At 64.1% G+C, this 227,727-nt stretch carries 208 protein-coding genes, 3 tRNA genes, 2 rRNA genes and 6 pseudogenes (2 of these 219 running past the window's edge); 115 read left to right on the top strand and 104 right to left on the bottom strand.

The window, feature by feature from the left end:
* From rplV to AC1ME3_RS10310, 14 genes are all read right to left on the bottom strand, one after another.
* On the bottom strand, positions 1–371 hold the 5' portion of the coding sequence (rplV, locus tag AC1ME3_RS10375) for a 50S ribosomal protein L22 (RefSeq protein ID WP_056047621.1). It extends 7 nt beyond the left edge of the window; the window shows 371 of its 378 coding nt (coding positions 1–371); it begins with the start codon at positions 369–371; its stop codon lies beyond the left edge, outside the window.
* Positions 371–646, bottom strand: a complete 276-nt coding sequence (gene rpsS, locus AC1ME3_RS10370) for a 30S ribosomal protein S19 (RefSeq protein WP_031393761.1) — start codon at positions 644–646, stop codon at positions 371–373. The genes rplV and rpsS overlap by 1 nt, the downstream gene beginning before the upstream one ends.
* A gap of 1 nt (position 647) precedes the next feature.
* Complete coding sequence (gene rplB / locus AC1ME3_RS10365) at positions 648–1,487, bottom strand: 50S ribosomal protein L2 (RefSeq protein ID WP_055872649.1); 840 nt, start codon at positions 1,485–1,487, stop codon at positions 648–650.
* A gap of 4 nt (positions 1,488–1,491) precedes the next feature.
* Entirely contained in the window at positions 1,492–1,806 is a 315-nt protein-coding gene (locus tag AC1ME3_RS10360) for a 50S ribosomal protein L23 (RefSeq protein WP_056047618.1), read from the bottom strand.
* Complete coding sequence (rplD, locus tag AC1ME3_RS10355; RefSeq protein ID WP_480953088.1) at positions 1,799–2,425, bottom strand: 50S ribosomal protein L4; 627 nt, start codon at positions 2,423–2,425, stop codon at positions 1,799–1,801. The genes AC1ME3_RS10360 and rplD overlap by 8 nt, the downstream gene beginning before the upstream one ends.
* A gap of 2 nt (positions 2,426–2,427) precedes the next feature.
* On the bottom strand, positions 2,428–3,174 hold the full coding sequence (gene rplC, locus AC1ME3_RS10350) for a 50S ribosomal protein L3 (protein ID WP_056060507.1): 747 nt from the start codon (positions 3,172–3,174) through the stop codon (positions 2,428–2,430).
* A gap of 288 nt (positions 3,175–3,462) precedes the next feature.
* Entirely contained in the window at positions 3,463–3,771 is a 309-nt protein-coding gene (gene rpsJ / locus AC1ME3_RS10345) for a 30S ribosomal protein S10 (RefSeq protein ID WP_007406109.1), read from the bottom strand.
* A 203-nt stretch (positions 3,772–3,974) separates the two neighbouring features.
* Positions 3,975–4,328, bottom strand: a complete 354-nt coding sequence (locus AC1ME3_RS10340; protein WP_480953087.1) for a hypothetical protein — start codon at positions 4,326–4,328, stop codon at positions 3,975–3,977.
* Positions 4,325–4,816 carry a Panacea domain-containing protein gene (locus AC1ME3_RS10335; RefSeq protein ID WP_480953086.1) on the bottom strand — a complete coding sequence of 164 codons (492 nt, stop codon included), beginning with the start codon at positions 4,814–4,816 and terminating at the stop codon, positions 4,325–4,327. The genes AC1ME3_RS10340 and AC1ME3_RS10335 overlap by 4 nt, the downstream gene beginning before the upstream one ends.
* A 219-nt stretch (positions 4,817–5,035) precedes the next feature.
* Positions 5,036–6,229: an elongation factor Tu gene (tuf, locus tag AC1ME3_RS10330; RefSeq protein ID WP_031393767.1), complete on the bottom strand. Its 1,194-nt coding sequence runs from the start codon at positions 6,227–6,229 to the stop codon at positions 5,036–5,038.
* Positions 6,230–6,442: 213 nt separating this feature from the next.
* A complete protein-coding gene (gene fusA, locus AC1ME3_RS10325; protein ID WP_133018721.1) occupies positions 6,443–8,539 on the bottom strand; it encodes an elongation factor G in 2,097 nt (698 codons plus the stop codon).
* 148 nt (positions 8,540–8,687) lie between these two features.
* Positions 8,688–9,158, bottom strand: a complete 471-nt coding sequence (gene rpsG, locus AC1ME3_RS10320; RefSeq protein WP_031393769.1) for a 30S ribosomal protein S7 — start codon at positions 9,156–9,158, stop codon at positions 8,688–8,690.
* Positions 9,159–9,211: 53 nt separating this feature from the next.
* Positions 9,212–9,583: a 30S ribosomal protein S12 gene (rpsL, locus tag AC1ME3_RS10315; RefSeq protein WP_010164594.1), complete on the bottom strand. Its 372-nt coding sequence runs from the start codon at positions 9,581–9,583 to the stop codon at positions 9,212–9,214.
* Positions 9,584–9,998: 415 nt separating this feature from the next.
* The gene (locus AC1ME3_RS10310; protein ID WP_480953085.1) at positions 9,999–11,012 is read right to left on the bottom strand and encodes an alpha/beta fold hydrolase; all 1,014 of its coding nucleotides are present in this window, start codon (positions 11,010–11,012) and stop codon (positions 9,999–10,001) included.
* A gap of 167 nt (positions 11,013–11,179) precedes the next feature.
* Between AC1ME3_RS10310 and AC1ME3_RS10305 the strand changes: the two genes are divergently transcribed.
* The 3 genes from AC1ME3_RS10305 to nusG all read left to right on the top strand — a co-directional run bounded on the left by AC1ME3_RS10305 (position 11,180) and on the right by nusG (position 12,544).
* A tRNA-Trp gene (locus AC1ME3_RS10305) sits at positions 11,180–11,256 on the top strand.
* 540 nt (positions 11,257–11,796) lie between these two features.
* The gene (gene secE / locus AC1ME3_RS10300; RefSeq protein WP_056486886.1) at positions 11,797–11,994 is read left to right on the top strand and encodes a preprotein translocase subunit SecE; all 198 of its coding nucleotides are present in this window, start codon (positions 11,797–11,799) and stop codon (positions 11,992–11,994) included.
* 13 nt (positions 11,995–12,007) lie between these two features.
* Positions 12,008–12,544 (top strand): transcription termination/antitermination protein NusG, encoded by a 537-nt coding sequence (gene nusG, locus AC1ME3_RS10295; protein ID WP_055872668.1) that lies wholly within the window; start codon positions 12,008–12,010, stop codon positions 12,542–12,544.
* A 308-nt stretch (positions 12,545–12,852) separates the two neighbouring features.
* On the opposite strand, the gene AC1ME3_RS10290 is transcribed toward nusG, so the two are convergent.
* The 4 genes from AC1ME3_RS10290 to AC1ME3_RS10275 form a co-directional block, all read right to left on the bottom strand.
* On the bottom strand, positions 12,853–13,446 hold the full coding sequence (locus tag AC1ME3_RS10290) for a hypothetical protein (RefSeq protein ID WP_480953084.1): 594 nt from the start codon (positions 13,444–13,446) through the stop codon (positions 12,853–12,855).
* Positions 13,447–13,457: 11 nt separating this feature from the next.
* The gene (locus AC1ME3_RS10285; protein ID WP_480953083.1) at positions 13,458–14,615 is read right to left on the bottom strand and encodes a M48 family metallopeptidase; all 1,158 of its coding nucleotides are present in this window, start codon (positions 14,613–14,615) and stop codon (positions 13,458–13,460) included.
* A gap of 1 nt (position 14,616) precedes the next feature.
* On the bottom strand, positions 14,617–15,390 hold the full coding sequence (locus AC1ME3_RS10280) for a hypothetical protein (protein WP_480955809.1): 774 nt from the start codon (positions 15,388–15,390) through the stop codon (positions 14,617–14,619).
* Positions 15,391–16,049: 659 nt separating this feature from the next.
* Positions 16,050–16,241 carry a hypothetical protein gene (locus tag AC1ME3_RS10275; RefSeq protein WP_480953082.1) on the bottom strand — a complete coding sequence of 64 codons (192 nt, stop codon included), beginning with the start codon at positions 16,239–16,241 and terminating at the stop codon, positions 16,050–16,052.
* Between the two features lie 12 nt (positions 16,242–16,253).
* Between AC1ME3_RS10275 and AC1ME3_RS10270 the strand changes: the two genes are divergently transcribed.
* The 7 genes from AC1ME3_RS10270 (at position 16,254) to rplL (ending at position 20,695) form a co-directional block, all read left to right on the top strand.
* A complete protein-coding gene (locus AC1ME3_RS10270) occupies positions 16,254–17,201 on the top strand; it encodes an EAL domain-containing protein (protein ID WP_480953081.1) in 948 nt (315 codons plus the stop codon).
* Entirely contained in the window at positions 17,191–17,475 is a 285-nt protein-coding gene (locus tag AC1ME3_RS10265; RefSeq protein WP_056060523.1) for a hypothetical protein, read from the top strand. The genes AC1ME3_RS10270 and AC1ME3_RS10265 overlap by 11 nt, the downstream gene beginning before the upstream one ends.
* A gap of 172 nt (positions 17,476–17,647) precedes the next feature.
* Complete coding sequence (rplK, locus tag AC1ME3_RS10260; RefSeq protein ID WP_056047586.1) at positions 17,648–18,079, top strand: 50S ribosomal protein L11; 432 nt, start codon at positions 17,648–17,650, stop codon at positions 18,077–18,079.
* Between the two features lie 4 nt (positions 18,080–18,083).
* On the top strand, positions 18,084–18,776 hold the full coding sequence (rplA, locus tag AC1ME3_RS10255; protein ID WP_056047582.1) for a 50S ribosomal protein L1: 693 nt from the start codon (positions 18,084–18,086) through the stop codon (positions 18,774–18,776).
* A 329-nt stretch (positions 18,777–19,105) separates the two neighbouring features.
* Positions 19,106–19,462: a GFA family protein gene (locus AC1ME3_RS10250; protein ID WP_480953080.1), complete on the top strand. Its 357-nt coding sequence runs from the start codon at positions 19,106–19,108 to the stop codon at positions 19,460–19,462.
* A gap of 278 nt (positions 19,463–19,740) precedes the next feature.
* The gene (rplJ, locus tag AC1ME3_RS10245; RefSeq protein ID WP_055879768.1) at positions 19,741–20,256 is read left to right on the top strand and encodes a 50S ribosomal protein L10; all 516 of its coding nucleotides are present in this window, start codon (positions 19,741–19,743) and stop codon (positions 20,254–20,256) included.
* A 64-nt stretch (positions 20,257–20,320) separates the two neighbouring features.
* On the top strand, positions 20,321–20,695 hold the full coding sequence (gene rplL / locus AC1ME3_RS10240; RefSeq protein ID WP_056047577.1) for a 50S ribosomal protein L7/L12: 375 nt from the start codon (positions 20,321–20,323) through the stop codon (positions 20,693–20,695).
* 339 nt (positions 20,696–21,034) lie between these two features.
* Here the strand turns inward: rplL and AC1ME3_RS10235 are convergent, their stop codons facing one another.
* The 5 genes from AC1ME3_RS10235 to AC1ME3_RS10215 form a co-directional block, all read right to left on the bottom strand.
* Positions 21,035–21,760 carry a hypothetical protein gene (locus tag AC1ME3_RS10235; protein ID WP_480953079.1) on the bottom strand — a complete coding sequence of 242 codons (726 nt, stop codon included), beginning with the start codon at positions 21,758–21,760 and terminating at the stop codon, positions 21,035–21,037.
* Positions 21,761–21,831: 71 nt separating this feature from the next.
* Complete coding sequence (locus AC1ME3_RS10230) at positions 21,832–22,050, bottom strand: helix-turn-helix domain-containing protein (RefSeq protein ID WP_480953078.1); 219 nt, start codon at positions 22,048–22,050, stop codon at positions 21,832–21,834.
* On the bottom strand, positions 22,050–22,565 hold the full coding sequence (locus AC1ME3_RS10225) for a DUF2975 domain-containing protein (RefSeq protein WP_480953077.1): 516 nt from the start codon (positions 22,563–22,565) through the stop codon (positions 22,050–22,052). The genes AC1ME3_RS10230 and AC1ME3_RS10225 overlap by 1 nt, the downstream gene beginning before the upstream one ends.
* Before the next feature lie 95 nt (positions 22,566–22,660).
* The gene (locus AC1ME3_RS10220) at positions 22,661–24,076 is read right to left on the bottom strand and encodes a hypothetical protein (protein WP_480953076.1); all 1,416 of its coding nucleotides are present in this window, start codon (positions 24,074–24,076) and stop codon (positions 22,661–22,663) included.
* A 273-nt stretch (positions 24,077–24,349) separates the two neighbouring features.
* Positions 24,350–25,621, bottom strand: a complete 1,272-nt coding sequence (locus tag AC1ME3_RS10215; RefSeq protein ID WP_480953075.1) for a Xaa-Pro dipeptidase — start codon at positions 25,619–25,621, stop codon at positions 24,350–24,352.
* A gap of 132 nt (positions 25,622–25,753) precedes the next feature.
* Here AC1ME3_RS10215 and AC1ME3_RS10210 point away from each other — a divergent pair, with 132 nt between their 5' ends.
* The 3 genes from AC1ME3_RS10210 to AC1ME3_RS10200 all read left to right on the top strand — a co-directional run bounded on the left by AC1ME3_RS10210 (position 25,754) and on the right by AC1ME3_RS10200 (position 28,794).
* Positions 25,754–28,135, top strand: coding sequence for a hypothetical protein (locus AC1ME3_RS10210; protein WP_480953074.1), 2,382 nt, complete (start codon positions 25,754–25,756; stop codon positions 28,133–28,135).
* Between the two features lie 88 nt (positions 28,136–28,223).
* Positions 28,224–28,454, top strand: coding sequence for a hypothetical protein (locus tag AC1ME3_RS10205; RefSeq protein ID WP_056047557.1), 231 nt, complete (start codon positions 28,224–28,226; stop codon positions 28,452–28,454).
* A gap of 52 nt (positions 28,455–28,506) precedes the next feature.
* Positions 28,507–28,794, top strand: coding sequence for a hypothetical protein (locus AC1ME3_RS10200; RefSeq protein WP_056047554.1), 288 nt, complete (start codon positions 28,507–28,509; stop codon positions 28,792–28,794).
* A gap of 52 nt (positions 28,795–28,846) precedes the next feature.
* On the opposite strand, the gene zwf is transcribed toward AC1ME3_RS10200, so the two are convergent.
* The 4 genes from zwf to AC1ME3_RS10180 all read right to left on the bottom strand — a co-directional run bounded on the left by zwf (position 28,847) and on the right by AC1ME3_RS10180 (position 34,542).
* A complete protein-coding gene (zwf, locus tag AC1ME3_RS10195) occupies positions 28,847–30,346 on the bottom strand; it encodes a glucose-6-phosphate dehydrogenase (RefSeq protein ID WP_480953073.1) in 1,500 nt (499 codons plus the stop codon).
* 83 nt (positions 30,347–30,429) lie between these two features.
* Positions 30,430–31,983, bottom strand: coding sequence for a cation:proton antiporter (locus tag AC1ME3_RS10190; RefSeq protein WP_480953072.1), 1,554 nt, complete (start codon positions 31,981–31,983; stop codon positions 30,430–30,432).
* A 238-nt stretch (positions 31,984–32,221) separates the two neighbouring features.
* Complete coding sequence (locus tag AC1ME3_RS10185) at positions 32,222–33,007, bottom strand: SapC family protein (RefSeq protein WP_056047545.1); 786 nt, start codon at positions 33,005–33,007, stop codon at positions 32,222–32,224.
* A gap of 62 nt (positions 33,008–33,069) precedes the next feature.
* Positions 33,070–34,542, bottom strand: a complete 1,473-nt coding sequence (locus tag AC1ME3_RS10180; RefSeq protein WP_480953071.1) for an FAD-binding oxidoreductase — start codon at positions 34,540–34,542, stop codon at positions 33,070–33,072.
* Positions 34,543–34,729: 187 nt separating this feature from the next.
* On the opposite strand from AC1ME3_RS10180, the gene AC1ME3_RS10175 reads away from it, so the two are divergent.
* From AC1ME3_RS10175 to AC1ME3_RS10165, 3 genes are all read left to right on the top strand, one after another.
* Entirely contained in the window at positions 34,730–35,101 is a 372-nt protein-coding gene (locus AC1ME3_RS10175) for a hypothetical protein (protein ID WP_480953070.1), read from the top strand.
* 345 nt (positions 35,102–35,446) lie between these two features.
* Complete coding sequence (locus AC1ME3_RS10170; protein WP_480953069.1) at positions 35,447–37,156, top strand: DEAD/DEAH box helicase; 1,710 nt, start codon at positions 35,447–35,449, stop codon at positions 37,154–37,156.
* A complete protein-coding gene (locus AC1ME3_RS10165; protein WP_480953068.1) occupies positions 37,153–37,680 on the top strand; it encodes a thioredoxin family protein in 528 nt (175 codons plus the stop codon). Before AC1ME3_RS10170 ends, AC1ME3_RS10165 begins: the two co-directional genes overlap by 4 nt.
* Positions 37,681–38,290: 610 nt before the next feature.
* On the opposite strand, the gene AC1ME3_RS10160 is transcribed toward AC1ME3_RS10165, so the two are convergent.
* The 7 genes from AC1ME3_RS10160 to AC1ME3_RS10130 form a co-directional block, all read right to left on the bottom strand.
* The gene (locus AC1ME3_RS10160; protein ID WP_480953067.1) at positions 38,291–38,905 is read right to left on the bottom strand and encodes a glutathione S-transferase family protein; all 615 of its coding nucleotides are present in this window, start codon (positions 38,903–38,905) and stop codon (positions 38,291–38,293) included.
* Positions 38,906–39,068: 163 nt separating this feature from the next.
* Entirely contained in the window at positions 39,069–39,938 is an 870-nt protein-coding gene (locus AC1ME3_RS10155; protein ID WP_480953066.1) for a dienelactone hydrolase family protein, read from the bottom strand.
* 34 nt (positions 39,939–39,972) lie between these two features.
* A complete protein-coding gene (locus tag AC1ME3_RS10150; protein ID WP_480953065.1) occupies positions 39,973–41,037 on the bottom strand; it encodes an MBL fold metallo-hydrolase in 1,065 nt (354 codons plus the stop codon).
* A 452-nt stretch (positions 41,038–41,489) separates the two neighbouring features.
* Positions 41,490–42,167, bottom strand: coding sequence for a cell cycle transcriptional regulator TrcR (locus AC1ME3_RS10145; protein WP_480953064.1), 678 nt, complete (start codon positions 42,165–42,167; stop codon positions 41,490–41,492).
* A gap of 109 nt (positions 42,168–42,276) precedes the next feature.
* Positions 42,277–43,311 (bottom strand): glycosyltransferase family 4 protein, encoded by a 1,035-nt coding sequence (locus AC1ME3_RS10140; protein WP_480953063.1) that lies wholly within the window; start codon positions 43,309–43,311, stop codon positions 42,277–42,279.
* A 159-nt stretch (positions 43,312–43,470) separates the two neighbouring features.
* Positions 43,471–44,355 (bottom strand): UDP-2,3-diacylglucosamine diphosphatase, encoded by an 885-nt coding sequence (locus tag AC1ME3_RS10135; protein WP_107961626.1) that lies wholly within the window; start codon positions 44,353–44,355, stop codon positions 43,471–43,473.
* A 321-nt stretch (positions 44,356–44,676) separates the two neighbouring features.
* Positions 44,677–45,657 (bottom strand): NAD(P)H-quinone oxidoreductase, encoded by a 981-nt coding sequence (locus tag AC1ME3_RS10130; RefSeq protein WP_480953062.1) that lies wholly within the window; start codon positions 45,655–45,657, stop codon positions 44,677–44,679.
* 123 nt (positions 45,658–45,780) lie between these two features.
* Between AC1ME3_RS10130 and AC1ME3_RS10125 the strand changes: the two genes are divergently transcribed.
* From AC1ME3_RS10125 to AC1ME3_RS10060, 14 genes are all read left to right on the top strand, one after another.
* Complete coding sequence (locus AC1ME3_RS10125) at positions 45,781–45,975, top strand: DUF1192 domain-containing protein (protein WP_056060574.1); 195 nt, start codon at positions 45,781–45,783, stop codon at positions 45,973–45,975.
* Positions 45,976–46,118: 143 nt separating this feature from the next.
* Positions 46,119–48,437 carry an ATP-dependent Clp protease ATP-binding subunit ClpA gene (clpA, locus tag AC1ME3_RS10120; RefSeq protein ID WP_056060577.1) on the top strand — a complete coding sequence of 773 codons (2,319 nt, stop codon included), beginning with the start codon at positions 46,119–46,121 and terminating at the stop codon, positions 48,435–48,437.
* Between the two features lie 285 nt (positions 48,438–48,722).
* A complete protein-coding gene (locus AC1ME3_RS10115) occupies positions 48,723–50,408 on the top strand; it encodes a GGDEF domain-containing protein (RefSeq protein ID WP_480953061.1) in 1,686 nt (561 codons plus the stop codon).
* A gap of 61 nt (positions 50,409–50,469) precedes the next feature.
* A complete protein-coding gene (locus AC1ME3_RS10110) occupies positions 50,470–50,667 on the top strand; it encodes a hypothetical protein (protein WP_480953060.1) in 198 nt (65 codons plus the stop codon).
* A 73-nt stretch (positions 50,668–50,740) separates the two neighbouring features.
* The gene (locus tag AC1ME3_RS10105; RefSeq protein WP_056060585.1) at positions 50,741–50,980 is read left to right on the top strand and encodes an exodeoxyribonuclease VII small subunit; all 240 of its coding nucleotides are present in this window, start codon (positions 50,741–50,743) and stop codon (positions 50,978–50,980) included.
* Between the two features lie 13 nt (positions 50,981–50,993).
* The gene (locus AC1ME3_RS10100) at positions 50,994–51,884 is read left to right on the top strand and encodes a polyprenyl synthetase family protein (RefSeq protein ID WP_480955808.1); all 891 of its coding nucleotides are present in this window, start codon (positions 50,994–50,996) and stop codon (positions 51,882–51,884) included.
* Between the two features lie 9 nt (positions 51,885–51,893).
* Positions 51,894–52,400 carry a pantetheine-phosphate adenylyltransferase gene (gene coaD, locus AC1ME3_RS10095; protein ID WP_056060588.1) on the top strand — a complete coding sequence of 169 codons (507 nt, stop codon included), beginning with the start codon at positions 51,894–51,896 and terminating at the stop codon, positions 52,398–52,400.
* Positions 52,401–52,606: 206 nt separating this feature from the next.
* The gene (locus AC1ME3_RS10090; RefSeq protein WP_136189377.1) at positions 52,607–53,335 is read left to right on the top strand and encodes a peptidylprolyl isomerase; all 729 of its coding nucleotides are present in this window, start codon (positions 52,607–52,609) and stop codon (positions 53,333–53,335) included.
* Between the two features lie 7 nt (positions 53,336–53,342).
* Complete coding sequence (queA, locus tag AC1ME3_RS10085; protein WP_480953059.1) at positions 53,343–54,368, top strand: tRNA preQ1(34) S-adenosylmethionine ribosyltransferase-isomerase QueA; 1,026 nt, start codon at positions 53,343–53,345, stop codon at positions 54,366–54,368.
* A gap of 8 nt (positions 54,369–54,376) precedes the next feature.
* Positions 54,377–54,832 (top strand): EF-hand domain-containing protein, encoded by a 456-nt coding sequence (locus AC1ME3_RS10080; RefSeq protein WP_480953058.1) that lies wholly within the window; start codon positions 54,377–54,379, stop codon positions 54,830–54,832.
* Between the two features lies 1 nt (position 54,833).
* On the top strand, positions 54,834–55,985 hold the full coding sequence (gene tgt / locus AC1ME3_RS10075) for a tRNA guanosine(34) transglycosylase Tgt (protein ID WP_480953057.1): 1,152 nt from the start codon (positions 54,834–54,836) through the stop codon (positions 55,983–55,985).
* A complete protein-coding gene (locus tag AC1ME3_RS10070) occupies positions 55,982–56,179 on the top strand; it encodes a hypothetical protein (protein ID WP_197978314.1) in 198 nt (65 codons plus the stop codon). The genes tgt and AC1ME3_RS10070 overlap by 4 nt, the downstream gene beginning before the upstream one ends.
* An 8-nt stretch (positions 56,180–56,187) precedes the next feature.
* Positions 56,188–59,019, top strand: a complete 2,832-nt coding sequence (locus tag AC1ME3_RS10065) for a M16 family metallopeptidase (RefSeq protein ID WP_480953056.1) — start codon at positions 56,188–56,190, stop codon at positions 59,017–59,019.
* 15 nt (positions 59,020–59,034) lie between these two features.
* On the top strand, positions 59,035–60,138 hold the full coding sequence (locus tag AC1ME3_RS10060) for a cell wall hydrolase (protein WP_480953055.1): 1,104 nt from the start codon (positions 59,035–59,037) through the stop codon (positions 60,136–60,138).
* A gap of 296 nt (positions 60,139–60,434) precedes the next feature.
* Here AC1ME3_RS10060 and AC1ME3_RS10055 read toward each other — a convergent pair whose 3' ends face one another.
* The 11 genes from AC1ME3_RS10055 to uvrA all read right to left on the bottom strand — a co-directional run bounded on the left by AC1ME3_RS10055 (position 60,435) and on the right by uvrA (position 69,553).
* Entirely contained in the window at positions 60,435–60,665 is a 231-nt protein-coding gene (locus AC1ME3_RS10055; protein ID WP_056060610.1) for a hypothetical protein, read from the bottom strand.
* A 105-nt stretch (positions 60,666–60,770) separates the two neighbouring features.
* Complete coding sequence (locus AC1ME3_RS10050) at positions 60,771–60,983, bottom strand: cold-shock protein (protein WP_031394996.1); 213 nt, start codon at positions 60,981–60,983, stop codon at positions 60,771–60,773.
* Between the two features lie 278 nt (positions 60,984–61,261).
* Entirely contained in the window at positions 61,262–61,675 is a 414-nt protein-coding gene (locus AC1ME3_RS10045; RefSeq protein WP_156362209.1) for a glycine zipper 2TM domain-containing protein, read from the bottom strand.
* A gap of 77 nt (positions 61,676–61,752) precedes the next feature.
* Positions 61,753–62,199, bottom strand: a complete 447-nt coding sequence (locus tag AC1ME3_RS10040; protein WP_480953054.1) for a DUF3597 domain-containing protein — start codon at positions 62,197–62,199, stop codon at positions 61,753–61,755.
* Positions 62,196–63,536 carry a hypothetical protein gene (locus AC1ME3_RS10035; RefSeq protein WP_480953053.1) on the bottom strand — a complete coding sequence of 447 codons (1,341 nt, stop codon included), beginning with the start codon at positions 63,534–63,536 and terminating at the stop codon, positions 62,196–62,198. The genes AC1ME3_RS10040 and AC1ME3_RS10035 overlap by 4 nt, the downstream gene beginning before the upstream one ends.
* On the bottom strand, positions 63,533–63,775 hold the full coding sequence (locus tag AC1ME3_RS10030; protein ID WP_480953052.1) for a hypothetical protein: 243 nt from the start codon (positions 63,773–63,775) through the stop codon (positions 63,533–63,535). The genes AC1ME3_RS10035 and AC1ME3_RS10030 overlap by 4 nt, the downstream gene beginning before the upstream one ends.
* Positions 63,776–64,301: 526 nt before the next feature.
* Positions 64,302–64,631, bottom strand: a complete 330-nt coding sequence (locus tag AC1ME3_RS10025; RefSeq protein ID WP_480953051.1) for a hypothetical protein — start codon at positions 64,629–64,631, stop codon at positions 64,302–64,304.
* 106 nt (positions 64,632–64,737) lie between these two features.
* A complete protein-coding gene (locus AC1ME3_RS10020) occupies positions 64,738–65,013 on the bottom strand; it encodes a type II toxin-antitoxin system RelE/ParE family toxin (RefSeq protein WP_480953050.1) in 276 nt (91 codons plus the stop codon).
* Complete coding sequence (gene relB, locus AC1ME3_RS10015) at positions 65,010–65,186, bottom strand: type II toxin-antitoxin system RelB family antitoxin (RefSeq protein ID WP_480953049.1); 177 nt, start codon at positions 65,184–65,186, stop codon at positions 65,010–65,012. Before relB ends, AC1ME3_RS10020 begins: the two co-directional genes overlap by 4 nt.
* A gap of 523 nt (positions 65,187–65,709) precedes the next feature.
* Positions 65,710–66,627: a hypothetical protein gene (locus AC1ME3_RS10010; RefSeq protein ID WP_480953048.1), complete on the bottom strand. Its 918-nt coding sequence runs from the start codon at positions 66,625–66,627 to the stop codon at positions 65,710–65,712.
* A 19-nt stretch (positions 66,628–66,646) separates the two neighbouring features.
* On the bottom strand, positions 66,647–69,553 hold the full coding sequence (gene uvrA / locus AC1ME3_RS10005; RefSeq protein WP_480953047.1) for an excinuclease ABC subunit UvrA: 2,907 nt from the start codon (positions 69,551–69,553) through the stop codon (positions 66,647–66,649).
* 203 nt (positions 69,554–69,756) lie between these two features.
* Here uvrA and AC1ME3_RS10000 point away from each other — a divergent pair, with 203 nt between their 5' ends.
* Both AC1ME3_RS10000 and AC1ME3_RS09995 read left to right on the top strand, forming a co-directional pair.
* On the top strand, positions 69,757–70,578 hold the full coding sequence (locus AC1ME3_RS10000; protein WP_480953046.1) for an energy transducer TonB: 822 nt from the start codon (positions 69,757–69,759) through the stop codon (positions 70,576–70,578).
* Positions 70,579–70,681: 103 nt separating this feature from the next.
* Entirely contained in the window at positions 70,682–71,278 is a 597-nt protein-coding gene (locus AC1ME3_RS09995) for a hypothetical protein (RefSeq protein ID WP_480953045.1), read from the top strand.
* A gap of 45 nt (positions 71,279–71,323) precedes the next feature.
* On the opposite strand, the gene AC1ME3_RS09990 is transcribed toward AC1ME3_RS09995, so the two are convergent.
* From AC1ME3_RS09990 to AC1ME3_RS09930, 13 genes are all read right to left on the bottom strand, one after another.
* Complete coding sequence (locus AC1ME3_RS09990; RefSeq protein ID WP_480953044.1) at positions 71,324–72,475, bottom strand: GGDEF domain-containing protein; 1,152 nt, start codon at positions 72,473–72,475, stop codon at positions 71,324–71,326.
* A gap of 772 nt (positions 72,476–73,247) precedes the next feature.
* Complete coding sequence (gene lpdA / locus AC1ME3_RS09985) at positions 73,248–74,654, bottom strand: dihydrolipoyl dehydrogenase (RefSeq protein ID WP_480953043.1); 1,407 nt, start codon at positions 74,652–74,654, stop codon at positions 73,248–73,250.
* Between the two features lies 1 nt (position 74,655).
* Positions 74,656–75,015: a DUF5615 family PIN-like protein gene (locus AC1ME3_RS09980; protein WP_480953042.1), complete on the bottom strand. Its 360-nt coding sequence runs from the start codon at positions 75,013–75,015 to the stop codon at positions 74,656–74,658.
* 3 nt (positions 75,016–75,018) lie between these two features.
* A complete protein-coding gene (locus AC1ME3_RS09975; RefSeq protein ID WP_056060652.1) occupies positions 75,019–75,255 on the bottom strand; it encodes a DUF433 domain-containing protein in 237 nt (78 codons plus the stop codon).
* A gap of 7 nt (positions 75,256–75,262) precedes the next feature.
* Positions 75,263–76,525, bottom strand: a complete 1,263-nt coding sequence (odhB, locus tag AC1ME3_RS09970; protein WP_056060656.1) for a 2-oxoglutarate dehydrogenase complex dihydrolipoyllysine-residue succinyltransferase — start codon at positions 76,523–76,525, stop codon at positions 75,263–75,265.
* Positions 76,526–76,651: 126 nt separating this feature from the next.
* On the bottom strand, positions 76,652–79,588 hold the full coding sequence (locus AC1ME3_RS09965) for a 2-oxoglutarate dehydrogenase E1 component (protein ID WP_480953041.1): 2,937 nt from the start codon (positions 79,586–79,588) through the stop codon (positions 76,652–76,654).
* 195 nt (positions 79,589–79,783) lie between these two features.
* On the bottom strand, positions 79,784–80,668 hold the full coding sequence (gene sucD / locus AC1ME3_RS09960) for a succinate--CoA ligase subunit alpha (protein ID WP_056047458.1): 885 nt from the start codon (positions 80,666–80,668) through the stop codon (positions 79,784–79,786).
* 124 nt (positions 80,669–80,792) lie between these two features.
* Complete coding sequence (locus AC1ME3_RS09955; protein ID WP_480953040.1) at positions 80,793–81,020, bottom strand: GIY-YIG nuclease family protein; 228 nt, start codon at positions 81,018–81,020, stop codon at positions 80,793–80,795.
* 74 nt (positions 81,021–81,094) lie between these two features.
* Positions 81,095–82,057 (bottom strand): malate dehydrogenase, encoded by a 963-nt coding sequence (mdh, locus tag AC1ME3_RS09950; protein ID WP_480953039.1) that lies wholly within the window; start codon positions 82,055–82,057, stop codon positions 81,095–81,097.
* Positions 82,058–82,318: 261 nt separating this feature from the next.
* Positions 82,319–83,410, bottom strand: a complete 1,092-nt coding sequence (gene zapE, locus AC1ME3_RS09945) for a cell division protein ZapE (protein WP_480953038.1) — start codon at positions 83,408–83,410, stop codon at positions 82,319–82,321.
* A gap of 97 nt (positions 83,411–83,507) precedes the next feature.
* Positions 83,508–83,960 (bottom strand): PaaI family thioesterase, encoded by a 453-nt coding sequence (locus AC1ME3_RS09940; RefSeq protein WP_480953037.1) that lies wholly within the window; start codon positions 83,958–83,960, stop codon positions 83,508–83,510.
* A gap of 122 nt (positions 83,961–84,082) precedes the next feature.
* Positions 84,083–84,865 (bottom strand): succinate dehydrogenase iron-sulfur subunit, encoded by a 783-nt coding sequence (locus AC1ME3_RS09935; RefSeq protein WP_056060672.1) that lies wholly within the window; start codon positions 84,863–84,865, stop codon positions 84,083–84,085.
* A 133-nt stretch (positions 84,866–84,998) separates the two neighbouring features.
* On the bottom strand, positions 84,999–85,580 hold the full coding sequence (locus AC1ME3_RS09930) for a ClpP family protease (protein WP_060524030.1): 582 nt from the start codon (positions 85,578–85,580) through the stop codon (positions 84,999–85,001).
* 99 nt (positions 85,581–85,679) lie between these two features.
* Here AC1ME3_RS09930 and AC1ME3_RS09925 point away from each other — a divergent pair, with 99 nt between their 5' ends.
* Together AC1ME3_RS09925 and AC1ME3_RS09920 are read left to right on the top strand one after the other, a co-directional pair.
* Positions 85,680–85,928, top strand: coding sequence for a type II toxin-antitoxin system Phd/YefM family antitoxin (locus AC1ME3_RS09925; protein WP_107964063.1), 249 nt, complete (start codon positions 85,680–85,682; stop codon positions 85,926–85,928).
* A complete protein-coding gene (locus AC1ME3_RS09920) occupies positions 85,915–86,208 on the top strand; it encodes a type II toxin-antitoxin system RelE family toxin (protein WP_333929349.1) in 294 nt (97 codons plus the stop codon). Before AC1ME3_RS09925 ends, AC1ME3_RS09920 begins: the two co-directional genes overlap by 14 nt.
* A gap of 116 nt (positions 86,209–86,324) precedes the next feature.
* Here the strand turns inward: AC1ME3_RS09920 and AC1ME3_RS09915 are convergent, their stop codons facing one another.
* The 4 genes from AC1ME3_RS09915 to sdhC are packed head-to-tail and all read right to left on the bottom strand — an operon-like array spanning position 86,325 to position 89,198.
* A complete protein-coding gene (locus AC1ME3_RS09915; protein WP_480953036.1) occupies positions 86,325–86,600 on the bottom strand; it encodes a hypothetical protein in 276 nt (91 codons plus the stop codon).
* Positions 86,600–88,402 (bottom strand): succinate dehydrogenase flavoprotein subunit, encoded by a 1,803-nt coding sequence (sdhA, locus tag AC1ME3_RS09910; protein WP_480953035.1) that lies wholly within the window; start codon positions 88,400–88,402, stop codon positions 86,600–86,602. The genes AC1ME3_RS09915 and sdhA overlap by 1 nt, the downstream gene beginning before the upstream one ends.
* Positions 88,402–88,788, bottom strand: a complete 387-nt coding sequence (gene sdhD, locus AC1ME3_RS09905) for a succinate dehydrogenase, hydrophobic membrane anchor protein (protein ID WP_480953034.1) — start codon at positions 88,786–88,788, stop codon at positions 88,402–88,404. The genes sdhA and sdhD overlap by 1 nt, the downstream gene beginning before the upstream one ends.
* Positions 88,788–89,198, bottom strand: coding sequence for a succinate dehydrogenase, cytochrome b556 subunit (gene sdhC, locus AC1ME3_RS09900; RefSeq protein WP_480953033.1), 411 nt, complete (start codon positions 89,196–89,198; stop codon positions 88,788–88,790). The genes sdhD and sdhC overlap by 1 nt, the downstream gene beginning before the upstream one ends.
* A 305-nt stretch (positions 89,199–89,503) precedes the next feature.
* On the opposite strand from sdhC, the gene AC1ME3_RS09895 reads away from it, so the two are divergent.
* The 3 genes from AC1ME3_RS09895 to AC1ME3_RS09885 all read left to right on the top strand — a co-directional run bounded on the left by AC1ME3_RS09895 (position 89,504) and on the right by AC1ME3_RS09885 (position 92,492).
* Positions 89,504–90,808 (top strand): methyl-accepting chemotaxis protein, encoded by a 1,305-nt coding sequence (locus AC1ME3_RS09895; protein ID WP_235524632.1) that lies wholly within the window; start codon positions 89,504–89,506, stop codon positions 90,806–90,808.
* 69 nt (positions 90,809–90,877) lie between these two features.
* The gene (locus AC1ME3_RS09890) at positions 90,878–91,567 is read left to right on the top strand and encodes an SDR family NAD(P)-dependent oxidoreductase (protein ID WP_480953032.1); all 690 of its coding nucleotides are present in this window, start codon (positions 90,878–90,880) and stop codon (positions 91,565–91,567) included.
* The gene (locus tag AC1ME3_RS09885) at positions 91,557–92,492 is read left to right on the top strand and encodes a 50S ribosomal protein L11 methyltransferase (RefSeq protein ID WP_480953031.1); all 936 of its coding nucleotides are present in this window, start codon (positions 91,557–91,559) and stop codon (positions 92,490–92,492) included. Before AC1ME3_RS09890 ends, AC1ME3_RS09885 begins: the two co-directional genes overlap by 11 nt.
* 235 nt (positions 92,493–92,727) lie before the next feature.
* Here AC1ME3_RS09885 and phhA read toward each other — a convergent pair whose 3' ends face one another.
* Positions 92,728–93,606, bottom strand: coding sequence for a phenylalanine 4-monooxygenase (phhA, locus tag AC1ME3_RS09880; RefSeq protein ID WP_480953030.1), 879 nt, complete (start codon positions 93,604–93,606; stop codon positions 92,728–92,730).
* Between the two features lie 22 nt (positions 93,607–93,628).
* On the opposite strand from phhA, the gene AC1ME3_RS09875 reads away from it, so the two are divergent.
* The gene (locus AC1ME3_RS09875) at positions 93,629–94,294 is read left to right on the top strand and encodes a TIGR02117 family protein (protein ID WP_480953029.1); all 666 of its coding nucleotides are present in this window, start codon (positions 93,629–93,631) and stop codon (positions 94,292–94,294) included.
* Positions 94,295–94,558: 264 nt separating this feature from the next.
* Here the strand turns inward: AC1ME3_RS09875 and AC1ME3_RS09870 are convergent, their stop codons facing one another.
* Together AC1ME3_RS09870 and AC1ME3_RS09865 are read right to left on the bottom strand one after the other, a co-directional pair.
* Entirely contained in the window at positions 94,559–94,837 is a 279-nt protein-coding gene (locus AC1ME3_RS09870) for a hypothetical protein (protein ID WP_480953028.1), read from the bottom strand.
* Entirely contained in the window at positions 94,838–95,842 is a 1,005-nt protein-coding gene (locus AC1ME3_RS09865) for a glycerophosphodiester phosphodiesterase (RefSeq protein WP_480955807.1), read from the bottom strand.
* 141 nt (positions 95,843–95,983) lie between these two features.
* Here AC1ME3_RS09865 and AC1ME3_RS09860 point away from each other — a divergent pair, with 141 nt between their 5' ends.
* The 6 genes from AC1ME3_RS09860 to AC1ME3_RS09835 all read left to right on the top strand — a co-directional run bounded on the left by AC1ME3_RS09860 (position 95,984) and on the right by AC1ME3_RS09835 (position 103,803).
* Positions 95,984–96,547 carry a 2Fe-2S iron-sulfur cluster-binding protein gene (locus AC1ME3_RS09860; RefSeq protein WP_082441359.1) on the top strand — a complete coding sequence of 188 codons (564 nt, stop codon included), beginning with the start codon at positions 95,984–95,986 and terminating at the stop codon, positions 96,545–96,547.
* Entirely contained in the window at positions 96,544–97,524 is a 981-nt protein-coding gene (locus AC1ME3_RS09855) for an FAD binding domain-containing protein (RefSeq protein WP_480953027.1), read from the top strand. Before AC1ME3_RS09860 ends, AC1ME3_RS09855 begins: the two co-directional genes overlap by 4 nt.
* A gap of 2 nt (positions 97,525–97,526) precedes the next feature.
* Positions 97,527–99,758 (top strand): xanthine dehydrogenase family protein molybdopterin-binding subunit, encoded by a 2,232-nt coding sequence (locus AC1ME3_RS09850; protein WP_480953026.1) that lies wholly within the window; start codon positions 97,527–97,529, stop codon positions 99,756–99,758.
* Between the two features lie 216 nt (positions 99,759–99,974).
* Entirely contained in the window at positions 99,975–102,179 is a 2,205-nt protein-coding gene (locus AC1ME3_RS09845; protein WP_480953025.1) for a molybdopterin cofactor-binding domain-containing protein, read from the top strand.
* 96 nt (positions 102,180–102,275) lie between these two features.
* Positions 102,276–103,199 (top strand): XdhC family protein, encoded by a 924-nt coding sequence (locus tag AC1ME3_RS09840; RefSeq protein ID WP_480953024.1) that lies wholly within the window; start codon positions 102,276–102,278, stop codon positions 103,197–103,199.
* Positions 103,186–103,803: a nucleotidyltransferase family protein gene (locus AC1ME3_RS09835; RefSeq protein ID WP_093396750.1), complete on the top strand. Its 618-nt coding sequence runs from the start codon at positions 103,186–103,188 to the stop codon at positions 103,801–103,803. The genes AC1ME3_RS09840 and AC1ME3_RS09835 overlap by 14 nt, the downstream gene beginning before the upstream one ends.
* Here the strand turns inward: AC1ME3_RS09835 and AC1ME3_RS09830 are convergent.
* The 4 genes from AC1ME3_RS09830 to AC1ME3_RS09815 form a co-directional block, all read right to left on the bottom strand.
* Positions 103,778–104,986: an ABC transporter permease gene (locus tag AC1ME3_RS09830; protein WP_056060727.1), complete on the bottom strand. Its 1,209-nt coding sequence runs from the start codon at positions 104,984–104,986 to the stop codon at positions 103,778–103,780. The genes AC1ME3_RS09835 and AC1ME3_RS09830 overlap by 26 nt on opposite strands.
* Before the next feature lie 190 nt (positions 104,987–105,176).
* Entirely contained in the window at positions 105,177–105,833 is a 657-nt protein-coding gene (locus AC1ME3_RS09825) for an ABC transporter ATP-binding protein (RefSeq protein WP_480955806.1), read from the bottom strand.
* Positions 105,834–105,903: 70 nt separating this feature from the next.
* The gene (locus AC1ME3_RS09820) at positions 105,904–107,286 is read right to left on the bottom strand and encodes an efflux RND transporter periplasmic adaptor subunit (protein WP_480953023.1); all 1,383 of its coding nucleotides are present in this window, start codon (positions 107,284–107,286) and stop codon (positions 105,904–105,906) included.
* A complete protein-coding gene (locus tag AC1ME3_RS09815; RefSeq protein ID WP_480953022.1) occupies positions 107,286–108,758 on the bottom strand; it encodes an efflux transporter outer membrane subunit in 1,473 nt (490 codons plus the stop codon). The genes AC1ME3_RS09820 and AC1ME3_RS09815 overlap by 1 nt, the downstream gene beginning before the upstream one ends.
* A gap of 568 nt (positions 108,759–109,326) precedes the next feature.
* Between AC1ME3_RS09815 and otsB the strand changes: the two genes are divergently transcribed.
* Genes otsB through AC1ME3_RS09800 form a run of 3 tightly spaced genes read left to right on the top strand, consistent with a single transcriptional unit; the run spans position 109,327 to position 113,218 of the window.
* Positions 109,327–110,040: a trehalose-phosphatase gene (gene otsB / locus AC1ME3_RS09810; protein WP_480953021.1), complete on the top strand. Its 714-nt coding sequence runs from the start codon at positions 109,327–109,329 to the stop codon at positions 110,038–110,040.
* Positions 110,037–111,833: a glycoside hydrolase family 15 protein gene (locus AC1ME3_RS09805; RefSeq protein ID WP_056060739.1), complete on the top strand. Its 1,797-nt coding sequence runs from the start codon at positions 110,037–110,039 to the stop codon at positions 111,831–111,833. Before otsB ends, AC1ME3_RS09805 begins: the two co-directional genes overlap by 4 nt.
* Positions 111,830–113,218 carry an alpha,alpha-trehalose-phosphate synthase (UDP-forming) gene (locus AC1ME3_RS09800; RefSeq protein ID WP_480953020.1) on the top strand — a complete coding sequence of 463 codons (1,389 nt, stop codon included), beginning with the start codon at positions 111,830–111,832 and terminating at the stop codon, positions 113,216–113,218. The genes AC1ME3_RS09805 and AC1ME3_RS09800 overlap by 4 nt, the downstream gene beginning before the upstream one ends.
* A gap of 132 nt (positions 113,219–113,350) precedes the next feature.
* On the opposite strand, the gene AC1ME3_RS09795 is transcribed toward AC1ME3_RS09800, so the two are convergent.
* The gene (locus tag AC1ME3_RS09795) at positions 113,351–114,424 is read right to left on the bottom strand and encodes a mechanosensitive ion channel family protein (protein WP_480953019.1); all 1,074 of its coding nucleotides are present in this window, start codon (positions 114,422–114,424) and stop codon (positions 113,351–113,353) included.
* A 113-nt stretch (positions 114,425–114,537) separates the two neighbouring features.
* On the opposite strand from AC1ME3_RS09795, the gene AC1ME3_RS09790 reads away from it, so the two are divergent.
* The 10 genes from AC1ME3_RS09790 to AC1ME3_RS09745 all read left to right on the top strand — a co-directional run bounded on the left by AC1ME3_RS09790 (position 114,538) and on the right by AC1ME3_RS09745 (position 122,729).
* Positions 114,538–115,278: a phosphocholine cytidylyltransferase family protein gene (locus AC1ME3_RS09790; RefSeq protein ID WP_480953018.1), complete on the top strand. Its 741-nt coding sequence runs from the start codon at positions 114,538–114,540 to the stop codon at positions 115,276–115,278.
* Entirely contained in the window at positions 115,275–116,390 is a 1,116-nt protein-coding gene (locus AC1ME3_RS09785; protein WP_480953017.1) for a hypothetical protein, read from the top strand. The genes AC1ME3_RS09790 and AC1ME3_RS09785 overlap by 4 nt, the downstream gene beginning before the upstream one ends.
* Before the next feature lie 51 nt (positions 116,391–116,441).
* A complete protein-coding gene (locus tag AC1ME3_RS09780) occupies positions 116,442–117,596 on the top strand; it encodes a CDP-alcohol phosphatidyltransferase family protein (RefSeq protein ID WP_480953016.1) in 1,155 nt (384 codons plus the stop codon).
* A gap of 130 nt (positions 117,597–117,726) precedes the next feature.
* Positions 117,727–118,188 carry a DUF2141 domain-containing protein gene (locus AC1ME3_RS09775; protein WP_480953015.1) on the top strand — a complete coding sequence of 154 codons (462 nt, stop codon included), beginning with the start codon at positions 117,727–117,729 and terminating at the stop codon, positions 118,186–118,188.
* Between the two features lie 85 nt (positions 118,189–118,273).
* Positions 118,274–119,365 carry a diacylglycerol/lipid kinase family protein gene (locus tag AC1ME3_RS09770; RefSeq protein WP_480953014.1) on the top strand — a complete coding sequence of 364 codons (1,092 nt, stop codon included), beginning with the start codon at positions 118,274–118,276 and terminating at the stop codon, positions 119,363–119,365.
* Entirely contained in the window at positions 119,362–120,270 is a 909-nt protein-coding gene (locus AC1ME3_RS09765) for a hypothetical protein (RefSeq protein ID WP_480953013.1), read from the top strand. The genes AC1ME3_RS09770 and AC1ME3_RS09765 overlap by 4 nt, the downstream gene beginning before the upstream one ends.
* Positions 120,267–121,031 carry a nucleotidyltransferase family protein gene (locus AC1ME3_RS09760; RefSeq protein WP_480953012.1) on the top strand — a complete coding sequence of 255 codons (765 nt, stop codon included), beginning with the start codon at positions 120,267–120,269 and terminating at the stop codon, positions 121,029–121,031. Before AC1ME3_RS09765 ends, AC1ME3_RS09760 begins: the two co-directional genes overlap by 4 nt.
* Before the next feature lie 93 nt (positions 121,032–121,124).
* Positions 121,125–121,895: a 4-hydroxy-tetrahydrodipicolinate reductase gene (gene dapB, locus AC1ME3_RS09755; protein ID WP_480953011.1), complete on the top strand. Its 771-nt coding sequence runs from the start codon at positions 121,125–121,127 to the stop codon at positions 121,893–121,895.
* Positions 121,896–121,899: 4 nt separating this feature from the next.
* The gene (gene nth / locus AC1ME3_RS09750; RefSeq protein WP_480953010.1) at positions 121,900–122,601 is read left to right on the top strand and encodes an endonuclease III; all 702 of its coding nucleotides are present in this window, start codon (positions 121,900–121,902) and stop codon (positions 122,599–122,601) included.
* Between the two features lie 51 nt (positions 122,602–122,652).
* Positions 122,653–122,729 (top strand) — tRNA-Arg (locus AC1ME3_RS09745).
* Positions 122,730–122,790: 61 nt separating this feature from the next.
* Here AC1ME3_RS09745 and AC1ME3_RS09740 read toward each other — a convergent pair.
* Positions 122,791–123,237, bottom strand: a complete 447-nt coding sequence (locus AC1ME3_RS09740) for a hypothetical protein (protein ID WP_480953009.1) — start codon at positions 123,235–123,237, stop codon at positions 122,791–122,793.
* 148 nt (positions 123,238–123,385) lie between these two features.
* Here AC1ME3_RS09740 and AC1ME3_RS09735 point away from each other — a divergent pair, with 148 nt between their 5' ends.
* Positions 123,386–124,075, top strand: a complete 690-nt coding sequence (locus AC1ME3_RS09735) for a dihydrofolate reductase family protein (protein ID WP_480953008.1) — start codon at positions 123,386–123,388, stop codon at positions 124,073–124,075.
* Positions 124,076–124,226: 151 nt separating this feature from the next.
* Positions 124,227–125,210 (top strand): bifunctional helix-turn-helix transcriptional regulator/GNAT family N-acetyltransferase, encoded by a 984-nt coding sequence (locus AC1ME3_RS09730; protein ID WP_480953007.1) that lies wholly within the window; start codon positions 124,227–124,229, stop codon positions 125,208–125,210.
* 188 nt (positions 125,211–125,398) lie between these two features.
* Here the strand turns inward: AC1ME3_RS09730 and AC1ME3_RS09725 are convergent, their stop codons facing one another.
* Positions 125,399–125,782 (bottom strand): hypothetical protein, encoded by a 384-nt coding sequence (locus AC1ME3_RS09725; protein ID WP_480953006.1) that lies wholly within the window; start codon positions 125,780–125,782, stop codon positions 125,399–125,401.
* Between the two features lie 32 nt (positions 125,783–125,814).
* Positions 125,815–126,693, bottom strand: coding sequence for an SDR family oxidoreductase (locus AC1ME3_RS09720; protein ID WP_480953005.1), 879 nt, complete (start codon positions 126,691–126,693; stop codon positions 125,815–125,817).
* Positions 126,694–126,810: 117 nt separating this feature from the next.
* On the opposite strand from AC1ME3_RS09720, the gene AC1ME3_RS09715 reads away from it, so the two are divergent.
* The 5 genes and pseudogenes from AC1ME3_RS09715 to AC1ME3_RS09695 all read left to right on the top strand — a co-directional run.
* Positions 126,811–127,680 carry a LysR family transcriptional regulator gene (locus AC1ME3_RS09715; RefSeq protein WP_480953004.1) on the top strand — a complete coding sequence of 290 codons (870 nt, stop codon included), beginning with the start codon at positions 126,811–126,813 and terminating at the stop codon, positions 127,678–127,680.
* 156 nt (positions 127,681–127,836) lie between these two features.
* Positions 127,837–129,117 carry a DEAD/DEAH box helicase gene (locus AC1ME3_RS09710; protein WP_480953003.1) on the top strand — a complete coding sequence of 427 codons (1,281 nt, stop codon included), beginning with the start codon at positions 127,837–127,839 and terminating at the stop codon, positions 129,115–129,117.
* 541 nt (positions 129,118–129,658) lie between these two features.
* On the top strand, positions 129,659–131,092 hold the full coding sequence (locus tag AC1ME3_RS09705; protein WP_480953002.1) for a M10 family metallopeptidase C-terminal domain-containing protein: 1,434 nt from the start codon (positions 129,659–129,661) through the stop codon (positions 131,090–131,092).
* A 31-nt stretch (positions 131,093–131,123) separates the two neighbouring features.
* Positions 131,124–132,296 carry an alpha-hydroxy acid oxidase gene (locus tag AC1ME3_RS09700; protein ID WP_480953001.1) on the top strand — a complete coding sequence of 391 codons (1,173 nt, stop codon included), beginning with the start codon at positions 131,124–131,126 and terminating at the stop codon, positions 132,294–132,296.
* 149 nt (positions 132,297–132,445) lie between these two features.
* Positions 132,446–132,661, top strand: a pseudogene (locus AC1ME3_RS09695) (hypothetical protein); the annotation flags it as partial.
* A 530-nt stretch (positions 132,662–133,191) separates the two neighbouring features.
* Here AC1ME3_RS09695 and AC1ME3_RS09690 read toward each other — a convergent pair.
* Positions 133,192–134,061 carry a MipA/OmpV family protein gene (locus tag AC1ME3_RS09690; RefSeq protein WP_480953000.1) on the bottom strand — a complete coding sequence of 290 codons (870 nt, stop codon included), beginning with the start codon at positions 134,059–134,061 and terminating at the stop codon, positions 133,192–133,194.
* 149 nt (positions 134,062–134,210) lie between these two features.
* Between AC1ME3_RS09690 and AC1ME3_RS09685 the strand changes: the two genes are divergently transcribed.
* The 5 genes from AC1ME3_RS09685 to AC1ME3_RS09665 all read left to right on the top strand — a co-directional run bounded on the left by AC1ME3_RS09685 (position 134,211) and on the right by AC1ME3_RS09665 (position 141,932).
* Positions 134,211–135,077 carry a LytTR family DNA-binding domain-containing protein gene (locus tag AC1ME3_RS09685; protein ID WP_480952999.1) on the top strand — a complete coding sequence of 289 codons (867 nt, stop codon included), beginning with the start codon at positions 134,211–134,213 and terminating at the stop codon, positions 135,075–135,077.
* Entirely contained in the window at positions 135,077–135,724 is a 648-nt protein-coding gene (locus AC1ME3_RS09680; protein ID WP_480952998.1) for a TetR/AcrR family transcriptional regulator, read from the top strand. The genes AC1ME3_RS09685 and AC1ME3_RS09680 overlap by 1 nt, the downstream gene beginning before the upstream one ends.
* Before the next feature lie 708 nt (positions 135,725–136,432).
* Positions 136,433–137,491: an efflux RND transporter periplasmic adaptor subunit gene (locus AC1ME3_RS09675; RefSeq protein ID WP_480952997.1), complete on the top strand. Its 1,059-nt coding sequence runs from the start codon at positions 136,433–136,435 to the stop codon at positions 137,489–137,491.
* Complete coding sequence (locus AC1ME3_RS09670) at positions 137,488–140,538, top strand: efflux RND transporter permease subunit (RefSeq protein WP_480952996.1); 3,051 nt, start codon at positions 137,488–137,490, stop codon at positions 140,536–140,538. Before AC1ME3_RS09675 ends, AC1ME3_RS09670 begins: the two co-directional genes overlap by 4 nt.
* Positions 140,535–141,932 carry an efflux transporter outer membrane subunit gene (locus tag AC1ME3_RS09665; protein ID WP_480952995.1) on the top strand — a complete coding sequence of 466 codons (1,398 nt, stop codon included), beginning with the start codon at positions 140,535–140,537 and terminating at the stop codon, positions 141,930–141,932. Before AC1ME3_RS09670 ends, AC1ME3_RS09665 begins: the two co-directional genes overlap by 4 nt.
* A 69-nt stretch (positions 141,933–142,001) precedes the next feature.
* Here AC1ME3_RS09665 and AC1ME3_RS09660 read toward each other — a convergent pair.
* A pseudogene (locus AC1ME3_RS09660) lies at positions 142,002–142,100 on the bottom strand (IS5 family transposase); the annotation flags it as partial.
* A 299-nt stretch (positions 142,101–142,399) separates the two neighbouring features.
* On the opposite strand from AC1ME3_RS09660, the pseudogene AC1ME3_RS09655 reads away from it, so the two are divergent.
* The 3 genes and pseudogenes from AC1ME3_RS09655 to AC1ME3_RS09645 all read left to right on the top strand — a co-directional run.
* Positions 142,400–142,935: pseudogene (locus AC1ME3_RS09655) on the top strand (IS3 family transposase); the annotation flags it as partial.
* 94 nt (positions 142,936–143,029) lie between these two features.
* Complete coding sequence (locus AC1ME3_RS09650) at positions 143,030–143,320, top strand: hypothetical protein (protein WP_480952994.1); 291 nt, start codon at positions 143,030–143,032, stop codon at positions 143,318–143,320.
* 599 nt (positions 143,321–143,919) lie between these two features.
* The gene (locus AC1ME3_RS09645) at positions 143,920–144,927 is read left to right on the top strand and encodes a LysR substrate-binding domain-containing protein (protein ID WP_480952993.1); all 1,008 of its coding nucleotides are present in this window, start codon (positions 143,920–143,922) and stop codon (positions 144,925–144,927) included.
* Here AC1ME3_RS09645 and AC1ME3_RS09640 read toward each other — a convergent pair.
* Positions 144,887–146,179 carry a cation:dicarboxylate symporter family transporter gene (locus AC1ME3_RS09640; protein WP_480952992.1) on the bottom strand — a complete coding sequence of 431 codons (1,293 nt, stop codon included), beginning with the start codon at positions 146,177–146,179 and terminating at the stop codon, positions 144,887–144,889. The two genes, AC1ME3_RS09645 and AC1ME3_RS09640, sit on opposite strands and share 41 nt — an antisense overlap.
* Positions 146,180–146,292: 113 nt before the next feature.
* Here AC1ME3_RS09640 and AC1ME3_RS09635 point away from each other — a divergent pair, with 113 nt between their 5' ends.
* Genes AC1ME3_RS09635 through AC1ME3_RS09620 form a run of 4 tightly spaced genes read left to right on the top strand, consistent with a single transcriptional unit; the run spans position 146,293 to position 151,788 of the window.
* On the top strand, positions 146,293–147,150 hold the full coding sequence (locus AC1ME3_RS09635) for a substrate-binding domain-containing protein (RefSeq protein ID WP_480952991.1): 858 nt from the start codon (positions 146,293–146,295) through the stop codon (positions 147,148–147,150).
* The gene (gene tcuC / locus AC1ME3_RS09630) at positions 147,147–148,469 is read left to right on the top strand and encodes a tricarballylate/proton symporter TcuC (protein WP_480952990.1); all 1,323 of its coding nucleotides are present in this window, start codon (positions 147,147–147,149) and stop codon (positions 148,467–148,469) included. Before AC1ME3_RS09635 ends, tcuC begins: the two co-directional genes overlap by 4 nt.
* 56 nt (positions 148,470–148,525) lie before the next feature.
* The gene (locus tag AC1ME3_RS09625; protein ID WP_480952989.1) at positions 148,526–151,495 is read left to right on the top strand and encodes a TonB-dependent receptor domain-containing protein; all 2,970 of its coding nucleotides are present in this window, start codon (positions 148,526–148,528) and stop codon (positions 151,493–151,495) included.
* A gap of 56 nt (positions 151,496–151,551) precedes the next feature.
* The gene (locus AC1ME3_RS09620) at positions 151,552–151,788 is read left to right on the top strand and encodes a hypothetical protein (protein ID WP_480952988.1); all 237 of its coding nucleotides are present in this window, start codon (positions 151,552–151,554) and stop codon (positions 151,786–151,788) included.
* Between the two features lie 445 nt (positions 151,789–152,233).
* On the opposite strand, the gene AC1ME3_RS09615 is transcribed toward AC1ME3_RS09620, so the two are convergent.
* Complete coding sequence (locus tag AC1ME3_RS09615; RefSeq protein WP_480952987.1) at positions 152,234–153,319, bottom strand: aspartyl protease family protein; 1,086 nt, start codon at positions 153,317–153,319, stop codon at positions 152,234–152,236.
* A gap of 398 nt (positions 153,320–153,717) precedes the next feature.
* On the bottom strand, positions 153,718–153,843 hold the full coding sequence (locus AC1ME3_RS09610) for a hypothetical protein (protein WP_480952986.1): 126 nt from the start codon (positions 153,841–153,843) through the stop codon (positions 153,718–153,720).
* 175 nt (positions 153,844–154,018) lie between these two features.
* Here AC1ME3_RS09610 and AC1ME3_RS09605 point away from each other — a divergent pair, with 175 nt between their 5' ends.
* Positions 154,019–155,299 carry a gluzincin family metallopeptidase gene (locus AC1ME3_RS09605; protein WP_480952985.1) on the top strand — a complete coding sequence of 427 codons (1,281 nt, stop codon included), beginning with the start codon at positions 154,019–154,021 and terminating at the stop codon, positions 155,297–155,299.
* Positions 155,300–155,855: 556 nt separating this feature from the next.
* Here the strand turns inward: AC1ME3_RS09605 and AC1ME3_RS09600 are convergent.
* The 3 genes and pseudogenes from AC1ME3_RS09600 to AC1ME3_RS09590 form a co-directional block, all read right to left on the bottom strand.
* Positions 155,856–156,044, bottom strand: coding sequence for an SDR family oxidoreductase (locus AC1ME3_RS09600; protein ID WP_480955805.1), 189 nt, complete (start codon positions 156,042–156,044; stop codon positions 155,856–155,858).
* Between the two features lie 111 nt (positions 156,045–156,155).
* Positions 156,156–157,038, bottom strand: a pseudogene (locus AC1ME3_RS09595) (IS3 family transposase); the annotation flags it as partial.
* Positions 156,932–157,255: a hypothetical protein gene (locus tag AC1ME3_RS09590; protein WP_480955892.1), complete on the bottom strand. Its 324-nt coding sequence runs from the start codon at positions 157,253–157,255 to the stop codon at positions 156,932–156,934. The gene AC1ME3_RS09590 and the pseudogene AC1ME3_RS09595, both read right to left, overlap by 107 nt.
* A gap of 728 nt (positions 157,256–157,983) precedes the next feature.
* On the opposite strand from AC1ME3_RS09590, the pseudogene AC1ME3_RS09585 reads away from it, so the two are divergent.
* Positions 157,984–158,160: pseudogene (locus tag AC1ME3_RS09585) on the top strand (IS481 family transposase); the annotation flags it as partial.
* Between the two features lie 27 nt (positions 158,161–158,187).
* Here AC1ME3_RS09585 and AC1ME3_RS09580 read toward each other — a convergent pair.
* The 4 genes from AC1ME3_RS09580 to AC1ME3_RS09565 form a co-directional block, all read right to left on the bottom strand.
* Positions 158,188–159,039, bottom strand: a complete 852-nt coding sequence (locus AC1ME3_RS09580) for an alpha/beta fold hydrolase (RefSeq protein WP_480952984.1) — start codon at positions 159,037–159,039, stop codon at positions 158,188–158,190.
* Positions 159,036–159,989, bottom strand: coding sequence for an alpha/beta fold hydrolase (locus tag AC1ME3_RS09575; protein WP_480952983.1), 954 nt, complete (start codon positions 159,987–159,989; stop codon positions 159,036–159,038). Before AC1ME3_RS09575 ends, AC1ME3_RS09580 begins: the two co-directional genes overlap by 4 nt.
* A 109-nt stretch (positions 159,990–160,098) precedes the next feature.
* Positions 160,099–160,638 (bottom strand): TetR/AcrR family transcriptional regulator, encoded by a 540-nt coding sequence (locus tag AC1ME3_RS09570; protein WP_480952982.1) that lies wholly within the window; start codon positions 160,636–160,638, stop codon positions 160,099–160,101.
* A gap of 1,064 nt (positions 160,639–161,702) precedes the next feature.
* Positions 161,703–162,719 (bottom strand): zinc-binding alcohol dehydrogenase family protein, encoded by a 1,017-nt coding sequence (locus AC1ME3_RS09565; protein ID WP_480952981.1) that lies wholly within the window; start codon positions 162,717–162,719, stop codon positions 161,703–161,705.
* A 124-nt stretch (positions 162,720–162,843) separates the two neighbouring features.
* Between AC1ME3_RS09565 and AC1ME3_RS09560 the strand changes: the two genes are divergently transcribed.
* From AC1ME3_RS09560 to AC1ME3_RS09530, 7 genes are all read left to right on the top strand, one after another.
* Positions 162,844–163,752, top strand: coding sequence for a LysR family transcriptional regulator (locus AC1ME3_RS09560; protein ID WP_480952980.1), 909 nt, complete (start codon positions 162,844–162,846; stop codon positions 163,750–163,752).
* 461 nt (positions 163,753–164,213) lie between these two features.
* Entirely contained in the window at positions 164,214–164,426 is a 213-nt protein-coding gene (locus tag AC1ME3_RS09555) for a hypothetical protein (protein ID WP_480952979.1), read from the top strand.
* Positions 164,427–164,520: 94 nt separating this feature from the next.
* Positions 164,521–165,810 carry an efflux RND transporter periplasmic adaptor subunit gene (locus AC1ME3_RS09550; RefSeq protein WP_480952978.1) on the top strand — a complete coding sequence of 430 codons (1,290 nt, stop codon included), beginning with the start codon at positions 164,521–164,523 and terminating at the stop codon, positions 165,808–165,810.
* 11 nt (positions 165,811–165,821) lie between these two features.
* Positions 165,822–166,502: an ABC transporter ATP-binding protein gene (locus tag AC1ME3_RS09545; protein WP_480952977.1), complete on the top strand. Its 681-nt coding sequence runs from the start codon at positions 165,822–165,824 to the stop codon at positions 166,500–166,502.
* A 12-nt stretch (positions 166,503–166,514) separates the two neighbouring features.
* On the top strand, positions 166,515–168,962 hold the full coding sequence (locus AC1ME3_RS09540; RefSeq protein ID WP_480952976.1) for an ABC transporter permease: 2,448 nt from the start codon (positions 166,515–166,517) through the stop codon (positions 168,960–168,962).
* Positions 168,955–170,217 (top strand): TolC family protein, encoded by a 1,263-nt coding sequence (locus AC1ME3_RS09535; protein ID WP_480952975.1) that lies wholly within the window; start codon positions 168,955–168,957, stop codon positions 170,215–170,217. The genes AC1ME3_RS09540 and AC1ME3_RS09535 overlap by 8 nt, the downstream gene beginning before the upstream one ends.
* 393 nt (positions 170,218–170,610) lie before the next feature.
* Positions 170,611–171,102: an MBL fold metallo-hydrolase gene (locus AC1ME3_RS09530; RefSeq protein ID WP_480952974.1), complete on the top strand. Its 492-nt coding sequence runs from the start codon at positions 170,611–170,613 to the stop codon at positions 171,100–171,102.
* On the opposite strand, the gene AC1ME3_RS09525 is transcribed toward AC1ME3_RS09530, so the two are convergent.
* On the bottom strand, positions 171,090–172,115 hold the full coding sequence (locus AC1ME3_RS09525; protein ID WP_480952973.1) for an NADP-dependent oxidoreductase: 1,026 nt from the start codon (positions 172,113–172,115) through the stop codon (positions 171,090–171,092). The two genes, AC1ME3_RS09530 and AC1ME3_RS09525, sit on opposite strands and share 13 nt — an antisense overlap.
* Before the next feature lie 102 nt (positions 172,116–172,217).
* Between AC1ME3_RS09525 and AC1ME3_RS09520 the strand changes: the two genes are divergently transcribed.
* From AC1ME3_RS09520 to AC1ME3_RS09510, 3 genes are all read left to right on the top strand, one after another.
* The gene (locus tag AC1ME3_RS09520) at positions 172,218–172,805 is read left to right on the top strand and encodes a TetR/AcrR family transcriptional regulator (RefSeq protein ID WP_480952972.1); all 588 of its coding nucleotides are present in this window, start codon (positions 172,218–172,220) and stop codon (positions 172,803–172,805) included.
* A 343-nt stretch (positions 172,806–173,148) separates the two neighbouring features.
* On the top strand, positions 173,149–173,940 hold the full coding sequence (locus AC1ME3_RS09515; RefSeq protein WP_480952971.1) for an SDR family NAD(P)-dependent oxidoreductase: 792 nt from the start codon (positions 173,149–173,151) through the stop codon (positions 173,938–173,940).
* Entirely contained in the window at positions 173,937–174,560 is a 624-nt protein-coding gene (locus tag AC1ME3_RS09510; RefSeq protein ID WP_480952970.1) for a TetR/AcrR family transcriptional regulator, read from the top strand. Before AC1ME3_RS09515 ends, AC1ME3_RS09510 begins: the two co-directional genes overlap by 4 nt.
* 89 nt (positions 174,561–174,649) lie before the next feature.
* Here AC1ME3_RS09510 and AC1ME3_RS09505 read toward each other — a convergent pair whose 3' ends face one another.
* Positions 174,650–174,934: a hypothetical protein gene (locus AC1ME3_RS09505; protein ID WP_480952969.1), complete on the bottom strand. Its 285-nt coding sequence runs from the start codon at positions 174,932–174,934 to the stop codon at positions 174,650–174,652.
* 231 nt (positions 174,935–175,165) lie between these two features.
* Between AC1ME3_RS09505 and AC1ME3_RS09500 the strand changes: the two genes are divergently transcribed.
* From AC1ME3_RS09500 to AC1ME3_RS09485, 4 genes are all read left to right on the top strand, one after another.
* Positions 175,166–175,690 (top strand): TetR-like C-terminal domain-containing protein, encoded by a 525-nt coding sequence (locus tag AC1ME3_RS09500; protein WP_480952968.1) that lies wholly within the window; start codon positions 175,166–175,168, stop codon positions 175,688–175,690.
* Between the two features lie 24 nt (positions 175,691–175,714).
* Positions 175,715–176,905, top strand: a complete 1,191-nt coding sequence (locus AC1ME3_RS09495) for an SGNH/GDSL hydrolase family protein (protein WP_480952967.1) — start codon at positions 175,715–175,717, stop codon at positions 176,903–176,905.
* A gap of 180 nt (positions 176,906–177,085) precedes the next feature.
* On the top strand, positions 177,086–178,081 hold the full coding sequence (locus tag AC1ME3_RS09490; RefSeq protein ID WP_480952966.1) for a hypothetical protein: 996 nt from the start codon (positions 177,086–177,088) through the stop codon (positions 178,079–178,081).
* A gap of 327 nt (positions 178,082–178,408) precedes the next feature.
* Positions 178,409–178,765, top strand: a complete 357-nt coding sequence (locus tag AC1ME3_RS09485; protein ID WP_480952965.1) for an I78 family peptidase inhibitor — start codon at positions 178,409–178,411, stop codon at positions 178,763–178,765.
* 903 nt (positions 178,766–179,668) lie between these two features.
* Here the strand turns inward: AC1ME3_RS09485 and AC1ME3_RS09480 are convergent.
* The gene (locus AC1ME3_RS09480) at positions 179,669–180,640 is read right to left on the bottom strand and encodes an AraC family transcriptional regulator (protein WP_480952964.1); all 972 of its coding nucleotides are present in this window, start codon (positions 180,638–180,640) and stop codon (positions 179,669–179,671) included.
* Positions 180,641–180,757: 117 nt separating this feature from the next.
* On the opposite strand from AC1ME3_RS09480, the gene AC1ME3_RS09475 reads away from it, so the two are divergent.
* Entirely contained in the window at positions 180,758–181,096 is a 339-nt protein-coding gene (locus tag AC1ME3_RS09475) for an EthD domain-containing protein (RefSeq protein WP_480952963.1), read from the top strand.
* 319 nt (positions 181,097–181,415) lie between these two features.
* Here AC1ME3_RS09475 and AC1ME3_RS09470 read toward each other — a convergent pair whose 3' ends face one another.
* The 4 genes from AC1ME3_RS09470 to AC1ME3_RS09455 are packed head-to-tail and all read right to left on the bottom strand — an operon-like array spanning position 181,416 to position 184,910.
* Positions 181,416–182,342: a polysaccharide deacetylase family protein gene (locus tag AC1ME3_RS09470; RefSeq protein ID WP_480952962.1), complete on the bottom strand. Its 927-nt coding sequence runs from the start codon at positions 182,340–182,342 to the stop codon at positions 181,416–181,418.
* The gene (locus AC1ME3_RS09465) at positions 182,339–183,265 is read right to left on the bottom strand and encodes a polysaccharide deacetylase family protein (RefSeq protein WP_480952961.1); all 927 of its coding nucleotides are present in this window, start codon (positions 183,263–183,265) and stop codon (positions 182,339–182,341) included. Before AC1ME3_RS09465 ends, AC1ME3_RS09470 begins: the two co-directional genes overlap by 4 nt.
* The gene (locus AC1ME3_RS09460; RefSeq protein ID WP_480952960.1) at positions 183,265–183,951 is read right to left on the bottom strand and encodes an isochorismatase family protein; all 687 of its coding nucleotides are present in this window, start codon (positions 183,949–183,951) and stop codon (positions 183,265–183,267) included. The genes AC1ME3_RS09465 and AC1ME3_RS09460 overlap by 1 nt, the downstream gene beginning before the upstream one ends.
* Complete coding sequence (locus tag AC1ME3_RS09455; RefSeq protein WP_480952959.1) at positions 183,948–184,910, bottom strand: hydroxymethylglutaryl-CoA lyase; 963 nt, start codon at positions 184,908–184,910, stop codon at positions 183,948–183,950. The genes AC1ME3_RS09460 and AC1ME3_RS09455 overlap by 4 nt, the downstream gene beginning before the upstream one ends.
* 95 nt (positions 184,911–185,005) lie before the next feature.
* On the opposite strand from AC1ME3_RS09455, the gene AC1ME3_RS09450 reads away from it, so the two are divergent.
* Positions 185,006–186,175, top strand: a complete 1,170-nt coding sequence (locus AC1ME3_RS09450; protein WP_480952958.1) for a CaiB/BaiF CoA transferase family protein — start codon at positions 185,006–185,008, stop codon at positions 186,173–186,175.
* A gap of 2 nt (positions 186,176–186,177) precedes the next feature.
* On the opposite strand, the gene AC1ME3_RS09445 is transcribed toward AC1ME3_RS09450, so the two are convergent.
* Positions 186,178–186,963 carry a GntR family transcriptional regulator gene (locus AC1ME3_RS09445; protein ID WP_480952957.1) on the bottom strand — a complete coding sequence of 262 codons (786 nt, stop codon included), beginning with the start codon at positions 186,961–186,963 and terminating at the stop codon, positions 186,178–186,180.
* A gap of 107 nt (positions 186,964–187,070) precedes the next feature.
* On the opposite strand from AC1ME3_RS09445, the gene AC1ME3_RS09440 reads away from it, so the two are divergent.
* Complete coding sequence (locus tag AC1ME3_RS09440) at positions 187,071–188,480, top strand: 3-isopropylmalate dehydratase large subunit (RefSeq protein WP_480952956.1); 1,410 nt, start codon at positions 187,071–187,073, stop codon at positions 188,478–188,480.
* Positions 188,477–189,094 (top strand): 3-isopropylmalate dehydratase small subunit, encoded by a 618-nt coding sequence (gene leuD / locus AC1ME3_RS09435; protein WP_480952955.1) that lies wholly within the window; start codon positions 188,477–188,479, stop codon positions 189,092–189,094. The genes AC1ME3_RS09440 and leuD overlap by 4 nt, the downstream gene beginning before the upstream one ends.
* A 4-nt stretch (positions 189,095–189,098) precedes the next feature.
* On the opposite strand, the gene AC1ME3_RS09430 is transcribed toward leuD, so the two are convergent.
* From AC1ME3_RS09430 to AC1ME3_RS09410, 5 genes and pseudogenes are all read right to left on the bottom strand, one after another.
* A complete protein-coding gene (locus AC1ME3_RS09430; RefSeq protein WP_480952954.1) occupies positions 189,099–190,499 on the bottom strand; it encodes an FAD-dependent oxidoreductase in 1,401 nt (466 codons plus the stop codon).
* Between the two features lie 2 nt (positions 190,500–190,501).
* Positions 190,502–191,923, bottom strand: coding sequence for an MmgE/PrpD family protein (locus AC1ME3_RS09425; RefSeq protein WP_480952953.1), 1,422 nt, complete (start codon positions 191,921–191,923; stop codon positions 190,502–190,504).
* 18 nt (positions 191,924–191,941) lie between these two features.
* Positions 191,942–193,288, bottom strand: coding sequence for an MFS transporter (locus AC1ME3_RS09420; protein WP_480952952.1), 1,347 nt, complete (start codon positions 193,286–193,288; stop codon positions 191,942–191,944).
* A 283-nt stretch (positions 193,289–193,571) separates the two neighbouring features.
* Complete coding sequence (locus tag AC1ME3_RS09415) at positions 193,572–195,011, bottom strand: carbohydrate porin (protein ID WP_480952951.1); 1,440 nt, start codon at positions 195,009–195,011, stop codon at positions 193,572–193,574.
* Between the two features lie 628 nt (positions 195,012–195,639).
* Positions 195,640–196,354 (bottom strand): annotated as a pseudogene (locus AC1ME3_RS09410) (site-specific integrase); the annotation flags it as partial.
* Between the two features lie 163 nt (positions 196,355–196,517).
* Here AC1ME3_RS09410 and AC1ME3_RS09405 point away from each other — a divergent pair.
* The 16 genes from AC1ME3_RS09405 to AC1ME3_RS09330 all read left to right on the top strand — a co-directional run bounded on the left by AC1ME3_RS09405 (position 196,518) and on the right by AC1ME3_RS09330 (position 216,673).
* Positions 196,518–197,617, top strand: a protein-coding gene (locus tag AC1ME3_RS09405) for an IS3 family transposase (protein ID WP_480955804.1) whose coding sequence is annotated in 2 segments (ribosomal slippage) — positions 196,518–196,770 and positions 196,770–197,617 — 1,101 coding nt in all. Because the reading frame shifts where the segments join, the coding sequence is not laid out codon by codon here.
* Between the two features lie 556 nt (positions 197,618–198,173).
* The gene (locus AC1ME3_RS09400) at positions 198,174–199,178 is read left to right on the top strand and encodes a sterol desaturase family protein (protein WP_480952950.1); all 1,005 of its coding nucleotides are present in this window, start codon (positions 198,174–198,176) and stop codon (positions 199,176–199,178) included.
* Positions 199,175–199,855, top strand: a complete 681-nt coding sequence (locus AC1ME3_RS09395) for a hypothetical protein (RefSeq protein WP_480952949.1) — start codon at positions 199,175–199,177, stop codon at positions 199,853–199,855. The genes AC1ME3_RS09400 and AC1ME3_RS09395 overlap by 4 nt, the downstream gene beginning before the upstream one ends.
* 92 nt (positions 199,856–199,947) lie before the next feature.
* On the top strand, positions 199,948–200,886 hold the full coding sequence (locus AC1ME3_RS09390) for a LysR family transcriptional regulator (protein WP_480952948.1): 939 nt from the start codon (positions 199,948–199,950) through the stop codon (positions 200,884–200,886).
* 160 nt (positions 200,887–201,046) lie between these two features.
* A complete protein-coding gene (locus tag AC1ME3_RS09385) occupies positions 201,047–202,141 on the top strand; it encodes a putative urea ABC transporter substrate-binding protein (protein ID WP_480952947.1) in 1,095 nt (364 codons plus the stop codon).
* Between the two features lie 164 nt (positions 202,142–202,305).
* Positions 202,306–203,124, top strand: coding sequence for an ABC transporter permease (locus AC1ME3_RS09380; protein WP_480952946.1), 819 nt, complete (start codon positions 202,306–202,308; stop codon positions 203,122–203,124).
* Positions 203,121–203,927, top strand: coding sequence for an ABC transporter ATP-binding protein (locus AC1ME3_RS09375; RefSeq protein WP_480952945.1), 807 nt, complete (start codon positions 203,121–203,123; stop codon positions 203,925–203,927). Before AC1ME3_RS09380 ends, AC1ME3_RS09375 begins: the two co-directional genes overlap by 4 nt.
* Positions 203,924–204,733: an urea amidolyase associated protein UAAP1 gene (locus AC1ME3_RS09370; RefSeq protein ID WP_480952944.1), complete on the top strand. Its 810-nt coding sequence runs from the start codon at positions 203,924–203,926 to the stop codon at positions 204,731–204,733. The genes AC1ME3_RS09375 and AC1ME3_RS09370 overlap by 4 nt, the downstream gene beginning before the upstream one ends.
* Positions 204,734–204,742: 9 nt before the next feature.
* The gene (locus AC1ME3_RS09365) at positions 204,743–205,366 is read left to right on the top strand and encodes an urea amidolyase associated protein UAAP2 (RefSeq protein ID WP_480952943.1); all 624 of its coding nucleotides are present in this window, start codon (positions 204,743–204,745) and stop codon (positions 205,364–205,366) included.
* Positions 205,366–208,977 carry an urea carboxylase gene (gene uca, locus AC1ME3_RS09360; protein ID WP_480952942.1) on the top strand — a complete coding sequence of 1,204 codons (3,612 nt, stop codon included), beginning with the start codon at positions 205,366–205,368 and terminating at the stop codon, positions 208,975–208,977. Before AC1ME3_RS09365 ends, uca begins: the two co-directional genes overlap by 1 nt.
* On the top strand, positions 208,977–210,764 hold the full coding sequence (gene atzF, locus AC1ME3_RS09355) for an allophanate hydrolase (RefSeq protein WP_480955803.1): 1,788 nt from the start codon (positions 208,977–208,979) through the stop codon (positions 210,762–210,764). Before uca ends, atzF begins: the two co-directional genes overlap by 1 nt.
* Positions 210,761–212,185, top strand: coding sequence for a hybrid sensor histidine kinase/response regulator (locus AC1ME3_RS09350; protein ID WP_480952941.1), 1,425 nt, complete (start codon positions 210,761–210,763; stop codon positions 212,183–212,185). Before atzF ends, AC1ME3_RS09350 begins: the two co-directional genes overlap by 4 nt.
* The gene (locus tag AC1ME3_RS09345; protein WP_480952940.1) at positions 212,175–213,101 is read left to right on the top strand and encodes a response regulator; all 927 of its coding nucleotides are present in this window, start codon (positions 212,175–212,177) and stop codon (positions 213,099–213,101) included. Before AC1ME3_RS09350 ends, AC1ME3_RS09345 begins: the two co-directional genes overlap by 11 nt.
* Before the next feature lie 11 nt (positions 213,102–213,112).
* On the top strand, positions 213,113–214,696 hold the full coding sequence (locus tag AC1ME3_RS09340; RefSeq protein WP_480952939.1) for a sulfotransferase family protein: 1,584 nt from the start codon (positions 213,113–213,115) through the stop codon (positions 214,694–214,696).
* A 119-nt stretch (positions 214,697–214,815) separates the two neighbouring features.
* On the top strand, positions 214,816–215,676 hold the full coding sequence (locus tag AC1ME3_RS09335) for a sterol desaturase family protein (protein WP_480955735.1): 861 nt from the start codon (positions 214,816–214,818) through the stop codon (positions 215,674–215,676).
* A gap of 94 nt (positions 215,677–215,770) precedes the next feature.
* On the top strand, positions 215,771–216,673 hold the full coding sequence (locus AC1ME3_RS09330; protein WP_480955802.1) for a Vgb family protein: 903 nt from the start codon (positions 215,771–215,773) through the stop codon (positions 216,671–216,673).
* A gap of 39 nt (positions 216,674–216,712) precedes the next feature.
* Here AC1ME3_RS09330 and AC1ME3_RS09325 read toward each other — a convergent pair whose 3' ends face one another.
* From AC1ME3_RS09325 to AC1ME3_RS09315, 3 genes are all read right to left on the bottom strand, one after another.
* Complete coding sequence (locus AC1ME3_RS09325; protein ID WP_480955734.1) at positions 216,713–217,639, bottom strand: MBL fold metallo-hydrolase; 927 nt, start codon at positions 217,637–217,639, stop codon at positions 216,713–216,715.
* A 95-nt stretch (positions 217,640–217,734) separates the two neighbouring features.
* Positions 217,735–218,070 (bottom strand): UrcA family protein, encoded by a 336-nt coding sequence (locus AC1ME3_RS09320; RefSeq protein WP_480955733.1) that lies wholly within the window; start codon positions 218,068–218,070, stop codon positions 217,735–217,737.
* Between the two features lie 104 nt (positions 218,071–218,174).
* On the bottom strand, positions 218,175–218,537 hold the full coding sequence (locus AC1ME3_RS09315) for a hypothetical protein (protein WP_480955732.1): 363 nt from the start codon (positions 218,535–218,537) through the stop codon (positions 218,175–218,177).
* Positions 218,538–218,794: 257 nt separating this feature from the next.
* On the opposite strand from AC1ME3_RS09315, the gene AC1ME3_RS09310 reads away from it, so the two are divergent.
* From AC1ME3_RS09310 to AC1ME3_RS09300, 3 genes are all read left to right on the top strand, one after another.
* The gene (locus AC1ME3_RS09310) at positions 218,795–221,242 is read left to right on the top strand and encodes a TonB-dependent receptor (protein ID WP_480955731.1); all 2,448 of its coding nucleotides are present in this window, start codon (positions 218,795–218,797) and stop codon (positions 221,240–221,242) included.
* A gap of 197 nt (positions 221,243–221,439) precedes the next feature.
* Positions 221,440–221,751, top strand: a complete 312-nt coding sequence (locus tag AC1ME3_RS09305) for a 2Fe-2S iron-sulfur cluster-binding protein (protein ID WP_480955730.1) — start codon at positions 221,440–221,442, stop codon at positions 221,749–221,751.
* A 734-nt stretch (positions 221,752–222,485) separates the two neighbouring features.
* Positions 222,486–224,486 carry a recombinase family protein gene (locus tag AC1ME3_RS09300; protein WP_480955801.1) on the top strand — a complete coding sequence of 667 codons (2,001 nt, stop codon included), beginning with the start codon at positions 222,486–222,488 and terminating at the stop codon, positions 224,484–224,486.
* On the opposite strand, the gene AC1ME3_RS09295 is transcribed toward AC1ME3_RS09300, so the two are convergent.
* The 3 genes from AC1ME3_RS09295 to AC1ME3_RS09285 form a co-directional block, all read right to left on the bottom strand.
* A tRNA-Met gene (locus tag AC1ME3_RS09295) sits at positions 224,443–224,519 on the bottom strand. The genes AC1ME3_RS09300 and AC1ME3_RS09295 overlap by 44 nt on opposite strands.
* A gap of 87 nt (positions 224,520–224,606) precedes the next feature.
* Positions 224,607–224,721, bottom strand: a 5S ribosomal RNA gene (rrf, locus tag AC1ME3_RS09290).
* Between the two features lie 223 nt (positions 224,722–224,944).
* Positions 224,945–227,727 (bottom strand): 23S ribosomal RNA (locus AC1ME3_RS09285); it runs 13 nt beyond the window's last position.

The raw sequence follows: 227,727 nt of genomic DNA, 5'->3' as shown, positions 1-227,727 counted from the left end.
TCTTCCTGCTCGCGCACGACGATGCGCAGACGGCTGAATGGCTTGAGAATGCGGGTCGACTTGCCGCGGCCGCGGGTAGCGAAGCGCTTCATCGTGATCGACTTGCCGACCGAAGCCTCGGCGACGACGAGTGCGTCGACGTCGAGGTTATGGTTGTTCTCGGCGTTGGCGATGGCCGAGGCCAGCACCTTCCGCGCTTCGATCGCCATGCCCTTGGTCGAGAAGGCGAGGATGTTCATCGCATCGCCGACCTTCTTGCCACGGATCAGCGCAGCCACGAGGCCGAGCTTCTGCGCGGAACCACGGATCTGCGTACCGACCGAAAGCGCCTCGTTGTCCGCGACCTTGCGCGGGCTGACTTGCTTAGACATCAGCGCTTGCCCTTCTTGTCGGCGGAGTGGCCGGGGAAGTAGCGCGTGGGCGCGAACTCACCGAGCTTCATGCCGACCATGTCTTCGTTGACCGAGACGGGCACGAACTTGCGGCCGTTATAGACGTTGAACGTGAGACCCACGAACGACGGCAGGATCGTCGAGCGACGCGACCAGGTCTTGATCGGCGAACGCGCGTTGGTGTCCTGGGCGGTTTCTGCCTTCTTGAGCAGATGAAGGTCCACGAAGGGGCCCTTCCAGACTGAACGAGCCATGTTAGCCCTTCCTCTTCGTCGAATGACGCGACCGGATGATCATCTTGTCGGTCGACTTGTTATGACGCGTGCGCGCACCCTTCGTCGGCTTGCCCCAAGGCGTAACCGGATGACGGCCACCCGAGGTACGGCCTTCACCACCGCCGTGCGGATGGTCGACCGGGTTCTTGGCGACGCCGCGCGTCAGAGGACGGATGCCCATCCAGCGCGAACGGCCTGCCTTGCCCAGGTTCTGGTTCTGGTTGTCGGGGTTCGAGACCGCGCCAACCGTCGCCATGCAATCGCTGCGGATGTAGCGCTGCTCGCCCGAGTTCAGGCGGACCATCACCATGCCCTTGTCGCGACCGACGACCTGCACGTACGTGCCGGCCGAACGGGCGATCTGGCCACCCTTCATCGGCTTCATCTCCACGTTGTGGACGATGGTGCCGACCGGCATCTGACCGAGTTCCATGGCATTGCCTGGCTTCACGTCGGTCTTCTTGGCCGCGAGGACCTTGTCGCCGACGGCCAGACGCTGTGGCGCCAGGATGTAGGCGAGTTCCTCGTCCGGGTACTTGACCAGGGCGATGAACGCGGTGCGGTTGGGATCATACTCGATCCGCTCGACGGTGCCCTCGACGTCCCACTTGCGACGCTTGAAGTCGATGTAGCGGTACTTCTGCTTGTGACCGCCGGCGATGCCGCGCGAGGTCACATGGCCCTTGTTGTTACGACCGCCGGTCTTGTGCTTACCTTCGGTCAGCGCCTTGACGGGGCGACCCTTCCAGAGCGACGACTTGTCGACCAGGATGAGACCGCGGCGTGCCGGCGATGTCGGATTATAATGCTTGAGTGCCATGGCCTCAGATCCCCGTCGTCACGTCGATGGACTGACCGTCCTTCAACGTCACGATTGCCTTTTTCATGTCGGAGCGCGAGTAGTTCGTGCCCTTCCACTTCTTGGTCTTGCCCTTCTGGACGAGCGTGTTCACGCCGACGACGTTCACGTCGAACAGCGCCTCGACGGCCGCCTTGATCTCGGGCTTCGTGGCATCGTTCGATACCTTGAACACGACCGCGTTGAACTCCGACAGGGTCGTCGTCTTCTCGGTGATGTGCGGGGCCAGGATAACGTCGTAATGACGATTATCGATGCCCGCCTTCTGCTTCTTAGCCATGGAAGCGCGCCTCCAGCTTTTCGACAGCGGCGCGCGTCAGCACCAGCGTGTCATGCTTCAGGATGTCGTAAACGTTCGCGCCGGCAGCCGGCATCACGTTCACTTCGTACAGGTTGCCCGCAGCGAATGCGAAGCTGGTGTCGACCATGTCGCCGTCGATGACGAGCGCACGCCTGCCGAAGCCGAGCTTTGCGAGATCGCCCTGCAGCGTCTTGGTCTTGCCACCCTCGACAGCCAGGCTGTCCATGATGACCAGCGAACCCGCCTTGGCGTGGCTGCTGAGAGCCATCCGCAGGCCGAGCGAGCGAACCTTCTTGTTTAGCGAGGGGTTGAAGTCACGGACGCGTGCGCCGTGAGCCTTACCACCACCGATGAACACAGGGGCGCGACGATCGCCGTGACGAGCCGTACCGCCGCCCTTCTGGCGACCGAACTTCTTGCCGGTGCGAGCGACGTCTGCGCGCTCACGGGTGCCACGAGCCGTCTCGCGACGCTTCTCGAGCTGCCAGGTGACGACACGGTGCAGGATGTCGGCGCGCGGATCGAGACCGAAGACCTCGTCGTTGAGCTCGATGTCCGCTGCGTCAGTGCCGGCGAAAGATGAAACCTTGATCTTCACGCTCAGCCCTCCTGGCCGTCGGCTGCAGGTGCGTCGGTCGTTTCGGCCGGCGTGTCTGCTGCGGTGTTGCTGTTTGCGGTCTTGAGACCGGCGGGGAACGGCGCGTCGGCGTGGCGCGCGACCTTCACCGAGTCCTTGACGAAGAGCCAGCCGCCCTTGGAACCAGGAACCGAACCCTTGACGAACAGGAGACCACGCTCGACGTCCGTCGATACGATCTCGAGGTTCTGCTGGGTGCGATACTTGTCGCCCATGTGGCCGGCCATCTTCTTGTTCTTGAAGACCTTGCCCGGATCCTGGCGCTGACCGGTCGAACCGAGCGAACGGTGCGAGACCGACACGCCGTGGGTTGCCCGCAGACCGCCGAAGCCCCAACGCTTCATGCCGCCCTGGAAGCCCTTACCCTGGGTCTTGCCCTGGATATCGACGATCTGGCCTGCGACGTAGTGGTCGGCCGAGATCTCGGCGCCGACGTCGAGCAGGCCGTCTGCGTTCACGCGGAACTCATGGACGACAGCCTTGGGCTCCACTTCGGCCTTGCCGAAATGGCCGCGCTGCGGCTTTGCGACATTCTTCGACTTGGCGACACCTGCACCAAGCTGGACGGCAGTGTAGCCGTCACGATCCATTTCGCGAACGGAAACGACCTGATTGCCTTCGAGTGCCAGAACGGTGACCGGCACGTGCCGACCATCTTCCTGGAACAGGCGGGTCATCCCCATCTTCTTCGCGATCACGCCAGTACGCATGATCTTGTCCCTTCCTAGACAGAGGCCCCGTCGGACTATTCCTCGGGGGCTTGCGGACCATGTCCGGAGCGAGCTCCATGATGCGTCCACCTGACCCCATCCCCGGCAAATGCCCTGAATGGAGTCGGTTCAACCCGGTAAATACGAAACGTGCCCCCGTCCCGGGCTGGTGCTCCTGCAAGTGCGGAAGCGTGACGGGGGACGCTGCCCCGTCGGTTTTCACCGACGGCGGTATCCCAATGTAGAGCGGCGCGGGACCATTACCGGTCGACCGCGCCGCGCCAGCCCTTAGGCGAGCTTGATCTCGACGTCAACGCCAGCGGCGAGGTCCAGCTTCATCAGCGCATCGACCGTCTGCGGCGTCGGCTGGACGATATCCAGCATACGCTTGTACGTGCGCACCTCGAACTGCTCGCGCGACTTCTTGTCGATGTGCGGGCCGCGGTTCACGGTGAACTTTTCGATGCGCGTCGGAAGGGGAATCGGACCGCGGATGAGCGCGCCGGTGCGGCGTGCGGTGTCGGCGATGTCGCCAGTGGCCTGATCGAGCACACGGTGATCGAACGCCTTCAGACGAATGCGGATATTGCTGTCCATAGTCCCTACCGATGCGAAAGAGCGGGCCCGTTTCCGGGCTCTTGCTGGTTGATGTTTAAACCGAAGGCGGGCCATTACGGGAGAGTCGGCGAAAACGCAACTGTGAGCGCGGGTTTTTCTACCGACGCAGATCGAGAAGCGAGGACCGACACGATCGCAATTCTCGACATCCCCGATGCATCAGCGCAAAACCGAGCATGTCATCACTTACGCGCTTTAGCCGACGCTGAGGATCCGATGATAGCACCAACGATGGTCAATATGGCCTGACCAATTATCTCTGCGATCTTTCCAACAGATGGCGAACTCCCGGGAATGCAGGCTATTCCCGCAATAATAATAGCGGCAAATATTAAAATCACCATCATCATCAGAGCAAGCACAGCAATGGGGTTATCGCTCTGCCAAGAAATAAAGCTCTCTTTGCCGAACTTCAGCATCACCGAATTCGGAGCCTTGGGAGCCGCAGGATCGCCGTAACGCTGAGGCTCATCGGCAACGGGCGTAGCCGCTACTGGCCCCTTTGGAATGGGTGCGAAGTCCTCCTGCGCGCTCACGGACGAGCAGTCACCAGGGGCGCAAACTCTTCACGGATCAGCTCATTACTAATTGGTGAACTGCGAGATGATGATGCTCGCCAAGTTTTATCCCAGGCACCGTTTTCCCTATGAGTCATATCCGACAGGCCAATGGACGGCATTTGACCATATTGCCGCCAAACGAAATCACGGATTGAAATATACCGGGGGTCATTTTCTGGGGCCGCAGCCGGAACATATGCCCTCTGAATATCACTGTAAGTCTTAGCGTAATCGGTGATTGGCGCTGCGCCATAGTGCTTGAAAGCTTCGTATATGGTGGGATTTACCGGACCAAAGGGCCACGCTTGGAACGACCCTTCTATTAAGGGCACCCCACTTGAGGCTAGGTAATAGCCATGCGCAAAAAAGCTAAGCTTTTGGGCTTTCATGGGATCGACTGGGACTCCATCGCGAAAACCGAGCTCTAAAAACCCATTAGATATGCTGAGGGGATTGTATGGCATTGCAAGTCCTCCTCCAAAATATCGAATACAACGTCAAAATAGAACGAGCGATAGTTTTTAACAGAACCCCGCTCGCCAATCTAGTTGGCCAGAGAAAACTCAAATACAATCCCTGTCTGATATAGGGCCAGATTGTACCGGTTTATCACAAACACGAAAAAGCCCGGCCTCTCTCGCGAGAAGCCGGGCTCTTCGATCACCTCCCGAAGGAGAAGATGCTTACTTGTCGATCTGGCTCACGACGCCTGCACCGACGGTACGGCCGCCTTCGCGGATCGTGAAGCGCTGGCCCACGTCCATGGCGATCGGTGCGATCAGCTTGATGCCGAGCGACACGTTGTCGCCTGGCATGACCATCTCGGTGCCCTCAGGCAGCTCGACGGTGCCGGTCACGTCCGTCGTACGGAAGTAGAACTGCGGGCGGTAGTTGGCGAAGAACGGCGTGTGACGGCCACCCTCTTCCTTCGACAGCACGTACACTTCCGAGTTGAAGTCGGTGTGCGGCTTGATCGTGCCTGGCTTGCAGAGCACCTGGCCACGCTCGACTTCGTCGCGAGCGACACCGCGGATCAGCGCGCCGACGTTATCGCCAGCCTGGCCCTGGTCGAGCAGCTTGCGGAACATCTCGACGCCCGTGACCGTGGTCTTGCGGACGGTCGGGTGGATGCCGACGATCTCGACTTCCTCGCCAACCTTGACGATGCCGGTCTCGACGCGGCCGGTGACGACCGTACCACGACCCGAGATCGAGAACACGTCCTCGATCGGCATCATGAACGGCTTGTCGAGCGGACGCTCGGGCTGCGGGATGTAGTCGTCGACAGCCTGCATCAGCTCGGTGACGGCGTCGGCGCCGAGCTTCTGGTTCGAACCCGACAGTGCGCAGGTAGCCGAACCCTTGATGACGGGGATGTCGTCGCCCGGGAAGTCGTACGAGCTAAGCAGCTCGCGGATTTCCATCTCGACCAGCTCGAGGATTTCCTCGTCGTCGACCAGATCGACCTTGTTCATGAACACGACCATCGCAGGCACGCCGACCTGGCGTGCGAGCAGGATGTGCTCACGGGTCTGTGGCATCGGGCCATCGGTCGCCGAAACGACGAGGATCGCGCCGTCCATCTGGGCTGCGCCGGTGATCATGTTCTTCACATAATCGGCGTGGCCCGGGCAATCGACGTGCGCGTAGTGACGGTTGGCCGTCTCGTACTCGACGTGTGCGGTCGAGATCGTGATGCCGCGCTCGCGCTCCTCGGGAGCCTTGTCGATGTTGGCGAAGTCGACAGCGGTACCGCCGGTCGTCTCTGCCAGAACCTTCGTGATCGCAGCGGTGAGCGACGTCTTGCCATGATCGACGTGACCGATGGTGCCGATGTTGAGATGCGGCTTGTTCCGCTCAAATTTTGCCTTGGCCATTGTTTCCTACCTTCTGATTCGTATTCCGGTGCCACCCCGGGAACCGCGCGAACGCGGCCCAATAGCGGCTGTTAAAGCGTTGCGCCAGCCCCTGCTTGGGGAGAGGCCGACGCGGAGTTAAATTCCGCGTCGTCGAACTTCGGTCATGGACCGAAGCCGGCCGGCCTTTCGGCGTCTTCGAGCCAGGAAAACCTGGCTCGGTGCGCCTCGGGCTTACGCCAGCTTAGCCTTCACCTCGTCAGCGACGTTCTGCGGCACTTCGTCATAGTGCGAGAACTGCATCGAGTACTGCGCGCGACCCTGCGTGAACGAACGGAGCGAGTTCACGTAGCCGAACATGTTCGCCAGCGGGACCATCGCCTCGACCGTCTGCGCGTTGCCGCGGCTGTCGGTGCCCTGGATCTGGCCACGACGGCTGTTCATGTCGCCGATGACGTCGCCCAGGTAATCCTCCGGGGTGACGACCTCGACCTTCATGACCGGCTCGAGCAGCGTGATGCCCGACTTCTGTGCGACTTCGCGCATTGCGCCACGGGCACAGATTTCGAACGCCAGTGCCGACGAGTCGACGTCGTGATACGCGCCGTCATACAGAACGATCTCGAAATCGATGATCGGGAAGCCGACCAGCGAACCCGACGCAGCGGTTTCGCGGAAGCCCTTCTCGATCGCAGGCAGATATTCCTTCGGAATGTTGCCGCCCTTGATCTCGTCCTTGAACGTGATGCCGGAACCGCGCTCGCCCGGCGTGACCTTGACCTTCACGCGACCGAACTGGCCGGTGCCGCCCGACTGCTTCTTGTGCGTGTAGTCGACGTCGACCGGCTTCTTCAGATACTCGCGATATGCGACCTGAGGAGCGCCGACGTTAGCCTCGACCTTGAACTCACGCTTCATGCGATCGACCAGGATCTCGAGATGGAGCTCGCCCATGCCCTTGATGATGGTCTGGCCCGACTCGGGGTCCGACGACACGCGGAACGAAGGATCCTCGCGTGCGAGACGATTGAGCGCGACGCCCATCTTCTCCTGGTCGGCCTTGGTCTTCGGCTCCACCGACAGCTCGATCACGGGCTCGGGGAATTCCATCCGCTCGAGAATGATCGGTGCGTTCATCGCGCAGAGCGTGTCACCGGTCGTGGTATCCTTGAGACCCGCGAGAGCGACGATGTCGCCAGCGAAAGCCTCCTGGATGTCCTCACGACTGTTCGCATGCATAAGCAGCATGCGGCCGACCTTTTCCTTCTTGTCCTTGACCGAGTTGGTGACCTGCGATGCGGTCTCCAGCTTGCCCGAATAGATGCGAGCAAAGGTCAGCGTGCCGACGAACGGATCGTTCATGATCTTGAACGCCAGTGCCGAGAACGGAACCTCGTCCGACGAAGGACGCTCGTCCGGCGTCACGCCGTCGAGCTTCAGACCCTGGATAGCGGGAACGTCGAGCGGCGAAGGCAGATAATCGACGACGGCGTCGAGCAGGGGCTGAACGCCCTTGTTCTTGAACGCCGAACCGCAAACGACGGGGACGAACGCCATGCTCAGCGTACCCTTGCGGATCAGCTTCTTGAGGTCGGCGACGCTCGGCTCGTTACCTTCGAGATAGGCCTCCATGAGGGCATCGTCCTGCTCGACGGCCATCTCGATCAGCTCGCTGCGATACTTCGCGGCCTTCTCGACCAGATCCTCAGGGATCTCGGCATATTCGAACTTGGCGCCGAGGCTCTCTTCGAGCCAGATGATCGCGCGGTTCTCGACGAGATCGACGAGGCCCTTGAAGCCGCCTTCCATGCCGATCGGAAGATACAGCACGGCTGGACGCGCACCGAGACGATCGATGATCGAGTTCACGCAGAAGTAGAAATCGGCGCCGGTGCGGTCGAGCTTGTTGACGAAGCACATGCGCGGCACGCCGTACTTGTCGGCCTGACGCCACACGGTCTCGGACTGCGGCTCGACGCCGGCAACGCCGTCGAAGCATGCAACCGCGCCATCGAGCACGCGGAGCGAACGCTCGACTTCGATCGTGAAGTCGACGTGGCCAGGCGTATCGATGATGTTGATAAGGTGCTCTTCGCCCTTACCTTCTTCGGCGCGCCACTTGCAGGTGGTCGCAGCCGACGTGATCGTGATCCCGCGCTCCTGCTCCTGCTCCATCCAATCCATCGTCGCGGTGCCTTCATGCACTTCGCCGATCTTGTAGGACTTGCCGGTGTAATAGAGGATGCGCTCGGTCGTCGTCGTCTTACCGGCGTCGATGTGCGCCATGATGCCGATGTTGCGGTAACGGTCGAGCGGATGGCTGCGGGCCATGATCGTGCTTCCTTAAGGATATGGGGAGCCGAACGTGCCGGCTCCCCAATATATAGGTGTTTGCATGACAGGCGAAAGACCGCCCGTCACACGGATAGCAATGCTAGGCTTCAAAGCCCGCTGTTACCAGCGGCAGGGAAGCCCGCTGTTACCAGCGGTAGTGCGAGAATGCACGGTTGGCTTCCGCCATCCGGTGCGTATCTTCACGCTTCTTGACCGCGTTGCCACGGTTGTTGGCGGCATCCATCAGCTCACCCGACAGCCGTGCGGCCATCGTGTTCTCGCTGCGCGAACGCGCCGCACCGATCAGCCAGCGAATCGCCAGCGCCTGTGCACGCTCGGGACGAACCTCGACCGGCACCTGGTACGTTGCACCACCGACGCGGCGCGAACGGACTTCGATGCCCGGCTTCACGTTGTTCAGCGCATCGTGGAAAACGCCGATCGGATCGCGCTTGGCGCGGCTCTCGACGGTTTCGAATGCACCGTACACGATCAGCTCTGCGACGGACTTCTTGCCGTCCAGCATGACGCTGTTCATGAACTTCGACAGAACCTCATCCCCGAACTTGGGATCAGGCAGGATGACCCGCTTTTCGGGACGACGACGACGTGCCATTTTGTATTCCTTCTAAACTTCAGCCTTGATGATCGCAAATATGAGCGATCGGCTTACTTCGGACGCTTGGCGCCGTACTTGGAACGCGACTGACGCCGGTCCTTCACACCCTGTGTATCGAGCACGCCGCGCAGGACGTGATAGCGAACACCGGGAAGATCGCGGACACGACCGCCACGGATCAGGACAACCGAATGCTCCTGAAGATTGTGGCCCTCGCCCGGGATGTAGCTGATGACTTCGCGCTGGTTGGTCAGGCGAACCTTGGCCACCTTGCGCAGAGCCGAGTTCGGCTTCTTCGGGGTCGTCGTGTAGACGCGCGTGCAAACGCCACGCTTCTGCGGATTTGCTTCCATCGCAGGGACCTTCGACTTGGCCTTCTGCGGATCGCGGCCCTTGCGGACCAGCTGGTTGATCGTCGGCATTGAAGCCTTCACCTTTCAAGTGGTTACTTTGCTGGAGCCATGAGGCGCCTGAGAATACAAAAAGGACCATAGGAACGCGGGAGCGCCCCTCAGGTCCTGGAATGCATCCAGCAATGTTCAAGCATGCCCGGCGGGAAACACTCCCGAAGAACAGGCCGCGCCTATAGGTCAGGACGGGGCTCGGGTCAACGGGGCGGAATCGGTTTGGGTGTGGGTAGGTTATTGGTTTCTTGGGCGGAGACAATGGCTCACGCGAGTCCGCCAACGACACCTCTCTGATCCTCCCCCGCCAGGGGGAGGTGGCACCGCAGGTGACGGAGGGGGAGGAACACGCAACCTGCGGTGTCGCCCCCTCCCCCTCCGTCTGGCAAGAGCCAGCCACCTCCCCCTGGCGGGGGAGGATCAGCGAGCTCCTCTACCGCGATCGTGTCCCGAGCACCGCCAGCAGCGTCTTTTCGAATCGCGCGGGATCCTCGACCTGCGGCGAGTGACCCAGCCCCTCGAGCATCACCAGGTTCGCATTCGGCATCTGCTTCACCGCGCGCGGCGCCACCATCGGCACCGGTTCGAGGAACTTGCGTAAGTTCGCCGGCGCCTGCGCCCGGCCGAACGCGGTCTTGTCCAGCGTCCCGATGATCAAAGTCGTCGACGGCGTGATCCGGTACAGCTCATGCGCGACCGATTGCGTCTTGATCATCTCGCTCGTCTTGGCCTGCGCGAGCGCCACGGTGTCGCGCCCTGCCCCCTGGTACATGCCCGCCTGCATCCAGACCCAGCGATCATAGGATGGCTTCCATACACCGTGGTAATAGTTCTCGAGCTGATACGCCTTGATCGACGCGTAGCTCGTCTTCTTCTCGTTCGCCCACAGCGTGTCGACGTCGGTATACGGCACGCCCTCCTCGCCGCGATCCTTCAGGCCGAGCGGATTGACGAGCACCAGCTTCTCGACCGACGCCGGGTAGAGAATGGCGTACCGCATCGCGAGCATGCCGCCCATCGAGTGCCCGACGATCGTCGCCCGCGTGATGCCGCGCGATTCGAGCAGCCGGTTGGTGAACGTCGCGAGCATCTCGAAGCTATATTGTGCCGCGCGGGGCTTGGACGATTTGCAGAAGCCGATCTGGTCGGGGACGATCACCCGGTAGCCGACCTCGCTCAGCGCCCGCGCGGTACTGCCCCAGGTCGCGCCGCAGAAGTTCTTGCCGTGGAGCAGCACGACCGTGCGGCCATTGGGCCGTTGCGGCGCGATATCCATGAACGCCATCTGCGCAGGACTGCCGACGATATCGACTTCCATCGTCTGGACAGGCCACGGATAGGTGAAGCGTTCGAGCTGCGGCCCCAGGTCCGGCACCTGCGGAACCGGCCCCGCCCCCATGAGTAACGCCGCGACCGGCAGCGCCAGCATCATCAATCCCGCCTTCATAGTTATACGCTTCCCACATCCAACGAGACGGCTTTAAGGTTAACGAGCAAATCACACATCGCGCAACGCATCATCCTTACGATGATCGCCAGGGGATGCTGGCGGGACAAATTGCACGCGAGACGCTTGCCCTTCGCGAAAACGCTGGGTAAGGGGCGCGTCCGTGTAGGAGTGTAGCTCAGTTGGTTAGAGCGTCGGTCTCCAAAACCGAAGGCCCTCGGTTCGAATCCGAGCACTCCTGCCACCCCCTTTAAATTCCCTGCAAAAATCGCGGCGATTGCACTCGCCGTCTTAGCGCGTCCATCACGATTGCAGAAATTGCATTCCATAATGCAATTTTCGCAATTGATCTACGATGTGCTGCGATGCACAACGATCAGGCCTTTCAGGCATCCTCTCCTAAAAACTTTCACGGCCGGTCTTGTACCGGCCTTTTTTTTGGTCTCGATCGCGCGTACACCGTCCGTGCCGTCGTCAAGCCGAACGATAAATAGAAACCGTGGGAGCGGAGCCGCCGGTCAAACCGGCACCGGCAAGACGATCGTGCGGGGGATCGAGTGACCCAAGCGCTCTCCCCCGCCACTTCTCCCGATCACCGCCGTGTCGCTTTCGATACGACGCCCACCCCTCTCCTGCCGCGCACTTGCTTTCACGACGGGTGGAAGCTATCTGCCGCGCTTCCGACAGCGAGGACGGACCTGCCGCCGCTGCCCTTCACAGGGAGCGGCTAGTGGGTCTATGCCTCGCATCCCAAGTTTCTCAATCAGCGGGTGCGAAGAACATCGTGGCGAAAACGTCCCCACTCGAATTCATCCAGCAGGTCCGCAACGAGACCGCGAAGGTCACGTGGCCGACGCGTCGCGAGACGGTCATGACCGGCGTGATGGTGGTGATCATGACGACGATCCTCGCGGTCTTCTTCTTTGGCGTCGACTCGATCCTGCAAGCGATCGTTTCCCTGCTCCTCAAACTCGCTCAGTAAGCAAGGTTCCGTCATGGCGCGCTGGTACATCATTCACGCCTATTCGGGCTTCGAGGGCAAGGTCCGCGACTCGATCATGGCCGAGGCGACCCGGATGGGTCTCGAACAGCTCGTCGAGCAGATCGAAGTCCCGACTGAAACTACGACGGAAGCTCGTCGCGGCAAGAAGATCGCGGTCGAGCGCAAGTTCATGCCGGGCTACGTGCTCGCCAAGCTGAACATGAACGACGACGTGTATCACCTGGTGAAGAACACGCCGAAGGTCACGGGCTTCCTCGGCAGCATGGGCAAGCCGCAGGCGATCAGCGAGGCGGAAGCCACGCGGATGCTCAACAGCAAGGAAGAAGCCGCCGCTGCGCCCAAGCAGAAGGTCAAGGTCGATTACGAGATCGGCGACCAGGTCAAGGTCCTCGACGGCCCGTTCGCGACCTTCAACGGCTTGGTCGAAGAACTCGATTTCGACCGCAGCCGCGTCAAGGTTTCGGTGTCGATCTTTGGGCGTGCGACGCCTGTGGAGCTCGAGTTCGAACAGGTCGAAAGAAGCAAGTAAGACGCAGAGCGTCGTACTTGCGGCCGCACGTGATTAGCCGAGGGCTAATCGCGAGACGGCCTCGACCGGCCGGCGGGCCAAAGGCCCGGCCGACGACGCGGGATTTACTCCCGCGTCGCGTTTTTGAGAACGCAAACCGCTCCTCACACCCCGCTCCGTCATCCTGACGAAAGTGAGGATCCAGAGTTAAGGAATGCAGCGCTGCTTGGCTCTGGATCCTGACTTTCGTCAGGATGACGGAAAGAGGCGGACGTCCCCCGCGGAATGCCGTCAGGCATGGAAACGCCCAGCCTACAGACCCAAGCGTCTCAAAACCGCACGCTATCCGCAACCGCCTGAGCAGCCGGCGCGCTACGGTCGTAGTAATACAAGCTCGGCGCCTCGTACGTCACCAGATACAGCTTCCCCCCGATCACCGCACCGCGTGCTTCGCCACGCCGCTGCAGAGTCTCGTTCTGTTTCGAGAAGGTGTAGGTGAAGCGCACGCCCTTGCTGCCGGCGAACTCGATCGGCGCGATCGTGTCGATCGCCATCGACGACGCGTCGCGCGCGATGCGGTAGCTGTTTTCCAGCAGCACCGGGATGTCGGTGATCAGCATCGTCGCCGAGACCTTCGGCAACGGCCTGTTCTTCTTGTCGACCTCGCGGAACAGCGGCCTGCCGGACTCGATGCCGCCATAGAAGCTCAGGTCGTTCAGTTCGTCGCCGTCCTGCGTCCAGGTTTCGGCATTGCGACCGGGGCGTTCGGACAGCTTGTTCCACTCCGCCCCCGGCTGCACGGTCATCGCCGACTTGGCGACGGCGATGCGCTGGCCGGCGGGGATGAGCTTGTTGCCGGCCGCGACGGGGGCTGCAAGCGAGAGCGTTGCGACTGTGGCGAGCAGGGCGAGTTTCTTGGACATGGTCGTCCTCCTTACGAGATCAGCGTGGCGATGAGCGCGGCGTCGGTCGCGGCCGGCTTGAGGCGGGGATACGTCGCGAGCGCGGCCTGGCCTTCGGCAACCTGCTGGCTGCGCAGCAACGCCAGCCCGAGGCCGCGATACGCCTCGGGCGGCGCATCGCCCTTGCCGATCGCCTCCTGGTAGAATTGCGCGGCACTGACGAGGTCGCGGGGATTGCCGCGCTCGCGGTACAGGTCGCCGCGGGCACACAGCAACGGCGTCGTCCAGCCGGTACCGTCCGCCAGATTGGCGAGCAGATACTCGCTGCCGCCGAAGTCGTTGAGCTTGATCTGGTCGTTGAGGAAGACCGGCAGCCACTTCGCCATCGCCGCCTTATGCGTGTCGACGACCGCAGGCTTGACGTCATGCGCCTCGATCGACGCGGCGCGCAGATACGTGGCGCGCGCGAGATCGGTCGGGTGCGTGGCGAAGACGCCGGCGACGTATTTGTGCTGCGCCCTGCCCCTGCGACCGATCGCGGTCGCATCGGCCTCGCCCATGACGTGCTCCCAGACGTCCGCGGCGGCCGACGACGGGTATTGCGAGCGTGCCAGATACTGGAAGCCGGTCATGTCGGCCTCGCGTTCCTGGTCGCGGCTGAAGGCGTACATCTGGCCCACCACGGAGTATTGGATGTTGGCACTGTTGCGGATGAGGATCGACGCCCACGCCATGACGTCGGTGCCGGTGCGGTGGCTCTTGAAGTCCTTGAGCGAATGCCGAAGCTCGAAATGGCCGAACTCGTGGCCGAGGATCGCCCCCAGCTCGGCTTCGCTCCGGACACGAAGTAACAGTCCGGTCCAGACGACCATCGCGCCATTGGGTGTCATGTATGCGTTGAACGCCGGCACCTCGTCGATATAGAGCCGGACAGATCGGCACCGGTCCTCGCCGACGGTCCGGCACAGCACGCCGCGGACATAGGCATTGAGCGCCGGGTCCTTGACCAGCGACCGGGAGTCGCGCTGCACACGCTCTCGCTCGTCCGCCTCCATCCAGATACCGCGCTCGTCGACCGTCGTCGGGGTATAGGCCTGCGTATAAGTCGGTAGAGGCAGGCGCTTGTCCGCGGCGAACGCGGACGTACCGATCGCGGTGGCGAGCAGAAGCCCCACCATAGGGATCCGCATCTCAGTGCGCCGAAGCTACGGCGGGCGCGGCTGCAACAGCAGTGACGGCGACTGGAGCTTCGGCCGGCTTACCCGGGAAACCCTCAAACAACTGCCGCATGCGCTTGTCCGCGCCCTCCGCGTCACGGACGTCCCCGCCCATCTGCATATCCGCGTTCAGCCAGACGAGTTCGCCGGTACGCAAGTCGACCAGCCCAGCGAATCCCTTGTGCACGCCCGCGGTGACGCCGACGCGCGCCATCGCCGCAAAGACCTGCAGCACCTTCCGCCCAGTCGAGCCGAAATAATCCTCGGTGGTGATGAACAGCGCATAGTCCGCTTTATCGAGCCCGGGCAGCGTGCGGACGTCGGGGCCAAGCCCCCATTCGAACTGGTCCTTGCGCTTCTTGGTCGGCAGGCGGTTGCCCTTGAAGAACTGATACTCGATCACCGACGACGCGACCGCGCCGAACAGTTCCTGATACTCCGCGACCTTCGCCGAGCCCGCACCGATTGGATCGACATACCCGACGACGCTGTTGCCGAGACCGGTCTGCGCCTTGGCGAGCGCGGTGGCGATGTTCTCCTTCGCCTGATCCGTCCAGTCGGCGTTCGGCTCGTACATCCCGCCGGTCGACTGCGCGCCGACCCGGATCGATGGCCGCATCAACACGATCCGCGCGGTACCGGGCGCCAGGATGAAACCAGGCTTCAGCCCAGTCTTCTCCTGCGCATACGCCGGCGCGATCGCCGTAACCGCAAGCATCAGCGCGACCAGCGTCGCACGGCACAACATGATCATACCCACCCCTATTCTCGGATGCCCCCATCCGATTCAGGTCATATTAGAGCCGGAGCAGCCCATCGTCCGAGAATTATTCGGTTCAAAACGAGTGGTTTCGGACCATCACGCACCGGACCCTCGCCTCACGCACCCCAGGCCAATAGATTTGTTAGATCAGCGGCGAATAGATCGCTCGTCCATTACCCGAATTTGGGCGACAAAGACGCATACCGGTTCGATACCTATAATTCCAACGCGATATCATCCCCAACATCGAAATATATTTTCGCCACGCGATGGAACATCTTCTACCCCAATTGGCATAGATTTGTTCATTATCATCGAGTTGGCTACCGTTCTTTCGCTGCGCCGTAATCATGGGGAGCTTATTTAGGTTTGGTTAACCATAACCAGTTATATTGCGCTAACATTTGTAGGACAGTCCGCGTACAAGACATGGCGTAGTTACCGCTACGCCGTTCCCCTATGATGGCCGGCGTATTTGGCCAACGCCATGTACCCTATGACCAGCTTGACACACGTGCGACCGTATTCAGCGATCCGCCTACAGGAAATGACTGATGCCCCTGACGACCACGGCCCTAAAGAAATCGCTTGAGCATGGCGATCACTTGCGTTCAGGCATCGCGACGGCTCGTGCGTCCCACGATTCAACCGAAGCCGGTCATCGTATCTTGTTTCTCGACCTTGAGAATGCAGCCGCCAGCGGCGTTCGTCGTGAACTCGAAGAGATGGGCCACAAAACAGCATGGATTGGCTTGGCGAGCGAAGAACGCGCCGGGCTCGCGTTTCAACCAGACCTGATCGTGATCAACCCCGATGCCTCGATCGGCAATCGTCACGCGTTTATCGCCTTGTTGGACAAAGAACAGTTTTCCGGGACACTAACGCTGTTGCGGCCCAGCGTGCATTTCCGGGATGCGATCGCGCTGGCGGAGCAGTCCGGGATCGATCACGTCGACTGGCTCGACGCGCCCTATAGCGCGCAGGACATTGTCGACCGCCTGGCCCATATCGCCCGGCAACCGCATGATGGCGACACCGGCGACCGGCATTTCCTGTCGTGGCTGATCCAGCAAGGCCGGCTGCTGCCCAATCTCACGCATGAATTCCATGAGAAACGCAGCCTGCACGACGACGGCATCGCCGGCTACGAAACACTCACGCGGTTGCGCAATCGACCGTCGCTCAACCCCGAGCACATCTTCGCACCGTCGACGATCCTCTCGCTGGAGGTCGCCGCGACGTCGCTTGCGGTGGAAGCGGCTGCCCGCCTGCTCGCGGCGCTGGCAGCGGACGGCAGGCTGGTACCGATCGCGGTGAACTGCAGCGCCGCCGTGCTCGCGCATCCGGATTTTCTCGCCGCGATGCCGATCCTGCTGCGACGCCATCATGTCGCCCCCGGCATGCTCGGGATCGAACTCACCGAGATCAGCTATTCGGGACTCGATGGTCGCCTGCTAGAAAACATGCGTGAGCTTGGGACGATGGGCATACCCATCTCGCTCGACGATTTCGGCAAGGGCGCGACCAACTTCGATCGCATTTCCGACTTGCCCGTGTCCGAGGTCAAGATCGATCGGAAGATCTTCCAGAAATGCCGCAAGGGCGAGTTCCCGCCGTCGCTGCTGAGGGAAATCATCGATTATTGCCGGAGCCGGTCGATCGGAACGGTCATTGAGGGCATCGAGACCGCCGACGATCTCGTTCTGGCGAAATCGCTCGGTGCCGACTGCGGCCAAGGCTTTTACTGGGGGAAACCCGTGCCGATTGAATCGATCGTACCCCATCATGGTGCCTGACAACAGGTTCGGCCGCTTTATAGGCCGGACGCTCGACGAGGCTGAGCCCGTCGCCACGAACCCGGTCGAAGGCGAGCGGCCCTCGATGCGGCTGGAACTCCGCGAGGTCGAGGGGCTCGACCTTTCGCCACCCCTCGTGCTCGCGGGTGCCTGGGCCTGGTTGTTGTTCCACGAGGCTGGCGGGCTGATCAGCTATTCCGACGGCTACGCCACGCGGTCGGCCTGTTACGCCGCAGCCAAGCAGATCGCCTGGCCGGTAGACGTCTTTGAATAAACCGCGGTGGATCACGCAGGCCTCCCAGGCTTCTAATCCACGACGCGAACGCCGGTTGCCGCCCCCTACGTTTTCGGCTATGCGCGCCGGCTTCCACCTTCATTGATGGAATTTGCGGGAGGCTGTCGCGAGACGGCCGCCATCACCGCTAGGCTCACATAAAGAGAGTGACATGGCTAAAAAGATTACCGGATACATCAAGCTGCAGGTGCCTGCAGGCGAGGCAAAGCCCGCGCCGCCGATCGGGCCTGCGCTGGGTCAGCGCGGCGTGAACATCATGGAGTTCTGCAAGGCGTTCAACGCCGGCACGAGCGAACTGAAGAAGGGCATGCCGATCCCGACCGTCATCACGGTCTATGCGGATCGCTCGTTCTCGTTCGAGACCAAGACCCCGCCTGCCTCGTACCTGATCAAGGAGGCGGCTGGTCTCAAGTCGGGTTCGAAGGAGCCGGGCAAGGTCGTCGCCGGCACGATCAAGCGCTCGCAGTTGAGCGAGATCGCCACGACGAAGATGAAGGACCTCAACGCCAACGATATCGACGCTGCGACGAAGATCATCGAAGGCAGCGCCCGCGCAATGGGCCTCGAAGTGGTGGAGGGCTGATATCATGGCTAAGCTGAGCAAGAAGCAGAAGGCCGTCACGGTCGACCTCGTCAAGCTGCACGGCATCGACGAGGCCATCGGTCTCGCACGGTCGGGCGCCACGTCGAAGTTCGATGAGACGATCGAAGTCGCGCTGAACCTGGGCGTCGATCCGCGTCACGCAGACCAGATGGTCCGCGGCGTGGTGACGCTGCCCAAGGGCACCGGCAAGACCGTCCGCGTCGGCGTGTTCGCCCGCGGCGCGAAGGCTGAGGAAGCCCTCGCAGCAGGCGCAGACGTCGTCGGCGCCGAAGACCTGATGGAAATCATCCAGGGTGGCACGATCGATTTCGATCGCTGCATCGCGACCCCGGACATGATGGGCATCGTCGGTCGCCTCGGTAAGGTGCTGGGTCCCAAGGGCCTGATGCCGAACCCGAAGCTCGGCACGGTGACGATGAACGTCGCCGCCGCCGTTCAGGCAGCCAAGGGCGGCCAGATCGAGTATCGCGTCGAAAAGGCCGGCATCATCCATTCGGGCATCGGCAAGGCGTCGTTCCCGGCGGAAGACCTGCGCGCGAACTTCGATGCACTGGTAGACGCAGTGGTCAAGGCCAAGCCGACCGGCGCCAAGGGCAAGTACGTCCAGAAGGTCGCGATCTCGTCGACCATGGGTGCAGGCATCAAGGTCGACACGACCGAGGTTGCTGGCGCGTAAGCCCGAGCCGCACGTGGCTAGCGCGAGCTAGCCACGAGACGGCGACAGGCCGGCCGGCGCGGGCAACCGCGACCGACGAGGACGGGATTTACTCCCGTCCCGCGGTTGATAGTTGAGAAGGGCCGGGAGCGATCCCGGCCCTTTTTGCGTGTTGGCGATATCGGTCGTTCGGCGAAGATCGGCCCTACCCCACTCCGTCATCCTGACGAAAGTCATGATCCAGGGTTACGGACGTCGCCCCTCTGGCTCTGGATCCTGACTTTCGTCAGGATGACGGGGGTTGTGGAAAACGCGTGAACGCCACGCCATTATGGCTCACGTCGTAACGCATGATTGAAGCCTCCTGCCACTGCGGCGCGTTAACGATTTCTGTCAGCCACCCGCCTGAATGGGTAGCCGACTGCAACTGCTCGATCTGTCGCAGCTACGGAGCCCTGTGGGCCTACTACCGGGCAAGTGACGTGCGCGTCGCAGCATCCGTTCCGATCGACATCTATAGTTGGGGTGCCAAGACATTGCGCTTCCGTCGCTGCAGCGAATGCGGATGCGTGACGCACTGGACGAAGGTCGACCCCGCGATCGACCGGATCGGCATCAACGCCCGCCAGATGCCGCCCGACATCCTGGCGGCGGCCCGCATACGCCGGCTCGATGGCGCGGATAGCGGACTATACCTCGACGCCTGACCTTCTCCGCGATTGACTCCCCCGCATATTCCGCTAAGCGGCACCTTCGTTCGGCGGGCTTGCTCGTCGAACTCCGTCCGAGACAGTGGGTGCAGCGGGTTTGCCGGTGCTTAATCTCCCACCTAGACGGGGAATGAGATTTTGTCGGCCCATCTGCGCGCCGCCCCTCTCCCATGCCCCATCGACGAGACACCCCGGAAGCGCGGGTTTGTCTGCGCCTCCGGTTAGTAACCGGGTCCACTGCGCAAGCGGTGAACTCGTAAAACGTGGAGAATGGCATGGATCGTGATCAAAAGACCGCGGCCGTAGCCGAGCTGAACCGCACCTTTTCCGAGGTCGGCGTCGTCGTTGTCACGCGCAACCTCGGCCTGACCGTCGCACAGTCCACTGTGCTGCGGAACAAGATGCGCGACGCCGGCGCGACCTACAAGGTCTCGAAGAACAAGCTTGCCAAGATCGCAATGGACGGCACCGACTACAGCTCGCTGGGCGACATGCTCACGGGTCCGGTCGGTCTGGCCAGCTCCATCGATCCCGTCGCGGCCGCCAAGGTGGTCGTGGAATTCGCGAAGACGAACGACAAGTTCGAAATCGTGGGTGGGGCGATGGGCGCGACGACCCTCGACGTCGACGGTGTGAAGGCGCTCGCAACGCTGCCCTCGCTGGACGAACTGCGTGCCAAGATCGTTGGCCTCATCGTGGCACCTGCCACGAAGCTGGCAACGATCACGCAGGCTCCGGCAGCGCAGCTCGCGCGCGTGCTTTCCGCCTACGCGGAGAAGGAAGCCGCCTGATCTTGCAGGCCTTTCGTTACCTTTTTGAACTGATGGGGCATGAGCCCCGAGATGGAGATTTATCATGGCAGACCTGAACGCGCTCGTTGAGAGCCTGAGCGAACTGACCGTTCTCGAAGCAGCTGAGCTTTCGAAGCTGCTCGAAGAGAAGTGGGGCGTTTCGGCCGCAGCAGCGGTCGCAGCACCGGCAGCAGGCGGCGGCGCAGCTGCTCCTGCAGCAGAAGAGCAGACCGAATTCGACGTCATCCTGACCGGCGACGGTGGCAAGAAGATCAACGTCATCAAGGAAGTCCGTGCGATCACCGCGCTCGGCCTGACCGAAGCCAAGACGCTGGTCGAGTCGGCTCCTAAGGCCGTCAAGGAAGGCGTGTCGAAGGACGAGGCAGCCAAGATCAAGGCTCAGCTCGAAGCAGCCGGCGCGACCGTCGAGGTCAAGTAAGCCGCAGCTGGAGAGACGATTTAGCGCAGGCTAAATCGCACTCCAGCAAGGCCGGCCGGCGGCATTCATGCCGACCGACGAAGCAGGGGCTTTGCCCCTGCTGGCCGCAGCTAAGAAAAAGGGCGGCCCCAGCGATGGGGTCGCCCTTTTTCGTTGTGCACCGCGAAGGTTCTACGTCCCCATGAAGGCCGGAGTTACGCTGGGAACGGCACGAACGAAGCACAACGCCCCTCACGACGGACGTTTCACTTGGGCCCCGGCCTCCGCCGGGGTGGGGAAAATCGGCGGTCAGGCAGGTTAGATTTTAAAGCGTCGTGCGTCGTTCGCCCGCTCCGCCCGCTATACCACCGCATCCAGATCGCGCGGATGCACGGTCCACCCCTTCCACGTCAGCCCGGTCTTCACCCCGACGAATACCGCCGACCCGACCAGCGCTGCGAACAGCCCGACCCACAGCGCATCGAACGCCATCAAAGCCCAGACGATCGCCAACGGCTGCCCCATAGCGATCTTGTGGTTGGCCATGTGCAACGCCTGAGCCGGACCGAACGCTGTCGCCGCCAATACGCTAAGGACAATCCCAGCGGGTAATAGCGACGTCATCGCCCGCCTCGGCGTCACCCAAGGATCCTCGATCAACGCGCCGACGACGTAAATCCAGAACCCGCCCTGGATGATCGTGGAGACGATCTGCAGCGGCACGTTGATCGCCGGCGATAGCCCTTGTTTGCCGAGCCACATAAACGGCCATGCAGCCGCCAATCCCACGATCATGCCCGCCACGACGCGAACAATGGTCGTCGGCGGAACCAGCAGCGTCCGGCGGACGGACCCGACCGACCAGAACCGCGCGACCGCGAGAATCGCGATGACGAACCCCGCCACCTTCACATAGCCGAAGCCCCAGCGCAGCGGATCGTTGGCGAGTGCGCGAAACTGCTCCACCGAGACGAACATGCCGAGGTGGATTTCCGAGATATGCTGCAGAAACTCCGGTACCACCGCAATCGCCAGGATCAACGGCGCGACTTTCACCGCACGTCCGCCGAGCCGATAGGTCTCCAAGATGGCACGCCCTATGCCGAGAATGGCCCTGCCGATGCGCCTTCCGATCCCGTGTCTTTCCGTACGATCAATCATGCCTCTTCCCCCTCTTGCGCAAACCTCAGGATGTCACCCGGCTGGCAGTCGAGCGCCGTGCAGATCGCCTCCAGCGTCGAGAAGCGGATAGCCTTGGCCTTGCCGGTCTTCAGGATCGACAGGTTGGCCATCGTAATGTCGACTGCCTGCGACAATTCGGTCAGCGTCATGCCGCGTGCTGCGAGCATGCCGTCGAGCGTGACGATGACGGGCATCAGACGGTCATCGCCAGATCGTCGCGCATGCGGGCGCCGACGCGGAACACCCGGGCGAGCACGAACAGCATCACGACCCCGATCCAGCCGGTAAAGCCGGGCACCCATGTTGCGTGATCGACACCGAGCCTGTCGAGCGCGAGCACGATCCCGCCGAAAGCGAGATCGAGCAGTTGTATCGCGAACAGCGCCCAGCCGATCCGCTGGAGACGATCGGCGTTGGCGACGACGAACGGGTCGCCCGCCCGCACCGTGGCCAGGATCGCGAGCAAGCGGCTGAACAGGTGATACACCGCGATGCAGGCGACGAGGCTTAGGGCGCCGGTGAGACGCAGCAACGCGATCGTCTCGCTGACGTAGTGGCCGTGATACTTGGTGGCGATCTGGGCGGTTAGCGCGTCACCGAAGACGAACGAAGCGATGATCGCGATCACGAACCCAAACGCGACAATCCAGTTCAGCCAGTTCGCGAACCGTACCAGTCCGCTCGCGACGACGAGAACACGATCCTGCATGCCGACCTCCGTTTATCGATAAACAATATGTATCGTTTATCGATAAACGTCAATCGTGTCGCGTCAGCCCTCGCTCGGGTCGTAACGGCAGCCCGTCAGCGTTCGAAGATCGCCGCGTGCGGCCGGGCCGCAACCGTGCTGTACATGCGGGCGGGGGCGTCGAGCCAGAACGGCGCGAGCTTGGGGGAGTCGACGCGTTCTACGCCTACCACCCACGCGCGGGCGAACTGCGCCTCGTCGCCATCCGTCACGTACAAGATGTTGGTCGCGACGACCGGCACGAACATCGGCCGGTTGGCCGCGATCATCGTCCGGATCGCCTCTCGCGCGATCGCCGTCACGGTACGGATCGTCCGCGTTTCGCCTGGCGCCAGCGCGAACGGCGGGGCGACGGGCCGCACGACGGGCGCCGCGTTGAACTGCGCAAGGTCCTGATCCTGATCGGCGTGCGCGGTGAGCAACGCGACGCCGGTGCGGATCGCTTCGGCCGATGCGGTGCCCGTGTTGGTCACGACGAGTTCGCACTCGACGGTGGCGCTGAGCAGGTTGAGACCGGCGCGCAACGGACGCAGTTCGCAGGTCAGCCGGGCACGCGCGGCGACTGGCGGCGTAGGTGGCGCCTTGCCCTTAGGCTCGAGAAATTTGGGCGCGGCTATTGGCACGGCAGCAACGGGTGCGACCGCAGATGCCGTGGCAGGGGTGACGGCCGCCGGCCTTTCAGCCGGTTCGGAGACGACCGGCTTAGGGGCGACCGGCTGGGGAGCAACGGGCTGGGCGACCGGCTTTGCGGCAACGGGCGGCGGCGTCGGCTCGACATAGGCTTCGGGTTCGGCACTCTCGTACCGGTGGCTGCGCGGCTTGCGGCGGAGCGCCCACAGCGCGCCGAGAACCACGACAATCGCCGTCAGCGAAAGCCACAGGGGCATCGCGCTGCCCTTTTCCGGCGTCGAGAGGGTGGATTCCGGAGTTGGGGCTGGCGTCGTTGCTGACACCGACGCGGTGGGCTGCGGCGCGGAGGGTTGCGGCGCCATTCCGGTGGTCGAGGTCTGCGGTGGCGACGATTGGAGAGTGGGGTCGGACGTGGGCGTGGCGACGGGCGCCGGTTCGGCCGATGTCGGCGGACGCGTCGACTCGTCGTCCGAAGCGCGCGGTCTGGTCGTTTGTTCCGGCGTCGTCCGGGTGGTTGCTCGTTCGCGCATGGGCGCTTCGGTCGTCGGGCGCTCGACGCCTGCACGTTGCGTCGTCGCACGATCCGTGGCGGGCTTTGCCGCAGCGGTCGAGCGGGGAGTACGACGGGGGGCTGGCGTGGCATTCGGCAGGACGATCGTCGGCGCGGCGGGCACCGGAATCGCGGTGGCGTCGGGGTTCGCCTGCGTGCCGGGGGTCTGCAGGCGCTCCAGGCCGCGCACTGGTGCGGCCGGCTCGGTTTGCGCGGCCGCCGGGGTCGCTGTGGCGGCCAGGACGGTCATGGTGGCGAGCAGGGCGGCCAGCGCCCCGCGGTCGGTCGTCATCGTCGAAATCCCCTGCGCGCGGTCGTCGCGGCGTTGTGGGCGGGGGAGGCTGAACGTGACCCGACGGCAACCCGTGATGCGACGAGTTGCTTCTGGGTAGCGGTGAAACGTTGGTGGCGTGTGAGCGGCTGGGTGTCGGTGGACTGTACCCCTACCTTGCCAGTGGTGGGTATCGGAAAGAGCGGACACGGAGCAGGGCGCTTCCCTTGCCTCCCCCTCCGTCTGGCAAGGGCCAGCCACCTCCCCCTTGCGGGGGAGGATCGGTAGGCTGGCTTACTTCGGGGCGACGACCACTGAGCCGCCCTTCATCACGAAGGCGGGGTGTTCCAGTTGGCGGACGTCGGCGAGCGGATCGCCGTCGACTGCGACGAGATCGCCGAACCGGCCGGGCTGGATCGCGCCGACGTCTGCGGTTCTGGCCAACGCGATCGCCGCGCTGGAGGTGGCGGCCTGGATCGCCTCCATCGGCGTCATGCCCCATTCGACCATCTTGGCGAATTGGAGCGCGTTGTTGCCGTTGGGGTAGACCCCGCCGTCGGTGCCGAACAGCATCTTGACCCCAGCGGCATGCGCGGCGCGGAAAGTCTGGCGCTGCTTGAGGCCGACCTGGCGTTCCTTCTCGAGGCTCTCGGGGAAGACACCGTTCTTGGCACCCTCGGCAAGAATATAGTCATCATCATAGATATCCATGTCGAACCACGCCCCGCTCGCCTTGGCCAACTTGAACGATTCGGCATCGGCGAGGCTGGCGTGTTCGATCGTGTCGACGCCCGCGCGCAGTGCGTCGTTGATCCCCTCGGCGCCGTGCGCGTGGACCGCGACCTTCATGCCGAGCATGTGCGCTTCCTCGACGATCGCCTTGATCTCGGCGAGGCTGATCTGCTGCGCGCCGACGGCGTCGGTTTTCGAGAGGACGCCGCCGGTCATGCAGACCTTCACCACCTCGGCGCCGTATTTGCGGATGGTCCGCACGGCGCCGCGAAACTCGTCGGGCGTGTTGGCGATCTGCGGGTGCGGGACCTGGATAGAGGGCGGGAATTCGGTCGCGTCGCAGTGGCCGCCGGTGGCGCCGAGCGCGTAGGTGGCGGGGACGATGCGTGGGCCGGGAACATAGCCGCGCTCGATCCCCTGCTTCAGCGCGACGTCGTCGTAATTGGCCGAGCCGACGTTGCGCACGGTGGTGAAGCCCGCGTCGAGCGTCTTGCGTGCATTGGCGACGCCAACGACGGTCCAAAAATTGTCGGTGAACTCGAGCTGACGGTAGCCGCTGAGCGTCGGGTCGCTGGTCAGATGGACGTGCATGTCGATCAGGCCCGGGAGCAGCGTCCGCTCGCCCAGATCGACGCGTTCGGCGCCGACGGGCACCGCGTCGCCCTTGCGGCCCACTGCGGTGATGCGGCCATCGACGATCGTCACTTGCGGGTTGTCGACTCGCTTGCCCGCAAGGACGTCGATCATGTGCGCTGCGGTGACGACGACCGTCCTCGCATCGGCATTGCCGGCGGTCGTCGCGAGTAGCGTCGCGATGAGAATGCGCGCGATCATGTAGGTCCCCTTCCCCGTGTTACGCGCTGTGTGCGGTACCGCGGGCGATCGGGCAAGTGCCGCATCTTGCCCTATTATCGACACCGGTACAGGCCATCTGTGATGCTTCCGACGACGAGATCGCCCGTGATGATGCTTCGATTTCTTCCGTTCTGCGCGCTGGCTGCTGCGCTGGTGCCCTTGGCTGCGCGCGCCGATCCGGCACCGTTCGACCTGACCGGGCCCAGCCTGCGCGTCGGGGTGACGCATGGGACGACGACGTTGCCGATCGCGCAGGTGCCGAGACTCGCGACCGGTGACCGCGTGTCGATCGCGGCGGACCTGGCCGTCGGCAAGAAGGACGACGGCGCGCGCTATCTGCTGGTCGCGGCGTTCCTGCGCGGTGCGACCGAGCCGCCACCGAAGTCGTGGTTCTTCAAGGCCGAGACGTGGAAGGCGAAGAAGAACACGCTGGTGTTGACGGTACCGGAGGGCGCGCGGCAACTGGTGGTGTTCCTGGTGCCGGAGAGCGGCGGTTTCGATGCTGTCGTGTCGGCGGTACGCAAGCAGCCGGGGGCGTTCGTGCGCGCGGTGCAGGATCTCGACCAGGCGTCGCTGGATCGCGCGCGGCTCGATGCGTTTCTCGACGGGATCCATGCGCTGGAGCGGACGCGGCCGGAGCGGATCGAGGCGGTATCGCCGCTGTTGTCGCGCAGTCTGGCGATCAAGTTGAAGGCGGAGTGCCTCGATCTCGCGGCGGACCTGCAAGCGTCCTGCCTGACGCAGAGCCGCGATTCGCTGGTGCTGGCGGATGGGCAGAGTTCGACGCTGGCGGATACCTTGGTGGGGGCGCCGACCGATCTGGCGCTGCAACTGAGCGCGACGCCGGAGGGCGGGCTTGGCTATTATAGCCCGTATATCGGCGTGGTGCGCGATCTGGCGAAGATCTTCGGCGCGTTCCAGACGACGCAGTTCCGCTATATTCCGGCACTCGCGCGGGCGCATGACGATCGGCTGGCACTGTTGCTGAACGCGGCGCCGTCGTTCGCCAGCCCCAAGTCGGTGATGGTCGTGGCGATGCCGGTGATCGAGACGGGTCCGCCGCAGACGCCGACGATGCGACGCGCGGAGGCGGACCGGCTGGTGTGTGCCGCCAAGCCCGATCTGGTGCTGCCCGTCGAGGGTGCGCCACTGATCTATGCGACCAAGTTCGCGCACGACATGAGCTTGCGGGTGACGACGCCGCAGGGGGGCGTGGTCGAGCTCCCGGTGCAGGCGGATGCGGAGCGTGGCGGCTATGTGCTCGACCAGGTCGGCATGCGGACCGCGGGGTTGAGCAGCGTGACCGATGCGACGTTGCACGGCCGCTGGGGCTTCACGCCGTTCGACGGGCCGCGGTTTCGGTTGCAGGTGCCGCGGGCCGGCGGGTGGCAGATGGTCGATACCGATCCCGAGAGTCTCGTGGTCGGGCGCGACAACGCGGTCTCGCTGGCGGGGCCGACGCCGAGTTGCGTGGAGTCGGTGACATTGGTCGGTGCGGCGGGCGACGTGCCGCTCGCGTGGACGTCGACCGGCGAGCGCATCGGGCTGACCTTGCCGTTGGCCAAGGCCGCGCCGGGGAAATTGTCGCTGCTCGTGAAGCAATACGGGGTCGAGGCGCCGGACAAGCTCGCGTTGACCGCACTCGCAGAGGCGGGGCGGATCGACGGTCTGACGCTGTATGCCGGCGATGCGGCGGGGACGCTGAGTGGGACGCGGCTCGATCTGGTGGCGTCGATGATGATCGACGGGGTCGCGTTCAAGCCGGGTGACGTCGTGCGGGCGGACAAGGCGGATCGGCTGGCGCTGGTGGCGGGTACGGTGCCGACGTTCGCGGCGGGCCAGGCGAAGACGGCGCTCGTGACGCTGACCGATGGACGGAAGCGGTCGATGAAGTTCGTCGTCGCGGCGGCGCGGCCTAGAGCGACGCTGATCGCGAAGAGCGTGGTCGTGCCACCCTCCCTTGGCCTGCCGGTCGTGCTGGCCGGTGATACGGCGATCGCGCAGGATGCCCGCCTGACGTTCTCGCTGCGTGCCGAGGGAACGCGGTTTTCTGCGGGCGACAGTGTCGAGATCGCGACGGCGGACGGCGCGATGACGACCAGTGTCACGTCGGGGCGCGGGCTGACGGTGCAGGACGACCGGATCGCTGTGGTGTCGGTGGAGCCGGGCAAGGCGCTCGGGGTTTCCGCGCATGGGCCGCTCAAATGGCGACTGGTGCAAGGCGGCGTTGCGGGGGATTGGGTGCCGCTCACGACGCTGGTGCGGACGCCGGCATTGGCTGGCGTGGCGTGCAACGAGACCTGTACACTGACCGGGACCGACCTGTTCCTGATCGAGTCGATTGCGGCGAATGCTGGGTTTGCCGACGCGGTCCGCGTGCCGGACGGGTTCACCGGGGCTTCGCTCGCGGTGCCGAAGCCGGTCGGCGGGACGCTGTTCCTGCGGCTGCGGGACGATCCCGGCGTAACGGCGTCGATCGCAGTCGGTTCGTAGCGTTCGCCGTTTGTTGCTAGATTAGTCGTGACAATCGCTGGCCCGTTTGCGGTGGCGGCGGGCGGGCGATTGTCGCTATGGGGCGCGGATGACCGCATCGGATCTCCAGAGCCTGTTCGTCACCAACCTCGTCCGCTACAATAGCGGTGATCGGCGGCGGTGGCGGCTGATCGTCGGCGACGTAAAGGTCTACAGCCTCGCGACGCACGCGCATTGCAACTGGGCGGTGACCCCGTCGGGCAGCGCGAGCGAGGTCGACGCGGTCGAGCGGCTGGCGGACCGGCTGCGCGAGGATCATCCGATTATCACCGCCGGCTGACGGCATCTCATAGACCCCGGCTGACGGCTTTTTATCTACGCAGGAGCATCACATGGCGAAGCAATATTGGGCGCAGATCATCGAACTCGATGAGGAAATGACCGCCGCGACGATTCCGGGCGCGACCGATCACGAGGATGCGGCGGATTCGCTGGTGGCGGATTTCGTCGGCGCGATGGGCGGCGAGATCACCTCGGGCGCGGTGCGCGTCTGGGTGCAGGGCGGGGTCGAGAAGGTCTATGACTGGAAGGCGGACTTCACGATGCCCGACATGGACGAGATGGGCGACGAGGATGAGATGGAGGTCGAGGGCGAGATCGAGCTGACCGAGCGGGTTTGAGCACGAATCGCATGTGACTAAACATACCACCCCGGCCTTCGCCGGGGTGGATTCATGGGACGGTCTGCCCTGCCGGCGCGAGTTCGTGCCAAGTGTGGTCGTCGTGCGCGAGGAGGGCATCCGCCGCGGCCGGACCGAGCGTGCCCGCCTCGTAGGGCTCCGGCATGCCGGCGTCATGCGCCCAGAGGTCGAGGAAGGGCTGTACCGCGGCCCAGCCGGCGTCGATCGCATCCGCCCGTTGGAACAGCGTCTGGTCGCCGACGAACAGGTCGTAGATCAGCGACTCGTACCCGGTCAGGTGACCGATATCGAATTCGTCGGCGTACCGAAAATCGAGCGCGATCGGTGCGGTCGCCACTTCGAGGCCAGGACGCTTGATGTTGATGTCCATGCTCAGCCCCTCGTCGGGCTGGATCTGGATGATCAGGCGGTTGGGCGGCAGCATGTCGGCGGCGGCACCGGGGAACGACGCGAACGGGACCGGCTTGAAGGTGATCGCGATCTCGGTGTCGCGACACGTCATCGCCTTGCCGGTGCGCAGGTAGAACGGCACGCCCGCCCAACGCCAGGTGTCGACCATCAGCTTCAGCGCGACATAGGTCTCGGTCCGGCTGTCCGGCGCCACGTCGGGCGAGGCGGTGTAGGCGGAGACATCCACCCCTTTCACCTTGCCAGCGGTATACTGGCCGCGGACGCCATTGCGCTTTGCCTTGCCGGGCGAATAGACGCGGACGGCTTTGAGCACCTTGCCCTTTTCGTTGCGGATCGCCTCGGCATCGAAGCTCGCGGGCGGCTCCATCGCGACCATCGCGAGCAGCTGGAACAGGTGGTTGGGGACCATGTCGCGCAACGCGCCGGTGCCGTCGTAGAACTTGCCGCGCGTGCCGACGTCGACCGTCTCGGCGGCGGTGATCTGGACGTGCGCGATGCAGTCCGAGTTCCAGACGCGCTCGATCATCATGTTCGCGAACCGCGCGGTCATGATGTTCTGGACGGTTTCCTTGCCGAGGAAATGGTCGATCCGGTAGATTTGCGCCTCGGACACGCGGGCGAGGATGCGTGCGTTGAGATCGCGGGCGGAGGCGAGGTCGTGGCCGAACGGCTTTTCGATCGCGATCCGGCGGAAGCCATGCGGCGTCTCCGCCATCAGGCCGTGGTCGGCGAGCTTGTCGACGATCGTGCCGAAGAACTTCGCGGGCACCGCGAAGTAGAACGCGACGTTGCCGTTCACCCGGGCCTTGAGTTGCTTGAAGACGTCGTCCTTGGTGAAATCGCCCTGGAGATAGCTAACGCGGTCCTTGAGCCGCGCCCACGCGTCGCCCTTCTCGCCATCGCCCTCGCCGCCCTTCGCGTCGAAACTGCCGAGCGCCTCGCGCAGCGACTGATCGTTCCCCTCGTCGATGCCGACGCCGAGAACGTGGAAATCATCGCCGACCAGCCCGAGCCGGGTCATGTTGATCAGTGCCGGCATCAGCAAGCGGCGGGTCAGGTCACCAAAGGCGCCGAAGATCACTAGTGTCGTCGGCGGTGCGGGCTTCACGGACTTGCTCACGAATTCGCCTCGGACATGCATCGACCCTTTCTGCGGTGGTTCCTTCAAACCGCATAGCGTGTGCCGATGTTCCCCGCACGCCCTCAGGTCGCCGTGAGGATGTTGTCCCCAAACGCACGCGCGTCGACCTCCGCCCAGTCGAGTTCCTCCTGCAAGCGGCGATAGACGTCCTCGGCCACCTCGCCCTTGTCGCGCATTTCGTGGAGCACTACGCGCTGGCAGGCAATCATCTCGAGGTGGAGTTCGTCGAATTCGGAGGTTGCCTGTGGATCGTCCGCCTCCGCGGTGACCTTGCCCGCCGCGCCGTAGCGGAAGCGCAACGCATCCGCTGCTGCGCCTTCGCGTGCTGGCAGCACCGCGAGGCCTGCGTCGATCAGCCGCTTGCGCGCGGGTGCAATTTCGTCGGCAAGCCCCGTGTCCGCGCCGAGATCGAGACGGCGGATCAACGGGCCGAGCGTGAGCCCTTGCAGCACCAGCGTGCCGATCACGACGCCGAACGCGGCGAGCACGATCAGGTCGCGACCCGGCACCGACCGCGGCAGCGCGAACGCGGTCGCGAGCGTCAGCAGGCCCCGCATGCCCGACCAGGACAGAATGATCGACGCATTCCAGGGGGGAGGCTTGGGCAGCCAGGACGGCGCGTAACGGCTGGCGATCACGCCCTCGACGAACCGCACGAAGAACACCCACGCGATGCGAGTGACGAGCACGGTCGCCAGCACCGCGGCGGCGAACCCGATTGCGGGCCAGCGCTCGGCGGCGGGCAGGCCGACCAGCACGTCGCGCGATTGCAGCCCCATCAGCGCGAACGCGATAATGTTGAGGACGAGCACCGCCGCCGACCATACCGCCGCGCCCTGCAACCGATCGCGCGCGGGCTGGCCGATCGGGCGGCGCTGCGACACGATCATCCCGAACGTGACGACCGCGAGCACCGGCGAGATATGCAGCCGCTCGGCGAGCAGCCAGATGCCGAACGTCACCGCGAAATCGGCGAGGCTCGCGCCGAGCGTCCGCGCGAACAGCGGCGTCACGCGGAGGTACAGCCACGAGGCGATGACGCCGAGGACGATCCCGCCCGGCACCGCCGCGGCGAGCGCGAGTGGCGTCACTGGCGTGTCGGAATGCGTCGCGAACGCCACCGCGAGCCCGAACAGCAACAGCGCCGTGGCGTCGTTAAGGAGGCTCTCGCCCTGGAGCAGCAATAGGCCGCGACGCGGGATGCCGACTTCGCCGAGCACCGCTTCCGATGCGGCGGCATCGGGCGGTGCGACGATCGCACCCAAGGCGAACGCGGCGGCAAGCGGCAGCCCGCCGAGCGTCACGCCGACCAGCGCGACCGCTGCGGAGGTGACGAGTACCGCGAACACCGCGAGGCTCAGCAGCGGGAACCAGTGTCGCCGCAAGGCGCGCGGGCTGGTGTGATACGCGGCGTGGAGCAACGCAGGTGCGATGAACAAGGCCAGCGCCAGGTGCGGCTCGACCGTGATCTTCGGCGCGAATGGCAGCGCCGCAAAGGCGATCCCGGCCACCGCCAGCAAGGTCGGGTACGGCACGTTCAACTTGCGCGCGAGGACCAACAGGACCAGCGCGGCGAGCAGGATGACGTCGAGACTTTCGAATAATTCCACGGGCACGCAACGGGTGGGAGGAAAGGACGGGCCCGCCGCATTGCGCAGGCCAAAAAAAACCACCCCGTGCATGTCGCACGGAGTGGCCTAGGTTCAGGGAGGAGGGACGCTAGAAGCGTCCCGTACGGCGCCGCGAAAGGGGGGGACACGATGCCGTACAGGATCTAAATGGGTGAGCGCCGTTTTGGTTCAACCCCTGCTGCACCGCACCCCAAATAATTTTCGCGGCCTCCCGGTTTCGCTATCAGACGTTGAACTGCGCAGGGGCCGGCATCTGCTGCTGCGGGGTCATGCCGAGCTGCGCCTGGCGCGCGAAAATATCGCGCATCAGCGACAGCGAGAACAGGTGCGCATACAGCAGCGGGAGCATGCCCGACTTGCTCATCTTGCGCAGTGCATCGCCGCGTAGGTCGATCAGCTTTTCCTCGTTGATCATCTGGAAGCCGCGATAGACGAACGGCTGGTCGGCGCCATCGGGCTGGATCGTGACTTCGCCGTCCATCAGCAGCTCGAGCTCGCGAAGCTCGTTCATGAAGTTCTGCGTGCGTGCGCCGGCCTGTTCGAACGACTCGTTGAAGCCGAGGATGTTCTTGGTCAGCTCGGTCGGCTGGCCGTTCTCGAACAGCGCGTCGCCGTCTTCGAAATCACCGATCGCCTGCGAGGTGGGGTCGAAACAGAGCGACAGCTCCTGCGCATCCGGGTGGAGGCGCGCGAGCATGTATGGGTAACGGCGGACATAGGCGGGTACGTAGAAGGTGTTCTCGGTCAGCTTGCCGTCTTCGCCGACGAACACGTTGACGCCCTCGTTCAGGCCCATCAGCGCGAGCGGGATCGCGTCGTCGCCGACCGAGAAGACGATCGGCATGTGGCGCTGGACCAGCGGAAACTCGTCGACGGTGATCGGGATCGCATGCTGGCCGACCAGGAACGGCGCGCTGTCCTGCGGGCGGACCTTGTAGTTCGCGTGCGTGTCGCTCGAAAGCGGCTCGAGGCCATTATAGAAAAGCGGAAGCTGGGCGGTGCTGGCCATGTTACTCTCCGGATCGGTCGGTCGAAATGCCGGTGGCTCATGCCACCGATTGGGGCGAGGCTCTATGGTGCGCCGGGCGGGCGTGCAAGTGTGACGAGCTTGCCGGGGTTGAGGATGCCGAGCGGATCGAGCGCGGACTTGATCGCCCTGAGCGCGGTCATCCGCGCGGGCGAGGAGAGGCGTTCGAGTTCGTCGCGCTTCATCTGGCCGATGCCGTGCTCCGCGGAGATCGAGCCTCCGGCCGCGACGACGAGGTCGCCGACGAAGCGAGTGACGACCGGCGCGTCCTCGGCATACCAGTGCGAAGGGTCGGTGCCGGGCGCAGCGCGGACGTGGAAATGGACGTTGCCGTCGCCGAGATGACCGAAGCCGCTCGCGTGCGTGCCGGGGAAGCGCGCGTCGCACGCCGCCGCCGCCTCGATCATGAAGCGTGGCATCGTATCGACGGGAATCGAGATGTCGTGCTGCGTCGCGGGGCCGAGCGCGCGTTCAGCGGCTGAGAGCGAGTCGCGGAGCAGCCAGAATGCGGTGGACTGGGCTTCGCTGGTGGCGATCGTCGCGTCTTCGATCGCGCCGTCTTCGAGGGCTTTGCCGAGCAGGCGTTCGAGCAGCGCGGTTGGGGACTCGCCTTCGGTGGTGGCCGAGGTCGCCTCGATCAGGAGGTGCCAGGGGTGGCGGCCGGCGAGCGGCGCGCGGGCGTTCGGGAGGTGCGCGATGGCGGCGGCGAGCGACTCGGCGGGGAGGATCTCGAAACTCTCGATCGCGTCGGTCTTCGCCTGCATCGTGCGCAGGAGCTTCAACGCGGCTTGGGGGGACGCGATGCCGACCCAGGCGGTGCCACGCGCTGCGATCGCAGGGGCGAGACGCAACGTGGCGGCGGTGACGATCGCCAGCGTGCCTTCCGCGCCGATGAAGAGCTGGTCGAGGTCGTAGCCGCGATTGTCCTTCTTGAGCGCGGACAGGCCGTCGTAGATGCTGCCATCGGCGAGCACCGCCTCGACGCCGGCGACGAGGCCGCGCATCGTGCCGAACTTGAGGACCTGCGTGCCACCGGCGTTGGTCGAGACGAGGCCGCCGATCGTCGCCGTGCCGCGTGCGCCGAGCGTCAGCGGGAAGCGCCACCCCTGCCCTTGCGCGGCGCCGTCGAGGTCGGCGAGGATCACGCCGGCCTCGGCGATGGCGAGTCCGGCGTCGGTGTCGAGGCTGCGGATGCGGTTCAGGCGACGCAGCGACAGGATCAGCGCGCTGCCGTCGGCGGGGGCGGTCGCGCCGCCGACCATCGAGGTATTGCCGCCTTGCGCGACCAGCGGCACGCGGTGTTCGGCGGCGGCCGCGACGATCAGCGCGACTTCGGCGGTCGAGGCCGGTGCGAGCAACGCGGGCGCGACGCCGTGGAAGCGGCCGCGCCAATCGTGCAGCCAGGGATCGATATCGGCGGGGTTGGTCACGATCGCCTTCGCGTCGAAATGCGAGGAGAGCGATTCGAGCATTGCCGCCTGCGAAGGCGTCAGGATTGCTGACTGAATTTCGGCCATCTACGAGGCGCTAGACAAAATTCATCGCGCGTTCAACGATAGGCGCTAACGATTACGTCAGCATGATCCAGACACCATGATTCACCCCGCGATACCCGCCACCCTGCTCGCGCTCGCGGGTCCCTTTGCTGTGGCATTGCGCGATGTACCGTCACCCGGGCAGTCTTCTGGATTCGAGCTTGATGGCATGCAGATCGCGCAGGTCTCGATCCACGAACGCATCATCATCCGCGTGCCGCGGATGAGCCGGGCCCCAATCCGCAACTATGCGCCGCCGACCGATTGGAAGGAGCATAAGGGCCCCAAATGCATCGCGGTCGACGAGATCGCCGGTGCGATGCTCAACAAGGATGGCGCAGTCGACCTGGTGATGGACGACACGACGCGGCTGCGCGCGCGGCTCGACGGCGACTGCAAGCCGCTCGATTATTATTCGGGGTTCTATCTGCGGCCGGGCCCGGACGGGATGATCTGCAAGGACCGCGATGCGATCCGGATGCGTTCGGGTGCACGCTGCGAGATCGAGGGGTTCAAGAGCTTGCGGGCGAAGAAGAAGTAGGTCGGGTAGGCCAAGTCGAGACTCCGCGAGCGCCATCTGCACCGCCCGATACACTACCGATTGGCCGCCGAAACCGATCAAAGCATGTTTCCCCGCGAAGGCGGGGACCCAGACTGGGCTCCCGCCTTCGCGAGAGAACAATAGGGTGGTAGCCGTTTTGCAGCTCAAATCTTTCATGTCCGGGAAACCGTGAGCGGCGGAACGAGCTCGGCATGACTAAGAATCTGCCCCAAGCCCCCTCCCCGCCCTCCATTCGCCGCGTTTCCTTGACATTTGTCGCTAAATCGGCGAGCGCCGGAACGCTTGAGGGCAGTGCATTTCACCCTCCATTTACCGGACATTTGCATGAGTTTTGCCGATCTCGGCCTCTCCGACGAACTGCTCAAGGCAGTCACCGACTCCGGCTACACCGAGCCGACCCCGATCCAGGCCGGTGCGATCCCGTCGGTGCTCATGATGCGCGACATCATCGGCATCGCCCAGACGGGCACCGGCAAGACCGCGTCGTTCGTGCTGCCGATGATCGACATTCTCGCGCATGGCCGCAGCCGCGCGCGAATGCCGCGCTCGCTGATCCTCGAGCCGACGCGCGAACTCGCGGCGCAGGTGGCGGAGAATTTCGAGAAATACGGCGTCAATTCGAACCTCTCGATGGCGCTGCTGATCGGCGGCGTGTCGATGGGCGACCAGCTCGCCGCGCTCGAGAAGGGCGTCGACGTCCTGATCGCGACGCCTGGCCGGCTCATGGATCTGTTCGGGCGCGGCAAGATCATGCTCAACGGCTGTTCGCTGCTGGTGATCGACGAGGCGGACCGGATGCTCGACATGGGCTTCATCCCCGACATCGAGGAAATCTGCACCAAGCTGCCGAAACAGCGCCAGACGCTGCTGTTCTCGGCGACGATGCCGCCGCCGATCAAGAAACTGGCGGACAAGTTCCTGACCAATCCCAAGACGATTGAGGTGTCGCGCCCGGCGTCGACCAACCTCAACATCAAGCAGTATCTGGTGCCGGTGCCGAGCCAGACCGCCAAGCGCGATACGCTGCGCCGCATCCTCGCGCAGGAGGAGGTGACCAACGCGATCATCTTCTGCAACCGCAAGACGACGGTGCGCGACCTCAACAAGGTACTGAAGCAGGCGGGCTACAAGTCGGGCGAGATCCACGGCGACATGGAACAGCCGCAGCGGCTGGCCGAGCTCGAGCTGTTCAAGACCGGCGCGGTGACGATCCTGGTCGCCTCGGACGTCGCGGCGCGAGGGCTCGACATCAAGGGCGTCTCGACGGTGTTCAACTATGACGCACCTTGGCATCCGGACGATTATGTCCACCGCATCGGGCGGACGGGCCGCGCGGGGGCGACGGGAACGGCGTATACGTTCGTCGCGCCGGACGATGCCGAGAATATCATCAATATCGAGAAGCTTACCGGCCAGACGATCGAACGGCTGAAGGTTGCCGAACCGAGGACCGCACCGGTTGCCGCCGCGGCGGAGGACGACGAGGTTTCACCGCGTCGTGTTCGGTCGCGGAACCGTCGTAGCGGGCGTTCGGAGGATGTCGCCCCGGATGCTGCTGCGGTGGACACTGGCCGCGAGCGGTCGCGGACGCGTCGCGTTCCGCGCGAGGACACGGTTGCGCCAGCGGTCATCGCCGAGGTGTTGGCTGCGGTCGAGCCAGTGGTGGCGAAGCGGCCGCGCTGGGAGCGGACGCCGATCGACGAGCCCGTGCCTGCGGTCAAGCCGCGCGTTGCGGAGCCCACCCGGGTCGAGCCCGTGTATGTCGAACCCGCGTATGTCGAACCCGCGTATGTCGAACCGGTTCGCACAGCGCCTGTTCGGTCTGAGCCGGTGCAGGCGGAGCCGGTGCGGTCGGAACCGGTTCGCTCGCAAGCTGTTCGTTCGGAAGTGGCAAAGGTCGAACCCCCACGGACGGAGCGTATTCCTGCGGATCCCACCGGGGGTCGCCGCCAACCGGTCGCCGATACGCCGGCGGATGGCTGGAACGGACCATTCCCGAGCTTCCTGAATGCCGTGATCGGAGGATATGAATGATGTCGTTGCGCCGTACCGCTGCCCTCGCCCTGCTCGCCACTGCGGTAGCCGCGCCGGCAGCGCCCCGCGCGAAGGTGGCCGCGCCGCACGTCAACACGGCGAGCTTCGACAAGCTGCCCCAGCCCTTGCCGCTGCCGTATAATGAGTCGGCGAACGCCAATGCGCAGGTCGCCGCGGCGCGCGCGCGGGCGCTGAAGACGCACAAGCGGCTGCTGATCGACCTCGGTGGCAACTGGTGTCTCGATTGCCGTCTGCTCGCGGGGACGATCGACCTGCCGGAGATGAAGCGTTTCGTCGACAGCAAGTTCGTTGTCGTGACGGTCGACATCGGTCGCTTCGACAAGAACGGGCAGATCGCGGCGGGTTACGGGATCAAGGGCCGCCTGAAGGGCGTGCCGGCGGTGCTGGTGGTCGATCCGCGGACCAACAAGCTGTTGAATGCAGGGCATGAGACCGAGCTCGCGGATGCGCGGTCGATGGGTCCGCAGGCGCTGGCCGACTGGCTGGCGAAGTGGGCGGCCTGATCGGAATTTGAGAGTCGGCGTGCGCTGATTGACGCCTGGCGACTGACGCCGAGATCTTTGGCTGATCTGGGGCGTGGTGGGCGTTGCCTCGCCGAGGCTGGCTCGATTGGGTTTCGATCGACGATCGACGATCGGTGCCACGTCGTGGGGGAGTGGTTCCTGCCTGCCAGAACCGGGGTCGATAGACGGTATTAGCTGGCCGGTAGCCTTCTGGCCACTGCGGCGGTCACGCGGTCCGCGTTGCAAGCGTGTTTCCCCGCGAAGGCGGGAACCCAGTCTGGGCTCCCGCCTTCGCGGGAGAACAAGGGGGCGGTAGCGATGCTTTCGGTCCGCAGGTACGGGGCCTGTCGGATCATGGCCGGCCAATCCCAGGTGGTGGAACGAGTTTGCAACCTTCGAACTCGCAATACGCAATACGCAATACGCAATACGCAATACGCAATCGGTTCTGCCAGAAATCCAATTGCAACACGCCCCGTGCGGGCCAATAGCAGCGTCATCCTGGCGAAAGTCAGGACCCAGGATACCAAAAGTTAGCGCCTGCGATTCTGGGTCCTGACTTTCGTCAGGATGACGGGTTGAGTGGCTGGTTGCGCACCGTCGGCCGACCCTAGGCTGCAGCAGCGATCAGGGCGTCGTCCAGATCTCCAGCCCGCTTGTACGCCGGACGCTCGATCAAACGGGCGGCATAGTCGGTGAAGGTCGGGCGCTTGGGCAGCCACCCGAACTGCATGCCCCAGATCACTTGCGATCCGACATAGACGTCGGCGGCGGTAACGCGGTCGCCAGCGATGTACGGGTGCGCGGCAACCGCCTGTTCGAGGACGTCGATGACGCGGTCGAGGCTGCCATAGCCGATCATCCGCTGTTGCGCGGCATCCGGCACTACACCGAGTGCGCGGTTACCGACGGCCGCTTCGACGGGGCCGGCTGCGTAGAACAGCCAGCGGTAATAGTCGGCGCGTTCATCTGCGTTTGGCGCCAGGCCCGCGTCGGGGAACGCCTCGGCAAGATAGGCGCAGATCGCAGCGCATTCAGTGATGGTCTTGCCGTTGTGGACCAGCGCGGGGACCTTGGCCATCGGGTTGATCGCGCGATACGCCTCGGCCTTCATCGATTTGTCGTAGTCGAGGACGACGGTCTCGTACTCGGCGCCGACCTCTTCGAGCATCCAGCGCGCGATGCGACCGCGCGACATCGGGTTGGTGTACAGGGTCAGGGCCACGCGACTCTCCTTGAGAACGGATCGTGAACGATGGTCTCATGGAGCAGGGGTGCGGTCAAGGCCGTGCAGAATGTTTCCCCGCGAAGGCGGGGATCCAGACTGGGCTCCCGCCTTCGCGGGAGAACAAGGAGAAGGCGGGGCGTACAATTAAGCCCCCGCGCCCTTATACCAGCGCCTTGTCGAACAACGCCAACATGCGGGCCCAGGCCTTGTCCGCCTGGACCGGATCGTAGACCTTCGAGTCGGGCGGGCACCAGCCGTGCATGGTGCCAGCGTACACCTCGATCTCGGCTGGGAGTTTCGCCGCGGCAAACGCGGTGCGGAGCGTGTCCTTCTCGGTCGGCGACCGCGCGTCATCGTTGGCGGCGATCGCGATGAGGTATTGCGCCTTCATCTGCGGGATCAGGAGGTGCGGGCTGTCGGGCTTGTCGGTGACGAAGCCGCCGCCGTGGAACGTCGCGCCTGCCCGGATGCGGTTCGCCACGGCTGCAGCGGTGCGCATGACCATCGGGCCGCCCATGCAATAGCCGGTGGTGGCCATGCCGCGCTTGCGATCGACCTGAGGTTGCGCGTCGAGGAAGGCGGTGAAGGCTTTCGCGTCGCGAACCGTCCCTTCGGACGTGAGCGCTTCCCGGAAGGGGGCGATGCGACTTTTGACTTCGGGTTGGTCGTAGGATTCGCCGGGCTTCAGGAACGGCGCCTTGGTCGAGCGGTAGAACTGGTTTACGACGAGTACCGCGTAGCCCGATTGCGCAAGGCGGTCGGCCATCTGGCGGAAGGCGGGGCGCAGGCCCATGATGTCGGGCCAGACCAGCACGCCGGGGTGCTTGCCGGTGGCGGGCGCGACGAAATAGGCGTCGGCCTTGCCGTCGGGCGTGACGATCGAAACGTCGCGGCCCTTGATGACGGCGGCGTTCGCGGGGGCGGGGAGTAACATCGTCAGGCCCATGGCGCCGGTCATCACGCCGAACTGGCGGCGCGAGACGCCGGCCAGATAGGCTTCGTTATCGTCTGCGGTATGCTCGTCGCACATGGGCCTATCCTCTTGAATTCGGCCGCATGCTAACTCAGGCGGCGCGCCACCACCATACGCCATCTTGGATGTCGCGGGTCGCTCGGCCTTCGACTTCGAGGCGGCGGAGATGCGCGAGCGCTTCGCCGGTCGCCATGCCGAGCACGTCGGGACCGATCGCGCGGCGGAACAGGCGGCCGAAACAGTCGACCGCGCGGCGGGGTTCGGCGAGGAAGACGGCGAGCTCGTCGAGCCGTTCGCGGTGTTCGCGGTCCATCGCGTCGAGACGGGTGTGGAGGCCGGTGAACGGGTCGCCGTGGCCGGGGAGGACGAGCAGGTCGGCGGGCAGCGTCTTGAGCTTGGCGATCGATGCGAACCATTCGCCTAGCGGGTCGGCGTTCGGTTCGGTGACGCCTAGCGAGACGTTAGGGCTGATGCGGGGAAGGACCTGGTCGCCGGCAATGAGGATGCCGCCGGCTTCGTCGTAGAGGCACGCGTGTTCGGGGGAGTGGCCCGAACCAGTGACAATGCGCCACTCGCGCGTGCCGATGGTGAGCGTGTCGCCGTCTTCGACGCGGGTGTAGCTGAGCGGGAGCGGCGTGATAATTTTCCGGAAGCCGGCCCAGCCCTTGGCGGTGGCGTGGTCGATCTGTGCGGCGTCCCAGCCTGCGCCGCGCCAGAAGGCGAGCATTTCGTGCGGGACGGAGTCGCGGGCATCGGCGGCGAGCATGCGGGCGGTCAGCCACTCGGCGCGGGTCATGACGAGGGGGGCGGCGTGGTGGTCGCACATCCAGCCTGCCAGGCCGATATGGTCCGGGTGAAAATGGGTGCCGATCATTTGCGTGATGCGAACGTCCGCCTTGGGGCCTTCTAAGATGGCTTTCCAGGCGTCGCGCGCGGCCGCGGTGTTCATGCCGGTGTCGACCAACGCTTCGCCGTCGGTGTCGGCGAGGAGCCAGCAGTTTACGTGTTTCAGCGGGCCAGGGATCTTCAGGCGGACCCACTCTATGCCGGGGGCGACTTCGAACACGTCACCTGCTTCGGGCTCGGCGCCACCGAAGGGGTAGGTCAGGCCCTTGTGGCTGGTCGGCACGAAATCGGTAGCGGGTGCGGTTGCCATCCGTTGCGGTTAGCAACTGGATGTGGCGGGCGATAGTGCTGCTTGGCGGTCGCCGCTCTCTCGATCCTCCCCCGCAAGGGGGAGGTGGCACCGCAGGTGACGGAGGGGGAGGACACGGAACAGAGGTTGTCGCTACCTCCCCCTCCGTCTGGCGAGTGCCAGCCACCTCCCCCTGGCGGGGGAGGATTGTGTTGGTTGGGTGTGCATTATTTTGCGCGCGTTTCGTCACGCTGGATCTGTTCGACATGTCTCCGCTTGAAACGGAGGACGCTTGTCTCCCCGCGAAGGCGGGGACCCAGACTGGGCTCCCGCCTTCGCGGGAGAACACAGAAGCGGGGGGATGGACCGGATACGGTCGCGGGCTAGCGTGACGGCGACCCTCCCTAGCCGCATCTTCAGAGGTCAGCGCGAGCCCGCCCCCTGCCCCTCCCGCTTGCGGGAGGGGAAGTGCGTCAGCGCTTGAAGGGGTCGTCGAAGAGCGGCTTGACGGGGAGGACGCCGCCGTCTGCCACGAACTGTGCGTCCGCTGCCGCCTGGGTGCGCTCGGCGCGGAGTTGCTGGAGCAGGACTTCGCGGTCGCCTTCGAGGCGGGTGTCGGTCGGGGCTTCCATGCCGGCTGCCTTGGCGGCCTTCGCCACCGCTGCGTCGAGCTCGCGCTGCGAGGTCAGGCCGAGCGTGACCGGGTCCTTCGGCGTGATGTTGGCGATGTTCCAGTGGCTGCGGTCGCGGATCGCGGCGATCGTCGTGCGGGTGGTGCCGATCAGCAGCGAGATCGCGCCGTCGGTGATCTCCGGGTGGTTGCGGATGATCCACGAGATGCCGTCGGGCTTGTCCTGGCGCTTCGAGACCGGCGTGTAGCGCGGCCCCTTGGTGCGGCGGACCTGCTCGGGGCCCTTGATTATCTTGAGCTGGTAATCAGGATCGGCGGCACCCTTGTCGATCTCTTCCTGCGTCACTTCATGGGCGCGCACGGGATCACGACCGGTCAGCTTGGTCGAGGTGGTGTCGTCGGCGATCGCCTGGATCTCGAGGATGTGCAGGCCGCAGAAGTCCGCGATCTGCTCGAAGCTGAGCGCGGTATTGTCGACCATCCAGGCAGCGGTCGCGTGGGGCATGAGCGGCTGGGCCACGGCGGAAACTCCGTAAAAATAGAAAGGGCCGCCCCTTTCGGAGCGGCCTGACATGAAGGAGACTTAGTGCGCGCGGCGCTAACAGGCAAGCGAACAAGCGTAACGCGTATCATGCCGCGAGGAGCGGACGATCCAGGGGGCGGTCGAGCGGGACGAGCGCGTGGAGGAACTGGCGCGCGCTGGCGGGCCAGCTGTAGCGCGCGGCATAGGCGGCGCAGGTGACGCTGTCGCGGGTCAGCGCGGTGGCGATCGCGGTGTCGAGGTCCTCGTGCATCGCGCCGACGCGGTCGTCGAGGACATCGATCGGGCCGGTTACCGGGTAGGCGGCGACCGGCGTGCCGCAGGCGAGCGCTTCGATCATGACGAGGCCGAAGGTGTCGGTGCGGCTCGGGAAGACGAGTGCATCGGCAGTGCGGTACGCGGCGGCGAGATCGAGACCGGAACGATGTCCGAGGAAAACGGCCTGGGGAAAGCGACGAGCGAGCGTGGCGCGCGCGGGACCATCGCCGACGACCACCTTGGTGCCGAGGTGGCTGGAGGACAAAAACGCTTCGATGTTCTTCTCGACGGCAACCCTGCCGACATAGAGCAGGATGGGGCCGGGCAATGCCGCCAGCTCGGGGTCTCGTGCGCCATCGAGACCAAACTGGGCGAAGTCGACACCCCTGCCCCATTCGCGGACCTGATGCAGGCCGTGATCCGCAAGAGTCTTCGCGACCGATGGCGTCGAGACGAGGATCGACTGCGCGGGCCGGTGAAACCAGCGGATGTAGCGCCAGATCCAGTCCGGGTTCGCGCCGGTACGCGCAGCGATATAGTCGGGAAACTGTGTGTGATACGCGCTGGTGAACGGGAGCGCGCGGGCCAGGCACCAGTTGCGGGCCGCGAGGCAGACCGGCCCTTCGGTGGCGAGGTGGATCGCGTCGGCGCCGAATGCTGCGAGCATGCGGCCGACGGCGCCCGAGCGGGCGAAGGCGAGGCGGATCTCGGGATAGGTCGGGCATGGCATCGAGGCGAAGCGTTCGGGGGAGACGACCAGGACCTGGTGGCCGATCGATTCGAGTTCCTGGCGGACAGCCTGGAGGGTGCGGACGACGCCGTTGACTTGCGGGCTCCAGGCATCCGTGACGATCGCGATACGCATCGGCTTATCCTTTCTTACCCTCTCCCGTCGGGAGAGCGAGGGGCCCAGCCGGCGCAGCCGGGTGGGAGGGTGAGGGCATTTTTTCACCGACGTCATGGACTTGCCCTCACCCGCGCCGCTGACGCGGCTTGCCCTCTCCCCGTCGGGGAGAGGGTTAAGTCATGCGGCCATGGATATGACCTTGTCCTTCTCTCGGGCGGCGATTTCGTCGCCCCAGTGGAGAAGCTCCATGCGGCCGTCGAAATGCTCGACCAAGGCCGTGCAGCCTTCGACCCAGTCGCCGTCGTTGTAATAGGCGATGCCGGCGATCTCGCGCATTTCGGCGGTGTGGATGTGGCCGCAGACGACACCTTCGACGCCGCGGACGCCGGCGGCGTGCGCGACGACTTCCTCGAAGTGCGAGATGAAGGCGACGGCGTTCTTGACCTTGGCCTTGGCGTGCTTCGACAGCGACCAATAGGGCATGCCCATGCGGCGGCGCGCGCCGTTGACCCAGCGGTTGAGGCCCATCAGCATCGTGTAGGCGGCGTCGCCGATATGCGCGATCCAACGATGCGCGAGCGTGATCGCGTCGAACTCGTCGCCGTGGAGGACCAGCAGGCGGCGACCGTCCGCCGTCTCGTGGATCGCGTTGCGGCGGATCGAGATGCCGCCCAGGTCGAGGCCGGAATATTGCCGGAACACCTCGTCGTGGTTGCCGGGGATGTAGACGACGCGGGTGCCGCGCTTGGCGCGCTTGAGCAGGCGCCAGATCACGTCGTTGTGCGCGGCGGGCCAGTAGAATTTCTTCTTGAGCCGCCAGCCGTCGATCATGTCGCCGACGAGGTACATCGTCTCGCTGTCGACGTGATCGAGGAAGTCGTTGAGCATGCCCGCATTGCAGCCGCGGGTGCCGAGATGGACGTCGGAGATCCAGATCGTGCGATACTGGCGGCGCTCGACGACCGGCTCGGGTACGGCGGGCCGAGAATGGATGAAGTCGGCGATATCGGTGATGTCGGCGCCAACGAAGCTAGATGGCGAAAACGTCGTGATGGCGTTCATGAGCCTGCCCCCGCAAAACTATCCTTGTCGCGAGTATTAGCCGAGTATTGTTACACGGTGGTCGCAGTCTGGTGACTGTTCGAAGTCACGGGCGAGAATAGATTGTTTTCCCGCGAAGGCGGGAATCCAGACTGGGCTCCCGCCTTCGCGGGAAACAGCTTTTGGTCGGGTAGCGCTTTGAGGGCCCCACCCCGGCGAAGGCCGGGGCCCAATTGGGGATGCTGAGTAAGGACGCGGTGTCCGTTATTACCGCGACCTTGCCAATTGGGCCCCGGCCTTCGCCGGGGTGATGCATTTTGAGGTGATAGGCGCTTGCCCCCCTCACCCCATCGTCAGCACGATCTTCCCGACGTGGTCGCCTGCTTCCATCCGCGTGTGCGCCGCCGGTGCGTCTGCGAAGGCGAACACGCGGTCGATCACGGGCTTCAGCTTGCCCGCTTCGACGTGCGGCCACACCGTCCGGGCGAGCTCGTCCGCGACCAGCGACTTGAACGCGGTATCGCGCGGGCGGAGCGTGGAGCCGGTCAGCGTCAGGCGGCGGCGCATGATCTCGAACAGGGGGACGGTCGCCGTCGCGCCGCCCATGACCGCGATCGAGACGTGACGGCCGTCTTCCGCCAGGCATTGCAGGTTGCGCGGGACGTAGTCGCCGCCGACCATGTCGAGCACCGCCGCGACGCCCTTGCCGCCGGTGATCTGCTTCACGCGCTCGACGAAATCCTCCGACTTGTAGTCGATCGCGTGCGTCGCGCCGAGGCTGAGCGCCGCTTCGCACTTGGCCTTCGAGCCGGCGGTGACGATGATGTCGATGCCGAAGACGTTGCAGAGGCCGATCGCCATCGTGCCGATCCCGCTGGTGCCGCCGTGGACGAGGACGGTGTCGCCCTCCATCGCGTAGGCGCGCTCGAACAGGTTGGTCCAGACGGTGAAGAGCGTCTCGGGCATCGCCGCCGCCTCGACCATCGTCAGCGCCTCGGGGACGGGCAGGCACTGGCCGAACGGCGCGACCGCATATTCCGCATACGCGCCGCCCGAGATCAGCGCGCAGACGAGCTGGCCGATCTGTTCGTCGCCGACGCCGTCGCCGACCGCGACGATCGTGCCGGAGATCTCCATGCCGAGGATCGAGGGCGCACCCGGCGGGGGCGGATACTTGCCCTGGCGCTGCATGACCTCCGGGCGGTTGACCCCGGCGGCCGCCACCTTGACCAGCACCTCGCCCTGCCCCGGCCGCGGCACGGGACGGTCGACGAGGACCAGCACTTCGGGACCGCCGGGCTGTTCCGGATCGATCGCCTTCATGACGTCGGGTACACGTAAGTTACTGGATTGATTTTCGGGTATCGCGGTCATTGCTCGTCACGTCCCTTTAGATTTCCGCGCCTTATTGACATCACTCGGGTGCGGGTCAACGTTACAGAAACTATGGAACCGGACGACACCCCTTCCCGTCCCGACGATCTGCTCGACGCGCTCGTGCGACAGGACCTCGATCCGTTGTCGGTCGCCGAGCTCGATGCGCGGATCACCGTGCTGCAGGGCGAGATCGCGCGCTGCCAGCTGAAGAAGGACCGCGCTGTCAGTCACCGCGCCAGCGCCGACGACCTGTTCAGGCGGTGATCGCGCTGCCCGCCTCCACAAGCGTTGCATTTAGGCAGCGCAGGAACGGACGGGGCCGGGTTCAAGTGCTTGATGCGACCGATATCAGTTCCGACATAGTGGCAAAGGGCTCGCGTTCTCGCGGCCCGACAGGAGTATTGTAAATGCCATCATTTGCACCCGCCCTCGAGACCACGCTGCACAAGGCGCTCGAGGCGGCATCGTCCCGGCGCCACGAATATGCGACGCTGGAGCATCTGCTGCTTGCGCTGATCGACGACGAACATGCGTCGAAGGTCATGACCGCGTGCAACGTCGAGATCGGCGATCTGAAGAACACCGTCTCGCATTACCTCGACAGCGAACTCGATGCGTTGAAGGTCGATGCGGCGACCGATCCCTCACCCACCAGCGGGTTCCAGCGCGTAGTCCAGCGCGCGATCCTCCACGTCCAGTCCTCGGGCCGCGACGAAGTGACCGGTGCCAACGTGCTCGTCGCCTTGTTCAGCGAGCGCGAGAGCTATGCCGTCTATTTCCTGCAGCAGCAGGACATGAGCCGCCTCGATGCGGTCAGCTTCATCAGCCACGGTGTCGGCAAGGGCGGACAGCAAGCGACCGAAGCATCCACGCCAAAGGGTGCGGACGACGAGAAGCCGGCCAAGGGACAGGAGAAGGGCAAGACGGAAAGCGCGCTCAAGCAATTCACGGTCGACCTCAACGAGAAGGCCAAGAACGGCAAGGTCGATCCCCTGATCGGGCGCGGGCCGGAGGTGGATCGCACGATCCAGATCCTGTGCCGCCGGTCGAAGAACAACCCGCTCTATGTCGGCGATCCCGGCGTCGGCAAGACCGCGATCGCGGAAGGCCTGGCGCGGAAGATCGTCGAGGGCGACGTGCCCGACGTGCTGTTGCCTGCCGTCATCTACTCGCTCGACATGGGCGCGTTGCTGGCGGGGACGCGCTATCGTGGTGACTTCGAGGAGCGCTTGAAGGCGGTCGTCAACGAGCTCGAGAAGCTGCCGGACGCGGTGCTGTTCATCGACGAGATCCATACGGTGATCGGTGCGGGTGCGACGAGTGGCGGCGCCATGGATGCTTCGAACCTGCTCAAGCCGGCTTTGTCGGGTGGCACGATCCGTTGCATCGGTTCGACGACGTACAAGGAGTTCCGCAATCACTTCGAGAAGGACCGCGCACTGTTGCGGCGCTTCCAGAAGATCGACGTGAACGAGCCGACGATCGAGGATACCATCAAGATCCTCGCCGGCTTGCGAAGCGCTTTTGAGGATCACCACAACGTCAAGTACACCCCCGATGCGATCAAGTCGGCGGTCGAGCTGTCGGCGCGGTACATCAACGACCGCAAGCTGCCGGACAAGGCGATCGACGTGATCGACGAGGTCGGCGCGATGCAGATGCTGGTGCCGCCGAACAAGCGCAAGAAGACGATCACGCCGAAGGAGATCGAGCAGGTCATCGCGACGATGGCACGCATCCCGCCGAAGTCGGTCTCGACCGACGACAAGCTTGCGTTGGCTACGCTCGAGACGGATCTGAAGCGCGTGGTGTTCGGGCAGAATGCGGCGATCGAGAAGCTGTCGTCGGCGATCAAGCTGGCGCGGGCGGGTCTGCGCGAGCCGGAGAAGCCGATCGGCAACTATCTGTTCACCGGGCCCACGGGTGTCGGCAAGACCGAAGTCGCCAAGCAGCTCTCGACGATCCTCGGCATTCCGCTCCAGCGGTTCGACATGTCCGAATATATGGAGCGGCATTCGGTCAGTCGTCTGATCGGTGCACCCCCGGGCTATGTCGGGTTCGACCAGGGTGGCTTGCTGACCGATGCGATCGACCAGAACCCGCATTGCGTGCTGCTGCTCGACGAGATCGAGAAGGCGCATCCGGACCTGTTCAACATCTTGTTGCAGGTGATGGATAACGGGCGGCTGACCGACCAGCACGGCAAGTCGGTCGATTTCCGCAACGTCATCCTGATCATGACGACCAACGCGGGCGCCAGCGACATGGCGCGCGAGACGGTCGGCTTCGGCAACCTGTCGCGTGAGGGCGAGGACGAGGTGGCCGTGACGAAGATGTTTACGCCGGAATTCCGCAACCGTCTCGATGCGGTGGTGCCGTTTGGGTACCTGCCGACCGAAGTGGTGGCGCGGGTGGTGGACAAGTTCATCCTCCAGCTCGAGCTCCAGCTCGCGGACCGCGGCGTGCACATCGTCCTCGACGACGAGTCGAAGGCGTGGCTCACGACCAAGGGCTACGACAAGCTGTACGGCGCACGACCGATGGGTCGCCTGATCCAGGAGAAGATCAAGCAGCCGCTCGCCGAGGAACTCCTGTTCGGCAAGCTCGTCCACGGCGGCGAGGTGACGGTGAAGATGAAGGACGGCGCGCTGTCGTTCGCGATCGAACCGGCGGCACCGAAGAAGCCGAAGAAGAAGGGCAAGACCGAGACGGTCGACGCCAGCTGACGACTATCAACCTGGTTCAGCGAGAGCTGGACCAGGTTTGATTTGGAAAAGCTGGATGAACAGCACTCCAAATTCTACCAATCCGCTTTCGGCTCGCGCCCGGTTCTGTCGTTGAGACACGATCGGCGGTGAGGACGAAGCGACTTCACGAAGCCGATAGCGTGGTTCGAATTGCGAGCCAAATTGGCATAAATCGATCCAGTATGGTCGAAATTCGATTGATTACGCCGTCGTACGGGCGCCTCTTTACCATTAATTGGCGAAGGCGGCTTAGACGGTGTCTGCATGACGTTCGGGTTTCGTATCACTTGGCTCATCGGCATCGTTGCGACGGCGTTGGCGATGCTCGGTGCTGCACCGGCCGAGGCCCGGACCGGGCAACTGCTCGATGTCTGTATTATGCGGGCTACCCCAGGGCTTTCCGTGCCTGCCTTGTTTCGAACGCCTTCACGGTTCGACTGCATCACGCCCCAGTCGGCCTATGGGTCCGGCGATTTCTGGGTTCTGTCGCAGGCTTTGCCGACGAACCTGACGCACATCCCTGATCTGCGTGCCCTGACCGCGAGCGTCTGGCAGGATCGCGTCACGCTCTTCGTTCTTTATGCAGACGGCGCAATCCGCCGTACCGGGTTCACCAGTCGCACGTCCGGCCGCCATCTCATGATCGGCGCAACCCTGTCTCTGACGCTGCCGCCGCACGTTGCGCCCCCCGTCCGCCTGCTTTGGCACGTCGAGGGTTCGGCGAATTTGCGGGGCGTCGTACTCGGGCCGACACTCGCAACGGCCGCGGAAGCCGCAGAGAGCGAGATCATCCTGTCGGCGCTGTATGCAAGCTTCGGCGGGATGGCGATCGCGTTGATCGTCTACAATCTCGCGTTGTGGGGTGCGCTTCGACAGTCGTTCCAGCCGGTCTATTGCCTGCTGGTGCTATGCTTGCTCGGGTACGCATTTTCGTCGTCGGCCGCTCTGGGCCAGCTTGTGCCGTCGCTCGACAACAACGTCCGCTTGAAACTCAACGTATGCCTGCTGGCGATCTGTGCAGGCATGGTCCTGGTCTTCGCACGCGCTTTCTTCGAGCGTGCGGTGTTCGATGGTTGGCCGCGCCCCGCCAGCAACGTGGCGCTCGCGACGCTCGCCACGGCCGGAATTGCGTTCGCGATCCTGGCGCCGTGGCAGATCTACTGGCTCGATCGGTTGCTGACGCTCAGTTACATTCCGCTGATCGCCTTGGTACCGCCGGTGCTGTACCGAGCTTGGCGGGTCCGCAGCAGCTACCTCTGGATGTTCACGCTCGCCTGGGGCGCGCCCATCGTCTTTGCCAGCCTGCGGATCGCCGGTGCGCTGGGGCTGATGTCGTGGAGTTTTTGGATCGATAACTCCACGATGATCTCCATGATGCTGGAGGCGCTGCTCTCCAGTTTGGCGATCGCGTACCGGATTCGCCTGCTCAGCGTCGAACGCGACGACGCGCGTGAACAGGAGATCGCGGCGCGGTTGCTGGCGGATACCGAGCCGCTGACCGGGCTGCTCAATCGCCGTGCGTTCCTGGATCGCGCGATCGGACGGTCGGGCGATCAGATGCTGCTGATCGCGGACGTCGATCACTTCAAGCATGTCAACGATACGATAGGTCACGATGGCGGCGACGAAGTCCTGCGGGTCGTGGCGCGGGTGTTGCGAAACGCCGTGCCGCTCGACGCTCTGGTCGCGAGGATCGGCGGCGAGGAGTTCGCCATCCTCATCGACGCGACGACGCCGGTCTTACCCGAGACGATCCTCGAACGATTGCGCAGCCAGCGCATGCCGTTCGACATGGCGATAACCGCAAGCATCGGCTGCTGCACGGGGCCGTTGCTGCGCGAATCGGACTGGAAGGCGCTGTATCGCAGCGCCGACCGTGCATTGTTCGCGGCCAAGGGCGCCGGGCGCGATCGGTCGCGCGACGCAGGCATACTGCCGATAGCCGCTTGAAGCCGGTTCGCTTGCGAAACGGCAACGTGTGAGCCATGATCGCACGCCTGGGAGATCGACGATGCGGAACCGGAAACTTGTGCTGGCAGCGGCGGGGCTTGGCCTTGTAACGCTCGCCGTGCGCCATCCGACCGCAGACTTCCGGCTGATCACGCACGACAAGGGCGACCCGTCGCCACACCGGATGCAGGCCGTCGTCGATTTCGGACTGGTCGGTGTCTCGGTCTTGTACACCTGGACGGTCAACCGCCTGCGGTAAGCGCGTGCCGCATATCCGGCCCTCTCTCGCGCGTCCTTGACCCTCGTCGCGTGCCTGCGCCATAGCGGCCGGCATGGACACGCCGATCGAAGACCTCGCGTTCGAGGATGCACTGAAGGAACTCGAGCTTATCGTCGGGAAGCTGGAAAGTGGCGACACGCCGCTTCAGCAGGCGATCGAGCTGTACGAGCGCGGCAACAAGCTGCGCCAGCGTTGCGCCGATCGGCTCGATGCGGCGCAGGCGCGGATCGAGGCGATCCGGCTCGACGGCGACGGCAAGCCTGCCGGCGTCCGCCCGTTCGCGGCGGGCTGACGCGGTGAGCGGGATGCCCGTCACGCTTGATGCCGCGCTTGCCGAGGTCTCGGCCGAGATCGACCGGCAATTCGATCAGCTGCTGACCATTCCGGACGATCCGCGCGGCGACCTGTATCGCGCGATGCGGCATGCGGCGATCGGTGGCGGCAAGCGGTTGCGGCCGCTGCTGGTGTTCGCGACTGCCAACCTGTTCGACGTGGCGCGCGACTGTTCGGCGCGGGCGGCGACCGCGATTGAGGCGATCCACGTCTATTCGCTGATCCACGACGACCTGCCGTCGATGGACGACGACGACATGCGCCGCGGCAAGCCGACCGTGCACAAGGTGTTCGACGAGGCGACGGCGATCCTGGCGGGCGATTGCCTGCACGCGATGGCGTTCGAGATCCTCGCCGATCCTGCAACGCACGCCGATCCGTTCGTTCGGATCGAACTGGTCATGGACCTCGCGCGGGCGTCCGGGCCGAACGGTATGGCGGGTGGCCAGAAGATGGACATCGAGGCCGAGAATACGCGCTTCGACCTCAATACCGTGACCCGGTTGCAGCAGATGAAGACTGGCGCGCTGATCTCGGCGTCGGTCGAGGCTGGCGCGATTCTCGGACGGCTGCCACCGGAGGGTCGCGTTGGCCTGCGTGGCTACGCGCATGACCTGGGGCTGGCGTTCCAGATCGCCGACGATCTGCTCGATGCCGAGGGTGACGAGGCGGTCGTCGGCAAGTCGCTGCGCAAGGACGATGTCGCTGGCAAGGAGACGTTCCTGTCGCTGCTCGGGCCCGAGCGTGCGCGCGAACAGGCGCGGATGCTCGTCGACCAGGCGGTCGCGCATCTGCACAGCTATGGCAAAGAAGCCGACTTGTTGCGGGATATCGCCCGTTTCGTGCTCGAACGCGACCGCTAGGAGACAAGCATGACCGCACGGATTGGCGTTTACCCTGGGACGTTCGATCCCGTCACGCTGGGGCATATGGACATCATCCGGCGCGGCGCGAAGCTGGTCGACCGGCTGGTGATCGGGGTCACGACCAACCCGTCGAAGTCGCCGATGTTCACGATCGAGGAACGGATGGCGACGGTGCGCCGCGAGGTCGCGGACGTCGATGGCGATATCGAGGTGGTCGCGTTCGATTCGCTGCTGATGGACTTTGCCGAGCGGCAGGGAGCGAAAGTGATCGTCCGTGGCCTGCGTGCGGTCGCCGATTTCGAGTACGAGTATCAGATGGCGGGGATGAACCAGCAGATCAATCCGCGCGTCGAGACGGTGTTCCTGATGGCCGACGTCGCGTTGCAGCCGATCGCGAGCCGACTGGTGAAGGAGATCGCGCTGTACGGCGGGAATATCGCGAAGTTCGTGCCGGAGTCGGTGCGCGAAGAGGTGGTCGCTCGGGTCGAGAAGATCGGCCGCAAGGGGTCCTGACCTTCTTCGTCATCCTGACGGAAGTCAGGACCCAGAGCTATAAAGGGCGGTGCTCGGTTACCCTGGGTTCTGACTTTCGTCAGGATGACGGATCGTGTTGGGCGACTGCCGTCTGCAGCCCCATCACGTTCAGATTGGCGCAAGCGGGGATTTGCTCTAAGTGGCGACAGCCTGGTTGCGCCGGGCCTCTTTCGAGTGGGAATTTGATGCGCTTTTTCGTCGGAATGTTCGCGTTGCTCGGGTGCCTGGTCACGGTACCGGCTGGTGCAGCGCAGAAGAAGGAAGTCGTGGCGCCTGCCGTTCGCGCGACCCCGCCCCTGACCACGGATACGCAGAACCTGCTGCTGCTCGATCTGTCGACCGGCGGGCGCGTCACGATCTGGCTTCGGCCCGACGTCGCGCCGCTGATGGTCGAGCGGATCAAGACGCTGACCCGTCAGCATTTCTATGACGGCCTCGCGTTCCACCGCGTGATCGACGGCTTCATGGCGCAGGGCGGCGATCCCAAGGGCGACGGCACCGGCGGTTCGACGCTTCCCGACGTGAAGGCGGAGTTCAACTACCTGCCGCACGTCCGTGGTGCCGTCTCTGCGGCGCGGTCGGACAAGGAGGACAGCGCGAACAGCCAGTTCTTCATCGTCTTCCAGCCGCGGTTGAGCCTCGACAAGAAGTACACCGTGTTCGGTCGCGTGCTCGACGGGATGCAGTATGTCGACGCGATCGAGCGTGGCGAGCCGCCGGCGAACCCGTCGCGGATCGTCCATGCGTACATCGCGGCGGATAATCCTCCGGCATATATGGCTGGCCCGCCCGCCCCCGCACTCGGTGCACCGGTGACGTTGCCGGGTACCGCTACGGGCCCGAACGCGGCCAAGCCAAAGCTCGCGCCGGCCGCTCGCAAGGCGCCGGTAAAGAAGGCTCCTGCAAAGAAGTGACTTCACGTTGAACGTCGACCTTTTCGACTTCGACCTGCCGACCGACAACATCGCGCTCCGCCCCGCGGCGCCGCGCGATGCTGCGCGGATGCTGGTGCTCGAAGGTAATGCGACCCAGGATGCAGGCGTATCCGACCTGCCGTCGCTGCTGCGGCGTGGCGACATGCTCGTGTTCAACGATACGCGCGTGATCCCGGCGCAGCTCGACGGGCGGCGCGGCGATGCCAAGATCGGCGCGACGCTGCACAAGCGCGAGGGGCCAAGGCGGTGGCGCGCGTTCATTCGCAACGCGCGGCGGTTGCGCGATGGCGACGTGATCGAGTTCGGCAACGGCGTCAGCGCGGCGGCGGTCAATCGCGAGGATGATGGCAGCTACGCACTGGTATTCGCCGGCGACGAACCGGTCGAACTGCTGCTGGAGCGCGCGGGCCATATGCCCCTGCCCCCGTATATCGCTGGCAAGCGCCCGACCGACGAACGCGACGCGGACGATTACCAGACGATGTTCGCGTCCGAGCCGGGCGCGGTAGCGGCGCCGACGGCGGCGTTGCACTTCACGCCGAAGTTGATGGCGGCGCTCGAGGCGGCGGGGATCGAGCATGCGACGCTGACGCTGCACGTCGGGGCGGGGACGTTCCTCCCGGTCAAGGCTACCGACACGACCGAGCACAGGATGCACGCTGAGTGGGGGCGGATTGATGCCGCCACCGCCGATCGCCTCAACGCGGTCCGCGCGAACGGTGGGCGCGTGATTGCTGTCGGGACGACGTCGCTGCGGCTGATCGAGAGCGCGACCGGCGAGGACGACGTGATCCGCCCGTTCGACGGCGACACCGCAATCTTCATCACGCCGGGATACCGGTTCCGCGGGATCGACGGGCTGATGACCAATTTCCATCTGCCGCGCTCGACCCTGTTCATGCTGGTGTCGGCGCTGATGGGGCGCGAGCGGATGCAGGCGGCGTATGCGCATGCGATCGCCGGGAAGTATCGCTTCTACAGCTATGGCGACGCCTCGCTTCTGCTGCCATGACGGGCGGCATGCTGCTCGCCCTTGCTCTTCTCCAGGCCATTACCGCCGCACCGCCGCCCGCGGGCACGCCGCAACCGCCCGCGACGATATTCGCCGAGCCTGCCGCACTGTTCATCGCCGCGTGCGATGCGAACGGTGATGGCCGCGTGACGCAGGCCGAACTCACCGCGGGCATCGCGCGGAGCTATGCCACCGCCGAGGGTGCTGCGACTGGATCGATCGGGTACATTGCCTTTGCCGACTGGGCGCAGGCTTGGCTCGGCGATCGTAACGCGTTGCCAAGCCCGTTCGAGGTCGATCGCGATGGCGACAACCGGATCACGCTGGCCGAACTCCAAGCGCGGTTCGCGCAGTTCTTCACGCGGTTCGACCGCGACAAGGATGGCGTGCTGACTCGCGCCGAACTCATCACCATCCGCGGCGCGCCGGCCGGCGATCGCTACGGCATTCGCAAGAAAAAGTAGTATGACCACCTGCCCCCGCTTCGACTTCACCATCTCCGCCACCGACGGCAAGGCACGCACCGGCGTCATCGCGATGCAGCGCGGCGACATCCGCACGCCGGCGTTCATGCCGGTCGGTACCGCCGCCACCGTCAAGGGCATGAAGCCCGCCGACGTGGTCGGTGCGGGTGCGGACATCATCCTCGGCAATACCTATCATTTGATGTTGCGGCCGGGCGCCGAGCGCGTCGCGCGGCTGGGTGGTCTGCACGCGTTCTCGGGCTGGTCGAAGCCGATCCTCACCGATTCCGGCGGCTATCAGGTTATGAGCCTCGCGGACCTGACCAAGCGGTCCGAGGAAGGCGTCTCGTTCAAGTCGCACCTGGACGGCACGCGGCATCTGCTGAGCCCCGAGCGGTCGATCGAGATCCAGCGGCTGCTCGGCTCGAACATCGTCATGGCGTTCGACGAACTTGTGCCGACGACGTCGACGCGTGAAGTGCAGGCCGCTGCAATGGAGCGATCAATGCGTTGGGCGAAGCGGTCGCGCGCCGCGTTCGATGCAGGCGAAGAGCATGCCGAGAACAATGCGATCTTCGGGATCCAGCAGGGCGCGTTGAACGAAGGGTTCCGCAAATCTTCGGCGGATGCGCTGATCGATATCGGCTTCGATGGCTATGCGGTCGGCGGGCTCGCGGTCGGGGAAGGCCAAGAGGCGATGTTCGGGTGCCTCGACTTCGCGCCGGACCAGTTGCCGGTCGAGAAGCCGCGCTACCTGATGGGCGTCGGCAAGCCGGACGACATCGTCGGCGCGGTCGAGCGTGGGATCGACATGTTCGATTGCGTGATGCCGACCAGGTCGGGCCGCACCGGCCAAGCCTTCACGCGCACCGGGCCGATCAACATCCGTAATGCGAAGTTCGCCGAGGACATGGGGCCGCTCGATCCCGCCTGCCCCTGCCCGGTCTGCGCGACCTGGGGCCGGGCGTATCTGCATCATCTGGTACGGTCGGGCGAAATGCTTGGCGCGATGCTCATGACGGAGCATAACATCTGGTTCTACGAAACGCTGATGGCGGATCTGCGGGCGGCGATCGCCTCGGGCACGCTGACGCAGTTCGCGAATGATTTCCGTGGCGTGTATGCCCGGAAGAGTGAAGGAGAGCCCAAGTGACGATCAAGATCGACAGCGATACCCCGAACGAAATCCTCGCCGCCGCGAAGGAGGCGAAGCTGCAGGCCGAAGCCGCCGCGCACAACGCCGCGGAGAAGGCCAAGAGCTGGCCGCTTGCGAAGATCGGCCTGGGCGTGGGCATCGGCTCCGCGGCGATCGCGGGCGCGGTGCTGTTCGCGAACCGCAACAAGTAAGGATCCCGATGCGCCTCCTCCGCTCCGCTTTGCTGCTGACCGCAGCTTCTTTCCCGGTAGCGGTGGGGGCGCAGACCGCACCTGCCCCGGTGCAGGTTTCGGTAAAGCCGCTCGCCTATACCGAGCGCACGCTGCCGAACGGCCTGCGGGTGTATGCGATCCGCGATACCGGTACGCCGAACGTGTCGGTGCAGGTGTGGTACGACGTCGGCTCGAAGGACGATCCCAAGGGCAAGTCCGGGTTCGCGCACATGTTCGAGCATCTGATGTTCAAGTCGACGCGCAACCTGGTGTCGGAGCAGATGGACCGGCTGACCGAGGATGTCGGCGGCTACAACAATGCGTCGACCAACGACGACTATACCAATTATTACGAGGTGATCCCGGCCAACCACCTCCAGCGACTGTTGTTCGCGGAGGCGGACCGGATGGCGAGCCTCGTCGTCGAGCCCAAGAGTTTCGGCTCGGAGCGCGACGTGGTGAAGGAGGAACTGCGCCAGAGCACGCTATCGCGGCCGTATGGCAAGTTGTTCTCGCTCTATTATCCCGCACTTGCCTATACGACGCATCCCTATGCGCGTGGGACGATCGGCAGCCTGGAAAATCTGGAAGCCGCCGGGATCGACGACGTCCGCGCATTCCATGCGACCTATTATCGGCCGGACAACGCGATCCTGGTGGTGTCGGGCAATTTCGATCCGGCGCAGTTGAACAGCTGGGTCGACCAGTATTTCGCGGGGATAAAGAAGCCGAGCGCAGCGATCCCGCGCGTGACGGTTGCCGAGCCAACGCGGACGAAGGCGGTGACGCGGACCGTGTACGAGCCGAACACGCCGCTGCCTGCGGTGCTGGTCAGCTATCATGTGCCGGCCGACCGCGATGCGGACATAGCGGCGTTGACGGTGCTGAAGGCGGTGCTGGCGACGGGCGAAAGTTCGCGGCTGTACGAGAGCGTCGTGTACCGCGACCAGCTCGCACAATCGGCCGAGGCGTTTCTGGATACCAAGCAGGCAACCGGCAACATGGTCGTCTACGCGATCCTCGCGGGCGGCAAAACGGTCGAGGCGGGCGAGGCTGCGTTGAAGCGGGAGGTCGCCCGGTTCCGCGATGCGCCGGTGACCGCGGCCGAACTCGCGGAGGCGAAGAACGAGATCCTGACCCAGTCGATCCAGTCGCGCGAGACCGCCGAGGGCAAGGCGAGCACGCTGGCGTCTGCAGTGCTGGTCGACGGCGATCCGCAGGCGGCTGACAAGCAATTGGCGGCCATCGCGCGGGTGACGGCGGCGGATATCCAGCGGGTTGCGCGGAAATACCTCGGCGACAACCAGTCGGCGACGATCCGGTACATGCCGCTTTCGGCCAAGCCTGCGGGCGGTGTCGCGGATGCGATCACGGTTGCACCGACGGTGCAGGTCGCCGACCTGAAGGCGCCGGCGAACATCGAGATCGTGACGTCTGCGCCTGACGGCCAGCGGGTCCAGCCGCCAGCGCCAAGCGCGCCGATATCGCCGACGATCCCGCAGCCTGTGGAGACGCGCCTCGCCAACGGCATGCGGCTGGTGACGGTCGAGCGGCACGACCTGCCGATCGTCACGGCGTATCTGGTGACCGCCGGTGGTGCAGCGACCGATCCGGCAAATCTTGCGGGTGTCAGCAGCCTGTCGGCGAACCTGCTCACCAAGGGCACGAAGACGCGGTCGGCGACACAGATCGCGCGTGCGGTCGAGGGACTTGGCGGGGCGATCGGCAGTTCGGCTGGCAGCGATGGCGCCGCGGTCGACGTGACGGTGAAGTCGGACCAGCTTGCGCCGGCGATGGCGATTCTCGCGGATGTCGCGATCAACCCGGCGTTTGCGCCCGAGGAGATCGAGCGCGCGCGAACGCAGCAGGTCGATGCGGTGACTCTCGCGTTGAAGGACCCAGCGCAAGTCGCGGGTCTGGTTGCGGATCGCGCCGTGCTCGGGGCGTCGCCCTATGGTGCGCCGAACGGGGGCACACCGCTGTCGCTGAAAGCGATTACGCGGGCCAATATCACGGCGGCGTATGCGCGGAGTTTCCAGCCGGGCCAGGCAACGCTGATCATGGTCGGCGACGTCACCGCGGCGCGCGCCAAGGCTTTGGCGGAGGGGCAGTTCGGTTCTTGGAAATCGACCAGCACGGCAACCGCCAACGCGCCGCAGGTCACGTACCCGAAACCTCGTGTCATCGTCGTCGACATGCCGGAAGCAGGTCAGGCGGGCGTCGTGGTTGCGCATCCTGCGATCGCGCGGTCGGATGCACGCTATTATCCGCTCGCGGTCGGCAATACCGTCCTGGGCGGCGGCTTCTCGTCGCGGTTGAACCAGGAGATCCGGATCAAGCGTGGGCTTGCGTACGGCGCGGGCAGCGGACTTGATGCGGGAAAGACGCAGGGCACGGTCGCGGCGCGGACTCAGACCAAGAACCCGACGGCAGCCGAAGTAGTGACGCTTATCGCCGCCGAAATGACGCGGATGGGGACGTCCCCCGTGCCCGCCGCAGAACTCGACACGCGCAAGGCCGTGCTCGTCGGCAATTTCGGGCGCGGGATCGAGACGACGTCGGGCGTTGCCGGGATTCTGGGCGCCTATGTCCAGAACGGCGTGCCGCTCGGCGAACTCCAGCGCTACACCGGTTCAGTGGGCGCCGTCGATCCGGCGGCGGTACAAGCCGCGGCGGTCGCGTTGCTCGATCCGGAGGCGGCGAGCATCGTCGTGGTCGGTGACGCCAAGCAGTTCATCGAACCGCTGCGCAAAGCCTATCCGAACGTCGAGGTCATCCCCGAAGCCGCGCTGAAGCTAGACACCGCAACCTTACGGTAAGCGCTCGCTGCTACGGTGACCGTCCGTCCCGCGGTGGGACGGCCTGAATCCGTGCGCGATCGGTCCGGCCAGATCGGCTATGCCCGGCTCGACAGGCAGGTACGAGGAAAGCGATTGCGCGTTAAGTTGCAGACGGTTCGGTTGATGAAGCGCATCTGGGCGGCGATGGTCGTCACGGTGCTGATCATCGGCGCCGGGATTTCTGCGCATGCTGCGCTGCGGGCGATGTCGGCGCGCGAAGCGGCGAACGACCGCAAGAGTGCCGCGTCTTCGGTCAAGGTTTCAGCCCCTGCCCCTACGCTGGCCAAGCAGGAGATCGCCGCTCCTGCGGCGGGTGTTACGGGGACCATCGATCTCCCGGATTTGCCAATACCGGCCGGTGCCACGCTCGACGCGGGCATTGTTCCCGCACGGCCCTTCTCGATGACGAGCGCATCGGCGCTGGACCGCGACCGCGCGCTGCAATGCCTCACTGCGGCGATCTATTACGAAGCCGCATCCGAGCCCGATGCGGGCCAGCAGGCGGTCGCACAGGTCATCCTCAACCGTGCGCGGCATCCTGCCTTCCCGGGAACGGTGTGTGGTGTGGTGTACCAAGGCTCGGAACATGCCGGCTGCCAGTTCAGCTTCGCCTGCGACGGCGCGATGACGCGGGTGCCGGCGCGTGCCGCATGGGTCCGCGCCGCGCGCGCGGCCGGTATGGCGCTGGCCGGGTATGTCTACGCGCCGGTCGGTTTGGCGACGCACTATCATACCTACGCCGTGACGCCTGCGTGGAACCGGAGCATGGTGATGACCGACGTCGTCGGTGCGCATTTCTTCCATCGGTGGAAGGGGTATTGGGGCACGTCTGCGGCATTCAATCAGCGTTATGCCGGCGGCGAACCGGTGCCTGGGCCGCATCTGTCCGTGCAACCGATCGTGCCGCCCACGCCTCAGATGATCGCAGCCGCCACGGCCGGTGCTGTCGCCGTCCCGGTGCCGGCTACGGTGGTAGCCACTGTTGCGCAGGCCAAGCCTGCTACTCAGGCACCGACAGTACCGGCTGCCTCCGACATGCTGCCGCCCGAATCGCAGATACTCGACCGGTGGAAGGATTCGGGTAAGCCGCTGAAATAAGTCGCCGCGACCGCTTCCAAGGTCCCGCGTCAGCGGTGTCCAACGGATACACTCTGGCAGTCAACTTGCTAGATGAAGAAGTTGGTTCGCGCAGAGGCGCAGAGGACGCGGAGGTGAAGCGTTCTGGGCTAGGTCGCGGACGTCACCTCTGATTTCGGGCACCTGCGGTTCAGCTAGAAGCTCCGCGCTCTCTGCGCCTCTGCGCGAACCATCCTGTCTAAAGGCACAAAGAAAAACCCGGGTGCATCGCTGCACCCGGGTTTCCCTTCAAACAAATCGAGCCTCGGAGATCCGGCCTATTCGGCGGGGACCATCGACGGGGTGCCGATCATCATGCGTTCGCCACCGGGAGGGGCGGCTTCGCGGGCGGCACGGAGGATCTGGGTGCGCTCTGCGCGCGATGCCATGTCGTCCCAGGCCTTTTCGGCGCGGCGGCAGCGATCGCGGACGTTGTCGAGGAGGGCGGCATCGCCGTTGCGACGCTCTTCATCAGCGCGGGCCCGGTAAAATTCTGGATTATCGGCCATGCTGGTGCGCTCCTGCGGGAAATTTCAAAGGGGTGATGCGGCGACCATGATGGCCGCCGCATCGCAACCGAGATCAGGTTGGCGGACAATAATCCGCCAGCGAGATCAATCGGCTGGCTGGAGGTTCACGGCCGACTGCTTGCCACGCTTGTCGGGCTCGAGCTCGTAGGTGACGCGCTGGTTCTGGTTCAGCGTCGGCATGCCGGCGCGCTCAACCGCGGTGATGTGCACGAATGCATCGTTGCCGCCGCCATCCGGCGCGATGAAGCCATAGCCCTTGTCGGCGTTGAAAAACTTGACGGTTCCGGTGATAGCCATGAAGTGGCTCCTTCTTAGTAGAGAGTAACCCGACGTTCGGGCGACCCGTGCCGCGGAGCAGGGAAAGAAGGAGAAAGGTGCCGCAAAGCGCCAAGAACCGTCGATATGCGACTGTAGCTGAGCGCTATATGGGCCAAGACCGCCGGAATTGCAAATCTTGCCGGTAAAATGGGTCAAGAACTGCGTCGATTTACGCAGATAATATTTTCGTGTCCGCCGCGACCGACGACGATGATTTAAAACGACCGGCGCCGATATTTCGACACCGGTCGAGGGATTTAACGGCAGCGGGTGTCGTTGCTGGAGCGATCCACCGCACGTCCGGCAAGTGCGCCGCCGGCCGCACCGAGGACGGTGCCGAGCAAGCCTGAGCCACCGGGGGCGATGACGTTGCCGAGCACGCCGCCCGCGACTCCGCCGACGATCAGGCCGGTGGTGCCGTCGTTGCGGCGGCAATAATACCGACCGTCATTGCCACGATAGACGCGGTCGTTGCGTGACAGACGGCGCTCGCGATACCGTGCATCGTCGCGGTAGTAGCGACCGGCGTCGTAGCCGCCGTACGCAGGGTCGACACGATTATAGTCGTAGGAACGATAGCGCGGGTCGACGCCGTAGCGGCTGCCTCCGTCGCCGACGCAGCCGGCAACCATGGTAGAGGCGGCCAACAGGCCCAGCATCGCAACGCGCATTTCGTGTCCTTTCAGTGGGTTGATACTGAAGGCGTAATGATCGGCGCCGGGGTTTGGTTGCCGGCGCCGAAACACCGTCAATCCTTGAGGTTGGCGGGCACGGTGCCGCCGTTCTTTGCCAGCTCACGCATCACGGCCTTGATCAGCCACATGTTCATCTCCGCGCTGCCGTCCTTCGCACCGGTATAGCCGAGCTCCGTGGCGAGCTCCTTGCGGTTGTCGAGGCTCGAATCGAGATCGAGCAGCTTCATCAGGTCGACGATCGAGGTGCGCCAGTTGAGGTCGGAACCCTTCTTCGAGGCGATACCAGAGAGGACGGCTTCGACGTCGACAGCCTGGGCGGGCGCGGCGGGCGCGGCCTGCGGAGTCGGTGCGGCGGGCGTCGGCGCGGGCTGGGCAGCGGTGGTCTGCGGCGCGGGCGCGGGCGCCGATGCGGGCGCCGCCGCGGGCGTGCCGAAATGGCCGCTGCCGAGCGGGCCGTGCTCACCGAAGATGGCGGACTTGATCTTGCTGAAGATGCTCATGGGGGTACTCCGTTGACTATGCGTATGGCGGGAGAACGCCCGGTGGCGGATTTGGGTGCAGCGTCCGCAGGCGTCGGCGCCAGATTGGGTGTGGCGTGCGATTGGCTGGGCGACGGGCCGGGCGACCGGCCGGGCGACTGGCCGGGACCGGCGCCGGACGAAGCGGCGTTACCGGGTTCGGGGTCAGGCTTTCTCGGGCGATCCGGATCGAAATTACGGGCCAGCGCCGCGACGCGCGCCATATCGGTCGCGGCGACCGCATCGACCGCGTCATCCTCGATCAGCCCGCAGCCCACCGCATAGCCGATGAACCAGCTGTCGCGGTCGGCGCCCTCGACGACGACGCGCTCGGCGGTCTCTCGGTCGTACGGCGCATCGAGGATGATCGCCTCCTCCCGGGAACATTCGCGGCTGTAACCGTCGTCGCCGAAAGTGCCGCCATTGCCTTCGTCGAAGTCGCTCAGCGGCGGGAAGCGGGTGCGCCAGGCACTGGTGAACTCGTCCCACCAGACCGGACATTCGCCGTCGGGTCCGCCCGGTTCGACGGCAGGAAGTGCAGAAAGTGCAGACGCTGGCGCAGGTGTCGCGGGCGCAGGTTTCGGGGGCACAGGTTTAACGACCGGTTCGGGTGCGAGACTAAGGAGCCCGGCGGCCTCGGCGCGCGCCCATTGCTCGGCGGTCCAGCCGGCGCGGGCGGCGGGATCGAGATCGGCGACGTCGATCTCCGACGCGAGACCCGCGTTGCTGCGAAGCCAGCGGTCCGCGCGGGCGAGTGCCACGATAGGCGCCATCCCCTCCCCTGCGTCGGACGATCGGACACGCTCGCCGAGGAACAGGCCGGCGCGCGCCGGGCCCGCATCGCGCTCGACGAGGTCGAGGAACGCGTCGAACTCGGTCGCAATCAGGCGTGCGGCGGCGTTGGTGGTCTCGCTTTCCTCGGCATGGCGATCGAGCCGGGCGAGCAGCGACATGGCGAGGCGGTTGTCGAAGCGATGGCGTTCGATCACGTCGCCGTCGGGCTTCGTGAGACGCTCGATCTGGCCGACCATCGCGCGGCAGAACAGCGCCTCGGCGACGATCGGCCGCGCGACGAGCTTGGCGGCGTCCCAGCCGAGCGCGAACGCCGCGCCCGCTGCGCGACGGCGCAGGCTGTACGCGGTGCGCGGCGAGAGGCCGACGCTGGCGGTCGCCTCGTCGACGGTGGCACCCTCGGCGATGCGTTCTAGAAAGCCGCGCTGGCGCTCGGGGGACCAGCCATCGATGCGCTGGCGATGTTGCCGCGTCAAGGAGTCGATGGGCGGCGCGTCGACACCCTGGTCCTGGAGAGCGGCGGTCACTTGCGCATGGTCCGGGCAAGCGCGGTCCAGCGGTCGCGGTTGGCGGCTATCTCTGGCGAGACGGGGATGCGGGTGCCGATCCGGCCGGCGTCGACATGCGCTTGCCAGGCCATGACGTGGCGGACCGCGTCTGGGAGATGGTCGGGGATCGGGGGCTCGTAGCGCGGCCTGGGGGCGGGCACGGCGCGCCTGGCCAAGTGGCAGGGTCGCGGATCGGCTGGAGGGGGTGCGTTTGCCATGGTCGATCCTCGCCTGAGAGAGGACCGATCAGGTATGCCGGATCGGGGTGTGTAGGACAGCGGTTTCGGTGCCCCCTCGTCATCCTGACGAAAGTCAGGACCCAGGGTTACGGGGCATGGCGCTATTGGCTCTGGGTCCTGACTTTCGTCAGGATGACGGACGGGGGATGACGGCGTGGCGTGGGTGATGGAACCAGTGCTCATCGATTACGAACACGCGTTAGCGCGCGATCTGACGCCCTCCTTGTTCTCCCGCGAAGGCGGGAGCCCAGTCTGGATCCCCGCCTTCGCGGGGAAACAGGCTTACTGGCTCGACGTACCCAACGGTCCGGCCAGCCGTGACGAAGCACGGGCGGCACCAGGATAAACTTCCACCGTCGGGCCATTCCGATCCTCCCCCGCCAGGGGGAGGTGGCACCGCAGGTGACGGAGGGGGAGGACACGCAACGAAGGTGATCGCCCCCTCCCCCTCCGTCTGGCAAGCGCCAGCCACCTCCCCCTTGCGGGGGAGGATCAGGAACGCGTCTCAGCCGAGCGTCGAGCCGCGATCCGCGGCGAACGACGGGGCCGGGCCGGTGGCGGGGCGGAGCGACTCGCGCTCGGCGTTGGTGGGGACCGCGGTGGGATCGGGGCGGAAGGCGTCCGGCGCGCGATCGGTCGCACCCGGGCGGGGCTTGTCGAGCGCGAGATCGGGCGCGGCATGCTCGGCGGGGTTGGCCTTCGAGCGCAGGAACACCGCCAGCAACGCAGCCCCGAGACCGATCGCCGCGGCCCCGATCGACAGCGCGTTGATGCCGAACGTCTTGGCGTTTGGCTTGTGGCTGGGGGCGGGCTTGTGCGGGTGAGGCTTGGTCATGGGAATGTCCTTTGATGCAGCCTCGGAAACGGACGGTCGGTGGCAGGGGTTCCGCTTTGCGCTGGCGACCGAGATGCGTCCGGGCGACAATGACGGCTGGAGATCTTCAAGGATATTGCTGGCGAGCGTGGAGGACGGCGAGGATCTCGATCGTATCGGTAACGCGGTAGACCAGCAGGTAGTTTGGATGGACCACCGCCTCACGGGTTCCGGCCAGCCTTCCGGAGCGGTAGATGTAAGGGTGGTCGGGCAGGTTCTCCGCCGCATGCATAATCGCGGCGTTCAGCCGCTCCGCGGCCGCGAAATTCCGCGCGCCGATATAATCAAGAATGTTCAATAGGTCGCCCGTCGCATCGTCCGTCCAGACGAGCGGAAGCGTCAACGTGGCTTGTGTTTGTCGAGGATCGACTGTGCCATTGCCATAACTTCAGCGTGTGGAATGCTGGGCCTGCCCGACGTCATCGCACGTTGAACCTTGTCGCGAAACCACGCATCATACGCGGCTGCGTCCTCGCTGGTCGCAAACTCCGACTCGATGGGTGTTAACGCGGGCATGTCGATATGTTACCTGCCTAAAGCTTAAAACTAAAGTTTCTTCTACTAGCATCAAATCGACAAGATCAACGACGACTGGACGGCCGAATTTTGAGAATGCTCATCGTCGCCCAAATAAGCATAATAAGAGCGGGACCTGCATAACACGACGAAAACAGTGTGATTATGTTGGCGGCCTGCAAGAATTGCCCTTGACACCTAGATGCAATTATCGACGCTATCATCATAAATGCTAACCGCCATACCGCAGATCCGAATATCTCAATAAGCTGCAAAAACGACGTGGAATTTCTAAGAATACTGAATTCGTCGGCCCGAACATGAGCAGCCAAAAATGTCGCAGCAGCGATGACGAAGCCAAGCAGCGTTGCGGCTGTTCCGAACAGCGACAAGCATACCGTCGATATGTCGCCTTGAACAACCCAGCAGAAGGGAGACCATTTTTCCGGAAAATAAAGACACAAAACTACTACCGCTAACGATAGGGCCAGATCTATTGGGCGCCTATTGTTAAGATAGAAACCTAGTCCCACAATGGGTTCCCGGCGGCAGCGGCAGAGAGCCTAGATTTTTTTGCGTCGTATGCACGTTCAATGACCCGGAACGCCTCGTCACTATTTAGGCTTCTCGATTTTGCAGATTTTCTAGCAAATATCTCTACGGAAACAAGCTTTTCCTCAAGAATATCAACAAATTTTCGAGGTTTCGATCCGTCAGAGAAGCCGCTAACCCTGAGGGAGTTAAATCTATGCCTTTCAGACGGGTTGCCTTTAACCAACTGAGCTAGTCTGCGAGCCAGTATTTTGAGACGTGCCTCAGAAGACGAATTTGCAACAAGGTCCAACACAACCTTCTCACTGCTTCCCGCGCGCTCAGCCGATTTTATTGCATCTGCAAGATGGTTGTCGGCAGTGCGGATAAGCTCACTCATATCCGGTGGGATATCGAGTTCGATGAGTCGAACACGATCTAAATCTTCCAAGACCTCAACGATATCCCTCTCAAAAAGGGCAAGGAATTTTGGCGATGTTGGGAGGTTTTGCCCCTTCAGAAAGAGATAATCGCCGAGCTTGCTAATTTTTGGGGCATCTCTGTTCGACTCAACGGCAACATGCCCATCGTCAAATATCACAATGTGGCCGACGTCGATCAGACCCGCGTTATCATCGAGGGAAAGTGTCCCTAGCACACCGTCCTTCTCAACATCCGGCAACATGTCTCTCCTCGTTCTGCCGAACCTGAGCTTGATTGGATAGCTGACGGTATCTGGGTAAACTGACAGCAGCACATTCTCAGATAGGTCCTGTTGATATCGGCCTTGATCGTGAAATTCTAAACGGCCAATTTGGCTAGCCGTCTCGGGAAGCAGAGCCTTGATGTCTGAGAAATGCTCTATCCGATAGAAGAAGACTTTCCGTGCTACTTGCCCCTCGTCAGCCATTCAAAGCTCCCCACTTCTATTATGTAGCAACCATCGTAGCGGTTCCGCGCTTCTCCAGCAACGGCGCCAAATACTTCCCCGTAAAGCTGCCCTTCGCCTTCGCCACCTTCTCCGGCGTGCCCTCCGCGACGATCTCGCCGCCCTTGACGCCGCCTTCTGGCCCTAAGTCGAGGACCCAGTCGGCGGTCTTGATGACGTCGAGATTGTGTTCGATCACGACGACCGTGTTGCCTTGCTCGACCAGCGCGTGGAGGACTTCGAGCAGTTTGCGCACGTCCTCGAAATGGAGCCCGGTGGTGGGTTCGTCGAGGATGTAGAGCGTGTTGCCGGTGGCGCGGCGCGAGAGTTCCTTGGCGAGCTTGACGCGTTGCGCTTCGCCGCCCGAGAGCGTCGTCGCCTGCTGGCCGACCTTGACGTAGCCGAGGCCGACCTCGACCAGCATCGCCATCTTGTCGCGGATCGGGGGGACCGCCTTGAAGAACTCGGCGGCATCCTCGACCGTCATGTCGAGCACGTCGGCGATCGAATGGCCCTTGAACTTCACCTCGAGCGTCTCGCGATTGTAGCGCGCGCCGTGACAGACGTCGCAGGTGACGTAGACGTCGGGGAGGAAGTGCATCTCGATCTTGAGCACGCCGTCGCCCTGGCACGCCTCGCAGCGGCCGCCCTTGACGTTGAAGCTGAAGCGGCCGGGCTTGTAGCCGCGCGCCTGCGATTCCGGCAGGCCGGCGAACCAGTCGCGAATCTGCGTGAAGCTGCCGGTATAGGTGGCGGGGTTGCTGCGCGGGGTGCGGCCGATCGGCGACTGGTCTATGTCGATGACCTTGTCGAGATACTGGAGGCCGGTGATCTTGTCGTGCTTGCCCTGGACGATGCGCGCGCCGTTCAGCTCGCGTGCGGCGGCGGCGTAGAGCGTGTCGATCGTGAAGCTCGACTTGCCCGAACCGGAGACGCCGGTGATGCAGGTGAAGGTGCCGAGCGGCAGGCTGGCGGTGACCCCGCGCAGGTTGTTGGCGACCGCGTTGTGGACGGTGAGCTTCTTGCCGTTGCCTTTCCGTCGCGTGGTTGGGACCGGCACCTCGCGCGTGCCGTTGAGATAGTCGGCGGTGATGCTGCCCTTCGACTTGAGGATCTGCTTCAGCGTGCCCTGCGCGACGACCTGGCCGCCGCGGACGCCGGCGCCGGGGCCCATGTCGATGATGTAGTCGGCGGTGCGGATCGCGTCCTCGTCATGCTCGACGACGAGCACGGTGTTGCCGAGATCGCGCAGACGGCGGAGCGTCTTGAGGAGCATGTCGTTGTCGCGCTGGTGCAGGCCGATCGAGGGCTCGTCGAGGACGTAGAGCACGCCGGACAGGCCGCTGCCGATCTGGCTCGCGAGGCGGATGCGCTGGGACTCGCCGCCTGAGAGCGTGCCGCTGGTGCGGTCGAGGTTGAGGTAATCCAGGCCGACATTGTTAAGGAAGCCCAAGCGCTCGACGATCTCCTTGAGGATGCGTTCGGCGATCGCGTTCTGCTGGTCGCCGAGGTGCTGCGGCATGTCGGTGAAGAACTGGAGCGCGTCGACTACCGAGAGATGCGTGGCGTAGGAGATGTCCTTCATCGCGATCTTGACCGCGAGCGCTTCAGGTTTCAGGCGCGCGCCGCCGCAGACTTCGCAGGGGGCGGCGGACTGGTACTTGCTCAGTTCCTCGCGCATCCAGGCCGAGTCGGTCTGGAGCATGCGGCGATTGAGGTTGCCGATGACGCCCTCGAACGGCTTCGAGACGTCGTATTTCTTCTTGCCGTCGATGAAGGTGAGCGTGACGGGCTTGCCCTTCGAGCCGTGCAGGATGGTGCTCTGGACCTCCGGCGGGAGGTCGGACCAGGGGGTCTCGATGTCGAACTTGAACTCGCGCGCGAGGCTGCCGAGGACCTGCATGTAATAAGGCGACGGTGGGTTGGATTTCGCCCAGGGGACGACCGCGCCCTTCTTGATGCTGAGCATGTGGTTGGGGACGACGAGGTCTTCGTCGAACAGCAGTTTCTCGCCGAGGCCGTCGCAGGCCGGGCACGCGCCTTGCGGGGCGTTGAACGAAAACAGGCGCGGCTCGATCTCGGAGATGGTGAAGCCGCTGACCGGGCAGGCGAATTTTTCGCTAAAGACGATGCGGCCGTCGGGGGCGTTGTTGCCGAGGATTTCCGACTTGGGGGTGTGCGGCTCGACCGGGTCGGCGGGGTCGACATAAGCGAGGCCGTCGGCGAGTTTCAGCGCGGTTTCGAACGACTCTGCGAGGCGCGTGGCGATCTCGCCGCCGACGACGAGGCGGTCGACGACAACTTCGATATCGTGCTTGTACTTCTTGTCGAGCGCGGGGGCTTCGTCGATGTCGTGGATCGTGCCGTCGATGCGGACGCGCGCGAAGCCCGCCTTCTGCCACTCGGCGAGTTCCTTGCGGTACTCACCCTTACGGCCGCGAACGACGGGGGCGAGCAGGTACAGGCGCGTGCCCTCGGGGAGCGCCATGACGCGGTCGACCATCTGGCTGACGGTCTGCGCGGCGATGGGTTCTCCGGTCGCGGGCGAATACGGGATGCCGACGCGCGCCCATAACAGGCGCATATAGTCGTAGATTTCGGTGACGGTGGCGACGGTCGAGCGCGGGTTGCGCGACGTCGTCTTCTGCTCGATCGAGATCGCGGGCGAGAGGCCCTCGATGTGGTCGACATCGGGCTTCTGCATCAGTTCGAGGAACTGGCGGGCGTAGGCGGACAGGCTCTCGACGTAGCGGCGCTGGCCCTCGGCGTAGATCGTGTCGAAGGCGAGGCTCGACTTGCCCGAGCCCGAGAGGCCGGTGATCACCGTGAGCGTGTCGCGGGGGATGTCGATGTCGACGTCCTTGAGGTTGTGCTCGCGCGCGCCGCGTACGGAAATCTTGGTCAGCATGAGGCTGGTTCTACTTCTGTTCTGATCGGGAGACTAGTGGGAGAGATAGGAATGCATGAGGCCGGGTGCCAGTTCATCCGGGACGATCGATTGCGCAACGGGTGATCTAGGCGTCGATGCGGCTTGCAACCGGGCGGCGGATTTCAGAGAACCGGCGAACGTGACGGGGTGCAAGGGGATGATGCGATGACGAGTATTTCCGGATGCCGCTGATGCTGGCGCTGGCCGCCGCCGCTGCGCTGGCCGAGCCGACCGCGGCCGTGCCGTTGACGCCGGCGGGCAAGTGGAACGTCGATTATGGCGCGACCGCCTGCATGCTCGGCCGCACCTATGGCACGGGCAAGGCGGAGACGATTCTCGCGCTGCGTCGGCTGCCGCTGGCATCGACGCTCGAGCTGATGGTCTACACCAATGATCGTAGCGTAACGATGCGGCTGGGGCAGGCGAAGATCGGCATAGTCGGCGGGGGATCGGATGACAGCCGGTACGAGAGTTATCCGACCCAGGCTTCGGGCAAGCGGATGACGCGCATGCAGGTCGATGCCACGCTGTTCGAAACGCTGCCCGCCGATGCCGTCCTGCGCATCGCCCCGGACAAGATGTCGGGCTGGGCGTTCGCGATGCCAAGTGCGGAGGCGGCGTTCGAGGCCCTGGCCAAATGCAATGATTCGACGGCCAAGCAGTGGGGCATCGACCCGACCGAACGCGCGAAGATCGCCCAGCCTGCCAAGGCGACGACGCGGCCCGAATACTGGATCGGACCCGACGATTACCCGAGGACGATCGTGGGCAAGGGTGCGCAGGGGACGTCGACGGTCCTGTGGACGATCGGCCTCGATGGGCGGGTTGCCGATTGCCGGCCCGTGGTGACGAGCGGCGAGGTCGAACTCGACAAGGCGGCCTGTAGCGCGATCATGCGGCATGCGCGCTACACGCCCGCGCTTGGCTTCGACGGCAAGCCGATGGTCAGCCACGCGACGCAAAAGGTGACGTGGCGATTGCCGGGCGCCTGGTCCGGCAACTGAGCGACCGTCGCGGTTGGACGGGGCGAAGGCGCCGGGGTTGCACTCCGGTATCGGTGTATTATCTTGTTCGTACACACAGACGCGGAATGGCACAGAGGACGACATGGGCAAGAAGAAGGACGAGCGGAAGCGGCGCGAGCGCGAGGCCGAGATGGCGGCGGCTCAGGGGCACTCGGGTGCTGGGCATGAGGGCCATGAAGGCCATGCCCATGACGGACACGCGCATAATGCGCACAAGCATGAGGGCCGGAAGCACGAGGGTCGCAAGCATGACGGCGGGGCGCCGTTCGCGGGGATCGCTGCGACTATCGCGCGACAGATGGGGACGCCGGTCGGACGGCAGATGATCGCGGCGGGGCTGATGGCCGCGGCGACGGCGATCTCGAAGCATGATGCGAAGTCGAGCGCTCGGCCTACGCCGCCTACGCCGCCGACGCCCCCTGCCCCGCCTTCCCCTGCCTCGCCCTCGGCACAGGCTGAGCCTGCAGCGTCGAAGGTCGAGCCGGACGTGGCGACGGAGTCGACCAAGCCGCAGGGCAATGGTCCGTTTGCCGGGGAGACGCGGGAGCCGCCACGGAGCGAGACGAACGCGCTGCCGCCGGAATTCGCCAAGGTGCTGGACTCGGTTACGGTGGGGTTGGAGCGATTGTTCGTCGGGTTCGGCAAGCCGACCGCGAAGAAGGACCCGCCTGCCGCTTGAGTGTGCAGGGCCGCGACGCCGCGCGTGGCGTTGCGGTCCGGCGGCTCAGGCTGCCTTTATGTAGATGGCGGGTTGGCGGCGGTCGCCCTTAGCGAGGTACATCGCGCGGTCGGCGCCTGCGATGAGGTCGACGATCGGCGTGTCGGGCTCGCCTTCGACGACGCCGATGCTGACGCCGAGCGTGCCATGCGTGGCCATGCGCGGTGCCATAGCCTGCGCAAACCGGGTGGCGATACGGTTGCCGATCATGGTCGCCTGCGCCGCCGGGATGTCGGGCAGCACGCAGACGAACTCGTCACCGCCCCAACGGATCAGGTGGCCTTGTCGGCCGACGGTGTCGTGGGCGATCTCTGCAAAGCTGCGGAGTGCGGCGTCGCCGGCGGCGTGGCCGAGCGTGTCGTTGAGCGTCTTGAAGCGATCCAGATCGAGCATCATCACCGTCAACATGCGCGGCGCATGGCGGCTGGCGAAGGTCTGCGCGATGCGGTCCAGGCCGGCGCGGTTGAACGCACCGGTGAGCCAGTCGCGCTCCATCTGATCGAGCAGCAGGTTCTGGCCGCGCTCGGCCTGGAGGATCAGGAGCGAGAAGGCGCGGAAGATGATGAAGGCGATCTGGCCGGCCGCGAGCCATGCGCCGAGATCGTCGTGACGGCCGGTCAACTGCGTGCCGATGCGGTCGCCGTAAGCGAGCCAGGCGCGGCCGAGGAACATCGGTATGGTGACCGCGAACAGCGCGGCGACGATCCAGCCGGTCTGTAGCGAGTCACGGCGCGCGAGACGGATGGCGACGATCACCACGACGAGGTCGAACCCGGCGCGGATGACGCTGAGATAGGCGACGCGGAGGTGGAAATGCGCCGGGTCGTGCGTGAACCAGAGGGGCAGGCCAAGGACCGCGGCGATTCCCAGCAACGACGTCAGGCGCGCGTCGGGGCGACTGAACTTCACGACCGCGCCGGCGATCAGCGCATAGCCCATCACCACCGCGGGGTTGCCGATGCTGGGCGCCCAGGGGAGGCCGATCCGATCGTTGAGCACCGCCATCAGTGCGCCGCACCCCGCGATCAGGTGGCCGGCGCCCCATAAGCCTGCCCATGATCCGAACCGACCGGTCGCGAGGGGGATGAGGTGGATAAACCCGGCGACCAGCATGCCAAGGCCTGCGACGACGTAGAGAGTAGAGAGATCGAGCGCCACGGAGACCTGCTTGTTCGTTCATTGCGCGGACTAATAGGTTGGCTTTGCTAAGGATTGGTTCCGGTTGGGGGGCGGGGGCGGAAGTTTGCAGGTTTTGGGTTGGGGTGGGTTGGGGGTTGTGCGCGGGTGGCGATGAGGGGCGGGGCGGTACCCAGGCGATAGGCGATGCCGAGGGCGGATGCGGTGGGTGTGCCAAGAATGTTTCCCCGCGAAGGCGGGGACCCAGACTGGGCTCCCGCTTTCGCGGGAGAACAGGGAGGCGGGCGGTATCGTTTGGGGCGGAGTGGCTCTGGCTTGACCGGCGTTGACGGGAGTTTCGTGCACGCCACTCCAGATTGCGCCCAGTTGTCGCGTTCCCTCCCCCCGTCATTCCGGCGGACGTCAGGTCCCATGGTCGCGAACCGGGTCATGCTAGCGTGATATCGCTGGGGCCAACGTAACCGTGGGTCCCGGCGTTCGCCGGGATGACGGATGGGGGGTGCGGGTGGACGGGGCCTGGGGCGTGGGGCGAACTAGCGAACTGCGGCAACATCCATCCCCCTGATATCCATCTCCCCGATCGAACTTAACCTTTGCCCCTTTGCCTTCGCCCTCAACTTTCGCGCTGCAACGGAGAGAGGGCGCCGGTGGATTGCCACCGACGCCCTCTCGAACTTACTTCACTCGCAGATGCGAAGCCCTGCTTGGCCGGACAGGGGCAAAACCCCTGTCGTCGGACGGCGCTGGAGCGCCGCCGGCCGGGCACGCCCTTTGGATCCATATCTAGCACTTGCTAGATATGGATGGGCTTGCCTTGCACAGCCATCGCCGCTTCCTTGATCGCCTCGGCATGCGTCGGATGCGCATGACACGTGTAGGCGATGTCTTCGCTGGTCGCGCCGAATTCCATCGCGATGGCGGCTTCGGCGATCAGCGTGCCCGCGAGGCTCGAGACGATCCAGACGCCGAGGACTCGGTCGGTCTTGGCGTCGGCGATGATCTTCACGAAGCCATCGGTGTCGCGGTTGGTCTTGGCGCGGCTGTTGGCGGCGAACGGGAACTTGCCGACCTTGATGCCACCAGATTCGGCGGTCTTGTCGCGCGCCGCCTCTTCGGTAAGGCCGACGCCGGCGATCTCGGGCATCGTGTAGACGACGCTCGGGATGACGTCCTCGTTGACGATGCCGGTCTGGCCGGCGATGTTTTCCGCGACCGCGACGCCCTCGTCCTCGGCCTTGTGCGCGAGCATCAGGCCGGGGATGCAGTCGCCGATCGCCCAGACGCCGTCGACCTTGGTGCGGAACGAGTGATCGGTTTCGATCTGGCCACGCTTGTTGAGTTCGAGGCCGATGGCTTCGAGGTTGAGGCCGTCGACGTTGGCCTTGCGCCCGATCGAGACGAGCACCGCGTCGGCGGTCAACGTCTCGGATGCACCACCCGCGGCGGGCTCGACGGTGACGGTCGCGACGCCGTTGTCGACGGTCACGCCGGTGACCTTGGTCGAGAGCTTCAGCTCCATGCCCTGCTTCTTGAAGAGCTTGGCGGTCTCGCGACGGACTTCGCCATCGAAGCCGGGGAGGATCTGATCGACGAACTCGACGACGGTGACCTTCGCGCCGAGGCGACGCCAGACGCTGCCCAGTTCGAGACCGATCACGCCGCCGCCGATGACGACCATGTGCTCGGGGACCTTCGGCAGTGCGAGCGCGCCAGTGCTGTCGACGACGGTCGTCTGGTCGACCTCCACGCCGGGAAGCGGCATCACGCTGGAGCCGGTGGCGATGACGATGTTCTTCGCGGTGACCTTCTGGCCGTTCACGTCGACGGTGTGCGCGTCCTGGAACGCGGCCTTGCCCTTGAGCCAGGTCACCTTGTTCTTCTTGAACAGGAATTCGACGCCGCCGGTCAGTTCCTTGACGGCCTTGGCCTTCTCGGCGTGCATCTGGTCGAGGTTCAGCGTGACGCCCTGGAAGTCGATGCCGAACTTGGTGAGGTGGCCGCCCTTGGCCTCCTCGTAGATCTCGGAGGCGTGGAGCAGCGCCTTGGACGGGATGCAGCCGACGTTGAGACAGGTGCCGCCGAGCGTCTCGCGGGACTCGGCACAGGCGGTGCGCAGGCCGAGCTGCGCTGCACGGATCGCCGCGACGTAACCGCCGGGGCCCGCACCGATCACGAGGACGTCATAGTCGTAGTCAGCCATGTTATGCTCCAGCGGGGAACGGCTTACTGCGTTCGCCGTCCTTGGTTATCGTTGTGATGTGGCCTTCGAAGCCACCACCGGCCAACACTGCGATCAGGCGGTCGGCGATGGCATCCGGATGCACGCGGTTCAGTCGATTATATAGTATCGCACGGGGCGCGGGGTAACCACGGTTGAAGATCAGGTCGCTGAAGTCGCGGTCGTCGGTGACCAATATCAACGTCGCGATATCGTCGCGCGCCAGTATCTCCGGATCCTTCGCGCCGCGCGATGTTTCCCGGATCCATTCGACGGCGTGACCAGCACTTCGCAATCGCGCGACGACAACCGGATGCTGGTTTTCGTCGGCGAGCAGATGCACCCGTCAGGCCGCTTTGCGCTGCGCCGCGACCGTCGAGTCGACCAGCAGGTCTCGCGCGAACGCGATCGCTGCACGGACGTCTTCCTCGGTGATGTGATCGAAGGCGGCGAGAACATCGGTGATGCTTGCGCCGTCTTCGAAATATTCGAGAATCAGCTCGACCGATATCCGCGTACCCTTCACCACGGGCTTGCCGCCCAGGATTTCGGGGTCCGAATGGATATGGTCGCGCCAGTTCATCGCTACCTCACAGGTCGATCAGGATACGGGTCGGATCCTCGATAGCATTTTTCAGCGCCACCAGGAACGTCACGGCTTCGCGGCCGTCGATCAGGCGGTGGTCGTAGCTGAGTGCGAGGTACATCATCGGGCGGATGACGATCTGGCCGTTGACGACGACCGGGCGCTCCTCGATGCGGTGAAGGCCGAGCACGGCGGACTGCGGCGGGTTGATGATCGGGGTCGACATCAGCGAACCGAACACGCCGCCGTTCGAGATCGTGAAGGTGCCGCCCTTCATCTCGTCCATCTTGAGCGCGCCTTCCTTGGCGCGCTTGCCGAAGTCGCCGATCGTCTTCTCGATCGTCGCGACCGACATCTGGTCGGCATCGCGGATCACGGGAACGACGAGGCCGCCCGGCGACGAGACCGCGACCGAGATGTCGGCGTAATCGTGATAGACGATGTCGTCGCCGTCGATCGACGCGTTGACCGACGGGATGTCGCGCAGCGCCATCGTCGCGGCCTTCACGAAGAAGCCCATGAAGCCGAGGCGGACGCCGTGCTTCTTCTCGAACAGGTCCTTGTACTTGGCGCGCGCCTCGATCACCGCGGTCATGTCGACGTCGTTGAACGTCGTCAGCATGGCCGCCGTGTTCTGCGCTTCCTTGAGGCGCTTGGCGATCGTCTGGCGGAGGCGCGTCATGCGGACGCGCTCTTCGCCGCGCCCCGATGCGGCGGCGGGGGCTGCTGCCGGTGCGGGCGCTGCGGCGGGAGCAGGCGCTGGCTTGCTCGATGCGGCGGCGGTCACGTCTTCCTTGGTGATGCGACCGTCGCGGCCGGTGCCCTTGACGGTGCCGGGGTCGACGCCGTGCTCGAGCACCGCGCGGCGGACCGACGGGGAGAGCGCGGCGGGCGAGTCGCTGGTGCCGGCGCCGGGCTGGTCGCCATAGCCTGCGCCGGACTCGTCCTTGGCGGGCGCGGACGGCGTTGCGGTCGCGGCGGGCTCGGGAGCCTTTGCGGTAGCGGGGGCCGGAGCAGCGGCGGCACCGTCCCCGGAGTCGATCGTGGCGAGCATCGCGCCGACCTGCACGGTGTCGCCGACGGCGACGGCGTGCTGGCCCATGACGCCGGCGACCGGCGACGGGACCTCGACCGAGACCTTGTCGGTCTCGAGGCTGGCGATCGGCTCGTCGACCGCGACGGGGTCGCCGGGCTGCTTCAGCCACTCGCCGAGGGTGGCTTCGGTGATCGATTCACCCAGGACGGGGACGGTGACTTCGGTTGCCATTTTCTCGTTTCCTCCACCCCGGCGTAGGCCGGGGTCCAGTTACGAAACGCTGAGTGGCCGGCGTTTCGCTCAATTACATCTACCATCCCAATTGGGCCCCGGCCTACGCCGGGGTGGTAGAAAAACTTAGTTTGCGCGGGTGCGGCGGATTTCGTCGCGGACGCTGTGGCCGAGCGCGTCGGCGACGAGCGCGCCCTGTTCGGCCTGGTGACGCTTCATCAGGCCGGTCGCGGGCGATGCCGAGGCGTTGCGCCCGGCGTAACGCGCGCGCTTCACGCGGGAATCGACCGTTGCCAGCGCCTCCTCGATCAGCGGCTCGACGAAGAACCAATAGCCGTTGTTCTTCGGCTCTTCCTGCGCCCAGACGATCTCCTCCAGGTTCGGCATCCGCGCGACGCGCTCGGCGATCGGGTTGCCGGGGAAGGGATAGAGCTGTTCGACGCGGACGATCTGCGTGTCGGTGTCGCCCGCCGCATCGCGTGCCTCGATCAGGTCGTACGCAACCTTGCCGGTGCACAGGACCAGACGCTTCGTATCGACGTCGGCGGCCGGGTTGGTATCCGACAACAGGCGGCGGAAGTGGCTGTCGCCCTGGAAATCCTCCGCGTTCGAGACGGCTAGCTTGTGACGGAGCAACGACTTCGGCGTCATCACGATCAGCGGCTTGCGGAAATTGCGGTGCATCTGCCGGCGAAGCAGGTGGAAATAGTTCGCCGGGCTGGTGCAGTTCGCGACCTGGATGTTGTCGTCCGCGCACGACTGGAGGAAGCGCTCGGGACGTGCCGAGCTATGCTCTGGCCCCTGCCCTTCATAGCCGTGCGGGAGCAGCATCACGAGGCCGTTGGCGCGAAGCCACTTCGATTCGCCGGACGTGATGAACTGATCGATCATGATCTGCGCGCCGTTGACGAAATCGCCGAACTGCGCCTCCCAGAGGACCAAGGTCTTCGGGTCGGCGAGCGCGTAGCCATATTCGAATCCGAGCACGCCGTATTCGCTGAGCGGGCTGTCGAGCACTTCGAAACGACCGTGTTCGATTTCCTGCAACGGCACGTACTTATGCTCGTCGGTCTGGTCGACCCAGACGGCGTGGCGCTGCGAGAAGGTGCCGCGGCCCGAATCCTGGCCGGACAGACGGACGCCATAGCCTTCCGAGAGCAGGCCGCCGAATGCGAGTGCTTCGCCGGTCGCCCAGTCGAAGCCCTTGCCCGACTTGAACATCTCGCGCTTGGCATCGATCACGCGGTTGAGCGTCTTGTGGATCTTCACGCTGTCCGGGATCGTCGTCAGCGTGCGGCCGAGCGAGTCGAACAGCTTCGTGCTGAGACCGGTCTCGACGTTGCGGCGTGCCGACGCGCCATCCGTGGGCGCGCTGAGGCCGGTCCAGCGACCGCCGAACCAGTCCGCCTTGTTGGGCTTATACGACGATCCGGCTTCGAACTCACCCTCGAGGCGGAGCGTGAACTGCTTCACGTTCTCGTCGATCCAGGGCTGGTCGATCACGCCTTCCTTGATCAGGCGATCGCCGTACACCGAGCTGACGCCGGGGTGCTTGCGGATGATGTCGTACATCAGCGGCTGCGTGAAGGACGGCTCGTCGCCCTCGTTGTGGCCGAAGCGGCGATAGCACCACATGTCGATGACGATGTCGCGGTGGAACTTCTGGCGGAATTCCATCGCCATCTTGGTCGCGAAGGTAACCGCCTCGGGATCGTCGCCATTGACGTGGAAGACCGGCGCCTGGACGCCCTTGGCGACGTCCGACGGGTAGGGCGACGAGCGCGCAAACTGCGGCGAGGTCGTGAAGCCGACCTGGTTGTTGATGATGAAGTGGACGCAGCCACCGGTGTTGTAGCCGCGGATGCCCGAGAAGCCGAGGCACTCCCAGACGATCCCCTGCCCCGCGAACGCCGCGTCGCCGTGGATCAGCACGGGCAGGCTCGCCACGTGGTCCTTCAGGTCGTTGTTGAGCGTCTGGATCGCGCGCGTCTTGCCGAGCACGACCGGGTCGGCGGCTTCGAGATGCGACGGGTTGGCGACGAGGCTCATGTGAACCTTGTGGCCGTCGAACTCGCGATCCGTGCTGGTGCCGAGGTGATACTTCACGTCGCCCGAACCGCCGATGTCGTCGGGGTTGGCCGAACCGCCGGCGAATTCGTGGAAGATCACGCGCAACGGCTTGGCCATCACGTTCGCCAGCACGTTGAGGCGACCGCGATGCGCCATGCCGATGACGAGCTCGCGCACGCCCATCTGCCCGCCATACTTGATCACGCTCTCAAGCGCGGGGATCATCGATTCGCCGCCGTCGAGCCCGAAGCGCTTCGTGCCCACATACTTCTTGCCGAGGAATTTCTCCCACTGCTCGGCCTGGATCACCTTGGTGAGGATCGCCTTCTTGCCGTCGGTGGAGAATTCGATCGCCTTGTCCTGGCCCTCCATGCGCTCCTGGAGGAAGCGGCGCTCCTCGACGTCGGAGATGTGCATGTATTCGAGGCCGACATTGCCGCAATAGTTCTTGCGCAACGTGTCGACGAGCTCGCGGATCGAGACCCATTCGAAGCCCATCGTGCCGCCGAGATAGACCTTCCGATCGATGTCGGCGTCGGAGAAGCCGTGATATTCGGTCTTCAGATCCTCGGGCATCTCGCGCTTGGACAGGCCGAGCGGATCGAGGTTGGCGGCGAGATGGCCGCGGACGCGGTAGGTGCGGACGAGCAGCTGCGCGCGGATCGCATCGGCCGCGGCCTTGGCGATCTCTTCCTTCGAGACGGGCGCGGGTGCCGTTGCTGCGGGAGCGGGCTTGCCCCCCTTTGCGGGCTTGGGCGCGGGCTCCATCTGGGTGGGATCGAGCGCTGCGGTCAGGTCATCCGTGGTGGTGAGCGGCCAGCGGGCGCTCTCCCAGCTCGGGCCCTGCGCCGAGCCTTCGAGACCCTCGAAGAACGCGCGCCAACCGGATTCGACCGAGGCCGGGTCCGCGTTGAACTTGGCGTAGAGCGTCTCCACGAACGCCGGGCTGACGCCGGCTGCGATATCGCTGAAATCCTGGCCTTCGTAGCCCATCGTTCTCGTCCTCAGTGTCCTTCTCCCCGCGGGGGAGAAGGAGGGGCCCGCCCGCACTTGCGGGTGGGAGGGTGAGGGCACGGGCGGTCACCTGCCCTCACCCTTCCGCTGCCCCAGAACCCCATGAAAGTGCTACTTTCACGGGAGCCCTTCGGCAGCTCCTTCCCTCTCCCCGGGGGGAGAGGGGTAGTCAGCTCAACCCTTCAACACGCTCAGCAGCGTCTCGCCGAGCAGGCTGGGGCTCTCCGAGACCTTGATCCCGGCAGCTTCCATCGCCGCGATCTTGCTCTCCGCGTCGCCCTTGCCGCCCGACACGATCGCGCCGGCATGGCCCATGCGACGGCCCGGAGGCGCCGTACGACCGGCGATGAAGCCTGCCATCGGCTTCGACCGACCGCGCTTGGCTTCGTCGCGGAGGAACTGTGCCGCCTGCTCCTCGGCGTCGCCGCCGATTTCGCCGATCATGATGATCGACTGGGTTTCGTCGTCGGCGAGGAACAGCTCGAGCACGTCGATGAAGTTCGTGCCGTTGACCGGATCGCCACCGATGCCGACCGCGGTCGTCTGACCAAGGCCTGCGTTCGACGTCTGGAACACCGCCTCATAGGTGAGCGTGCCTGAACGGCTGACAACGCCGACCGAGCCCTTCTTGAAGATCGAGCCGGGCATGATGCCGATCTTGCACTCGCCGGGGGTCAGCACGCCGGGGCAGTTCGGGCCGATGAGGCGCGACTTGGAGCCCGACAGCGCGCGCTTGACCTTGACCATGTCGAGCACCGGAATACCCTCGGTGATCGCGACGATCAGCTCGATCTCGGCGTCGATCGCCTCGAGGATCGAATCGGCGGCGAAGGGGGGCGGCACGTAGATGACCGACGCGGTCGCGCCGGTCATCGCCTTGGCTTCGGCGACGGTGTTGTAGACGGGGAGGTCGAGGTGCGTGGTGCCGCCCTTGCCGGGCGTGACGCCGCCAACCATCTGCGTGCCGTATTCCAGCGCCATCTTGGTGTGGAAGCTGCCGGTTTCGCCGGTCATGCCTTGCGTGATGACCTTGGTGTTCTTGTCGACGAGGATGCTCATTCTATCTCCAGTCCGGTCCGCCCCGGCGAAGGCCGGGGTCCAGTTGGGAAGGCGGTCATGGTAACGCGATACGATCGTACAGGTCATCCCAAGCAGGATTGAACCCCTCGATCTCACGCACTTTTCAGGCCCGCTTCCACTCCTTCATTTGCAGCTCGAGCTGCCGTGTCGCTTCCCATTCGCCGCAGGCCTCGTACCAGACGAGGATCTTGCAGCCGTAACGCTTGGTGAAACCGCCGAAACCGTTGCGGTGCTCCCACACACGCTTCGGCAGGTTTACGGTCGAACCGAGGTAGATCGCACCGTTGGGAAAGTTGGCCATGATGTAGACGAACGCTTGTTCTTCCATCATTCGGCTTTCCCAACTGGACCCCGGCCTTCGCCGGGGTGGTGGTTACTCCTTTTGGTTCGTTACCTCACCTCAAATCAGTTCAGCGAACCATCGATACCCTTGCAGGCGACGATCAGCTCCTTCACCGCATCGACCGACACGGTGAGGTTCTGCTTGGCTTCGTCGTCCAGCTTGATCTCGACGATCTTCTCGACGCCGCCAGCACCGATCACCACCGGCACGCCGACGTACAGATCGGTGAGGCCGTACTCCCCCGACACATACGCCGCCGCCGGCAGCACGCGCTTCTGGTCGTATAGATACGCCACCGCCATCGCGATGCCGCTGGTCGCCGGCGCGTAATAGGCCGAGCCCGTCTTCAGCAGTGCGACGATCTCGCCGCCGCCGCCGCGCGTGCGCTTGACGATCGCGTCGATCTTTTCCTGGCTCGACATGCCCATCGCGATGAGATCGGGAACCGGGATGCCCGACACGGTCGAGTAGCTGATGACCGGGACCATCGTGTCGCCGTGGCCGCCGAGCACGAAGCTGGTGACGTCCTTGACCGAGACCTTGAACTCGTCGGCGAGGAAGTGGCTGAAGCGTGCCGAGTCGAGCACGCCGGCCATGCCGACGACCATGTGGTGCGGCAGGCCCGAGAACTCGCGGAGCGCCCACACCATCGCGTCGAGCGGGTTGGTGATGCAGATCACGAATGCGTTCGGGGCGTTGGCCTTGATGCCCTCGCCGACGGCCTTCATGACCTTCAAATTGATGCCGAGCAGGTCGTCGCGGCTCATGCCGGGCTTGCGCGCGACACCGGCGGTGACGATGATGACGTCCGCGCCGGCGATGTCGGCGTAGTCGTTCGAGCCGGTGATCTGCGAGTCGAAGCCTTCGACCGGGCCGCACTGTGACAGGTCGAGCGCCTTGCCCTGGGGGATGCCCTCGGCGACGTCGAACAGGACGATATCGCCAAGGCCCTTGAGTGCTGCGAGGTGCGCGAGCGTACCGCCGATGTTACCGGCGCCGATCAGCGCGATCTTCTTGCGAGCCATTCCAATCCGTCTCCGTCTGATGTGCGGGGTGATTGGTGACGCCGGTTACGCGCATTATCCCGCTACGGCAACCGCTAAAAGGACAAAAGCGGGGTATTATTGCGAGTAGTTCGCATATGCAATAAGGTGTTCTGCGTTTAACACTGTAACCCCGGCGAAGGCCGGGGCCCAGTTGGGGGACAGTGCTAACTGCGCACAGTTCATCGTTACGACGACCTTTCCAACTGGGCCCCGGCCTTCGCCGGGGTGGTGTGGATCGGGTTAGAGGTGTCCTTCCGCGAGATAGTCCTCGGACCGCATCTCTTCGAGGCGGCTGATCGTGCGGTCGAACTCGAACCTGCCATCGCCGCTTTCGTAGAGGTCGCCTGGTTGCGCATCGGCAGCGCCGAGGAGCTTCACCTTGTGCTCGTACAGCGCGTCGATCAGCGCGACGAACCGCGCCGCCTCGTTGCGGTTTTCGGGGCCGAGCTTGGGGATGCCGACCAGGATGACGGTGTGGAACTTCCGCGCGATGGCGAGGTAGTCGGCCACTCCCCTCGCCTCGCCGCAAAGCTTCTTGAAGCTGAACACCGCGACGCCCTTCAGGGATTTCGGCACTCGCAGCGTGCGGCCCTGCACCACGAGGTCTTCGGCGGGGACGTGCTCGCTGTCGTCGGTCGAGAAGTCGGTGAGGCGGAAGAATGCGGTGGAGAGTTGCGCGGTGGCCTCGGGGCCGTTGGGGACGAGCCATGTGTCCTGGCTGCCGAGACGGTCGCGGCGATAGTCGACCGGGCCGTTGAGTGGGAGGACGTCGAGGCGATGCTCGATCGTCGCGATGAAGGGCAGGAAATGCTCGCGGTTGAGGCCGTTCTTGTAGAGATCGGCGGGCGGGCGGTTGGACGTAGTGACGATCATCACGCCGGAATCGAGCAGCGAGGTCACCAGCCGCGACAGGATCATCGCGTCGGGACTGTTGGTGACCATCATCTCGTCGAACGCGAGCAGGCGGGTCTCGTCGGCGATCGCGGTGGCGACGGGGACGATCGGGTCGCCGACTTCCTTGCGACGCTCGGCGGCGATGCGCGCGTGGACCTCGAGCATGAACTCGCCGAAGTGGACGCGGCGTTTTTTGTCGACGGGCGCGTTGGCGAAGAACAGGTCCATCAGCATCGACTTGCCGCGGCCGACGCCGCCCCACAGGTAGACGCCGCGGGGGTCTGCTTTCTTGGAGAAGCGCGCGAAGAAGCCGGTGGATTTGGGGGTGGCGAGTTCGGTGGCGAGGGTGTTCAGGCGGGCAGCGGCAGCGGCCTGTTCGGGGTCGGGGCGGAGTTCGCCGGATGCGACCAGCGCCTCATAGGCCTTGAGTACAGTCATTTCCGTTCCCCCGCGCAGGCGGGGGCCCAGGCCCCCAGGCGTTGTGTATCTGACTCCTGGACTCCCGCGTGCGCGGGAGAACAGTGAGGTGCCGGTGCTATCTGGCAGTCGGCTTGCGGATCGTGGCCGAGAAGGCGGCGATCTTGGTTTCGTCGTCCCCTTGCACCACGAGACCCCGGAGGAACAAGAGGCGGCCGGTTTCCTTGAGCACCTCGACCTGCGCCTCGATCGGCTCGCCGATGCGGCCGCCGCCGATGAATTGGGTGTTGAGATCGAGCGTCACCGCGGTGCCGGCGGTGATCAGGCCGAAGCCTCTGGCGGCGGCGAACAGGGCGACGTCGATGAATGCGAGGAGCGCGCCGCCGTGGACGTTGTTCTGGAGGTTCGAATGGCGGTGCTCGGGGGTGATGCGGACGCGGACGGTGTGGCCGTCGACGCGGTAGAGCATGGGGCCGAGCAGCGTGTTGAAACGGGTGGGGTCGGAGAGCGACCAGCGGCGCCAGCCGGGGTTGGCGGGGTCTTCGGCTTCGACGAAATGGGGGGTGGTCAACAACCTGTCCTTCGATACGCCGCTTCGACAAGCTCAGCAGCTACTCAGGACGAACGGAAATTTATACCCCCCGTTCGTCCTGAGTAGGGACTGAGCGAAGTCGAAGGCCCGTATCGAAGGGATCAGACGATCCGTTCGGCTTCCATCTTCTTGATCTCGGCGATCGCCTTGGCGGGGTTGAGACCCTTGGGGCACGCGTTCGCGCAGTTCATGATGGTGTGGCAGCGGTACAGGCGGAACGGATCCTCGAGCTCGTCGAGGCGCTCGCCGGTCATCTCGTCGCGGCTGTCGGCGAGCCAGCGATAGGCCTGCAACAGGATCGCCGGCCCCAGGAACTTGTCGGCGTTCCACCAGTAGCTCGGGCACGAGGTCGAGCAGCACGCGCACAGGATGCACTCGTAGAGGCCGTCGAGCTTCGAGCGGTCTTCCGGCGACTGGAGGCGCTCCTTGCCGGAGGGCGGCGGGGTGACGGTCTGCAGCCACGGCTTGATCGACGAGTACTGCGCGTAGAAATGCGTGAAATCGGGGACCAAGTCCTTGATCACGTCCATGTGCGGCAGCGGCGTGATCTGGACCTCGCCCTTGCAATCCTCGATCGCGGTCGTGCAGGCGAGGCCGTTCTTGCCGTTGATGTTCATCGAGCACGAGCCACAAATGCCCTCGCGGCACGAGCGGCGGAAGGTGAGCGAGGAATCCTGCTCGCTCTTCATCTTGATCAGCGCGTCGAGCACCATCGGGCCGGTATCGTCGAGATCGAGCTCGAAATTATCGTAGCGCGGGTTCTCGCCGCTGTCGGGATCGTAGCGGTAGACCTTGAACGATTTGAGACGCTTACCCCCGCTGGTCGAGGCGTGCTTAACGCCCTTCTTGACGACGCTGTTTTTCGGGAGCGAGAATTCGGCCATTGCGAGCGGTCCGTCCGTGGTGTGATTATAGGTTGTCAGAGCCGATACATGACAGGGGCCCTCCCCGCAAATCCTTAGCTTCGCGGGTGCAACATGCGTCACACCCGCTGTCACGTCGGCTGCTCGGGCCGGGTCAGATGATGTCGAGGACGAGCCCGAGGTCGCGGGCTTCCTCGGCTTCGATGTACCAGTTGGAGGGGGCCTTCTTCTTCAATTCCTCGAGCGATACCTTCGAACCCTCGACGATCGCGCGGAAGCCTTCCTCCTGGATGTTGATCGAGTCCTCGATCTCGTGGAGCTTCGCCTTTAGCGTGTAGGAGAGCGTGTTGAGCGGGCCGTTGAGTTCGATCGTGCTCTGCATCTGGCGCTCGTGGATCATGATGCGGCTGTTGCGCGTGAGGAAGCGGCTGTCGACCGGGAAAGCGGACATGAACGTCGCGCCGGCGGAATAGACCGCGACCTTGCCGAGGAACAGCGTCTCGCGGCCGGTGTATTCGCGGAGCAGGCGGATGTTGTCGCCCATCGCGCGCGCGACTTCGGGGTCGCCGCCGAGCGTGGTGATCGAAACAACCAGCGGGCCTTCGGTGGGCGCGGCGACCAGCTGCGACTTGAAAGTGTCGTACATCGCGTCGTCGACGGGGCCGTGGAGGTGGATGTGGGGGGCGGCCAGCAACGGGTAGTTGCGGGCGTTCGAGGCGGGGGATGTGTCGGTCATGCCGCGGCAAACTTTTGCGGGGGCGGAGGGTTCCGAGGGTATTGCCGCATATCAGCACGGCGACTTGGTCTGACCTGTTCGACGTGCTATAGACTGGTCATGATCGAGACCATATTTGCCGGCGCTACGGTTAGCATCAGCGACCTGAAGAAGAATCCGTCTGGGGTCATCGAGGCTGCGGGCGGATTTCCGGTGGCCGTGCTCAATCGGAATACGCCTGCCGCGTATCTGGTGCCGGCGGCGGCTTGGGAAGAATTGATGGATCGATTGGAGGACGTCGAACTGGCAGACCTGGTTCGGGCGCGTGCCGACGAGGTGCCGGTCGCGGTGTCGCTTGGCGACCTATAGTCTCGCTTTCCTGCCGAGCGCGCTGCGGGAGTGGGAGAAGCTTGGCGCCAATGTTCGTGAACAGTTCAAGGCGAAGCTGACTGAGCGGTTGGGCGAACCGCATATCGCGAGCGCGCGGCTGAGCGGGATGACCGGGTGCTACAAGATCAAGCTGCGGGCCGCGGGGTATCGGTTGGTGTACCGGGTCGACGATGGCTTAGTGACGGTGATCGTCGTGGCAGTCGGGCGGCGGGACCGAAATCTGGTGTACAAGATCGCGGCAGGGCGGCTTGAGCGGTAGCATATTTGTCGCAGCCGACCGTTCTCCTGCGAACGCAGGAGTCCAGGGTAACGGAGCGCGGCGTTTGTGATCCTGGGCTCCTGCGTTCGCAGGAGGACGGGACTTTAGAACGACGCTTAGTTTGCCTGCTTAGCCGCGCGCTTATATTGGAAAATCCAGCCTACGAGGCCGCCGGGAACGCCGCCCACCAGCGAGAAGAGTGCGTAGAAGGTGATCGCTATTTTTTGCGGTTCTTCGCCCACGCCGCGGTGTTCGATGCCGAAGACGTAGACCGCGGTCACTACCGCGACGACCACCGGCCATAGGAAGCCGGCGATCATCGGTTGGAAGCGCGTCAGGAGCCCCACCGCGACGGGCACGAGGAACCCGATCGCGATGATGGCCCAGGTCATTAGTATACCCGCTTCTTGGGCTTGATGTAGTCGATGTCGTCGGTGAGCGTGTAGTCGTGGACCGGGCGGAAATCGATCTTGGTCTCGCCGCCGTTGCCGCCCCAGCCGTTGAAGGTGGTGATGGTGTGCTTCATCCAGTTCGCATCGTCGCGCTCGGGGAAATCCTCGTGCATGTGTGCGCCGCGCGACTCGGTGCGGTTGGCGGCCGAGTTCATCGTCACCACCGCCTGGCCGATCAGGTTGTCGAGCTCCATCGTCTCGACCAGATCGGTGTTCCAGATCATGCTGCGATCCTTCACCGCGACGTCGGTCATCCGGCTGTAGATCCCGGCCATCTTCTCGACGCCCTGGTTCAGCAGTTCGGTGTCGCGGAACACCGCGCAATGCTTCTGCATGGTCTGCTGCATGTCGAGACGGATCTGCGCGGTCGGCGAACCGCCGCTAGCGTTGCGGAAATGGTCGAGACGCGTCAGCGCGAGGTCTTCCGAACCCTTGGGCAGCGGCGCGTGCGCGGTGCCGGGCTTCAGCGTGTCCTTGATGCGCAGGCCGGTCGCGCGGCCGAACACCACGAGATCGATCAGGCTGTTCGAGCCGAGACGGTTGGCGCCGTGGACCGAGACGCAGGCCGCTTCACCGACCGCGAACAGGCCGGGGACGACCGCGTCGGGGTTGCCGTCGACGAGGTTGACGACCTCACCGTGGAAGTTGGTCGGGATGCCGCCCATGTTGTAGTGCACGGTCGGCGTGACCGGCAGCGGCTGGCGCGTGAGATCGACGCCGGCGAAGACTTTCCCGGTCTCGGTGATGCCCGGCAGGCGCTCGGCGAGCACCTTGGGATCGATGTGATCGAGATGCAGGAAGATGTGGTCGCCGTTCTTGCCGACGCCGCGGCCTTCACGCATTTCGAGCGCCATCGAGCGGCTGACGACGTCGCGCGAGGCGAGGTCCTTCGCCGACGGGGCATAGCGCTCCATGAAGCGCTCGCCCTCGGAGTTGGTCAGATATCCGCCCTCACCGCGTGCGCCCTCGGTGATGAGCACGCCCGCGCCGTAGATGCCGGTCGGGTGGAACTGGACGAACTCCATGTCCTGGAGCGGCAGGCCGGCGCGGAGCACCATCGCGTTGCCGTCGCCGGTGCAGGTGTGCGCCGAGGTCGCCGAGAAATAGACGCGGCCGTAGCCGCCGGTCGCGAGCACGGTCTGATGGCTGCGGAAGCGGTGGATCGAGCCGTCTTCCATGCACAGCGCGATGACGCCGCGGCAGACGCCGTTTTCCATGATCAGGTCGAGCGCGAAATATTCGACGAAGAAGTCCGTGTTGTACTTCAGGCTCTGCTGATACAGCGCGTGGAGCATCGCGTGGCCGGTGCGATCGGCGGCGGCGGCGGTGCGCTGGACCGGAGGCCCCTCGCCCATGTTCTGCATGTGGCCGCCGAACGGACGCTGATAGATCGTGCCGTTCTCGTTACGGCTGAACGGCATGCCGGCATGTTCGAGTTCGTAGACCGCCTGCGGGGCCTCCCGGCACAGATACTCGATCGCGTCCTGGTCGCCGAGCCAGTCGGAGCCCTTGACGGTGTCGAACATGTGCCAGGTCCAGTGATCCGGCGAGTTGTTGCCAAGGCTGGCGGCGATGCCGCCTTGGGCTGCAACGGTATGCGAACGGGTCGGGAAGACCTTGGTGATGCACGCGGTCTTCAGGCCGCTCTCGGCGATGCCCATCGTCGCGCGCAGGCCGGAGCCGCCGGCACCGACGACGACCGCATCATAGGTATGATCGATGATCTTGTAGGCAGCTGACATTACGCGGGGGCTCCGGAGAAGGCGACCTTCAGGATCGCGAACAGGGCGATGCCGCCCAGCGTGAAGGTGAACAGGTTGAGGAGGATCATCGTCACGACACGGCTTTCGTCGTGCATGTAATCCTCGATCACGACCTGAAGACCGAGACGGAAGTGATAGAAGACCGACAGGATCAGCAGCGCCATCGGCACTGCGACCCAGGCCGACTGCAGCCACAGATGGACCGCGGCATATTCATAGCCGGGCATCCGCGCGACCGAGATCATGAGCCAGAGCATGAGGAACAGGTTCGCGCCCGCCGTCAGGCGCTGCTGCCACCAGTGATGCGCGCCGTGCTTGGCGCTGCCGAGGCCGCGGACGCGACCGATTGCCGTACCCGAACCCATTACTTGATCCCCATGTAGAGCCAGAACACGACCGTCAGCGCGACCGAAGCGACCATCGTCGCGATCGCGCCCATCTTGTTCCGCTTCAGTTCGTAGCCCGCGCCGGTATCGAGCACGAAGTGGCGGATGCCGGTCATCATGTGCTGGAACAGCGACAGCGTCAGCCCGACCGCGACGATATAGCCGAGGATGTTGAGCCGGCCGGTGTCTGTGGTGAACACATCGACGAAGGTCGCATACGCCTGATCACCCGCGGCGATCGCGGCGAGCCACCAGACGAGCAGGATGCTGCCGACGGTCGCCATCCCGCTGCCGGTCACGCGGTGCAGGATCGAGACCAGCATGTGCGGGCCCCATTTATAGACCTGCAGATGGGGAGAAAGCGGGCGTGCCGGGTTGCGCGATGCCAAGGGCGGAGTCCTCGAACCAGAAGATGACGAACCAAAACAACTTGGTTCAGAATATATAGATTGGGCGACCTATTAGCTACCGCGTGCTGCGATGCAACCCATTGGGGCCGGTCCGATAACCCATGACACCGCGCGCGTGATGTCGTGCGGGACACGATGGCCATGCACGTGACGTGACGTCGATCCCTAACCAGCCCTTAAGACATGGTGTGTAGCGCTGGCGTCGCACATTCGATCCGGAGTTCACCGTCTTGACCACCAACGACCTACCGGCCCCCGGCTCGATCGCGGCCTCTGTCGACCTGATGGCGCGGCTGCGGGTGTTCGATTTCGACGGATCGCTGACCGGCGCGAGCCGCGAAGTCTGGGCTGCGCTGGCGCCCGAGATCACGCATGTGTCCAGGGCGTTCTGGGAACAGTGGCTGCAGTGTTTTTCCGACGAACGGATCTGGGCGCCGCACGAAACCGACCAGATGATCGAGATCGGCTGCACGTTCCTGCGCAATCGCTTCCTGGACACGAGTGGACGCGCCTGGATCGAATCGATCGAGCGGTCGGTCGCGACGGCGTATGTCGCCGACGTGTCGCCGATGGCGCTGCTGTCGATGATCAGCGCGAGCGACCGCGCCGCGCTCGACGTGCTGATGCGGCGGGTCGATCGGTCGGACCCGAAGCTGCCGGTGTTCATCGACACGCTGATGCGGCTGTCGGCGCTGGAGGGCGAGATCACCGTCGCGATCTATAACCGCTACCAGATGCATACCGCGCAGGTCGCGCGCGATACGCTGGCGGCGGAATTCCGCGACGGCATCGCGGCGATGGTCGAGACCGCGACCGACGAGGGGCATATGCTGCGCGAACAGGCGCTGCGGAGTTCCGCCTCGACGCGGGCGGTGCTTGGCAAGGCGAGCGAAGTCGCGGCCGCCGCAGAGCAATCCGCGGTGGCGATGCGCGAGGCGGCGCAGACCGCCGCCGGCCTGATCCGCGCGATCGAGGACGCGCGGACCGAGGTGGAGGCCGCCGCAGAGATCGCCAATCGTGCCTCGGCGCAGGCTGGACAGGCGGTCGGCATGTCGGAAACGCTGAGCGATCATGCGAAGTCGATCGAGTCGATCCTGGGGCTGATCCGCGACATTGCCGGGCAGACCAACCTGCTGGCGCTGAACGCGACGATCGAGGCGGCGCGCGCGGGCGATGCCGGGCGCGGGTTCGCGGTAGTGGCGCAGGAGGTGAAAAGCCTCGCCAACCAGACCGCGCGGGCGACCGACGACATCGCCGCGAAGATCGCCGCGATCCAGTCGGCGACGCGCTCGACCGTGGAGACGAATGCGTCGATCAAGTCGACGGTGGCCGAGGTGCAGGAAAGCGCCGACCGCATTCGTTACGCGATGGAGGCGCAGGCGCAGACGGTGACTGCGATCACCGCGGCGGTGGACGAGACCGCGCTGGCGGCGGATTCGATGTCCAACACGATCGCCGCGATCCGCGAGGATACCGAGACGGTCGCGACCGAGATCGACGGGGTGGGTCGCGGGTTCGACGTGCTCGACGGGCGGCTCAGCAACCTGAAGAACAGCGCGGGCGATTTCGTTGCGAAGGTTGCGGCCTAGGCGCGGGCTATCGTCCGTGCGTGCGGGATTGGCGTGACGGGGCGGCGTGGCGCGCGCTAGAGGTGCGGCATGACCATTCTTCTTACAGGCTCCAGCCGCGGTATCGGCGCGGCTATTCATGCGGCGCTGACCGAGGCCGGCGCGACTGTCATCGGGCATGGGACCGCTAGCGGTATCCCGGCTGACTTTAGTGATCCTGCGGGGCCGACTGCGTTGTGGAACGCTGCGTTGGAGCAGGCGGGCGGCGCAATCGATGTGTTGATCAACAATGCGGGGGTCTTCGAGGCTAGTCCACTCGCCGATGACGACTGGACCGCGCAGTGGGAGCGGACGATGCGGATCAACCTGACCGCTTCGGCTGAACTGTGCCGGTTGGCGGTGCTGCATTGGCAGGCGCGCGGGTTCGGTGGGCGGATCGTCAATATCGCGAGCCGGGCGGCGTATCGCGGGGATTCGCCGGCGCATTGGCATTATGCGGCTTCGAAAGCGGGGATGGTGGCGATGACCAAGACCATTGCTCGGGGGTATGCTCGGGAGGGCATTCTGGCGTTTGCGGTGTGCCCGGGGTTCACGATGACCGGGATGGCGGAGGATTATCTGTCGAGCCGCGGCGGTGATGCGTTACTGGCAGATATTCCGCTCGGCAAGGTCGCGGAGCCTGCCGAGGTCGCTTCGGTCGCGCGGTATTGCGCGTTGGAGGCGCCGGCTTCGATGACGGGGTCGGTGATCGACGTGAATGGGGCGAGCTATGTCCGATAGTTGGAAGCTCACCCTCCCCTGCACGCGGGCGGAGGCGGAGGCGATCGATGCGAGTGGCGAGCTGACGATCGACGGCGTGCTGATGACCACCGAGGAGATCGAGGACGACGTCGAGTCGTGGCGGCTCGATGCGTATTTCGAGCATGAGCCGGCGGCCGACACGGTTGCGGCGGTGCGGGCGCTGGTGCCGAGTGCAGCTGGGGCCGCGATCGCGGTCGAGCGGTTGGGCGATGCGGACTGGGTGACGATGAGCCAGGCCGGGCTCGAGCCTTTGTCGGTCGGGCGGTTCTTCGTGCATACCGGGGCACATTCGGGCGCCGTACCGGCGGATAAGCGGGCGTTCCTGATCGAGGCCAGCCGGGCGTTCGGGACGGGGCATCACGAGACGACCAGCGGGTGTCTGGCGATGCTCGATGGGTTGGCAGATGCGACGTTTGCGAACGTGATCGATATCGGGACGGGGACTGGGTTGCTGGCGTTTGCGGCGGCGCATCTTTGGCCTGCGGCTGCGGTGATGGGGACGGATATCGACCCGGTCTCGATCGATGTGACGGCGGAGAATGCGGCGCTGAACGGGGTCGAGGGGATCGATCTGGTGGTTGCGGACGGCACGCTGGACGATGCGATCGTGGCTCGCGCGCCGTATGATCTGGTGATCGCGAACATTCTGGCGGGGCCGCTGGTGTCTATGGCGCCGGAGATCGCTTCGATTTCGGATGTGGGGGCTACGATTGTTCTTGCCGGGTTGCTGGAGACGCAGCGGGCCGGGGTTGTCGCGGCGTATGAGGCTTGCGGGTGTTCGCTCGAGGCGGTCGACCGGCGGGGGGATTGGAGTGTGCTTCGGTTGCGGGCTGGCGCGATGAGGTTCGTGGCGGAGGGGCCGTTCGATCCTAAGGGCCGTGATGGGTGGGCGCTGGATATTTGAGCCATACGTAGAAGAGTGTTCCCCAGCGAAGGCGGGGGTCCAGTCTGGGCCCCCGCCTTCGCGGGGGAACAAGTTGGGGAAGGGTTACCCTCACCCCACTTCCGCCGCCACCCCGGCGGAGGCCGGGGCCCAGTTGGGTGAACCCTTGAGATAGAACCGCACCGCTATCCCAACTGGGCCCCGGCCTTCGCCGGGGTGGTGGCCTCCCCTGGGTAGCGGCCTTTGTGAGCGAAGCTTATGCGGTCTCGGCGGCCGCCTTTGCGTTCGCGTAGTCCTGCGTGCCTTCGGTCAGCACCACATCGCCCGGCTCGATCCGCGCGACCGGGATATCCGGGAGCGCCTTCAGCTCCTCGTACAGCGGCGCGAAGTCCGTCTCTACCGTCAGCCTGAGCAACTCCTCGAAGCTCGGGATAACGAAGTAGTTCTGTTGGAAATCGTCGATCCGGTATTCGGTGCGCATCACCCGGGCCAAGTCTAGCGCAATCCGGTTCGGACTCGGATCATCGAGCGCGAACCGCGTTTCCGCGTAGCTGGAGACGATCCCCGAGCCGTAGATGCGCAGGCCTTCGGGTTCCGCAATCAGGCCGAACTCGACCGTGTACCAGTAGAGCCGGCCTAGATACTTCAGCGCGTCGAGCCCCAGCGCGCGCTGACCGCCGCGCCCGTAGGCGGCGAGGTAGTCGGCGAAGACCGGGTCGGCGAGCATCGGGACATGGCCGAACACGTCGTGGAAGACGTCGGGTTCCTGGAGGTAATCGAGCTGGTCGGGGCGGCGGATGAAGTTGCCGGCGACGAAGCGGCGGTTGGCCATGTGGTCGAAGAACACGTCGTCAGGGACGAGGCCGGGCACCGCGACGACCGACCAGCCGGTGAGCTTGGTCAGGCGCTCGGACAGTTCCTCGAAATCGGGGATGCCGGGTTTCGACAGCTTCAGCACATCGAGCCCGCGCAGCCAGGCGTTCGACGCGCGGCCGGGGAGCAGCTTCGACTGGCGCGCGAACAGCGTGTCCCAGGTTGCGTGGTCCTCCGCGGTGTAGTCCGCCCAGTTCTGCGGGATCGTCCAGTCGGGCGCGCCTTCGGGCGGGGTGCTCAGCACATGTGTGTCATTGGCCATGCGGCTGGTCTAGCATGACGGAATGAAGACGGAAACGCGTTGGGTTACATGGATTTTACGGGCGGTCGCGGCGGTGTTCGGGGTGGTGGCGAGCTATGCGGTGGCGGGGCTGGTCGGCGGGTCGATCCCCAGCAATCGCGACTGGCGGGCGCCGGCCGAGGGCGTGCATATCTTCGTCGAGAGCAACGGCGTGCATACCGGGATCATCGTGCCGAAGGTCGCCGCCGGAGTGGACTGGCGCGGGGTGGCTCGGGCGGAGGACCTGCGCGATCCGCGGTATGGTGCGTTCGATCATGTGGCGTTCGGGTGGGGGGAGAAGACGTTTTATTTGGAGACGCCGACCTGGGCGGACGTGAAGCTGCGAACCGTGGTTGCTTCGGCGGTTGGGAGCGATCGGACGTTGATGCATGTCGATCATCTGCCGAGGCCGCGCGCGGGGGATGGGGCTCGGGAGATCGTGGTGACGCCCGCGCAGTATCGGCGGTTGGCGGCGTATATCCGGGCTAGCTTTCGGGGTGGGGGTGCGCGGTATCGGGGGTATGCGGGGTATGATGCGTTTTATGAGGCTAACGGGCGGTATAGTGCGGTGCGGACGTGTAATGCGTGGACGGGGGATGCCCTGCGGTTTGCGGGGGTTCGGGTTGGGTGGTGGACGCCGTTTCCGGTTACCGTGATGGGGTGGTTTTAGTGGCTGTCCTGTCCGCTAGCTTTTCCTCCCGCTTCCTTGTTCTCCCGCGAAGGCGGGAGTCCAGACTAGGCTCCCGCCTTCGCGGGAGAACAAGTTGGGGGCGGGATGCGGCATCCCAAATACCGAGGCCACCTCCCCGGCGGAGGCCGGGGTCCAGTTGGGGGACGTTGCTGACTGAGGACAGCGCGAAGTTACTTCGGTTCGCCCAACTGGGCCCCGGCCTTCGCCGGGGTGGGGCTTAGTTTGGGTGGTATGGGGAGCCGCTCAGTTTCCCGCGCGATACCCTTGGTACTGCCCGCATTCCGAGCGCCTCGGGTCGCGCTTGCAGCGCTTCGCCAGTTCCTTGCGCTGCTTGCCCTCTTCGGCTTCCTGCTTGCGCATCTTCTTGCCGTAGTTGCGGTCCGATTCTTCCTGGCTGGTCGTGGTCCAGTCGACCGCCTTGCCGGCGACCTGGAACGGTGCCTTCACGATCGAGGTTGCGGTGCTGATGCAGCCACTTGCGAGGAACGGCAGGACCGCGAGTACGGGGAGGACTTTACGCATTTACTTCACTCCTGCGCGGGACCGATCGCGCGCCTGGCTTCCGTATAGCGGAAAGTCGGTGAAGAAACCGTCGATACCTTGTGCAAGGCCTGCGTCGATCTCCGCGGCGATGTCGCCGTGGGCGGCGGGGTCGGTGCCGCGGCGGAAGCGGGTCGGTTCGAAATAGTTTTCCGCGCGGTAGGTCCAGGGGTGAACGCGTAGCCCTGCCGCGTGCGCGTCGGCGACCAGCGTGGTGGGGGTCGTGTCGGTCCAGAGCATGCTCTTGTTGGGGCCGATGCCGTAGGCGTAGGTCGCGATCGCCTTCAGGCCTTCGGGCGTGATCATCGCCTTGTAGCTCGGTTGCGTGCCATCGGCGGGACCGCCCTCCCCGTCCATGAGCTGGATCAGGCGGATTTTGGTCATCTTGTGGAGACGCTGGAGATTGGCGACCTCGAACGACTGGATGAAGACCGGCGCTTTGGCCGAATCCCAGCCGGCTTCGCGCAGTTCGGCGACCAGTTTCGCGTCGGTTGGGTGGCCGATCTTGGCGAAATAGGTGGGATGCTTGGTCTCGGGATAGATGCCGATCGTCCGGCCCGTCTCGGTCGTGCGGCGCTTGGCGAGCGCGATGATCTCGGCAAGCGTGGGGATTTGGAACTGGCCGTCATAGGCGGTGTTCGCGGGGCGAAGCTTGGGCAGGCGCTCCTTCGCGCGCAGCGTCTTCAGTTCGGCGAGCGTGAAGTCCTCGACGAACCAGCCGATCATCGTCTGGCCGTCGATCGTCTTGGTGGTTTTCCGCGCGGCGAACTCCGGATGGTCGGCGACGTTGGTTGTTTCCGCGATGTTGTTTTCATGCCGCGCGACGAGGACGTCGTCCTTGGTCGGCACCAGATCGGGCTCGATGAAGTCCGCGCCCTGGTCGATCGCGAGCGAATAGGCCGCTAGCGTATGCTCGGGCCGGAGCCCGCTCGCGCCACGATGCGCAATGACGATCGGGGGCGACAATCGGGGAGAAGCTGGCGTCATCGCCGCAGCTTGCCCGCTTGCCGCGACGAGCGCCAGCGCACCGATGTGTGAGAGCTTGTCGCAATAGGAAACGATCGGTCGCATCGGCGTTGAGTCCTCGAAATCCGTACATTCCCGGCACATTCAACCAGGGGCACCGCCATGCATTTCACGATCAATGGTCAATCATATGACGCCGAGCCCGATATTCGCACGTCGGTGCTCGACCTTTGCCGCGAGCATCTCGGGCTGACGGGGTCGAAGAAGGGTTGCGATCATGGCCAGTGCGGCGCGTGCACGGTGCTGATCAACGGGCGCCGCGTCAATTCCTGCCTGACGCTCGCGGTGATGCACCAGGACGACGAGATCACGACGATCGAGGGGATCGGCCAGCCGGGCAACCTCCACGCGTTGCAGGACGCGTTCGTTCGGCATGACGGCTATCAGTGCGGCTATTGCACGCCGGGGCAGATCTGTTCGGCGGTCGGCATGCTCGACGAGGTCAAGAAGGGCTGGGCCAGCCATGCGTCGGGCGACCTGACCGATCCGAAGTTCGACGATGCCGAGATTTCCGAGCGGATGAGCGGCAATCTGTGCCGCTGCGCCGCGTACCCGAACATCGTCGATGCGATCCGCGAAGTCGGTGGTGCCGAGCCCGCAGGCCGGACCGCGGACGAGAAGGACGCCGCGATGGAAGCCAATGCGCGCGGGGAGCTGGTGGCATGAAGACCTTCACGTACGAGAAGCCCGCGACGCCCGAGGCTGCGGTCAAGGACATCAACACCGTTGGTGCGAAGTTCATCGCGGGCGGTACCAACCTGCTCGACCTGATGAAGTTGCAGGTCGAGACGCCGGACAAGCTGGTCGATATCTCGCGGCTCGATCTCGCGAAGATCGAGGAGCGCGAGGATGGCGGGCTGACGATCGGTGCGCTGGTGCCGAACAGCGATCTCGCCGCCGATCGCCGCGTCGTCGCCAAGTACGAGGTGCTGAGCCGCGCGTTGCTGGCCGGCGCGTCGGGGCAGTTGCGCAACAAGGCGTCGACCGGGGGCAATCTGCTCCAGCGGACGCGGTGCTATTATTTCTACGACACGGCGGCGGCGTGCAACAAGCGTGAGCCGGGTAGCGGCTGTTCGGCGATCGGTGGCTTCAACCGCATCCTCGCTGTGCTGGGGACGAGCGAGCATTGCATCGCGACGCACCCGAGCGACATGGCGGTGGCGATGCGCGCGCTCGACGCCACGATCGTGACGCTCAAGGCAGATGGCGATCGTCGGCGGATCTCGATCCACGACTTCTATCGCCTGCCGGGCGATACGCCGCAGATCGAGAACGCGCTCGAAGCGGGTGAACTGATCACGCACATCGAGCTGCCGGCACCGGTCAAGGGCAAGCAGGAATACCGCAAGGTGCGCGATCGAGCGTCGTATGCGTTCGCGCTCGTCTCGGTGGCGGCGATCGTCGATGTGCAGGACGGTGTGATCGCGTCGGCCTCGCTCGCGTTCGGCGGGCTCGGGCCGATGCCGTGGCGCAATCCCGCGGTCGAGGCGGCTCTGGTCGGCAAGGCGCCGTCCGATGCCGTGTTCGAGGCTGCGGCGACCGCGCTGCTGGCCGATGCCAAGGGCTACGGCTCGAACGACTTCAAGATCCCCCTCGCCCGTCGCACGCTGATCGCGACGCTGCGCAACGTCACGGGAGCATAAGCATGTTTGGTCTTGGCACTACGAACAGCCTGACGATGGACAAGCCGCATCCGGACAGTCTTCTGGATACGGGCGTCCAGGGAGTCATCGGCAAGCCGCTCGACCGGATCGACGGTCCGCTCAAGGTCACGGGCACGGCGACCTATGCCGCGGAATACCAGTTCGCGAACATGGCGTATGGCGTACTGGTCGGCACGAAGATCTCGGCGGGCAAGGTCGTTTCGATCGACGTCGACGCGGTGAAGGCGATCCCCGGCGTGATCGACGTCGTCACCGACTTCGACCAGTTCATCCGCGTCTCGGCGCAGGGCGGCGCGACCGATGCACCGACGCAGGGCGTGAAGGACATCGCGTTCTTTGGGCAGATCGTCGCGATCGTGCTCGCCGAGAGCTTCGAAGTCGCACGTGACGCGGCGGCGCGGCTGCCGATCGAATATGACGAGGCCGAGGGTCAGTACGACTTCGCCGCGCACCGCGACGAGACGCGGACGCCGCCGGACGATGCGACGCCCGCGCACTTCAAGCAGGGCGATGTCGACAAGGCGATGGCCGAGGCGGCGGTGACGATCGATTCAACCTATGTCACGCCGAGCCAGAACTCGGCGGCGATGGAGCCGCATGCCTCGACCGCGGTGTGGGAAGAGGACGGTTCGCTGTCGCTGTACGGCGCGTACCAGATGCCGACCTCCGATGCGCAGCAGCTGGCGAAGTCGCTGGGGCTGTCGGAGAAGAAGGTGCGGATCGTCGCGCGCTATATCGGCGGCGGGTTCGGATCGAAGCTCGGCATTGCACCCGAGAGCGTCGCGGCGGCGATCGCGGCGAAGCAGCTTGGCCGTCCGGTCAAGGCGGTAATGTCGCGCCCGCAGGTGTTCGAGGCGACGGTGCGGCGGTCGAATACCGAGCAGCGCGTGCGGTTGGCGGCGGATGCGGACGGCAAGTTGCTAGCGATCGGTCACGAGACGCTGACGTCGAACCAGTCGACCGAGGATTATTTCGAGCCGGCGGGTATCGGCACGCATTTGCTGTACGGCGGTGAGAACCGGTTGATCACGCATGAGGTGGTCGATCTGAACTTCGTGCTGTCGGGCTCGATGCGCGCGCCGGGCGAGGCTGTCGGGATGCTCGCGCTTGAGGGCGCGATGGACGAGCTGGCCGAGAAGCTCCAGATGGATCCGATCGAGCTGCGCAAGCGCAACGATCCGAAGATCGACCCCGAGAAGGACGTGCCCTATTCGTCGCGCAACCTGACGCGTGCGCTCGACGAGGGTGCGAAGAAGTTCGGCTGGGACAAGCGGCAGAATGCTGGTTCGCGTCGCGAGGGCGAGTGGCTGATCGGCATGGGCGTCGCCTCGGCGGTGCGCGGCAACATGATGATGGAATCGTCCGCCAAGGTCGAGATCCACCCGGACGGCTCGGCGACGGTGTCGTCGGCGATGACCGACATCGGCACGGGTAGCTATACGATCCTGGCGCAGATCGCGTCGGAGATCCTGGGGATCCCGGTCGAGAACATCACGATGTCACTGGGTGATACCAACGATCCTCCCGCGGCGGGTTCGGGCGGTTCGTGGGGTGCGGCGTCTTCGGGTACTGCCGTGTATCTGGCGTGCGAGATGCTGCGCGGGAAGCTGGCCAAGGCGGCGGGCGTCGACGAGGACGGGCTGACTCTGAAGGACGGCAAGGCGATCGGTGACAACCGCTCGACGCCGATCGGCGAGCTGGTCGGCAGGGGTCTCGAGGCTACCGGGCATATCAAGCCGGGCAAGCAGGAGAAGGAGACGACGCAGGCGGGGTTCGGTGCGCATTTCGCCGAGGTCGCGGTCAACGTGGTCACCGGCGAGACGCGGGTGCGGCGGATGCTCGGGTCGTTCGCGGCGGGGCGCGTGCTCAACGCGAAAACCGCGCGGTCGCAGTGCCTTGGCGGGATGACCTTCGGGATCGGCACCGCGCTGACCGAGGACCTCGTGCATGACACGCGCACCGGCAAGCTGGTGAACCACGACCTCGGCGAATACCACGTGCCGGCCAATGCGGACGTGCCGCAGATGGACGTCCACTTCGTCGACGAGCGCGACATCCATGCGAACCCGATCCACGCGAAGGGGATCGGCGAGCTGGGGATCTCGGGTGCTGGTGCGGCCGTGGCGAACGCGGTGTATAATGCGACGGGGATCCGGGTGCGCGAGTTCCCGATCACGCTCGACAAGCTGCTGGACCAGTTGCCGGCTGTTTGACGGCTGACGATACCATAGACAGGTACCACCCCGGCGAAGGCCGGGGCCCAGTTGGGGGACGAAGATAACGAAGGATCGTCCTCCGTTATCAAGACCTTTCCAACTGGGCCCCGGCCTTCGCCGGGGTGGCGGCAAGGGTTGAGGTGAGCCAAGCTCCGACCCTCGTCAAACGCCCCCGCCCTACCCATATCCTTCCCTCCACCCGAGGACCGCAGAATGAACGAACACGTGATGGATGCGGCGTTTCGGCCGGGTGGTCTCGACCGCGCGAAACAGGGCGTTCTCGGGCTTGGGCTCGACCGGATCGAGGGGCCGGCCAAGGTCACCGGCGTGGCGGATTATGCGTATGAGGGCACGCCCGACGGCATCGCCTACGCTGCGATCGTCGGCACGCCGGTCGGCAGCGGGCGCATTCTCGGCATCGACGTAAGCGCCGCGGAGGCGTTGCCCGGCGTGATCGCCATCATTCATAATGATGCGCGCATGCCGGCTGGCGAGTCCAACTCGCGCGCGATGCCGCTGTTCGATACCGACGTCATACTCCACCTCGGCCAGCCGGTCGCGATCGTCGTCGCGGAGGACCAGGCGATCGCGCGCGATGCCGCGGCGCTGGTCGTGGTTCGCACCGAAGCGGGCGAGGATCGGTTCGACGTCGAGGCGCAGCCGGTCGATACCGCGCCGAAGATCGGCTTCCTGCCGCCGATCGACAAGGGCGATCTCGACGCGGTAATGGCGGACGCGGCGGTGTCGTTCGACCGGACCTACACGACGCCCGTGCATTTCCCCGCCGCGCTGGAACCGCATGCGACCACCGCGTGGTGGGAGGGCGACAAGCTCACCGTGCGGTCGAGCAACCAGGTGATCGGCGGCGCGCGGAAGACGATCGCCAAGGCGCTCAAGATCGATGCGGACAAGGTCCGCGTGCTGGCGCCGTATGTCGGCGGCGGGTTCGGGGGCAAGACCGGCGTGGGTCCGGAGGCGATCCTCGCAGCGATCGCGGCGGAGGTCGTCGGGCGGCCGGTCAAGGTCGCGCTGCCCCGCCGGCAGACCGCCTATATGGTGCATCACCGTTCGCACACGACGCAGCGTATCCGCATTGCCGCCGACGCGAACGGCGTGATCCTCGGCATGGGGCATGAGAGCGTCGTCGCGCAGAACGACGATGGCGAGTTTCTCGAGCCGGTGCCGTTCGGGACGCTGCCGCTGTACCGGGGCGACGCGCGGCGGTTCAAGACCGACCTTGTCCGCGTTAATCTGCCCGCGAGCGGCGCGGTGCGGGCGCCGGGCGAGGCGGTCGGGACGTTCGGGGTCGAGTGCGCGATGGACGAACTCGCCGAGCAGCTCGGGATCGACCCGATCGAGGTGCGGCGGCGCAACGAGCCCGAGACCGATCCGGTGAGCGGGAAGCCGTTCTCCACGCGGCGGATGCTCGATTGCTATACGGAAGGCGCTGAGCGGTTCGGCTGGCCTGCGAGCGTGCCCGCGCCGGGGTCGGTGCGCGAGGGCGAGTGGTTGATCGGGATCGGCATGGCGGCGAGCCTGCGCGGCAACTTCACGGTCGAGGCGCAGGCGCGGGTGCGGCTGGAGGCGGATGGCCGTGCGACGGTCGAGTGCGACATGACGGACATTGGTACTGGGACGTACACCATCCTCGCGCAGACCGCGGGCGAGATGCTCGGGCTGCCGGTGGCCGAGGTGAATGTGCGGCTCGGCGATACCGACTTCCCGCCGAGCGCGGGGTCGGGCGGGTCGTTCGGCGCTGGCAGCGCGTGTTCGGCGGTGGTGCTGGCGTGCGAGGACATCCTTGGCGAACTGGCGTTGCGGATGAATGCGGCGCCCGAGGACCTGAGCCTGCATGATGGCTGCGTGAGCGCGGGCGGGCGATCGGTGAAGCTCGCCGATCTGGTGCGCGGCGAACCGATCGTGGCGATGGGCAAGACCGGACCGGGTGCCCAGAGCAAGCGTACCAGCCAAGCGAGCCACGGCGCGCACTTCGTCGAGGTCGCGGTGAACGCGGTAACGGGCGAGACGCGCGTGCGGCGGATGCTGGGCGTGTTCGATGTCGGGCGGGTGCTCAATCGCAAGACCGCGACGAGCCAAATCACCGGCGGGATGGCGTGGGGGATCGCCTATGCACTGAGCGAAGAGGGCATCGTCGACACGCGGACGGGGGCGTTCGTGAACCCCGATTTCGGCGAATATCATGTCGCGGTGAATGCCGACATTCCGCAGCTTGAGGTGCATTTCATCGAGGAGATCGACGATTCGGCGAACCCGGTCGGGGCGAAGGGCGTTGGGGAGCTTGGTATCTCCGGCGCGGGGGCTGCGGTGGCGAATGCTATCTACAACGCGACGGGGGTGAGGGTTCGGGACTTTCCGGTGACGCTCGACAAGCTGCTCGAAGGACTACCCTCCATTTAAGAGCTGTTCCCCCGCAGGCGGGGGGCCAGGATACCAAACGGAGCGTTCGTGGCTCCTGGGCTCCCGCCTTCGCGGGAGAACGAGAAGAGAGACAACATGGCCGAAAACGATAGCGTGCTCGCGGCTGCGAAGACCTGGAAGGGCGAGAAGATGGCGATCGCCACGGTCGTCTCGACCTGGGGATCCGCGCCGCGACCCAAGGGTAGCCATATGCTCGTCCATGCCGATGGGCGGTTCGAGGGATCGGTCTCCGGCGGGTGCGTCGAGAGCGACATCCTCGCCACCGCCGCCGAGGTGATCGCGGGCGCGCCGTTCCAGGTGCGCAACTACGGCGTCGCGGATGCGGCGGCGTGGGAAGTCGGGCTGCCGTGCGGCGGCGAGATCGCGGTGATGGTGCAGCCGGTGTCGGCCGAGGGGTTCGACCCGGAGCTGTTCGACCGGATCGCCGATGCTCGCGACCAAGGCGATGCGCTGACCGTGACGACCGACCTCAAGACCGGGCATAGCGATGCGCGGCCGCTGGAAACGGGCGAGGTGTTCGTCAACCGCTACGATCCGCCCCGCCGACTGCTGATCGTCGGCGCGGTGCAGATTGCGCAGGCCTTGGCGGGGCTCGCGCGCGAACTCGGGATCGAGACGGTGGTGATCGATCCGCGCGCGCGCTTCCTGACCGAGGAGCGGTTTCCCGGCGTAACGCTCGACGACCGCTGGCCGGACGAGGCGATCGCCGCACTCCGTCCCGGCCCCTCGACCGCGGTCGTGACGCTGAGCCACGACATTAAGATCGACGACCCCGCGCTAATCGCCGCACTCGCGTCCGATGCCGCGTATGTCGGTGCGCTCGGCAGCCGCAAGAGCCATGCGGCGCGGCGCGAGCGGCTTGCCTCGGAGGGAGTTACGGCAGAGAATATCGATCGGATCGATGCACCGGTCGGGCTCGACATCGGCGCGATCGGACCCTCAGAGATTGCGCTGTCGGTCGCGGCGGCGATGATAGGAGCGTTCAATGATCGCCGCTGAAAACGTCTTCCTCATACTGCTCGCCGCCGGTCGCTCGGAGCGGTTCGGCATTCCGAACAAGCTCGAAGTGCCGTTTCTTAACAAGCCGCTGGGCATGCATGTCGTCACCGCGTTCGAGAACATTCCGTTCAAGCGCCGGCTGGTGGTCACCGACGGCTGCAAGCTCGACTTCATCAGCCATCATTTCGAGGTGGTGCATAACGACGATCCGTCGTCGGGGATGTCGCAGTCGGTGAAGCTCGGCGTGCAGTGCGCGAAGGACGAGGGTGCGGAGGCAGTGCTGATCGCGCTGGCCGACATGCCGCGCGTGACCGCGGCGCATATCTACCGGATGCTCGATGCCGCCGACAGCGCGGACGCGGTGGTCGCGTCGAGCGATGGCGAGAAGCCCTCGCCCCCTGCCCTGTTCGGGCGCGAGCGTTTCGATTTCCTGCTGACGCTGGACGGCGATGCGGGCGCGCGCGATCTGGTGAAGGCGGGGCGGCACGTCGTGACCGCGCCCGCCGAGCTGATCGACATCGATACGCCCGAGGATCTGGACCGGCTGCAGGCGCTGGTCCGCGATCCCAAGGCGGCGATCACTCGTGCCTTAACGCGTCGATAGGGTTCATCGCCGCCGCGCGTCGTGCCGGGAAATAGCCGAAGACGACGCCGATCACTGCGGAGATCGCGAACGCGAAGATGTTGATCTCGGGCACGAACAGCCACTGAACCTTGATCAGCGGCGCGATGATCGCGATCGCGGCCTGCGCGACGATCAGCCCTATGACGCCGCCGAGGCATGACAGCGCGATCGCCTCGACGAGGAACTGCAACAGCACCTCGCGCGCGACTGCGCCGATCGCGAGACGGATGCCGATCTCGCGCGTGCGCTCGGTCACCGACACCAGCATGATGTTCATGATGCCGATCCCGCCGACCACCAGGCTGATCCCGGCGACTGCAGCGACGATGCCGGTGAGCAGCGTCGTCGTGCCGGTCAGCGTGTCCGAAATCTGCTTGGTATCGAAGATGTTGAAGTCGTCGGGCTTGTCGCCGGTGATGGTGCGGCGTTCGCGTAGCAGGTCGGTGATCCCGGCCTGCACGGTGCTGGTGGAGAAGCGCTCGTCGACGCCGACCAGCATCAGGCGGATATCGCGGTTGCCGGTGAAGCGGCGCTGGACCGCCTTGATCGGCATGACCACGGTGTCGTCCTGATCGCCGCCGAACCCGGCCTGGCCGCGCGTCGTTAGCACGCCGATCACGTCGCAGCTGATCGGTCCGATACGGAAGCGGTGGCCGACCGGATCGCCGCCGGGGAACAGGTTTTTCGAGACGGTATTGCCGATGATGCAGACCGCGGCACCGGCGCTTTCCTCGACCGGCGTCCAGCGGCGGCCCGAGGCGAGCGGCCATGGCTGGACCTGAAAGATCGCGTCGGTGGTGCCGTTGATCGTGGTCGACCAGTTGGCGCCTTCGTAGATCGCGGTGGCGGTGGCGCTGGCCTGCGGCGCGACCGCGGTGACGCCGGCGATCTGGTTGGCGATCGCGGCGACGTCCTCGGGCTTGAAGTCGGGCGGACGCGGGCCCCCGCCGCCGCGACCGAAGCCCTGGCCGGGGCGGACTTGCAGGATGTTGGTGCCGAGTGCGGAGATCGACTGCTGCACGGCGGCAGTCGTTGCCTTGCCGAGCGTGACCATCGTCACGACCGCACCGACGCCGATGACGATGCCGAGGATGGTGAGGAACGACCGCAGGAGGTGGCGGCGAATCGAGCGGAGCGCGAGGACTAGGGTTGTGCCGAACATTAGCTTTCTTCCCCGCGCGAGATTTCTGCCCCCCCGCCCGCTTGCGGGAGGGGGTTGGGGGGTGGGCTCGCGGGTTCGGCAAATACCGCCGTCGCGACGCACGCTGGAGCTACTGCTGGCGTTGCGTTCGAGGTGAGCGCGTGCCCACCCCCGGCCCCTCCCGCTTGCGGGAGGGGGGAAGAAAGGGCGCTCACGAGTCCACCTTTTCACCTTGGCGGTGCTGGCTTTCGATGCGTTCTACCAGGCCGTCCTTGAAGTGGACCACCGTCCGCGCGAACGCGGCCATGTCGGGTTCGTGGGTGACCATCAATACCGTGATGTTCTTCTCCGCATTCAGCCGCGTGAGCAGTTGCATGATCTCCACCGAGCGTTCGCTGTCGAGGTTGCCGGTGGGTTCGTCGGCGAGCAGCACGTCGGGACTCGTGACCAGCGCGCGGGCGATCGCGACGCGCTGTTGCTGGCCGCCGGACAGTTCCGCCGGGGTGTGATCCCACCAGTCCGCAAGGCCGACCGTGTCGAGGCTCGCCATCGCCGCATCTCGGCGCGCGCGCTTTTCGTCGCCGCGGTAGAGCAAGGGGAGTTCGACATTCTCCAGCGCGGACGTGCGGCTGAGCAGGTTGAAGCCCTGGAACACGAAGCCGAGATATTTCCGGCGGAGCAGCGCGCGCTGGTCGCGGTCGAGCGTCTCGACGTGGTGGCCGCGGAACAGGAAGGTGCCGTCGCTCGGCACGTCGAGGCAGCCGAGGATGTTCATCGTCGTCGACTTGCCCGACCCCGACGGCCCCATCACCGCGACGAAATCGCCGGCCGCGATGTCGAGGTCGACGCCCTTGAGCGCCTGGAACATCGTCGCGCCCTGCCCGTACGTCTTGGTGACGCCGCGCAGGGAGATGAGCGGTTCGGCAGCGAGCGGCGCGTTACTGGCCACCGCCCCCACCCTTGCTCGCGCCACCCGAGCGGCGGGGGCCGCCACTGCGCTTGGCATCGTCGCCGCCGCTCGCCAACTGGCCGGTGATGACCTGCGCGCCGGGCTGGAGATTGCCGGACAGGACTTCGGTCATCGTGCCGTTGGTGTCGCCGGTGGTGATCTGCACGGGCTGCGGCGTGCCGTCCGCGCCCTTGACGTAGATCGTCTGCTGCGCGCCGCGAGCGACCGTCGCGGTGCGCTCCGCACCGCCGCCACGGCGCGGACGGAAGGTCAGCGAGCCGGCGATGCCGCCGCCCGCATCGCCGGACGCCGCGGTTGGCTTGAAGCGCAACGCGGCGTTGGGGACGAGAAGGACGTTGCGCTTGTCCGAGGTGACGATGTCCGCGGTCGCGGTCATGCCGGGGCGCAGCGTCAGCGACCGATTACCCACCGTCAGGTCGGCCGCGTACGAGACGACCTGCCCGGTGGTCGAGGTCGCGGTGGTCGAGGTCGACGAGGTGGCCGAGCTGACCGTCAGGTTCGAGCCGAGATCGACGCGGCTGATCGTCGCGGGGAAGGTCTGGCCGGGGAACGCGTCAACCGTGAAGCTGGCCTTCTGGCCGATCTTGACCTCGCCGACGTCGGCTTCGTCGATCGCGACCTCGAGCTTCATCTTGGTGAGGTCCTCGGCGATCACGAACAGCGTCGGGGTGTTGAACGACGAGGCGACGGTCTGGCCAGGATCGATCTGGCGTGCGAGCACCACCCCCGTCACCGGCGAGCGGATGATCGCACGCGCGCGCTGAGTCTGGTTCTGCGCGAGGAGCGCGCGGCTGGCGACGACGTTGGCTTCGGCGACCTTCTGCGCGGCGACCGCGCGCGCGTAGTCGGCGCGGCCGGTCTGGAGCTCGGTCTTCGACGGCACGCGGCCACCCGAAAGGCGCGAAACCTCTTCGAGGCGGTTCAGCTGTGCGCGCGATTCGGCGACGGTGGCCTGCGCCTGCGCGACCTGCGCCTGGTTCGCCGCGAGCTGCGCGCTGGTCTGGCGGATCTGGTCGTCGAGCTGTTCGGGATCGATCAGCGCGAGCGGCTGCCCTGCGGTCACGCGGTCGTTGACGTCGACGACGACCTTGGTGACGAGACCCGATAGCTGCGAACCGACCGTGACCTGCGTGGTCGGCGCGAGCTTGCCGGTTGCCGAAACGCTGACGGTCAGGTTGCCGCGCTGCGCGGCCTGCGTGGAATACTGAGTCTGCTCCTTCGCGCCGAAGCACTTGGCGAGCAGAAGGCACAGCAGGACTACGCCGACCGCGATCACGACCCACTTTACGTAGCGTTTCCAGGGGGCCTGCGGCTTTACGCCGAGGAAGTCGTCGATCGATGCGTCGGCCATCAGCGTGCCTCTGGATTGGATATGGGCGCTTGCGGGATCACGGTGGAGTCCCAGCCGCCGCCGAGCGCGGCATAGAGTGCGATCAACGCGGTGGCCGCGTCGGCGCGCGCCTGCGTGGCGCCGTTGCGCGCGGACAGGAGCGCGGTTTCCTGCTGGTTGAGCGTGGTGAAATCGGTGAGGCCGGTGCGGTACTGGCTACGGCTGAGGATCGCGGAATTGTTCGACGCGTCGAGCGCGATCGCGAATTGCCGCTCACGTTCCTGCGCTGTCTGGAGCGCGACGACGGCGTTCTCGACATCCTCCAGCGCGGTGAGGACGGTCGATTTGTAGAGCGCCAGCGCGCCATCGGCGGCGGCTTCGCTGGTGCGGACCTGGCTTCGCAACCGCCCGCCGTTGAAGATCGCCTGGGTCAGGCCGGCGAACAGGCTGCCGGTGATCGCGTCGCCGATGTTGCCGATCGAGGTGGCGTTAGTGTTGAGGTTGCCGGTGATCGCAAGCGCCGGATAGAGCTGCGCCTTGGCCACGCCGATCCGCGCGGTGGCGGCGGCGAGCGCGCGTTCGGCGGAGCGGATGTCGGGGCGCTGGCGGAGCGTATCGCCGGGGATGCCGACGCCGACCGCGGCGGGGCCGGTCGGGATCGCCTTCACGGGCGCCATCATCGCCCGGAGCGCGCCGGGCGCCTGTCCGGTCAGCACGCCGATGCGGGCGACAGCGGCGGCATATTGCTGATCGAGGCTCGGGATCGTCGCGGCGGTCTGCGCGCGCTGGGCTCGCGCCTGCTCGGCGTCGACGCTGGAGACGAGCCCCGCCTGTACGCGGAAGCCGGCGATCTCGAGATTGTCGTCCTGAATCGCGAGCGAGGCGCGGGCGTTGGCGAGCTGCTGTTGGTACGAGCGCGCGAGGACGTAGTTGCGCGCGACCTCGCTCTCGACCGAAATGAGGACGGTGGCGTAGTCGTAGCCCGACGCAGCGTAGTCGGCGCGGCTCGCCTCGACGGTGCGGCGAATCTCGCCGAAGACGCCGACCTGGTAGCTGGCGCTGGCGCCGACCGTGAAGCTGTTGGCGCCACCGCCGCCGGTATCGATGACGGTGCCGTCGGGCAGCGTGAACGAGCGTCCGCCGCCGCGGACGTTCTCGTTGCGCTGATAGCCCGCCGAGCCGTTGACCGTCGGGAGCAGAGAGGCGCGGTTCTGGAGCAGGCTTTCGCGGGCCTGGCGGAGGCGGGCGACGGACTGTGCGAGGTCGAGATTGGCGGCGGCGGCCTGCTCGACGAGTTGGCCGAGGACGGGATCGTCGAACTTCTGCCACCAGCGGGTGAGGTCTTCGGGCTTGGTTTCGGGGGTGACCGAATAGGCGTCGGGGACGCCCAGCTCTGCCGCGGCCTTGGGGTGGTAGTCCGGGCCGACGGTGCAGCCGGCTAGCAGGACGGCCGCGGAGACGGGTGCGATGAGGAGGGCGCGGACGCGGGACATGGGCGGCAGGCATGACCAAGCGGCTGGGGCTAGTCCAGCGGTTTTGTGTCGCGAGGTGTCGCAGGTGGGGTGGATTGGAGGGGGCGGGTTCAACTAGCGCCGTCTACGCGACCTTGCCTGGCAGCCATCCAGAAGGGACGTTGATGCGCTGTTTAATGTGCGCCACCCCCCGCTGCTTGTTCTCCCGCGAAGGCGGAAGCCCAGTCTGGGTCCCCGCCTTCGCGGGGAAACAAGGTTTTTAGGCCTGAAAGGGAGTGAGATGCGCATCCTTTAGTACATCCCCGGCGGAGGCCGGGGCCCAGCTGGAACGTCTGAGGTAATAGCGCGCAACGTGCTTCATTGCCGTCCCCCAACTGGGCCCCGGCCTTCGCCGGGGTGGTGGGATGGGGTAACTTTGATGGCGTTTGCCGCAGCCACCCCTCCCCCACCCTGGAAAATCGAACCGCACCCGTTCCAATTTTGCAGTGCAGCGGAACGGAGCGGTGGCGCTAGGGGTTCAGGGATGATGCTAGCCGAACGCCAGCCCGCGACTGATGTCCTCGCGCCGCCCCTTGCCGTGCCCGACGCCGTGAGCCTTTTCTTCGATTTCGACGGGACGCTCGTCGATCTTGCCGCGACGCCGGATGCAGTCGTTGTGAGCCAGATGCTGCTCGATACGCTCGATACGCTCGCCGAGCGCTTTCCCGGTCGCGTCGCGATCATCAGCGGGCGCTCGATCGCGCAGCTCGACGCGATGCTCGGGCGCCACGCGCATTTGTTCGCGGTCGCGGGCAGCCACGGGGCGGAAACGCGTACGCCCGACGACGGCCATGTCGCGGCCGAACGCCCCGCCTCGCTCGAAGCCGCCGCCGACTCGTTCCGCGACTTCGCCGACGCCAACGGCCTCGTCTACGAGGCCAAGAGCCTTGGCGCCGGGCTGCATTACCGGATGGCGCCGGACTTCGAACCCGCCGCGGTCCGCCTCGCCGAGGACCTCGCCACCACCCACTGCCTCACGCTCCAGCGTGGGAAGATGATGGTCGAACTGCGCACCCCCGGCGACAAGGGTGCCGCCCTCCGCGATCTGATTGCCACGCCAGCGATGACGGGCAGCGTACCGTATTTCTTCGGCGACGACGTCACCGACGAGGACGGCTTCGAAGCCGCGCGCGATCTTGGCGGGGCGGGCGTGCTGATCGGCGAGCAACGGCCTACCGCCGCCACCTACCGCCTGAACGACGTTGCCGCACTTCGCGACTGGATTGCTGCCATATTGGAAACACCCACGTTGGAAACACGATGACCGCACCTACCCAAAAAGCCGACATGAACCTGTGGCCGATCGGCAATTGCCAGGTCTCCGCGCTGATCGACAAGACCGGCACGTTCGTCTGGGGCTGCGTGCCTCGCGTAGACGGCGACCCCGCGTTCTGCGCGCTGCTCGGCGGCGATGCGCCCAAGACCGGGTTCTGGGCGATCGAACTGGAGGGTGGTGCGAAAACCACGCAGGCCTATATCCGCAACACACCGATCCTGGTCACCCGTCACGAGGACGAGGCCGGCAACGCGGTCGAGGTGATCGATTTCTGCCCGCGGTTCGTGCGCGAGGGGCGGACCTATCGCCCGACCAGCTTCGTCCGGATCGTCAAGCCGGTCGCGGGCTCGCCGCGCATTCGCGTTCGGATGCGGGTCGCGACGAACTGGGGGAAGCCGACCGAGCACACGCAGGGCTCGAACCACATCCGTTTCCTGATGGACGACCAGACGCTGCGGCTGACCACCGATGCGCCGGTCGGGCATATCGTCGGCGAGAACTGGTTCCGGCTCGAGCGCCAGATGCACCTGTTCCTCGGCCCCGACGAGAGTTTCGCGGGCGTGCTGCACGAGGCGGCCGAGGCAATGCTGTCGCGGACCAAGGACGAATGGCGTCACTGGGTGCGCGGACTCGCGACTCCGGTCGAGTGGCAGGACGTCGTCATCCGCGCCGCGATCACGCTGAAGCTGTGCCAGCACGAGGAGACCGGCGCGATCGTCGCCGCGCTCACCACCTCGATCCCCGAGCACGAGGGGTCGGAGCGCAACTGGGACTATCGCTACTGCTGGATTCGCGACGCCTATTATACCGTGCAGGCGCTCAACCGCTTGGGTGCGCTAGACGTGCTCGAAGGGTATCTCGAATATCTGCGCAACATCGTCGATGCGTCGAAGGGGGGGCACGTCCAGCCGCTCTACGGGGTCGGCGGTGAGGCCACGCTGATCGAGCGGATCGAGAGCGACCTGCCCGGCTATCGCGGCATGGGTCCGGTGCGCGTCGGCAACCAGGCGTACGAGCAGATCCAGCACGACGCGTACGGCCAGATCATCCTGTCCGACGTGCAGGCGTTCTTCGACAAGCGGCTGTTCCGGATGTCGAGCGAAGAGGACTTCAAGAGCCTCGAACTGGTCGGCGACCGGGCTTGGGAGACGTACGACAAGCCCGATGCGGGGCTGTGGGAGCTGCGGACCAAGGCGCACGTCCACACCTATTCGGCGGCGATGTGCTGGGCTGCGTGCGACCGGCTGGCCAATGCGGCGGAGGTTCTTGGGCTGGAGGATCGCCGTACGTTCTGGGAGGAGCGTGCCAACACCATCCGTACGACGATCGAGCAATCGGCGTGGCGCGAGGATACGCAGCGTATCTCCGCGACGTTCGGTGGCGATGACCTCGATGCAAGCCTGATCCAGCTGCTCGACCTGCGCTTCTTCGCGCCCGACGATCCGCGGTTCCAGTCGACGCTGAAGGCAGTCGAGGAGGGTCTGCGGCGCGGCAGCCACATGCTGCGTTACGCGACCGAGGACGATTTCGGCCTGCCGCATACCGCGTTCAACGTCTGCACCTTCTGGCTGATCGAGGCGCTGCACGCGACCGGCCGGACCGCGGATGCGCGCGCGCTGTTCTGCGAGATGGTCGCGCGGCGGACGCCGGCCGGGCTGCTGTCGGAGGACATCGACCCGAATACCGGCGAACTGTGGGGCAATTATCCGCAAACCTATTCGCTGGTGGGGCTGATCAACTGCGCGGTCCTGCTCAGCAAGCCGTGGAGTGCCGTCCGATGAGCCGCCTCGTCGTCATCTCGAACCGCGTCCAGTCGGTCGATGCGCCTTCGGGCAACCAGGGCGGCCTCGCGGTCGCGTTGCTCGCCGCCCTGCGCGAAAAGGGCGGCGTCTGGTTCGGCTGGTCGGGCTCGACCACCGAGACCTTCACCGGGCACATCAATTTCCAGCAGGGCAAGGGCGTCACCACCGCAACGATCGACCTCGAAGAGCAGGATTTCGACGAATATTATAACGGCTATGCGAACCGCACGCTGTGGCCGCTGTTCCATTACCGAATCGACCTGACCGAGTTCGAGCGCGATTTCTCCAGCGGCTATGCGCGGGTGAACAAGCGGTTCGCGGAGACGGTGCTGCCGTTGATCGAGCCGGAGGATCTGGTGTGGGTCCACGATTACCACCACGTCCCGCTCGGCCAGGAACTGCGCAAGCTCGGCGTCGAGAACAAGATCGGGTTCTTCCTCCACATCCCGTGGCCGCCGATGGCGATGCTGCTGTCGCTGCCGAGCCACCGTGCGCTCGTCGAATCGATGTTCGCGTACGACGTGATCGGGTTCCAGACGCAGGACTGGCTGGACAGCTTCCTGCACTACGTGACGAGCCAGCTCGACGGCGTGGTCGGCGAGGATGGCTGGGTGACGGTCGGCGACCGCACGATCAAGGCGATCACGACGCCGATCGGGATCGAGACCGCCGACTTCGAGAAGTCGGCGAACAGCGACGCCGCGCGGCATGCCAAGGAGCGGATGTATATGTCCGCGACGGGTCGCAGCCTGATCGTCGGGGTCGACCGGCTTGATTATTCGAAGGGGCTTGCCGAGCGGTTCGCGGGGTACGAGCGGTTCCTCGGGTCGCATCCGGATCGGCGCGGGCTGGTCTACATGCTCCAGATTGCGCCGCCTTCGCGTGAGAAGGTTGATACCTACCAGGAGATCCGTGCGAACCTCGATTCGATGTCGGGGCGGATCAACGGCGAATATTCGGACATCGACTGGACGCCGATCCGCTACGTCAACCAAGGTTTCCCGCGGGATGTCTTGGCGGGGATCTACCGCGCGGCTCGCGTCGGGCTGGTGACTCCGTTGCGGGACGGGATGAACCTGGTCGCGAAGGAATATGTCGCGGCGCAGGATCCCGAGGATCCGGGCGTGCTGGTGCTGTCGCACTTCGCGGGCGCGGCGACGCAGCTGAAGGACGCGGTGCTGGTCAATCCGTACAGCCCCGAGGAGATGTCCGACGCGATCGACCGGGCGCTGAAGATGCCTCTCGCCGAGCGGAAAGCGCGGTGGGAGAAGCTGATCGACAACGTCCGCAAGGAGGACGTGATGTGGTGGTGCGAGCTGTTTATTACTGCGCTCGAAGCGGCGCCGGAGCACGTCGAGGCGTAATTCAATCCTCCCCCGCCAGGGGGAGGTGGCTGGCACTTGCCAGACGGAGGGGGAGGACACGGAACCCACGTGCCGCGTACCTCCCCCTCCGTCGCCTTCGGCGCCACCTCCCCCTGGCGGGGGAGGATTCGCTTAGGTCCGCGGCACCGGGTCCGGCGCCATCAGCAGGCGGTTGCGTGGGATCGCCTCGGGCATTTCCTCGCCGATATACTTCAGCAACGCTTCCCGCACGTCACATCGCAGATCGAACGCGATCGCGGCGTCCTTGGCGGTCATCAGGCCACGCAGTTCGATGCAGTCCGTCTTCACGTCGGTCACCTGGAGGTTGTAGAACCGCTTGTCCCAGCGCGGGTTGGACGTGACGATCTCGCCCAGCTTCTCGCGCAACCGCGGCACGTCCGCGGACGGATCGAGATACCAGAAGACCGACCCCATCAGCTGGCTCGTCTCGCGCGTCCAGTTCTGGAAGCTCTGCTCGAGGAACTTCGAGACCGGCACGACGAGGCGACGTTCGTCCCAGATCTTGATGACCACGAAGGTGAGGTTGATCTGTTCGACCCGCCCCCATTCGCCGTCGACGATCAGCACGTCGTCGATCCGGATCGGCTCGGTGAACGCCATCTGCACGCCGGCGATCAGGTTCTTCAGCGCGGGCTGAGCGGCCGCACCGACGACGAGGCCCGCGATACCCGCCGACGCCATCAGCGTGACGCCGATCGAGCGGATGCCGGGGACGCTGAGCAGCATCAGGCAGACGCTGACGAAGATGATGAAGAACGTGCCTATCCGCCCGAGGATCGCCGCCCGCGTGCGTTTGCGGCGGGCGCGGAGATTGTCCTCGACCGAGATGTCGGCGCGGATCTCGATGACGTCCTGGAACGCGCGCAGCGCCGCGACCGCGAGCCAGCCTAGCAACCCGGGGACGAGGAACCCGAGCAGCTGTTTCCACAGGTCCTCGATGTCGTTGTCCATCGGCAGGATCCGCGAGACGAATGCGACCGCGACCGAGACGAACACCGCGCGCAACGGGCGGCGGACGCGGGCTAGGACGAGGCCGTCGGTCTTGGCGGTCGAGCGGCGCTGGGCATGGCCGCCGATCCGCATCGTCAGCCAATGCGCGACCAGCGCGACGAGGACGGCCGCCGAGACGACGGCGACGCTCTCCAGCCAGACCCATTCGGGGGGTATGTGGAGCGATCTGAACATGCGCATTTGAGCGCAACGGCCGGGTGGGCATACGAGTTCCGCTGCAGTGCAGCATAATCGCGTGATACGTAGCAGCTTTTTTCCTGCCACACTTCGTGCGTAAGTCCGCGCCCATGAAGGCCATCATCCTTGCTGCCGGTCACGGATCGCGACTGCTGCCGTTGACGCTGACGGCGCCGAAATGCCTCGTGCAGGTCGGTGGCCGCGCGATCCTCGATCATCAGCTCGACGCGGTGGCGGAGGCCGGGTTCGAGGGGGCGGTGATCGTCGGCGGCTACCGGATCGAGCAGGTCGCCGCGCATCTGGCGGCGCGCGACGGTGGCGTACCCACCGAACTCGTGTTCAACCCGTTCTGGGCGATCGCCAACAGCATCGGCAGCGTGTGGGCATCGCGGGCGTATCTCGAAGCACCGTTCGCATTGATGAACGGCGACACGCTGTTCGATGCGGCTATCTTGCGCGCGGCGCTTGCCGATGAAGAATCCGGCGTGAAGCTGGTCATCGAGCCGCTGGTGACTCCGGGGCTCGACGACATGCTGGTCGAGGCGGACGGCGACGCTGTCGTCGCGGTCGGCAAGCATCTGGTCGGGCACCGGGCGACCGATCGATCGCTCGGGCTGATCGTGTCGACCGGCGGCGGTTCCTATGCCGAGGCGTTGCGCGCGGTGATTGGCGAGGACGAGGGCATCCACGCCTACCATCATGCGGTCGTCCGCCGCGTCGCGGAGACCATCGGCGTCCGCGCAGTGCGGATCGAGGGCGATGTCCGCTGGCAGGAGATCGACCGACCGGAGGACATCGCGCTGTGGCAGCACGACCATGACGCGGCTGCGGACTGCCGTTCGCGACCATGACGCAGAAGGTCGCGTTCCTGTTTCTCGGCGAGACGCTGCTGATCCCGCATCTCTATCCGATCGTCGAGGCGTTGGTCGCGGTCGAGCCGGACCTGCCGATCGATCTCTGGGTGAGCACGTCGATGCACGAGACGTTGCTGGGCGCCTGGGTTCGCGATGCGGGGATGACGACGGTCCGCATGCGGCGCGCGCCCGGCTTCCGCAGCGTTGCCGGCTATGCCGACGGTCGCAATCCCCCCCTGCCCGCCAAGCTGCCAATGCTGATCCGCCTCGCGCCGTATCTCGCGCGGACCGCGGTTGTCGTGTGCGCCGAACAGACGAGCCTGTGGCTGCCAGCGATACTGCCGTTGCGGACACGGTTCATCGACACCTTCCACGGTGCGGGATCGATGATGGCGCGCGGCCATTGGCGACGGCGCGCAGGGTGGCGGACGCTGGTCGCCGCCGAACGCGATCGCGGCGCGCTGATCGCGGGCGGCGACGATCCCGCGCGGATCGTCACGACGGGCTATGTAAAGGCCGCCTTTCGCCAGCGGACTCCGCCTGCCCGGCTGTTCGCGGATGCCAAGCCGGTGATCCTGTATAACCCGCACTGGCAGGCGCACCGGTCGTCCTGGTGGCGCTGGGGGGCGGAGGTCGTCGAGCGTATTCTGGCGGACGGTCGCTTCAACCTGATCTTCGCGCCGCACCAGCGTCTCGTCGAGCGTGCGCCGGCGTTGCCCGCGTTCGTCGCCAGCCTCGAAGGGCGTAGCGGAGTCCATACCGATCTCGACAGCTTCGCGATGGTCGACGGCAGCTATACCGCCGCCGCCGACCTGTATCTCGGCGATACGTCGAGCCAGGTCGTCGAATATCTGATGCGACCGCGGCCCTGCGTATTCCTGAACGCGCTCGGCGCAGACTGGAAGGGCGACTCATCCTACGCGATGTGGGACGCGGGAGAGGTCGTGGAGTCGCTCGCCGCCCTGCTCCCCGCGATCGAGCACGCGCCGATGGTGCATCCCGACTATACCGCGTTTCAAGTCCGGTTCGTCGACGAGGCCTTGGGCGACGTGTCCGGCCGTGCCCCGGAACGTGCCGCTCGCGAGGTGATCGCAGCCCTGCGACGCTGACCGGTCTACGGCGGCGTTCGCAATTCGTCTGCAATCGGCTATCGGCACCCCATGCACGACACGCCAGCACTCGTCTCCGTCAGAAGCAATGCCACCTTGTTGTGGGGCATGACCAATGCCGAGCGCGTCCGCCGGATCGGCGTCGCGCAAGGCCTGGCTACCTATACGGACGATGGCGATACGGACGGAGGCGACAAGAACGACGGGCATAAGAACGGCGCCGGCCCGGCGATCCTGGCCAATCTTGCCTATGCATTCGATCCGATGTGGGTCGCGTATCTGAAGACGCGTCCCGGCACGGTCGTCACGCGTACCGGCGTCCCCGTTCTCGCGCATGTCCGTGATAGCGACGAACGCGCCCGCATGATTGCCGCGATGCTCGGCGAGGCGCCGTTGGTGACCGGGCTGACCGTCATCGCCGCAGAGGCGGAAGAGGGCATTCTCAACGAAGCCCTGCGTAAACGGGAGAAGCCGTTCGCCGAGTTGCTCACCCCCGCCGCAGTCCCGGCGATCGAGCGCGCGAGCTATGTCGGTGCGTATAAGGGCGTCACCGACTTGCTGACCAAATATCTGTGGCCGGAATGGGCGCTGGCGATCACGCGGCTCTGCGCGCGCGCCGGGATCACGCCGAACCAGGTGACCGCGCTGGGATCGGTGCTGTGCATCGTCGCGACGGTCGCGTTCTGGCACGGCTGGTTCTGGACCGGGCTCGCCACGGGTCTGGTCTTCATGGTGCTGGATACCGTCGACGGGAAACTGGCCAGATGCACGATCACCGCGTCCAAGCTGGGCAATGCATGGGATCACGGCGTCGACCTCGTGCATCCGCCCTTCTGGTGGTGGGCCTGGGCGGCAGGATGCGCACCTTACGGCCGACCGCTCGAAGACGGCATGTTCTGGGCGGTGATCGGGACGATGATGTTCGGGTACGTCGCGCAACGCCTGATCGAGGGGGCGTTCATCGTTCGGTTCGGGATGCACATCCATGTCTGGGAACGGTTCGACAGCTGGTTCCGGTTAATCACCGCGCGACGCAATCCGAATATGGTGATCCTGTTCGCGGGACTGCTGGTGACGCGGCCGGACTGGGGAATCATAGGGGTGGCCGCGTGGACCGCGATCTCGCTAGTGGTCCATGTCGTGCGGTTGATGCAGGCTATTGCCCGCAAGGCAAAGGGCGAAACGCTGGTAAGCTGGCTCGCGTAAGATATGTCGTCCCGCGTAAGGCGCGTTCGATAGACGATAGGACGTAACCTTGCGATGAACGCCCCGTTCGCGTCGCAAATGTCATCTGTGCGCCGCGCTCCGGCCATCTTTTCCGCGCTTAAGTCCTGTCATGAAGACTGTGGTTTCCCTTAGCCTGGGCGCGGCGGCGCTGCTGATGCCCGTCTCGGCGCAGGCTGCCGAGGCGTGCGAAGGTACGCCCGGCGGCGGCAACGCCAAGCTGACCGTCGAGGCGACGGCGATGCACAACGCCGTCGGCGAGGTCGCGTTCACCGTCTATCCCGATGACAAGACACGGTTTTTGGCGAAGGGCGGCAAGCTGGTGCGGGCGCGCGTAGCGGCAAGCAGCCCGCGCGCGTGCTTCTGGCTGAAGCCCGGTCATTATGCGGTCGCGCAATATCACGACGAGAATAGCGACCATGATTTCAATCGGACGCTATTCGCGCCGAAGGAAGGTTTCGGCTTTTCCAACGATGCGCCCACATCGATCGGACTGCCGTCTTTCGACGCGGCGCGCACGGCCTTGGCCCCATCCGGAACCGTCGTGCGTATGAGAATGCGGTATCGCCGGTGATCCGATCTCCGCCGGTCGAAGCGGAACGGAAATCTTCCTGACACAAATTTGTAGCGGTTATGTACCGCGACGGGTATCTTATATCGTGGCCGATGCTGTTTCGAACTTCCATGCCTTTGGCGGGCACCCTCTTTCGCCACCGGCACCGCCGGCGTGGCTGCCCGAAGGCATGTTCGATCCGTCGGCATCCGAGCGGTACGGCGTGAGCCCGCGCGACGCGGCGGCGAAGATCCGTACCGGCATCATCTGCAACCCGAAAAGTCACCGCAACCGCAGCAGCGTCGAGGCGACCAAGCCGTTCCTGTCGGGCACCGTGCTGGCCGTGACGCCGCGCACGCAGGCCGAACTCGCCGAGGTGCTGACCGATTTTGCGCGCCACGGCATCGAACTGCTGGTGATCGACGGCGGCGACGGCACGATCCGCGACGTGATGACCGCCGCCGCGCGAGTGTGGACCGGTGCAGCCCCCCGCGTGGCGATCGTGCCGTCGGGCAAGACCAATGCGCTCGCACTGGATCTCGGGATCCCCGACGACTGGACGCTCGACCAGGCGCTCAGCGCGGCGCGCGACGGGAACGTCAAGATCCGCCATCCGATCGAGGTCGTCCGCAAGGATACCGGTACGCGGCTGCACGGCTTCCTTCTGGGTGCAGGCGCGTTCGTCGACGCCACTGCGCTGGCGCAGCGCACGCATCGCGCAGGGGCGTTCAACGGCGTAGCGGTTGGGCTCGCGCTGTGCTGGGCGATCCTCCAGACCCTGTTCGGGGGCGCGAACAGTTCGTGGCGCGCCGGCAACCGGATGCGAATCCGTTTCGAATCGCGCGGCGACGAAGGCGTTCATGCCGCTGGCAGGAATACGGATAGCGATCGCGCCCGCTATATTCTTCTCGCCTCGACGCTGAAGCGGATGCCGATCGGGATTCGCCCGTTCGGGGTGCCGCGCGCTGGACTGAAGACCTTGCTGGTCGATGCGCCGCCGCGTTGGCTCGCCGCCGCGACGCCGCTGATCGTCGCCGGATCGCCGGCCGCGTGGCTCGATCGTGCGGGGTATCACCGGATCGATTCGCCAAGCTTCGACCTGTCGATGGACTCGGGCTTCATTCTCGACGGCGAAGTCTATCCGGGCGGCGACCTGACCATCCGCGAGGCACGCGCGCTGCGTTTCGTCGTCCCGTGATCACGCTCGGCGACGTCGTCCGCCGCCAGTTGCACGTCCCGACCATCGCCGCCGTCCGCGACGTTGCGGCGATACTCGCAGGGGATGCGCCCGAGACCGCGGCGGTACTGTTCTACGGTTCCAACCTGCGCACTGGCGAGACCGAGGGCGTGCTCGATTTCTACGTACTGACCGCCGGCCCGCCCGAGCGTGGCCTGTGGCCGACCGTCAGCTACCGCGAGTTCGACCTGCACGGCGAGACGTTGCGCGCGAAGATCGCGACGATGCGGATGACGACGTTCGCGAAGGCCGCCGCCGCGCAGACGCTCGACACGACGATCTGGACTCGTTTCGTGCAACCCTCCGCGCTGGTCTGGGTCCGCGATCCGGCAACCGCGAACCGAGTCGCCGTGGCGATCGGCGATGCGGCAAAGTCCGCCGCACGCTTTGCCGCGGCGCTCGGCCCCGAAACGGGCACCGCCGACGATTATTGGCGCGCGCTGTTCCGCCAGACCTATGCCGCCGAACTCCGCGTCGAGCGCAAGGGTCGCGAGGGCCAGATCCTCGGCTTCGATCCGGGTCGCTACGCCGAACTCCTGCCGCTCGCCTGGACTGCCGACGGTATCGCCTATCGCGACGAAGCCGGCATGCTGAAGCCCGACCTGTCGCCAGCGCGTCGAAACGCGTTGCTGCGCGCGTGGGGCCGTCGCCGTCGTGCGGGCAAGCCGCTCAACGTCGCACGGCTGGTGCGGGCGGCGTTCACCTTCGAAGGTGCCGCGCGCTATGGGGTGTGGAAGGTCGAGCGGCATACCGGCGTCGCGGTGCCGCTGACCCCGTGGCGCGAAAAGCATCCGATCCTTGCCGCACCAGGCGTGTTCTGGCGGGTCTGGCGGGCGCGTGCGCAAACCGGGCCGAAAACGGTATGAGCGCGGATGTTCGAGGCTTCAACGCGCTGATCCTCGCCGGCTCGCGCGGCGGCGTCGATCCGGTCGCGGCCTATGCGGGCGTGTCGCACAAGGCGCTGATCGTGCTCGACGGCGAGACGTTGCTGGCGCGCGTGACGCATGCGTTGCGAGAGGCTGGCGCAAGCACGATCGCCGTATCGGTCTCCGACGACGCAGTCCGTGCCGCGGCAAATGCGCTCGGCCTCATCGTGCTCGACGCGGCATCCGGTCCCAGCCGCAGCGTCCGCGACGGCATCGAAGCGCTCGGCGCCCCCCTGCTGGTCACGACCGCCGATCACGCGCTGTTGCAGCCCGAATGGGTGACACGATTCCTAGCCGACGTCCCCGCACAGGCCGATGTCGGCGCCCTGCTCGCGCGCCAAGATGTGATCGAAGCCGCTGCGCCGGGCACGCGCCGCACCTATCTGCGCTTTGCCGACGGGGCGTGGTCGGGGTGCAACCTGTTCTACTTCGCAACGCCGCGCTCGGTCGGCGCACTCGATCTCTGGGCGCAGGTCGAGGCGGACCGCAAGCGACCATGGCGGATCGTTCGCCGACTCGGGATCGGTACGCTGCTGCGGTATCTGTCGGGTCGCCTGACGCTGGTCGCCGCGATCGCGCATCTCGGTCGCCTCGCTGGACTCGACGCAGCCGCGGTCGCCAGCCCGTTCGGGCTCGCCGCGGTCGACGTCGACAAGCCCGCCGATCTCGACCTGGTCCGGACGCTCGTCGAAAAGGCTTGAGCCGCCAACCGTCTACTCCAATTCCGCGAAGAAATAACTCGGCCTGCCGTTCGCCCCTGTTTCCGAAGGCCGGGTTGGTGCAAAGCGCCGCGCATGCAAACGCTCGCGCCCCAACCCGCCCCATCCGCCATCACGACGACCTCGATCGGCATTTATGGTAGCGCAGGACGCATGGGCCGCGCGATCGTCGAGGCGATCGAGGCGGCCGGCGCATCGCTCGCCGGCGGCGTCGACGCGCGCGAGGACCCGAACCCGCTCGCCCGGACCGCCGACGTGCTGGTCGATTTCTCGACGCCCTCCGCGGTCGAAGCGCACCTCGCCGCCGCGCGTGCCGCTGGTACCGCTATCGTCATCGGTACGACCGGCCTGTCGCCGCAGCACCAGTCGATGATCGACGACGCGGCAAAGGACATCGCGATCCTCCAGACCGGCAACACCTCGCTCGGCGTCACCCTGCTCGGCATCCTCGTCCGCGAGGCTGCCGCGCGGCTTGGGTCCGACTGGGACGTCGAGATCGTCGAGATGCACCACAAGCACAAGGTCGACGCGCCATCGGGCACCGCGCTTCTGCTCGGCGACGCCGCCGCCAAGGGCCGCGGCACGACGCTAGCCGAACTCCGCGTCGACAGCCGTGCGGGGCTCGTCGGCGCACGGACCGAAGGCACGATCGGCTTTGCGTCACTGCGCGGCGGATCGGTGATCGGCGACCACAGCGTGATCTTCGCGGGCGAAGGCGAGCGGATCGAGCTCAACCACCGCGGCGACGATCGCTCGATCTTCGCGCGCGGTGCCGTGCGCGCGGCGATCTGGCTCGCCGGGCAGCCCGCCGGACGTTACCGGATGGGCGACGTGCTCGGGCTATAAGGGCGTGAAGAAGGCCGACGTCATCGAGTTCTATGCGCGTCTGGCGAAAGCCGATCCGCACCCCGAGACCGAGCTGGAATTCGTCAATCCGTACACGCTGGTCGTCGCGGTCGCGTTGTCGGCGCAGGCGACCGACGTCGGCGTGAACAAAGCGACGCGCGCGCTGTTCCGTGAGGTCGATACGCCCGAGAAAATGGTGGCGCTTGGGCTCGACGAATTGAAGCGCCACATCAAGACGATCGGGCTCTACAACACCAAGGCGAAGAACGTCATCGCACTCTCGCAGATGGTGATCGACGATTACGGCGGCGAAGTCCCCAACGACCGCGCCGCACTCGAACGCCTGCCCGGCGTCGGGCGGAAAACCGCGAACGTCGTCCTCAACGTCGCATTCGGCGCGGAGACGTTCGCGGTCGACACGCACATCTTCCGCGTCGGCAACCGCACCGGCCTGGCCCGCGGCAAGATCCCGCTCGCGGTCGAACTGAAGCTCGACAAGGCAACCCCGCAACCGTTCCGCCTGCACGCGCATCACTGGCTGATCCTGCACGGCCGCTACGTCTGCAAGGCGCGGACGCCCGAATGCTGGCGCTGCATCGTCAGCGATCTGTGCGCGTACAAACCCAAGACCCCGCCGCCGAAGAGCAAATCGGCAACGCCTGTATCGCCGGACACGCTCACCGAACCGACACCCAAGGAGCCGTGAACACGAAAACGTCTGGCGCACCCCGTTTCGCTTTGCTAGGCGAGCCATCCGGCACCCGTAGCTCAGCTGGATAGAGCGCTGCCCTCCGAAGGCAGAGGCCACTGGTTCGAATCCAGTCGGGTGCACCATGACTTTCCCAAATTACGGTTTACCGTCCCCTTACCGCGGACGTCGTGAAATCCGAATGGGTCAACCCGAGCCAAGCCATTTCCTGCTGTGCCAGGCGCGATACTGGACGCTGTCGCCGAAGCGCCAGAAGCGGGTTTCGCGTTCGGTGCGGCCGGCGCGGACGAGCGTCCAGCATTCGCCGTCCGGCAAATCGACGATGCGATGGATGTGGTTGGCGTCGACGCGGTAGGTTTCGCCGGGCACGCGATGACAATGCTCGCTGTGCCAGCTTCCGTCCGCGTTCAGGTGGAACACTTCGTCGACATAGCCGCCGTCGAGTATCTCGGTCTCGAACGACCAGGGATGATCGTGCGGAGTGGCGTGCGGTTCCGGATGCTTGAACCGATGAAGCGCGCGTCCATCGTCCAGGTGATATTTGGTAAAGGCGCGCGACATGCGTTCGATGCCGACGATCCTCGTGCCTTCGGGCACCCGTGCAGCGGCTGCACGTGGCGGTCTCAAGCTCACTGTCCACTATCCTTCCCTCAACACTGAGGGGACGCGCGGTCGGCTCCGCTGCCGACGCGGTGGAACGATACCGGATGCTGCGTCGCTTTGACACCGCTGCGTCGGTCGAAACGATTGATGCTGCCCGAACCATGCGAGAGGACGCCTGATGAAGCCGCACGTGACCTGCCTGATGATCGCGTCCGTCGATGGCCGCCTGCATCCCAGCCGCTATACGACAAGCCCCGACGGGACCCGCGAGGAGTGGAGCGCAGTGTACGAGCAGTTGCACGACGCCATGTCGGCCGACGCCTGGCTCGTCGGGCGGGTCACGATGGCTGAAATGTCGAAGGCCTTCGCGCATCCCCCCGCCGTTGCAGGGCCCGTGACGCCCCCCGTCCACATCGCGGCCACTGCGGACAGCTACGCAGTCGCGGTCGACCGGTCGGGCAAGCTGCATTTCAACAAGGGCGATATCGGCGGCGATCATGTGATCGTGCTGCTGGGTAACGACGTGCCGGACGCGCATCTAGCAGAGCTTGCCGGGGATGGCGTGTCCTACGTCGTGGCCGATACTGCAGAGATCGATCTGGCCGCCGCCCTCGACGCATTGGCAGCGCATTTCGGCATTCGTCGGTTGCTGCTGGAGGGCGGTGGCGGGATCAACGGATCGATGCTCGCAGCCGGGCTCGTCGACGAGTTCCAGGTGCTGATCGCGCCTGCGCTAGATGGCGGTGACGGCGTGCAAGGCATTGTTACGCACGGTGCCGACGGTCTGGCCGGGACTGTGAAATTAGCCTTCCGCGCTGCGAAGCCAATGCCGCACGGCGCCGTCCTTTTGACTTACGACGTTCGGTAGGTGTGTGCCGCCACGCGATCGCCTTTCGCCAGCCGGCACGTGTCTTTTGCGGGGCGCCTCGAGCGAACGATACCTCGATATCGATTATCACTTCCGTCCCCGCATATAACACGGTATATATCGTGTTATAGGATTGTGGTGGAGAGTGAGAATGGCGGACGTGTTGGCAATCGAGGGCGCGGTCATGTTGGGCAGCCGTCTGAAAAGGTTGGCCGAGCGATTGCAGGCGGGTGCCGAACGGATCGCAGTTGATTGCGGACTGCCGACCCAGCCGAGCCAGATGCCGCTCCTTACCGCGCTCTATCGCCAAGGCCCGATGACGGTTGGCGAAGCGGTCAAGATCCTGGGTATCAGCCAACCGGCCGTGACCCGGATGCTGACCCGGCTCGTCGAGATGGAGCTGATCGAAACAAGCCGCGACGTGCGCGATCAGCGCAGCAAGACGCTGTCGCTCAGTGCCAAGGGCAACGCGGCGATGGACCTGGCCACCACGGTGCTGTGGCCACGCCTGCGTGCTGCCGTGAACGAAGTGTGCGACGCACCCGCGCTGCTCGACCTGATCGAGGCGACCGAGCGTGCGCTTGCCGATCGCCCGCTGGATCAACGCCCCTCCGGCGGTCTTGCGATCAGGCGTTTCAGCGATGCACTGGCGGAGGACTTCTACCGCATCAATGCCGAATGGATCGAAGCGATGTACCAGCTGGAACAGACCGACATCGACATGCTTCGACATCCACGGGACCGGATCATCGCGCCGGGCGGCGACATCCTGTTCGTCGAGGATCCGACCCTTGGCATGGTCGGCACCTGCGCGCTGCTGAAAACCGGCGATCGTCAGTTCGAACTGACCAAGATGGGCGTGCTGCACAGCGCGCGCGGCAGGAAGGCCGGCGAATTCCTGCTGCACGCGATCATCGCACGTGCCGAGGCATTGGGATGTGACCGCCTCTATCTGCTCAGCAATGTCAAAAGCGCGGCGGCGATCCACCTGTATGAGAAGCTCGGCTTCGTCCACGACGCCGGGATCATGGAGGAGTTTGGCAAGCGTTACGCGCGGTGCAACGTCGCGATGCTCTATCGTCCGTCCGGCGCCATGCCGACATGCTCGGGCCCGGGCCCGGGCCCGGCGTCATGAACAAGGGTTCTCAGCCGTCGACAAGGCGATGCTGGAATGGCAACGCCGCTGGTGTCGCCGCCGCCATCGTGAACCCGTGCCACACCATACCGCGCCGCGAGTCTAGGCGTGCGCAGGTCTCGAATTGGCCGGTGAACGGTAAAGAGGCTTTGTTCCCCCACGCCCCTGCCCGGCCGCGGCACCGACCGTCAGCGCACGAGCAGCTGCCGGCCTGCGGCATCGGCCGTGTCCTCGGGTCGCGTGTTGAAGGCGATCGCAGCCCTAGGTGCGACGGTGTGGACGAGGTTCACCACGGTCTCGAACAGGCCGAGATTCCTGGAAGGCAGTCTCAGGCCGGCACCGATCACCACGCAGTCATACGTAAACTGGCGCAACGCCGTTTCGAGCATGCCGCTGCCCGCGGCATCGGGCGTGATCATGCAGGTATCGCCCTGCCATCCGCGTTCCCGAATTTTCTCGACCGCAATGGCGATCCCGGCATTGATCTTGCCGGCGTCGAAACCGGTCGGCAGTGACGGATCCGAAAAGTCCACGGTCTCGGACTTCTGGCCGACGAACAATATGCTGGTCATGGGACGTCTCCTTACGAGTGGTCGTGGCGAGGTCAGACTGTCGCCCAAGCGGCGGCGGTGACCGTTGCGAAGTCGCGATACGAACTCGGCGGGTGACCGAGCAGGGTCGTCAAGCGTGCGATATCCTCGTCGGTGGCGGCCGCGCCATCCTGCTGATAGCGGTGCATCATCAGCCGCATGTCATAGGCGAGCCACGCCGGTCCAAACGCTTTCAGTCGCTGTTGGAGCGCATCCAGGTCGTTGCCGGCATAGCCGATCGACCGGTCCAGCACTGCGCTCCACAACGCGGTGATCGTCTCGTCGGTGAGCACGTCCGGACCGACCAGTTCATACGTCTCGCGCGGCAGCGATACGCTCGACTGTTCGCGGCGTAGCAATTCCTTGGCGGCGGCCTCACCGATGTCGCGAATATCGACCATCGAAATGCCCCTGCTGCCGATCGGCATCCCGTACACCCCGCCGCCTAGCAGCGCGTCCTTCTGTCGCACGTCGTTCTGCATGAAATAAGCAGGGCGCAGGATCGTGACGGGCAAATCCGAGGCGTGGATCATCCGCTCGACGGTTACCTTGCTCGCAAAGTGCGGCACGTTGGCATAGGCTTCGCCCTTGAACACCGACAGGTAGACGATCCCCTTCACCCCGGCCGCACGCGCTGCATCGAGCGTCAGCATCGCCTGCGTTAGTTCGTCAGGTGCGTTCGGCGCGAGCAGGAACAGCGTACTCACGCCCGTCAGCGCGGCGCGGACGCTGTCGATATCCGAAAGATCGCCTTTCACCGCAGCGACACAGTCCGGAAAATGTGCGTTCTCGGGCGTGCGCGTCAGTGCGCGAACCTCTGCGCCGTGCCCGTCGAGAAAAGCCAGCACCTGTGTACCGATGGTGCCCGTGCTGCCAGTTACCAGGATCGTCATTGCCTAACTCCTTGATCGTGAGGACAGCGCCGTTGCCGCTGAACACAAGATAGATGTTCCGAATGTGCAAGGAAGATGGCATTGTCGGGACGCAACGTCTCGATAATGGAACGATTAATGGACCTGTCCGCACTGGCCGACTTCAATCTCGTCGCCTTCCACGGCGGCTTCGGCCTTGCGGCGCGCGCAACCAACCGTTCCAAGGCAACCTTGTCGCGCAAGGTCACCGAGTTGGAGGCGCATCTGGGCGTCCGGCTGATCGATCGCGGTTCGCGGAGCTTGCGCCTGACGCCGGAAGGACGCGCGTTGCACGAGCGGACCCAAGGCCCCCTCGCCGAGATCGCCGAAGCCGAGCACGACGTCGCCTCGGGCGCATCGGTGCCGCGTGGCACGCTCCGGATAAGCGCGCCGGTCGTGCTCGCGCATGTCCTGTTGCCACGGGTCGGGGCGGATTTCGTCGAAGCCTATCCGCACGTCGCGCTGGAGATCGTCGCCGAGGATCGCATGGTCGATCCGGTCGCGGACAATTACGATCTGGTCATACGGATCAATCCGAACCCGGATGAGCGTCTGGTCGGGCGACGCATCCTCGAAGACGAACGCCTGCTGGTTGCATCGCCCGACCTGACCCGTGAAACGCTGTCGGAACCAGAGGCGGATGCGATGACCGTGCCGGCTGTCGGGCATATCGCCACCTCGTCGGATTCGCCGTGGCGGATCAGGACCGATCAGGGCTTGCGCGTGCTGATGCCGCAGATGCGGTTGCGCTTCTCCTCGTTCCTGATGGTACAGGACGCCGTGCTGGCAGGCGCAGGCGTCGCGCTGATGCCGAAGCTGCTCGCCGCGCAGAATATCGCGGCCGGCAAGCTCGTCGTATGGGGCGTCGATGACGGCCCGAAGGTCGAGATCTGGGCCCTCCAGAACTCGCGCCGACTGTCGAGCTCGAAGATCCGCGCGTTTCTCGAAATGCTGACGTCGATCGCGTGACGGGAACCGCAAACAGGGTTTGGCACGCGGACGATCCTGCCACCGCTTGCTATCGCACATTGACGCAGTGCAGCATTTTACCTAACAGCGCGCGCTCTCAATAACGCTAAGCCCGACCAGGCGCAGCCTCGCTCAGCGCTGGAGGCGCCACTTACCATGACCATGACTTTCGCCGATCTTTTACTGACGCCGTCCTTGCTGCAGGCGCTCTCGGAAGAAGGCTATACCAGCCCGACGCCGATCCAGGCGCAGTCGATTCCGATCCTGCTCGAAGGTCGTGACGTGCTCGGCATGGCGCAGACCGGTACGGGCAAGACTGCCGCCTTCGCACTGCCGTTGCTGCACCGTCTCGCAGCCGATCCACGCCCGGCACCCAATGGGGGTGCACGCATCCTCGTGCTCGCGCCGACCCGCGAACTGGTGTCGCAGATTGCCGCCGGCTTCGAAAGCTTCGGTCGCCATATCAAGCCCCGCGTCATGACGATCTTCGGTGGGGTAAGCCAGTTCCACCAGGTCAAGGCGCTCGAGGATGGCGTCGATATCATCGTGGCGGCACCTGGACGCCTACTGGATCTGATCGAGCAGGGCCTGTGCGATCTGTCGCAGCTCGAGGCGCTGGTCCTCGACGAGGCCGACCAGATGCTCGACATGGGTTTCGCCAAGCCGATCGAGCGCATTGTCGCGACGCTGCCCACGGATCGTCACACGCTGTTGTTCTCGGCGACGATGCCCAAGTCGATCGCCGCGCTGGCGGATAGCCTGCTGCGCGATCCGGCTAGGGTCGAGATCGCACCGCCATCTACCACCGTCGATCGGATCGACCAGTCGGTAATGTTCCTCGACGCGGCCGACAAGAAGGCGGCGCTGCTGGCGCTGTTGCAGACGCCGAACATGGGCCAGGCGGTCGTCTTCACGCTACAGAAGAACATCGCCAACGACGTCTGCGCCTTTATCGGCGAGGCGGGCATCACGGCCGAGGCGCTCCACGGCAACAAGTCGCAGGGGCAGCGCGAGCGCGCGCTTGACGCCTTCCGCGCGGGCACCGTGCAGGTCCTCGTGGCCACAGACATCGCGGCACGCGGCATCGACGTCGATACGGTGACGCATGTCTTCAACCACGACCTGCCGAGCCTGCCGGAAAGCTATGTCCACCGGATCGGCCGGACCGGACGCGCCGGCCGCAGCGGCTTCGCCATCACCTTGTGCGATGCCGAGCAGCGAGCGTGGCTGCACGACGTCGAGCGGGAGATCGGTCGCACGCTGACCGTGCAGGACGATCACGAATGGCATTGCGAAGTCGCTCGGCACTCGACCAAGCGCGCGCCCGTGCTCGGCGGTGGCCCCGTCAAGCAAGTGAAGGCGCCGAAGGAGCGCGTCCGCAAGGTGTGGACCGAGGAAGAGAAGCTCGCCGCACGCATGGCGGCCAAGGCCGCCTGAGGGCACCAACCTTTGGCGCGGTCCCGATACCGTCTCGGCCCGGAGGGGGCTGTAGGAAGTGGCAGCGCTTTCGCCCCTCCAGCACCGTCTCGTCAGCGAACACCACTCGCTGAGACGTCTGACCGAAAAGTAGCGGATCTTACGACCGCGACTGCTCGCCACGAGCTGTGGTCGAGAGACGGTCTGCTGAAGAATGTCATGCTGGCGATGCTGTTGCAGGGACACCATCGATGACGCCCCGCGGAGAGCTGGTCGAGAGGCTAAGGTGACAGCGAAGGTAGTAAGCGCCTGTAAAACTTACCTTTGAGGCGGCCGTCGTGTTCCGCGATGGCTATCATCCACCGAACAGCGGGCGGGTCCTCCACAAGCACAGTCATGCAGCCGCGGGGCACAGTGAATAGTCTCGTCGCTCACCGTCGCACGCGCGCAGAATGCGATGGCTCCCGCGGCGTCCGAGTCGCGAGGGCGATGCGTCGGGACCTCGCCTACCCCTGCGTTTGCCATGCCGAACATCGGCAAGGCATTACGGCGTGGGAGAGCGATGGTGAAGAAGCTTCTGCTGCCAGTGGCGATCGTGGCGAGCGCGGGGTTGGCAATGGCCGGAACCCTCACCCTGTCCGCGCGATCGGGACTTGAGCCGGGGTCGGCGCCAATTCGCATCGTCAGCGGCGGCGTCGATGCATCGGTAGCCACGCCGCCACCCACCGCCTCGACCGCATCAGCCCCGGAAGCCTGTGCTGCGCTCACCAACTCCGCCGGCTCGACCGAACCCGCACCCGGGACGACCAAGTGCGGTCTACCCAGCCATGTAACCTTGCAGGATCGCGTGTGGTTCGGCGCCTATTGGCAGTTGCTCACCACGCCGATCATCCTCGGCGGCGGCTACGTCAATGCGCGCGTCGAACGGACCAGCGACGGCGACTTCTTCGACGGCATCGTCGACAAGGTTGACGGCAATGGTCAGGTCACGGACGTCATCCTCGCCTTCGCGGGCGCGCAGGGGCTCGACGCCGTCCAGGGCGAGTCGGTCCTCGCCGGCATTCCCCTCGACGAGGCAGCACGCGCGACCCAGGTCTACGAGCGGCTGCTGAACGACCCGCGCTACGCCAATGCTCGCATTCACGTCACCGGGCATTCGCTGGGCACGGGTTATACTCAATATATCCTGGCCTATGCGCTCAAGATGCACGGCGTGGCCGCAACCGACGCGCGGTCCGACTTCCTCGCATTCGGCGCGCCCAACTGGCTCGCCTCGGCCGCAGCGCACTTCGGGGTCGACCCGGAGTTGGCGGCGGCGCGCATGGTCGACTTCACCGCCGCGAACGATCCGGTACTGCTGAACGGCGTAGTGCGGATCGGCATCAACAATCATCTGCCCGCGTTCACCGGGCTGCCGGGGCTCGGTGCCGCGATCGACGTCATCGGCGCGCACTGGCCGACCACCTACGCCGCCGCGCTCGGTCTGCCCGACTGGCTGTCGGCGGCCGACCAGACGGCGGCAACCAACGCACTCAGCGCACAGTTCAAGACGGGCGATTCGATCTCCCCCACCAACGGACCGGCGGGCGGCATGCCGCTCACGGTCGACGGCAGCGACAAGGCCGAATGGGTCGCAGGACTGGCGGGCGCAGACCGGCTGATCGGCCATGGCGGCGGCGACGTGCTGACCGGCGGGGCTGGCGCCGATCGCTTCGTCTATCTCGATCGCAACGATAGCGGCACCTCGCCAGACGGCGAAGATCGGATCACCGACTTTTCGCAGTCCGAAGGCGATCGCATCGATCTGTCGGCGCTCGCCGTGCCGCCGCTCAGGTTCATGGGCACGGCACCGTTCACCGGACCAGGCCAAGTCCGCATAGCGTTCGAAGGCGGTGCCACGCTGGTGCTCGTCAACCTGGACGGCGACCCGTCGCCAGAGTCGATTATCCGGCTGAGCGGCACCGTCACGTTAACGTCCCGAGACTTCATCCTGTGATAGCCGTGATACGGCAGAAAAGCGCACAACCATGACGCGACTTCGACGGGCGAACAATGTTGCCGACCTGCGCCTGATGGCGCGCAAGCGGCTGCCGCGTCCGATCTTCGACTATATCGACGGTGGCGCCGACGACGAGGTATCGCTGCGCCGGAACGTTAGTGCGTTCTCGCACTACGAGTTGGTGCCTGACGTGCTGAACGACGTCTCGGCAATCCGGACCGGCACAACGCTATTTGGACAACCATCGCGCTGGCCGTTGATGCTTTCGCCGACCGGGCTTACCCGGATGTTCCACGGCCATGCCGAACTCGCCGTCGCGCGCGCTGCCGCGCGGCACGACATCCTCTACAGCCTGTCGACGATGGGAACGACGCGGCTGGAAGACCTTGCCCAGGCATATGCCGGGCCGAAGGTCTTCCAGATCTATATCTTCAAGGATCGCGGCCTGACGGCGGAGTTCGTCGCGCGCTGCCGGGACGCAGGTTTCCATGGGCTGGCGCTGACCGTCGATACGCCCGTCGCCGGCAACCGCGAGCGCGACCGTCGCAGCGGACTGTCATTGCCGCCAAAGCTGACGCTCAAGTCGTTGCTGAGCTTTGCGCGTCACCCCTCATGGTCGCTGCCCGCGCTGACAGGATCGAAATTCGATCTCGCGAACGTCAGCCACAAGATCGACGTACTCGCGTCGGGTCCGATGAGCCTGTTCGACTATATTGGCGGCCAGTTCGATCGCTCGGTCGGTTGGCGCGACGTCGAATGGCTCGCACGCGAGTGGAACGGGCCGCTCGCGATCAAGGGCGTGATGACGCCGGAGGACGCGCGCCGGTCGATCGCGTCGGGCGCAACCGGCGTGATGGTCTCCAATCACGGCGGTCGCCAGCTCGATGGCGCGCCCGCGCCGATCGACCAGATCGCCGCGGTACGCGACGTCGTCGGCGATGCGCCGGACGTCATCTGCGACGGCGGCATCAGGCGCGGCTCGGACATCGTGAAGGCGCTGGCGCTGGGGGCTACCGCCTGTTCGATCGGGCGCCCCTATCTGTACGGCCTGGCAGCAGGCGGGGAGGCAGGCGTCGACCGCGTTCTGACACTGCTCACAGAAGAGTTCGAGCGGACAATGACGCTCGCCGGCGTGAACGATGTCGCTGGCCTGTCCCGCCGCCACGTTCGGGTTCGCGGAAACCTGTGCGATCCGACGTAGCCCTAGTACGAAGCCGATCGCAAATTGCGATATTCGCTGAGCGTTCGAAAATGTCGTTTGTGTTTGCGACCCTACGCGATGATCTAGCACGCTCGGCTTGATGGTCGTCCGGACCGTGGCGATCTACTTGCATGGTGCGCGTTGTCTGTATCCGCCGATTGCTGATTATCGGTGCAATGTCGCGGTTGAACTGGATGGGACGCAAATACATTCCAGAAGACTCGTGGCTAGCACGAATTACATCGCCGAAGCCGCGGATGCTCGTGGCGATCACCTTAGCCAACAAAATGGCACGGACGATGTGGGCGATGCTGACGAAATGCGGATTATCGAGTTCCGGCACAGGCAAGAGCAGCATAACATAATGCTGCAAATTCTGCCTGAGGCCAGATAAACGGGAGTGTAAGAAGGCGACGACCCCAATGGGCAAAACGATCGAACAGATCTGAACCAGAAAAACCAGTTCAGGACTCAGAGCGCTACAGCTCGCCAATGAGATTTGGATCTGATCCGCGGATCACCATACCAGCCAGCGGCTTCTGAATGCCGTCTCAAAAGGCCTTACAGAAGACCGCACTCGATCACTAACCCACACGGTCAGAAACCTCTTGCATCACGGGCGGCAACCACAGAAGTCCTGACCCTAGCGGGTTTGACGGATACGCACAGCGCATGGTCGAGCACCCCAACGCTCCGCGCCCTGCCGCTTCGGCTATTGGCCGCAAGGACAACGACCTTGTTCTCGCAGCGGCCAAGCAGTTGAATGTCTTGCTCCCGTTAGCCGACTTCCTGCGCAACCGTCTACACCATCAGACCCCACGTCGGGCGATTGGCGAGGTAAGGCTATTCTCAGCGCGCGTCACACGTTCTGGCATGGCCAGCCCTCCTCTCAGCATTAAAAGCGGAACGAGAGGGCAAGCCCGCCTATGGCCTGGAGCTCGGAGCCCTCCTTGACGATCGGGCTTTCTCTGGCGTCACCCAGATAGTAGCTCGCGCCGGCGCGAGCGATCAGGCCCCACTTTAGATTAAACTGGTACCCGGCGGTGAGCCCAGCGCCGGCATCTTTGATTCCGCCGTTGGGGCGGTAGGCGGTTAGCCCGGAGCGTGACGCTTCGATCGGCGTGACGCCGAAGAACGCGCGCATGTACTTCTTGTCAGCGAAGCTCGTCTGGGCATCGACGTTGAGGAAGAACTTTTCCGAGCGATAGACCGCGTAAGACACTTGGGCCGAGCCGATGAGGCCGTCATGCCCGTCGTTGACGTCCTTGGTCAAGGTGACGTCAACGGCGACCTCACCCTGACCGTAGCGGTTGCCGCCGAACCGGTAGCCGACGAAGCCACCAAGCTCAACTGCAGAGTCGACGTCGTTGAGCAGCTTCACGCGACCGCTGCCATCCGAGGAGCTGTTGCGCTTTTGGCGGAAGTTGAAGACGGGACCGATCTGCACTCGGCTGTCGCCAAGCAGATCCACACGCGCGCCGAGCCCGCGCAACTGCACCTCGACACCCTTCCACTCGACGTTGCCGATCATGAGTGGAATGAGCTGATACTTCTTCGCGCCGTCGAACGCAGGTACCGCACCGGGCCCGATTGCGAAGAAGCCGTGCGCTCCTCCCTGCGTACGTGCGTTGGCGTCATGCGCCGAGGTCAGGGCCGCTGCTTCCGCCTCCTCGGTCGACGGCACCCCAAGATTCTCCTGAGCATGGGCCGGAGTGATCTGCAGGGCAGCGATGACCAGCGCCGTTGCGAGATGGTTGCGGTTCATTTTCGTGTTTCCCGATGTGGGCGGATCATCGTTGATCGACCGTTCGGCAACTGGACTAGAAAAGCGCATCCGCCGCGCCATTAAGGCTTCGCGGTTGCACAGTTTACTTCGTACATGTACGTCGTACACATGGGGCGGAGCAGTTCACGATGCGCGACTTCGCGAATTTACAGGCCCACGACTGGTGGGCACGGGTGATCGGCCAGGCGGGGGTTGCGATGCTGTTTGCTGGCGTCCTCGCATTCCTTGCCCCGTTCGGCACCTACCAGTTCGACGTGATGGGGCGCGTCGGCTACTGGACCGTGCAGATGGCCGCGTGGCTCGTAGTCTTGCCCTGCGCAGAGTGGCTAGTCTCCCGAATGCAAAGGTTCCGATCGCAGTCGCCGCTCCAACGGCGTATCATCGAGATAGCCATCGGCACGCTGCCCATGATCGTTGTCGTCGGTATTTCGAACAACATGATGGACGGGTGGCTGCCCTACCCGGACGCAGTGCTAGAACTGTTTGTGGCTATCGCATTGCTCGCAGGAGTATTCACCTACGTAGCAGACCGCCTTGTTGGAGGTCTCGTCGGGACACATTCGATCATGGAGCCGGTCCCTGCCGACCCGCCCACTGACGTCGAACCTGCTTTGACCGGGGATGTCAGCCTTGGTGGGGGGCTGCGCCGGGAAGAGCTGCCGTCCGACACGTCCCTGATCGAGCGCCTGCCGGCGCACATTCGCGCCGGCATTATCTGCCTGCAGGTCGAGGATCACTACGTGCGGGTCCACTCCCGTCTCAGCAGCGCGATGGTTCTGATGCGCTTTTCCGACGCCCTCCGCGGCGTTGACCATATCGCCGGATCGCAGGTACATCGCTCCTGGTGGGTTGCGGCCGGCGCGGTCGAGGGACTTCGCAGAACCGGGCGCACCGCACAGCTCACTTTGTGCAACGGCATGTCGGTTCCGATATCGACACCGTATCTCTCCAGTGCGACCATGGCTTGGGGCTCTTTGAATACGAGTGCAGTTTGATGGGGCAAACCGACTTCGCGGAACGCTGGCGGGAAGCACAGGGGTTCGATGCCAGTCGCGAGGTGTTGCGCGACGCCGCCTACGATATCATTCAAAGCAACGGCGTCGAACAGCTGAACATGAGGGGGCTGGCATCGTGCGTCGGTGCGAGCGCCATGGCTGCGTACCGCTACTACCACGGAAAGGATGCGCTGATCGAGGAAATCCGTCTCCATGTCCACCGTAGGTTCGCGATGGCCCTGCAGGAGGCAGGTGCCCAAGCCGGCGATCCGGTTTTGCGTTTCCATAAGATGTGTACGGCCTATCTCGACTTCGCAGTATGCAACGAGCAGGATTATCGTTTGATGTTTGGCAACGCAGCCGACCCGACGACGATCGGGGTGGACGCGGAACCGCGAGCGCCTGCGTGGGAAGGGCTGCTGCGGGTCCTGGAAAGCCTCTACCATCCGGCCCGGCCCATTGACATCATCGACAAGGCATACCTCGTCTGGGGGGCACTGCATGGCATCGTCATGCTGCACCTATCGAGACGCCTGAGCTTCGGACGATCGGTCCAGGAGCTGGCGCAACCCTTGGCCGGCTTCCTCGAGAGGGCGTTAGACATGCCTGTTACGGCAGAGCCGAAAACAACGCTGCTCTCGAGCTAGCTCCGTATTCAGTACGCTGAAGAGGTCGTTCGGCGACAGAACAAGAAGTATTTCCGCGAAAACACGAAACCGCTGCGCCTCTCGCGTTACGTGGAACGACGTTTACGTAGCATTTGGTGAAACGACGAACCTTCTGAAATCAAAGGCGGTGCATCGGCCTACTCAGGATCAACGGCTCCTTTCGAAGACGGGAGATGCCTCGACTGCTGATCCAGAGGTGACGATGATGGCCGACCTGTTCCGCGATATCACGACTACCGAACCATAAACTCGGCGACATGAGCCCGTTGGAGAGGACGGTAATCCTGCTCGCCGCTCGCCCGTGCGAGCGTGCGATGCCCAGGCAGAAGCCGGCGTGGTGCTGGCGATGGATGTTCGGCCATCCCGCGCCGAAGCCGTTGGCCAACGCACGCCTTGAGGCGCTTCGCCGGCTTGCGGCATGCATCCATGCCTCACCCTCCCGGCAAGCTCCCGAGGACGTGATAGATCTCTGCCGTGACAGCGGCTGGAGCCCGGATAAGATCGACGGGATTGTCGCCTTTATCCGCGGTTCTACCAGCCAGTCGGCGAACGGCGCACGACCGGCGGTCGTGACGACAGCAGCGCCCTCCCGCCCGCTCCTGAGCACCGCGTTGCTGCCCCTCCCCCTCTTGGAAAAAGAATTGAGACCATGGTTTCTGTATTGCCGTGCCCCGCTGAGCAAGCGGTATGATTGGCCTAGTTCGCCGACGCCGTTCAAGCGCTGCCGCTGCCGCCATTAGCCTGGCTTGCCTTACGGGCTGCGAGGCAGCCGATCCAGCGTCCGATGCGCTCCGGGTAATCCCCGTCCAGACCGCAACGGCTCAGCCGATCGGCGGTTCGCGGTCGGTGATCGCGTCGGGCACGGCAGCATACGACCGCGAGGCTACGCTATCGTTTCGCATCGCCGGCGTGATCGACATGCTCTCAGTCAATGTCGGCGATCGCGTCAACGCCGGCCAGTCTCTCGGCCGCCTCGCCGGAACCGACGTGGCGGCGCAACTGGCGGGTCGGAAGGTCGAGCTTGAACGTGCACAGCGCACGCTGGCGCGGCTCGAATCGCTGTCGTCCACCGGCGCGATCGCGGCCTCGGAGGCGCAGGATCAACGTGACATCGTCCGCCAGGCGCGCGCCGCCGTTACCGCTGCTGGATACGACGGACAGTCGGCGGTCCTTGCCTCCCCCTTCCACGGCATTGTGCTGGAGCGAGTGGCGCAGATCGGTGAGACGGTGTCGGCCGGAGGACGGGTGCTGAGAGTGGCGGACACGCGCTCCGCCTTCCTCGTGCGGGTGCCGCTGGCGCCGATCGATGCCGACAAAGTCAAGCCAGGTGCCACCGCACACGTCAGCTTCGGCGGCAAACCGCCGGTCGCCGGACAGGTTGTTCGTCTGCAGCCGCTGGTGAACAGCGCGACGGGAACGCGGATGGCTGAAGTCCGCGTCGTAAGCGCGGCAGGGCAGAGCGGAGCCGTCGCCACGGTCAGGATCGCCACCGTCGATCGGAACGAGCGGGAGCTTGCTGTCTCGATACCGGCCGAAGCTTATGTGCCCCGTCCCGGGGGGCGGGCAGGCGTGTTCACCATCACGAACGAGCGCCGCGCAGTCTTCCACCCGGCGCGGCTCATCCGGTTCGAGGACGACGCCGCGATTGTCTCGGGCCTGCCGCCTCACATTCTGGTCATCACCGCAGGCGCCGGTTACCTCAAGAATGGAGACGCGTTGCTGGTCGACGAGGGCGGCAGGCCATGAGCTTCAACCCCGCCGCGCTCTTCATCGAGCGTAGCCGCTTCACGCTGGTACTGATTGGCCTGACGATTGCCATCGGCCTGACCTCCCTGTTCACCATAGCCCGGTCGGAAGACCCGCAATTTCCGGTGCCGAACATGAGCATTCGCGTCGCGATGCCCGGTGCCACGCCAGAGGACCTCGAACAGCTGGTCGTTCGACCTGTTGAGGACGTGCTCTACGGCATCGATGATCTGACGGACGTGACGGTCAGCGCGACGGACGGCGCCGCCACGATCCAGGCCGAGTTCGACTGGTCGAGCGATCCCTACCGAAAGTATGACGAAGTGGTACGCGAGGTGACCGCGCTTCGGCCGACGCTGCCTGACGGCGTTACCCGGCTCGACGTCATCCGCAACCGCACCAGCGAGACAGCCCTTTTTGAGGTCGCGCTGGTCAGCGACCAACTGCCTATGCGACGGCTGGAGAAAGTCGCGGACGATCTGCGCGAGGAGATCGCTCGGATTCCCGGCATTCGCCGCGCCGATTATTGGGGGGCACCGTCGATCGAAGTTCGCGTCGCACTCGACCTCGGCCGAATGGCCGAGCTGCGCGTGCCTGCCTCGGCGATCACCGACGCCCTGACCCGCGCAAACGACGAAACCCCGATCGGGTCGGTCAACGCCGGCAAGCGCCGCCTGATCGTCCGAACAGGCGGGGCTTTCCATTCCCTCGATGACGTGCGGAGGGTGCCGGTGTTGGCGCAGGGCGGCTCGGTAATTCGCGTTGGCGATCTGGCGGGCGTGGGATGGGCCACGGCCGAGGCCGAGCACGTAACGCGCTTTAACGGCCATCGCGCCTTGCTGCTGACCGCGACAGCCAGGGAGGGCGCCGACGTCGGCACTATCACTGATGCCGTCCAGGCCAAACTCGCCGCGTTCGAGCGGCGCCTGCCCGGCAGCGTCAGGATGGAGCGCGGCTTCCTTCAGGCGCACAACGTCGATGCGCGGCTGAACGGGCTCTACCGTGACTTCCTGCTCGCGCTCGCCATTGTGGCGCTCACTCTCCTGCCGCTGGGTATGCGCGCCGCTGGGGTCGTGATCTTCGCCATTCCGCTGTCGCTTCTGACCGGCCTCGCGATCATCCAGCTGCTCGGCTTCGGCTTGAATCAGCTGTCGATCACCGGCTTCATTCTGTCGCTCGGACTTCTCGTCGACGACAGTGTCGTGGTCGTCGAGAATATCGCCCGCCGTCTTCGCTCGGGCGAGGATCGGGTGACAGCCGCGATCCGCGGCACGGGCCAGATCATGCTGGCAATCGCCGGCTGCACCGCGTGTCTCCTGTTCGCCTTCCTACCCCTTCTCGCGCTGCCTGAAGGGTCCGGTGCATTCATCCAGTCGCTGCCGGTGACGGTGATCGCCACAGTCACAGCTTCCTTCGTCCTGTCGCTGACCGTCATCCCCTTTGTCGCCAGCCGCTGGCTCCCGCTGCACGAGAAGGAAGAAGGCAACCCGGCGCTCCGGCTTGTGAACCGGGGCATCCGGCACTTCTATGCGCCGGTGCTCCACCGCGCGCTTGATCGGCCAGGTGTCAGTCTTGCCATCCTGGGTGCGCTGTGCCTTCTGATTGCGCCACTGATGACGGCAATCGGCACCAGCCTGTTCCCGTCCGCCGACACGCCCGAGTTCCTGGTACGCATCGAGCTGCCGCAGGGCGCCTCCATGCCGGATACGGACGACGCTTTGCGCCATGTCGAGGCGCGCTTGGCCCGCACGCCGGAAGTCGCATGGTACGCAGCCAATCTTGGCCGAGGCAACCCGCAGATCTACTACAATGTCCGCCAGCACGACCCAGACCCCGCTTTCGCCGAGGTCGCCGTGTCGCTTAGATCGTGGCACCCCGGCACGTCAGACACCCTGATGACAACCTTGCGGCGCGAGTTCGCAAACTATCCGGGTGCGCGGATCACCGTGCTGAACTTTGTCCAAGGTCCTCCTGTCGGCGCGCCTATAGAGATTCGGCTGGCGGGTAAGGATCTATCAGTCCTCCAGCGCCTCGCCGCCCGCACCGAGCAAGCGATGCAAGGGACGCCCGGCATCCGCGATGTCGACAACCCGGTGCGGGTCGACCGGGCGGACCTGGCACTCAAGGTCGACGAGGGTAAGGCCGCCCTGCTGGGCGTACCCGCTGGCGCCGCGCGCGAAGCCGTGCGGATCGCGCTGAGCGGAGCCGTCACGGGTCGGCTCCGCGACAGCGAAGCGGACGACTATCCCGTTCGTGTCCGTTTGCCGATGGGCGAGCGCAATCCCGTCGAGGCGCTCGACCGCATCTATGTGCCGTCAAGCGCCGGTGCCGCGGTGCCGCTGCGTGCGATCACCAGCCCCGTAATCGAGACAGCGCCCGCCCGGGTCGACCGCTACAACCGCGAGCGCGTCGTCATGCTCACCGCCTATGTCCAGCCCGGCCACCTGACGGGCAACGTCACCGCTGACGCGTTGGCGCGCGTGCGCGCTCACGTCGCGATGCCGCCCGGCTATACCTTGAGCTTGGGCGGCGAGGCGGAGGAGCAGGAAAGCGGTAACTCCGGCATGATGTCCGCGGCAATTGTTGCCAGTCTCGGCATCCTGGCGATCCTCGTCATGGAATTCGGGCGCTTCCGGCTCGTGGCGGTCGTGGCAAGCATCATACCGCTCGGGCTTCTCGGCGCGGTGTTGGGACTATGGCTGACCGGCAATTCGCTCAGCTTCACCGCGATGATCGGGCTCATCGCGCTCATCGGCATCGAGATTAAGAACTCGATCCTGCTCGTCGACTTTACCGAACAGCTCAGAAAGGATGGCGCGACCATGCGCGACGCAATCGAACAGGCGGGTGAGATGAGATTCCTGCCTGTGCTGCTTACATCGGTCACGGCGATCGGTGGCCTCTTGCCGCTGGCACTGGGGGGCTCCGGCCTCTACGCGCCGATGGCGATCGCTATCATCGGCGGCCTGATCTCGTCGACCGTCCTGTCTCGAGTGGCGACCCCGGTCGTTTACCTGCTGCTCGCTCGTACCGGCGCGACTGCGTGACGCCGCGGCTCGCCTCGACGCTGGCGCCAATTGCGCTGCTGGCCGGCTGCACGGTCGGTCCTGATTATCGCATGCCCGAGTTCACCATGCCGGCAGCGTTTCGCAGCGCACCGATTGCCGCGCCGCTGGACGACAAGCCCTGGTGGACGACGTTCGGCGACGCCCTCCTCGACGATCTTGTGAGCCGAGGCCTGAAGAGCAACCTCGACATCGAGGTCGCGCTGGCGCGCGTTGACCGTGCCCGGGCGGCGGCCGGAGCGGCACGCGTTGTACAGTTGCCCGCCGGTGCCATCGACGGCTCCGCGATGCGTGCCCGGCAGTCCCTCGAGGCGGGGCTCGGCCAGCTTTCCAGGTATGTCCCCGACATCGAACGCACGCAGGATGCGTTCGCGCTAACCGGTGGCGCCAGTTGGGAACTCGACCTTGCAGGCGGTTTGCGCCGTGGACGCGAGAGCGCGGCTGCCGATCTCGCGGCTGCCGCAGCCGATTCGCGTGCCGCGCGCCTCACCGTCGCCGGTGAAATCACGGACGCCTACCTGCTACTGCGTGCGCTTCAGGAGCAGCGCGACATCGCTATCAAACAAGCGGAGGTGGCCCACAAGCTCGAAGAACTCGTGCGAATGAAGTTCACGCGCGATGTCGCCTCCCGCCGCGAACTCGACGAGGCGAACACATCCGCGATTTCGGTACGTGCGCAGGTTCCCTCGTTCGACGCCGCGATCGACGGGCAACTCAATCGCCTGGCGGTACTTGTCGGTGAGATGCCGCAAGCCGAACGTCAAGGTCTCGATGTGATTGTTCCATTGCCGACCGCTACGCTGACATCGATCGGCACTCCCGTCGACCTGCTGCGGCGTCGACCCGATCTCATCGCAGCCGAGCGCCGGCTCGCAGCCAGTAACGCCAGGATAGGTAGCGCGCTGGCGGAATATTACCCGCGCTTCACGCTTTCCAGCCTGCTCGGCTTCCAAGGCAATAGCATCGGACAGTTGTTCACCGACCGTAGCAGCATCCTCCAGGGCGGATTGGGTCTGCGTTGGCGCATCTTCGATTTTAAACGGATCAATGCGGAAATAGCGGACGCCCGCGGTGCCGAACGAGAAGCGCTGGCCATCTTCCGCGGCGCCGTGCTGCGAGCGGCGGAGGACGTTGAACGCGCCGTGGCGGCCAAGCAGGCAGCCGAGCGCAGGATCGCGCTGCACGGTAAAGAGCTCGCTGCGTCAAAACACGCTGGCGTGCTCGCGGTGCAGGCTTACGAAGCTGGGCACATCGCTCTCATTGAGGTGATCGAGATTGATCGACGGTCGCTTCAGGCTACCTTGAGCTTAGCGCTAGCGCGCGCCGATGCTGCGCGCGCTGTAGCCGCTACCTACCGCGCAATCGGAGCTTCGTAATCGTCCCGGGCGAGTCGACCAATCATAGACGGCTTGGGAAAAAGGTTTCCTAGGCTCACGACTCATTGATTATAGCCAGAAGATTGCAGTGGCGGCGAGGGCGACGGCGGAGAAGAAAACCGTCGGGCACCGACCGTAGCGAGTGGCGACGCGGCGCCAGTCCTTCACAGGTGGTTCGGAAATCTGCACGGTGGGGACAAGTGGATTGCCGATCTGACAGCGGCCATGCTGGCCACGAGGAGGGGGCAAGATGAGCAAGCGACCACGCCGGAACCACAGCCCGGCGTTCAGGGCGAAGGTGGCACTGGCCGCCGTGAAGGGCGAGAAGACGCTGGCCGAGCTGGTGCAGCAGTATGACGTGCATTCCAACCTCATAAATCGATGGCGGGCGCGGTTGCTGGAGGGCGCCGTGGACGTGTTCGGCGCCGAGCCGGCAGCGGCCGAGCCGGCAGTCGATGTGACAAGATCCCTACCTGCTGCGCAAGCTGGCGGTGACCCGGCCCAACCAGGTCTGGGCTACCGACATTACCTACATCCCGATGGCGCGCGGTTTCGTCTACCTCGTCGCCATCGTCGACTGGTTCACCCGGCGGGTGTTGGCGTGGCGGGTGTCGATCTCGCTCGATGCCGAGTTCTGCATCGAGGCGCTGAGGGAGGCGCTGGAGGAGGCGCTGGCCCGCTACGGCAGGCCGACCATCTTCAACAGCGATCAGGGCTCGCAATTCACGAGCACCGCGTTCACCGCCGTCCTCCTCCTGCATGAGAGATCGCCATCAGCATGGACGGGAAAGGCTGCTGGCGCGACAACGTGTTCGTGGAGCGCCTCTGGCGCTCGGTGAAATACGAGGAGGTGTATCTCAACGCCTACGCCTCGGTCCCCGAGGCTCGCGCCGGCATCGGCCGCTACATCGGGTTCTACAATGCCGTCAGGCCGCACTCCGCGCTTGGCGGCTGTACGCCCGACCAGTTATACTCCGCACAGCCGCTTCTCGTAGCGGCATGATCAACCAGCGGCAGTCCACTTATCCAAGCCGCGAGCCTGTTCAGATAAGCCGAGCCACTTCGGTGAGACAACGCAATATGCGCTCGAACCCTCGATGGACGTGACCGTCACCGTCGACGTCATAAAGGGCCGCATCGTATCCATGCCGCGTGTAGAGTCCCCGACGCAGATCATGGTGCTGGGACAGGCCGGGTCGCTCGAAGAGGCCTTGAAGTCCGCTAGCACCGGCATGATTCAATGGCTCCGCCAAGACTATGGTATGACAATATTGCAATTGGCGCAGGTGCTGGGAACCGCCGTACAATACAGCATGCTGAACCTTGCGGGCCGCGGCGTTGGCGTCGCCGCTCGGATCGATAAACTGGTGCTGCCCGCTGCGAAATAACTGAAAGCATCCGTCGGTAGACATAGCTACGACTATGTAATGCAAAGCGTTGCATTGAAATATGACGGGATTTCCGGTGGCGGTCGGCTCCTTCCCAGAAAGGGATGACCGGTGAGACAGCCGGGTTTCCCGGTCCAGCAATTTCGAAGCCGATCCGGGTGTTCTACCATCGAAAATTGAGCGACAAGATTTTGGCATGTTGATCGTTGGCGTTGCGGTAAAACATGATGATATGTGGGATGGAACCACCCCCGAGCAAAAGAAAGCGATCCTAAAAGTGATCGCAGATTGCATGACGACCATCTGGCGTGTTGATTGCCTAACACCGTTCCAGCGACGGAACCAATAACGGGACAGTCGCTTAGGTGATCGCGCTTAGAGCCGTCCGGTGCACCCCTTTCCTAAAATCTGTTCCCAATTCCTGTTTCCCGAAATAACCTTTCGGAGACGGAGAAACGAGTAAGACAGAGCTGAACGAATGGCCTTTACCGGAAGCCCTGATCGCCAGCCCGAATGTCTGGGAGAGGGCGAATACACACTGCTCTACAGCTTCGGCCAGACCCAATACCGGTCGTTCCAAACGCTTATTTCTGACGCTGTTGCCCGACATTAATCCATTGCTAGCCGACTTTGCCGCGAAGGAGTGGAGCGACATTCCAGTTGCCGTACCGATCGGCTATTGTGGCAGTATGGCAGCGATCAATTTTGAGCTTCTCGATCTTCGCGCGCTGATCGCGGTGTCGGACATGCGCAGCTTTCACCGCGCGGCGGAGCAGCTGGCATTATCCCAGCCCGCGCTCAGCCGGCGCATTCAGAAGCTGGAACAGGCAGTCGGTGCGCCCTTGCTCGAACGCAGCAGCCGCAACGTGAGGCTGACGCCGGCTGGACAGCAGGTGCTCCCATTGCTCCGCCGTATGGTCGAGGAGATTGACGGGTCGCTGGTCGGTAGCATGGCCTCGGGCGAGCAGGGCGCAGGGCGGATCACTGTCGCCAGTGTGCCGAGCGCCGCGGTGCGCTTCATGCCCGAGGTGCTGAAGCGTTTCGCCGAGGAGTATCGTAATGTTCGCGTGCGCATCCTCGATTTATCGGCGAACGAATGCGCCGAGGCAGTGCGGACCGGAGATGCCGAGTTCGGGCTGTCACTGCCGGTGGCGTCCGATGCCGATCTGTCGTTCGAGCCGTTGATCGACGATCCCTACGGCCTGATCTGCCGCCGCGACCATCCGCTCGCCGAAATCGATCAACTCGGCTGGGCGGATCTTGCGGGACATCGGCTGGTAACGGTGCATCGCGCAAGCGGCAACCGGACGACGCTGGAGGCGGGACTTGCCGCCCAGGGCATCCATCTTCAATGGTTCTACGAAGTGACGCGGCTGACCTCGGCGCTGGCGTTGGTCGATGCTGGCCTGGGGCCATCGGTATTGCCGCGGTTGGCATGCGAAGGGCCGGACGCACGTGATCTCGTGTGGAAACCACTGCTAGATCCGACCATTGTGCGGACGATCGGACTACTCAGGCGCCCGGCTGCGCCGATCTCGCCGGCCGCGGCGCGGCTGGTAGCTTTGATTACGCAGGCGTGGCGGGAAGCGGCGGCTGCACCGGCGTGAATGTCGCCCCGCCCCAGTGCGCGATCAGCAACGTTGCACTGACGTTCGCGAGGCCGCTGGTCAGAGCGCGCACCGTCGAGAGCAGGCGATCGACCGCAATCAGCATCGCCGCCGCGCCGACGGGCACGTTTGGCAGCAACGACAGCGTCAGCAGCAACGCCGAGAAGCCGCTGCCCGTCACCCCCGCTGCGGTCTTTGAAGTCGCAAGCATGACTAGCAGGTAGGTGGCGATCTGCCCGAACGACAAGCTAAGATGCAGCGCTTCAGCCAGAAACAGCGTCGCGACGATCAGGTAGACCGCTGTACCGGCGAGGTTGAGCGTGTAGCCGAGCGGGATAACGATACCTACGACCGCGGGCGGCGCGCCAAGCGTTTCTAGCTTGCTCATGATCCGCGGCAGGACAACCTCCGACGATGAGGTACCAAGAACGATCAGCAGTTCCTCGCGGAAATGGCCGAGCAAGGCAATCGGCGAGATCCCCGCCCAAAGCCGCACCGCGGTCAGCAGGATCGTCAGGAGCAGTATGCAGGCCGCCAGCAACGTTGCCGCCAACATACCGAGCGAGCCGATAAAGGCGATGCCATAGGTGCCGACGGTAAAAGCAATCGCCCCGAACGCGCCGATCGGTGCGGCACGGATCAGGAACGCGAAGATCGCGAACTGCAACTGCGTCAGCCCGCGGATCGCGCGTGCGATCGGCTCGCCCGCCGGCCCGATGCGCAACAGGCCAAAACCGACAAGGCCGGCGATGAACAATACGGGCAGCACATCACCCGCGGTGAACGCGGAGAAGAAGGTGTCGGGCACCATCCGCAACAGAAAGTCTCCCGGCCCGTCGATCTGCCGGGCGCCTAGTGCGCGGCCGATGTCGATGTGCGGTATCACACGCGGCAGTATCAGGTTGGCACCGGGGCGTAGCAGCCCTGCGACCAGCAAACCGCAAAGCAGTGCCAGTACGGTGATCGCAAGGAAGACGATCAGCGCCCGTGCCACGGTCGATCCCGTCTGGCGCGCGCCACCCTGTGCGACGATGCCGTCGACGATCGTGCAGAACAGGATCGGTGGCACCATCATCCGCATTGCCTTGACGAAGGCGATGCCAAGCGGGGCCAGACTGACACCGAACGCTGGCCAGACATGGCCAATAAGCGCGCCAGCAGCGATGCCGACGATCATCTGCACATAGAGCTGGCGGGCGATCCGCTTCATCCCGATCCCTGATGCACGATACGCATCGTCCGTACCGATCATTGCATTTGATGGAAAGCGTTGCAACGGCTCTTATGCCAGCCAAGGCGCAGGGGTTCCTCAAGAAACCGCCACGCAGAATGACCGCCCGACCGGCGGTACAGAGCAGGATGGCTATGATACAGGCGAACTCCCCTACCACCAAGCGCGTGCGCAGGTTGTTGCACCACCGGTTGACCGGCGCGATCGGCATGCTGATCGCACCGCTACTGGTCGGTTGCCAGACGCTTCCCGCCGCGCCTGCGGCTGGCTCACCGGCGGGCCTGACCGTTTTCACTTCGGGCGGTTTCAATGCGGCGTTCGATGCACTGGCCGCATCGTATCGGCGCACGACCGGGACCCCCATCACGATCGCGCACGGACCGTCGATGGGCGAGACGCCCAACGCTATCCCCGCCCGCCTCGCTCGGCGCGAGCCTGCCGACGTCGTGATCCTCGCCCGCTCCGGCCTCGACAAGCTGGTGACCGCCGGCGCGGTCGTGCCCGACACCGCGATCGACCTCGGCCTGTCTCGGATCGCCGTCGCGGTCCGTGCCGGGGCCCCCGTTCCCGACATCGCTACGCCCGAGGCACTCCGCGCGACGCTGCTGCACGCCAAATCAGTCGCCTGGTCGGACAGCGCCAGCGGCGTCTATATCCAGTCGACGCTGCTTGATCGGCTCGGCATCGCCGACCAGGTGCGCCCCAAGGGCCGAATGATTCCTGCCACCCCGGTCGGCGAAATCGTCGCTAGTGGGCAAGCCGAGATCGGCTTCCAGCAGCTGAGCGAACTGAAGCCGGTCAAGGGCATTCGAATCGTCGGCCTACTCCCCGATGCGTTGCAGAAGGTCACCAAGTTCTCAGGGGGCGTCGTCGCCTATTCGCCGCATCAAGCCGGTGCACGCGCGTTGCTGTCCTATCTTTCCTCCCCACAAGCCGATGCCGCGATCCGCGCGAGCGGGCTCGAGCCGGCATCGCGAAAGGCAATCCGATGATCGAAAACACGGCCATCCCGGCCGATGGCGTCTCCGCCACCCCCGCTGCCCGAAAATCATCCGCGTTCAAGTCGATCTTCATCGTCGCGAGCGGTAACTTCCTCGAGATGTTCGACTTTATGGTGTTCGGCTATTACGCCACCTACATCTCGAAGGCGTTCTTCCCGACCGGCAGCGAATTCGGATCGTTGCTCTTGACGCTGATGACTTTCGGCGCGGGGTTCCTGATGAGGCCGCTGGGCGCTTTGGTGCTGGGCGCCTATGTCGACCGTCACGGCCGCCGCAAGGGCCTGCTGCTTGTCCTCGGGCTGATGGCGATGGGCACGCTCGCGATCGCGATCACGCCCACCTACGAACAGATCGGTATCGCCGCTCCACTCATCATCCTCGCCGGCCGCTTGATCCAGGGCCTGTCGGCGGGCGTCGAGGTCGGCGGCGTGTCGGTTTATCTCAACGAGATCGCACCGCCACACCGCAAGGGATTCTTCACCTCATGGCAGTCTGCGAGCCAGCAGGCCGCGGTCGTCTTCGCGGCACTGATCGGGTTGATCGTCTCGACCAGCCTCGATGCCGAGACGATGCAGGCCTGGGGCTGGCGCGTGCCGTTCATCATCGGCTGCATCATGATCCCGTTCCTATTCATCATCCGGAGCCACGTCGAGGAAACCGACGCGTTCCTCACCCGCAAGGAGCATCCGAAGATCGGTCAGATCATGCGTATCATCGGCGCCAATTGGAGGCTGGTGCTTCAGGGCGCGCTGATGGCGGTGATGACCACGGTCTTCTTCTACATGATTACCGCCTACACGCCGACTTTTGGTAGCAAGGTCTTGAACCTCGGTGCGGGCGACAGCCTGTTCGTTACCGCCTGCGTCGGTGTCGCCAACTTCGTACTGCTGCCGGTGATGGGCGCCTTGTCCGACCGGATCGGACGCCGGCCTCTGCTCATCACCGCGACAGTGCTGGGTACGCTGCTCGCCTATCCGCTGATGAGCTGGCTGGTCGCCGCGCCAAGCTTCGGCAAGCTGCTGACCGTCGAACTCGCGCTCGCCGCTATCTATGCCACCTACAATGGTGCGTTCATCGTTTATCTGACCGAGATCATCCCGGCGCACGTCCGTACCGTCGGCTTCAGCCTCGCCTACAGCACCGCCACTGCGATCTTCGGCGGCTTCACCCCGGCGATCAGCACCGCGCTGATCGGCGCGACCGGCGACAAGGCGATCCCGGGCGCCTGGTGCGCCGCAGCGGCCCTGCTGTCGCTGCTCGCGCTACTCATCGGCAACTGGAGCCAAAGGCGACGGGCTCACGCCGCCTGATACCGACGACACGACCGACTACAACGACAAAAAAACTAGAAAACAGGAGAGGGATCATGGCTCGTGACAGCCTGAAGACGACGCTTGCATGTGGGGGTGCGCTTGCCGCGCTGACGCTGGCGATGACGACCGCTGCCGCTGCGCAGCAGAGCCCGGCCGCCAATGCCGAGACGCAGGCACCGGCGACCGCCGGGCAGAACGATGCACCGACGCCCGGCGCACAGGATGCCTCCGGCATGCCCAACGCCCCTGCGACCAAGGTGCCGGCCGACCCTGACGCCTCCACCGCCACGCTGAAGTCTGCCGAGAGCAACGCGCCCGCTGGCGAAACCGCTGCCGGCGGCGACATCGTCGTCACCGGCAGCCGCGTCGCCAACGGCTTCCGCACGCCCACCCCGGTGACGATGGCGAGTTCGGAACAGCTGCGCGAGACGGCACCGACCAACCTTGCCGACGGTCTCAACCAGCTGCCGGTGTTCAGTGGCAGCACGAAGACGTCCAGTCCCTCCACGACCAACAGCCGCGGCGGCAGCAGCGGCCAGAACCTGCTCAACCTGCGCGGTCTCGGTGCGCAGCGCACGCTGGTGCTGCTCGACGGTCGCCGCCTGCCCGCGACCAACAGCAGCGGCTCGGTCGACATCAACATCCTGCCCCAGGGTCTCGTCAGCCGCGTCGATGTCGTCACCGGCGGCGCCTCCGCCGCCTATGGCTCGGACGCGGTCGCAGGCGTCGTCAACTTCGTCCTCGATACCAAGCTGAAGGGCTTCAAGGCCGAGGCGCTAGGCGGCATCTCCACGCATGGCGACCTGCCCTCGGCGGGCGGGTCGCTCGCCTATGGCACGTCGGCGATGGACGACCGGCTGCACTTCGTCGCCGGCGCCGATTATTTCTATCAGAAGGGCCTGCGCGCCGACGAGCGCACCAAACGCGACTGGTTCGATGACAATGCGGGGCAGATCGTCAATCCCGTCAGCGGCGCACTGCCGCGCAACCTGATCATCCCCTCGATCCGCAGTTCGCTCGGCACCTACGGCGGCCTCATCAGCGCCGGCCCGTTGCGTGGCACGCAGTTCCTTGCCGGCGGTGCGACATCACCGTTCAACTACGGCACGATCACCGGCACCGCGTTCCAGAGCGGGGGTGACGGCGCGCGTGCCAATATCGGCCTGCAACCGACGCAGGAACGCTACAACGGCTTCGTACGCACCGAATTCGAGGCATCGCCCGCTGCTACCCTCTTCGTCGAAGGTTTGTACGCACGCAGCCACACCAATCAAGGCGCCTTCGCCAGCCAGAACGTCGGCTCGGCGGCGGCCTACACCATCTATCGCGACAACGCCTATCTACCGACCGATGTGCGCAACCGGATGGTCGCGGCAAACATCCAGTCATTCCAGCTCGGCCGCTTCGAGGGCGAATTGCCTTTGGCCGAGAACGAATCGACACTCGACGTCTATCACGCGTCGGTCGGCTCGCGCGGCAGCCTGGGCGGCACCTGGAAATACGACGCGTCGTACAATTACGGCCAGTCCGATCAGGAACTCCGCTCGAACAACCTAACGATCGCGCGCAACCTTTATGCCGCTGCCGACGCAGTGGTGAATCCCGCCAACGGCCAAATCGTCTGCCGCTCGACGCTTGCCGGGCTCGACCCCGGCTGTACGCCGCGCAACCTGTTCGGACCACAGGCGGCGAACCAAGCCGTCACCGACTATGTCACTGGCGACAACGTGCTCAACCTGCGGCTCCGCCAGCAAGTGGCGGCGGCAAACGTCCGCGGCGACCTGGGCGACTCGATTCAACTCGCGGGGCCGATCGCGGTTGCCGCCGGTCTCGAATTTCGCAAGGAAAGCGCGCGTCAGGTTACCGACGCGCTGTCGCCGACGCGGATCAACTTTACCGGCATTCGTGGCGGTCCGTCGGCACTCAACGGCCGCCAGGGACCGTATCGCTTCTTCAACCCCCTGCCCTTCTCGGGCAAGTACGACATCTTCGAACAATATCTCGAAGTCGCGGTACCGTTGCTGAAAGACAGCGCGATCGCCCGCAACCTCGATCTCAACGGCGCGGTGCGCCACGCGCGCTACAGCACGTCGGGCAGCGTCGTCACGTGGAAGCTGGGCACGAGCTGGCAGCTCGTCGACGAACTGCGTCTGCGCGGCACTCTGTCACGCGACATTCGCGCGCCCAACCTGCTCGAACTCTACAATCCGGCGACGCGGCTCAACGGCAACGTCGTCTACAACGGCGTAACCACTCCGCAGGTCAATTTCGCGACCGGCAACCCCAATCTGCAACCGGAAAAGGCGAACACGCTGACCTTCGGCGAGGTCTACCAGCCCTCCTGGGCACCCGGCTTCCAGGCGTCGATCGATTACTACCGCATCAAGCTGAAAGACGCGATCACCACCCTGGCCGAACAGCGCGTCGTCGACGAATGCGCTGCGGGCAACCAGGTCCAGTGCGCCAACATCACGGTGCTGCCGTCGGGGGCGCTCAGCATCTTGCGCCCCAACCTCAACCTCGCCAACCAGACCGTCGCAGGTATCGACTTCGAGTTGAGCTACAAGACGCAGCTGGCCGGCGGCGACCTCAACGTCCGGCTGATTGGCAACCACGCAACCCGCAACGATTCAGAGACGCGGGGATCGCCGGTCCGCGAAGGGTTGGGTGAGACGATCACGCCAAAGTGGAGCGGCGTGCTGCAGGCGACCTACGCGGTCGATGCCTTCTCGTTGTTCGTGCAGGAGCGTTTCATCAGCGCGGCGAAGCTGGACGCCACGCGCGTCGAGGGTATCGACATCAACGACAATTCGACACCCGCAGTCTTCTATACAAACGTCACCGGCACCTACAATCTGGCGCTTGGCGGCGGCAAGCAGCAGATCTACGTTTCCGTTGCCAACCTGTTCGACCGCGCACCGCCGCTCTCGCCCCCTCCGGTAACGACCTTCACCACTGCGGCGAGCAGCGCCTACGACCCGATCGGCCGCTACATCACCGCGGGTGTCCGTATGTCGTTCTGACCATCAAGAGGGCCGGGCATGCCGCCCGCCCCCCGCTATCAGGAGAAGAATTTGGCATGAAACAGCCCGTCCCCGAACCGTTAAAGGTAGTGCCGCACGATATCGTAGAGGCAATGCGCATCGGTTTAGCCGGGCAGACTAACGCGGCGCTGATGCAGCGATATGGCATCAGCTACAACACGTGGCGCAAGGTACAGGTCGGCGACGCAATCCGCCGCTCAGTCGCGGAACGGCTCGAACAGCGACTGCGCAATACGGATCCGATTGGCATGCAGCGAAGCGTCCATGGCTGATTGACGCGGCGGTGCGTGAGGCGCTCGAACCTGTACCGTTTTCCGGATCATTTCCTTCGCGCTGGGCGTCCGGCGTGACCCACAATTGGACGTTCGGCCCGCCCTTTCCGTTCCTAAACTTCAGGCGCTCGCTCATGAATCTAGGCGCCGAGTCAGCGACAGCAAATATTTTAACTACTATCGAGAAACTGGACCGTTACATTCTCGTTGATGAGCGCCGTGAAGAGTTCCAATGTCGGCGGTTTTTGTTCGAGAACATGGCATGTCCGCTCTCGGGGCACGGGGCCGCTAGCTAGAAGCCGGAAGTTTCGAGACATATCCCGCCTGATTTCTCGGCGCGAAGCTCATAGCTCTAAAGTGTTAAAGTGTTAAAGTGTTAAAGTGTTAAAGTGTTAAAGTGTTAAAGTGTTAAAGCCTTAAAGCCTAGATTCTACGTCTCAAAAGATCAAAGTACATCTTGACCGATTGCACCCAACCTTTTCTCTTTCCTGCCTGCTGGCGGATCGAGAGCGATGGTGATCTGCGGCAATGATGTCGATGCCGTGCCGACTGCGATACCAACATGCCTCCATATGGCAGTTCGCGCAACGATCGTATTGCCACCTATCCCCATGATCTTTTCCGAACCACGCACCAATCCTACTATCAACTGCGGATGGCGGTTGGCGAACAGGCTGGTGAGCCCGCTGCTCGCAGCGCCCGTATCGAGGTGCAACGTCACGGGGACCTTGTCGACGTCCGCAAGCACATACAGGTCATTCCCGCTTGCGCGCAGAGTATCACCCGCCAGTGCGGGGCCCGCGGACCTCCCCACGGCAAATCCCCCCGCCCGGTCGAAACGTACTCGGCCAAGCGCGCGAAAAACCGGAAATCCCACGATCGCGTCGATCTGATAGCCCCCCGCAACAGGAAAACTGAGCTGCGCATCGTTCATGATCAAGAAGGCAACATGCGCCAGTTCGACACCGGCGATGATGAGCCGATCGGCGACCGCCACGCGTGTAACTATCTGGCTTGAACTGGGGATGGCGATACTACCCGCGCCATCGAGTATGCGCAAACCCAGTCGCTTCGCAGCGGATACCGACATGACGGACAGATTGGCACCTGTATCAAGAATGACATTCTGCGTCAGACCGTTGATCGCCACGTTCGCGCGTACGAGACCTGCCTTGTTGCGCATCGTCGGGAGCCTGGCCGGCAGTCCACCGATGACTGTCTGGCGAGGTTGTTTGGCGAGAAGACTCGCGATCCCCAGCTCCTGCGCCATGCTGGCCGTCTCATCCGCGCTCCGGCTTGATACGTGCAGGGATTGCCAAGCGGTGATCGCTTTCGCTGCCTGCGCATAAGAGCCTGCGGCGAAGGCCACGTCGACACGGGTAGAAAGAGCGATGGAACGACGCCTGGGATCCGTGTCCCCAGACGCGAAGTAGGCGGCGAGTTCACGCTCGGCGGTCCGGGTGTCAAGTCGCAGAGACGCCCACCGAGCACGTAGCAGTGCCGTTTCCACTAGGCCTTTTGCCTGTTTCATCGCCGCCGCGATCGGTGCGGGGTCACCTGCGGCAGCGTCTTCGATGACCGCTGCAACCTCCACGGTCGAGCGACGCGGCGACTGGGCGGGAATGGATCCGCCGAGCAGGATTGCCGCGACTGCGCTCCCCCCGCAGCAGAGGGTAAGGCGGGGCCAACTCTCGATTTCTAACTCCACGCCTCCGATTGGAAGGTATGCTATATCATCTAACGCGGGCATATGCTTTAGTCGGCACCTCTCGTACGGACTACGACGTTCTTAGACCATGGTTTTTAGGCCCCATCGCTGGCAAAATCAGTACACGCCACAAGGGTCGTCGGCCGGCATCTGTTGGTCACGATTGCGCAGCCAGCGCGGAGGACTGCCGTGGCTACCATGAGATCGCCCTCTCCCCGCTTTCAGACAGGAATGACAAGGATGCATTCGTCGATCTCGATCGCTGCCAGGTTAAGCCTTGCCTTGGTATTAGCGCCGGCAGCGTGGCCAGCATCCGCTTCGCCCATCGACAAGCCCGTATCGAACACTTCCACAACACAATCATCGTCACTGGCGGTAACATTTCGACCCAAGACTGATCGCGCTCGCAAAGTAATCGGTGTGGAGGTTGAGCAGCGCATAACGCGGAGCGGGTCGCCAGCCCCCCTGTCGCTGGTCGCGCCATTGCGCTTCGCTGGTATGGTTCCTGTCGCGGGGGCTGTCATGGATCTTACGATCACCGATCAAAGAGGGGCAGTCACCGTGCAAACAGCCGATTGGATCATGCCGGACCAAAGTCCTGGTCGACGCTGGACGACTGCACGCACGGTGTCCGGCCCGGTCACGGTGCGCTACCGAATGTCGGTGACGCCGTTTGGACAGAGCGGACCGCCGTTCGGTGTCAAGGCGGCGGGCTACGGCCTGGGCGGCAACACCGGCAGTCTGCTTGTGCTGCCGGAACTACCCGGAGTTCGTCAGACCACGCTGAGGTGGGATCTGTCGGAAACGGTGAAGGGTTCGCGCAGTGTGATGGCCGGTGGCCTTGGTACGATCAAGATACAGGGGCCGCCCGACTCGTTGCTTGATCGCTGGCTGCTGGCGGGACCGTTGACGGCGGGTCAGTCGGCCTATGGCCACGACTTCAACGCCTATACGGTCGGCCATCCCCCCTTTGACGCACGTGCGATGATGACGTGGGCCGGTCAGACGTATCGCGTCCTGTCGCGATCGTTCGGATATCTCGGTGTTCCGCAATACCTGCTACTGATCCGGACACTCGACGCACCGTCCTATGCGACCGGCACTGCTTCTGTCGCGAATGGCGCCAGCCTGATCACCGTCGGTTCGCCGACTTTCCTGCCCGGTCAGAGTGAGAGCGGACTTCGCACCACGATCGCACACGAGATGACGCACAACTGGGTAGGATATTTCGGCGACAGTGCCGCGCCGTGGTTTGTCGAAGGACTGACCGTCTACATCTCCGCGACCCTGCCATGCGAGACGGGGTTGCGCCCGTGGTCGGAATGCGCAGAGGAGATCAACAGAAGAGCCGCCGAGTATTATGGCAGTGAGGCGCGGAACTGGACGCAATCGCGCATTGATTCCGCCCCCTTCTCGCGTGAGGACGTCCGGCGCGTTCCTTATGGCCGGGGCATGATGTATTTCGCCAACCTGGATCACGCGATCAGGATGGACTCGAACGGGCGGCGTACACTGCTGACGGCCTTGCGCCCCCTGTTCGTACACCGCCTGAAAGGCGAGCCCATCACCTTGGTCACGTGGAAAGCGTGGTTGCGCGCGGAGCGAGGCGAGCACGAAGTCGCTCTGTTCGATCGGACAGTGCTGGGTGGTGAAATCGTCAGGCCGGTATCAGGCGCCTTCGGTTCGCATCTAGCCATGGTGGCGAACACTGGACCTAATGTGAAGGACAGCGGCCTAAGGTATGCATGGCACCCGACGGTCGGTAACGCGCCTCCCGCGGCCGTACACAAGTGGAAGCTGTAGCTGTCGGAGTGCTGACATTGGCCCGCTGCTTGACATCGCGCGGTCGGCGTCTCCTGTCGGATTCAGACGTTCGTGCCATCACGGGGGAGCGGCGATCTCTGGTCGAAAGCTGCCGCCAACTTTGCAGCGGCGCTGACCAAGCTCCGGACGCTCGGCCGCGGTTTCGCGCCTCCCAGTTCCGGACCTCTGGCCATGCCGGCTCTACGCGCCGACAAGGTGCCCTTGATACGCAGAAAGTCGAGGGACGCGGTCGTTAGCAGCCCGATGCCCACGGTCAGATCTCGCCACAAGACTTACGAGGTGCTTCCGACATCCTGCTTCGAAACGAACAAGCTTAGAGGCTAACGACCAACGGATTCTTAACTGCCTTGCTCGCGTCACACGTGGGCTGGTAACCACGAGACTTACATCCGGACATTCACAGCACCTTTTGTGCTCCCCAACTTCTGCCGTTCGTTAATGTCGCCCCCCAACAGCCAGAGCGCTCGAAGACGATGATTTGTAGTGGGCGGTTCGTCCTCTACGCGGTGAGGAAATGCGCGAAGAGGATGTTCGGCTAGAAGCTGTACCGGCGCATCCCGCCGTCCACGAGTAGAACGATGCCCGTCACGTAGCTGGCGCGAAGCGAAGCGAGGAACGTTACCACGTTTGCCAAGTCCTCCGGCTGGCCAAAGTCGCAGAGCGTGATTTCACGGCTCGCGAACTTGGTGCGCTCCTCTGCGGGATAGGCGGCCTGCCGCGGCAGACGGATCGTCGCGATCGTGCAGTATTCGCTGACCTGGGTCGGTCAGTCGACCGACGTATCTTCGATCGGCTGCGTCTCGGCATCGGCCCAGAGTTGCGGGATCTTCTCACGCAGGAGGACGGCGGTGAACGCGGTGCTCGTGAATTGCAAGCCCTGATCGCTGTTGAAGATGGTCGGCTTGCCATAGCGGGCCAGCGCCTCCTCCAGCGCCTCGATGCAGAACTCGGCATCGAGCGAGATCGACACCCGCCACGCCAACACCCGCCGGGTGAACCAGTCGACGATGGCGACGAGGTAGACGAAACCGCGCGCCATCGGGATGTAGGTAATGTCGGTAGCCCAGACCTGGTTGGGCCGGGTCACCGCCAGCTTGCGCAGCAGGTAGGGATAGATTTTGTGCCCTGGCGCCGGCTTCGACGTGTTCGGGCGTCGGTAGAACGCCTCCAGCCCGATCCGCTTCATCAGCGTCGCGACATGCAGCCGGCCAACGCTCACGCCCTCCTGCCGGAGCAGATCGCGCAGCATCCGGCTGCCGGCGAACGGGTACAGCAGATGCAGCTCGTCGATCCGCCGCATGATCGTCAGATCGCTGTCCGACACCGACCGCGGCAGGTAGTAGATGCTGCCGCGGCTGATCCCGAGCTGCCGCGCCTGGGCACTCAGCGGCAGCGCATGACCGCGGTCGATCATCGCTTTGCGCTCGGCAACAGACCGGCCTTCCCGAGCGCCCCGGCCAAAAATCGTTCGCCAGCGTCAGCTCGCCGATCTTGGCGTGCAGCACCGTCACATCGACTGCCGGCTCGGCCACTGCCGGCTCGGCGCCGAACACGTCCGCAGCGCGCTCCAGCAACCGCGCCCGCCATTGATTGATAAGGTTGGGATGCACGTCATACTGCTGCACCAGCTCGGCCAGCGTCTTCTCGCCCTTCACGGCGGCCAGTGCCACCTTCGCCTTGAACGCCAGGCTGTGGTTCCGGCGTGGTCGCTTGCTCATCATGCCTCCTCCTTGCGGCCAGCATGGCCGCTGTCAGATCGGCAATCCACTTGTCCCCACTGTGCAGATTTCCCGAACCACCTCTCCATTGTTCGGCCTTGCGACCTTGCTCGCTCAAAAACGTCTCGGATTGGTTCGACAATTGCGTTGCAGCCGCAAAGCCGAGGGCGATTTCCTCGCGCTTGTTCGCGTCGTATTGCTGCGTCAGCACCGGCATTGGCGCCTGCCGTGTCACGCCCGATCGTCGCTGCCACTGTGCGGCTGGCAGCATCGCCCGACGCTATGTCAATCGTTCCCGGCGCTATTGCCGAATAGGTGGTGCTGGATTGTTTGCCCGACGCACCGAGCGCGACCGGTGGGGTGGCACTGATCATGCCGACGCTCGTAGAGATGCCCGATAGCGTGCTTCCTGGTGTACCGGGGGCGGTCGACTTCCCGTTTCCGTCCTTAACTACGCCGCCTATGCTTAGCGAAAGCGGGACGGCATTCATATAGACGCTCGCGGCACTGATCGACGCGACGACGGACATCGCAACAGGCGTTCCCCAGACGCTGATCACCAGCGCGGGTGTACAGGTACCAGAAAATGACATGGGCTAGTTAGCCACTGCCCTGAGCGCCGCGTTGGGCCACTCGTGCAACCGGGTGCGGACCGCTTCACCGCTCCCACTTCAGGGACGCGGATCGCCTCCGCCACGAGAAGTTTAACCCGGCGATGCTCGCGCAAGCTGCCGAGACGCCTTGCTCTTTAACTCGCGAGCGTCTTGCCTGCCGCTTATTCTGCTGAACCCCAGAAGCGTATCGCGCCAATCTTCCAGCATCTCAAAACATATGCTATCGGCTTAGGTTGTCGCCGTCGATGTCTGGCAGGCAAAGATGCCGGGTCTCTACAGTCAGCGGTGCCGCACTGACCGTGTCAGCTTCGGGATCGACGGCTGCAACCCTAGAGGCAATCGTCGAGTGGCAGCAACTGTCATACGCTTCAATTATGAAAGCCACGACTAGTTACGGGTGCACCTCGCCGACCTCACGTCTTACGAATACATCGTCAAGATCTGGACGTCAAAGCTAAGCAGGTTCATCTTCGATTTGATCCACCAGATGCCGGGACTAAACACCTGACATATCGAGCGGTCCGCGCGTCGCGGATCACGACAAACATCCATGATGAAATCTACTTATTTCTCGCGCGATCCATTCTGGCCGCTCGTCCGGGATCCAGTGGCCGCACTGTGGAATGATGCCGCCCTGAACATTTTCCGCCACACGCTGCATCGAGCGCAGCGGCGTATCACCCATGCAGTGGGAGCCGCCGAAGGCAAGCACCGGAATCGTCAGCTTGGTTTGCGCCAGAACCCGGCTTTGAGCGGCCGTTTCCGGGAACGCGCGGTAAAAGGCGAAGCCCGCCCGCATTCCGCCCAACGAAGTATAGCAGCGAACGAACTCATCAATTTCGCTGGAAGTTATCGATCGTGAATCGTAGCTGTAGCGCTTGTAGAAATAACTGAAATATTCACGTTCGCGGCCCGTGAGAAGAAGTTCTGGAAGATCTGGTTCTTGATGAAAGCCGAAATGCCAGAACTCTTTAGTCGCGTCATCGTCGCTTTCCACACCCAGGATCTTGCTTTCCAGGAACGTCAGGCTGGTGACCGCATCGCGATAATTCGCTGCGAAGGCGTAGCAAACGCGTCCCCCATTATCGTGCCCGACCAGGCGGATTGCCTTAAAGCCAAGGTGTTGCACAAGCCCGTGGAGATCGGCAGCAACGCTGTTACTGTCGTAACCACCAGCCGGCCGCGAGGAATCACCCGCGCCACGCATATCGACCGCGATGACCTCGTGACCAGTCTCGACCAGATGAGGAATGACGCGATGCCATTCATACCAAGTCTGTGGCCAGCCATGGACGAGCAGTACGGGGGTCCCCTGCCCGGCGCGGACATAGTGAAGTCGAACCTCACCGATCTGTGCGGTACCATGCTGGAAGTCGGCGGGCGTCACGCCGCGGTCTCGGTCGACAACGACGTGGCATAGGGATCGAGGAAAGCCTGGATCGCGGCCAGCAGCGCCTCCGGCTGTTCTTCGGCTGGATAGTGCCCGCTGTCGGCGATGATCACCGACTGGACGTCCTGTGCGACGGTAGCTAGCTCGTTGGCGACCAGGTCGCCGCAGGCGAGCGCCCCCGCGAAAGCAAGCACCGGAATGGTGATCTTGCCTGCCGCCTTCCGGCGTTGATATTGCGGGATCGACTGGTCGATAGCACGGTAATATTCGAAGCTCGCGCGAAGCGCTTCGGGATCGCGGCGCAATTGTTCGATATAGAAGTCACTTGCATAGGCCGGCAGCGCTTTGGGTGAACCGGCTTTGGTCGCAAACTGATAACCGAAGTAGATGTGTTCACGCCCCTCAACGAGCCGCTCATTCACGCCGAGCGCGCGGTTGAAGTTGAAGTGCCACAGGAAGTCGCTGGTTCGCCGATCGTCGCTTAGCAACGGAGGCGAAGTTGAGATGCCGGGTATGATCGCCTCGCCCAGCGCGATCCGCATGATGCGCCCCGGCCGGTCTGCCGCCATCGCATATCCCGTCCATTCGCCGATGTCATGTCCGACCATCGCGAACCGCTCATGACCGAGCGTATCCATCAGCGCGAACATGTCGGCGGCCAAACTATCAGAGTCGTACCCGTCTGCCGGCTTATCAGAAAGGCCGACCCCGCGCGGGTCAACAGCGATGACGGTAAACCGCTCGGCCAACGGCATCATGAGGTAACGCCATGCGAACCAGTTCTGCGGCCAGCCGCCCAGCAGCAGCAGCGGCGGTCCGGATCCTCCAATTACCGCATGCAGGTGTAGGTCGCGGACATCGACTCGATAACTGTCAAACACGCCTGAAAAGCCCTCGGGCAGACGAGGGACGTCGTGGACCGAGCCGAAGCCGGTGATCAGCTCCAACTGATTGCGCAATCTGTTGCTCATCGCTTACTCCAAGATTATGTGCTGCGCGGCACATAAATCCAGCAGCTTACGCGCGCAACGGTTTTGTGTTGCTCAACACAGAATCTTACGGGACTGGCCAGCGCTGTAGGAGAGCATCTGCGCTCTTAATGAGGACGTCCTCCGCCACCCCATCCGCAGCTTCGATCGAAACGCCATTCAGGAACGTGATGAACATCCCCGCCAAGGCTTCGACGTCTGTGTCCGCTGGAAGGTCCCCTGCCCCGATCCCTTGGCAAAGCCGTTCCCGCAACTGACCGCGGATTCGTTCACGCTGATCCCGTAGAAAAACGCCAATGGGGTCTGGTCCACCACCCAGATGCCGGGCGCCCAGCACGATCAGGCACCCCCGCGGCAGATCGGCGTTCGTAAAGGTGCGGATCGTATCCTTCAGCATGGCCTCGATCGCTGAACGGGTATCGGCAACTTCCGTTAGCGCACGCCATGTCGAACCGCCGTCCGAGGCGATATATAAATTAACAGCCTCCCGGAAAAGATCTTCCTTGCTGCCGAACGCGGCGTAGATGCTGGGAGAATTGATGCCCATCGCCTCGACAAGCAGGGTCATCGAGCTACCCTCGAACCCGTGCGTCCAGAACAGCAGCATGGCGCGGCGAAGCGCCTCCTCGCGATCGAAAGCGCGAGGACGCCCTAAGCGCTTTCGACCAACCGCGCTCATAGGGATTCGTAAGTATATATCATACAACACAAGTATATTCTTGGGGCTTTCAGCGGAAGGGGCTTGCCGCCCTTACCGTACAACCTTGTTGGACGTTGGTCTTCACACCGGCCCGAACGCCGTTGCCGTTAGTCCGAGACGAGCAACGGCAGTGAGCCTGGTTGAACGATCGTTCCTTGACGTGGTGGCGTCGAGCCACCGCGTTGACACTTTTCCACCCTGCGAAGTTCTCCGCCCAAATTCGAGCCCAGGTCTCGTCTGCTCACTCGTGACGCCGACCGGCTCGTGGAAATACCTCGAACGGACCGGCTGAATGCCAGTATCGTAACATCGCATCGTCATGACTGTAGACCTTCCTGCTTTGCAAAAGACCCATCCGTCTACGCTTACGCCGCCATGAAGAAGGTGCCAGCGGAACACCGCCCACCTTGAATGGCTTGCGCTTGCGCTCGTCGCCTTAAGTGTCTCGCAGGCAGGAGATGCCGTACCACTGCAAGCAGCAGTGCACCACTAACTGACCCAGGTGCGGGATCTACGGCTGCAGTGCGCAGGGGCCGGAGTCCAGCGGGAGCAACATGTGGCGGCGGAACGCGATTACCATGAACTCTTCGGCCCCGGTGAAGATCATGAATTTGGTGGCTTTTGGCCAGGTTATTAGCTCCTCGACCGTTTCGTTTGTGCCATTTCATCACCGTCTTTTTGAATTCCCCAGCAGTCGCCTCAACGTCAAGAGCAACGCTCGCGATCGCTGTATTGCCCTCTACCCTACGTGCGTGGTCGTACCGCGCCCTCGACGTGCCTGTCCCATATTGGCTCCGCCCTTTTCCCGCGAAAGGATCGTACAATCAAACCGTGGGATCGATCACCTAGATGACACATTTATCGAATTACCGATGATGACGCAGCGGTTTGCAAAACGGGAACCCATACCTCGGCAAAACTGGCGTGAGAGCAGACAAATGTTTCACCGTGGGTCCGCTCTCATCGCGAAATCACGACAATTCGACTACCAGCTTGTACCCGGATATTCCTTCCCGTTGAGCGTCGACGGCGCGTTGGAGAGCCTCCAAGCCATGACCGACCACTTTGGCAGGCGGCGCAGCTACATATCTGCCGGACGCGAGCGCAGCGGGCAGGAAGTCGCGGTAAATCATTGGACCCACCTCATCGTCCTTGAGGCTGGTGCCTGCGATTGCAGCCGCCTCGACCGTTTCGGGAGGGGCGATCTGTAAAGGCAAGGTAACCGTGACGAACCGGCGCCCCTCGATCCGGCGCATCACGTTGAATGTGTCCGGTAAATTGCCAGTGGCGTGGAAGGCCCCGACCAGCGTTTTTCCGCGTAGTGCTGTCACTACTCGATCGACTACCTCCGCATCACCATGGTCGAACACCTGCGTGGCTCCCAAGCCGCGAACCATCGCGGCGTTACGGGGCGAGGCGGTGGCAATAACCTCATAGCCGGATGCTGTGGCAAGCTGCACCACGTTGCAACCGACGCTCGACGATGCCCCCCACACGAGCAATGTCTCACCGCTCAGTTCCGGGTCGGCAGACGGACGGCGGAGACCGAGATGTTCGGCCTGGTAGAGTCCACAGGCTGCCGTACCAATTCCGAGCGGCAACACCGCAGCGGAGGTCGCCGCCATTTCTGGGGGGATCGGCGCAGCCATCTGGGCAAGTACTATCGTGTGCTGCTGAAAAGCGCCCTGCGACGGCTGATTAACCGTGGTACCGACGGCCTGCCCCAACACGCGGTCGCCCAGGGCGAAGCGGTCGACGCCCTTACCTATTGCCACTATCGTTCCGGCGACATCGCTGCCCACGATGAGCGGGTAATCGAGCCATGGCAGTGCGGCCATATCTTGAAGGATGTAATCCAACGGGTTGATCGCAACTGCCTCATTTCTGATCAGGATCTGGCCTTCCGCCACCGGCGGGAGTTCGGCCGGACCAATCGAGAGCCGCTCGCCAGTTCGACGCTGCCAAGCAGCGAGGTTTTCGATGGTCATATGCCGTCCTTCTTTGCATCGTTCGGTAAGCTCACTGCCCACCCGTCGCGGTGCAAGATACGATCATCGTGATTGATCACAAGACGCACCAATGGCAATGCGTTGTTGCATTGGGAGCAACGATGTGACGGGTCGTGAATATCAGGAACTGACAGTCTTCATGGCTATCGCGAAGGACTTGAGCTTTCGCAGTGCGGCGCGGCGTCTGGGTATGACGCCATCAGCAGTCAGCCGAGCGATAAACCAGCTTGAGACACGTTTGGGCGTTCGGCTGCTCAACCGAACGACGCGCAGCGTCGGCCTGACAGCGGCTGGCGACGTACTATTTGACCGACTGCCAGCTCTTGTAGCTGCCATGGATAGCACCGTGGACGACATTGTTGCCATGAGCGACGCGCCAAGTGGAGTCGTGCGGCTGAACTTATCGCGGGTTGCCGCGGAGTTGATCCTATCACCAGTACTGGCGCGCTTCTATGCCGCGTTCCCCGCGATAACGCTGGACCTGACGATCGATGACAGCCTGAGTGATATCGTTGCCAAAGGCCAGGACGCCGGTATCCGCATCGGCGGCCGGGTAGCGCAGGATATGGCAGCAATCCGGCTCACGCGCGACATGCGTGCCGCAGTGGTAGGTTCGCGCGCGTACTTCCAGACCCACTCCATCCCTGACCACCCGCGAGACCTGTCGCAGCATGTTTGCCTGAATTATCGATGGCAGCAGTCGCAGGAAGTATACCGATGGCGGTTCCAAGAGGACGGGCGGGCGATCGAAGTGTCTGTTCAAGCGGGTCTCACGGTCAATGACACGGGCATTCTCCGTGAAGCGGTGCTGGCGGGCATGGGAATAGCGTGCCTTCCAGACCTGTTAATCGAACCGCTGATAGGATCGGGCAGTTTGGTACAGGTATTGGAGTCCTTCTGTCCCGCTCAGCCTGGCTTCTGCCTGTACTACCCCCTCAACGGCCATCCCTCGGCCGCGTTTAAAGCTTTCTTGAATTATATTAGAGTCGCGTACGCTAACCAAGGAAACTGATCTCCGCCGTGTAAGGGTCCCCCGGTTTCTCATCCAACTGAAGGTGAGTTTCCGGCGTTCATTTGGCCGCGTTGACGGCCGCGGCAGCAGCATATTCGACCGGAGCCGCGCAGAGAGGAAGATGTCCTCGTCGTCGTCGACGACGACGCATAGTTCGAACGGCTTGGCCAACACGTGAGGCAACTCCCTCCCGACAGTGGATGACTTCCATCAATCAAGATGCGTACCAACGGTGATACGCTGAAGCACCGTAGGTATCGAGCAGGCTTACGATACAGCGGTGCTGGATCACTGTCCGAAATTGAACAGCGCGCTGTCCGGAATCGGACACCGTCCTCCGAAGCAACTCTCGTAGCGTGACGGTGCTAGCTAGCCTTTGCAGTCGCTTACGGGTTTGGCACGCGGCTTGCTCAAGTCCCGTCGTTACCGACACCGTAGTGGTCCATCGAAAGGAACGATCGATGTCAAAATTCTTGATCCGCACGCTGTTCGCCGGCTTCAGCCTGGCACTCACGCTTGCAATGATCGCGGCTTCGGCACCCGCATCGACTGCCACCATCGGCGCTATTCACGGCACAACTTACCCTATCGCCGATCTCAAACTCGCCAGCATCGCCGGCCAAAAGAATGCCGCTGTCGCCCGTGCGGATGCGGATGCCGGTGTCTCATCCTGACGCACGGTTCCACACGCCCTGGTCCGATCGTGGACATCCGCCTGGCCAAATCTCGACAGGCGGCCCCCGACTTTCTGCAAGCTTCGAGGATATCGTGACGTTTGACATATCGGCCGCGCAAAGCGGCACCGCGATGGATCGCCGGGTCGAGCGCCGCAGCGGCCTTTCTCACCGGTCGCGCATCGTTGCAATTGCGCTTACCGTCCTGGTCGCGACGGTTCTTGTCTGGCACTACATTCCCGCAAGCGGATCGACCGACGTCGCCACTGCGGATATCGAGACTGGCCAAGTAACGCGCGCGCCGTTCGCCGATTATCTACCGGTGCGCGCGACCGTCGCGCCGGGTGTTACGACTTTCGTTGGCACGCAACAGGGCGGGCAGGTCGAAACGCTTGTCGTCCAGGACGGAACGCACGTCGCCGCCGGCCAGCCGCTCGCAACGCTCGCCAACCCTCAATTGAAACTCGATATCCTGTCACGCGAGGCGACGATCGCAGGACAATTAGGCGACGTGTCAGGGCAGGACCTGTCGCTCGAGCGCAACCGGCTGGATCGCGCGGGACAGACCTCAACCGCAAGCTACGATCTCATCAAGGCACGCCGTGACCTGTCGATCCGCCAACAGCTTCATGATCAGGGTTTCGTGTCGGACGCGGGCGTCGCCAGCTTCCGCGAAGACGCGCGGTATCAACAGCAGCGGCTGACTCAACTCCAATCGGGAAAATCGTCCGAGGACCGCATCGCTACTCTCCAGGCGTCGCGGCTGGCAGATACGCGTGCGCGGCTTGTGGGAACATTGAACGCGGTACAGGCGGGCCTCGACGCGCTGACGGTCCGGGCGCCCGTAACCGGTCGGCTAACCAACTTCACGATCCAGCCGGGTCAGATGCTGAAGGCGGGCGACCCGACTGGCCAGATCGACAGCGAGGACAGCTGGAAGCTCGTGGCGGATGTCGACGAATATTATCTCGGTCGCGTGAGTGTCGGGCAGACCGCGTCGACGACCGGTAGCGGGTCCGGTCTCGCGCTTGTTGTCACGAAGGTGCTGCCGGCGGTTGCCAATGGCCGGTTCCGGATCGAACTTGGCTTCCGCGGACGTCCGCCTGCCGAACTCAGTCGGGGCCAGACGCTCGACGTGCGCGTGACGCTCGGCAGCACGAAGCCCGCGTTAATCGTCGCGATCGGCGGCTGGCTTGAGAACGGTGGCGGCAATGCCGCGTTCGTACTCGACGCCGACGGTCGCACCGCACGTCGGCGCGCCATCAAGGTCGGCCGTCGCAATCCCCAGAGCGCCGAAATCCTGTCCGGCCTCGCACCCGGCGACCGAATCGTAACCTCCAACACCGCTGCCTACGACAAGGCCGGCATCCTCAACATCCGCTGAAGGGCAACGCCATGATCCGCCTCCAGAACATCCAGCGTACTTACGCCTCCGACGAGGTCGAGACGACCGCGCTTGCCAATATCGACCTGTACATCGCGAAAGGCGAGTTCGTTACGATCATGGGCCCGTCAGGGTGCGGCAAGTCCACCTTGCTCAACATCCTCGGCACGGTCGATAGGCCGACCAGCGGCGCATATCTGTTCGGCGACCGCGATCTCGCGACGTTGAACGAGACGGCGTTGGCGCAGTTGCGCGCCGAGACGCTGGGCTTCGTGTTCCAGTCGTTCAACCTAATCGACGAGCTAACGATCGCAGAGAACATCGAACTCGGACTCGTCTATCGCAAGCAAGACGCTGGCGACCGTAAGGGGCGTGTCGCCGCGGCGATGGACCGTGTTAGCATCTCGCACCGCGCGCGGCATTACCCGCACCAATTGTCGGGCGGGCAGCAGCAGCGCGCCGCGATCGCGCGGGCGATCGTCGGCAACCCCAGCCTGATCCTCGCGGACGAACCAACCGGCAATCTCGACACCGAGAACGGCGCGCAGGTGATGGGAATCCTTGAATCCCTGAACGCGGAAGGCGCGACGATCATCATGGTCACCCACTCCCCTGCGCACGCCGACGCTGCGCCGCGCCGCATCGACATGCTCGACGGCCGGATTGTCGCGTCCGTCAGTCGTGCGATCTAAAGGAACAGACTGATGAACCGCTTCGCGCTCCTCACCTTCTTCCGCTCACTCACGCGCCATAAACTCTATGCGGGGCTCAACATCGGCGGACTCGCCGTCGGCTTCGCAGTGTTCCTTGTACTTGGCCTCTATGTCCGCTTCGAGACTAGCTACGAGCGTTGGCTGCCGGGCTATCAGGGTATCTATCTCATCGAGGCAAAGAGTGATCGCACCGCCGATCAAACAGCAATGCAGGATTCCCCCGTCGCGCTATTTTCGGCGGTGCAACGCGATCTTCCCGGGACGATCGGGACGCGTATCGCAAATGCACGAGCGACGGTGCTCAAGGATGGGACGGGCTATCGTCAACCTATCGGTCTGGTTGATGTCGATTTTGCAAAGGTGTTTGCACTGCCAACGGTTGCTGGAAACATCCACAATGCCTTCGAAAGCCCTTCCAACGTCGTATTGACGGAGAGTGTTGCGAGAAAATATTTTTCAGGTGCCAACCCATTGGGCAAGAATTTGACGGTGAATTATGACGGCATAACCCATAATTATCTCGTTTCAGCCGTACTGAAAGACTTCCCCGCCAATACCGATTTTACCATTGGTATGTATGCCCGCTTGGTCATCTCCGAAAACAAGGAGGATGCCAGTTACGCGTCGATGCATCGGTGGAACTACTTCGATCCACGAACCTATGTGCGTTTCGACAGCCCCGCTGCTGCACGTACATTCGCCGCGCGTTTGCCCGCCTTGGTGGAGCGTCATGCATCAACGGAGACTCCACAAGGAGAACTAGGCTCGAAGATCCGCCTTTCGATGCAACCGATAGCAGCCGTGCATGGCGAAGCCGTCGGCCAGAACCTTGCAGTGGCGACGCTCGGAATCGTGGGGGTGCTCACACTTCTGATCGCAGTCGTGAACTATGTGAATCTCGCGACAGCGCGTGCCGGCTTGCGAGCGCGCGAGGTTGCAATGCGCAAGGTCCTGGGGGCAGACCGTTCAACGCTCGCGCGCCATTTCGTAGGCGAGGCGATCGCGACGGCCTCGATTGCCGGTGTGATCGGGCTGGCAATCGCCGAATTGGGCCTTCCGCTAGTGAATGCCGCGAGCGGACTGAAGCTCTCCATTCCCTATTTGGGGCTGACGGGCATCCTCGCCCAGCTCGTCGTGCTGGTGCTGGTTGTTGGCACGGCGGCCGGCATCTATCCCGCGATCGTGCTGGCCCGCCTGCCTGCCGCCGCAGTGCTCGCGTCGGCTCGGTCGCCCGGCGGCGGGCGCGCAGGCACCTATGTTCGCGAAGGGCTGGTCGTGTTCCAGTTCGCGATTGCCATCGCGTTTATCGTCGGGACGATGGTGCTGTTTGCACAAACCCACCATGTCCATAACGCTGATCTCGGTTTTTCGCGGAAGGGCCTGATGCTCGTGCCCTCTCTGGGCAATCCGAGCCTCGACGCTACCCAGCGTGACACGATATTCCGCCGCTTGGCGGCACTGCCAAGAGTTGAGGATGCCACCGCCGCCGGGGGCCAACCCGGGGGTGGCACGTCTGTTTCGCGGACCACCATCCCGGTTCCCGGTGTGGCCGGCGATGGCCCGGCATTTCGCTTCTTCGAGACGACACCAGGGTTCTTCAAGGTCATGAATGCTAAGCTGCTAGCGGGCCGGACCTTCGATCTCGCACACCCAGGCGACATCAATGCCAACGAGTTACCGGAGAACGCTGCTGGCGATCGCAACCTGCCCACTGCGATCGTCGTCAACCGCGCCGCGCTTTCAGTCCTCCGCATCCCGTCGCCAAGGGCAGCGATAGGGCGCACCTTCGCCGGTTCGCACGGCCCGCCGCTCACGATAATTGGCGTGATCGATGATATGCGCTTCGACAATCCCCGTGCACCTATACAACCGATCATGTACGATTTCGAACCTCGCACAAAGACGGGTTCAGTGGCTATTCTGCGATTCTCGGGAAACCCGGAGACGTTGCTGGCCGCGGCACGTGACATATGGCAGCAACAGGCACCCGAGGTGCCGTTCGATGCCAAGACCGCGGACCAAAACCTGGCAGGCTACTATCAGCGCGACGACCATACCGCACACCTCTTCAGCATCGGGGCTGGGCTCGCCGTCCTGATCGGCTGCGTCGGCCTGTGGGGCCTGGCGTCGTTCAACACCCAGCGGCGCGTAAAGGAGATTGGCATTCGCAAGACGCTGGGGGCATCCTCGTCGGCAATCGTCAGGCTGCTTGTCGGGCAGTTCCTGCGCCCCGTATTGATCGCCAATCTCTTCGCATGGCCACTTGCCTTTTTCGCGATGCGAACATGGCTTGCAGGGTTCAACGACCGGATCGCGCTATCGCCACTGTTCTTTGTCGCGGCTACCGTGCTGGCGCTGGCGATCGCGGTGCTGACGGTGCTCGCACAGTCGCTGCGTGCTGCCGGTTCGGCGCCGGCCTGGGCGCTCCGCCATGACTAAGCCCTGGCTATTTGGCGTCGTGACGCTGGCGTTGGCAACTGCTCCAGCTTCGGCAGAGACACTGCGCGATGCGGTACTCGCTGCTAAAGCGAGCAACCCGACACTCGCATCGGTGCAGGCTCGACAGGAGGCGTTCGGCGAGACCGTGGCGCAGGCGCGTGCCGCGGGACGGTTGACTGCCTCAGCGAATAACGGCGCAGGCTATGACCGGTTCGGCTACGGAAAGGGCGGGTATGCGGGCGTCAACATCGCGCTACCTATATGGACGGGCGGTCGCGTGTCCTCAACGGTGCGCGCTGCCAAGGCTGACGTGGCGTCAGGGAACGAGAGTGTGCGCGACAGTGAGGCGGTGCTACTAAGTAACGTGGTCGCCGCATATGCCGAGATGCTGCTTTACCAGCAAACCGTTGCCATCGCTGAGGCTGACATTGACTTACTCGACCGCCAAGTCGCGGAGGCGAAGGCACGCTTTATTCTCGGTACGTCAACGCGCACCGACGTCGCGAGGCTGGAGGCGCAGCGGCTGTCTGCAATAGCTGCATTAGCTTCCGCAAACGCGACACTCGATACGACGGCGGCTGGATATCGCGCGACTGTCGGACATGAACCCGGTAAGCTCGTGCTGCCGACGGCGCCGTTGCCGTCGCTCCCGGGAACACTTGACCAGGCACGCACTCGCGCACTCGCCAACAACCCGTTGCTCCGGGCCAGTCTCAGGACGGCGGATGCATCGGCGGCGCGGATCGAAGGGGCACGCGCGGTCGGGAACCCGAGCGTCACGCTTGGTGCAGGATACAGCTATGCCGAAAGCTTGAAGAATGGCGGGACGCGCGGCTACCCGCTCAGCGCGGCTGCCACGCTTGTTCTGAACGTCCCGATCCTGACCGGCGGTCTGGTCGCTTCGCAGGTACGCCAGGCGCGTGCTGCACACCGTGCAGACCTGTTCGACACCGACGCACAGGTGCGCGAGACGACGCGTGCGGTCGATGCCGCTTGGGCGGCGCTGATTGGCGCGCGGGCGCAGATCGCCGCGGACACCGCACGGGTCACTGCGGCCGACCTTGCGCTGAAAGGCGTGCGCGCCGAATACGCGTTCGCGCTCCGCACCACCCTCGACATCCTCGTCGCTGACGAGAGCCTGCGTGCGGCGCAGCTGTCGCTTGCGAACGATCAAAGCGCAGCTCTCGGCGCGCAGGCGGCATTGCTCCGAGCAACGGGCTCGCTGACCTCAGCCGTCTTCGAGGGGCATGATTGAAGCTAAGGCGAGCGATGCGCTTACGGGACTGTGTCGGCGCCAGGGCACGTAGAGCGCGACCTGCTTGGCGTGAACGGCCAAGTTCTGTGGCCTGGCGGTGTCCGATGTGAAGCGACTGCGCTAGCGCATATTCATCCAGATGTCGATCCTACGGTAGTCGTCGAGACGGCAGAGCAACTTTCGGCCGACTCCTATGATCCGATATCACGAACATGACGGCAGAGCATTCACAGCTGGCTAGTCAAAATCGAAGGGTGGGCTATCCTGATCGATACAGCAACTGGCAACGACAAGGATCGTCCAACTATGCCGATGCTGCATCATTCAGACGAACCTTACATCGAACGTTTGTCCGCTACCGGCATCGAATGTTAAGACGCCGATATCGTACTGATGACGCATATTCATGTCGATCACGTCGGTTACAATACCCGACTGCTTGATGGCACGTGGGTCCCTACTTTTCCAAAAGGCCGTTACTATTTTTCCGGGATCGAAGCGGACTATAACGCAGCTATCGATTCCAACGGCGACCAAGCGGCCTCAGAGCTACGGCGCCAAGCGGCGCTGGGACTGATGAGGCATCCCCCGGCCGCCGGGATCTATACGGACAGCATCCAGCCTATCGAAGCGGCCGGTCTGACCGAACGCATCGTGATGAACGGTACGGAGGCAATCCCCGGCCTTACCTATCTTAGCCTGCCGGGGCACAGCATCGATCGCGCTGGTATCATTCTGCAATCAGCAAGCGAGCAGGCTTTGTTTTGGGGTGACGTACTGCACCACCCGGTTCAGCTGTCACATCCCGATCGGCATTCGACTTTCTGCGCATTCCCCGAGGCGGCGATCCTTGCGCGGGACGGGTGTCCGACCTATCCGATCTGAACCAACATCTTGCCGAAATTCTGCCCCTTCAACTGCGCGATGAGCGCCTCAGGCGCGTTTTGCAGCCCGTGCACGATATGCTCGCGGTGGCGCAATCGTCCCTCTTTGAACCAAGCCCCGGCTTCACGCAGGAAGTCGTCCGTCTGCGTATCGGCGAACTCCGTCTGGATGAAGCCTCGGATGGTCAAGCTTCTGCCCATGATTTCCGCCATCATTCCGGCCAAGCGGTCGCCGCCGCTATGGCCGCCACTGTTATCCTCATATTGCGCGATAAGGCCACAGACGGGCACCCTGGCGTACGTATTGAGCAGCGGAAGCACCGCGTCCCAGATCGGCCCGCCGACATTCTCCCAATAGACGTCGATCCCGTTCGGTACGGCCTTGGCCAGCCGGTTCTCGAAATCGGAATCCCGATAGTCGACGACGGCATCGAAGCCCAGTTCGTCCTTCACATAGGCCAGCTTCTGAGCGCCCGTGGTGAGGCCCACCACACGCGCACCGTGGATACGGGCGATCTGTCCGACCGCGGAACCCACAGCGCCGCTAGCCGCCGACACGACGACGGTTTCACCCGCCTTTGGCCGCCCGATGTTGCGCAGGCCGGCATACGCAGTGAAGCCGGTCATTCCCAGCACGCCGAGGGCGGTCGAAGGCGAGGCTAGCTCGGGGTCGAGACGACGCAAGCCGGTTCCGTCGGACATCGCAAAACGTTGCCAGCCCGACCAGCCTAGAACCCAGTCCCCTTCGGTCCATGCAGCATTACGCGAAAGACGGACGCGCGAGACGGTAGCGCCCACGATGACCGCACCGACCGGGATCGGCACATGGTAGGATTTCTCCCGTCGCATCCACCACCGCATGTACGGATCGATCGAGAGGTATATCGTCTCGAGCAGAAGTTCGCCATCGCCCGGCTCCGGCATCGCCGCCCGTTCCCATCGAAGGTCGCTTGCTTGCAGTTCGCCCTGTGGGACTGCTGCGAGAACAACCCGTTCGTTCTGGATATCGTCCAACGTTTCCTCCGTCATGTTGCAAACCAGGAGCATTTCGCATACACTCTGTATGCAAATAACTATCACATACAAATTGTATGTCAATGACTGGAGACTAGGAACGTGCGACAGAAACGCTCCGACAGGGTTACGGAGACTCGTGGCAAGCTCATAGAGGCCGGTCGAAGTGCGTTCAGCGAAAAGGGATACGCCAACACGGCGACGGAGGATCTCACCGCCGCAGCAGGCCTGACGCGCGGCGCGCTCTATCATCATTTTGGCGGCAAGAAGGGACTTCTTGAGGCCGTCATCGAAGTGATCGACGCAGAGGCTGCCGAACAGCTCAAGCTGGTGGTCGCGCGAGCAAAGACGCCGTGGGAAGGCTTCGTCGCCGAAAACGTCGCATGGGTCGAGATGGCATTGGAACCCGAGATCCGACGCATCGTCCTGCTCGACGGTCCGGCCGTACTTGGCGACCGTACGCGCTGGGGCAGTGGTAGCGCATGCCTGGTCAGCACGAAGGCCAGCATCGAGGCGCTCGTGCAACTCGAGATATGCAAGTCAGTCGACGCCGAAGCCACCGCTTACCTTATCAACGGCGCGGCGCTCAACGCTGCGCTGTGGATCGCCGGCGCCGAGCATCCAAAAAATGCCGCCGTCGAAGCGATCAGGAGCTTTCGCATCCTGCTGGACGGATTGCGCATCACATAGCGCGGACATTTAATGGCCAGGTAAAGGGGGCGTTGGCCTACAAACAGGTGGCACTTATACCTTGCCGCTCCAGTTTCCGAGGATGCCGCCTGTCTTTGACTATACGGCAGTGGGACACGGAATTCGCTGCTGTGGCATGCGGAGACAGACTCTGCGCCCGCGCAATGTCATAGAAGTTTGATTAATCGCTTGCCGCTGAGCATCATCCTACAATGTCTGTTTAGACAGACAAACCCGTATGGACTTCGCTGGACTACTTTCCCCAAGAGGATCCCACCAGGGTTTCCCCTTCTCCATTCCTCCCGAGGCATGCTAGATGACCGTTGGTCATTAGGAGATTGTTATGGCATCTAAGCGTATCGCTCTCGTTACGGGCGCTTCGAGCGGGTTGGGTAGCGCGTTCGCGGAACATCTCGCGATGCAGGGATATGATTTAATCCTGACCTCGCGCGGTGCGACTGCAATGGAAACATTGGCGGCTCGGATCAAGTCCTCGGCCAATGTCGATGTCATCGTGGAACCGGCCGACCTGTCGGAACCTGGCGGATGCACGGCATTGACCGACGCGCTTGATCGCCGCGGGATCTCACCTTCCGTTGTCATCAATAACGCGGGATTTGGATTGAACGAGCGGTTTGCGGACCACGACGCCGATCGCCTAACGTCGATGCTGGAACTCAACATCGGCAGCTTGACGAAGCTGACCCACTTTTACGGACGGCGGATGATGGCGGCGGACGGAGGTCACATACTACTGGTCGCCAGCCTGGCCGCCCATATGCCCGCGCCGCTGATGGCCGCCTATGCTGCCTCGAAGGCCTATGTCCTGTCGCTCGGCGAAGCGCTACACGTTGAATTTGCTCCAAAGGTCGGCGTGTGCGTGTTGTCCCCCGGCTATATGGAAACCGGCTTCGACGCGGTCTCCGGTTTTGAACCGACGGCAGCGACCCGGCGGACAGCTTTGGCAACAACCGAAGTGGCGCGATTGGGGTTGGACAGCCTTTTTGCTGGCAAATCCGCAGTGGTGGCGGGACGCGCGAACAAAGCCGCGGCGACAATCCTGAAGTTGCTGCCCCGCGCCTTCATTGCGCGTCAGGCCGCCAAGGCCTCCGGCATGCGCTATCGCGAACAATGAAGCGAGCCCAAGGCGACGCTGACAAGAATGAACGGCGTCGATCGATCTTGAACGCTGCCGAAGTGCTGCTGCGTGACGGCGGCGGCGGCCTGCCGTCTGCAGCGGCCATCGCATCGGCCTGCGGACTGGCCAAGGGTACGCTTTATATCTACTTTCGCACCAAGGAGGAGATATTCGCGGCGCTTCTCCTTCATCTGTGGGATCCAGCCTTCTCGATGCTCGTAGATGAGCTTACCCGGACCGATCGCGTGGTAGCGGACCGTATCGAGAAATTTGTTACGGGATTTGTTTCCTATGTGGACGAGCGACCATTCCTTCTTCGCCTCGACGCGGTCGCCAAGGAAGTGATCGAGCGCAACATGAGCGTCAACGCGTTGATTGCCTACAAGGAGGCGTTTGGGAGAAGCATCGAGGCCGTTGGCATACAAATAGAAGCGGCGCTGGACTTGCCTCGAGGAAAAGGTTTCCAGCTTGTGACGCGAAGCCACGCCCTGATGCGGGGACTGTGGCAATCGTTCGGTGACCCGCTTCCCGCGCTCGAATCCTACAGACATCATCCCTTTGCCACCGAATTGCGTGACGCTCTTATCGAATATTGGCGAGGCGCTCTTTCCAGGTAAAAAATCGGACTGACCGCTTGCTAGAATGCGAGGCGGGACGAGGCACCATCCTACGCCCCCTCAGCAGCAAAGGTTCTATCTAAGTTCGATCATGGCTGCGTCGCAGACTTGATGAGTCGGGCAAACGTGCTTGCTGCTTCCGCAATCCTGCACCTCCTACCGACCACGTAGCTGGATAGCGCGTCGCCAGCGCCCACCACCGCGACGTATGCCCTGTTTAGCACCGCACCGGACAAAGCCGCAACCGGACGAAGGACAGCCTCGAACGTCTCGACAACGCTATCCAGCAGTTCCTGATACGCGACAGTTTTCTCGTCGCTGCCAGCAAGCCGCACCGACTGCATGAAACTCGTCGGCGTGGATTGGTCGCGCATGCAATGTACATGTCCGCCAACGCGCCAACGCGCTAATCGTCTTCTCGGTCGATCGGGTTCCTGACGGCATCACTTGGCGGAATGACGTCACGAGCTCGGTATCGATTTAGCACTCATACTGACGCCATATTGACCTTCCTAATAACGTTAGGCTAATACCTTTGACGATTAGGAGGATTGGTAGTGCGCGCAGGATTGACAGTCGAGCGGTTGGCGGAGGCAGGAGCACGTTTGGCGGACGAGGTTGGATTTGATTCGGTAACTCCGACTGCCCTTGCAGCGTTGTTTGATGTGAAGGTTGCGAGCCTTTATTCCCATGTCGCCAGTGCCAACGATTTGAAGGTCCGTGTCGCGTTGCTCGCCCTAGACCGCCTTGCCGACCGGCTAGCGCAAGCACTCGCCGGCCTATCGGGTAAGGACGCTTTGGTAGCGCTTGCCAACGTCCACCGCGATTTTGCGAATCAGCATCCTGGTCTGTTCGCAGCCGCGCGCCACCCGCTCGATGCCGACATTGCGGGGCGTAGCAGCGGCGTACGCATTGCAGCGCTGACGCGGTCCGCACTAAGCGGCTATCGCCTCGGACAACAGGCGGAGGTGCACGCCATTCGCCTGATCGCAAGTGTCATGCTCGGTTTTTCCACGCTCGAACTAGCGGGCAGCTTCAATCACAGCCAGCCGTCGCCCGCTGCGTCGTGGCAAGTGGCTCTCGACTCACTGCACGGCATGCTCTGTTGGCTTACCAGTGGTGACGCCTGAACCGCATCGATTAGGACGCTTGCGATGACCGATGCCAATGTGAATGCCGTCTGGACCAGGACGCCTATCACTGCCGCGATGCTGCGCGGTTGGGTCGAACTCGAGGAAACGCCGAACGGCATATTGCCGCATCGGCTGCCAGCCTGGGCGCGGGAGCAATGGCCCGATCCTCAGTTGGCGATGGCAGAGGCACAACCAACAGGAGTGCGGGTGTGTTTTCGCACCGCCGCCCGCGAGATCACGCTGGAGGCTTTACCAACGAAGCGCGTTTACATCGGCATGCCACCGCGCCCCGATGGCATTTACGATCTAGTGATCGATGGCGTCCTCGCGCGACAGGGTTGTATCGTGGATGGCAACGTCATGCGCATCGATCCGGCGCAATGGGCGGCGGACGGCAGCCCTTCGGCTGCCATCACGCTAGGCAGTCCCGGGCGATTAAGGTTTGCCGAACTGTCGCAAGGCATCAAGGATGTGGAGATCTGGCTACCCCATGATGAAACCACACACTTGGTAATGCTGCACACCAATGCCCCGCTGGAACCGGCGTCACGGCCGGACCAACGCGTCTGGCTGCATCATGGAAGCTCGATCAGCCACGGTTCGAACGCGACCCACCCGAGCGGAACATGGCCGGCGATCGCTGCAACGCAGGCTGGGGTCGATCTCCTGAACCTGGGCCTGAGCGGCAGCGCACTGCTCGATCAATTCGTTGCCCGCACGATCAGGGAGCAGCCAGCCGATTGCATCAGCCTCAAGCTTGGACTCAATATCGTGAATCTCGACCTGATGCGGCGGCGCGGGTTGGGGCCGGCAATACACGGCTTTCTCGACACGATCCGCGAAGGCCACCAGACCACGCCGCTGCTGGTCGTGTCCCCGATCCTTTGCCCGATCCACGAAGACACCCCCGGCCCATGTTTCCCCGATTTCATTGACGGCCAGCTCAAGTTCCGAGCGATCGGCGATCCTGAAGGTACCGCTGCAGGCAAGCTGACGCTTAAAATTATCCGGGACGTCCTCCGCACGATCGTGACACAGAGGCGAAGAAGTGATCCCAATATCCATTATTTGGATGGACGGGATCTGTACGGCGAGGCGGACCACAAACGGCTTCCCCTTCCCGACAGGCTCCATCCCGACAGCACGACGCATCGATTGATTGGCAATCGATTCCACGACCTAGTATTCGGCGAACAAGGCCCATTTGGCTGATGCCGCGCTCGCCAACCTCCACGTATTACTCGCCGACCCCCAAGTCATCGACAGGCACGCTGAAGATCTCGAAAGATGCATCGCGCATCCGGCACGCTGCCCAACTTAATGGGATGCTGACCAATGCGATATCGACTGAACCTGACGCATTTCAATGATTAGATAGATTGGAAACTGATAATGATATCCCTCATTTTCTTGTCATCAGCGTTAATTGTTGGCCATCCACCGCAGTCGTCGGCCTTCGTCAATCAAGCAAAAGTCGCCTGTAGGACTTCTGTCGGTCAAAATCCTGGTGTCGATGGTATACGTATCGCCAACGTCGCCGCGCAGGATCGCGACCTTCCGTTCCTGCGGATCACGGACGAACGTAGTGGAGGGTGGATGAAGCTCTACTATGATCTGACCTCCCAACGCGCTGCAATAGCGCGTGCGGCATGCCTAGGTGCGCAACTCAGGCTACTGCAAGCCGAGATAGGCGGTGTCTGGCCCAACAACCAGTGGTCAAGTGTCGTCATGACGACCAACGCGAGTTACACCACGCCAGCCGGGGAAACGATAACACGCTGGCACGTCCGCACATTGCCCGATGGAACGCTGGATGAAATGGCACAGAAGATAATTGTGATAACGATGCCGCACGAGCAGGTTCATCGCTTTCAATCGCGAGCTGGGTCCGTCACTCCGCGCTGGTTCCACGAGGGCCATGCCGAATGGATCGGGCTCAAGATCAGTACGGTCATCGCGCCCGCTGATGCGCGACAACGGGAGGTGGAGCAAGCCGCCGCTTTACGCAGTTCGACGTCGCCAGTTGCCCTACTCCAATGGGGCGGGATCCGCGTAAAGCGGGCCGCGATCATGCGGCAGGTTACGGATATCGAGCGAGGCAAAATGGAAGCCGATCCCAAGTACAACCCGCCACGGTCCGGTCAAGCACTCGTTTTCGGCCCGAACGACCTCATCAACGACGACGGAAACGAGCCAGCGCGGTATCAAGCTGCCTGGCAAGTATTTCGCGATCTCGAGACAGCTTACGGCAAGATCAAGATCAACCAATGGGTCGAGGAGATCACGTTTCGCGCCGGAAGGCCAGATATGTCGGCCATCGTTGCAACAGCGAAAGCCGATTTGGGGGATGACTTGGTGAAGCGCCTGCGTAGCGCGGATTCACGATGACTCGTTGGCGTGGTGTCATAGCTGCACCGAACAGGGACTTGGTCGATGGTTAGCGCTGGCGAGGGACGGTGGACGCTGAACGACCAAAACCAGACGACCAACCCTTGTCTAAGGCTACAGAATAGCGCCCGGAGCGATGACGGCTGCGCCTTGTCCCATGCGAGCGAGGTCGCGTCGTGGCGACAGCGATCCGGAATATCGCCGCCTATCTGTGGGAGGACCCTCGGCCCATGCCGCTTGTTCGAAGACAAACATCCAGGCTGACGCCGCAGTTCGTCAGCCGTTCAGGTCCGCTTGGGTAGATGGACGCATAAAGGAAGGCATGGAATGACCACGACGAATACCGGGCGGACGAACGCCGCAACGGACCTCAGCGACAACGAGAATCATTTGCGCCGGATCGCCGTGCGATGGGTAATAATTGCGCTGGCAGGATCACTATCGGGGGCGTGCGCCGTTCACAAATCAGAAAAGTTGAGCGAAATCGAGAGCTGTCGATCAGGGCCCGCCAAAGCCATGGTAGGTAAATCGGGCCTCAGTGATACGGAAATTCTACACCGGGCGGGTGCTACGATGCTGCGTCGCATTGCCCCGGGCGATCCCGTCACAAGGGATTACCGACGCGAGCGCGTGACGGTGACATTGGACCATACCGGCATGATTGTCGCCGCATCGTGCGGGTGACCGCGTCCGACAGTTTTCTAAACAGAAACGTGACCAGACGCCCCATTATTCTTCTCGGCGGTTCATCGTCACGCCGGTCGGTGTGGCATGGGCCGCCACGCAGACCGCCGGCACTTGATGTGTCCTGGTCTCTCTGTTTGCGATTACGTCGTGTTTTACGCGTGCCGCATATCTGCCGCGTCCTTGCCGACCTTTACGCCAAGATCGAGCCGGTACTAAACTTGCCGCGACCATCCGCCCATGTCGATCTGCGCGTCGCGTGCGCGTGAATGCCATGCTCGACTGGCGATCACATTGGCGAGTTCTACGCGTGCGTTGATCGAGAGGAGGTCACAGACATGCTGGGTGTGCCCCTCTACTGGCGAATGGCGGTGCTCGGCCGCCGCCCCTCGCGCGCCAATGTGGAGCAGCTTGCGCGGATGGTCAACGACGCCACCCACGCTGCCCGCCGTGACTGACCAAGCGCACGGCCTCCATCGCCTGGCTGTACCGGCGCGCTGGCCGAGATATCGTAGCCAAGTATCAAGCGAGGCGTTGGGCACCGCCCGCATGGTCGGCCGGTCGGCCGCGATCTGTTCTACGGCCCAGATCTCAAATGGTTTAACCGCAAAGATAGTCGACTGATTTCGCTGTTGATACCGGCGGCCATCCAGGTGATCATGTTGCCCGCTGCCACCGCGCCATTGATTGATGCCGTGCGAATATCACGCTGCCAGTCGGTCCGTCGCGTGATGTCGAAATGCGTTTCTCACACGCGCTCACGCGGAGACGGGACTAGCAGCCGTCGTCGTGCGACGACCGGCGCATACTGGTCGATCGCGGTTGGGTGAAAGTCAGATGTCATTAGCGCCTCTTTTTTCGCTCTCTGCAAAACCGCGAGGCTCCGATGGATACCTTCACGCGTCACGTCGAGATATGTCGCTCCAGCGCGGTTGAGGACCAGGGATGAGCCGCACCGCGTGAGGGCAGCGTTCGGGCGTATTGCCGGGGCGAACGGCCCGTCGAGCGCCGAAATGCAGTACTGAATGCCGCTTCGGAATCGTATCCCAGCGCATGTGCGATTGTCGATACCGACTCCGCTCCCCCGGACAGTCTACTACCCGCCAACAACATGCGCCAATTCGTTAGATACTCGATCGGTGAGGTGCCGACAGTGGCTTTGAAGGTCCGCGCAAACGTCGACCGGGACATGCCCGCCTTTTGCGCCAACATCGGCAATGTCCACCGTATTCCCGGTTCCGCGTGCATGGCGGCGATTGCCGTTGCCAATTGCGGATCGGCAAGCGCAAAAAGCCAACCGACATGCCGGCCCGCATTACCGGCAAGATAAAGGCGCAGCGTCTGCACCAAAAGCATGTGCGCCAGGTGTTGGGCAACGAGGATGCCGCCTGGACGCCCCTCTATCAGCTCGCGGCGCATGCGATCGAGCGCCCAGCGCAACTCTTCCCGGTCCTCGCCGTCGCTCAGGTGAACTACAGCCGGCATGGCGCCAAGTAACAGGTCGCCATGGTTGCCCGCGAAGGCGAAGTGACCACCGAGGATCAGCGTCTCGCCGCCGCCGTGCAGCGTGGCGATACCGCCATGCCATTCGATCGCATGCAGGTCCGTAAATGGCACCGGCGGAAGCGAGAGGTCGCTGGACAGTGCAAACGGTCGGCCGTTCGGCAACAATACGCAATCGCCAGCGTCGAGCGCCACCGGATCGGCCACGCCATCGACGACTATTCGACAATGCCCGGAGAGCACCGCATAGCATTTGATACCGGTATGGGCATCAAAACCGATGGACCAGCGCCCCTGTAGGTCGAAGCCACCCGCGACGTAGGTGTGAGGCCGCAGGAGCGACAGTACGTCGGAAAGCGGATCGATTTGCATCTGGGACTATCGCAAAGGAATTCGGCACGTTGGCGTGTAGCGGGTCGAAGGACCGCCGCCTACCTTGACAGGGGACGGCGTCATGAAGACACCGCCCCGTACAGATGGAAAACCACCATGATCAAGATGATTATTACCATCAAACGCCGCCAAGGTATGAGTCACGAAGAATTCAAACACTATCAACGGAACATTCATCGCCCGCTACTTATGTCGATCCCAGAAGCCAGGAAGTATATTCGACGCTTCGTCGTATCGTACCCGATCGCAGCACCCGACTATTCGGGACCGGATTACGATTGCGTCGTCGAGGCATGGTTCGATAGCATGGCTGATATGAACGCCTTATACTTCTCCGACAACTTTCTGTCCAAGGTCGACCCTGATCACGAAAACTTCATGGACCTCTCCAACTATGGCAGGATCGTCGCGGATGAGGATCTTGTTATCCAATAGACCATTAACAACACTATAACAAACGCCTCAAGAATTACGAAAACAACGCGAACCAACGTCCGGAAGGGACAAACCGCTAACGAAGCTGCAGCCGCCGTTCGAATGAAATGACCCGGAAAGGAGCGGTATCCGCCATGTGGCAGCCGATGCCACCCAGGACCTGCGCTATGGCTACGATCGTCTTAGGGACTTTGGTCGTAGCGCTTCTGACCATCAGCAACGAACTTTTCCCGCCGGTCCGCTTCCCGAGCTTGTCGAGCAACGAACCTGCAATATTTTATTATCGGCGGTGCACTCCGTCTGGTCGTTCAGACAGTTTTCAATCAACTTGCAAGGAAACCTGTTGCTTGATTTCACACGCTGATTGAAACGATACACCCGGTCGGCCGTGTAACGTACGAAGCAACTGCTCCAAGGCGCTAATCCGATAGGGGAGCCCCATGATGTACGGGGTGAGATGGATCGGCAGCATGCGTCCGCCAAAGCGCGCCGCCTCACCCTCCAGCCAAGTACAGGCGTCCTCCAGTTGAGTCCGAAAACTTTCCGCTGACTGCTGCTGGACTGTCACGATTTGTCGATCCGACAGCTCGTGGTTCAACGGGATGTTGAGGATCGTGCCGGACGGCGTCGTGATCCGGTAGGGAAGGTCGTCATTCACCCAATCCAGCATATATTGGAGCCCCGCCTCAGCAAGGAGGCGCGGGGTATTCCAACTTTGCGACCGTGCGATCGAGAGCCAGCCGCGTGGGCGCGTTCCCGCGACTTTCTCCAGGCCATCGAGCGAGCGAGCAATGAGCGTGCGCTCTGCATCCTCACCCAGACCGGACGCGATCGTGCCGTTCATGTCGGTCGAATGCGCAGCGATCTCGTGCCCAGCGGCAACGATGTCGCGGATGATCGACGGATAGCGCTCGGCAATCGCGGCATTGGCAGCGACGGTGACCTTTGCACCGACCGCCGCAAAGGCGTCGAGCAGCCTGTAGAAGCCCACCCGCGTGCCATATTCCCGCGCGGTGTAGTGGCGATAGTCGGGATAGGCGGTCTGCATGTGCCCGGGCGCGAGGAACGGCGTCGCGGACGGCTGGATCGGAAACCATTCGAGCGAGACGACGATCGGCACGGCGACCATCGTATCGCCGTCCCAGGCGATCGGTTGGCGTTCGAACAGGTTGGACCAAGGGTACAGATCATGATCCATGCCGCGACGACGGCGCTCGTAGACGAGGTAGTTCGGGTCGAGACTCATTGGCCGTTCTCCGCGAAGCGGGCAGCATCGACGGCAACCGCATCATACCCGTGGGCCAAGAAATGGTCAGCGATTTCGCCGCTGCGGGTGATCCATGCCCGCCCGTCCGCGGCGATGTGGCGTAGAACCTCCTCGAAGGGGCCGATCCGATGCGGCTGACCGATCAGATAAGAATGGAGCGGAATGCACATCACGGTGCCGGACGCCTCGCCCTCTGCCGCCAGCCGGTCATATTGCCGGATCAATGCGTCGGCGTACTCGCGCGGGCTCATATTGTAGATGAAGAAGCCATAATGGTCGTTCACTTCAAGGCTGTACGGCATCGAGATGAGCTTGCCGGACTTCACATGCACCGGCCCTGGCTGGTCGTCGTGGTACAGGTCGCAGGTGTAGGTGAGCCCGTATTCGGCGATCAGGTCCAGCGTGCGGGGCGTGTGCGTCAGTGCAGGCGCAAGCCAGCCGCGGATCGTCTGCCCGGTCGCCTCGCGGACAGTGCGGATCGAGTCCTCGATGATCGCGCGTTCCTGCGCCTCGTCCATCCCGTAAGAGTATCGCGTGTTGTAGATGCCGTGACTGAAGAACTCCCAGCCACGCGCATTCGCATCCGCGACGATCTCCGGAATATGCTGGCATAGCGCGACCGACAACGAGACCGAGCCCGGGAAGCCGTGCTTGCTCATCACCTCCGCCATCCGCCAGTGGCCGACGCGATTGGCATAGTCGCGGTGCGCATAGCCGACCACGTCGGGATGCGGCTTGGTCCAACTCTTGCGGTGCGGGTTGGCGGGCGGATCGATCTCGTAATATTCGAGATTGGGCGACACCCATACCGCGATCGACTTGCCGTCCGGCCAGCGGATCGGCGCGCGATCGCGGTAGGGGCGGAAATCGTACAGGCCTGGATCGGCTTCCCCTTCGCGCATCAGCGTGCCTCCAGCCAGTCGACCACGGTCTGGACTGGCTCGACATCAGCGTATTTGAGCTGAAGGTCGGTCAGATTGGCGAAGTGATAGCTTTCGTGCTTATCCGCACATGTCTCGAGCGGGACAATCGTTCGGTAGCCCCGGCTGAGCGAATCGACGGCAGTGGCGCGGACGCAGCCCGAGGTCGATCCGCCGGTGATCACCACTGTATCGACCTTGTGCCAGATCAGCAGGCTTTGCAGCGGCGTCTCGAAGAAGGCCGATGGCATGCGCTTGTCATAGACCAAGTCTACCGCCGCATCGATGTCGCAGCGATCGTCGAACGCATGGCGACGCGACCCGTATGTGATGTTCTGCAGGCTGTCCGGCGTGTCGCTGCGCGTGCCCCAGACCCCTGCGTCCGCCGCGGTGCCGTGGTAGGCAACGCGAGTCCAGATCACCGGCATGCCACGGTCGCGCGCGAGCCGACTGATTGCGTTCACATACTCAATCTGGCGCGGGTCCGTCTCATAGGCGGTTTTGAACTCGTCGAGCCGGGTATAGGCGTTCTGGATATCGACATTGACGATCGCAAGCCGCTCGCCAAACCCGAACTTGGCGCGGGCGGGGTTCGACATCACGTCCTCGAAGATCTGCCGGGCGGTGCGGTTGTCTGCAACCATGCGAGTGCCGAGGATGTCGTTCATAATCCCGTCTCCAATCCATTCTGCAGCCGCGCTGGCGCCGGCTCGAACCCGAGCGGCAGCCCCGCGTCAGGTACGAAGCCGTACAGCGGCTCGTCCGGCAACGCCTCCGCCAGTATTTCTCTGGTCGCCAGGAGCTTGGGGATATCGATCCCCGTATCCAGGCCCATTGCCTCAAGCATGAACGCCAGATCCTCCGTAACGATGTTCCCGCTTGCGCCGGGCGCGAACGGACAGCCGCCCAGCCCTCCCAGCGAGGAGTCGAACGTCGTCAGCCCAGCATCGAGCCCTGCCAGTACGTTTGCGAGCCCAAGCCCGCGCGTGTTGTGAAGGTGGATACCGGTCACCGCAGCGGGGCCAACGACATCGCGCACCATGCGCACCATCCGCCGAACGCCTGCGGGATCCGCATAGCCGGTGGTGTCGGCGAGCCCGATCTCGTCGCACCCAGCCTGCATCAGCGCTTCGGCCAGCCGCATGACCTGCTCATCCGGGATCGCGCCTTCGAGCGTGCAGCCGAAAACCGTCGACAAACTCCCCTCGAAATGCGGGCGCTGCTCAACCGGCAACGCTGCGATCAGCCCAGCGATGGCGTGGGCCTCGCTCAACACCTGCTCGTGCGTTCGACGAAGATTGGCGAGGCTGTGCGTCTCCGAAACGGACAGTGGCAAGGTAATCTTGTGTGCCCCTGCCGCGATGGCTGCAGCGGCGCCCTTTGCATTGGGCACCAGCACTGCAACCGTGAGGCCCGGGATCGTCCGTGCAAAGGCGACGATCTCCGCGGTATCCGCAAGCTGGGGGAGCAGCTTTGCCGGGACGAAACTACCGACTTCGATCTCGGTTACGCCTGCTGCGGCTTCGGCCGCGATCCAGGCCTTCTTCACTGCTGTCGGCAGCACCTGCGCGAGATTTTGCAGGCCATCTCGAGGGCCTACCTCACTGATCAATATCTGCGATGCCATTCGACTCACCTTGGCTTTTATGTCTTATACCTATAACAATTGAGATAACCTGTCGAGCATGGGTAAGGTTGCACGGATTTGGAATGGGAGATGACATGATCGACGAGGCGTTGCCGCTGAGCGGTATCCGGGTGATCGAGTTCACTCATATGGTGATGGGGCCGTCGGTCGGACTGATCTTGGCCGATCTTGGCGCCGACGTGATCAAGGTCGAGCCCAAGGGTGGCGATCAGACGCGGCACTTGCTGGGTTCGGGCGCCGGATATTTCCCGATGTTCAACCGCAACAAGCGGAGCATCTGCCTCGATCTTAAAAGCGAGGTCGGCAAAGCGGCCGCCATCGCGTTGGTCGAAGGCGCGGACATATTGATCGAGAATTTCCGTCCGGGCACGCTGGTCCGGCTTGGGCTCGGACCTGACGATTTCGCGGAACGCCATCCCCGACTGATCTACTGTTCGGCCAAGGGGTTCCTAACAGGCCCGTATGAGAACCGGACCGCGCTTGACGAGGTCACGCAGATGATGGGCGGGCTTGCCTATATGACCGGTCCGCCTGGCCGCCCGCTGCGCGCAGGTGCATCGGTGGTCGATATCACCGGCGGTATGTTCGGCGTCATCGGAATACTCGCCGCGCTCGAACGTCGACATCGCACCGGGCGCGGCGGCGACGTGAAGTGCGCGCTGTTCGAGACAACTGCCTTTCTAGTCGGACAGCACATGGCGCAGGAAGCGGTCACCGGGAAGGCACCGCGACCGATGCCCGACCGGATTTCCGCTTGGGCGATCTACGACGTCTTCGAAACGCGCCTGCCCGACGAGCAGGTGTTCGTCGGCGTCGTCAGCGACGGGCAATGGGTTGCCTTTTGCGAAGCGTTCGGACTGGACTCGTTCCTCGCGGATGCGACGCTGGCCACGAACAATCAGCGCGTCGAGGCCCGCGAAAAGATTCTACCGACCGTCCGCGACTGTTTGCGTGCGATGAGCCGCGTGGAGGCCGTTGCGCTACTCGAGCGGCTTGGTTTGCCGTTTGCGCCGATCGCCACGCCGTCCGACCTGTTCGACGATCAGCATCTCGGCGCAGGCGGCGGGCTTGTCGACCTCACGCTCGAAGATGGAACGCAGACCCGCCTGCCGGGGCTTCCAATCGAAATGGACGGCAGCCGCATGCCACGGCGGCTCGGTCTGCCTACACCCGGCGAGCACGGTGCGGAACTATTGCGCGAGGTAGGGCTAAGCGAGGCTATGATCGCAGCCGCTCTGGCTTGATATCAGCCCACGGCAGGGCGTGTGCCACTTTGGAGATCGAGGCTGATCCGGTAGCGATCGGCCCGATAGTCCGCGATGGTAAACAGCACCGGCCTGCCCCCGTCGTCGAGAATGACGCGCTCGATCCGCAGCATCGCGTCGCGTGGCTCGATCCCGAGCAGCGCCGCTGTGTCGGCGCCGGCATGCTGCGCGGAAACAGTCTGCCTGCCCCCCGCAATCACGACGCCCGCATCGGCCAGATGCTTTAGGATCGGGTTGGCGGTGAGCGACCGCTTGGTAAGCTTGACGCCAAGATCGGCGGGCATCCAGCTCGTCACCAGGCCGAGCGGCTCGTGATCGGTATGGCGGATGCGTCGCGCGCGATACACGATCGTCTCCGCTTGCCGTTCCAAGATGTCGGCAATGTCAGCGGGTGCCGGTTCCTTGGCGAGGTCGACGACCTTGACCGGCGTGTTCCGACCGAACGCCATGAGGGACTCGATCGCCTGGTCGACATTCGCCTCGATCGGCACGGTGGATGCCTGATAGACCACGCGCGTACCGGTCCGGCGGCGGCGTTCGACGAGTTTGTGAAGCGCCAACTCGTGCAACGCGCGCCGCGCCGTGATCCGCGAGACGCCGTGCTGCGCGCCAAGCTCATGCTCGGTCGGCACGGACGCCCCGAACGCCAGCCGACCACGCAGGATATCATCGCGCAAGGACAGGAATATTTGATGATACAGCGGGACGGCATCCGCGCGCTGAACCGGTACAACTGCCACGCCCGAACCGTCCTTGCCTCTTGCCATGGCGCGACCTTAGCGCAGCCCCGAAAAGCGGCACAGCTTTAAAAGACAGCGTGTTGAATTGTACTAATGCTATAGCAAATACACATCCCTTCTGGTATAGGAACCCGATGGCAAAGACCCTGTTCGACAAGATTTGGGAGGCGCACCGGATCGCCGACCTGGGCGATGGCGCGGCGTTGATCGCGATCGATCGCGTGCTTCTGCACGAGCGGACCGGCGGCGTCGCGTTGCAAAGCTTGGAGAGCGCGGGATACAGCGTGCTGGCTCCTGAACGCGCTTTCGCGACAATGGACCATGTCGTCGACACGCGACCTGGTCGCACCGACGAGACCCTCATGCCCACCGGCAAGAACTTCATTGTAGCGACCCGCGAGGCGGCACGGAAGGCGGGCATCACGATGTTCGACATCGGCGATCCGCGGCAGGGCATCGTCCACATCATCTCGCCCGAACAGGGGATCATCCAGCCGGGCAGCACGCTGGTCTGCCCGGACAGCCACACCTGCTCGCAGGGCGCGCTCGGGGGGCTGGCGTGGGGGATCGGATCAAGCGAGGCGGAGCATGCGCTCGCCACGGGAACACTGCGGATTCAGAAGCCGGGGACGATGCGGATTACCGTGTCGGGACAACTGTCGCGGGGCGTCACCGCAAAGGACCTGGCGCTCTACATTCTCGAACAGATCGGCGCCGCGGGGTCGCGCGGTCTGGTGGTCGAATATGCGGGGACGGCGATTGCCGCGCTCGATATCGATCAGCGGCTAACCTTGTGCAACATGGCGACCGAGCTCGGCGCCTTTACCGCGATCATCGCGCCCGACGACACGACCTTCGCCTATCTGGAAGGGCGGCCCTTCAGCCCACAAGGCGAATTGTGGACGCAGGCGGTGGAGGCCGGCCGAGCTCTTTCGAGCGATGCCGATGCCTGTTTCGATCGCGAGTGGTCGATGGATGCGTCCGACGTCGCGCCGATGATCACGTGGGGAACCAGCCCGCAACAGGCGATGCGGCTTGGCGCACCGGTTCCCAGGACCGGCGCCTCGACCCGCGACACACCCGAGGCGGTTGTGCGGGCGCTCGACTATATGGGGTTGAAGCCCGAGCAGAAGATCGTCGGATTGAAGATCGACGCGGCGTTCATCGGATCCTGCACCAATAGCCGTGTGTCGGACCTTCGGCGCGTGGCCGAGATCCTGCGCGGAAAACACGTGGCCCCGCATGTCCGCGCAATCTGCGTGCCGGGCTCCAGTCAGGTCCGCCTCGCCGCGGAAGCCGAAGGCCTTGACCGGGTTTTCCTCGATGCCGGCTTTGAATGGCGCGAGGCGGGATGCTCGATGTGCTTCTATGCAGGGGGCGAAAGCTTCGGACCACAGGAGCGCGTGATCAGTTCGACCAACCGCAATTTCGAGAGCCGTCAGGGTCCCGGAACGCGGACCCACCTCGCCTCGCCCGAGACCGTCGCAGCCTCTGCTATCGCCGGACGGATCGTCAGCCCAGCGCACAGTGAACCAACCGCATGACGCCCTTCACCACCTGCACCGCCGTCGCTGCCCCGTTGCTGCGCGACAATGTCGATACCGACGCGATCATCCCCTCGCGCGAGATAAAGAGCGTAGGCAAAACCGGGCTCGAGGATGGGCTGTTCGCAGGGTGGCGCTATACCCAAATCGGCGGGCGCGAGCCGGACCCCGGCTTCATCCTCAATCGGCCCGCTTATAGCGAGGCGCAATTCCTCCTGTCGGGGACCAATTTCGGCTGCGGTTCGAGCCGCGAGCATGCAGCCTGGGCGCTCGCGGAATATGGGTTCCGCGCGGTCGTCGCTCCCTCCTTCAATCCGATCTTCCAAGGCAATTGCGTGCGCAACGGGATCGTGCCGGTGGTGCAGCCGGCGGAGGTCGTCGCTCAACTTGCCGACGAGGCGCCGGCCCCGATGACGATCGATCTCGTCGCCTGCAAAATCCGTGCAGCGTCGGGCGCTGCCTGGAGCTTCGAGATCGGGGAGGAAGCTCGCCACATGCTGCTCAAGGGGCTGGATGCGATCGCGCTCACGCTGCTGCGGCGGGCGGAGATCGACACCTTCCTTGCGGGCGACCGCAGGCGTCGCCCCTGGATCTACCCCGGAGCGACCGCCTGATCGCTCAAGCCCGGCCGATCGCTTCGGCCGCGGCGAGGCCTGCGAGTTTCCCAAAGGTAGTTGCGGTGAGCAATCCGTTGCCCGCCATATAGCCGTCCGCACCCGCACCCGAGACGCCGCGCGCCGCACCGCCGCCCGCGTACAGGTTCGGCAAGGGCGTCCCGTCCGCGCGCAGCACGCGCGCGTCCTGGTCCACGACCAACCCACCTTGCGTGTGGAACAGTGCGCCGGTGACTTTCGCAGCACGATACGGCGGGGCAAGCACGGGCTTGCCGGTAAAGTCGCGTCCGAACGGGTCTCCAACCTCGGCGGCGACCATCTGCGCCACCTGCGCGGCAGTCTTTTTCAGCGCGTCGCGGGGAAGCCCTGCCGTGTCTGCAAGCGCGTCGAGATCCGCCGCTTCGATCACTGCGCCAGCGGACAGCGCATCGCGATAGTCATCGAACTGGAGCATCAACGCATGCAGCCGCGCGTCGAAGATCGACCATGCGACCCCGCCAGGCTGCGCGTTGACCTTTGCTGCCTGTTCCGAATAGCCTGACGCCTCGTTCGAGAAACGGTTACCGCCCAGGTTTACCTGGAAGCCGCCTTCCATGATGAGCGGCCAGAGGATAGGCACGCCATGCCCGACCGCAAGCCCGCCATGCCCCTGATAGCCATGCATGTCACCGATCGCAGCACCCAGCGTTTCGCCCCAAGCGATCGCATCGCCCTTGTTGCCGAAATGCCCGTAGAACACCGCGCCCGCCATTTCCGGGATAAACCGCTCGACCATGTCGCTATTGCCGCCGAAACCCGAGCAGGCGAGGATCAGCGCGTCGCAGCCGATATCCTCCGCCGTGCCATCGGGCCGTCGGATACGGATCCCGGTGACCCGGTCTCCATCCGCATGAAGCGCTTCGACGGTCGCGTCGGTCAGCAGCGTCACGCCTGCACGTTCGGCGGCCGCCTCGAGTGCGCCCATTAGTTCGCTGCCGGAGCGACGCGGTGTGCCGTACATCCGCCGGGCGCTGTGCCCAGGGTACAGAAAGCCGTCGACCAGATCGAGCGGTACGCCGTGGACATCGCGCATCCACGCGATCGTGTCGGCGGACTGCTCGGCAAGGCGCAGTGCGATCGCCGCGTCGGTACCGCCTTTGGTCTTGCGCATCAAATCCGCTGCGAACAGCGCCGGGTCGTCATCGATCCCCGCCTCGCGCTGTTCGGGCGTGCCCGCGGCGGGGATGAGACCGGTCGACATCGCAGTGGACCCCAACGGCGTTGAATCGCGCTCGAGCACGAGGACCTCGACCCCGTTGTCGCGCAGTGCGAGCGCGGCGGTCAGCCCGGTCGCGCCCGCGCCGATGACGATAGTTGGAAACGCCAGTTCGAAGGCGACCCCGGTTCCGTTCAGAATCTCCGGCATGCTCATTCGCCTTCCTGTGTCAGCGGTGGGGTCGCGAGCAGGTCGAGCAACGCGCGGCAGCTTGCCGTTGTGTCGAGGCGGGCAACCGCCGCCTCGATCGCGTTCGCGACAACCTCACCCCAGATCGGATGCGCGAGCCGTCGAAATTTCGCATGGATCTCGTCGACCGAGTACGGCGCTTCGGTATCACCGCGATTGACACGGGTTTCCCCGCGCAGCACGCGGCCATCCTTGAGGTGGATTGCAAGACGGGCCGGGCGCTCCGCGGGTAGCGCTGCGGTCATCGCCGCATCCTCGCGCACGGTCACCCGCGCGGCCAGATCGAGAATATCGCGATCGTCGAGCGCGCTCTGGCGAAACGCCGCTGGCGTGGCTTCGCCGTGCACGATCGTCGTCGCGAGCGCGAACGGGATGGAGAATTTGCCCGCGAGCATCGTCTTGGGCTCGGGCGCATCGAGCTGCGCAGCCCAGACATAGGTATCCACCTCGATCTGGGCGATCGCATCCGGCGGGATCGCGCCGCCGGCTTCGTCCACCAGGGCGTGCAGCACGTCGAGCGAAGCATGGGTATAGCGGCAGGCGGCATGCATCTTGAAATAGTTGCGGGCGATCTCCCAGCGCGTACCAAGATCCGCCAGCATGTCGTCGGGCGAGAAATCGTCGGCGACGATCCCGCCGAAAACGGTCGCAACCGCATCGGCCTCGCCGGTGATACCGGCGCAGGCCATGTCCCAGGCGAGCAGGCCAAGCTGGTTGGACAACCCGGCGAAACTGTTCCGCACGGTCGCGCCTTCCAGCATCGTCCGCCGGCTGGTGGCGATGCCGAGCCCTGCCGAAAGGTTGATCGCGTTGGCCATGCCGACTGCGTCCGCCCCGGCAAGGCTCGCCGCCGCGACCGCAGCACCGACCGTCCCCCAAGTGCCATGCGGGTGCATCGTCACGCGGAGCTTCGACGCGATGCCGATGCGCGAGCCGATCTCATAGCCGAGCACCAGCGCGGTCAACAGTTGCGCCCCCGCCGCGTCGCCACCGATCGCTAGCAGCGCCGGGACGACATGGATCGCGGGATGCCCGCGTGCGAACTGATTGCCCTCGTCGAGCTCGAGCGTCGTCCCCGCAAGCCCGCCCAAAAAGGCCGCCTCTCCCGGCGACGTGCAAGTGCCGCTGCCGATGAGCGGAACGTCGCCAGGGCCGGCACGCCGACGGACGAGTGTGGCGACGTCGGGTTCCTGCATCCCCGCCGCGATCACGCCGATGCTGTCGAGCAGCACCAGCTTCGCGCGCTCGATCACCACCTCCGGCAGCACCGCGCCGCGCTGGGCGGCGGCGAAGGCGGCCCAGCGCTCAAGCCAGTCGGAGCGCGGTTGCGCCAGGAGAACGCTTGCGGGGACGACGCTTGCGATACGATTGGGGATGTCCGTCATGGCAAAGTCCTTTTCGGTTCAGCGATCGGATACGGAGAGGCGGCCGAGCCGGGCTGCTGCTGCGGCAAGCAGGCCGGAGAGCACCAACGGCACCGCGAAACAGGCGAACGTCACCCATAGCGGCTGCTTCGCCGCCAGCAGCGCGCCCCCCGCGATCGGGCCGATGATCGCGCCACCGCGGCCGATCCCGACCGCCCAGCCGATCCCCGCGCCGCGAATTTTTGCCGGATAGAGTTGCGCCGACAGCGAGTAGAAGCCGGTAAACCCGCCCTGCAACGTCAGTCCGAGCGCGAAGGCGGTGACCAGGATCAGCGTCAGCGGCAGGCTCTGCGCGAAGATCATCATCAACACCGCGCAGATCGCGAAGAAGATCGCGATCAACCGGCCGATTGAGTTGCGCATCGCCAGCCAACCGATCAGCAAACCACCAACCGCGCCTCCCATGTTGAAAATGCTGCCCGCCCATAGTGCCTTGGACTGGCTAAGCCCGCTTTCGACCGCGAGCTTAGGAATCCAACTGGTTACGAAATACAGGACGGCAAAGCTCAGGAAGGTTGCCATCCACAATGTGACGGTCGAACGCCAAAGGTCGGGCGCGAGCAGATCACGTGGCCGTGGCAAAGTGCCCTTTTCGGCTAGCGGCGGAAGCACAGCCAGTTCCGGCCACCCCATCCGGCGCCGCAGGTCATTGCTTTTCGCAAGCGCGCCGGTGGGCTGCCGCGTCTCCAGGAACGTCACCGACTCCGGTAACAATGCCCAGACGACCGGCAGCAGCACCGCACTGATGACCCCTGCCCCGATCAGCGTTGCCTGCCAACCGAAGGCCGGAATTGTGTAGAGCGCGACAAGCCCGGTTCCAACCGCGCCGATCGGATACCCCGCCTGAAATATGCCCATGGCAAGCGAGCGACGCCCCGCAGGCCCATATTCGCTGACGAGTGCCGCGACGCTGGCCAGCAACGTGCCGATGCCGATGCCGGTCAGCGCACGTAGGATCGAAAAGGTGACGAGATTGGGCGCGAAGCCGCAGCCAATTGCCCCGATCGTCATGACCGTCAACGCCAGCAACACAATCGGCCGGCGACCCCAGGTGTCCGCGAACGGCGCGACCGCGACGCAGCCGATCATCATGCCGAACAGTCCGGCGCTGAACACGACGCCCAGCGTCGCAAGGCCGATGTTCCAGTCCGCCGCCATCGACGGCGCGACATAGGACATGATGAGCAGGTCCATCCCGTCCAGCGCATTGATCGCCGCGCAAATTACGACCACCAGGATCTGGAGCTTGGTCCAGCGTTGCGACCGTAACCGTTCGCTGAGCGCGATACTCTCGTCGGCGTTGCTGACGGGGACTGCGCCGCTCACTGCGCGACGGTCCTGGCGTCGGGTGACGACCGGCGCCTTGCAAAAGCGATCGACATCGGCTCTCTCCTTGCGTGTCCAATGCCTTTTGCATCTGGACTTGGGGGTCAGTGTGCGTGCCACACAGCGCCAAACCTCCCGGCCGACCCTGGCAGTCGTTGGCGGAACCGGGCGCTACTTCCGCTGGAAAGTGGTGTGCCGCCCGGCCGGACAAGGCGACATCGTATGATGCGACGGCGCCATGTCAATTAGTAATGTACTATCTATATAACAATTGCCGCCCTGATCACAGCAGGAGGTAGATCGTGCCGGACAGGTTAAGCGCGTCCTTGAAACGGCCGATGAATGACGGGTTCTTGATATAGGCGACGCCCGGTGTCAGGTAGAGACCGTGCGTGGCGTGGAAGGTGTAGCTGCCTGTTACCGAAAACTGATGATCGTTGGCGTAGATTTCCTGCGCCGCGTTCGCAGCCTGAGCATCGTCGGAGTATTTGGTATAGCCGACCCGTAGCGCGACAGAGTCGAGCGGGCGCGACGCGAACGGTCCGAGGTGATAAACGCGCCCTTCGTAGAACTGGGTCATGCTGTTGACGTTGCTAGGCGCCCAGAACACGCTCGCACCGGCGTAGACGCCATGCGACGGCTGCGCCCGGTCCGGCTGGGTTAGCTGAAAATCCGCTGCGCCGTAGACAGTCTTGTTAGCCGCCGTACCCTGCCCGTCGAATCGCTTATAGTTCGAGTCGTTGTACAACGCACCGGCGCGTACCCAAATCTGTTTGCCATCTTTCGATGCGGGTCGCTTGACGCCGACTTCACCGATATACAGCGGTCCTGCGTCCTTCATTTTGAAGGCAACATTCGGCCCGTTGTGATCGAGTTCATATGGCGTCCCGGCGGGAGCAGTGCTCCGCTGAACGCCCAGTTTCAGATATCCACCTCGTTTGGCGTGGAACGTCAGGTTCACGGCTGGCGTGGCGGCGGGATCGGCGCTCAGGCCGGCCTGGATCGGGATCAGGCCGGTGAGGCCCGAAGCCAGAACGGGGCTTCCACCGACGAAAAAGCCGACCCACTCATAGTAGTTCGGCATGATACCGACCTTCAGCTCGATCTTATTTTGAGCAAAACTCTGATAGAAGGCGATGTTTCTAAAACCGACCGTATTCTGGCCATTAGGCCGGAACGTGGTGATCTGTGAATTATAGCCCAAGATGAGCTTCGAATTGGCGAGCCCGAACTTGTCGAGGCCGATCGTGGTGACGATATTGGTCGCCTGATACTGCAGCGTTGGACGCTGGCCGTTATACCGTTGCGGCGCATAAGGCTGCCCCGTGTCCAGCGGGTTGTACAGACCGACCATGCTTAGACGCGCTTGAATCCCGATGTCATGGTCGGCGAGCATGCTGCGAATACCACCCGCATCGCGCAGCAACGAGTCAGCGGAGCCAGGGACACTGGTGGTTAGGCCCGGTTCGGCAAGTGCGTCAAAGCGCCGGTACTTGGCAGCGTCGTCTTCAACGTCGGATGCTACTGCCAACGGCGCCTCGGAAGGCTCGACGGTTGCTCCCGCTGCATTGCCGGCAATCGGAACCGCCGGTTCACGCTGCCCCTCGGGTTCACCGACGGGCGCTTGCTGCGCTAAGGCGGGAGCGGGTAAGACGATGACGCCTATCAAGCCGGTGGAAAGCGAAGCGGCGCGACAAAGTGCGCGCGAAAGTACGCGTGACATAATCCTGCTCCTGTTTGAGCCGCCTTTCTGGTGGCACAATTATTGTTCTACGAAAGACAGGTAGCTACTCACGCGCTTGGTTCGAACGACAGAATTGGCGTACGACGCAACTCAAGCGATGCGTTCCCTACCGATTCATATCTAATTGCATGCAGCACCTGTAGTTAGTCGCCACCCAGTTTAATTACTATTCCTTGAGCGGCAGGGGCGGTCTTGGTCGTGACCTCTTTCTAAATTGGGCGACTCCATTCGACGTCAATCTATAAGCAGCGATGCCATGTCAAGCCTAATGTACTAGTTATATAACAAATAACGAAGTGCGTCGAGGGTAACGATCGGCAAGTTTGCTCGTCCAATCGCGGAGAGTGTGGCGCGGCTGATATGCCGAGGATCGGATCATTCGGGTGCTGCACGAGCACGAGGTTGGCGCGAAGACCGCGGCGTTGTGCTCGGGACGCGCCAGTTGGATGGCACGAGTCATGCCTGGGCCGACGTTCTCGATGCCGATCGCCCAAAGGCGATCAACGCGCGGAACTAGTTATGGAGTTAGTGTCGTTCATCGGCGGCCACGACGCGGGGTATCTGGATCACTGTCGTCGATATGCGATCAAGGCGTCTCCGAAAGGAGTCAGCTTCGAATCTTGGAAAGAACGCGAGCGGCGACGTTGCTCCGCGCCGCAAGTTCCGCCCGTAGCGCAGCGCCGTCGATGGTGAAGACCATCGCAGTGCCTGTGCAATGCCGACGCCGTCCTCGCCGGCCGCGAACAAGTCCTGCGTAAGCCCGACGCGCAGGCGAGTGACCCGACAGCGCCCGCGCGGCGCCCTCGACCTTGGCAATTGGCATGTCAACCAGCCCCTGATCGAAGGCACTCAATGCCACGCGCCGGTAGATCCCGTTAACGCCCTGACGACTAAGCGAGGCCATCTCGACGGTGTAACCGTCCGGGCCGGTTCCGCCTTCTTGCCCTTGAACTTCTCTTGCCAGTGCCGCGTGTGCCGTGGGATCGCCTCGCACGCCATCGGCGGGATCGCGGCGCGCAAACGGCGACGATCGACTCCGACGCGGCGGAAGACCGGCCCCTCGGTGATGGCACTCGCTACCCGCCAGGCGCCGACCGGCGCATCGTGTCGGCTGACAGCCAGCCCCAGGCCCCCTGCCCTTCCTGATCGGTCTTGGACGATGGAATAAACAGGAGAGCCGAGCCATCGCTATGCGGACCGATGTGCGCGATGGTGACCGCTACGAGCTCGCTAACGCGCAGTCCCGCATCATAGCCGAGTGACAGCCGCGCGGCATCACGCAGCCCCTGCAGATCGCCGCTACAGGCGCCGAGCAGCGCCGTCCACGGTGAAGTAGCAGAAATCCTGTCGACGCTCGAAGTGTTACGATCTATCTAGACGGCAAGGATGGCCCGGAGGCGGAGGTGGTTGACGTCCCCCCTGTTTTTAGTCCATTTTGAGCGAGAGTTTTTCGGCCTTGAGAAGCCTTCGGGCAAGGAGCTGGAAATGAAGAAATCTAGGTACACAGACGAGCAGATTGCCTTCGCGTTGAAGCAGGCAGAAACCGGTACGCCGGTGGCCGAAGTCATCAGGCGGATGGGGATTTCGGAGCAGACGTTCTACCGTTGGAAGAAGGTGTACGGCGGTCTCGGCGTCGGCGAGCTGAGGCGCCTGAAGCAGCTTGAGGACGAGAACCGGCAGCTGAAACAGTTGGTTGCGGACCTCAGTCTGGACAAGCACATCCTGCAGGACGTCCTTTCAAAAAAGCTCTGACGCCTGGACGACGACGCGAGCTCGTCGCGTACGTCCAGGCGTCCCATGCCGTGAGTGAGCGGCGCAGCTGCTCGGCGCTGGGCGTCGAGCGGTCGTCGGTGCGCTACATCTCGCACAAGCCGGACCAGACACCGCTGGTGATGCGCATCCGTGATCTGGCGGCAACGCGGACGCGCTATGGCTATTTCCGGATCTACATCCTGCTGCGCCGGGAAGGATGGGTCGTGAACCATAAACGCGTCTATCGGCTATATCGGAATGATGGACTGAGCCTTCGGCTCAAGAAGCCAAGGCGCAACGTCAGCGCTGCCAACCGCGAGCGGCAACCTGCGGCACTGGCCGCGAACGAGATGTGGTCGATGGATTTTGTCTCCGATGCCCTGTTCGACGGCCGGCGATTACGGGCGCTGACGGTCGTCGACGCCTTTACCCGCGAAGCGCTGGCGATCGACGTCGACCAGGGGATCAAGGGCGAGCAGGTGGTCGAGGCGATGACACGGATCTCATCGATCCGCGGCGCGCCCAAGACCATTCGCGTGGACAATGGGCCAGAGTTCATCTCGAAGGCGCTCGACCGCTGGGCGTACGAGAACGGCGTCACGCTGGACTTCAGCCGACCGGGCAAACCAACCGACAATGCGTTCGTAGAGTCGTTCAACGGTCGCCTTCGTGACGAGTGCCTGAACGCACATTGGTTCCTGTCCATCGCGGACGCTCGAACCAAGATCGAGGCCTGGCGACGGGACTATAACGAGAGCCGCCCTCACACATCGCTTGGCTGGATGACGCCGGTCGAATATGCTGCTGCCGCGGCCATCAAAGCGGCCGAATGAACGCCGGAAACTCACTTTCAGATTGGATGAGAAACCGGGGGACCCTCATCCGAGGTCGGACTCTAGCTTCAACTGGAGGAAAAAACGGGGGTCACGTCAGAAGGTAGGCGGACCTCGCGCGTGGTAATCATCACCGTCCAAGGCCGGCATCGGTAAGATGCTCGCCTGTGATCATTGAACAAAGGGCCGTTTATGGCAACCAAGCCTCCTAAAGCAGCCATTCCGCCTGCCACTTGATTAGGCGATACAGCGCCCCCTGCCCGCCAGGTGAACGAACGGCAGTTTACCGTATTCGCTACCCAAAAGCGGACGGGCCGCTTTCCACCAAACAGCATACGTTCAGGCCCCAACCTAACCATACGAACGACGTCTGCGTACATAGCCCCGTGCCTTAATCGACAACTCGCTTTCCGCTATTCACCAGTGAGCGATCCGGGAGCAACCCTCGCTCCCTTTTCGCTTCCACAAAATGGAGCGACATACGTTCGATGACGTATGACGCCGTCCCCCCTTTTCAGGCATCTTACTCGTAGAAGCTTGGCATCGCGGGGTTAGTATGAGCGGAGTTCGTGTCGGCAATAGAGTGATCGGGGCACAGGCACCCGTCATCGTGGGCTGGGAGAATATCCCCAAAGTACAGGGCGGCCCTGCGAAGCAGTTCTTCTTCACCTGGTTCCAGCCGACGATGCTGTTCGCGCTGATAGCGTTCTGGTTCTACGCACCCAATTCCATTGCCAAGGCATCGACCGCGATCGGCATCGGTATCGGCTTCAAAGTGTTGCTGCTGGGCCTCGAATGGCTGGCACCGCGACACGACAGCTGGCGACTGACCTGGAAGGAACTGACCACCGACCTGTTCTATGTCGGCCTTGGTTACACCGTCTTGCGCATGATCGACGGCTATATCGGCGACGGTGCGATGATCGAGGCGATCCAGCATTCGTTCGACTGGGAAAAGTTCGCTTGGTTCACCGGCCTGCCGCTACTGGTGCAAGCGTTGATGATCTCGCTCGTGTTCGACTTCGGGCAATACTGGATGCACCGCGGGATGCATAACTGGCATCTGCTATGGCTGGCACATGCGCCGCATCACTATATTACCCAGCTTAACATCAACAAGGGCGCGGTGGGCAATCCGGTCGAGCTGTTCCTGATCGGTCTCGGCGTTGGCGGGTTCTTCGACTTCGTGCCACGGGCTGCCCTGCTCGCCGGGTCCTTCGGCCTTGCCGTCGGCACTTACCAGCACATCAACGTCCGCTTCAACTCGCCGCGCTGGTGGCGTTTCCTGTTCAACACGACCGAGCATCACAGCGTGCATCATTCGCAGGACTATGAGGCAAGCCGGAGCAATTATTCCAACACCTGGGTGATCATCGATCGCGTGTTCGGGACCTGCGTCGATGGCGAAGCCGAACTGCTCGGGATGGAGGGCGGCCGCCCCATGTCGGTCCGCGAGACGATGACCTACACCTTCACGGAAGGGTGGAAGTCGATCAGGGAACGGTTCGGGCGGCGGTCGAGCGGCAATATGGCGTCGGCGCCGATGGTACCGGCAGAATGACCGGAGCCGCTTCGACCGCAGGCCAGGCCACGGGGTTCGACGCGACCACCCCACGCGCGGCTCTGGGATATTCGGTGTATCGACGCTTTATCGACGGGATCTGGCACGTCGAGGGCAGCCTTCCCCTCGCGCCGGGACAGTCCGTCGACGACGCCTTCGAACGGCTCGACCCTCTGTTCCGCCAGACCGGGACAACCCGCGAACGAGCAGGCGACACGCTGTCGTTCCAAAAGGAAGGCCAGGCTGCGCAGGACAAGATGGCCGTTTTCGATCGCGGCACCCTGCGCGTCGAACACGGAGCGACCAGTCTAGTGTTACGATACCGTCTGGCCAGCCGAGCCTTGCTGTTCTGCTTCCTCGCGCCGCTGCTGTTTCTCGCCTTCGCGCAAGCCACGATCGTTCTCGGCAAGTTCGAGAAGGCGAGGACCGAGGCCAAGGGCAAGAAGCCCGAGGTCAAGAAGCCGCCGGTTGTGTTGAACCCGATCGACAAGGCGTTGGGCGCTCCGGAGCCCGATCCGCCCAAGAAGAAGAGCAAGAAGGACGAGGACGACAAGAAGCCGTCACCGACACCGGGGTATGTCTTTGCGGGCATTTTTGCCGCGCTTTATGCCGTGGGGCGCGTTCTCGAGGATCGTCGGATCAGGAGGCTGTTCCGGAAGCGCCTGCTGGGCGCTTAGCGGCTTCGCAACGCCAGCGACGCATTCCGCACGCGTTGCGCAAGAACGACACGCAGCTAAAGGTGCCCCCGGACAATCCGGGAGCCGAGTGTTTGGACGACAACGCGATCCTGCCTGACAAGACCTTTGCGAGCCGGGTAGACTGGAACCTGTTGCGCACCTTCGTCGAAATCGTTCGGGCGGGTGGCATCGGCGCCGCCGCGCGCAAATTGAACAAGCAGCAACCGAGCATCAGCGCAGCGCTGAAACGGCTGGAGGATCAGGTCGGCGTCGAGCTGCTCAAGCGATCGTCTTCAGGTGTCGAGATGACGCCAGCCGGCACCGCGCTTCTTGGACTGTGCGAGGAGATGCTCGAAGCAGCGAGGATGGTCCCGCATCAGGTCGCGCAGGCCACCAAGCGCGTCGAGGGCATCGTCCGCATCCAGTTGATTTCAGCGGTGGCCTCGACCGAATTCGACGAGGCGATCGTCAGCTTCCACCGCCGCAACCCCAACATCCACATCGAGATCCGCGTCTCGCCTTGGCGCGCGGTCCTCAACGCGCTGGAGCAGGGCGATGCCGAGATCGGCGTCGGCTACGACAGCAACCCGCGAAGCAGCCTGGTCTACGAACCGCTGTTCGTCGAACGCCAGCAACTCTATTGCGCGCGCAGCCACCCCCTTTTCGGACACCGCGTCGACCGGCTGGGAGAACTGAAGGACGAGGGGTTCGTCCTAACCGGCGACGACGAACTCGACACGATCACGCGCCTGCGCCGTCGTTATCGTCTCGGCACCAAGGCAACCGGGCATGCGGAGGACATCAACGAGGCCGCCCGGCTGATTACCCTGGGCGTCGGCATCGGCTTCCTGCCGGTGCTCGCCGCTGCGGATGCCGTCGCCAAGGGCCGGTTGTGGCCGCTGCTGCACGCCGATGCCGAACCCGCCTACGACATATTCCTGCTCGCGCGGGCCGATCCGTCGCGCGACACTGCAACCCAGTTGTTCCTCGACGAAGTCACCCGGCGCCACCGGGCGCAACGCAGGGCATAGATACAGCCTATGCCTTTCATCAGTATTTTACCTCTTCATTGATGATCCCCGGCACGGCAACCTTGTTCCAAGGATGATGCCTTCGTCCGCCGCGTCTGTTCCCGATCATACGGGAGATGGTGGCGCACTGGTATCATCGGGTGGCTAAGGGGTGTGCTTGATGGTGTTTCGACCTTGGCTGAATAGCGTTGCAGCTGTCGTCGTGCTGCTGTCGCTGGGCGGTTGCGGCAGCAAGCCGTCGGGGTCCGCGACCGGCGCAGGCGTCGTGAAGAAGGACTTCACGATCGGCTGGTCGATCTACACCGGGTGGCTGCCATGGGCGTATGCGCAACAGTCCGGGATCGTGAAGAAATGGGCCGACAAATACGGCATCGATATCCGGCTGGTGCAGGTCAACGACTATGTCGAGTCCGTAAACCAGTACGCCGCAGGCAAGCTCGATGGTGTGGTCTGCACGACGATGGATGCCCTGACGATTCCGGCGGCCGGCGGCAAGGACACCACCGTGTTGCTGATCGGCGACTATTCCGACGGCAATGACGGCGTGGTGCTCAAGAACGGCCGAACGATGGCCGACATCAAGGGGCGCTCGGTCAAGCTCGTCGAACTGTCCGTGTCGCATTTCCTGCTCGCGCGCGGGCTGGAACTGAGCGGCATGAAGCTCGCCGACGTGAAGACTGTGAACACCGGCGACGCCGACATCGTCGGGGCGTTCGCCTCGCCTACCGTGAACGCGGTCGTGACCTGGAACCCGCAGCTGTCGACGATCCGCGCGACGCCGGGCGCGACGCAGGTGTTCGACAGCTCGAAGATTCCCAACGAGATCCTCGACACGCTCAACGTCAGCACCGCGACGCTGAAGGCCAATCCGAACCTCGGCAAGGCGCTGGCCGGCATCTGGTACGAGACGATGGCGATCATGACCCGCGACGACGCCGCAGGCCGCGCCGCGCGGGCGACCATGGCCAAGGCCGCGGGCACGACCGAGGCGAGTTTCGACGAACAGCTCAAAACGACGCACCTGTACGCGAAGGCGCAGGACGCGGTCGCCTATGCGGAAAACCCGGACCTGATCACCGTGACCGACCGGGTCCGGCAGTTCAGCTTCGCACACGGCCTGTTCGGTCCGAGCGCGAAGTCCGTCGACACGATCGGCATTACTTTCGCCGGCGGCAAGACGCTCGGCGACACCAAGAACGTGAAGCTGCGGTTCGATCCGAGCTTCATGAAGCTGGCGGCGGACGGCAAGCTGTAGCCTCGCGTCGACTGAACAGAAGAGCGACGTCGGGACAGCCGTTCCGACGGATCTCGCGCCGTGCCGTCGGCATGCATGAAATCCGGGGATGAGATGAGCGTATTGCCACAACATTCCAGCAAGACGATCGACCGGCGCAACCGGACCGACGCAAGGCATCGCCGTTGACGCGGCTTGTCGATATCCGCCTCGGCCGCGGGACGCAGCTTGTGCTGGGCGCGCTGCCGATCGTGGCGCTGCTGTTCGTCTACCTGCTCGCCTCCGAGGCGCGCCACCTCGACAATCCCGCCGACAAAGTGCTGCCGACCTTCGAGGCGATGGCGCAGGCCATTCGCGGGTTCACCACCGATCGCGATCCCTCGACCGATCGCGTCATCCTCGTCGCCGATACGCTGGCGAGTCTCTATCGCCTCGCCATCGGCCTAGCCATTGCGACTGCGAGCGCGCTGGTCCTCGGCCTGCTGCTCGGCGTCATGCCGCTCGCGCGTGCGATACTCGGCCCGACCGTGGCCGTAATCGCGGTCATCCCGCCGGTCGCGGTGCTGCCGATCCTATTCATCGTGCTCGGGCTCGACGAAGCTTCGAAGATCGCGCTGATCGCGATCGGCATCGCACCGTTCATGACACGCGACCTGACCAGCTTCGTCGCCAACCTCCCGGTCGAGCAGACCGTCAAGGCGCAGACGCTCGGCGCCAGTAGCTGGCAATTGGCGATCCGCGTTGCCCTGCCGCAGTTGATGCCGCGCCTGATCGAGGCGCTGCGGCTGTCGATGGGCCCGGCTTGGGTGTTCCTGATCGCGTCCGAGGCGGTCGCCTCAGATGTCGGGCTCGGCTACCGCATCTTCCTGGTCCGGCGCTATTTCGCGATGGACATCATCCTGCCCTACGTCGCCTGGATCTCGCTGCTCGCGATCGCTGCCGACGCGCTGCTGCTGTTCATCAGCCGCCGCGGCTTCCCCTGGGCACATGGGGGCGGCCGGTGACTCCGCTTCTGGAACTCCGCAACATCTGGGTCGAATATGGCGACAAGATCGTGCTCGAACGCGTCTCGCTCGAGATCGCCGAGCGCAGCTTCGTCGCGGTGGTCGGCCCGTCGGGTGCCGGCAAGAGCACGTTCCTCCGCCTGATCCTCGGCCAGGAAGCGCCGACCCGCGGCGCAGTGCTGCTCGATGGCAAGCCGATGCGCGCGGAATGCGGTCCCGATCGCGGCGTCGTGTTCCAGCGCTATTCGGTGTTCCCGCACCTCACCGCGCTGCGCAACGTGATGTTCGGGCTCGAATGCGCGCAGGCTCCCTTCGCCGCGCGGCTGTTCGGGGCGCAACGGCGTGCGGCCCGCGACACCGCGGTCGAGATGCTCGCCGCGGTCGGTCTCGAACACAGCCTCGATGTCTATCCCGCGCAGATGTCGGGCGGCATGCAGCAGCGGCTCGCGATTGCGCAGGCGCTGGTGAAGCATCCCCGCATCCTGCTGCTCGACGAGCCGTTCGGCGCGCTCGACCCCGGCATCCGGCTCGACATGCACGCGCTCATTACCCGGCTCTGGCAGGAGCGCGGGCTGACCATCGTGATGGTGACGCACGACATCGGCGAGGCGTTCAAGCTTGGTACGCGCGTGCTCGCCTTCGACAAGCGCCGCCACGATCCGCACGCGCCGCACCGCTTCGGCGCCACCACCACCTACGACCTGCCGCTCGATCGCAAGACGCTGCCACCGCAGGCGCTGGTCGACGCAATCGGTGGCGGCGATCTTCCACAGCCCGATCTTTTACGGAGACCCTTCGCATGACGACCACCACCGCCGATCCGTACGGCGCCCGCGATCACGCCCGCGCGATGACGGGGACCCGGGTGGAGGCCATGCCCACCCTCCCCGCCGTTGCCGCCGACGCCCCCGGCGAAACCGTCTGGGAAGAGACGATCGCGCCTGCAGGCTATACGTCGCGCCGGATCGCCCGCGGCACACGACTGCGGCTGATCGACGTCGCCGGCGACGCCTGCGCCTCGATGCTGGTCTTCAACGCCGAAACGCCGACCGAACGGCTGAACGTCGCCGACACGCTCAAGGTGCAGTGGAACGGCTATCTCGGTGCGGGTCGGCTGTTGCTGTCGGACATGGGCCGCGTGATGATGACCATCCTCGAGGATGACGCCGGCACGCACGACGCGTTTTGCGGCGCTTCGAACGAGGCATCCAACGCGCGTGCTTACGGCGACGGCAAGAATTACGGCGTGCATCCGAACGCTCGCGACCGCTTCATGCTGGGTGTCGCGAGGCACGGGCTCGATCGCAAGGACGTCCACCCCTGCATCAACTGGTTCAAGGGCGTCCGGATCGCCGAGGACGGCACCACCCTGCCCGAGATCGGTCCGTTCGCGCCGGGCCGGACGCTCGTCCTGCGCGCGGAAATGGACCTGATCGTCGTGCTCGCGAACTGCCCTCACGTGCTCGACACCCGCACCGATTTCACGGTGACGCCGCTGCGCGCGACGGCGTGGCGTGGCGAACCGGCGGCCGAGGACGACCCGATCCGCACCGCGACGCCGGAAGGGCTCCGCGCCTTCCTCAACACCGAAGATCTGTACGCGCGCTGAAGGACCGACATGACCATTGCCCCCCTCCCCGGTACCATCCGCCACGACGAGACCGTCCCCGCCCGCGCACCGTGGATGCACCGCGTCGCCGCTGGTGAAACGCTGCGCATCATCGATCTCGAAGGCAATCAGGCAGTTGATTTCCTGATGTATGCCGCCGCCGACGATTCCGAGCGGTACAGCGCGCAGGACACGATCGCGGCGCAGCGCAACCTGTTCCTGCGCGAGGGCGCGGTGCTGTTGTCGAACGAAGGTCGCGCGATGATGACCATCACCGGGACCAGCGTCGCCTATCACGACACGATCGGCGGCGCCTGCTCGTGCGAGTCCAACACGCTGCGCTACGGCCACCATACCAAGGCCCAGCATAGCTGCGTCGACAATTTCCTAGACGCCAATATCCGCGCCGGGCGCGGCAAGCGCGACATGGTGTCGAACATCAACTTTTTCATGAACGTGCCGGTCGAGGCGGACGGCACGCTCGGCATCGTCGACGGCATCTCCGCGCCCGGGCTGACCGTCGACCTGCGTGCCGACATGGACGTCATCGTGGTCGTGTCCAACTGCCCCCAGGTCAACAATCCCTGCAACGGCTTCAACCCGACGCCTGTGCGTATGCAGGTTTCGGCGTGATGTTCAAAAAGGTCCTGATCGCCAATCGCGGCGCGATCGCCTGCCGCATCATCCGCACGCTGAAGACGATGGGGGTAAGCTCGGTCGCAGTATTCAGCGACGCCGATGCCGGGTCCGCGCACGTTGCTCAGGCCGACGAGGCGGTCCGGATCGGTCCACCGCCAGCGGCAGAGAGCTACCTCAATGTAGAAGCGATCCTCGCCGCGGCCGAGGCGACCGGCGCCGAGGCGATCCACCCCGGTTATGGCTTCCTGTCCGAGAACACCGCGTTCGCCGAGGCATGCGCCGCGCGCGGCATCGCGTTCATCGGTCCGACCCCCGACAACATTCGCGCCTTCGGCCTGAAGCATACCGCACGCGATCTCGCCGCCGCGCAGGGCGTGCCGCTCGCGCCCGGCACCGACCTGCTCCGCGACGAAACTGCAGCGGTCGAGGCGGCAGCGCAGATCGGTTATCCAGTGATCCTCAAGGCGACCGCGGGCGGCGGCGGCATCGGCATGAAGGTCTGTGCCGACGAAGCCGATATCCGCGAGGGCTTCGCCACCGTAGCCCGCCTCGGCGCAGGCAATTTCGGAGACGGCGGCGTGTTCCTCGAACGCTACGTCGCCCGCGCACGCCATATCGAGGTGCAGGTGTTCGGCGACGGCGCGGGCCATGTCGTCTCGCTGGGCGAACGCGATTGCTCGCTCCAGCGGCGCAACCAGAAGGTCGTCGAGGAAACTCCCGCCCCCCTGCTCCCCGCCGCCACGCGTCAGGCGCTGATCGACGCCGCCGTCCGGCTTACTTCCGCCGCCGATTACCGATCCGCGGGAACGGTCGAGTTCCTCTACGACGCCGAACGCGACGACTTCTTCTTCCTCGAGGTCAACACCCGGCTTCAGGTCGAACACGGCGTCACCGAACAGGTCACCGGTGTCGATCTGGTCGAATGGATGGTGCGCGGCGCGGCTGGCGACTTTGCCTTCCTCGACGGTTTCGAGGCGAAGCCAGTCGGCGCGTCGATCCAGGTCCGCCTCTATGCCGAGGATCCTGCGCAGGATTACCGACCGAGTTCGGGCCGGCTGGTCGGCGTCTCGTTTCCGGAAGGCCCGCGTGTCGACAGCTGGATCGCCGCCGGCACCGAGGTATCGAGCTGGTACGATCCGATGCTCGCCAAGCTGATCGTCACCGCACTCACCCGCGACGCCGCGGTGCAAGCAATGCAGGAGGCGCTCGACGCCACGTCAATCGCCGGGATCGAGACCAATCTCGACTGGCTGCGTACCGTCGTGCGCTCGCCGGTGTTCACCAGCGGAGAGGTCTCGACCCGCGCGCTTGCGGACATCGCCTACACGCCGCGGTCGATCCGCGTGCTGGCGGGCGGCGCGTCCACCACGGTCCAGGATTACCCCGGCCGGCTAGGCCTGTGGGATGTGGGCGTACCGCCCTCTGGGCCGATGGACGCACTCGCGTTTCGCCTTGGCAACCGGCTGCTCGGCAACGCGGAAGACACGGCAGGGCTCGAGATCACCGCTGCCGGGCCGACATTGCTCTTCAACGTCGCCACCCGGATCTGCCTGACCGGCGCCGATTTCGGTGCGGCCGTCGATGGCACGCCAGTGTCCTCCTACGAGCCGATCGACATTGCGGCCGGCCAGATCCTCAAGATCGGGCGCGTCGCGGGTGGCGGCATACGCGGCTATATCGCGATCGCCGGCGGGCTCGACGTGCCGCTGTTCCTCGGCAGCCGCAGCGCCTTCACGCTTGGCGAGTTCGGCGGCCATGCCGGGCGGGCGGTGATGACCGGCGACACGCTGCATCTGGCCCGAACCGATCCGCCCAGTGCGCCCGCCGCAACGTTCGCGCTCGCCGACCGACCGACGATCACCCGCGAATGGACGCTCGCCGTCCTCTACGGCCCGCACGGCGCTCCCGACTTCTTCACCCCCGACGACATCGTTATGCTGCGCAGCACGGCTTGGAAGGTGCACTACAATTCCAACCGCACCGGCGTCCGCCTGCTCGGGCCCAAGCCGCACTGGGCACGCAAGGACGGCGGCGAGGCTGGGCTCCACCCGTCGAACATCCATGACAATGCCTATGCGATCGGCGCGGTCGACTTCACCGGCGACATGCCGATCATCCTCGGTCCCGACGGTCCTTCGCTCGGCGGCTTCGTCTGCCCGTTCGTCGTGGCTCAGGCGGATCTGTGGAAGGTCGGCCAACTCGCGCCGGGCGACAGTGTGCGCTTCGTACCGATCGACAACGCGACGGCGATAGCGGCCGAGCAGGCGCAGGACCAACTCGTCGCTACGCTATCGGCTCCGACGGCTGAACCAGCGGAGTCCGACAACGCGCTCGGCTCGCCGATCCTGCGCGCGATCGAGGCGCAAGGCGTACGCCCAGCCGTCACCTATCGTCAGCAGGGCGATCGCAACCTGCTGGTCGAATACGGCCCGATCATGCTTGATCTCGAACTCCGGCTCCGCGTCCACGCGCTGATGCTCGAAGTCGAGAAGGCCGCGCTTGCCGGCATCATCGACGTGACCCCGGGCATCCGCTCGCTGCAGATCCATTACGACAGCCGACGGCTTTCGCAGGCGTCGCTGCTCGATGCGCTCGCCGCGGCCGAAGAGCGGCTTGGTGGCCTCGACGATTTCGAAATCCCGTCCCGCGTGATCTATCTGCCGCTGTCGTGGAAAGACCCGGCGATCTACCAGACGATCGACAAATACATGGAATCGGTGCGCGACGACGCGCCGTGGTGCCCGGACAATATCGAGTTCATACGCCGCGTGAACGGGCTCGACCGCATCGACGACGTGCAGCGGATCGTGTTCGATGCCGAGTATCTCGTGATGGGCCTCGGCGACGTCTATCTCGGCGCACCGGTGGCCACGCCGATCGACCCGCGCCACCGCCTCGTCACCACCAAATACAACCCCGCGCGCACCTGGACGCCGCCCAACGTGGTCGGCATCGGCGGCGCGTACATGTGCATCTACGGCATGGAAGGCCCCGGCGGATACCAGTTGTTCGGCCGCACCATCCAGGTGTGGAACGCCTGGCGCCAGACCGACGCGTTCCGCGACGGCAAGCCGTGGCTGCTGCGCTTCTTCGACCGCATCCGCTTCTTTCCGGTCAGCCACGACGAATTGACCGAGTGGCGCCGCGACTTCCCGCTCGGCCGGCGCGCCATCCGGATCGAGGAGGAAGTGTTCCGCCTCTCGGAATACCGCGCCTTCCTCGCCGACAACGCCTCGTCGATCACCGCATTCCAGACGCAGCGCCAGGCGGCGTTCGATGAGGAACGTGCGGACTGGGAACGCAACGGCGAGTTCGACCGCGTCGCTGCCCTGACCGAGGAAGCGGACGCAGGTGCAACGACTGCCGAGATCGACGTGCCCGAAGGCTGCGAACTGGTCGAGGCACCGTTCGGCGGTAGCTTGTGGAAGTTGATGGTCGCCGTAGGGGCGGAAGTAACGGAAGGCGACACGATCGGCATCATCGAGGCGATGAAGATGGAATCCCCCGTGATCAGCCCCGTCACGGGTACGATACGCCGCATCTACGTTCAGGAGCGACAACCGCTCTCGCCCGGCGGCGCGATGCTCGCGGTGGAGGTGGCGTGATGGACGTCGCCTTCCAGGTCGGTGACATCGCCGCCGCGGTTACGTCTGGGCGTACCGATGCGGTCAGCGTCGCCCGAGCCGCGTTGGCACGTATCGACGCCTATGCGGCGATCCAGTCCGCGGTATGGATCACCCGTATCGCCGATGCCGATGTCCTGGCGTACGCACGCCGCGTCGACGCACGGATCGCCGCAGGAGAGGTACTGCCGCTTGCCGGGGTGCCGTTCGCGACCAAGGACAATATCGACTTGGCGGGCGTACCAACCACCGCCGCGTGCCCAGACTTTGCTTACACCCCGACCATCTCTGCCGAGGTGGTCGAACGCCTAATCACGGCCGGCGCGATCCCGATGGGCAAGACCAACCTCGACCAGTTCGCGACGGGCCTCAACGGCACCCGCAGCCCCTACGGCGCACCCGCATGCGTATTCAACCGTGCCTATGTCAGTGGCGGATCGAGTTCCGGCTCGGCAGTGGCGGTCGCGGCCGGACTGGTAGCGTTCGCGCTCGGCACCGACACCGCCGGATCGGGTCGCGTCCCCGCCGCGTTCAACGGCCTGATCGGCATGAAACCGACCAAGGGCCGCTGGAGCACCGCCGGGCTGGTGCCGGCGTGTCGCACGCTCGACTGCATCACCGTGCTGGCTCACACCATCGCGGACGCGCGCGCGATCGACACGGTGGTCGCCGGCTTCGACCGCACCGACGCCTATTCACGCCCGCGCGAGGACCGCCCCGTCGCCACGCGCCGGATTGGCATACCAGCACCGGATCAACGCATCTTCCTCAGCGATGCAGCCGCCGCCCGCCTGTACGAACAGGCACTGGCGACGTTGGCCGCGGACGGCGCAGAACTGGTGGAGGTGAACATGGCGCCCCTGCGCGAGGCGGCGATGCTGCTCTACGGCGGCCCCTGGGTGGCGGAACGCACGGCTGCCGCCTTGCCGCTGCTCGATACGCACCCCGAGGCGATCGACCCGACCGTGCGCGCGATCATGGAGGCCGGGCGTTCCGTCAGCGGCGTGGACGTGTTCGAGGGCCAGTATCGGCTCGCCGCGCTTCAGCGGATCGCGGACACGATGTGGCAGGATATCGACCTGCTCGCGCTGCCGACGACGCCGACGATCTACCGGATCGCCGAGATGCGCGCGGCACCGATCGCGCTCAACAGCAACCTCGGTCTCTACACCAATTTCGTCAACCTGCTCGACATGGCGGCGCTCGCGCTGCCCGCCGGCTGGCGGGACAACGGCACCGGTTTCGGCATCACGCTGATCGCGCCCGCCTGGACCGACCAGGGCCTGCTCAACGCCGGCGAGGCCTATCTCGCCGCCGCCGCGCTTCCCCCACCCCCGCCCCTGAACATCGAGGATAGTATGGAAACCGTGAAACTCGCTGTCGTCGGCGCGCATCTCGAAGGCATGCCGCTCCACTGGCAGCTGACATCCCGCGAGGCGCGGCTGGTCAGTGCCACCACCACCGCGCCAACCTATCGACTGTACGCGATGGCCAATTCCACACCGCCCAAGCCTGCGCTGATCCATGTCGGCGAAGACGACGGCGCCGCGATCGCAGTGGAAGTGTACGAACTCGACGTCGCCGCTTTCGGCAGCTTCGTCGTGGAGGTCCCCGCGCCCCTTGCGATCGGCTCGGTGACGCTCGCCGACGGATCGACCGTCAAGGGCTTCGTCGCCGAGCCGCGCGCGATCTTCGGCGCCGAGGACATCACCGCGCTCGGTGGCTGGCGCGCCTATATCGCCACGCTGCCGCGTCCAGGCGGGTCATGACCGCGGCGAACGCATCCCATGCGGCGACCCTGGCCGAGCTTGAGCGCGCCAAGGTCTCGGCCGAGGCCGCCAACGAGGCGAAGACCCGCTACCTCGTCGCGGTCAGCCATGAGATCCGTTCGCCCCTCAACGTCATCTACGGCTATGCGCAGCTGCTGGAACGCGACGACACGCTGTCGGGTGCGGAAGTCGGGACGATCATCCGCCGCTCCGCCGAACACGTCACTAATTTGGTCGAGGGCCTGCTCGAAATATCGCGGATCGAGAGCGGTGTCCTGACCATCCGATCGGACCTCATCGATATCCGTGGGCTGTTCGACCACATCGTCGACATGTTCCGGATGCAGGCCACCGCCAAGGGCCTGACGCTGACACTCGACGTCGACGATCGGCTACCGATGCAAGTGAAGGCGGACGAGAAGCGCCTGCGTCAGATCCTCATCAACCTCGTCTCCAACGCGATCAAATACACCCAATCGGGCAGCGTCGCCGTCAAGGTCCGCTACCGCAGCCAGGTCGCCGATATCGAGGTTCGCGATACCGGCATCGGGATTGCCGCGGGTGACCTGGACCGCGTGTTCGAACCGTTCGAGCGCGGCAACTCGGCGGAGGCGCAAAGTCAGCCGGGCATCGGCCTGGGCCTCGCCATCACACGCGTGCTGGCCAGCGTGCTCGGCGGCGACATCGCGGTGGAGAGCACGCCGGGCGTCGGGAGCAGTTTCCGCTTCCGCATCATGCTGCCCGCCCCGATGGTCGCATCGCGCGCGCCCATGCAGGGGGCGAGGATCACCGGCTATGCGGGACCGCCGAGGACCGTCTTGGTGATCGACGACGATCCTGCGCAGCGTGCCATCCTCCAGTCGCTGCTCACCGCGCTGGGTTTCGTGGTGCACACCGCAGCGAATGGAACGGACGGGCTCCTGCTGGCCGAGCGTACGCCCGCCGATATCGTCTTGCTCGACATCCAGATGCCCGGGATGAGCGGGTGGGACGTTGCTGCCCGGTTACGCGCGAGCCACGGCGCTTCGCTGCGGATCGTGATGGTGTCCGCCGACGTGCATGAACTCAACAACGGTGGGGAAGACCGCAGCAACCACGATGCGTTCGTGACGAAGCCGGTCGAACTCGACGCGCTGATCTCGCTGATCGGCACGCAGCTCGATTTGCGCTGGGACGAGGCAGCGGCACCCGACATACCCGAGACCCGTGCAGCATTGTCCCCCCTGCCCGCAGCGGCCTGGCCCTTCCTCGATCGCCTACGGGACCTCGCGAGGATCGGTCACCTCCGCGGGTTGGAAAACGCGCTCGATATGTTCGAGCAGACGATACCGACCGCCGCCCCCTTTGTTGCCGTGCTCAGGCGCCAGTTGATCGACCTCGATCTCGCCTCGTTCCAGAAGACGCTCGACGATGCGCGTTGAACCCGCAGAGGCGGCACGGCCAGTCATCCTGATCGTCGACGACACGCCCGAGGCGTTGCGGTTCCTGACCACGACGATCGAGAGCGCCGGGATGACCGTCCTGATCGCGATCGACGGTCTCGCCGCGCTCGCGCTGTTGAAGAACATCACGCCCGACCTGATCCTGATGGACGCGGTGATGCCCAATCTGGACGGGTTCGAGACGACCCTGCGGATCAAGGCCATTCCGGCGTTCCAGCATCTGCCGATCATCTTCATGACCGGGCTGACCGAAACCGAGCATGTCGTCCGCGGGCTCAACGCCGGCGGCATCGACTTCGTCAGCAAGCCGATCGTGATCGAGGAGCTGCTGGCCCGCATCCGCGTGCACCTGGCCACCGCACGCGTCGCGCATGGCAGCCAGCTCGCACTCGACATGAGCGGCCGGCCAGCCTTGGCGGTCGACGGCGCGGGCGAGCCGCAATGGCTGACCCCGGCTGCGAGCGCGATGCTCGAACGGCTGTTCCCCGGCTGGTCCTGCGCATCCTGTGGGCTGCCCATGCCTTTCCTGGCGGCGCTGCGCGCGTTGCAGGCTAGCCCCCCAATGCCGGGAGCGCGCGTCACCGTGGCAGCCGGCGATCGCACGCTGGAAGCCGGCCTGCTGCGCAACACCGCCGCGGACCAATGGGTGTTCCGCCTGACCGAACGCCACGAAGGCGAGGAGCAGGCGATGCTCGCCGCCCAGCACGGGCTCACCTCGCGCGAGGCCGAAGTCCTGCTCTGGATTAGCCGCGGCAAGCAGAACCGCGAGGTCAGCGAGATACTGGAGATCAGTCCGCGCACCGTGAACAAGCATCTCGAACAGATTTTCGAGAAGATGGGCGTAGAGAACCGGGCGTCGGCGACCGCGATCGCCGTCACCACGCTGACGCGCTAGGCCGAGGGCGCATGGATCGAACCGCAGACACGGCCACCCGCGCCTTCGCTATCCGAGCGGCGCTCGCCCGTGGCGACAACGAGGGCGCGCTTGCCGCCGCGACCCGCTGGCGCACGGAAGCGCCGGACGCAGCCGAGGCGCATTTTCTCGCCGGGATCGGCACGGCCGCGCTCGGCAAGGTGCGCATCGCGATAGACCTGATCGAAACGGCCGTCACGCTTGACGGGTGCGGCGAATATCAGGCGCAACTCGCCCGCCTCTACACGCTCGTCCGGCGGGATGCGGACGCCGCATCGGCGCTCGCCGCCGCCGAGCTGTCACCGCCGACCGACGCGCTCGGGCGCGACACGATGGGCTGCGTCTATGCCCGGCTGGGCGATCATGCCGCGTCGCTTCCCCACTTCGCCGAAGCCGTGCGGCGCGCGCCAGGGAACACCGCGTTCCGCTACAACCAGGCCGCCGCGCTGAGCTTCCTCGGGCGGCAGGACGAAGCGGAACTCGCGTTGGAAGGCCTGCTCGCCTTGGCCCCGGAGGACGCCCGCGCGCACCATCTTCTGGCCGGGTTGCGCCGCCAGACACCGGATCGCAATCATGTCGACCGGCTCTCGACCGTACGCGAGGCTACGCGGGCACCGCGGGATCGCCTGCTGCTCGGCTATGCGCTCGCAAAGGAGATCGACGACCTCGCGAATCCCCGCGCCGCGTTCGCCATCCTCGCCGAGGCCAATGTCGAGCACCGCACAACCCTGCCGTATCGCTTCGCCGACGATGCCATCAATTTCGATGCGGTCGAGGCGTGCTGGCCGACGATCGCGAAGGCTCGGGTCGCGAACCCATCACCCGCATCGCCGATCTTCATCGTCGGCATGCCGCGCACGGGCACGACGCTGGTCGACCGCATCCTGTCGTCGCACCCCGACGTCGAGAGCGCCGGCGAACTCCAGGCGATGCCGCTCGCGGTAAAAGCCGCGGCGGGAACGCGCAGCCGGACCGTGCTCGATCCCGAGACGATCCGCGCTGCCGCCAGCGCAGACCTCGGCGCGATCGGTCGAGACTATCTCGCTCGCGCCGCATCCCACGCCTCCGGTACGAAACCGCGTATCATCGACAAATTCCCGGGCAATTTCCTGTATGTCGGCATTATCGCCCGCGCCCTGCCCAACGCGACGATCGTCTGCCTCCGCCGCAACCCGATGGACACGATCATCGCCAACTTCCGCAACCTGTTCGCGGTCGGATCGCGCTATTACGACTATAGCTACGACCTGCTCGACATTGCCGCCTATTACCAACGCTTCGACCGCATGATGACGCTGTGGCGCGAGGTGCTGCCCGGCCGCGTGCTCGAACTCCAGTACGAGACGCTCGTCGACAACCAGCGGCAGGAAACAGCCCGCCTGCTAGACCATTGCAGGCTGGACTGGTCGGATGCCTGCCTCGATTTCCATACCAACGCCGCGCCCGTCTCGACGCCTAGCGCCGCGCAGGTCCGGCGGCCGCTGTACCGGGACTCGATCGATCGCTGGCGCCTGCACGCCGATGCGCTGGCGCCTGCACGCGACTTCCTGGAGCGCCACGGGATCACCGTCGACTAGCCGCCGGCGTACGTCATTCGCACACCTGCGACGCAAGCCGTCCCATCCTATCGTCGCGACGCACGGCGGTCGCATTCACCGCCGACCCAATCAGGTGCGATCCTATGCAGGAAGTGGCGATGCAGAAACTGCTTCTGAGTTACGTGCAGCCGGTGATGGTCGCGGCCGTCCTGCTGTTCTGGGCGTTCGGCCCAGCGGACTGGATCGCCAACCCCTGGTCGATCGTGGTCGCGACGCTGACGACGACCGCACTGATCCAGGCGCTCGAATGGGTCAACGAGCGGCATTCGAGCTGGCGCCTGACGAGGCGCGAGTTCTTCACGGACGTCTTCTACGTCGTGCTCAGCTACACGGTGATCGCCTGGGCGACGAAGACCTTCGCGGACGAGCCGATGATGGCTGCCAAACGCGCGTTCGGCATCGCGACGCCGTGGGCGATGCACCTGCCGTTCGTGGTGCAGGTCGCACTGGTCGTCGTGCTGATCGAGTTCGGCCAATATTGGCTGCACCGCCTGATGCACAACCAGTCGTTCTTCTGGTCGACGCATGCGCCGCATCATCATCTGACGCAGCTCAACGCGATGAAGGGCGCGGTCGGCAATCCGATCGAGCTGTTCCTGATCAGCCTCAGCGTGATCGCGTTGCTCGATCTTCCGCAGGCCGCGATCTTCTGTACGTTCAACATCCTCGCGGTGGTCTCGACCTTCGCGCACGCCAACACGCGGTTCGACCCACCACGCTGGTACGCGTTCGCGTTCACCACGATCCAGAATCACAGCCTTCACCATTCGGTGACCTACGAGGACACGCGCTGCAATTACGGCAATTCGCTGATCCTGCTCGATCGCATCTTCGGCACGTACCGCAGCGGCGAAGCCGAACTGGTGGGCCAGGACGAGCGCCGACGGCTGACGATCCCGGAACAGTTCCTGTTTCCGGCACGCCCGCTGATCGACAGGATCAAGACGCGGCAGCCTTAGCCCGACACAGAAGCGGCAGCGTGATCGGCATTATCGAACGAATAAGGGGCGACACGGATTGAAAAAGACAGTGGCAACGACATGGGCCGCCGCGATGTTCGGCATCGGCACGGCATTCACGCCCGCATCAGCCGCCGAACCGCGCGAGCAGGTCATCGCCGTGCCCGGCTTCGCGGACTTTCTCGCGGTCGACGGCAAGACGGTATGGGCCACCAACAGCGGCCGCGTCGAGCGCTGGTCGCGTAAGGGCAAGCGCGCCGAAGTGCCGATGGCCCATCCGTGCGGCGCGATGACGATTGCGTTCAAGTCGCTCTGGGTCGCCGACTGCAAGGACTTCACGCTGTCCCGTATCGACCTGAAGACCGCGAAGATCACCGCCGTCATCGCAACCGGGATCGCCAATCCAAAAGGCGAACTCAACGTCGTCGCCGGCGCGGGCTCGATCTGGGTGGCGAGCGACGCCAAGGGTGTGATCGCGCGCGTCGATCCCGCCACCAACGCCGTTATCGCATCGATCCCGACCAACCCCGACAGCTATTACCTGACCTTCGGCATGGGATCGCTCTGGGCGGTCAGCGGCACGCAGCAAAGCCTGCAGAAGATCGACCCCGCCACCAATAGCGTCGTCGCAACGACACCGTTGGGGCGCGAGCCCGGCTTCCTGGCGGCAGGCGAAGGGTCGATATGGGTCCAGGAACAGGGGGACGGCACCGTCGCCCGGATCGATCCGGTGACCGCTGCGGTGACGGGCCGCGTCAAGGTGGACGAGACGCTGAAATACGGCGACATCGACACCGGCGGGGGCAAGGTGTGGCTGCGCACCACCGCGGGGCAGACGTTCGTGGTGATCGATCCCACGTCGCTCGCGATCACCGCGCGGATGGGCGCACCTGCCGGTAGCGGCGCGCTCCGCTGTACGCGCGCTGGCGTGTGGACGACGGCTCACGACGCGCACACGATGTCGTGGTGGCGCAAACCCGAAACGATCGGGAACTGAGCCCGCGCCCGGCCGCGTGTTACGATGCGGGTCCCGTATTCAGGCGGGCTTGGGTGCGACCGGATAGACGATGAAATCGGGGTGGCGATCAATCTCTGACGGTGACTTCGCCTCGGCGGTAACCTTCTCCAATTCCTCGATCGCCGACGGTGGCAGCGCGAGCCCGTGCTCGGACGGATGCGCGGCCGCCTCCATCGGGTAATCCTGCCCGGGCGTGGTCGTCATCTCGATATGCGCGCCCAGCAGCGCACGGACCAGATGGGTCTTGGCAAAGCCCGCCAGCCGAACCGCGCTCGCACGAAACACATCGAACCGATCGCGTGGCACATAGAGCCTGCCGCGATACAGCATGTCGCCCGAGAAGATCAGCCGGGTACGCGCGTCATAGATCATGATGTGCGCAGGCTCGTGTCCCGGGGTCGGCACGATATCGAGCACGCGATGCCCGAGGTCGAAACGGCCGGTCGTGTTCGGCCAATCGCGGATGCCGAAAAAGGCAGCAACCTGCTGGGGCTGGAGCCCGACCAGTTGGGTATCCGGCCGATCGCGAAACTCGTCGTCGCCGCCATGATGATCGCCATGCCCATGCGAATGCGCGACGACCAGTCGGATCGGGCGATTGCGGTGACGCCTCCGCCATTCGGCGATCACACGGTCGACCGTCGGGCGGATCTTCAGCCCACCCGCGCCGCTGTCGATCAGCAGCGCGCGATCGGTGCCGAACAGCAGATAGAGGAAAGGTGCCTCGAAATTGGTTTTCACCGACTGGCGAATGACGAAACTATCGTCATCGATCCGCTGCATCTGAGTCTCGGGCTCGGTCGAAGTCGTACCATCGATCCAGCGTGCGAAACGCGGTCCTACGCTGTTCGACGTCGCCCCAACCGACAGCGCCGCAATGACGACAGGCGCGATCACCCGCAGGACTGAGTTGCGGGTGCCACGCACGAGGATAGCTTGCTTCATGCCCGAACCGTAAGCGCCGGGCTCGTGGCAGCCATACGCTATTTAACGGAGCGACAACCGGGGCACAGATACCCCGGCGCGCGCCGTTTAATCGGTCAGCGCGACGCCAACTGCGTCCCACGCGAGACATCCCGCGACGCAGTTGCCGTTGCGATGCGGCTCCGCATATCGGCAATCACGTCCGCGCGGCAGCCACGCGCCTGTGCGCCGAGCGCCAGATGGATCGAGCTCAGTCCCTCGCCACAGACCGTGTTCGCAACGTTGTCCATCCGGATCGCGAGACGCTGTTGTCCGTCGACGCTCGCGAGGTCGATCCCGCTGAGGTTCAGGACGGCGCTGTCGGCCGAGAAGGGATTTCCGCCGGGTGCGGCAATGGCAGGCGTCGCCATCACGAGTGCGGCACATGCCGCCAGGCCAATCTTCATCATCATCTCCTGCGTTCGCGGGCCCATCGCTCTCCGGCGATCAGGTGACAATAATGTAGGGCCGACCGGGTGCGATCACAAGCGCGCGACGAAGGACCGGCTTGCCGGCGTCAGCGCGCGCTCACGATGAGCGAGGCGATTTGGGTGCGAGCGCCAAGCGAACCCGGCGGCAGCATGGCCGTTTCAACCCTCTGCGTCCCCGCGTCGGGATCGACGAAGGCCACGCGCAGCGCATAATTGCGGGCGATCGGCCACGCGCGCGCGATATCCAGCGGCACCGTCGCCTGCCATGCACGGTCGCCCTCGACCGAAAGGTCATGCTCCCCGATCCTGACGACCATGGTCGCTAGCGCCCGATATCCTGACAGCCGCAGGCAGCTGTTCTCGCCGCAGGATACCAGTCGAGCCCGCGTCTGCCGCTCCGCGTGCGCCGGCGCGATCATGGTCAGCGCGCAAACCAGGCTGAGCGCCATGCGTATCGCGCGCGAGGTGGCGTGACGAACCATGGCAACCAGATATCGCGCCGCGTCTCCGCCGGGCATGCGCCGTTTGACGTAGGTCGTTGCAGCTCGCCGGTCCCGATGCGCGACCGGCTTACGTCAAACGCCCCATGTTGGTCCGCCGATAATATCCACACTCTGCTCATAAGCGATTGGCCCCGAGCGAGGCGCCGACGCCGACAGGAAGAACATGGAGAGGCGATAGCGTTTTACGTACCAAGGGGGCTTCAATGGCAGGACGATTCTCGCGCACCGGTTTATTGTGCGCGACGGCGCTGGTTAGCGTGACCGCAGCACCCGCGATGGCACAGGAACAGCAAAACGCCCCTGCAACGCCTGCCTCGGAAGCAACCGTCGACTCCGGCTCAAATGAGATCATCGTAACCGGCAGCCGCCGTCGAACCACGCTGCAGGACGCGCCAATCAACATCAGTGCGGTGTCCGCGGAGGCGATCCAATCGCTGCGGCTCGACGATGTTCGTTCGCTTGCCTCCTTCGTCCCCGGCGTCACCGTCGCGGATACCGGACCGGCGTCGACCGGCGGCATCATCCTGCGCGGTATCGCGTCCGGCGATACCAGCGTGCTCGGCGCTAACAGCGGCAATTCGGTCGGCGTCTATCTCGGCGAAGTCCCGCTCTATCTCGATTTCAAGCTGATCGACGTCAACCGAGTTGAGGTCCTGCAAGGGCCGCAGGGTACGCTCTATGGCCTCGGCACCCTGGCCGGCGCCGTACGCTACATTCCGAATCGCCCGGAAACCGACCGCTTCTCGATCGACGTCCATGGCCGCGGCTATGCGCAGTCACATTCGGACGAGTTCGGCGGAGTCGGCGACGTCGCGGTCAACCTGCCGATCGTCCGGGACCACATCGCATTCCGCACGTCGACCGGCTATTACGACAATGCTGGCTTCATGGATTACAACTACCTGCTGCAGCAGCCGGGCGTATCGAACCCGCAGCCGGGCCGCGCGACGGCCACCTCGACCGGCTCGCTCGGCACCACAGCCGATTACGCCGCGAATTTCAAGCGCAAGGAGGATGTGAACTACGAGCACACCTTCACCACGCGCAACCAGCTGCTGCTCGAGTACAACCCCAACATCAAGGCGTACCTGACCTACGCGCACCAGACGACCAAGACCGGCGGGCGCCAAGCGAATGGCGCCGGCGTGTTGGGGACCGGCAACTATGAGGCACCGTTCCGGTACCTCGAGCCAGTCGATCGCAGTGCCGACCTGTTCTCCGCCGAGTTCAACATCAACCTGGGCAGCATCGCCCAGCTCGTCAGCACCACCGCCTACACCAAGCAGCACATCAGCAGTGTCGACGACAACACCGATCTGCTGCTCGATCTCGACTACGGCTACGAGGCGTTCCCCGCATTCTCGTCCTATGCCAACAACGAACGGAAGTATAAGCAGCTCAACCAGGAGGTGCGCCTCGTCTCCACGCATGGCGGACCGCTGAGCTGGGTGATCGGCGGCTTCTACAACCGTCTGAAATATGCGAGCGACCGGCACGAATTTACACCGGGCTTCTCGGACTTTGCCGGCGCCGGGCGGCCCGACGACCTGGAATATGTCTCGAAGCTCAACAGCAAGAACGTCGAAAAGGCGGTCTATGGCGAGGCGTCGCTTCACCTGACCGACGCGTGGCAGGTGACGGGGGGCATCCGCTACTTCAAGTACGACGCCACGATCGTCGGCGGGTCGGCGCTACCGCTGATCGGCGTGGGCATCGGCGCGTTCCCGTCCACGACGATCAACGCGAACCGGTTCAAGCCCGGCTCGACCGGCAAGGACGGCATCGTCTGGAAGGCCAACACCTCGTACAAGTTCAGCGACAATTTGCTCGCCTATGCCACCTATTCGACGGGCTACCGCGTCGGCGGCGTCAACCAGGTCATTGCCTGCACACCCGAGGATCTGGCGAGGGCCGCCGCGGGTGGGCAGGTGCTGTGCGCGCTACCCAACGAGGTGGGCTACGGTCCCGATCGCACGCGCAACGCAGAACTGGGCGTCCGCGCCAGCCTGTTCGACAAGCGACTGTTGCTGACCCTCGACGGCTATCACGTCAAATGGTCGGGCGTGCAGGTGCCCAGCCAGACGCTTAACGGCGCAATCGGAATCACCGTCAACGGCGCCGAGGCGGTGTCGCAGGGGTTCGATTTCCAGGGCACGGTCAAGATCACGCCTAACCTCGCGCTGACGGGCACCTATTCCTACGTCGATGCGCATCTGACTCAGGGTGTCGTCGGGCTGGTGGCCAGCCAAGGCGTTCGCGACGACGCGCTTTCCGGCGACCGGCTTCCGGGGTCAGCTAAGAACTCGGGCAGCGCGCAACTCCTCTACAGCTATCCGCTCGGCGACGGCAGGAAAATCGAGGCGAACTGGGCAACGATCTACCGCGGCGAGATCTATTCGCGCGTAGGCCTGCGCGGCAATGGCGAGGCAATCCCAGGCTATGTGACGCACAGCGCCTCGCTGACCTACGTCACCAAGCCATTCGAAGTGGGACTGTTCGCCGACAACATCTTCGACAAATACGCGGTGACGGCGATCAGCAACGACATATCGTCCTACAACCAGGTCCGCAGCGACGTGGTCGAACGCTATTATTCCCGCGGTGTCCTGACGCCCCGCCGGGTCGGCGTGGAGTTCAGGTTCCACTATTGATCACCACCGAGGCACGCCCCGTTTCGTGTGTCCTAGGGTTCGATCCAGCGACCGTTTGCGCATCGTCCGATAAGCGCGCGGTCGCTGAACTCCCTCGATTGGGCCACGAACGCTTGCCACGAACGTTTTTTTGACAACCGTATCTATCCCGCTGGTTCCCGGCTCGCGGTGCAGTACGCTTACCCTTGGAATAAGACATGGCCGATCTGATTGTAACGACGCGTGAAGGACAGACCCGAACGTTGGCAGCCACCGCCGGACTATCCGTAATGGAAATTATTCGCGAGGGCGGCGTTGACGAACTGCTTGCGCTCTGCGGCGGCAGTTTGTCGTGTGGCACCTGTCACATCATCGTCGATCCGGCACAGATAGGGCAATTGCCCCAGGTAACTGATGATGAAGAAGCTCTTCTGGAAGAGCTAGATGGCCGCACAGCAACCTCCCGATTGTCTTGCCAGATACCCTTCCGCGAAACACTGAACGGACTTCGTGTGAAAATCCCAATCTGAAGGTAGGTGTATAGTACCGGCATCGTGTGAATCGGATCGACGCTGAACCTACCCGTCTCTGACGTCTAGTTTTTTGGAGATGTATTGGTAAGACGTGAGGCCACTGGACGTCTTGGTCAACGGGCAGAATATGTTGCCATGAAACCTTGAAGTGCACCCTCAACTGCTGGTGGGTCTCGTAACGCAGCATTTGGCGGTCACCCCCTTACTGGTGCGGTTCATCCGCTCCACCTGAGCGTTGGTGGTCCACGAGGGGTTCGGCCTAGTGCTCGATGTCATGCGCCTCGCAGATCATGTCGAAGCGCATCTATTGTCGGAGAGAATCTTGCGGATCCGGTACGGACCGCTTCAGACAGGTATTCAAGGATATCTGAACGCACCGTTCACCTGTCAGCCTTGCTGACGAGCCTTATTCCAGAATTAGAGACTGTAGGCGTTCGATCCTAATACGTAGCGTGAATGGGGTTCCACTTTGGTGGCCCGCCGCCGACCAGTCCGCCCACCACCAGCGACAGGAGTATGAATTCACTGCTCCGCAGCATAGATGAGCCTCTACTCATCTGACATCGCAACTCGAAGCGCCCGCTCCGCAACCTACTAGAAATTAGCCGACTCGCTCTCTCCCTGATCATGTGAACGAACGGCAGTTTATCGAAGGTACCGTCCCGAAAGCAGACGGGCCGCTATCCACCAGTTTTGCCGAATTGCAGACGGTCTGCATTTACTAGACTAATATGAGCAGCGGCAGAAGGCCAATGCCAGCTTCGCGATGCCGCTGGCAACCATGTGGGAAGGTCGGAGTCACGCTGATGCCGCGCTTCCCAAGTGGCTTGGATGCCGTCGCAGCCGCCCTCCCCGCTCCACGATCTCGCGCTGGACCTCGGGCGTCTGCTGGCGCGCGACCTGGCGCGGCAGCAGAGATCCCAGAAGAATCAGGTCGCCCCGAAAACGAGGCGACCATCATGACGACCTTCGTTGCGAATGCAGGAAGCACGAATGGAGGAAAGATGAAGCGGTGTGCGATATACGCGCGGTACTCGACGGACAAACAGGACGTGCAGTCGATCGAGACGCAGCTGATGATGTGCCAGCGCGAGGTCATGCGCGAAGGCTGGCAGGAGGTGCTCTGCTTCACAGACGCAGCCGAGTCGGCGGCTACGATGCATCGCCCCGGCATGAAGGCGCTGCTGGCGGCCGTTGCCGCAGGCGGCGTCGACATCGTCTACGCCGACGCGATGGACCGGCTGTCGCGCAGTCAGGCCGACATCGCGACATTGTTCGACCGTCTCCGGTTTCGCGGCATCCTCCTGGCGACGCGCAAGGAAGGCGTAGTGACGCCGCTGCACATCGGCATGATCGGTACGATCAACGCCGAGCAGCTGGGCGCCACCAGCGACAAGACGCGCGATGCACTGGTCCGTCGTCACGCGATGGGGAAGAATCCCGGTGGCTCGGCGTACGGGTATGAGAAGCGCATAGAGCACGACGGCAATGGCGAACGCATTCGCGGCCTGCAGCAGATCGTGCCCACCCAGGCCGCGGTGGTGGTCCGGATCTTCGAGGACTATGCGGCCGGCCTGTCGCCCATCGCCATCACGCGGCGCCTCAATGCCGACGGCGTACCATCACCGCGTAGCGGCAAAGCCAACAGACATCCGCTCGGCAAGGCCGCGGCCTGGACGCCGAACACGCTGACCGGCAATGCCGCACGCGGCACCGGCATCCTCAACAACCCGCTGTATGTCGGCCGACGGCCATACGGCAAGCAGACGTATCGCAAGAACCCGGAAACGGGAAAACGCCATGCCTTCGTCAATCCGGAGGACAAGCGATCCGATGACGTCGCGTCCCCGGCGCTCGGCATCGTGCCCATCGAGTTGTGGGACAAAGTCAAATTCCGCCAAGCTACGCTGTCGCGCGGGCCGAAACCGCGTACCGAGATGGCTGGCCTGCCCTTCTTCGCGCAGCAGCGCCCGCGGTATCTGCTGACCGGCAAGATGACCTGCGGCAGCTGCGGCGCGAGCTATGCCAAATCGGGCAAGACCCGGTTCGGCTGCCAGGGCGCCGCCAAGAAGGGCCCCACCTGGTGCGACAACCGGCTGACGATCCGCCAGGACGAACTCGACGCGCGCGTGCTGGCGGGTCTGTCGAGCGAGATGCTGCGTGACGACGTCGTTGCAGCGTTCCTCAGCGAATATGAGGCAGAGACCCGGCGCCTGACGGCGGAAACGGTCAGCGCCCGCCCCGAGCGGGAAGCCGAACTGGTCAATCTCGATCACCAGCTCTCGCGCGCCAAGGCGGCTATCCTCAAAGGCGTGGATGCGACGGTGTTCGTGGGCGAGATGAAGATCTGGACCGAGCGGCGCAAGGTCCTGCTCGCCGAACTGGAACTTGCCGAACACGAGACCACAGAGACGGTTTCCCCGGAGCCCGGGCGGCTTACCCCGGACCTGAGCCGGGTGTACCGTGAGAAGGTCGAACAGCTCACCGCAGCGTTTGAGGACGACGCGCTGAAGGCGCAGGCGTTCGAACGGTTACGCGCGCTTATCGAGGCGGTGGTGCTGACGCCGGAAGACGGCAATCTCGCCATCGACCTGCACGGCGAGCTTGCGTCGATGCTGTCGCTATGTGCCGGAGCGGAAACGCAAAAAGCCTCCGCGGGAGTGACCGAGGAGGTGTTGCAAATCAAGATGGTTGCGGGGACAGGATTTGAACCTGTGACCTTCAGGTTATGAGCCTGACGAGCTACCGGGCTGCTCCACCCCGCGACGGTTCCTGTTTAGGAACGTTGGGTAGAAGTCATTGTGAATGGGTTTTTGATATGGTGCGTTTTTGCATGTCGCACGGGCTTCAATGCCTGGCGACGACCTACTCTTCCATCGCTTGAGCGATAGTACCATTGGCGCAGTCGGGTTTCACGGCCGAGTTCGGAATGGGATCGGGTGGGACACCGACGCTATAGCCACCAGGCAATGGAGCCGGTGCGACATGCGTGTGCGTCATATCTGGGTCCCTCAGGGTTTCGCATTGCTGCGAAGCCTGAGGGTTTAAAATCGATACCGTGCAAGGTTAGTGATATTTGTGACCAATCCCTCGACGGCGAGGGGATTGGCAATCTGGCGTCGTCTTAATCATCCGCACTATCGAATGGCTAACTGGGCGAACCCAGTGTTGTCATTGATGGTGTGAGACTCTCAAGCGCGAATAGAGCAATTAGTATCGGTTAGCTCCATGCGTTACCGCACTTCTACATCCGATCTATCAACGTCGTGGTCTCCGACGGCTCTATGAAATCTTATCTCGAGGGAGGCTTCCCGCTTAGATGCTTTCAGCGGTTATCCCGTCCATACATAGCTACCCAGCTGCGCTCCTGGCGGAACGACTGGTACACCAGAGGTATGTTCAACCCGGTCCTCTCGTACTAGGGTCAACTCCTCTCAAATTTCGACGCCCACGGCAGATAGGGACCAAACTGTCTCGCGACGTTCTGAACCCAGCTCACGTACCACTTTAATTGGCGAACAGCCAAACCCTTGGGACCTGCTCCAGCCCCAGGATGTGATGAGCCGACATCGAGGTGCCAAACAACCCCGTCGATATGAGCTCTTGGGGGTTATCAGCCTGTTATCCCCGGCGTACCTTTTATCCGTTGAGCGATGGCCCTTCCACGAGGGACCACCGGATCACTATGACCGACTTTCGTCTCTGCTCGACTTGTCAGTCTCGCAGTCAGGCGGGCTTATGCCATTGCACTCTAACAGACGGTTTCCGACCGTCCTGAGCCCACCATTGCGCGCCTCCGTTACTCTTTAGGAGGCGACCGCCCCAGTCAAACTACCCGCCACAGAGGGTCCCTGTTCCGGCTTACGGAACGAGGTTAGACATCAGAAACAAACAGGGTGGTATTTCACCTATGGCTCCACACCAGCTGGCGCCGATGCTTCAAAGCCTCCCACCTATGCTACACAGTTTCTTCCTAATGCCACTCTGAAGCTGCAGTAAAGGTGCACGGGGTCTTTCCGTCTAACCGCGGGTACTCCGCATCTTCACGGAGAATTCAATTTCGCTGAGCATGTCCTGGAGACAGTGGGGAAGTCGTTACGCCATTCGTGCAGGTCGGAACTTACCCGACAAGGAATTTCGCTACCTTAGGACCGTTATAGTTACGGCCGCCGTTTACCTGGGCTTCATTTCAGAGCTTGCACCCCTCCACTTAACCTTCAGGCACCGGGCAGGCGTCAGGCCCTATACGTCGTCTTGAAGCCGACTTAGCAGAGCCCTGTGTTTTTGCTAAACAGTCGCTACCCCCTGGCCTGTGCCCCCTCAAAGTGCTTGCGCATAGTGAGGGCCTCCTTCTTCCGAAGGTACGGAGGCAATTTGCCGAGTTCCTTCAGGACACTTCTCTCAAGCGCCTTGGTATACTCTACCTGACCACCTGTGTCGGTTTCGGGTACGGTCTATACGGTGGGGCTATTTCCTGGAACCATTTCGAAGCCATCCCAATCCGATAAGGGATGACAACACACATGATCCGTCACACACCACCAGGCCCACGAATATTAACGTGGTTCCCATCGACTACCCCCTTCGGGCTCGTCTTAGGGGCCGGCTCACCCTGCGCGGATTAGCCTTGCGCAGGAACCCTTGGTCTTTCGGCGAGAGGGCATCTCACCCTCTTTATCGCTACTCATGTCTGCATTCGCACTTCCGATACCTCCACGACCCATTACCAGATCGCTTCACAGGCTTACGGAACGCTCCGCTACCGCGTACCACATAAGTGGCACACCCTAAGCTTCGGCACGTATCTTGAGCCCCGTTACATCTTCGCCGCAGGACCTCTTGTTTAGACCAGTGAGCTGTTACGCTTTCTTTAAAGGATGGCTGCTTCTAAGCCAACCTCCTGGTTGTTTTGGAAGTCCCACATGCTTTCCCACTTAGATACGATTTGGGGGCCTTAGCTGTAGGTCAGGGCTGTTTCCCTTTTGACGACGGACCTTAGCACCCGCCGTCTGTCTCCCGCATATCACTCTTAGGTATTCGGAGTTTGGTTAGGTTTGGTAGATCTCGCGACCCCCTAGCCCATCCAGTGCTCTACCCCCTAAGGTGTTCGTGCGAGGCACTACCTCAATAGTTTTCGCGGAGAACCAGCTATTTCCCGGCTTGATTGGCCTTTCACCCCTAAACACAACTCATCCGGTAACTTTTCAACGTTAATCGGTTCGGACCTCCAGTGCATGTTACTGCACCTTCATCCTGGTCATGCCTAGATCGCCGGGTTTCGGGTCTAATACATCAAACTCTGGCGCCCTATTCAGACTCGCTTTCGCTGCGCCTACACCTATCGGCTTAAGCTTGCTTGATACATTAAGTCACAGACCCATTATGCAAGAGGTACGCTGTCAGGCCATAAAAGCCCTCCAACTGCTTGTAGGCAATCCGTTTCAGGTACTGTTTCACTCCCCTCATCGGGGTGCTTTTCACCTTTCCCTCACGGTACTAGTTCGCTATCGGTCACATACGAGTATTTAGGCTTGGAGGGTGGTCCCCCCATGTTCAGACAGAATTTCACGTGTTCCGCCCTACTCGAGTCCTGAATTCTCACTTTCGCATACGGGGCTGTCACCCGCTATGGCCGAACTTTCCAGATCGTTCTGCTAGTTGAAATTCAGGCACTGGCCTGGTCCGCGTTCGCTCGCCACTACTAACGGAATCTCGGTTGATGTCTTTTCCTCCAGCTACTGAGATGTTTCAGTTCGCCGGGTTCGCTTCACGAAGCCTATGTATTCAGCTAAGTGATACCTAACCTAATTAACTCGACCTGTGCGTTACCGCGCAGGTAGAATTAATCGGGATAGGTGGGTTTCCCCATTCGGAAATCGTCGGGTCAAAGCTTGCTCACAGCTCACCGACGCTTATCGCAGCGTGCCACGTCCTTCATCGCCTGTATGTGCCAAGGCATCCACGAATTGCCCT

The sequence above is a fragment of the Sphingomonas sp. BL2 genome, from assembly GCF_056680015.1.
Note: the sequence above shows the minus strand (reverse complement) of the source record. Positions and strands in the feature narration are given on the sequence as shown.

Excerpts from the sequence above, each read along its gene's own strand:
- AC1ME3_RS09845 (WP_480953025.1), top strand. The coding sequence starts at position 99,975 with ATGAACGAACACGTGATGGATGCGGCGTTTCGGCCGGGTGGTCTCGAC.
- AC1ME3_RS09305 (WP_480955730.1), top strand. The coding sequence starts at position 221,440 with ATGGCCGATCTGATTGTAACGACGCGTGAAGGACAGACCCGAACGTTG.
- AC1ME3_RS10055 (WP_056060610.1), bottom strand. The coding sequence starts at position 60,665 with ATGGCCGATAATCCAGAATTTTACCGGGCCCGCGCTGATGAAGAGCGT.
- AC1ME3_RS09885 (WP_480953031.1), top strand. The coding sequence starts at position 91,557 with ATGTCCGATAGTTGGAAGCTCACCCTCCCCTGCACGCGGGCGGAGGCG.
- coaD (WP_056060588.1), top strand. The coding sequence starts at position 51,894 with ATGACCGCACGGATTGGCGTTTACCCTGGGACGTTCGATCCCGTCACG.
- lpdA (WP_480953043.1), bottom strand. The coding sequence starts at position 74,654 with ATGGCTGACTACGACTATGACGTCCTCGTGATCGGTGCGGGCCCCGGC.
- AC1ME3_RS10150 (WP_480953065.1), bottom strand. The coding sequence starts at position 41,037 with ATGGCAACCGCACCCGCTACCGATTTCGTGCCGACCAGCCACAAGGGC.
- AC1ME3_RS09650 (WP_480952994.1), top strand. The coding sequence starts at position 143,030 with ATGGACGTGACCGTCACCGTCGACGTCATAAAGGGCCGCATCGTATCC.
- AC1ME3_RS10000 (WP_480953046.1), top strand. The coding sequence starts at position 69,757 with ATGCCGCTGATGCTGGCGCTGGCCGCCGCCGCTGCGCTGGCCGAGCCG.
- AC1ME3_RS09545 (WP_480952977.1), top strand. The coding sequence starts at position 165,822 with ATGATCCGCCTCCAGAACATCCAGCGTACTTACGCCTCCGACGAGGTC.
- AC1ME3_RS09400 (WP_480952950.1), top strand. The coding sequence starts at position 198,174 with ATGAGCGGAGTTCGTGTCGGCAATAGAGTGATCGGGGCACAGGCACCC.
- AC1ME3_RS10025 (WP_480953051.1), bottom strand. The coding sequence starts at position 64,631 with ATGACCAAGCCTCACCCGCACAAGCCCGCCCCCAGCCACAAGCCAAAC.
- AC1ME3_RS09565 (WP_480952981.1), bottom strand. The coding sequence starts at position 162,719 with ATGACCATCGAAAACCTCGCTGCTTGGCAGCGTCGAACTGGCGAGCGG.
- AC1ME3_RS09620 (WP_480952988.1), top strand. The coding sequence starts at position 151,552 with ATGAAACAGCCCGTCCCCGAACCGTTAAAGGTAGTGCCGCACGATATC.
- zapE (WP_480953038.1), bottom strand. The coding sequence starts at position 83,410 with ATGACTGTACTCAAGGCCTATGAGGCGCTGGTCGCATCCGGCGAACTC.
- AC1ME3_RS09820 (WP_480953023.1), bottom strand. The coding sequence starts at position 107,286 with ATGGCCGACGCATCGATCGACGACTTCCTCGGCGTAAAGCCGCAGGCC.
- AC1ME3_RS09830 (WP_056060727.1), bottom strand. The coding sequence starts at position 104,986 with ATGTTCGGCACAACCCTAGTCCTCGCGCTCCGCTCGATTCGCCGCCAC.
- AC1ME3_RS09680 (WP_480952998.1), top strand. The coding sequence starts at position 135,077 with ATGGGGCAAACCGACTTCGCGGAACGCTGGCGGGAAGCACAGGGGTTC.
- AC1ME3_RS09330 (WP_480955802.1), top strand. The coding sequence starts at position 215,771 with ATGTTCGGCATCGGCACGGCATTCACGCCCGCATCAGCCGCCGAACCG.
- AC1ME3_RS10220 (WP_480953076.1), bottom strand. The coding sequence starts at position 24,076 with ATGACGACCGACCGCGGGGCGCTGGCCGCCCTGCTCGCCACCATGACC.
- AC1ME3_RS09965 (WP_480953041.1), bottom strand. The coding sequence starts at position 79,588 with ATGGGCTACGAAGGCCAGGATTTCAGCGATATCGCAGCCGGCGTCAGC.
- AC1ME3_RS09850 (WP_480953026.1), top strand. The coding sequence starts at position 97,527 with ATGTTTGGTCTTGGCACTACGAACAGCCTGACGATGGACAAGCCGCAT.
- AC1ME3_RS10125 (WP_056060574.1), top strand. The coding sequence starts at position 45,781 with ATGGAACCGGACGACACCCCTTCCCGTCCCGACGATCTGCTCGACGCG.
- AC1ME3_RS09705 (WP_480953002.1), top strand. The coding sequence starts at position 129,659 with ATGGTGAAGAAGCTTCTGCTGCCAGTGGCGATCGTGGCGAGCGCGGGG.
- AC1ME3_RS09515 (WP_480952971.1), top strand. The coding sequence starts at position 173,149 with ATGGCATCTAAGCGTATCGCTCTCGTTACGGGCGCTTCGAGCGGGTTG.
- AC1ME3_RS10080 (WP_480953058.1), top strand. The coding sequence starts at position 54,377 with ATGCTGCTCGCCCTTGCTCTTCTCCAGGCCATTACCGCCGCACCGCCG.
- AC1ME3_RS09450 (WP_480952958.1), top strand. The coding sequence starts at position 185,006 with ATGATCGACGAGGCGTTGCCGCTGAGCGGTATCCGGGTGATCGAGTTC.
- AC1ME3_RS09485 (WP_480952965.1), top strand. The coding sequence starts at position 178,409 with ATGACCACGACGAATACCGGGCGGACGAACGCCGCAACGGACCTCAGC.
- sucD (WP_056047458.1), bottom strand. The coding sequence starts at position 80,668 with ATGAGCATCCTCGTCGACAAGAACACCAAGGTCATCACGCAAGGCATG.
- AC1ME3_RS09540 (WP_480952976.1), top strand. The coding sequence starts at position 166,515 with ATGAACCGCTTCGCGCTCCTCACCTTCTTCCGCTCACTCACGCGCCAT.
- AC1ME3_RS09995 (WP_480953045.1), top strand. The coding sequence starts at position 70,682 with ATGGGCAAGAAGAAGGACGAGCGGAAGCGGCGCGAGCGCGAGGCCGAG.
- AC1ME3_RS09510 (WP_480952970.1), top strand. The coding sequence starts at position 173,937 with ATGAAGCGAGCCCAAGGCGACGCTGACAAGAATGAACGGCGTCGATCG.
- AC1ME3_RS09795 (WP_480953019.1), bottom strand. The coding sequence starts at position 114,424 with ATGTTCAGATCGCTCCACATACCCCCCGAATGGGTCTGGCTGGAGAGC.
- dapB (WP_480953011.1), top strand. The coding sequence starts at position 121,125 with ATGCAAACGCTCGCGCCCCAACCCGCCCCATCCGCCATCACGACGACC.
- AC1ME3_RS09625 (WP_480952989.1), top strand. The coding sequence starts at position 148,526 with ATGGCTCGTGACAGCCTGAAGACGACGCTTGCATGTGGGGGTGCGCTT.
- AC1ME3_RS09975 (WP_056060652.1), bottom strand. The coding sequence starts at position 75,255 with ATGAACTGGCGCGACCATATCCATTCGGACCCCGAAATCCTGGGCGGC.
- AC1ME3_RS09615 (WP_480952987.1), bottom strand. The coding sequence starts at position 153,319 with ATGAAACAGGCAAAAGGCCTAGTGGAAACGGCACTGCTACGTGCTCGG.
- rplA (WP_056047582.1), top strand. The coding sequence starts at position 18,084 with ATGGCTAAGCTGAGCAAGAAGCAGAAGGCCGTCACGGTCGACCTCGTC.
- AC1ME3_RS09785 (WP_480953017.1), top strand. The coding sequence starts at position 115,275 with ATGACGCAGAAGGTCGCGTTCCTGTTTCTCGGCGAGACGCTGCTGATC.
- tuf (WP_031393767.1), bottom strand. The coding sequence starts at position 6,229 with ATGGCCAAGGCAAAATTTGAGCGGAACAAGCCGCATCTCAACATCGGC.
- AC1ME3_RS09475 (WP_480952963.1), top strand. The coding sequence starts at position 180,758 with ATGATCAAGATGATTATTACCATCAAACGCCGCCAAGGTATGAGTCAC.
- AC1ME3_RS10200 (WP_056047554.1), top strand. The coding sequence starts at position 28,507 with ATGGCGAAGCAATATTGGGCGCAGATCATCGAACTCGATGAGGAAATG.
- AC1ME3_RS09925 (WP_107964063.1), top strand. The coding sequence starts at position 85,680 with ATGATCGAGACCATATTTGCCGGCGCTACGGTTAGCATCAGCGACCTG.
- AC1ME3_RS09315 (WP_480955732.1), bottom strand. The coding sequence starts at position 218,537 with ATGGCGCTCAGCCTGGTTTGCGCGCTGACCATGATCGCGCCGGCGCAC.
- rpsL (WP_010164594.1), bottom strand. The coding sequence starts at position 9,583 with ATGCCGACGATCAACCAGCTGGTCCGCAAGGGCCGCGATCCGCAGAAG.
- rplK (WP_056047586.1), top strand. The coding sequence starts at position 17,648 with ATGGCTAAAAAGATTACCGGATACATCAAGCTGCAGGTGCCTGCAGGC.
- AC1ME3_RS09915 (WP_480953036.1), bottom strand. The coding sequence starts at position 86,600 with ATGACCTGGGCCATCATCGCGATCGGGTTCCTCGTGCCCGTCGCGGTG.
- relB (WP_480953049.1), bottom strand. The coding sequence starts at position 65,186 with ATGCCCGCGTTAACACCCATCGAGTCGGAGTTTGCGACCAGCGAGGAC.
- AC1ME3_RS10050 (WP_031394996.1), bottom strand. The coding sequence starts at position 60,983 with ATGGCTATCACCGGAACCGTCAAGTTTTTCAACGCCGACAAGGGCTAT.
- AC1ME3_RS09775 (WP_480953015.1), top strand. The coding sequence starts at position 117,727 with ATGAAGACTGTGGTTTCCCTTAGCCTGGGCGCGGCGGCGCTGCTGATG.
- AC1ME3_RS09570 (WP_480952982.1), bottom strand. The coding sequence starts at position 160,638 with ATGCTGCTGTTCTGGACGCACGGGTTCGAGGGTAGCTCGATGACCCTG.
- AC1ME3_RS10215 (WP_480953075.1), bottom strand. The coding sequence starts at position 25,621 with ATGATCGCGCGCATTCTCATCGCGACGCTACTCGCGACGACCGCCGGC.
- AC1ME3_RS09465 (WP_480952961.1), bottom strand. The coding sequence starts at position 183,265 with ATGCGCGAAGGGGAAGCCGATCCAGGCCTGTACGATTTCCGCCCCTAC.
- fusA (WP_133018721.1), bottom strand. The coding sequence starts at position 8,539 with ATGGCCCGCAGCCATCCGCTCGACCGTTACCGCAACATCGGCATCATG.
- AC1ME3_RS10285 (WP_480953083.1), bottom strand. The coding sequence starts at position 14,615 with ATGCGGATCCCTATGGTGGGGCTTCTGCTCGCCACCGCGATCGGTACG.
- AC1ME3_RS09670 (WP_480952996.1), top strand. The coding sequence starts at position 137,488 with ATGAGCTTCAACCCCGCCGCGCTCTTCATCGAGCGTAGCCGCTTCACG.
- AC1ME3_RS09310 (WP_480955731.1), top strand. The coding sequence starts at position 218,795 with ATGGCAGGACGATTCTCGCGCACCGGTTTATTGTGCGCGACGGCGCTG.
- odhB (WP_056060656.1), bottom strand. The coding sequence starts at position 76,525 with ATGGCAACCGAAGTCACCGTCCCCGTCCTGGGTGAATCGATCACCGAA.
- AC1ME3_RS09875 (WP_480953029.1), top strand. The coding sequence starts at position 93,629 with ATGAAGACGGAAACGCGTTGGGTTACATGGATTTTACGGGCGGTCGCG.
- AC1ME3_RS09445 (WP_480952957.1), bottom strand. The coding sequence starts at position 186,963 with ATGGCAAGAGGCAAGGACGGTTCGGGCGTGGCAGTTGTACCGGTTCAG.
- AC1ME3_RS09480 (WP_480952964.1), bottom strand. The coding sequence starts at position 180,640 with ATGCAAATCGATCCGCTTTCCGACGTACTGTCGCTCCTGCGGCCTCAC.
- AC1ME3_RS09605 (WP_480952985.1), top strand. The coding sequence starts at position 154,019 with ATGGATCTTACGATCACCGATCAAAGAGGGGCAGTCACCGTGCAAACA.
- AC1ME3_RS09460 (WP_480952960.1), bottom strand. The coding sequence starts at position 183,951 with ATGAACGACATCCTCGGCACTCGCATGGTTGCAGACAACCGCACCGCC.
- AC1ME3_RS09590 (WP_480955892.1), bottom strand. The coding sequence starts at position 157,255 with ATGCCGGTGCTGACGCAGCAATACGACGCGAACAAGCGCGAGGAAATC.
- AC1ME3_RS10130 (WP_480953062.1), bottom strand. The coding sequence starts at position 45,657 with ATGAAGGCGATCGATCCGGAACAGCCCGGCGGTCCCGAAGTGCTGGTC.
- AC1ME3_RS10065 (WP_480953056.1), top strand. The coding sequence starts at position 56,188 with ATGCGCCTCCTCCGCTCCGCTTTGCTGCTGACCGCAGCTTCTTTCCCG.
- AC1ME3_RS09730 (WP_480953007.1), top strand. The coding sequence starts at position 124,227 with ATGGCGGACGTGTTGGCAATCGAGGGCGCGGTCATGTTGGGCAGCCGT.
- AC1ME3_RS09780 (WP_480953016.1), top strand. The coding sequence starts at position 116,442 with ATGCACGACACGCCAGCACTCGTCTCCGTCAGAAGCAATGCCACCTTG.
- AC1ME3_RS09350 (WP_480952941.1), top strand. The coding sequence starts at position 210,761 with ATGACCGCGGCGAACGCATCCCATGCGGCGACCCTGGCCGAGCTTGAG.
- AC1ME3_RS10170 (WP_480953069.1), top strand. The coding sequence starts at position 35,447 with ATGAGTTTTGCCGATCTCGGCCTCTCCGACGAACTGCTCAAGGCAGTC.
- AC1ME3_RS10105 (WP_056060585.1), top strand. The coding sequence starts at position 50,741 with ATGGACACGCCGATCGAAGACCTCGCGTTCGAGGATGCACTGAAGGAA.
- AC1ME3_RS09710 (WP_480953003.1), top strand. The coding sequence starts at position 127,837 with ATGACCATGACTTTCGCCGATCTTTTACTGACGCCGTCCTTGCTGCAG.
- AC1ME3_RS09840 (WP_480953024.1), top strand. The coding sequence starts at position 102,276 with ATGGCCGAAAACGATAGCGTGCTCGCGGCTGCGAAGACCTGGAAGGGC.
- AC1ME3_RS10205 (WP_056047557.1), top strand. The coding sequence starts at position 28,224 with ATGACCGCATCGGATCTCCAGAGCCTGTTCGTCACCAACCTCGTCCGC.
- AC1ME3_RS09300 (WP_480955801.1), top strand. The coding sequence starts at position 222,486 with ATGAGCAGCGGCAGAAGGCCAATGCCAGCTTCGCGATGCCGCTGGCAA.
- AC1ME3_RS09455 (WP_480952959.1), bottom strand. The coding sequence starts at position 184,910 with ATGGCATCGCAGATATTGATCAGTGAGGTAGGCCCTCGAGATGGCCTG.
- rpsS (WP_031393761.1), bottom strand. The coding sequence starts at position 646 with ATGGCTCGTTCAGTCTGGAAGGGCCCCTTCGTGGACCTTCATCTGCTC.
- atzF (WP_480955803.1), top strand. The coding sequence starts at position 208,977 with ATGGACGTCGCCTTCCAGGTCGGTGACATCGCCGCCGCGGTTACGTCT.
- rpsJ (WP_007406109.1), bottom strand. The coding sequence starts at position 3,771 with ATGGACAGCAATATCCGCATTCGTCTGAAGGCGTTCGATCACCGTGTG.
- AC1ME3_RS09860 (WP_082441359.1), top strand. The coding sequence starts at position 95,984 with ATGCATTTCACGATCAATGGTCAATCATATGACGCCGAGCCCGATATT.
- sdhA (WP_480953035.1), bottom strand. The coding sequence starts at position 88,402 with ATGTCAGCTGCCTACAAGATCATCGATCATACCTATGATGCGGTCGTC.
- AC1ME3_RS09320 (WP_480955733.1), bottom strand. The coding sequence starts at position 218,070 with ATGATGATGAAGATTGGCCTGGCGGCATGTGCCGCACTCGTGATGGCG.
- sdhD (WP_480953034.1), bottom strand. The coding sequence starts at position 88,788 with ATGGGTTCGGGTACGGCAATCGGTCGCGTCCGCGGCCTCGGCAGCGCC.
- AC1ME3_RS09955 (WP_480953040.1), bottom strand. The coding sequence starts at position 81,020 with ATGATGGAAGAACAAGCGTTCGTCTACATCATGGCCAACTTTCCCAAC.
- AC1ME3_RS09495 (WP_480952967.1), top strand. The coding sequence starts at position 175,715 with ATGACCGATGCCAATGTGAATGCCGTCTGGACCAGGACGCCTATCACT.
- AC1ME3_RS10140 (WP_480953063.1), bottom strand. The coding sequence starts at position 43,311 with ATGCGTATCGCGATCGTCACGGATGCCTGGAGCCCGCAAGTCAACGGC.
- tgt (WP_480953057.1), top strand. The coding sequence starts at position 54,834 with ATGACCACCTGCCCCCGCTTCGACTTCACCATCTCCGCCACCGACGGC.
- AC1ME3_RS09395 (WP_480952949.1), top strand. The coding sequence starts at position 199,175 with ATGACCGGAGCCGCTTCGACCGCAGGCCAGGCCACGGGGTTCGACGCG.
- AC1ME3_RS09425 (WP_480952953.1), bottom strand. The coding sequence starts at position 191,923 with ATGACGGACATCCCCAATCGTATCGCAAGCGTCGTCCCCGCAAGCGTT.
- AC1ME3_RS09825 (WP_480955806.1), bottom strand. The coding sequence starts at position 105,833 with ATGTTCCAGGCGCTCAAGGGCGTCGACCTCGACATCGCGGCCGGCGAT.
- AC1ME3_RS09535 (WP_480952975.1), top strand. The coding sequence starts at position 168,955 with ATGACTAAGCCCTGGCTATTTGGCGTCGTGACGCTGGCGTTGGCAACT.
- clpA (WP_056060577.1), top strand. The coding sequence starts at position 46,119 with ATGCCATCATTTGCACCCGCCCTCGAGACCACGCTGCACAAGGCGCTC.
- AC1ME3_RS09790 (WP_480953018.1), top strand. The coding sequence starts at position 114,538 with ATGAAGGCCATCATCCTTGCTGCCGGTCACGGATCGCGACTGCTGCCG.
- leuD (WP_480952955.1), top strand. The coding sequence starts at position 188,477 with ATGACGCCCTTCACCACCTGCACCGCCGTCGCTGCCCCGTTGCTGCGC.
- AC1ME3_RS10135 (WP_107961626.1), bottom strand. The coding sequence starts at position 44,355 with ATGAACGCCATCACGACGTTTTCGCCATCTAGCTTCGTTGGCGCCGAC.
- AC1ME3_RS09370 (WP_480952944.1), top strand. The coding sequence starts at position 203,924 with ATGACGACCACCACCGCCGATCCGTACGGCGCCCGCGATCACGCCCGC.
- rpsG (WP_031393769.1), bottom strand. The coding sequence starts at position 9,158 with ATGGCACGTCGTCGTCGTCCCGAAAAGCGGGTCATCCTGCCTGATCCC.
- AC1ME3_RS10040 (WP_480953054.1), bottom strand. The coding sequence starts at position 62,199 with ATGAGCATCTTCAGCAAGATCAAGTCCGCCATCTTCGGTGAGCACGGC.
- AC1ME3_RS10115 (WP_480953061.1), top strand. The coding sequence starts at position 48,723 with ATGACGTTCGGGTTTCGTATCACTTGGCTCATCGGCATCGTTGCGACG.
- AC1ME3_RS09635 (WP_480952991.1), top strand. The coding sequence starts at position 146,293 with ATGATACAGGCGAACTCCCCTACCACCAAGCGCGTGCGCAGGTTGTTG.
- AC1ME3_RS09470 (WP_480952962.1), bottom strand. The coding sequence starts at position 182,342 with ATGAGTCTCGACCCGAACTACCTCGTCTACGAGCGCCGTCGTCGCGGC.
- AC1ME3_RS09340 (WP_480952939.1), top strand. The coding sequence starts at position 213,113 with ATGGATCGAACCGCAGACACGGCCACCCGCGCCTTCGCTATCCGAGCG.
- AC1ME3_RS09490 (WP_480952966.1), top strand. The coding sequence starts at position 177,086 with ATGATATCCCTCATTTTCTTGTCATCAGCGTTAATTGTTGGCCATCCA.
- AC1ME3_RS09675 (WP_480952997.1), top strand. The coding sequence starts at position 136,433 with ATGATTGGCCTAGTTCGCCGACGCCGTTCAAGCGCTGCCGCTGCCGCC.
- AC1ME3_RS10155 (WP_480953066.1), bottom strand. The coding sequence starts at position 39,938 with ATGTGCGACGAGCATACCGCAGACGATAACGAAGCCTATCTGGCCGGC.
- phhA (WP_480953030.1), bottom strand. The coding sequence starts at position 93,606 with ATGGCCAATGACACACATGTGCTGAGCACCCCGCCCGAAGGCGCGCCC.
- AC1ME3_RS09890 (WP_480953032.1), top strand. The coding sequence starts at position 90,878 with ATGACCATTCTTCTTACAGGCTCCAGCCGCGGTATCGGCGCGGCTATT.
- AC1ME3_RS09440 (WP_480952956.1), top strand. The coding sequence starts at position 187,071 with ATGGCAAAGACCCTGTTCGACAAGATTTGGGAGGCGCACCGGATCGCC.
- AC1ME3_RS09815 (WP_480953022.1), bottom strand. The coding sequence starts at position 108,758 with ATGTCCCGCGTCCGCGCCCTCCTCATCGCACCCGTCTCCGCGGCCGTC.
- AC1ME3_RS10280 (WP_480955809.1), bottom strand. The coding sequence starts at position 15,390 with ATGTTGTGCCGTGCGACGCTGGTCGCGCTGATGCTTGCGGTTACGGCG.
- AC1ME3_RS09935 (WP_056060672.1), bottom strand. The coding sequence starts at position 84,865 with ATGGCCGAATTCTCGCTCCCGAAAAACAGCGTCGTCAAGAAGGGCGTT.
- AC1ME3_RS09555 (WP_480952979.1), top strand. The coding sequence starts at position 164,214 with ATGTCAAAATTCTTGATCCGCACGCTGTTCGCCGGCTTCAGCCTGGCA.
- rplJ (WP_055879768.1), top strand. The coding sequence starts at position 19,741 with ATGGATCGTGATCAAAAGACCGCGGCCGTAGCCGAGCTGAACCGCACC.
- AC1ME3_RS10265 (WP_056060523.1), top strand. The coding sequence starts at position 17,191 with ATGGTGCCTGACAACAGGTTCGGCCGCTTTATAGGCCGGACGCTCGAC.
- AC1ME3_RS09415 (WP_480952951.1), bottom strand. The coding sequence starts at position 195,011 with ATGTCACGCGTACTTTCGCGCGCACTTTGTCGCGCCGCTTCGCTTTCC.
- AC1ME3_RS09325 (WP_480955734.1), bottom strand. The coding sequence starts at position 217,639 with ATGAAGCAAGCTATCCTCGTGCGTGGCACCCGCAACTCAGTCCTGCGG.
- AC1ME3_RS10090 (WP_136189377.1), top strand. The coding sequence starts at position 52,607 with ATGCGCTTTTTCGTCGGAATGTTCGCGTTGCTCGGGTGCCTGGTCACG.
- AC1ME3_RS09805 (WP_056060739.1), top strand. The coding sequence starts at position 110,037 with ATGACCGCACCTACCCAAAAAGCCGACATGAACCTGTGGCCGATCGGC.
- AC1ME3_RS09365 (WP_480952943.1), top strand. The coding sequence starts at position 204,743 with ATGACCATTGCCCCCCTCCCCGGTACCATCCGCCACGACGAGACCGTC.
- AC1ME3_RS09800 (WP_480953020.1), top strand. The coding sequence starts at position 111,830 with ATGAGCCGCCTCGTCGTCATCTCGAACCGCGTCCAGTCGGTCGATGCG.
- AC1ME3_RS09505 (WP_480952969.1), bottom strand. The coding sequence starts at position 174,934 with ATGCGCGACCAATCCACGCCGACGAGTTTCATGCAGTCGGTGCGGCTT.
- nusG (WP_055872668.1), top strand. The coding sequence starts at position 12,008 with ATGGCGCGCTGGTACATCATTCACGCCTATTCGGGCTTCGAGGGCAAG.
- rplC (WP_056060507.1), bottom strand. The coding sequence starts at position 3,174 with ATGCGTACTGGCGTGATCGCGAAGAAGATGGGGATGACCCGCCTGTTC.
- AC1ME3_RS10335 (WP_480953086.1), bottom strand. The coding sequence starts at position 4,816 with ATGCCATACAATCCCCTCAGCATATCTAATGGGTTTTTAGAGCTCGGT.
- AC1ME3_RS09700 (WP_480953001.1), top strand. The coding sequence starts at position 131,124 with ATGACGCGACTTCGACGGGCGAACAATGTTGCCGACCTGCGCCTGATG.
- AC1ME3_RS10225 (WP_480953077.1), bottom strand. The coding sequence starts at position 22,565 with ATGCAGGATCGTGTTCTCGTCGTCGCGAGCGGACTGGTACGGTTCGCG.
- AC1ME3_RS10100 (WP_480955808.1), top strand. The coding sequence starts at position 50,994 with ATGCCCGTCACGCTTGATGCCGCGCTTGCCGAGGTCTCGGCCGAGATC.
- AC1ME3_RS09640 (WP_480952992.1), bottom strand. The coding sequence starts at position 146,179 with ATGATCGGTACGGACGATGCGTATCGTGCATCAGGGATCGGGATGAAG.
- AC1ME3_RS10165 (WP_480953068.1), top strand. The coding sequence starts at position 37,153 with ATGATGTCGTTGCGCCGTACCGCTGCCCTCGCCCTGCTCGCCACTGCG.
- AC1ME3_RS10310 (WP_480953085.1), bottom strand. The coding sequence starts at position 11,012 with ATGAAGGCGGGATTGATGATGCTGGCGCTGCCGGTCGCGGCGTTACTC.
- rplB (WP_055872649.1), bottom strand. The coding sequence starts at position 1,487 with ATGGCACTCAAGCATTATAATCCGACATCGCCGGCACGCCGCGGTCTC.
- uca (WP_480952942.1), top strand. The coding sequence starts at position 205,366 with ATGTTCAAAAAGGTCCTGATCGCCAATCGCGGCGCGATCGCCTGCCGC.
- uvrA (WP_480953047.1), bottom strand. The coding sequence starts at position 69,553 with ATGCTGACCAAGATTTCCGTACGCGGCGCGCGCGAGCACAACCTCAAG.
- AC1ME3_RS10290 (WP_480953084.1), bottom strand. The coding sequence starts at position 13,446 with ATGTCCAAGAAACTCGCCCTGCTCGCCACAGTCGCAACGCTCTCGCTT.
- AC1ME3_RS09345 (WP_480952940.1), top strand. The coding sequence starts at position 212,175 with ATGCGCGTTGAACCCGCAGAGGCGGCACGGCCAGTCATCCTGATCGTC.
- AC1ME3_RS10180 (WP_480953071.1), bottom strand. The coding sequence starts at position 34,542 with ATGGCCGAAATTCAGTCAGCAATCCTGACGCCTTCGCAGGCGGCAATG.
- rplL (WP_056047577.1), top strand. The coding sequence starts at position 20,321 with ATGGCAGACCTGAACGCGCTCGTTGAGAGCCTGAGCGAACTGACCGTT.
- AC1ME3_RS10030 (WP_480953052.1), bottom strand. The coding sequence starts at position 63,775 with ATGGCAAACGCACCCCCTCCAGCCGATCCGCGACCCTGCCACTTGGCC.
- tcuC (WP_480952990.1), top strand. The coding sequence starts at position 147,147 with ATGATCGAAAACACGGCCATCCCGGCCGATGGCGTCTCCGCCACCCCC.
- AC1ME3_RS09835 (WP_093396750.1), top strand. The coding sequence starts at position 103,186 with ATGATCGCCGCTGAAAACGTCTTCCTCATACTGCTCGCCGCCGGTCGC.
- AC1ME3_RS10250 (WP_480953080.1), top strand. The coding sequence starts at position 19,106 with ATGATTGAAGCCTCCTGCCACTGCGGCGCGTTAACGATTTCTGTCAGC.
- AC1ME3_RS09530 (WP_480952974.1), top strand. The coding sequence starts at position 170,611 with ATGACGCATATTCATGTCGATCACGTCGGTTACAATACCCGACTGCTT.
- AC1ME3_RS09690 (WP_480953000.1), bottom strand. The coding sequence starts at position 134,061 with ATGAACCGCAACCATCTCGCAACGGCGCTGGTCATCGCTGCCCTGCAG.
- AC1ME3_RS10175 (WP_480953070.1), top strand. The coding sequence starts at position 34,730 with ATGCAGATCGCGCAGGTCTCGATCCACGAACGCATCATCATCCGCGTG.
- mdh (WP_480953039.1), bottom strand. The coding sequence starts at position 82,057 with ATGGCTCGCAAGAAGATCGCGCTGATCGGCGCCGGTAACATCGGCGGT.
- AC1ME3_RS09335 (WP_480955735.1), top strand. The coding sequence starts at position 214,816 with ATGCAGAAACTGCTTCTGAGTTACGTGCAGCCGGTGATGGTCGCGGCC.
- AC1ME3_RS09725 (WP_480953006.1), bottom strand. The coding sequence starts at position 125,782 with ATGACCAGCATATTGTTCGTCGGCCAGAAGTCCGAGACCGTGGACTTT.
- AC1ME3_RS10110 (WP_480953060.1), top strand. The coding sequence starts at position 50,470 with ATGCGGAACCGGAAACTTGTGCTGGCAGCGGCGGGGCTTGGCCTTGTA.
- AC1ME3_RS10360 (WP_056047618.1), bottom strand. The coding sequence starts at position 1,806 with ATGGCTAAGAAGCAGAAGGCGGGCATCGATAATCGTCATTACGACGTT.
- AC1ME3_RS09720 (WP_480953005.1), bottom strand. The coding sequence starts at position 126,693 with ATGACGATCCTGGTAACTGGCAGCACGGGCACCATCGGTACACAGGTG.
- AC1ME3_RS09855 (WP_480953027.1), top strand. The coding sequence starts at position 96,544 with ATGAAGACCTTCACGTACGAGAAGCCCGCGACGCCCGAGGCTGCGGTC.
- AC1ME3_RS10185 (WP_056047545.1), bottom strand. The coding sequence starts at position 33,007 with ATGGCCAGCACCGCCCAGCTTCCGCTTTTCTATAATGGCCTCGAGCCG.
- AC1ME3_RS09430 (WP_480952954.1), bottom strand. The coding sequence starts at position 190,499 with ATGCCGGAGATTCTGAACGGAACCGGGGTCGCCTTCGAACTGGCGTTT.
- AC1ME3_RS09715 (WP_480953004.1), top strand. The coding sequence starts at position 126,811 with ATGGACCTGTCCGCACTGGCCGACTTCAATCTCGTCGCCTTCCACGGC.
- AC1ME3_RS10010 (WP_480953048.1), bottom strand. The coding sequence starts at position 66,627 with ATGGCTGACGAGGGGCAAGTAGCACGGAAAGTCTTCTTCTATCGGATA.
- AC1ME3_RS09685 (WP_480952999.1), top strand. The coding sequence starts at position 134,211 with ATGCGCGACTTCGCGAATTTACAGGCCCACGACTGGTGGGCACGGGTG.
- AC1ME3_RS09735 (WP_480953008.1), top strand. The coding sequence starts at position 123,386 with ATGAAGCCGCACGTGACCTGCCTGATGATCGCGTCCGTCGATGGCCGC.
- AC1ME3_RS09760 (WP_480953012.1), top strand. The coding sequence starts at position 120,267 with ATGAGCGCGGATGTTCGAGGCTTCAACGCGCTGATCCTCGCCGGCTCG.
- AC1ME3_RS09930 (WP_060524030.1), bottom strand. The coding sequence starts at position 85,580 with ATGACCGACACATCCCCCGCCTCGAACGCCCGCAACTACCCGTTGCTG.
- AC1ME3_RS10230 (WP_480953078.1), bottom strand. The coding sequence starts at position 22,050 with ATGCCCGTCATCGTCACGCTCGACGGCATGCTCGCAGCACGCGGCATG.
- AC1ME3_RS09895 (WP_235524632.1), top strand. The coding sequence starts at position 89,504 with ATGGCGCGGCTGCGGGTGTTCGATTTCGACGGATCGCTGACCGGCGCG.
- AC1ME3_RS09870 (WP_480953028.1), bottom strand. The coding sequence starts at position 94,837 with ATGCGTAAAGTCCTCCCCGTACTCGCGGTCCTGCCGTTCCTCGCAAGT.
- AC1ME3_RS10210 (WP_480953074.1), top strand. The coding sequence starts at position 25,754 with ATGCTTCGATTTCTTCCGTTCTGCGCGCTGGCTGCTGCGCTGGTGCCC.
- AC1ME3_RS09385 (WP_480952947.1), top strand. The coding sequence starts at position 201,047 with ATGGTGTTTCGACCTTGGCTGAATAGCGTTGCAGCTGTCGTCGTGCTG.
- AC1ME3_RS10045 (WP_156362209.1), bottom strand. The coding sequence starts at position 61,675 with ATGCGCGTTGCGATGCTGGGCCTGTTGGCCGCCTCTACCATGGTTGCC.
- AC1ME3_RS09865 (WP_480955807.1), bottom strand. The coding sequence starts at position 95,842 with ATGACGCCAGCTTCTCCCCGATTGTCGCCCCCGATCGTCATTGCGCAT.